The organism is Duganella sp. SG902 (genome assembly GCF_013376005.1).
Lineage (GTDB): Bacteria > Pseudomonadota > Gammaproteobacteria > Burkholderiales > Burkholderiaceae_D > Rugamonas.
The window spans coordinates 114,142-337,154 of the sequence record NZ_JABMJK010000006.1 but is presented as its reverse complement, the minus strand read 5'-3'; the positions used below and the strand labels follow the sequence as shown (position 1 = coordinate 337,154).

Annotated in this window: 211 protein-coding genes, 7 tRNA genes and 2 pseudogenes (2 of these 220 only partly in view); 131 read left to right on the top strand and 89 right to left on the bottom strand. The window is 64.5% G+C overall.

Translation table 11 applies throughout. The annotated features are described in order from the left end of the window. The 4 genes in view from FHW83_RS15930 to FHW83_RS15915 are tightly spaced (at most 58 nt apart) and all read left to right on the top strand, a layout consistent with a single transcriptional unit that may run on beyond the window. Window positions 1-356: the end of a glycosyltransferase gene (locus FHW83_RS15930; RefSeq protein ID WP_176647325.1), read on the top strand. The gene continues 886 nt to the left of window position 1, outside the view; the window shows 356 of its 1,242 coding nt (coding positions 887-1,242); its start codon lies beyond the left edge, outside the window; the stop codon is at window positions 354-356. Continuing rightward, on the top strand, window positions 353-799 hold the full coding sequence (locus FHW83_RS15925) for a GNAT family N-acetyltransferase (RefSeq protein WP_229224210.1): 447 nt from the start codon (window positions 353-355) through the stop codon (window positions 797-799). The genes FHW83_RS15930 and FHW83_RS15925 overlap by 4 nt, the downstream gene beginning before the upstream one ends. Then, window positions 792-1,388: a hypothetical protein gene (locus FHW83_RS15920; protein WP_176647324.1), complete on the top strand. Its 597-nt coding sequence runs from the start codon at window positions 792-794 to the stop codon at window positions 1,386-1,388. Before FHW83_RS15925 ends, FHW83_RS15920 begins: the two co-directional genes overlap by 8 nt. Before the next feature lie 58 nt (window positions 1,389-1,446). Beyond that, entirely contained in the window at window positions 1,447-1,779 is a 333-nt protein-coding gene (locus tag FHW83_RS15915; protein ID WP_176647323.1) for a YnfA family protein, read from the top strand. A gap of 91 nt (window positions 1,780-1,870) precedes the next feature. Here FHW83_RS15915 and FHW83_RS15910 read toward each other — a convergent pair whose 3' ends face one another. The 5 genes from FHW83_RS15910 to FHW83_RS15890 all read right to left on the bottom strand — a co-directional run bounded on the left by FHW83_RS15910 (window position 1,871) and on the right by FHW83_RS15890 (window position 7,349). Further along, window positions 1,871-3,103, bottom strand: coding sequence for a malic enzyme-like NAD(P)-binding protein (locus FHW83_RS15910; RefSeq protein ID WP_176647322.1), 1,233 nt, complete (start codon window positions 3,101-3,103; stop codon window positions 1,871-1,873). 78 nt (window positions 3,104-3,181) lie between these two features. Beyond that, a complete protein-coding gene (locus FHW83_RS15905; protein ID WP_176647321.1) occupies window positions 3,182-4,477 on the bottom strand; it encodes a Glu/Leu/Phe/Val dehydrogenase in 1,296 nt (431 codons plus the stop codon). Window positions 4,478-4,605: 128 nt separating this feature from the next. Next, a complete protein-coding gene (locus tag FHW83_RS15900) occupies window positions 4,606-5,568 on the bottom strand; it encodes a LysR substrate-binding domain-containing protein (protein WP_176647320.1) in 963 nt (320 codons plus the stop codon). A gap of 9 nt (window positions 5,569-5,577) precedes the next feature. Continuing rightward, window positions 5,578-6,897 (bottom strand): MFS transporter, encoded by a 1,320-nt coding sequence (locus FHW83_RS15895; RefSeq protein WP_176647319.1) that lies wholly within the window; start codon window positions 6,895-6,897, stop codon window positions 5,578-5,580. Then, window positions 6,894-7,349 carry a MarR family winged helix-turn-helix transcriptional regulator gene (locus FHW83_RS15890; RefSeq protein ID WP_176647318.1) on the bottom strand — a complete coding sequence of 152 codons (456 nt, stop codon included), beginning with the start codon at window positions 7,347-7,349 and terminating at the stop codon, window positions 6,894-6,896. The genes FHW83_RS15895 and FHW83_RS15890 overlap by 4 nt, the downstream gene beginning before the upstream one ends. Window positions 7,350-7,448: 99 nt before the next feature. Between FHW83_RS15890 and FHW83_RS15885 the strand changes: the two genes are divergently transcribed. Beyond that, window positions 7,449-7,697, top strand: a complete 249-nt coding sequence (locus FHW83_RS15885) for a DUF3297 family protein (RefSeq protein ID WP_161014594.1) — start codon at window positions 7,449-7,451, stop codon at window positions 7,695-7,697. A gap of 52 nt (window positions 7,698-7,749) precedes the next feature. Here FHW83_RS15885 and FHW83_RS15880 read toward each other — a convergent pair whose 3' ends face one another. From FHW83_RS15880 to FHW83_RS15865, 4 genes are all read right to left on the bottom strand, one after another. Next, window positions 7,750-7,938, bottom strand: coding sequence for a hypothetical protein (locus FHW83_RS15880; RefSeq protein ID WP_176647049.1), 189 nt, complete (start codon window positions 7,936-7,938; stop codon window positions 7,750-7,752). A 102-nt stretch (window positions 7,939-8,040) separates the two neighbouring features. Beyond that, on the bottom strand, window positions 8,041-9,279 hold the full coding sequence (locus FHW83_RS15875) for an MFS transporter (RefSeq protein ID WP_176647317.1): 1,239 nt from the start codon (window positions 9,277-9,279) through the stop codon (window positions 8,041-8,043). A 3-nt stretch (window positions 9,280-9,282) separates the two neighbouring features. Further along, window positions 9,283-9,633: a hypothetical protein gene (locus FHW83_RS15870; RefSeq protein WP_229224209.1), complete on the bottom strand. Its 351-nt coding sequence runs from the start codon at window positions 9,631-9,633 to the stop codon at window positions 9,283-9,285. Window positions 9,634-9,658: 25 nt separating this feature from the next. Beyond that, entirely contained in the window at window positions 9,659-10,216 is a 558-nt protein-coding gene (locus FHW83_RS15865) for an RNA polymerase sigma factor (RefSeq protein WP_176647316.1), read from the bottom strand. A gap of 120 nt (window positions 10,217-10,336) precedes the next feature. On the opposite strand from FHW83_RS15865, the gene FHW83_RS15860 reads away from it, so the two are divergent. The 3 genes from FHW83_RS15860 to FHW83_RS15850 all read left to right on the top strand — a co-directional run bounded on the left by FHW83_RS15860 (window position 10,337) and on the right by FHW83_RS15850 (window position 12,303). After that, a complete protein-coding gene (locus FHW83_RS15860; RefSeq protein WP_176647399.1) occupies window positions 10,337-10,591 on the top strand; it encodes a DUF2442 domain-containing protein in 255 nt (84 codons plus the stop codon). 118 nt (window positions 10,592-10,709) lie between these two features. Then, complete coding sequence (locus FHW83_RS15855) at window positions 10,710-11,753, top strand: DUF5694 domain-containing protein (protein ID WP_176647315.1); 1,044 nt, start codon at window positions 10,710-10,712, stop codon at window positions 11,751-11,753. 79 nt (window positions 11,754-11,832) lie between these two features. Further along, window positions 11,833-12,303 carry a hypothetical protein gene (locus FHW83_RS15850; RefSeq protein WP_176647314.1) on the top strand — a complete coding sequence of 157 codons (471 nt, stop codon included), beginning with the start codon at window positions 11,833-11,835 and terminating at the stop codon, window positions 12,301-12,303. A 52-nt stretch (window positions 12,304-12,355) separates the two neighbouring features. Here the strand turns inward: FHW83_RS15850 and FHW83_RS15845 are convergent, their stop codons facing one another. The 4 genes from FHW83_RS15845 to FHW83_RS15830 form a co-directional block, all read right to left on the bottom strand. Then, entirely contained in the window at window positions 12,356-13,777 is a 1,422-nt protein-coding gene (locus FHW83_RS15845) for a DEAD/DEAH box helicase (RefSeq protein ID WP_176647313.1), read from the bottom strand. Window positions 13,778-14,085: 308 nt separating this feature from the next. Continuing rightward, the gene (locus FHW83_RS15840; RefSeq protein ID WP_176647312.1) at window positions 14,086-14,613 is read right to left on the bottom strand and encodes a cyclic nucleotide-binding domain-containing protein; all 528 of its coding nucleotides are present in this window, start codon (window positions 14,611-14,613) and stop codon (window positions 14,086-14,088) included. 179 nt (window positions 14,614-14,792) lie between these two features. Beyond that, window positions 14,793-15,584: an enoyl-ACP reductase FabI gene (gene fabI, locus FHW83_RS15835; protein ID WP_176647311.1), complete on the bottom strand. Its 792-nt coding sequence runs from the start codon at window positions 15,582-15,584 to the stop codon at window positions 14,793-14,795. A gap of 121 nt (window positions 15,585-15,705) precedes the next feature. Beyond that, the gene (locus tag FHW83_RS15830) at window positions 15,706-17,085 is read right to left on the bottom strand and encodes a transglycosylase SLT domain-containing protein (RefSeq protein WP_176647310.1); all 1,380 of its coding nucleotides are present in this window, start codon (window positions 17,083-17,085) and stop codon (window positions 15,706-15,708) included. A 206-nt stretch (window positions 17,086-17,291) separates the two neighbouring features. On the opposite strand from FHW83_RS15830, the gene FHW83_RS15825 reads away from it, so the two are divergent. Both FHW83_RS15825 and FHW83_RS15820 read left to right on the top strand, forming a co-directional pair. Continuing rightward, window positions 17,292-17,846: a DUF1415 domain-containing protein gene (locus FHW83_RS15825; RefSeq protein ID WP_176647309.1), complete on the top strand. Its 555-nt coding sequence runs from the start codon at window positions 17,292-17,294 to the stop codon at window positions 17,844-17,846. Continuing rightward, on the top strand, window positions 17,843-18,031 hold the full coding sequence (locus FHW83_RS15820; protein WP_176647308.1) for a DUF1289 domain-containing protein: 189 nt from the start codon (window positions 17,843-17,845) through the stop codon (window positions 18,029-18,031). Before FHW83_RS15825 ends, FHW83_RS15820 begins: the two co-directional genes overlap by 4 nt. A gap of 7 nt (window positions 18,032-18,038) precedes the next feature. On the opposite strand, the gene FHW83_RS15815 is transcribed toward FHW83_RS15820, so the two are convergent. Next, window positions 18,039-18,548: a DUF1993 family protein gene (locus tag FHW83_RS15815; RefSeq protein WP_176647307.1), complete on the bottom strand. Its 510-nt coding sequence runs from the start codon at window positions 18,546-18,548 to the stop codon at window positions 18,039-18,041. 145 nt (window positions 18,549-18,693) lie between these two features. Between FHW83_RS15815 and FHW83_RS15810 the strand changes: the two genes are divergently transcribed. Together FHW83_RS15810 and FHW83_RS15805 are read left to right on the top strand one after the other, a co-directional pair. Beyond that, the gene (locus FHW83_RS15810; protein ID WP_176647306.1) at window positions 18,694-21,813 is read left to right on the top strand and encodes an EAL domain-containing protein; all 3,120 of its coding nucleotides are present in this window, start codon (window positions 18,694-18,696) and stop codon (window positions 21,811-21,813) included. A gap of 23 nt (window positions 21,814-21,836) precedes the next feature. Then, the gene (locus FHW83_RS15805) at window positions 21,837-24,122 is read left to right on the top strand and encodes a molybdopterin cofactor-binding domain-containing protein (RefSeq protein ID WP_176647305.1); all 2,286 of its coding nucleotides are present in this window, start codon (window positions 21,837-21,839) and stop codon (window positions 24,120-24,122) included. Here FHW83_RS15805 and FHW83_RS15800 read toward each other — a convergent pair. After that, entirely contained in the window at window positions 24,105-24,530 is a 426-nt protein-coding gene (locus FHW83_RS15800; protein WP_176647304.1) for a thioredoxin family protein, read from the bottom strand. The genes FHW83_RS15805 and FHW83_RS15800 overlap by 18 nt on opposite strands. 94 nt (window positions 24,531-24,624) lie before the next feature. Between FHW83_RS15800 and tsaB the strand changes: the two genes are divergently transcribed. Genes tsaB through FHW83_RS15780 form a run of 4 tightly spaced genes read left to right on the top strand, consistent with a single transcriptional unit; the run spans window position 24,625 to window position 27,722 of the window. Beyond that, window positions 24,625-25,317: a tRNA (adenosine(37)-N6)-threonylcarbamoyltransferase complex dimerization subunit type 1 TsaB gene (tsaB, locus tag FHW83_RS15795; RefSeq protein WP_176647303.1), complete on the top strand. Its 693-nt coding sequence runs from the start codon at window positions 24,625-24,627 to the stop codon at window positions 25,315-25,317. Then, a complete protein-coding gene (rimI, locus tag FHW83_RS15790; protein ID WP_176647302.1) occupies window positions 25,314-25,787 on the top strand; it encodes a ribosomal protein S18-alanine N-acetyltransferase in 474 nt (157 codons plus the stop codon). The genes tsaB and rimI overlap by 4 nt, the downstream gene beginning before the upstream one ends. After that, entirely contained in the window at window positions 25,784-26,797 is a 1,014-nt protein-coding gene (locus tag FHW83_RS15785; protein ID WP_176647301.1) for a uracil-DNA glycosylase, read from the top strand. The genes rimI and FHW83_RS15785 overlap by 4 nt, the downstream gene beginning before the upstream one ends. Next, window positions 26,790-27,722, top strand: a complete 933-nt coding sequence (locus FHW83_RS15780) for a DUF1853 family protein (protein ID WP_176647300.1) — start codon at window positions 26,790-26,792, stop codon at window positions 27,720-27,722. Before FHW83_RS15785 ends, FHW83_RS15780 begins: the two co-directional genes overlap by 8 nt. On the opposite strand, the gene lplT is transcribed toward FHW83_RS15780, so the two are convergent. After that, window positions 27,719-28,981 (bottom strand): lysophospholipid transporter LplT, encoded by a 1,263-nt coding sequence (gene lplT / locus FHW83_RS15775; protein ID WP_176647299.1) that lies wholly within the window; start codon window positions 28,979-28,981, stop codon window positions 27,719-27,721. The genes FHW83_RS15780 and lplT overlap by 4 nt on opposite strands. Window positions 28,982-29,112: 131 nt before the next feature. Here lplT and alr point away from each other — a divergent pair, with 131 nt between their 5' ends. From alr to FHW83_RS15760, 3 genes are all read left to right on the top strand, one after another. Continuing rightward, window positions 29,113-30,207 (top strand): alanine racemase, encoded by a 1,095-nt coding sequence (alr, locus tag FHW83_RS15770; protein ID WP_176647298.1) that lies wholly within the window; start codon window positions 29,113-29,115, stop codon window positions 30,205-30,207. 4 nt (window positions 30,208-30,211) lie between these two features. Next, window positions 30,212-31,588, top strand: a complete 1,377-nt coding sequence (radA, locus tag FHW83_RS15765) for a DNA repair protein RadA (protein ID WP_176647297.1) — start codon at window positions 30,212-30,214, stop codon at window positions 31,586-31,588. A gap of 74 nt (window positions 31,589-31,662) precedes the next feature. Continuing rightward, window positions 31,663-31,983, top strand: a complete 321-nt coding sequence (locus FHW83_RS15760) for a PilZ domain-containing protein (protein WP_176647296.1) — start codon at window positions 31,663-31,665, stop codon at window positions 31,981-31,983. On the opposite strand, the gene FHW83_RS15755 is transcribed toward FHW83_RS15760, so the two are convergent. Next, complete coding sequence (locus tag FHW83_RS15755; protein ID WP_176647295.1) at window positions 31,964-33,139, bottom strand: citrate synthase family protein; 1,176 nt, start codon at window positions 33,137-33,139, stop codon at window positions 31,964-31,966. The genes FHW83_RS15760 and FHW83_RS15755 overlap by 20 nt on opposite strands. A gap of 93 nt (window positions 33,140-33,232) precedes the next feature. Between FHW83_RS15755 and FHW83_RS15750 the strand changes: the two genes are divergently transcribed. The 3 genes from FHW83_RS15750 to FHW83_RS15740 all read left to right on the top strand — a co-directional run bounded on the left by FHW83_RS15750 (window position 33,233) and on the right by FHW83_RS15740 (window position 37,226). After that, window positions 33,233-34,600: a CoA transferase gene (locus FHW83_RS15750; RefSeq protein WP_176647294.1), complete on the top strand. Its 1,368-nt coding sequence runs from the start codon at window positions 33,233-33,235 to the stop codon at window positions 34,598-34,600. Between the two features lie 93 nt (window positions 34,601-34,693). Continuing rightward, window positions 34,694-36,043 (top strand): flagellar filament capping protein FliD, encoded by a 1,350-nt coding sequence (fliD, locus tag FHW83_RS15745; protein ID WP_176647293.1) that lies wholly within the window; start codon window positions 34,694-34,696, stop codon window positions 36,041-36,043. Window positions 36,044-36,125: 82 nt separating this feature from the next. Further along, window positions 36,126-37,226 (top strand): polyamine ABC transporter substrate-binding protein, encoded by a 1,101-nt coding sequence (locus FHW83_RS15740; protein WP_176647292.1) that lies wholly within the window; start codon window positions 36,126-36,128, stop codon window positions 37,224-37,226. Window positions 37,227-37,494: 268 nt separating this feature from the next. On the opposite strand, the gene FHW83_RS15735 is transcribed toward FHW83_RS15740, so the two are convergent. Together FHW83_RS15735 and ppk1 are read right to left on the bottom strand one after the other, a co-directional pair. Continuing rightward, window positions 37,495-37,962: a histidine phosphatase family protein gene (locus FHW83_RS15735; RefSeq protein WP_176647291.1), complete on the bottom strand. Its 468-nt coding sequence runs from the start codon at window positions 37,960-37,962 to the stop codon at window positions 37,495-37,497. A gap of 3 nt (window positions 37,963-37,965) precedes the next feature. Beyond that, window positions 37,966-40,062, bottom strand: a complete 2,097-nt coding sequence (ppk1, locus tag FHW83_RS15730) for a polyphosphate kinase 1 (RefSeq protein ID WP_176647290.1) — start codon at window positions 40,060-40,062, stop codon at window positions 37,966-37,968. 281 nt (window positions 40,063-40,343) lie between these two features. Between ppk1 and pstS the strand changes: the two genes are divergently transcribed. The 7 genes from pstS to phoR all read left to right on the top strand — a co-directional run bounded on the left by pstS (window position 40,344) and on the right by phoR (window position 47,006). Further along, a complete protein-coding gene (gene pstS / locus FHW83_RS15725; protein WP_176647289.1) occupies window positions 40,344-41,390 on the top strand; it encodes a phosphate ABC transporter substrate-binding protein PstS in 1,047 nt (348 codons plus the stop codon). 150 nt (window positions 41,391-41,540) lie between these two features. Continuing rightward, window positions 41,541-42,539, top strand: coding sequence for a phosphate ABC transporter permease subunit PstC (gene pstC, locus FHW83_RS15720; protein ID WP_176647288.1), 999 nt, complete (start codon window positions 41,541-41,543; stop codon window positions 42,537-42,539). Further along, window positions 42,539-43,411, top strand: a complete 873-nt coding sequence (pstA, locus tag FHW83_RS15715) for a phosphate ABC transporter permease PstA (protein WP_176647287.1) — start codon at window positions 42,539-42,541, stop codon at window positions 43,409-43,411. The genes pstC and pstA overlap by 1 nt, the downstream gene beginning before the upstream one ends. 22 nt (window positions 43,412-43,433) lie before the next feature. After that, window positions 43,434-44,237 (top strand): phosphate ABC transporter ATP-binding protein PstB, encoded by an 804-nt coding sequence (pstB, locus tag FHW83_RS15710; RefSeq protein WP_229224208.1) that lies wholly within the window; start codon window positions 43,434-43,436, stop codon window positions 44,235-44,237. A 36-nt stretch (window positions 44,238-44,273) separates the two neighbouring features. Then, window positions 44,274-44,984 (top strand): phosphate signaling complex protein PhoU, encoded by a 711-nt coding sequence (phoU, locus tag FHW83_RS15705; protein WP_176647286.1) that lies wholly within the window; start codon window positions 44,274-44,276, stop codon window positions 44,982-44,984. Window positions 44,985-44,992: 8 nt separating this feature from the next. After that, window positions 44,993-45,685 (top strand): phosphate regulon transcriptional regulator PhoB, encoded by a 693-nt coding sequence (phoB, locus tag FHW83_RS15700; protein WP_176647285.1) that lies wholly within the window; start codon window positions 44,993-44,995, stop codon window positions 45,683-45,685. A gap of 7 nt (window positions 45,686-45,692) precedes the next feature. Further along, window positions 45,693-47,006, top strand: a complete 1,314-nt coding sequence (gene phoR / locus FHW83_RS15695; RefSeq protein ID WP_176647284.1) for a phosphate regulon sensor histidine kinase PhoR — start codon at window positions 45,693-45,695, stop codon at window positions 47,004-47,006. A 4-nt stretch (window positions 47,007-47,010) separates the two neighbouring features. Here phoR and FHW83_RS15690 read toward each other — a convergent pair whose 3' ends face one another. Both FHW83_RS15690 and FHW83_RS15685 read right to left on the bottom strand, forming a co-directional pair. Continuing rightward, window positions 47,011-47,361, bottom strand: coding sequence for a hypothetical protein (locus FHW83_RS15690; protein ID WP_176647283.1), 351 nt, complete (start codon window positions 47,359-47,361; stop codon window positions 47,011-47,013). A gap of 80 nt (window positions 47,362-47,441) precedes the next feature. Further along, window positions 47,442-48,209, bottom strand: a complete 768-nt coding sequence (locus tag FHW83_RS15685) for a flagellar brake protein (protein WP_229224207.1) — start codon at window positions 48,207-48,209, stop codon at window positions 47,442-47,444. 267 nt (window positions 48,210-48,476) lie between these two features. On the opposite strand from FHW83_RS15685, the gene FHW83_RS15680 reads away from it, so the two are divergent. Further along, window positions 48,477-49,475, top strand: a complete 999-nt coding sequence (locus tag FHW83_RS15680; RefSeq protein ID WP_176647282.1) for an alpha/beta fold hydrolase — start codon at window positions 48,477-48,479, stop codon at window positions 49,473-49,475. Here FHW83_RS15680 and FHW83_RS15675 read toward each other — a convergent pair. The 12 genes and pseudogenes from FHW83_RS15675 to FHW83_RS15625 all read right to left on the bottom strand — a co-directional run bounded on the left by FHW83_RS15675 (window position 49,409) and on the right by FHW83_RS15625 (window position 62,508). Beyond that, window positions 49,409-49,681 carry an acylphosphatase gene (locus FHW83_RS15675; protein ID WP_176647281.1) on the bottom strand — a complete coding sequence of 91 codons (273 nt, stop codon included), beginning with the start codon at window positions 49,679-49,681 and terminating at the stop codon, window positions 49,409-49,411. The genes FHW83_RS15680 and FHW83_RS15675 overlap by 67 nt on opposite strands. Before the next feature lie 47 nt (window positions 49,682-49,728). Further along, complete coding sequence (locus FHW83_RS15670) at window positions 49,729-50,607, bottom strand: hypothetical protein (RefSeq protein WP_176647280.1); 879 nt, start codon at window positions 50,605-50,607, stop codon at window positions 49,729-49,731. Between the two features lie 37 nt (window positions 50,608-50,644). Further along, window positions 50,645-51,130, bottom strand: a complete 486-nt coding sequence (gene aroQ / locus FHW83_RS31340; RefSeq protein WP_373997224.1) for a gamma subclass chorismate mutase AroQ — start codon at window positions 51,128-51,130, stop codon at window positions 50,645-50,647. Next, window positions 51,104-51,892: pseudogene (locus FHW83_RS31335) on the bottom strand (transporter substrate-binding domain-containing protein); the annotation flags it as partial. The pseudogene FHW83_RS31335 and the gene aroQ, both read right to left, overlap by 27 nt. Window positions 51,893-51,966: 74 nt before the next feature. Beyond that, complete coding sequence (gene hutH, locus FHW83_RS15660) at window positions 51,967-53,496, bottom strand: histidine ammonia-lyase (RefSeq protein WP_176647278.1); 1,530 nt, start codon at window positions 53,494-53,496, stop codon at window positions 51,967-51,969. A gap of 5 nt (window positions 53,497-53,501) precedes the next feature. Beyond that, window positions 53,502-54,344, bottom strand: coding sequence for a glycine betaine/L-proline ABC transporter ATP-binding protein (locus FHW83_RS15655; protein ID WP_176647277.1), 843 nt, complete (start codon window positions 54,342-54,344; stop codon window positions 53,502-53,504). Beyond that, entirely contained in the window at window positions 54,341-55,222 is an 882-nt protein-coding gene (locus FHW83_RS15650; RefSeq protein ID WP_176647276.1) for a proline/glycine betaine ABC transporter permease, read from the bottom strand. Before FHW83_RS15650 ends, FHW83_RS15655 begins: the two co-directional genes overlap by 4 nt. Window positions 55,223-55,229: 7 nt before the next feature. Next, window positions 55,230-56,267, bottom strand: coding sequence for an ABC transporter substrate-binding protein (locus tag FHW83_RS15645; protein ID WP_176647275.1), 1,038 nt, complete (start codon window positions 56,265-56,267; stop codon window positions 55,230-55,232). Window positions 56,268-56,294: 27 nt separating this feature from the next. Continuing rightward, complete coding sequence (locus FHW83_RS15640) at window positions 56,295-58,571, bottom strand: TonB-dependent receptor (RefSeq protein WP_176647274.1); 2,277 nt, start codon at window positions 58,569-58,571, stop codon at window positions 56,295-56,297. Window positions 58,572-58,931: 360 nt separating this feature from the next. Then, entirely contained in the window at window positions 58,932-60,815 is a 1,884-nt protein-coding gene (locus tag FHW83_RS15635) for an AI-2E family transporter (RefSeq protein ID WP_373997221.1), read from the bottom strand. Further along, a complete protein-coding gene (locus FHW83_RS15630) occupies window positions 60,808-61,680 on the bottom strand; it encodes a CPBP family intramembrane glutamic endopeptidase (protein ID WP_176647273.1) in 873 nt (290 codons plus the stop codon). Before FHW83_RS15630 ends, FHW83_RS15635 begins: the two co-directional genes overlap by 8 nt. 42 nt (window positions 61,681-61,722) lie before the next feature. After that, entirely contained in the window at window positions 61,723-62,508 is a 786-nt protein-coding gene (locus tag FHW83_RS15625) for a MipA/OmpV family protein (RefSeq protein ID WP_176647272.1), read from the bottom strand. A 144-nt stretch (window positions 62,509-62,652) separates the two neighbouring features. Here FHW83_RS15625 and FHW83_RS15620 point away from each other — a divergent pair, with 144 nt between their 5' ends. Further along, the gene (locus tag FHW83_RS15620) at window positions 62,653-63,315 is read left to right on the top strand and encodes a glutathione S-transferase family protein (RefSeq protein WP_176647271.1); all 663 of its coding nucleotides are present in this window, start codon (window positions 62,653-62,655) and stop codon (window positions 63,313-63,315) included. Here the strand turns inward: FHW83_RS15620 and FHW83_RS15615 are convergent. Beyond that, window positions 63,312-63,803: a phasin family protein gene (locus FHW83_RS15615; RefSeq protein WP_176647270.1), complete on the bottom strand. Its 492-nt coding sequence runs from the start codon at window positions 63,801-63,803 to the stop codon at window positions 63,312-63,314. The genes FHW83_RS15620 and FHW83_RS15615 overlap by 4 nt on opposite strands. A gap of 135 nt (window positions 63,804-63,938) precedes the next feature. Then, a complete protein-coding gene (locus tag FHW83_RS15610; protein ID WP_176647269.1) occupies window positions 63,939-65,255 on the bottom strand; it encodes a M24 family metallopeptidase in 1,317 nt (438 codons plus the stop codon). Window positions 65,256-65,334: 79 nt separating this feature from the next. Here FHW83_RS15610 and FHW83_RS15605 point away from each other — a divergent pair, with 79 nt between their 5' ends. Next, complete coding sequence (locus tag FHW83_RS15605) at window positions 65,335-66,123, top strand: alpha/beta fold hydrolase (protein WP_229224205.1); 789 nt, start codon at window positions 65,335-65,337, stop codon at window positions 66,121-66,123. Here the strand turns inward: FHW83_RS15605 and FHW83_RS15600 are convergent, their stop codons facing one another. The 3 genes from FHW83_RS15600 to FHW83_RS15590 are packed head-to-tail and all read right to left on the bottom strand — an operon-like array spanning window position 66,124 to window position 69,990. Beyond that, window positions 66,124-67,902, bottom strand: coding sequence for an MFS transporter (locus FHW83_RS15600; RefSeq protein WP_229224204.1), 1,779 nt, complete (start codon window positions 67,900-67,902; stop codon window positions 66,124-66,126). It lies immediately after the preceding gene. Between the two features lie 11 nt (window positions 67,903-67,913). Then, window positions 67,914-69,011, bottom strand: a complete 1,098-nt coding sequence (gene nagA / locus FHW83_RS15595) for an N-acetylglucosamine-6-phosphate deacetylase (protein ID WP_176647268.1) — start codon at window positions 69,009-69,011, stop codon at window positions 67,914-67,916. A gap of 4 nt (window positions 69,012-69,015) precedes the next feature. Next, window positions 69,016-69,990, bottom strand: coding sequence for a DeoR family transcriptional regulator (locus FHW83_RS15590; protein ID WP_373997220.1), 975 nt, complete (start codon window positions 69,988-69,990; stop codon window positions 69,016-69,018). A 45-nt stretch (window positions 69,991-70,035) separates the two neighbouring features. On the opposite strand from FHW83_RS15590, the gene FHW83_RS15585 reads away from it, so the two are divergent. From FHW83_RS15585 to FHW83_RS15520, 14 genes are all read left to right on the top strand, one after another. Then, entirely contained in the window at window positions 70,036-72,795 is a 2,760-nt protein-coding gene (locus FHW83_RS15585; protein ID WP_176647266.1) for a TonB-dependent receptor, read from the top strand. 9 nt (window positions 72,796-72,804) lie between these two features. Beyond that, complete coding sequence (locus tag FHW83_RS15580) at window positions 72,805-73,731, top strand: EamA family transporter (RefSeq protein ID WP_176647265.1); 927 nt, start codon at window positions 72,805-72,807, stop codon at window positions 73,729-73,731. A 24-nt stretch (window positions 73,732-73,755) separates the two neighbouring features. Beyond that, window positions 73,756-75,060: a D-tagatose-bisphosphate aldolase, class II, non-catalytic subunit gene (locus tag FHW83_RS15575; protein WP_176647264.1), complete on the top strand. Its 1,305-nt coding sequence runs from the start codon at window positions 73,756-73,758 to the stop codon at window positions 75,058-75,060. Then, a complete protein-coding gene (locus FHW83_RS15570; protein WP_176647263.1) occupies window positions 75,054-76,238 on the top strand; it encodes an SIS domain-containing protein in 1,185 nt (394 codons plus the stop codon). Before FHW83_RS15575 ends, FHW83_RS15570 begins: the two co-directional genes overlap by 7 nt. Next, window positions 76,222-77,187, top strand: coding sequence for an N-acetylglucosamine kinase (locus FHW83_RS15565; protein ID WP_176647262.1), 966 nt, complete (start codon window positions 76,222-76,224; stop codon window positions 77,185-77,187). Before FHW83_RS15570 ends, FHW83_RS15565 begins: the two co-directional genes overlap by 17 nt. Before the next feature lie 28 nt (window positions 77,188-77,215). Continuing rightward, window positions 77,216-78,313, top strand: coding sequence for an amidohydrolase family protein (locus FHW83_RS15560; RefSeq protein WP_176647261.1), 1,098 nt, complete (start codon window positions 77,216-77,218; stop codon window positions 78,311-78,313). An 11-nt stretch (window positions 78,314-78,324) separates the two neighbouring features. After that, window positions 78,325-80,424 carry a glycoside hydrolase family 36 protein gene (locus tag FHW83_RS15555; RefSeq protein WP_176647260.1) on the top strand — a complete coding sequence of 700 codons (2,100 nt, stop codon included), beginning with the start codon at window positions 78,325-78,327 and terminating at the stop codon, window positions 80,422-80,424. 47 nt (window positions 80,425-80,471) lie between these two features. Then, entirely contained in the window at window positions 80,472-81,947 is a 1,476-nt protein-coding gene (locus FHW83_RS15550) for a hypothetical protein (RefSeq protein ID WP_176647259.1), read from the top strand. Between the two features lie 51 nt (window positions 81,948-81,998). Then, window positions 81,999-82,916 (top strand): patatin-like phospholipase family protein, encoded by a 918-nt coding sequence (locus tag FHW83_RS15545; protein ID WP_176647258.1) that lies wholly within the window; start codon window positions 81,999-82,001, stop codon window positions 82,914-82,916. 14 nt (window positions 82,917-82,930) lie between these two features. After that, window positions 82,931-83,341 (top strand): heme-binding protein, encoded by a 411-nt coding sequence (locus FHW83_RS15540; RefSeq protein ID WP_176647257.1) that lies wholly within the window; start codon window positions 82,931-82,933, stop codon window positions 83,339-83,341. A gap of 209 nt (window positions 83,342-83,550) precedes the next feature. Further along, window positions 83,551-84,714: a glutamine-hydrolyzing carbamoyl-phosphate synthase small subunit gene (gene carA / locus FHW83_RS15535; protein WP_176647256.1), complete on the top strand. Its 1,164-nt coding sequence runs from the start codon at window positions 83,551-83,553 to the stop codon at window positions 84,712-84,714. Further along, the gene (carB, locus tag FHW83_RS15530; RefSeq protein WP_176647255.1) at window positions 84,715-87,933 is read left to right on the top strand and encodes a carbamoyl-phosphate synthase large subunit; all 3,219 of its coding nucleotides are present in this window, start codon (window positions 84,715-84,717) and stop codon (window positions 87,931-87,933) included. 100 nt (window positions 87,934-88,033) lie between these two features. After that, window positions 88,034-88,510 carry a transcription elongation factor GreA gene (gene greA, locus FHW83_RS15525; protein ID WP_176647254.1) on the top strand — a complete coding sequence of 159 codons (477 nt, stop codon included), beginning with the start codon at window positions 88,034-88,036 and terminating at the stop codon, window positions 88,508-88,510. Next, a complete protein-coding gene (locus FHW83_RS15520; protein WP_176647253.1) occupies window positions 88,510-88,989 on the top strand; it encodes a DUF4149 domain-containing protein in 480 nt (159 codons plus the stop codon). The genes greA and FHW83_RS15520 overlap by 1 nt, the downstream gene beginning before the upstream one ends. Window positions 88,990-89,091: 102 nt before the next feature. On the opposite strand, the gene FHW83_RS15515 is transcribed toward FHW83_RS15520, so the two are convergent. Further along, window positions 89,092-89,559, bottom strand: a complete 468-nt coding sequence (locus FHW83_RS15515) for a YhbY family RNA-binding protein (RefSeq protein WP_176647252.1) — start codon at window positions 89,557-89,559, stop codon at window positions 89,092-89,094. A 44-nt stretch (window positions 89,560-89,603) separates the two neighbouring features. Between FHW83_RS15515 and FHW83_RS15510 the strand changes: the two genes are divergently transcribed. The 6 genes from FHW83_RS15510 (at window position 89,604) to FHW83_RS15485 (ending at window position 94,956) form a co-directional block, all read left to right on the top strand. Further along, on the top strand, window positions 89,604-90,299 hold the full coding sequence (locus FHW83_RS15510) for an RlmE family RNA methyltransferase (protein WP_176647251.1): 696 nt from the start codon (window positions 89,604-89,606) through the stop codon (window positions 90,297-90,299). Window positions 90,300-90,495: 196 nt separating this feature from the next. Continuing rightward, a complete protein-coding gene (gene ftsH, locus FHW83_RS15505; protein WP_176647250.1) occupies window positions 90,496-92,379 on the top strand; it encodes an ATP-dependent zinc metalloprotease FtsH in 1,884 nt (627 codons plus the stop codon). Window positions 92,380-92,447: 68 nt separating this feature from the next. After that, window positions 92,448-93,287, top strand: coding sequence for a dihydropteroate synthase (gene folP, locus FHW83_RS15500; RefSeq protein WP_176647249.1), 840 nt, complete (start codon window positions 92,448-92,450; stop codon window positions 93,285-93,287). Between the two features lie 24 nt (window positions 93,288-93,311). Continuing rightward, entirely contained in the window at window positions 93,312-94,661 is a 1,350-nt protein-coding gene (gene glmM, locus FHW83_RS15495; protein WP_176647248.1) for a phosphoglucosamine mutase, read from the top strand. A 72-nt stretch (window positions 94,662-94,733) separates the two neighbouring features. Then, window positions 94,734-94,810: transfer RNA gene (locus FHW83_RS15490), tRNA-Pro, on the top strand. A gap of 69 nt (window positions 94,811-94,879) precedes the next feature. Next, window positions 94,880-94,956 (top strand) — tRNA-Arg (locus FHW83_RS15485). 4 nt (window positions 94,957-94,960) lie between these two features. On the opposite strand, the gene FHW83_RS15480 is transcribed toward FHW83_RS15485, so the two are convergent. Then, complete coding sequence (locus FHW83_RS15480) at window positions 94,961-95,260, bottom strand: hypothetical protein (protein WP_176647247.1); 300 nt, start codon at window positions 95,258-95,260, stop codon at window positions 94,961-94,963. Between the two features lie 534 nt (window positions 95,261-95,794). On the opposite strand from FHW83_RS15480, the gene FHW83_RS15475 reads away from it, so the two are divergent. Together FHW83_RS15475 and FHW83_RS15470 are read left to right on the top strand one after the other, a co-directional pair. Beyond that, window positions 95,795-96,637: a DUF2971 domain-containing protein gene (locus tag FHW83_RS15475; protein ID WP_176647246.1), complete on the top strand. Its 843-nt coding sequence runs from the start codon at window positions 95,795-95,797 to the stop codon at window positions 96,635-96,637. A 21-nt stretch (window positions 96,638-96,658) separates the two neighbouring features. After that, window positions 96,659-97,528 carry a hypothetical protein gene (locus tag FHW83_RS15470; RefSeq protein WP_176647245.1) on the top strand — a complete coding sequence of 290 codons (870 nt, stop codon included), beginning with the start codon at window positions 96,659-96,661 and terminating at the stop codon, window positions 97,526-97,528. A gap of 272 nt (window positions 97,529-97,800) precedes the next feature. Here FHW83_RS15470 and FHW83_RS15465 read toward each other — a convergent pair whose 3' ends face one another. Then, entirely contained in the window at window positions 97,801-98,016 is a 216-nt protein-coding gene (locus FHW83_RS15465; protein WP_176647244.1) for a hypothetical protein, read from the bottom strand. A 181-nt stretch (window positions 98,017-98,197) separates the two neighbouring features. Between FHW83_RS15465 and FHW83_RS15460 the strand changes: the two genes are divergently transcribed. The 5 genes from FHW83_RS15460 to FHW83_RS15440 all read left to right on the top strand — a co-directional run bounded on the left by FHW83_RS15460 (window position 98,198) and on the right by FHW83_RS15440 (window position 101,646). Continuing rightward, window positions 98,198-98,473, top strand: coding sequence for a type II toxin-antitoxin system ParD family antitoxin (locus FHW83_RS15460; RefSeq protein WP_176647243.1), 276 nt, complete (start codon window positions 98,198-98,200; stop codon window positions 98,471-98,473). Beyond that, entirely contained in the window at window positions 98,470-98,793 is a 324-nt protein-coding gene (locus FHW83_RS15455; RefSeq protein WP_176647242.1) for a type II toxin-antitoxin system RelE/ParE family toxin, read from the top strand. Before FHW83_RS15460 ends, FHW83_RS15455 begins: the two co-directional genes overlap by 4 nt. Before the next feature lie 262 nt (window positions 98,794-99,055). Continuing rightward, window positions 99,056-100,693, top strand: a complete 1,638-nt coding sequence (locus FHW83_RS15450; protein WP_176647241.1) for a methyl-accepting chemotaxis protein — start codon at window positions 99,056-99,058, stop codon at window positions 100,691-100,693. Between the two features lie 114 nt (window positions 100,694-100,807). Continuing rightward, window positions 100,808-101,233, top strand: coding sequence for a YeeE/YedE family protein (locus tag FHW83_RS15445; RefSeq protein ID WP_176647240.1), 426 nt, complete (start codon window positions 100,808-100,810; stop codon window positions 101,231-101,233). Beyond that, window positions 101,230-101,646, top strand: a complete 417-nt coding sequence (locus tag FHW83_RS15440; RefSeq protein WP_176647239.1) for a DUF6691 family protein — start codon at window positions 101,230-101,232, stop codon at window positions 101,644-101,646. Before FHW83_RS15445 ends, FHW83_RS15440 begins: the two co-directional genes overlap by 4 nt. Here the strand turns inward: FHW83_RS15440 and FHW83_RS15435 are convergent. Further along, complete coding sequence (locus FHW83_RS15435; RefSeq protein ID WP_218106288.1) at window positions 101,634-103,724, bottom strand: TonB-dependent siderophore receptor; 2,091 nt, start codon at window positions 103,722-103,724, stop codon at window positions 101,634-101,636. The genes FHW83_RS15440 and FHW83_RS15435 overlap by 13 nt on opposite strands. A gap of 220 nt (window positions 103,725-103,944) precedes the next feature. After that, complete coding sequence (locus tag FHW83_RS15430) at window positions 103,945-104,844, bottom strand: LysR family transcriptional regulator (protein WP_176647238.1); 900 nt, start codon at window positions 104,842-104,844, stop codon at window positions 103,945-103,947. A gap of 97 nt (window positions 104,845-104,941) precedes the next feature. On the opposite strand from FHW83_RS15430, the gene FHW83_RS15425 reads away from it, so the two are divergent. Then, window positions 104,942-105,787, top strand: a complete 846-nt coding sequence (locus tag FHW83_RS15425; RefSeq protein WP_176647237.1) for a type 1 glutamine amidotransferase domain-containing protein — start codon at window positions 104,942-104,944, stop codon at window positions 105,785-105,787. A gap of 46 nt (window positions 105,788-105,833) precedes the next feature. Further along, window positions 105,834-106,454, top strand: a complete 621-nt coding sequence (locus tag FHW83_RS15420) for a flavin reductase family protein (protein ID WP_176647236.1) — start codon at window positions 105,834-105,836, stop codon at window positions 106,452-106,454. A 6-nt stretch (window positions 106,455-106,460) separates the two neighbouring features. Here the strand turns inward: FHW83_RS15420 and FHW83_RS15415 are convergent, their stop codons facing one another. After that, a complete protein-coding gene (locus FHW83_RS15415) occupies window positions 106,461-107,486 on the bottom strand; it encodes a type II asparaginase (RefSeq protein WP_229224203.1) in 1,026 nt (341 codons plus the stop codon). A 168-nt stretch (window positions 107,487-107,654) separates the two neighbouring features. On the opposite strand from FHW83_RS15415, the gene FHW83_RS15410 reads away from it, so the two are divergent. Continuing rightward, window positions 107,655-107,984, top strand: coding sequence for a hypothetical protein (locus FHW83_RS15410; RefSeq protein WP_176647234.1), 330 nt, complete (start codon window positions 107,655-107,657; stop codon window positions 107,982-107,984). Between the two features lie 51 nt (window positions 107,985-108,035). Here the strand turns inward: FHW83_RS15410 and FHW83_RS15405 are convergent, their stop codons facing one another. Beyond that, complete coding sequence (locus FHW83_RS15405) at window positions 108,036-108,962, bottom strand: collagen-binding domain-containing protein (RefSeq protein ID WP_218106286.1); 927 nt, start codon at window positions 108,960-108,962, stop codon at window positions 108,036-108,038. A gap of 173 nt (window positions 108,963-109,135) precedes the next feature. Between FHW83_RS15405 and FHW83_RS15400 the strand changes: the two genes are divergently transcribed. Continuing rightward, window positions 109,136-110,824: an FAD-dependent oxidoreductase gene (locus FHW83_RS15400; RefSeq protein ID WP_176647232.1), complete on the top strand. Its 1,689-nt coding sequence runs from the start codon at window positions 109,136-109,138 to the stop codon at window positions 110,822-110,824. On the opposite strand, the gene FHW83_RS15395 is transcribed toward FHW83_RS15400, so the two are convergent. The 4 genes from FHW83_RS15395 to FHW83_RS15380 are packed head-to-tail and all read right to left on the bottom strand — an operon-like array spanning window position 110,821 to window position 116,068. Beyond that, a complete protein-coding gene (locus tag FHW83_RS15395) occupies window positions 110,821-111,927 on the bottom strand; it encodes a patatin-like phospholipase family protein (RefSeq protein ID WP_229224202.1) in 1,107 nt (368 codons plus the stop codon). The genes FHW83_RS15400 and FHW83_RS15395 overlap by 4 nt on opposite strands. Before the next feature lie 35 nt (window positions 111,928-111,962). Further along, window positions 111,963-114,074: a TonB-dependent siderophore receptor gene (locus tag FHW83_RS15390; RefSeq protein ID WP_176647231.1), complete on the bottom strand. Its 2,112-nt coding sequence runs from the start codon at window positions 114,072-114,074 to the stop codon at window positions 111,963-111,965. Between the two features lie 3 nt (window positions 114,075-114,077). Beyond that, window positions 114,078-115,679 (bottom strand): M23/M56 family metallopeptidase, encoded by a 1,602-nt coding sequence (locus FHW83_RS15385; RefSeq protein ID WP_229224201.1) that lies wholly within the window; start codon window positions 115,677-115,679, stop codon window positions 114,078-114,080. Between the two features lie 14 nt (window positions 115,680-115,693). Continuing rightward, window positions 115,694-116,068 (bottom strand): BlaI/MecI/CopY family transcriptional regulator, encoded by a 375-nt coding sequence (locus FHW83_RS15380; RefSeq protein WP_176647229.1) that lies wholly within the window; start codon window positions 116,066-116,068, stop codon window positions 115,694-115,696. Window positions 116,069-116,305: 237 nt separating this feature from the next. On the opposite strand from FHW83_RS15380, the gene FHW83_RS15375 reads away from it, so the two are divergent. The 13 genes and pseudogenes from FHW83_RS15375 (at window position 116,306) to FHW83_RS15315 (ending at window position 127,649) form a co-directional block, all read left to right on the top strand. Then, a complete protein-coding gene (locus FHW83_RS15375; protein ID WP_176647228.1) occupies window positions 116,306-116,923 on the top strand; it encodes a hemolysin III family protein in 618 nt (205 codons plus the stop codon). A 13-nt stretch (window positions 116,924-116,936) separates the two neighbouring features. Next, window positions 116,937-117,818 (top strand): LysR family transcriptional regulator, encoded by an 882-nt coding sequence (locus FHW83_RS15370; protein ID WP_176647227.1) that lies wholly within the window; start codon window positions 116,937-116,939, stop codon window positions 117,816-117,818. A 94-nt stretch (window positions 117,819-117,912) separates the two neighbouring features. After that, window positions 117,913-118,071 carry a hypothetical protein gene (locus FHW83_RS15365; RefSeq protein ID WP_176647226.1) on the top strand — a complete coding sequence of 53 codons (159 nt, stop codon included), beginning with the start codon at window positions 117,913-117,915 and terminating at the stop codon, window positions 118,069-118,071. A gap of 142 nt (window positions 118,072-118,213) precedes the next feature. Beyond that, window positions 118,214-118,591, top strand: a complete 378-nt coding sequence (locus FHW83_RS15360; RefSeq protein WP_176647225.1) for a LiaI-LiaF-like domain-containing protein — start codon at window positions 118,214-118,216, stop codon at window positions 118,589-118,591. Then, on the top strand, window positions 118,588-119,304 hold the full coding sequence (locus tag FHW83_RS15355) for a LiaI-LiaF-like domain-containing protein (protein WP_176647224.1): 717 nt from the start codon (window positions 118,588-118,590) through the stop codon (window positions 119,302-119,304). Before FHW83_RS15360 ends, FHW83_RS15355 begins: the two co-directional genes overlap by 4 nt. Continuing rightward, entirely contained in the window at window positions 119,304-120,383 is a 1,080-nt protein-coding gene (locus FHW83_RS15350; protein ID WP_176647223.1) for a sensor histidine kinase, read from the top strand. The genes FHW83_RS15355 and FHW83_RS15350 overlap by 1 nt, the downstream gene beginning before the upstream one ends. 3 nt (window positions 120,384-120,386) lie before the next feature. After that, window positions 120,387-121,118, top strand: coding sequence for a LytTR family DNA-binding domain-containing protein (locus FHW83_RS15345; protein ID WP_176647222.1), 732 nt, complete (start codon window positions 120,387-120,389; stop codon window positions 121,116-121,118). Then, window positions 121,119-121,934, top strand: coding sequence for a helix-turn-helix domain-containing protein (locus FHW83_RS15340; RefSeq protein ID WP_176647221.1), 816 nt, complete (start codon window positions 121,119-121,121; stop codon window positions 121,932-121,934). It abuts the gene before it with no gap. A 17-nt stretch (window positions 121,935-121,951) separates the two neighbouring features. Further along, a pseudogene (locus FHW83_RS15335) lies at window positions 121,952-123,121 on the top strand (FAD-dependent monooxygenase); the annotation flags it as partial. A 143-nt stretch (window positions 123,122-123,264) separates the two neighbouring features. Then, window positions 123,265-124,416, top strand: a complete 1,152-nt coding sequence (locus tag FHW83_RS15330) for a zinc-dependent alcohol dehydrogenase (RefSeq protein ID WP_176647219.1) — start codon at window positions 123,265-123,267, stop codon at window positions 124,414-124,416. 2 nt (window positions 124,417-124,418) lie between these two features. Further along, the gene (locus tag FHW83_RS15325) at window positions 124,419-124,949 is read left to right on the top strand and encodes a hypothetical protein (RefSeq protein ID WP_176647218.1); all 531 of its coding nucleotides are present in this window, start codon (window positions 124,419-124,421) and stop codon (window positions 124,947-124,949) included. Between the two features lie 91 nt (window positions 124,950-125,040). Then, the gene (locus tag FHW83_RS15320) at window positions 125,041-126,789 is read left to right on the top strand and encodes an AAA family ATPase (RefSeq protein ID WP_176647217.1); all 1,749 of its coding nucleotides are present in this window, start codon (window positions 125,041-125,043) and stop codon (window positions 126,787-126,789) included. Next, complete coding sequence (locus FHW83_RS15315; RefSeq protein WP_176647216.1) at window positions 126,786-127,649, top strand: HNH endonuclease; 864 nt, start codon at window positions 126,786-126,788, stop codon at window positions 127,647-127,649. The genes FHW83_RS15320 and FHW83_RS15315 overlap by 4 nt, the downstream gene beginning before the upstream one ends. Here the strand turns inward: FHW83_RS15315 and FHW83_RS15310 are convergent. The 7 genes from FHW83_RS15310 to FHW83_RS15280 all read right to left on the bottom strand — a co-directional run bounded on the left by FHW83_RS15310 (window position 127,646) and on the right by FHW83_RS15280 (window position 136,443). Beyond that, window positions 127,646-129,952 (bottom strand): helicase C-terminal domain-containing protein, encoded by a 2,307-nt coding sequence (locus tag FHW83_RS15310; protein WP_176647215.1) that lies wholly within the window; start codon window positions 129,950-129,952, stop codon window positions 127,646-127,648. The genes FHW83_RS15315 and FHW83_RS15310 overlap by 4 nt on opposite strands. Continuing rightward, window positions 129,949-131,589, bottom strand: a complete 1,641-nt coding sequence (locus FHW83_RS15305; RefSeq protein WP_176647214.1) for a VRR-NUC domain-containing protein — start codon at window positions 131,587-131,589, stop codon at window positions 129,949-129,951. The genes FHW83_RS15310 and FHW83_RS15305 overlap by 4 nt, the downstream gene beginning before the upstream one ends. A 69-nt stretch (window positions 131,590-131,658) precedes the next feature. Then, window positions 131,659-132,216, bottom strand: coding sequence for a phasin family protein (locus tag FHW83_RS15300; RefSeq protein WP_176647213.1), 558 nt, complete (start codon window positions 132,214-132,216; stop codon window positions 131,659-131,661). A 71-nt stretch (window positions 132,217-132,287) separates the two neighbouring features. Continuing rightward, window positions 132,288-132,497 carry a hypothetical protein gene (locus tag FHW83_RS15295; protein ID WP_176647212.1) on the bottom strand — a complete coding sequence of 70 codons (210 nt, stop codon included), beginning with the start codon at window positions 132,495-132,497 and terminating at the stop codon, window positions 132,288-132,290. 2 nt (window positions 132,498-132,499) lie between these two features. Next, window positions 132,500-133,657 (bottom strand): GGDEF domain-containing protein, encoded by a 1,158-nt coding sequence (locus FHW83_RS15290; protein WP_176647211.1) that lies wholly within the window; start codon window positions 133,655-133,657, stop codon window positions 132,500-132,502. A gap of 95 nt (window positions 133,658-133,752) precedes the next feature. Further along, entirely contained in the window at window positions 133,753-135,957 is a 2,205-nt protein-coding gene (locus tag FHW83_RS15285) for an ATP-binding protein (RefSeq protein WP_176647210.1), read from the bottom strand. 72 nt (window positions 135,958-136,029) lie between these two features. Continuing rightward, complete coding sequence (locus FHW83_RS15280) at window positions 136,030-136,443, bottom strand: helix-turn-helix domain-containing protein (RefSeq protein WP_176647209.1); 414 nt, start codon at window positions 136,441-136,443, stop codon at window positions 136,030-136,032. A 95-nt stretch (window positions 136,444-136,538) separates the two neighbouring features. Here FHW83_RS15280 and FHW83_RS15275 point away from each other — a divergent pair, with 95 nt between their 5' ends. Then, entirely contained in the window at window positions 136,539-137,387 is an 849-nt protein-coding gene (locus FHW83_RS15275) for an SDR family oxidoreductase (protein WP_176647208.1), read from the top strand. A 74-nt stretch (window positions 137,388-137,461) separates the two neighbouring features. On the opposite strand, the gene FHW83_RS15270 is transcribed toward FHW83_RS15275, so the two are convergent. The 3 genes from FHW83_RS15270 to FHW83_RS15260 all read right to left on the bottom strand — a co-directional run bounded on the left by FHW83_RS15270 (window position 137,462) and on the right by FHW83_RS15260 (window position 138,122). Continuing rightward, window positions 137,462-137,546, bottom strand: a tRNA-Leu gene (locus FHW83_RS15270). 29 nt (window positions 137,547-137,575) lie between these two features. Continuing rightward, window positions 137,576-137,660 (bottom strand) — tRNA-Leu (locus tag FHW83_RS15265). Between the two features lie 377 nt (window positions 137,661-138,037). Further along, a tRNA-Leu gene (locus tag FHW83_RS15260) sits at window positions 138,038-138,122 on the bottom strand. Window positions 138,123-138,272: 150 nt separating this feature from the next. On the opposite strand from FHW83_RS15260, the gene FHW83_RS15255 reads away from it, so the two are divergent. Then, window positions 138,273-139,868, top strand: coding sequence for an ATP-binding protein (locus tag FHW83_RS15255; protein WP_176647207.1), 1,596 nt, complete (start codon window positions 138,273-138,275; stop codon window positions 139,866-139,868). 39 nt (window positions 139,869-139,907) lie between these two features. On the opposite strand, the gene FHW83_RS15250 is transcribed toward FHW83_RS15255, so the two are convergent. Continuing rightward, window positions 139,908-139,992, bottom strand: a tRNA-Leu gene (locus FHW83_RS15250). A 286-nt stretch (window positions 139,993-140,278) separates the two neighbouring features. Here FHW83_RS15250 and rnr point away from each other — a divergent pair. The 4 genes from rnr (at window position 140,279) to FHW83_RS15230 (ending at window position 145,034) form a co-directional block, all read left to right on the top strand. Next, window positions 140,279-142,729, top strand: a complete 2,451-nt coding sequence (gene rnr / locus FHW83_RS15245) for a ribonuclease R (protein WP_176647206.1) — start codon at window positions 140,279-140,281, stop codon at window positions 142,727-142,729. Beyond that, window positions 142,730-143,476: a 23S rRNA (guanosine(2251)-2'-O)-methyltransferase RlmB gene (rlmB, locus tag FHW83_RS15240; protein ID WP_229224200.1), complete on the top strand. Its 747-nt coding sequence runs from the start codon at window positions 142,730-142,732 to the stop codon at window positions 143,474-143,476. 144 nt (window positions 143,477-143,620) lie between these two features. Further along, the gene (gene cysE, locus FHW83_RS15235; RefSeq protein WP_176647205.1) at window positions 143,621-144,355 is read left to right on the top strand and encodes a serine O-acetyltransferase; all 735 of its coding nucleotides are present in this window, start codon (window positions 143,621-143,623) and stop codon (window positions 144,353-144,355) included. 10 nt (window positions 144,356-144,365) lie between these two features. Beyond that, on the top strand, window positions 144,366-145,034 hold the full coding sequence (locus tag FHW83_RS15230) for a YceH family protein (RefSeq protein WP_176647204.1): 669 nt from the start codon (window positions 144,366-144,368) through the stop codon (window positions 145,032-145,034). A gap of 3 nt (window positions 145,035-145,037) precedes the next feature. Here FHW83_RS15230 and FHW83_RS15225 read toward each other — a convergent pair whose 3' ends face one another. From FHW83_RS15225 to FHW83_RS15210, 4 genes are all read right to left on the bottom strand, one after another. Continuing rightward, on the bottom strand, window positions 145,038-145,985 hold the full coding sequence (locus FHW83_RS15225; protein ID WP_176647203.1) for a hypothetical protein: 948 nt from the start codon (window positions 145,983-145,985) through the stop codon (window positions 145,038-145,040). After that, a complete protein-coding gene (locus FHW83_RS15220) occupies window positions 145,982-146,839 on the bottom strand; it encodes an ABC transporter ATP-binding protein (protein WP_176647202.1) in 858 nt (285 codons plus the stop codon). Before FHW83_RS15220 ends, FHW83_RS15225 begins: the two co-directional genes overlap by 4 nt. After that, window positions 146,836-147,192 carry a GntR family transcriptional regulator gene (locus tag FHW83_RS15215; protein ID WP_176647201.1) on the bottom strand — a complete coding sequence of 119 codons (357 nt, stop codon included), beginning with the start codon at window positions 147,190-147,192 and terminating at the stop codon, window positions 146,836-146,838. The genes FHW83_RS15220 and FHW83_RS15215 overlap by 4 nt, the downstream gene beginning before the upstream one ends. 79 nt (window positions 147,193-147,271) lie before the next feature. Beyond that, complete coding sequence (locus FHW83_RS15210) at window positions 147,272-147,985, bottom strand: DUF72 domain-containing protein (RefSeq protein WP_176647200.1); 714 nt, start codon at window positions 147,983-147,985, stop codon at window positions 147,272-147,274. Window positions 147,986-148,022: 37 nt separating this feature from the next. On the opposite strand from FHW83_RS15210, the gene FHW83_RS15205 reads away from it, so the two are divergent. The 3 genes from FHW83_RS15205 to FHW83_RS15195 all read left to right on the top strand — a co-directional run bounded on the left by FHW83_RS15205 (window position 148,023) and on the right by FHW83_RS15195 (window position 150,091). Continuing rightward, window positions 148,023-148,580, top strand: coding sequence for a DUF1439 domain-containing protein (locus FHW83_RS15205; protein ID WP_176647199.1), 558 nt, complete (start codon window positions 148,023-148,025; stop codon window positions 148,578-148,580). Between the two features lie 189 nt (window positions 148,581-148,769). Beyond that, a complete protein-coding gene (locus FHW83_RS15200) occupies window positions 148,770-149,285 on the top strand; it encodes a DUF6622 family protein (RefSeq protein WP_176647198.1) in 516 nt (171 codons plus the stop codon). Window positions 149,286-149,338: 53 nt separating this feature from the next. Continuing rightward, window positions 149,339-150,091 (top strand): tetratricopeptide repeat protein, encoded by a 753-nt coding sequence (locus tag FHW83_RS15195; protein WP_176647197.1) that lies wholly within the window; start codon window positions 149,339-149,341, stop codon window positions 150,089-150,091. Between the two features lies 1 nt (window position 150,092). Here the strand turns inward: FHW83_RS15195 and FHW83_RS15190 are convergent, their stop codons facing one another. The 4 genes from FHW83_RS15190 to FHW83_RS15175 form a co-directional block, all read right to left on the bottom strand. Continuing rightward, the gene (locus FHW83_RS15190; protein ID WP_373997219.1) at window positions 150,093-150,860 is read right to left on the bottom strand and encodes a substrate-binding periplasmic protein; all 768 of its coding nucleotides are present in this window, start codon (window positions 150,858-150,860) and stop codon (window positions 150,093-150,095) included. Then, entirely contained in the window at window positions 150,857-151,624 is a 768-nt protein-coding gene (locus FHW83_RS15185) for a UDP-2,3-diacylglucosamine diphosphatase (protein ID WP_176647196.1), read from the bottom strand. The genes FHW83_RS15190 and FHW83_RS15185 overlap by 4 nt, the downstream gene beginning before the upstream one ends. A 2-nt stretch (window positions 151,625-151,626) precedes the next feature. Next, the gene (locus tag FHW83_RS15180) at window positions 151,627-152,121 is read right to left on the bottom strand and encodes a peptidylprolyl isomerase (RefSeq protein ID WP_155462301.1); all 495 of its coding nucleotides are present in this window, start codon (window positions 152,119-152,121) and stop codon (window positions 151,627-151,629) included. Between the two features lie 126 nt (window positions 152,122-152,247). Beyond that, window positions 152,248-152,835: a peptidylprolyl isomerase gene (locus tag FHW83_RS15175; RefSeq protein ID WP_176647195.1), complete on the bottom strand. Its 588-nt coding sequence runs from the start codon at window positions 152,833-152,835 to the stop codon at window positions 152,248-152,250. Window positions 152,836-153,047: 212 nt separating this feature from the next. Here FHW83_RS15175 and cysS point away from each other — a divergent pair, with 212 nt between their 5' ends. The 6 genes from cysS (at window position 153,048) to FHW83_RS15145 (ending at window position 159,293) form a co-directional block, all read left to right on the top strand. Beyond that, window positions 153,048-154,436, top strand: coding sequence for a cysteine--tRNA ligase (gene cysS, locus FHW83_RS15170; protein WP_176647194.1), 1,389 nt, complete (start codon window positions 153,048-153,050; stop codon window positions 154,434-154,436). A gap of 1 nt (window position 154,437) precedes the next feature. Then, complete coding sequence (locus FHW83_RS15165; RefSeq protein ID WP_176647193.1) at window positions 154,438-155,085, top strand: DNA-3-methyladenine glycosylase; 648 nt, start codon at window positions 154,438-154,440, stop codon at window positions 155,083-155,085. Window positions 155,086-155,169: 84 nt separating this feature from the next. Next, window positions 155,170-156,144: an acetyl-CoA carboxylase carboxyltransferase subunit alpha gene (locus FHW83_RS15160; RefSeq protein ID WP_154357951.1), complete on the top strand. Its 975-nt coding sequence runs from the start codon at window positions 155,170-155,172 to the stop codon at window positions 156,142-156,144. Between the two features lie 171 nt (window positions 156,145-156,315). Further along, entirely contained in the window at window positions 156,316-157,707 is a 1,392-nt protein-coding gene (gene tilS / locus FHW83_RS15155; RefSeq protein WP_176647192.1) for a tRNA lysidine(34) synthetase TilS, read from the top strand. A 144-nt stretch (window positions 157,708-157,851) separates the two neighbouring features. Further along, the gene (locus FHW83_RS15150) at window positions 157,852-159,099 is read left to right on the top strand and encodes an aspartate kinase (RefSeq protein WP_176647191.1); all 1,248 of its coding nucleotides are present in this window, start codon (window positions 157,852-157,854) and stop codon (window positions 159,097-159,099) included. Window positions 159,100-159,200: 101 nt separating this feature from the next. Further along, a tRNA-Ser gene (locus FHW83_RS15145) sits at window positions 159,201-159,293 on the top strand. 74 nt (window positions 159,294-159,367) lie between these two features. Here the strand turns inward: FHW83_RS15145 and FHW83_RS15140 are convergent. After that, window positions 159,368-159,820, bottom strand: coding sequence for an Lrp/AsnC family transcriptional regulator (locus FHW83_RS15140; RefSeq protein ID WP_176647190.1), 453 nt, complete (start codon window positions 159,818-159,820; stop codon window positions 159,368-159,370). Window positions 159,821-159,941: 121 nt separating this feature from the next. On the opposite strand from FHW83_RS15140, the gene FHW83_RS15135 reads away from it, so the two are divergent. After that, a complete protein-coding gene (locus FHW83_RS15135) occupies window positions 159,942-160,514 on the top strand; it encodes an alpha/beta hydrolase (RefSeq protein ID WP_176647189.1) in 573 nt (190 codons plus the stop codon). A 25-nt stretch (window positions 160,515-160,539) separates the two neighbouring features. Here FHW83_RS15135 and FHW83_RS15130 read toward each other — a convergent pair whose 3' ends face one another. Next, window positions 160,540-161,478, bottom strand: a complete 939-nt coding sequence (locus FHW83_RS15130; protein WP_229224199.1) for a LysR substrate-binding domain-containing protein — start codon at window positions 161,476-161,478, stop codon at window positions 160,540-160,542. Between the two features lie 36 nt (window positions 161,479-161,514). Next, window positions 161,515-163,044, bottom strand: a complete 1,530-nt coding sequence (locus FHW83_RS15125; protein ID WP_176647187.1) for a catalase — start codon at window positions 163,042-163,044, stop codon at window positions 161,515-161,517. Between the two features lie 262 nt (window positions 163,045-163,306). Here FHW83_RS15125 and FHW83_RS15120 point away from each other — a divergent pair, with 262 nt between their 5' ends. From FHW83_RS15120 to FHW83_RS15075, 10 genes are all read left to right on the top strand, one after another. Then, window positions 163,307-163,915, top strand: coding sequence for a TetR/AcrR family transcriptional regulator (locus FHW83_RS15120; protein ID WP_176647389.1), 609 nt, complete (start codon window positions 163,307-163,309; stop codon window positions 163,913-163,915). 41 nt (window positions 163,916-163,956) lie between these two features. Next, complete coding sequence (locus tag FHW83_RS15115; RefSeq protein WP_176647186.1) at window positions 163,957-164,964, top strand: NADP-dependent oxidoreductase; 1,008 nt, start codon at window positions 163,957-163,959, stop codon at window positions 164,962-164,964. Window positions 164,965-164,998: 34 nt separating this feature from the next. Further along, on the top strand, window positions 164,999-165,460 hold the full coding sequence (locus FHW83_RS15110) for a DUF2147 domain-containing protein (RefSeq protein ID WP_176647185.1): 462 nt from the start codon (window positions 164,999-165,001) through the stop codon (window positions 165,458-165,460). Between the two features lie 68 nt (window positions 165,461-165,528). Next, a complete protein-coding gene (locus FHW83_RS15105) occupies window positions 165,529-166,230 on the top strand; it encodes a TetR/AcrR family transcriptional regulator (RefSeq protein ID WP_176647184.1) in 702 nt (233 codons plus the stop codon). A gap of 122 nt (window positions 166,231-166,352) precedes the next feature. Continuing rightward, window positions 166,353-167,327, top strand: a complete 975-nt coding sequence (locus FHW83_RS15100; protein WP_176647183.1) for an enoyl-CoA hydratase/isomerase family protein — start codon at window positions 166,353-166,355, stop codon at window positions 167,325-167,327. Window positions 167,328-167,332: 5 nt separating this feature from the next. After that, window positions 167,333-168,238 carry an alpha/beta hydrolase gene (locus FHW83_RS15095; protein ID WP_176647182.1) on the top strand — a complete coding sequence of 302 codons (906 nt, stop codon included), beginning with the start codon at window positions 167,333-167,335 and terminating at the stop codon, window positions 168,236-168,238. Between the two features lie 36 nt (window positions 168,239-168,274). Beyond that, a complete protein-coding gene (locus FHW83_RS15090; RefSeq protein ID WP_176647181.1) occupies window positions 168,275-169,747 on the top strand; it encodes a class I adenylate-forming enzyme family protein in 1,473 nt (490 codons plus the stop codon). Beyond that, window positions 169,740-170,546, top strand: coding sequence for an SDR family oxidoreductase (locus tag FHW83_RS15085; RefSeq protein WP_229224198.1), 807 nt, complete (start codon window positions 169,740-169,742; stop codon window positions 170,544-170,546). The genes FHW83_RS15090 and FHW83_RS15085 overlap by 8 nt, the downstream gene beginning before the upstream one ends. A 38-nt stretch (window positions 170,547-170,584) precedes the next feature. Next, window positions 170,585-171,274, top strand: a complete 690-nt coding sequence (locus FHW83_RS15080; RefSeq protein WP_176647180.1) for an OmpW family protein — start codon at window positions 170,585-170,587, stop codon at window positions 171,272-171,274. A 3-nt stretch (window positions 171,275-171,277) separates the two neighbouring features. Continuing rightward, window positions 171,278-172,900 (top strand): GMC oxidoreductase, encoded by a 1,623-nt coding sequence (locus FHW83_RS15075; protein WP_176647179.1) that lies wholly within the window; start codon window positions 171,278-171,280, stop codon window positions 172,898-172,900. Here FHW83_RS15075 and FHW83_RS15070 read toward each other — a convergent pair. The 5 genes from FHW83_RS15070 to FHW83_RS15050 form a co-directional block, all read right to left on the bottom strand. Next, window positions 172,890-173,876, bottom strand: coding sequence for an MDR family oxidoreductase (locus FHW83_RS15070; RefSeq protein ID WP_176647178.1), 987 nt, complete (start codon window positions 173,874-173,876; stop codon window positions 172,890-172,892). The two genes, FHW83_RS15075 and FHW83_RS15070, sit on opposite strands and share 11 nt — an antisense overlap. Window positions 173,877-173,892: 16 nt before the next feature. Beyond that, window positions 173,893-174,264 carry a helicase gene (locus FHW83_RS15065; RefSeq protein ID WP_176647177.1) on the bottom strand — a complete coding sequence of 124 codons (372 nt, stop codon included), beginning with the start codon at window positions 174,262-174,264 and terminating at the stop codon, window positions 173,893-173,895. Window positions 174,265-174,269: 5 nt separating this feature from the next. Beyond that, on the bottom strand, window positions 174,270-175,115 hold the full coding sequence (locus tag FHW83_RS15060) for an alpha/beta fold hydrolase (RefSeq protein ID WP_176647176.1): 846 nt from the start codon (window positions 175,113-175,115) through the stop codon (window positions 174,270-174,272). Window positions 175,116-175,137: 22 nt separating this feature from the next. Further along, window positions 175,138-175,989 carry an alpha/beta fold hydrolase gene (locus tag FHW83_RS15055; protein WP_229224217.1) on the bottom strand — a complete coding sequence of 284 codons (852 nt, stop codon included), beginning with the start codon at window positions 175,987-175,989 and terminating at the stop codon, window positions 175,138-175,140. Between the two features lie 137 nt (window positions 175,990-176,126). Beyond that, a complete protein-coding gene (locus FHW83_RS15050; RefSeq protein WP_176647174.1) occupies window positions 176,127-177,380 on the bottom strand; it encodes an NADH:flavin oxidoreductase/NADH oxidase family protein in 1,254 nt (417 codons plus the stop codon). On the opposite strand from FHW83_RS15050, the gene FHW83_RS15045 reads away from it, so the two are divergent. Continuing rightward, window positions 177,379-177,552, top strand: coding sequence for a hypothetical protein (locus FHW83_RS15045; RefSeq protein ID WP_176647173.1), 174 nt, complete (start codon window positions 177,379-177,381; stop codon window positions 177,550-177,552). The two genes, FHW83_RS15050 and FHW83_RS15045, sit on opposite strands and share 2 nt — an antisense overlap. On the opposite strand, the gene FHW83_RS15040 is transcribed toward FHW83_RS15045, so the two are convergent. Then, the gene (locus FHW83_RS15040; protein ID WP_176647172.1) at window positions 177,553-178,224 is read right to left on the bottom strand and encodes a TetR/AcrR family transcriptional regulator; all 672 of its coding nucleotides are present in this window, start codon (window positions 178,222-178,224) and stop codon (window positions 177,553-177,555) included. A gap of 127 nt (window positions 178,225-178,351) precedes the next feature. Here FHW83_RS15040 and FHW83_RS15035 point away from each other — a divergent pair, with 127 nt between their 5' ends. Then, window positions 178,352-179,305 carry an SDR family oxidoreductase gene (locus FHW83_RS15035; protein ID WP_176647171.1) on the top strand — a complete coding sequence of 318 codons (954 nt, stop codon included), beginning with the start codon at window positions 178,352-178,354 and terminating at the stop codon, window positions 179,303-179,305. Window positions 179,306-179,323: 18 nt separating this feature from the next. Here FHW83_RS15035 and FHW83_RS15030 read toward each other — a convergent pair whose 3' ends face one another. Then, entirely contained in the window at window positions 179,324-180,334 is a 1,011-nt protein-coding gene (locus FHW83_RS15030; RefSeq protein WP_176647170.1) for a family 43 glycosylhydrolase, read from the bottom strand. 106 nt (window positions 180,335-180,440) lie between these two features. Between FHW83_RS15030 and FHW83_RS15025 the strand changes: the two genes are divergently transcribed. From FHW83_RS15025 to FHW83_RS14980, 10 genes are all read left to right on the top strand, one after another. Further along, on the top strand, window positions 180,441-181,913 hold the full coding sequence (locus FHW83_RS15025; RefSeq protein WP_176647169.1) for a carboxylesterase/lipase family protein: 1,473 nt from the start codon (window positions 180,441-180,443) through the stop codon (window positions 181,911-181,913). A gap of 116 nt (window positions 181,914-182,029) precedes the next feature. Then, the gene (locus FHW83_RS15020; RefSeq protein WP_176647168.1) at window positions 182,030-182,914 is read left to right on the top strand and encodes an isoaspartyl peptidase/L-asparaginase; all 885 of its coding nucleotides are present in this window, start codon (window positions 182,030-182,032) and stop codon (window positions 182,912-182,914) included. Between the two features lie 91 nt (window positions 182,915-183,005). Then, window positions 183,006-183,275: a GlsB/YeaQ/YmgE family stress response membrane protein gene (locus tag FHW83_RS15015; RefSeq protein ID WP_176647167.1), complete on the top strand. Its 270-nt coding sequence runs from the start codon at window positions 183,006-183,008 to the stop codon at window positions 183,273-183,275. A gap of 3 nt (window positions 183,276-183,278) precedes the next feature. Continuing rightward, window positions 183,279-185,588 carry an FdhF/YdeP family oxidoreductase gene (locus tag FHW83_RS15010; protein WP_176647166.1) on the top strand — a complete coding sequence of 770 codons (2,310 nt, stop codon included), beginning with the start codon at window positions 183,279-183,281 and terminating at the stop codon, window positions 185,586-185,588. Between the two features lie 4 nt (window positions 185,589-185,592). Further along, entirely contained in the window at window positions 185,593-186,579 is a 987-nt protein-coding gene (locus FHW83_RS15005; protein ID WP_176647165.1) for a cytochrome c oxidase subunit II, read from the top strand. Beyond that, window positions 186,576-188,429, top strand: coding sequence for a cytochrome c oxidase subunit I (ctaD, locus tag FHW83_RS15000; protein WP_176647164.1), 1,854 nt, complete (start codon window positions 186,576-186,578; stop codon window positions 188,427-188,429). The genes FHW83_RS15005 and ctaD overlap by 4 nt, the downstream gene beginning before the upstream one ends. After that, window positions 188,426-189,025: a cytochrome c oxidase subunit 3 gene (locus FHW83_RS14995; protein ID WP_176647163.1), complete on the top strand. Its 600-nt coding sequence runs from the start codon at window positions 188,426-188,428 to the stop codon at window positions 189,023-189,025. Before ctaD ends, FHW83_RS14995 begins: the two co-directional genes overlap by 4 nt. Then, window positions 189,022-189,909, top strand: coding sequence for a cytochrome c oxidase assembly protein (locus FHW83_RS14990; RefSeq protein ID WP_176647162.1), 888 nt, complete (start codon window positions 189,022-189,024; stop codon window positions 189,907-189,909). The genes FHW83_RS14995 and FHW83_RS14990 overlap by 4 nt, the downstream gene beginning before the upstream one ends. After that, window positions 189,906-190,268, top strand: a complete 363-nt coding sequence (locus FHW83_RS14985) for a c-type cytochrome (protein WP_229224197.1) — start codon at window positions 189,906-189,908, stop codon at window positions 190,266-190,268. Before FHW83_RS14990 ends, FHW83_RS14985 begins: the two co-directional genes overlap by 4 nt. Next, window positions 190,265-191,122, top strand: a complete 858-nt coding sequence (locus FHW83_RS14980; RefSeq protein ID WP_229224196.1) for a c-type cytochrome — start codon at window positions 190,265-190,267, stop codon at window positions 191,120-191,122. Before FHW83_RS14985 ends, FHW83_RS14980 begins: the two co-directional genes overlap by 4 nt. A gap of 18 nt (window positions 191,123-191,140) precedes the next feature. Here the strand turns inward: FHW83_RS14980 and FHW83_RS14975 are convergent, their stop codons facing one another. From FHW83_RS14975 to FHW83_RS14960, 4 genes are read right to left on the bottom strand one after another with little or no spacing between them, the layout of a single operon-like run. After that, a complete protein-coding gene (locus tag FHW83_RS14975) occupies window positions 191,141-192,379 on the bottom strand; it encodes a family 1 glycosylhydrolase (protein WP_176647161.1) in 1,239 nt (412 codons plus the stop codon). A gap of 60 nt (window positions 192,380-192,439) precedes the next feature. Then, the gene (locus FHW83_RS14970) at window positions 192,440-193,936 is read right to left on the bottom strand and encodes an efflux transporter outer membrane subunit (protein WP_229224195.1); all 1,497 of its coding nucleotides are present in this window, start codon (window positions 193,934-193,936) and stop codon (window positions 192,440-192,442) included. After that, window positions 193,933-197,010 carry an efflux RND transporter permease subunit gene (locus FHW83_RS14965; RefSeq protein ID WP_176647160.1) on the bottom strand — a complete coding sequence of 1,026 codons (3,078 nt, stop codon included), beginning with the start codon at window positions 197,008-197,010 and terminating at the stop codon, window positions 193,933-193,935. Before FHW83_RS14965 ends, FHW83_RS14970 begins: the two co-directional genes overlap by 4 nt. Beyond that, on the bottom strand, window positions 197,003-198,124 hold the full coding sequence (locus tag FHW83_RS14960; protein ID WP_176647159.1) for an efflux RND transporter periplasmic adaptor subunit: 1,122 nt from the start codon (window positions 198,122-198,124) through the stop codon (window positions 197,003-197,005). The genes FHW83_RS14965 and FHW83_RS14960 overlap by 8 nt, the downstream gene beginning before the upstream one ends. A 102-nt stretch (window positions 198,125-198,226) precedes the next feature. On the opposite strand from FHW83_RS14960, the gene FHW83_RS14955 reads away from it, so the two are divergent. From FHW83_RS14955 to FHW83_RS14945, 3 genes are read left to right on the top strand one after another with little or no spacing between them, the layout of a single operon-like run. Beyond that, complete coding sequence (locus FHW83_RS14955; RefSeq protein ID WP_176647158.1) at window positions 198,227-198,910, top strand: response regulator transcription factor; 684 nt, start codon at window positions 198,227-198,229, stop codon at window positions 198,908-198,910. Further along, window positions 198,903-200,291, top strand: coding sequence for a cell wall metabolism sensor histidine kinase WalK (locus FHW83_RS14950; protein WP_176647157.1), 1,389 nt, complete (start codon window positions 198,903-198,905; stop codon window positions 200,289-200,291). Before FHW83_RS14955 ends, FHW83_RS14950 begins: the two co-directional genes overlap by 8 nt. 47 nt (window positions 200,292-200,338) lie before the next feature. Beyond that, window positions 200,339-201,451 carry a Fic family protein gene (locus tag FHW83_RS14945; RefSeq protein WP_176647156.1) on the top strand — a complete coding sequence of 371 codons (1,113 nt, stop codon included), beginning with the start codon at window positions 200,339-200,341 and terminating at the stop codon, window positions 201,449-201,451. Window positions 201,452-201,642: 191 nt separating this feature from the next. On the opposite strand, the gene FHW83_RS14940 is transcribed toward FHW83_RS14945, so the two are convergent. Together FHW83_RS14940 and FHW83_RS14935 are read right to left on the bottom strand one after the other, a co-directional pair. Then, the gene (locus tag FHW83_RS14940; RefSeq protein ID WP_176647155.1) at window positions 201,643-202,950 is read right to left on the bottom strand and encodes a sugar MFS transporter; all 1,308 of its coding nucleotides are present in this window, start codon (window positions 202,948-202,950) and stop codon (window positions 201,643-201,645) included. Between the two features lie 85 nt (window positions 202,951-203,035). Then, entirely contained in the window at window positions 203,036-203,965 is a 930-nt protein-coding gene (locus FHW83_RS14935) for a LysR substrate-binding domain-containing protein (RefSeq protein WP_176647154.1), read from the bottom strand. 113 nt (window positions 203,966-204,078) lie between these two features. On the opposite strand from FHW83_RS14935, the gene FHW83_RS14930 reads away from it, so the two are divergent. The 4 genes from FHW83_RS14930 to FHW83_RS14915 all read left to right on the top strand — a co-directional run bounded on the left by FHW83_RS14930 (window position 204,079) and on the right by FHW83_RS14915 (window position 206,871). After that, entirely contained in the window at window positions 204,079-204,813 is a 735-nt protein-coding gene (locus tag FHW83_RS14930) for an SDR family NAD(P)-dependent oxidoreductase (RefSeq protein WP_176647153.1), read from the top strand. 22 nt (window positions 204,814-204,835) lie between these two features. Next, complete coding sequence (locus FHW83_RS14925) at window positions 204,836-205,048, top strand: 2-hydroxymuconate tautomerase family protein (RefSeq protein ID WP_176647152.1); 213 nt, start codon at window positions 204,836-204,838, stop codon at window positions 205,046-205,048. Beyond that, complete coding sequence (locus tag FHW83_RS14920; RefSeq protein ID WP_176647151.1) at window positions 205,045-205,668, top strand: DsbA family protein; 624 nt, start codon at window positions 205,045-205,047, stop codon at window positions 205,666-205,668. Before FHW83_RS14925 ends, FHW83_RS14920 begins: the two co-directional genes overlap by 4 nt. A gap of 72 nt (window positions 205,669-205,740) precedes the next feature. Beyond that, window positions 205,741-206,871, top strand: a complete 1,131-nt coding sequence (locus FHW83_RS14915; RefSeq protein ID WP_176647150.1) for a sensor histidine kinase KdpD — start codon at window positions 205,741-205,743, stop codon at window positions 206,869-206,871. 14 nt (window positions 206,872-206,885) lie between these two features. Here FHW83_RS14915 and FHW83_RS14910 read toward each other — a convergent pair whose 3' ends face one another. After that, window positions 206,886-207,107 (bottom strand): 2-hydroxymuconate tautomerase family protein, encoded by a 222-nt coding sequence (locus FHW83_RS14910; protein ID WP_176647149.1) that lies wholly within the window; start codon window positions 207,105-207,107, stop codon window positions 206,886-206,888. Beyond that, the gene (locus FHW83_RS14905; protein WP_176647148.1) at window positions 207,095-208,480 is read right to left on the bottom strand and encodes an MFS transporter; all 1,386 of its coding nucleotides are present in this window, start codon (window positions 208,478-208,480) and stop codon (window positions 207,095-207,097) included. Before FHW83_RS14905 ends, FHW83_RS14910 begins: the two co-directional genes overlap by 13 nt. Before the next feature lie 97 nt (window positions 208,481-208,577). Here FHW83_RS14905 and FHW83_RS14900 point away from each other — a divergent pair, with 97 nt between their 5' ends. After that, window positions 208,578-209,450, top strand: coding sequence for a LysR family transcriptional regulator (locus tag FHW83_RS14900; protein WP_176647147.1), 873 nt, complete (start codon window positions 208,578-208,580; stop codon window positions 209,448-209,450). Window positions 209,451-209,527: 77 nt separating this feature from the next. Here FHW83_RS14900 and FHW83_RS14895 read toward each other — a convergent pair whose 3' ends face one another. Continuing rightward, window positions 209,528-209,797: a hypothetical protein gene (locus FHW83_RS14895; protein ID WP_176647146.1), complete on the bottom strand. Its 270-nt coding sequence runs from the start codon at window positions 209,795-209,797 to the stop codon at window positions 209,528-209,530. 144 nt (window positions 209,798-209,941) lie between these two features. Here FHW83_RS14895 and FHW83_RS14890 point away from each other — a divergent pair, with 144 nt between their 5' ends. After that, a complete protein-coding gene (locus tag FHW83_RS14890) occupies window positions 209,942-210,919 on the top strand; it encodes a ribonuclease I (RefSeq protein WP_176647145.1) in 978 nt (325 codons plus the stop codon). A gap of 4 nt (window positions 210,920-210,923) precedes the next feature. On the opposite strand, the gene FHW83_RS14885 is transcribed toward FHW83_RS14890, so the two are convergent. Then, window positions 210,924-211,667: an SDR family oxidoreductase gene (locus tag FHW83_RS14885; RefSeq protein WP_176647144.1), complete on the bottom strand. Its 744-nt coding sequence runs from the start codon at window positions 211,665-211,667 to the stop codon at window positions 210,924-210,926. 109 nt (window positions 211,668-211,776) lie between these two features. Between FHW83_RS14885 and FHW83_RS14880 the strand changes: the two genes are divergently transcribed. The 8 genes from FHW83_RS14880 (at window position 211,777) to FHW83_RS14845 (ending at window position 222,830) form a co-directional block, all read left to right on the top strand. Next, window positions 211,777-212,718, top strand: a complete 942-nt coding sequence (locus tag FHW83_RS14880) for a LysR family transcriptional regulator (RefSeq protein WP_176647143.1) — start codon at window positions 211,777-211,779, stop codon at window positions 212,716-212,718. 66 nt (window positions 212,719-212,784) lie between these two features. Next, complete coding sequence (locus FHW83_RS14875; RefSeq protein ID WP_176647142.1) at window positions 212,785-213,855, top strand: SGNH/GDSL hydrolase family protein; 1,071 nt, start codon at window positions 212,785-212,787, stop codon at window positions 213,853-213,855. Between the two features lie 2 nt (window positions 213,856-213,857). After that, window positions 213,858-214,691 carry a sulfurtransferase gene (locus FHW83_RS14870; RefSeq protein ID WP_176647141.1) on the top strand — a complete coding sequence of 278 codons (834 nt, stop codon included), beginning with the start codon at window positions 213,858-213,860 and terminating at the stop codon, window positions 214,689-214,691. 102 nt (window positions 214,692-214,793) lie between these two features. Continuing rightward, window positions 214,794-217,202 carry a glycoside hydrolase family 127 protein gene (locus FHW83_RS14865; RefSeq protein WP_229224194.1) on the top strand — a complete coding sequence of 803 codons (2,409 nt, stop codon included), beginning with the start codon at window positions 214,794-214,796 and terminating at the stop codon, window positions 217,200-217,202. Window positions 217,203-217,356: 154 nt separating this feature from the next. Further along, window positions 217,357-218,628 carry a dicarboxylate/amino acid:cation symporter gene (locus FHW83_RS14860; RefSeq protein WP_176647384.1) on the top strand — a complete coding sequence of 424 codons (1,272 nt, stop codon included), beginning with the start codon at window positions 217,357-217,359 and terminating at the stop codon, window positions 218,626-218,628. A 28-nt stretch (window positions 218,629-218,656) separates the two neighbouring features. Then, entirely contained in the window at window positions 218,657-219,652 is a 996-nt protein-coding gene (locus tag FHW83_RS14855) for a porin (RefSeq protein WP_176647139.1), read from the top strand. Between the two features lie 41 nt (window positions 219,653-219,693). Next, window positions 219,694-221,496, top strand: coding sequence for an ATP-binding protein (locus tag FHW83_RS14850; RefSeq protein ID WP_176647138.1), 1,803 nt, complete (start codon window positions 219,694-219,696; stop codon window positions 221,494-221,496). Next, a complete protein-coding gene (locus tag FHW83_RS14845) occupies window positions 221,496-222,830 on the top strand; it encodes a sigma-54 dependent transcriptional regulator (RefSeq protein ID WP_176647383.1) in 1,335 nt (444 codons plus the stop codon). Before FHW83_RS14850 ends, FHW83_RS14845 begins: the two co-directional genes overlap by 1 nt. On the opposite strand, the gene FHW83_RS14840 is transcribed toward FHW83_RS14845, so the two are convergent. Continuing rightward, window positions 222,827-223,013 carry the end of an AsmA family protein gene (locus FHW83_RS14840; protein WP_176647137.1) on the bottom strand. It continues 1,796 nt past the right edge of the window, so only the last 187 of its 1,983 coding nucleotides appear in the window; the start codon falls outside the window, past its right edge; its stop codon occupies window positions 222,827-222,829. The two genes, FHW83_RS14845 and FHW83_RS14840, sit on opposite strands and share 4 nt — an antisense overlap.

The following is a 223,013-nucleotide window of genomic DNA, read 5'->3' as shown; positions in this document are numbered from 1 at the left end:
CGACTGACCAGATCCTGTACGTGAGCGCTTCGCCGCATCATCTGATTTTTCCGCGCTGCGCGGCGGTGGTGCACCACGGCGGCGCTGGCACGACGCAGTCGGCGACGCTGGCGGGCAAGCCGTCGGTGGTGGTGGCCCACATCAGCGAGCAGGAGCACTGGGGCAAGGAATTGAGGCGGCTTGGCATCGCGGGTAAAGCGGCGCACCGCAGCAGCATCACCGCCAAACAGCTCGCGGCGCGCATCAAGGCGCTGCGGCCTGGGATGCAAATTCGGGCGGCGGAGGTCGCGCGCGCGATGGCGGCCGAAGATGGTGTCGCCACCGCCATCCGGCTAATCAACGAAAGAATCGCATGACAGAATCCTTGGCGCTTTTTCGCCGCGCCACTTCGCATGATATTCCCGCGATGTCGGCGGTCCGGCTGGCGGTTCGCGAGAACGTCCTTTCCAATCCGGGCCGCATCACGCCGCAAATGTACGAAGACTATCTTGAGTTGCTGGGGCGCGGCTGGGTGGCGGAAATCGATGGGCAGGTCGTGGGATTCAGCTACGCGAACAAAACCGATGCGTCGATCTGGGCGCTGTTCATCGCGCCGGAATATGAGGGACGAGGCCTCGGCAAGCGACTGCTGGATTTGGCGACCGGCTGGCTGTTCGAGCAAGGCGCGGAATGCGTTCGATTGAGCACCGGCGCGAACACGAGGGCCAGCCAATTCTATGCCGCACAAGGCTGGACTCAGGAACGGCTAGAAGGAAGCGATGTTTTCTATATGCTCGCGAAAAGGATTCAGCATGTCTGAACTGAGTAAAAATCTGATGCGTATGGTCGCTGGAACGGTGTTCGCTGGCGTCGCCCACGTGGCGATTGCGGTGGATCTGTCGGCAACCTCCAATGAGCTTGCGAAGCTCTATAAAGAAGATCAGGCAGACCGGGATTCCTCGTCTGGTCAGGTGCTGGACTGGGAAGCGATCGGCATCCGGGATGAACGGAGAGAGCTCCGTGTTAAGCAATTGCTCGCCGCAGGCCCGCTCGGCGACGGAACCGCCTACTACCATGCGGCCATGGTGCTGCAGCATGCGAGTACGCCGGATGACTACCTCTTGGCGCACGATCTTTGCGTCATCGCTATCAGCAAAGGGGAGAACAAAGCGAAGTGGCTGGCCGCCGCGAGCCTTGACAGATTCCTGCTTGCTATAGGCCGTCCGCAACGCTTCGGGACCCAGTATCAATCCAAGAGAGCATTCCTGCCACCGCAGCTGGCAACTGTCGATCCCAACGTTCCTGATATGTTGCGATCGGAGTTGGATGTGCCGACGCTGGAGGAAGCAAGGAAAACGGAAGCGCAAATGATTAGCTCCTTCAACGAAGCGCGAAAGGCGAGAAAGTGATTGCGGGCGAGGCAGGTCAGAAGGTGTACATGAGGCTTGGCAGATGGCCGGGGGAGAAATGACGGAACTTCTTAAACTCGCGGCGCTGTTTTTTGTGACGGCGTTGGCCGAGATTATCGGCTGCTATTTGCCTTGGCTCGTACTGAAGCAAGGAAAATCCGCCTGGCTGTTTGTGCCGGCGGCGGTGTCGCTCGCGGTTTTTGCGTGGCTGCTTACGCTGCATCCCGCAGCGGCGGGACGTACCTATGCCGCGTATGGCGGTGCGTACATTTGCGTCGCGCTGTTGTGGCTCAGGTTCGTCGACGGTGTGGCGCTGACACGCTTCGACGCGCTTGGCGCAGTGTTGGCCTTGTCAGGCATGGCTGTCATTGCATTACAACCTGAGCGATAGCACGAAACTCGCACATCTTATTTATAGCCGCCGCTTGCCACATGGAGCAAGCGGCGGCGCTCAACGTTAATGGATGCTTGTGTTGCCCGGCTTAGAGCAGCGACTCCGCCAGGTCCTTCAGGTCGTCAGCGTATTCCAGTTCCACCAGCTGCTTGCGGGCGACTCCGCTGCGCCAGGCGGCGGTGGCGATCTTTGGCGTCACGCCGCTCAGCAGGCGAGGATCCAGCAGGCCCGGGACGATGTAGTCCTTGCTGAAGCGTGCATCGCTGCGCGCCATGTCGGCCAGCGCCACCACGCAGGCGCGCTTCATTTCCTGGTTGATGGTGGTCGCGCCCGAGTCCAGCGCGGCGCGGAACAGGTACGGGAAGCACAGTGCGTTGTTGATCTGGTTCGGATAATCCGAACGGCCGGTGGCGATGATGGCATCAGGCGCCACTTCGCGCACCAGTTCCGGACGCAGTTCCGGTTCCGGATTCGCCAGCGTGAACACGATAGGCTGCGCCTTCATGCGCTGGATGTCGGTCTGCGACAACACGCCCGGACCGGACACGCCGAGGAATACGTCCGCACCTTCCATCACGTCGGACAGGGCTAGGGCGGTGGTGTCCTGCGCCCATGCGGCTTTTTCGCCGTCCAGGTTGCGCGCGGTGGTCAGCACGCCTTTGCTGTCGCAGACGTAGATGTTCTTGCGCTGCGCGCCCAGGTCCACCAGCAGTTCCAGGCAAGCCATGGCCGCCGCGCCGGCGCCGGAGCAGACGATTTTCACCGTCGCGATATCGCGGCCGGTCATTTCGATCGCGTTCAGCATGCCCGCGCCAACCACGATGGCGGTGCCGTGCTGGTCGTCATGGAACACCGGAATCGACAGGCGCTCGCGCAGCTTGCGCTCGATGTAGAAGCACTCCGGCGCCTTGATGTCTTCCAGGTTGATGCCGCCGAAGGTCGGATGCAGGGCGGCGATGATGTCCACCAGTTTATCCGGATCGCTCTCGTCGATCTCGATGTCAAACGCGTCGATGCCGGCGAATTTTTTGAACAGGACTACTTTACCTTCCATCACCGGCTTGCCGGCCAGCGCGCCGATGTTGCCCAGACCGAGCACCGCGCTGCCGTTGGTGATGACGCCCACCAGGTTGCCCTTGGCGGTGTATTCGTAAGCCTTGGCCGGCTCGCGCTTGATCTCCACGCACGGCGCGGCGACGCCCGGCGAGTAAGCCAGCGCCAGGTCTTCCTGCGTGCTCACGCTCTTGGTGATTTCGATGGCGATTTTGCCCGCGCTGCCCGCGCGGTGGTAGGCCAGTGCTTTTTGTTCGATGGTGCTCATATTCTGTTCCTTACAAATGCGAAAAACGCCCGCACGGCGAAAGCCGGTGCAGGCGCAAACTTCTGGGAATTCAGTACATCATGGATACAGACCACGCACTTCACGGGCTTGCAACACACGGGTGCAAGCGAGGATGAAGGTGGCGGTTCGCAGCGTGACTTTCTTGTCCTGCGCTACGGTCCATACTGCATTGAATGCATCTTGCATGATGCGGGTTAAGCGGGCATTAATTTCATCCTCGGTCCAGAAGAAGCTGGAGAAATCTTGTACCCACTCGAAGTATGACACGGTTACGCCACCCGCGTTGGCCAGCACGTCGGGAACGATCAGCACATCCTTGTCGGTCAGGATGTCGTCCGCTTCCGGCGTGGTCGGGCCGTTGGCGCCTTCCAGGATGATTTTGGTGCGAATACGCGACGCGTTAGCCGCAGTAATCTGCTGTTCCAGCGCGGCCGGGATCAGGATGTCGGATTCAACGTCCCAGAACGCGTCGCGATCCAGTACCGCTTCGGCGCCCGGGAAGCCGGCGACACCGCCGGTTTCCGCCACGTGCTTGTGCAGACGGGCGATATCCAGGCCGCCTTGATGCACCACGGTGGCGGTGTGATCCTGCACGGCGATCACTTTGGAACCGGCTTCCGCGAACATGGTCGCGGCCACGCCGCCGACGTTGCCGAAGCCTTGCACCGCGACGCGGGCGCCGGCGATCGCCACACCGCGCTTGGCGGCGGCTTCACGGCCCACCACGAACACGCCGCGGCCGGTCGCTTCGCGGCGGCCCAGCGAGCCGCCCAGCGAGATTGGTTTGCCGGTCACCACGCCGGTCGACAGATTACCTTCGATCATGGCGTAGGAGTCCATCATCCATGCCATCACTTGTTCGTTGGTGTTGACGTCCGGTGCGGGGATGTCTTTGTTAGGGCCGATAATCAGGCTGATTTCGCTGGTGTAGCGGCGGGTCAGGCGCTGCAGTTCGCCACGCGACAGGGTCTTCGGATCGACACGGATGCCGCCCTTGGCGCCGCCGTATGGCACGTTGACGGCGGCGTTCTTCACCGTCATCCACGCCGACAGCGCCATCACTTCGGACAGGGTCACGTCCTGGTGGAAGCGCACGCCGCCTTTGCCCGGGCCGCGCGACATGTTGTGCTGCACGCGGTAGCCTTCGTAGTGGGCGATGCTGCCGTCGTCGCGCTCGATCGGCACGTCAACGGTCAGGATGCGTTTCGGGCGCTTGAGGGTTTCGACCCAACGCGACAGGTTGCCGAGGTGCGGGGTAACGCGGTCGATTTGCTGCAGGTAGACGCCCCATGGGCCGAGGTCTTCGGCGTTGAGGTAGGAAGGCAGTGCGTGTTGTGCTGGTACGTTGGTCATGCTCAAGGCTCCCGTGGATTCGTTAATGAACGCTGCTCGTGGCAGCGCTCAAGTGGACGAATCATAGGCCTGTAGCCTTTAGAGCGGCCAATGCTGTATGCGCATTCGGCTATGCAAAAAATGCATAGTTAGCGCTCCGATACCGGAATCTGGCGTTTTCGGCCGCTGTGTTTTTGCTGCGATTCGAGGAATTCCCACAGCCGCTCGACGATCGGCTTGCCGCGACGCTGCGACGACGGACGCTCGCGGTACAGGCGGATCTCCATCTCGATTTCCCAGTCCGAGGTGTCGCCGTCGGCACGCGCCAGCTGCTTTTGTTTGAGCTCGCGCGTGACGGCGGATTCGGGCAGGAAGGCGACGCCGCGTCCCTCCAGCGCCATCATCTTCAGGCCTTCGGCCATGTCGGTTTCGTAGTGCGGCTCGAGGTGCAGCGGGGTTTTCGCGTCGCTCAGTATCAGCTCCACCATGCGTCCGAGATAGGCGTTGTTGGTGTAGGAGAGGAAGGGCAGCGGCGCGCGCTTGGTGCCGGGCAGGGTGAATTCCGGGACCTTGTTTTTATCGCAGCGGGCGTAGGCGCGCAGCGACTCGCGGCCCAGCACCAGCATGTCGTAGCGGCCTGGATCCAGCTGCACCGGCTGGCGCGGATGGTGATAGCACAGCAGCAGGTCGCAGCCGCCTTCCACCAGTTGCAGCACGGCGTCGTGGACGTTGAGCGCCATCAGGCGGCTGCGGATCGGCGCGAAGTCTTCTTCGAGTTTGGTTAGCCACTTCGGCACGAAGGTCAGCGACAAGGTGTGCGGCACCGCGAGGTCGATGCTGGTTTGCGCGGCCGCGCGCTTGGAACGCAGCATCTCGCGCGCGCCGTTGATCTTCGATAGCATCTCCAGCGCCTGCTCGTAGAACACGATGCCGGCCGGCGTCAGGCGCGTGGGGTAGGAGGTGCGGTCGATCAGGTCCGTGCCGAGCCAGTTTTCCAGCGATTGTATGCGGCGCGAAAAGGCGGGCTGCGTTACGTGGCGCAGCGCCGCCGAGCGGCTGAAGTTATTGGTCTCCACCAGTGAGATGAAGTCTTCCAGCCATTTGGTTTCCATGCGTTTTCCTTATGATGCGTTGGCGGTGATGCCGCGGATCGGCGTGAACAGATAGGCGCCCGCCGCGAACAGCACCAGTATGATGCCACCGCCAAGGAACAATTGCGACAGCGTGATCAAGGTGAGCAACCATCCCGTGGCCGCCGCCGACAACGGCGCCAGACCCATGAAGATGAACATGAAGATGCTCATGGCACGGCCCATCATGTGCGGCGGCACGCGTTGCTGTATCCAGGTGAAGACCTTGATCTGGATGTAGCCGGTCAGCAGGCCGAGTGCCAGCATCAGCAGCGACACCTGCCAGACCGCGTGCAGCATCCCCATGGGCGCAAGCAGCAGGCCGGCGATGGCGTCCACCGCCAGTATCATCGCGCCGAAGCTGGCGAAGCGCAGGCGTTGACCGAGTTTCGCGGCCACGCCCATGCCAAGCAGCGTGCCGGCGCCGTGCGCGCCCATGATGAGGCCCAGCGTGGATGCGCCATGCAGTTCGCTCGCCAGCACCGGTATCGCCACCTGCATCGCGCCGCCGATGAACAGCGACACGGTGCCCCAGTAGATGAAGCACAATCGCATCGGCACGTCGTCCCACACCATGCGCAGGCCGGCGCCGACGGAGCGCAGCACCGATTGCGGCGCGGCCGCCGGGGTAGCGCCGGACGTGCGCAGCGTCACCCTGGACAGCGTCCACGCGGACACCAGATAGCTCAGGCAATCGAAGCCGAAGGCCAGCGCGAGGCCGTGCGCGTCGTGCAACGCGCCATCGCCGGCGTCGCCGCCGCTGATCGCCAGCAGGGCGGCCGCCAGCAGCGGCCCGGCCAGCATGGTGACCTGGCGCAGCCCCATCATCATGCCGTTGGCCGCCTGCAGGTGCTCGGGCGCGATCGCCAGCGGCATGATGGACATCCCGGATGGCATGGCGAACGCCTGCGCCAGTCCAAGGCCGAACGCCAGCACATAGATCACCTGCAGCGCCAGTTGCGGCGTCACCGCCACGGTGAGCGACAGCGATGAACCCAAGGCCACGGTGGGCATGGCCGAGACGTTCAGCACCAGCAGCGTAAGCAGCGCAAGCAGCGCGGCGTTGATGTACTTGGTGAGCATCAGCACGCGCTTGGGCGAGTGGCGGTCCACCAGCGCGCCGCCGATCAGCATGAACACCGCGCGCGGAACGCTCATCAGCGCGATCACCAGGCCGAGGGCCAGTGTGTCGCCGGTCAGCTTGAGCACCAGCCAGGGCAGGGCGATCATGGTCAACTGGTCGCCCAGCGCGGAGATGGCGCCGCCACGCATCAGCCAGTTGAAGTTGGCATCCTGTTTGAGCGCGTTCATGAGTTGGAGGCGTTCATGCCGGCGATGAGCGCCAGCGCGTTGCTGATGTCATCGAACTGCGCCGGCGGACAACTGCGCAGCAGGTCCTTGCTGATCTGGTCCGCCACGGTGGTGGCGTTGGTCAGCATCTCGCGGCCGGTGGCGGTGATGGCGGCATAGGCCACGCGGGCGTCGCGCGGGTCCTGCTGGCGTTCGACCAAGCCGATTTTTTCCAGCGGCAGCAGGGTGCGGGTGACGCCGGACGCGGTCAGGCCCTGGCGCTCGGCCAGGTCGACGCGGCGCAATCGGCCGCCCGGCGCGCGGTTCAGGTAGTGCAGCAGCATGAAGTCGCTGAAGCTGATGCCGTGGTAGCCGCCCAGCACCTGGTCCAAGCGGCGCACCAGCGTGGCTTGCGCGCGCGCCAGGCGCAGGGTGAATTCGAGGCTGGGGCTGATCGGGGTGGGTTCGTCCATAGCAAGTCCTTGGTTGAGTATTCCTTGAATAATACTTGAGTAAACAAGTATATGGCAAGGATTATCGTATCAGCGTGTGGTGTGCGATATAATGGCGGGATGAACGATACTACTCAACTCCCACCCCTGCCGGACCGCCTGTCGATCGATCCGCGCAGCAAATTCCACGTTGCCGCCGTGTTCGAACACGACATCGGCATCAACTTCAACGGCAAAGAGCGCAACGATGTGGATGAATACTGCATCAGCGAAGGCTGGATCAAGGTCCCGGCCGGCAAGGCGCTGGATCGCAAGGGCAACCCCATGCTGATCAAGCTGAAAGGCACGGTCGAGCCGTTCTACCGTTAATCGGTAGCGAGCTCAGCGCTCAACAAAAAAGCCACCTTGACGGTGGCTTTTCTTATTTGCCGGCTTCGCCGCGCAGCTTGTCCAGCATGGCCAGCGTGGACGGCGACAGGTTCATGATCCCGTGGTAGGCGCAATACTCGCAAAACGCTTCCTCCGGCGTCATGGCGGCAATACTGGCGTCGGAATGCCCGCGGCGGCGCAGTGCGCGCAGACAGGCGGCATCCATATTTCTGGAATTCATGCACTTCTCCCTTTTCGATTCAGATAGTTGGTGGTGGATTACGACTAACTGAAATTATTATAATTCGAAATAGTGCCGTGCGGCAATAAAATTGATTCTACCTTAAGCCGGGCGCGCCGCCGCCGCGCTTGGGAGGCCGCGCTGCAGACGCCACAGCAGCGTGGTCGCCACCAGCGAGGTGGCCACCACCACGTAGCCCACGGTGTCGAAATGCTGCAGGCGGCCATCGGCGGCTTGGGTCACGATGTGACCGGACACCACCGACGCCACGCCGCCCGCCAACTGCTGGATCGAGGCGCTGATGGCGTTGTACGAGCCGCGCTGGGTCATGCTGGGCACGGTCGAGGAAATGGCCTGGAACGGGATCATGCGCGAGAAGATGCCGACGAACATCACCGAATTGACCACCACCAGCATCCACAGCGGAACGTGGCCGAGGTGGGTGTAGATCAGCACCATGGCGATCGACAGCGCGGTGCCGAACAGGAACACGCGGAACTTGCCGAAGGCGTCGGCCGCGCGGCCGATCATCGGGCCGATGAAGATGGTGCACAGGCCGGTGACCAGGTACACGGTCGGCAGATGATGCAGGTCGATGCCCATGTTGTTGACGATGTAGGCGCTGCTGAACGGCATCAGCATGAAGCCGCCGGTGGTCAGCAGGGCGGTCACGCAGAAGGCCAGCAGGTAGCGCTTTTCCGTCACGGTGTGGAACAGGTGCATGAACGGGCTGTGTTCCTGCGGCTGGGCCAGGTGGGCGTTCACCGGCTGCAGCTTCCACGCCACCAACAGGCCGCCGGCCAGGCCGAAGGCGGCCATGGCCATGAACGGCACATGCCAGTTCCACTGGTTGGACAGGTAGATGCCGGCCGGGATGCCCAGCACCTGGCTGGCGGCGAACGCGGTCTGGATCAGGCCCATCACGCGGCCGCGCATCTGCGGCGGGAACAGGTCGGTGGAGATGGCCAGCACCACGGAGCCGATCACGCCGCCGAACAGGCCGGTGAACACGCGCGCGGCCAGCAGGCTTTCGAAGCTCTGCGCCAGGCCGCACCAGACGGTGCCGACGATGAAGCCGGTGTAGAAGAACAGCAGCAGCTTCTTGCGGTCGTAGCGGTCGGCGAAGCCGGCCGTCAGCAGGCCGGACAGGCCGGCGCTGAAGGCGTAGGCCGACACCACCAGGCCGAACTGCGCGGGCGCGATTTTCAGGTCCGGCATGATGACGGCACCCAGCGGCGACATGATCATGAAGTCGAGGATGACGGCGAACTGCAGGAAGGCCAGCATGGCCACCACTTGTTTTTGATAGCCGCTGAACGGCGGCGCTGGTGTTTTTTGCATGCGTTATTCTTTCGATTCAGGTGGCGGTGCGGCGCGATCAGGGCGGCAGAAGTTGGCGCGGTGCTTGAAGAAGGCCTGGCGCTCCTCGGGCGTCATGGCTTGCCAGCGCTGCCAGTGTTCGCGCTTCTCGTGCCAGTCGCGGTGATGGCCGCGGAAACCGCCGAACAGGATGCGGCAGAGTAGCAGCAATCCGACCGATTGCCAATAATTCACGGCATTGGCGCCGGGGAAGATCGCCGGGATGAGCCAGTTCCACAGGGCCATCACAATCAGGCCCAGCACACCGGCGGCGGCAAGGATGAAGAGGCCCTTCATCAGTTTGAATTTCTTGTAGCTCAGGTCATGGTGACGCATTTTACAAATACCTCCTTTCAATCTTTCATTCGTCATACAGGGTTTGCAGGCGCTGGCGCAGATAAAGCACGGCGTAGCGCTTGCGCGCCAATAAGGTGTTGATGGAGACGCCCGTTTGCGCGGCCATCTCCTTGAAGCTGACGCCATCGAGCTCGTGCGCGATGAAGACCTCGCGCTGGTTGGCGGGGAGTTCGTCCAGCGCGAGCTGCAGTTCCTCGAGCAGCATGGCGCGGGCGTAGGCGGCCTCGGGGCCGGCGTCGGGCGAGGGCAGCAGCAGGTCGAGGCGGCAGTCGTCGTCCTCGTCGCAGGGGGCGAGGTCGTCCAACGCGACTTCCTTCTTCTTGCGGAAGCGGTCGATGATGCGGTTGCGGGCCACGCGGAACAGCCAGGCGCTGGCCTGCTCGATGGGGTCGGGCAGGCGGTAGGCCTGGGTGAACTCGTAGAACACGTCCTGCAGGATATCGTCGGCGTCGGTCTGGTCGGCCACCCGGCGGCGGATGAAGTTCCACAACCGCGAACGCTCGCGCAACACAGTCTCGGTGATGTCCTGATCTTGCTCAGATGTTGTTATTGGTGCAGTCATAGACTGGAGGACGATCCAGAACGCCGATTATTGTGCGCCTACGCTTAAAGGAACAATTATGCCAACGTGGTAGCCTATCACCTAAGGCACCGAATCTTGTGCGACTTGGAGTAAATCGTGATGAACTGGGACGTTATCGATGTGCGACCGGAGGGCGATCATGCCCTGCGGGTTCGATTTAGGGATGGCGTGGAGGGCTTGGTCAAATTCATGCCGTCCGCATTCCGTGGCGTTTTCGCTCGCCTCAGCAACCCGGCCGAGTTCAGTCGGGTATCGGTTACCGAAGGTGTAGTCACCTGGCCCGGTGAGCTGGACTTGGCGCCGGACGCGATGCATGATCAGATACGCCGCAATGGGGAATGGATCTTGAAGTGACTTGAAAATGCTGCATTTTTGGCATTTCGGGGTATTGAATCGGCGTTCTGTCTAAAACTGGCCGAGGCGTGGCTTGTGCTTGCTTACACTGGCGGTTCTTTCAATGTAAGGAGGCGAAATGGGCAAGTGGCGTTTCATTTTGGGGTTGGCGCTGCCGCTGGCGGCGCAGGCGCAGGGCGATTTGTCGGCGCTGGACCGGGATATGGCCGGGGCGCGGTCGCAGGTGCTGGTGTTGGGCACGGTGCACTTGAGCCAATTGCCGAAGACCTTCAACCCCGCCGCGCTGGACGGCGTGCTGAAGCGGCTGGAAGCCTTCAAGCCCGATATCATCACCATCGAGTCATTGCCGGGCGAGGAGTGCGATCTGGCCGCGCGCCAACCGGCCAGGTACGACCCCGACTACTGCGCGCCGACCGATGACGCCAAAGCCGCCACCGGACTGGACCTCACGGCGGCCATCGCCGAGGTACACAAGACCTTCAAAACCTGGCCGGCGCGGCCGACGCCGGCGCAGCGCCGCCATCTGGCCGCGCTGCTGCTGGCGGCCAACGACCGCGCCTCGGCCTATGTGCAGTGGCTGCAGCTGCCGGAAACCGAACGCCGCGCGGGGGATGGGCTCGACGCCGCCCTGGTCAACAAGCTCACTCAACTCGCCGGCAATCGCAACGAGGACTATCAGATCGCCGCCCGCCTGGCCGCGCGCCTTGGCCTGCAGCGGGTGCATCAGGTCGACAATCACACTGGCGACCTCATCGCGGTGGCGGACGAGAAGGCGTTCGGCCGCTCGGTGGAGGCGGCGTGGAAGGCCGGTGGCGCGGCCTTGCAGGCGCAGGACCAGCGTTACGACGCCATGGCGCTGGAGCCCGACCTGTTGCCGTTGTACCGCCAGATCAACCACCCGGCCGATCTGCTGGTGCGCGCCGACGGCAACGTGCGCGCCGCCCTGCGCGCCGCGTCGCCCGAAGGCTATCCGCAGATGTGGGTGGCTGGCTGGGAAATCCGCAACCTGCGCATGGTGGCCAACATCCGCGAAACCTTCCGCGAACGCCCCGGCGCGCGCGTGCTGTCCATCGTCGGCGTCACCCACAAACCGTGGTTCGACGCCTGGCTGGGGCAGCTGCAAGGCGTGGATATTGTCGACGTGGCGACCGTTTTGAAGTAAGCCTATGCTAGGTGTCTAACGGAGGCGATGCGCGATAGCCCGTAAAGTGAAGTCATCCATACCATCACCGGAGATCACGATGACCGCTCGCAGCCTGCTTCCTTCCGCATTGATCGGCGCCGTGGCCAGCGCGCGCTCGATGACGCCGATGGCCACCATCGCCATGGCGCGGCTGGCCGACCGCCAGACCAGCGGCAAGCTGGTGCTGCTGGACAAGCCGCTGTTCAAACTCGGCGCGCTGGCCATGGGCGCCGGCGAACTGGTCGGCGACAAGATGAAGACCGCGCCCGACCGCACGGTTTTTCTCGGCCTGCTGGCGCGCGTGATGAGCGCGGGCATCGCCGGCGCCGCGCTGGCGCCGCGCGGCAAGGAGCCGTCCGGCGCGGCGCTCGCGGTGGCCACCGCCGTGCCGCTGGCCTACCTCACGCTGGCCGGGCGCAAGCGGGCGATGGCCAGCATCGGCCAGACCCGCAGCGGCCTGATCGAGGACGCGCTGATCGTCGCCGCCGGCGCCGCCATCGTGGCGCTGTCGACGCGGGCCAGGAACTAAAAAAACGGCCGCCAGATTGCTCTGGCGGCCGTTTGTTCACGCGCTGACCGGATTAACGGTCGCCGTAGCTGCGGCGTGGACGGTCGCTGTTGTACGGGTTGTTGGCCTTGAAGCCGGGACCCTTGTAGCCTTCGTTCGAGCCGGTGACGCCGTCACGGCGCGGCGCGCCGCCTGGCTTGCTGAACGAGCGCTGGCCTGGCTTGTTGCCGCCGCGGTTGTCGCCCGGCTTCCAGCCGCCCGGACGCGAGGAACGTGGCGGGAAGCTGGTTTTCTTCGGCTCGAAGCCTTCGATCACGTTCACCGGGATCATTTGCTTGGTGAAGCGCTCGATGCGTTTCACGTGCATGCCCTCGGCGTGGTTCACCAGCGAGATCGCCAGGCCGTTGCGGCCGGCGCGGCCGGTGCGGCCGATGCGGTGCACGTAGTCCTCGGGGAACTTCGGCAGGTCGTAGTTGAACACGTGGGTGATGGTCGGCACGTCGATGCCGCGCGCGGCGACGTCGGTGGCCACCAGCACTTTGACCTGGCCGCGGCGCAGGCTGTCCAGGGTGCGGTTGCGCGCGCCCTGGTGCATGTCGCCGTGCAGCGCGGCGGCCGAGAAGCCGGCGATGTTCAGGCGGTCGGCGATGGTGTCGGCGTCACGCTTGGTGGCGGTGAACACCACGGCCTGGGCCATGGTCTCGTCGCGCAGCAGGTGGTCCAGCAGGCGGTTCTTGTGCGACAGGTCGTCGACGAAGTGCACGCGCTGGGTGATGTTCTCATGCTTGTTGGCCGCGCTCATGATCTGGATGATCTGCGGGTCCTTGGTGATGCGGCGCGCCATGTTGCCCACCACGCCGTCCAGCGTGGCCGAGAACAGCATGGTCTGGCGGCCTTCCGGAGTCGCGGCGACGATTTTCTCGATATCGTCGATGAAGCCCATGTCCAGCATGCGGTCGGCCTCGTCCAGCACCAGGATTTCCAGTTGCGAGAAGTCGATCTTGCCCGATTCCATGTGGTCGATCAGGCGGCCAGGGGTGGCCACCAGGATCTCGGGATTCTTGGCCAGCAGTTGCATCTGCTTAGGGTAGGGCATGCCGCCCAGGATCGACACGGCCTTGATGCGGCGCAGGTTGACGCTGTATTTGTCGGTGTTGGTGGTGACTTGCAGCGCCAGTTCGCGGGTCGGGGTCAGCACCAGCATTTTTGGCTGGGCTGCTTTAAAACGTGGACGCTCGCCGCGCGCACGGGCGGCTTGCATTTCCTGGTTCGGGGTCTTGCCGGCGGCGGCCGGCTCGATGGAGGCCAAACGGTGCAGCGACGGCAGCATGAACGCCGCAGTCTTGCCGGAACCGGTTTGCGAGGATACCAACAAGTCCTTGCCCGCGATCGCCGCGGGGACGGCCTGCTGCTGAACGGGAGTCGGCGCGGTGTAGCCGGCGTCGGTCAGGGCTTTGAGGATGGACGTGTTGAGACCTAGTGCTTCAAATGTCATGCTTTTCTTTCGTAAAAATGCAGCGTCCACGCCGAAGCGGAACGCGAAATAGCAACGCCTACCAAAACGAAATGACTCAATCAGAATCGAAAGAAATTTCGGCACAAAAGCTTTGCGCCGGGACGGTGTCAGATCAACGACACCAGAGGCGGGAGGGCTTTATAAGGGCATCCGGATGATGCGCTGTGAGGCTTGCGTAGCTGCTTAACTATCACTGGCTGAATCTTTGGTATCGAATTGCTATCAACCGACACGGGGATTTCAGCGCAAGGCCGTTATTATGCCCTAGTTTGACGCGCTTGTATAGTTCAGCTGGCCATGCGCTTCAACAGGCGCTCAAAACGCAGGCTGGCCAGGTGGGCCTTGGCCAGCATTTCCTCGCTGATCTCGTCGGTTTGCGGCGCCGGCTGCTGGTCGGCATTGCCGTAGCCGAAGCGGCGCGTGGTCTGGCGCATGCGCGCCGCCAGGAACACCGACAGCGCGCGGTAGAAGCGCGCGGCGAACGGCGCGTCGGCCGCCAGCTTCTCGCGCAGGCGCGCGTGCGACAGGCGCAGCGCGGCCGCGCCCTCGTTGGCGCGCACCGAGGCGCTGGTGCGGGCCGGGTCGACCAGCGACATCTCGCCGATGATCTCGCCGCTGCTGAGCTCGACGATCTGCTCGCCGGCGCCGCTCAGCACGGAGAAGGTGCCGTCCAGCACGAAATACACGCTGTCGACGTGGCTGTTGAAGGCGATGATGTCGGCGCCGACCGGGTAGCGCAGGCGGTCGCCGTTGTTGGCGATCCATTCCACGTCCTCATCCTCCAGCTCGCTGAGGATGAAAAGCACTTTGCGCATGCGCGTCTGGTCCGGCGCGATCAGTTGATCGACGGAAGAGTTTCGATTCACTTGCTGCCCTAGTATGATGTTATTTTTACTTCCAGAAAGTATAAGCTTTTTTCGCGCGGGAAGATATCTTCCGGATAAGAAAAAAGCCCTGCGAGCAGGGCTTTATGCGGGCTGGGGGCGGGACCGGCTTACTGGTAGTCTTCCGCGTTCAGGCCCATGACGTGCGAGAAGCCGCCGTCGACGTAGGTGATCTCACCGGTGATGCCCGAGGCCAGGTCGGACAGCAGGAAGGCGGCGGTGTTGCCGACTTCCTCGATGGTGACGTTGCGGCGCAGCGGCGCGTGCGAGGCGGCAAAGCCCAGCAGCTTGCCGAAGTCCTTGATGCCGGACGCGGCCAGAGTCTTGATCGGGCCGGCCGAGATGCCGTTCGAGCGGATGCCTTTCTTGCCCAGGTTTTCCGCCAGGTAGCGCACCGACGCCTCCAGCGAGGCCTTGGCCAGGCCCATGGTGTTGTAGTAGGGGATGGCGCGCACCGCGCCCAGGTAGGACAGGGTCAGCACCGACGAGCCTTCCTTCAGCAGCGGCAGCGCGGCCTTGGCCAGCGCCGGGAAGCTGTAGGCCGAGATGTCGTGCGCGACGCGGAAGTTCTCGCGGGTCAGGCCATCCAGGAATTCGCCGGCGATGGCCTCGCGCGGCGCGAAGCCGATCGCGTGCACCAGGCCGTCCAGATGGTCCCAGCTCTTGCCCAGGTCGGCGAACAGCGCCTCGATCTGCTCGTCGCTGCCGACGTCGCAGTCGAACACCAGCTTGCTGCCGAATTCGGCGGCGAATTCGGTGATGCGGTCCTTGAAGCGCTCGCCGACGTAGGTGAACGCCAGTTCGGCGCCCTCGCGTTTGCAGGCTTGGGCGATGCCGTAAGCGATGGAACGGTTCGACAGCAAACCAGTGATGAGGATTTTTTTGCCTTGCAAGAACGCCATAGGGACTCCGGGTGCGACCGCCGTGCGCTCGCTTGCCCGGTGGGCTGGCTGGCACGGCAGGTGGGTTGTGTTTTTTTAAGACCGAGATTGTAGGGCGACTAGGCCGCGACTGCAACCTTTGTCATTGATTGCTCTTGCGGTGTTTTTGGGATTTGGCGTCGCGCGGCACGCGCGCCTTGACCAGCGCGACCGGGCTGGATTTGTCCGCTTTGCCGGCCTTGGCCCGCTTGTAGCCCTTGGCGGCCGACTTGTCGCTCTCGGACTCGAACGCCACGGTGGCGTTGTCGGCCACGTCGGCGCCGATGTTGCCGCCGGCGGAGGCCGAGATCTTCGGCACCAGAATGGTGGAGCCGGCCTTCAGCACCGAGTTCTGCGGAATATTGTTGGCCTGGCGGATCACCTCGGGCGAGGTGTGGAAGCGCGAGGCCAGCGAGCGGATCGATTCGCGCGCGCTGGTGATCTTGTGCGTGCTCCAGGTCGACAACTCCTTGCTCCACTGCGCCAGGTTGATGTGGAACTTCTCGGCGTTCTCCTTCGGCAGCAGGATCTTGGTGTCCTCGCCGCCGACGATCACCGGGCGCTTGAACTGCGGATTGAGCGCCTTGAACTCGTCCACCGACAGCTCGGCCAGGTGGGCGGCCACGGTCAGGTCGATGTCGCTGGTCTTGTCGACCGCCGTGAAGTAGGGCGAATTGTCGATCGCCGGCAGGTTCAGGCCGAACTGCTGCGGGTTGGCCACGATGTTCTTGACCGCCTGCAGCTTGGGCACGTAATTGCGGGTTTCGGCCGGCATCAGGTCGGCCAGGCTTTCAAAGTCGGTCGGCTTGCCGGCGGCCTGGTTGCGCTTGATGGCTTTCTGCACCGAGCCCTCGCCCCAGTTGTAGGCGGCCAGGGCCAGCTGCCAGTCGCCGAACATGTCGTACAGGCGCTGCAGATAGGTCAGGGCGGCGTCGGTCGAGGCCAGGATGCCGCGGCGCTCGTCCTTGAAGGCGTCCTGCTTGAGGTTGAAGTCGCGGCCGGTGCCGGGCACGAACTGCCACATGCCGGCGGCGTTGGCGCTGGACACGGCGGTCGGGTTGAAGGCGGACTCGATGAACGGCAGCAGCGCCAGCTCGGTCGGCATGCCGCGTTTTTCCAGCTCGGACACCACGTGGAACAGGTACAGCGACGCGCGCGCGGTGGTGCGGGCGATGTAATCGGGGCGGGTGGCGTACCAGTTGATGTGTTTGGCCACCAGCTCGTTGTTCACATCGGGAATCGCGTAGCCGCTGCGGATGCGGCCCCAGACGTCCTTCTCGCGGAACGCCTCTTCGTCGACCATCTTGGCCGGCTTGGCGATTTTCAGGGAGGAGACATCGGGGATGGGGGATTTCGGCAGGGGGGACAGCGCGGTGGTGACCGTCGGCAGGCCCGGCGCCTCGTCATGCGCCTGGGCCAGCACCGGCGCGAGCAGCGCGAGCAGTGCGGCGAGGGCGGCAGATTTAGGAATTCGTGCTTGCATAGTTTTCCATGGTTAGCGATAAGAAACGTCGCGTGGACTATGAATTAAACGTGGAGTGTACGAAGGTCATCCGGGCGAGTCAAGGAATATGTCACCCTTATGACAAATTCTTATATGCAACAGTTCCCGGGAAATAAGAGCGAGATCGCAGCAAATTTGCGTACAATCCTGCTTTTGAGTAGTCATTGAAACTGAGGAATTGCAATATGAGTAGTCCCATCGATCGCGACGTGGTCATCGCCGACACCGTTCACTGGATGGAGAAGGCTGTCATCGGCCTGAACCTGTGCCCGTTCGCCAAGGCGGTGCACGTCAAGCGGCAGGTGCGTTACGTGGTCAGCGAGGCGGAAACGCCGGAGGAGCTGCTGGAAAAGTTGATGGAGGAGCTACAGCACCTGGCCGACGCCGATCCGGAAAAGATCGACACCACGCTGCTGATCCATCCCCATGTGCTGACCGATTTCTTCGACTACAACGAATTCCTCGACGTGGCCGACGCCGCGCTGGAGGATCTCGGCCTGGACGGCTTCCTGCAGGTGGCCAGCTTCCACCCGGACTACCAGTTCGCCGACACCGACAAGAACGACATCGGCAACTACACCAACCGCTCGCCGTACCCGACGCTGCACCTGCTGCGCGAGGACAGCATCGACCGCGCGGTCGAGGCCTTCCCGGACGCGTCCGATATTTTCGAGAAGAATATCGAGAAGCTGGAGCAGCTCGGCCACGACGGCTGGGACAAACTCATGGAGAAGCCATGAGCGACCTGCCGATCCGTCCCGACACCCCCTGCGTGGCGGTGTGCTCGACCACCTTCGACGAGATCTGCCGCGGCTGCGGCCGCACGGTGGTCGAGGTGGCGCACTGGGTGGCCATGAGCGCCGAACAGAAGGAGGTGGTCTGGCAGCGCATCCTGGCGCAGGGCTACCCGCGCCGCAATACTTGATATTTGATCAATAGGTGCCGATAAAGTCCTTCTTGCCGATTTCCAGGCCGTTGTGGCGCAGGATGTCGTAGGCGGTGGTGGCGTGGAAGTAGAAGTGCGGCAGCGCGTAGTGGAACAGGTAGGTCTGGCCGACGAAGTGCTTGGTCTTCTCGCCGCTGCCGGTGGTGATGGCGCGGCCTTCGCTGCCCTCGATCTGCGCCTGCGGCACGCTGTCGATGTAGGCCAGCGTCTTGACGATGCGCGCCTTCAGCTCGGCGAACGTGGCTTCCTTGTCTTCATACGACGGCACTTCCTGGCCGCCCAGGCGCGCCGCCGCGCCCTTGGCGAAATCGCAGGCGATCTGGATCTGGCGCGTGAACGGCAGCATGTCCGGGAACAGGCGGTATTGCAGCAGCGCGGCCGGATCGATCTTCTTGTCGGCGGCGTGGGCCTCGGCCTTGTCCAGGATGGCGTGCAGGCTGTTCAAAATCTGCTTGAACACAGGAATGGAGGCGGAGTACATGGAGAAGGTGGTCATGGCGATTCCTATGTGTGGGAAAAAGAGTCGCGATCATAGCGCGGCTGGCGGATTTTTGCTCACGCCGGTACTTTTTCCGGGCATAATTCCTAGCAAGTAACTATTTCAGACCGATGATGCCAATTTATTATTACGCTGCTGGTGCATGACTAGTGCTCTTTATAAGCGAGTGCGCGCCCGCCTGAGCGCGTTGTACGGTCTGTCCATCTATGGCGCGCTGCTGCTGGTGGTGTTTGGCGGGCTGGTGATTCCCGCCATCATCGGCAGCTATCTGCTGATCGGCGTGCACGAGCAGCAGTCGGCGCGCGTCGCCCTGAATGAGTCGCTGCAGCGCAATGCCGACATCCTGGCGCTGGGCATGCAGGAATCGCTGTGGAATATGAACGCCGAGTCGGCCCATTCGCTGGTCGAGTCGGTGATGCGCGACCGCTCGGTGCTGCAGGTGCAGGTGGTGGGCCAGGCCGACACCCAGTTCATGCACGTGCGCTCGCCGCGCGTGGCCAGCGGCAACGTCTACCGCGCCGAGCGCGAGATCCTGGTGCGCGGCGAGCGCATCGGCCGCATCATGGTGGAGATGGACGACGCCCGCAGCCAGCAGGAGCTGCGCGAGAAGCAGCTGTCCTATGTGTTCGTGCTGGCGGCGCAGCTGATGGTGTCGCTGCTGCTGATCGTGCTGTTCCTGAACGCTCGCCTGATCAAGCCCTTGCGCAAGCTGATGCGCTTCTCGGACCGCCTGTCGCGCGGCGATTTCGAAACCCGCCTGGACGTCACCGGCAGCGATGAGCTGGGCCGCTTGGCGCAGCAGCTGGAGCAGATGCGGGTGGCGATCAAGCGCCTGTTCGAGGACATCGGCCAGCGCGAGGAGCGCTTCCGCACCATCGTGACCCAGGTGCCGGGCGCGGTGTTCCGCTTCCGCCCGGACGGCCCGATCGACTTCGTGTCCGACGCCATCGAGGACATCTCCGGCTACTCGGCGGCGCAGTTCATGCGCAGCACCACCCATTCCTGGACCAACCTGATCGCGCCGGAGGACCGCAAGAAGCAGCGCCGCGTGATCGGCCAGGCCATCCGCGACGGCCAGCCCTACGCAATCGAATACCGCATCCTGGACGCCTCGGGCGCCGAGCGCTGGGTGCAGGAAAACGGCCAGCCGCAGCTGCCCGACGGCGACCGCGACGCGCCGTGGGTGGACGGCATCATCTCCGACATCAGCCAGCGCAAGCACAATGAAATGCGCATCGAGGCGCTGCTGGCGGAGCAAAGCGCGATTCTGGACAACGTGATGTTCGGCGTGATGTTCGTGCGCCACCGTTCCATCGTCTCGGTCAACCGCCGCTGCGAGGAATTGTTCGGCTACGAGCCGGGCGCCATGACCGGCGCCTCGACCTCCATCCTGTTCCTGGACAAGTTCGACTTCGAGTCGTCCGGCGCGCGCCAGTACCCCTCGCTGTCGCATGGCGACTACTTCAGCGAGGAGCGCCAGTACCGCCGCAAGGACGGCAGCGTGTTCTGGTGCCTGGTCAGCGGCTATGCGCTCGACCACAACCGCGCCAACGAGGGCAGCATCTGGGTGTTCGCCGACATCACCGAGCGCAAGGAAGCGGAAGAGAAGCTGCGCCTGTCGGCCACCGTCATCGAGCACATCGCCGACGGCGTGGTGGTGCTGGACGCGCAGGGCACCATCGTGGCGGTCAATCCGGCCTTCACGCTGATCACCGGCTACACCGAGGCCGAGGCGCTCGGCAAGGACCGCACGCTGACGCGTTCCGGCCGGCACGACGCCGCCTTCTACGAAGAGATGTGGCAGGAGCAGCTGGCGAAGGGCTTCTGGCGCGGCGAGCTGTGGAACAAGCGCAAGAACGGCGAGCTGTATCTGGAGTTCCTGACCGTGAGCGCGGTGCGCGATACGCGCGGCGAGGCGACTCACTATGTCGGCGTGTTCAGCGACATCACCAAGGCCAAGGAGTCGCAGGAGAAGCTGGACCACCTGGCGCACCACGATCCGCTGACCGCGCTGCCGAACCGCCTGCTGTTCCACGACCGCCTGCAGCACGCCTTGCAGCGCGCCTCGCGCGAGGGCGAACAACTGGCGCTGCTGTTCATCGATCTTGACCGCTTCAAGAACGTCAACGACACGCTGGGCCACCACATCGGCGACGAGCTGCTCAAGCAGGTGGCCAAGGCGCTGCAGGACCGCCTGCGCGAAGGCGACACGCTGGCGCGCCTGGGCGGCGACGAATTCATCGTCCTGCTGGAGAATATCGACAACCAGTACGGCGCCAGCCAGGTGGCGGAAAAGCTGGTGCAGATGTTCGAGGAACCGTTCATGGTGGCCGGCCACGAGTTGTTCGTGACGTGCAGCGTCGGCATCTCGCTGTTCCCGGACGACGCCTCCGATCTGAATATGCTGATCCGTAACGCCGACGTGGCCATGTACCAGGCCAAGGCGCGCGGCCGCAATGGCTTCAGCTTCTACGCGCCGTCGATGACCGGCGAGGGCGTCGAGCGCCTGCGGCTGGAGACCTTCCTGCGCCGCTCGATCGAGAAGGAAGAGATCTTCCTCAACTACCAGCCGCAGGTGGAGATCGACACCGGCCGCCTGATCGGGGTGGAGGCGCTGGTGCGCTGGAACCATCCGGAACTGGGCCTGATTCCGCCGATCCGCTTCATCCCGCTGGCCGAGGACACGGGCTTCATCAACCAGCTGGGCAAATGGGTGCTGCACGAGGCCTGCCGCCAGATGGTGCGCTGGCAGGAGGCCGGCCTGCATGTGCCGAAGATCGCGGTCAACCTCTCGGCCAAGCAGTTCGAGCGCGGCTCCATCGTCAACATGGTGGCCGACATCCTGCGCGACACGGGCCTGGAGCCGCAGCGCCTGCAGCTGGAGGTGACCGAGTCGGTGATCATGAACACCGGCGACGCCATGGTCTTCATCAACGACCTGCACTCGATCGGCGTGGCGCTGGCGATCGACGATTTCGGCACCGGCTACTCCTCGCTGGCCTACCTCAAGCAGTTGCCGGTGCAGACGCTGAAGATCGACCGCTCCTTCATCAAGGACATCTCGACCGACGTCAATGACGAGGCGATCGCGATCGCGATCATCCAGCTGGGCAAGAGCATGAACCTGTCGGTGATCGCGGAGGGCGTGGAGACCGAGGAGCAGGCGGCCTTCCTGCTGCGCCATGGCTGCAACCTGGCGCAGGGCTACTTCTACAGCAGGCCGCTGGCGGCGGATGATATGCTCACCCGCTGGCAAAAATAATATCTGGGCACGGGAGGCCTTTCATGCAGGGAGCGAAGAGCAAAGGGCGGCGCCGCTTTATCTTGGGCGGCCTGGCGGTAACGGGGGCGCTGGTGGTGGGCTGGGGCGTGACGCCGCCGCGCCAGCGCCTGAACGGATCACACCCGCTGCCGCTCGGCGGCGACAGCGTCGCGCTGAACGGCTGGGTGGGCATCGACAAGGACGGCACCGTCAGCGTGGCCATGCCGCGCAGCGAGATGGGGCAGGGCGTATACACCGCCTTGCCGATGCTGGTGGCGGAGGAGATGGACGTGCCGCTGTCCGCCGTGCGGCTGGTGCAGGCGCCGAACGATAAGATCTTCGGCAATATCGCCATGCTCAAGGACGGGCTGCCGTTCCATCCCGACGATACCGGACGCTTGAAATCCAGCGTCAGCTGGGTGGTCGGCAAGGTGGCGCGCGAACTGGGGCTGATCATCACCGGCGGCTCGTCCAGCATCAAGGATGCGTGGGAGCCGATGCGCGAAGCCGGCGCCACCGCGCGCGCCATGCTGGTGGCCGCCGCCGCCGCCGAGTGGAAGACGGATGCCGGGGGGCTGCGCACCGCAGACGGCCACGTCCTGCATGCCGACGGCCGCAAGCTGGCCTACGGCGCGCTGGCCGCCAAGGCGGTCGATGCCAAGCCGGGCGAGGTGCGCCTCAAGTCGCTGCGGGAATTCAAGTTGATCGGCCGCCCGCAGCCGCGCCGCGACACGCCGTCCAAGGTCAATGGCACGGCCATCTTCGGCATCGACGCGCGTCCGCCGGGCATGCTGTACGCGGCCGTGCGCATGTCGCCGGTGATCGGCGGCACGGTGGCGAGCGTCGACAGCGCCGCCGTGCTCAAGATGCCGGGCGTGGTCAAGGTGGTGAATTACGATGGCGCGCTGCCGGAGAGGACCGGCGCCGGCGCGGGCGTCGCCGTGATCGCGCGCAGCTACTGGCAGGCGAAGCAGGCGGCGCTGGCGCTGGACGTCAAGTGGAACGACGGCCCGCAGGCCGCGCTGTCCAGCGCCGCCATTTACGCCGACTTCGCGGCGAAACTGGACAAGGAAGACGGCTACGCCTACTACAAGGCCGGCGACATGGACGCGGTGGAAGGCAAGGCCGCCGGTGTGGCCAAGACTGTGCGGGCCGAGTACCGCGCGCCGTTTCTGGCGCATGCGGCCATGGAGCCGGTCAACTGCACCGCGCAGGTCAAGGACGGTAAGGTGCATGTGTGGGCGCCGACCCAGTCGCCGGGCTTCGCGGTGGAGGTGGCGGCCAAGGTGGGCGGGGTCTCCACCGACAACGTGGTGCTGACCGTGACCATGCTTGGCGGCGGCTTTGGCCGCAGGCTGGACGTGGACATGGTGGCGCAGGCCGTGGCCGTCGCCAGGCAGGCGGACGGCCACCCGGTGCAGCTGATCTGGAGCCGCGAGGACGACACCACGCACGACGTGTATCGCCCGGCGGCGCTGGCGCGCTTCAGCGCCACGCTGGACGCCAAGGGCAATGTGCTGGGCTACGACAACAAGTCGGCCAGCGGCTCGATCTCCCATCAGTTCTTCAAGCGCAATCTCGGCCTGCCGCCGGGAGGTCCGGACAAGACCACCGCCGAGGGCGAGTTCGATATGCAGTACCACTTCCCCAACCAGCGCATCCGCCACGTGATCGTGGACAGCGCGGTGCCGATCGGCTACTGGCGTTCGGTGGGGCATTCGCACAACGCCTTCTTCAAGGAGAGCTTCATCGACGAGTTGGCGCACGCGGCGGGCAAGGACAGCGTGGCGTTCCGGCGCGAGCTGCTGGCCCAGCACCCGCGCCACCTGGCGGTGCTGAATGCGGCGGTGGCCAAGGCCGGCACGGCGCCCGAGGGGCGCGCGCACGGCGTGGCGCTGCACCAGTCGTTCGGCACCATCGTCGCGCAGGTGGCGGAAGTGTCGGTCGAGGGCACGGAGATCCGCGTGCACCGCGTGGTGTGCGCGATCGATTGCGGGCTGGCGGTGAACCCGAACATCATCGCCCAGCAGGCCGAATCGGGCGTGGTGTTCGGCTTGTCGGCGGCGCTGTTCGGCGCGGTCACCATCAAGGATGGCAAGGTCGAACAATCCAACTTCCACGATTACCCGGTGGTGCGCCTGAACCAGGCGCCGGAGGTGGAGACCGTCATCCTGCCCAGCGCCGAGCATCCCGAGGGCATGGGCGAACCGGCCACGCCGCCGGTCGCGCCGGCCGTGGCCAACGCGGTGTTCAAGCTGACCGGCAAGCGCCTGCGCAGTTTGCCGCTGACGTTACAGGGCGTCGCGTAGCAGGGCGCGCAGGTTGCAGTCGCGCTGCCACTGGGCGCGCTCGGTGTTGTTGATGATGAGTTCCTGCAGTTCCTCGTCGCTTTGCATCGCGGTCGACTGCACCAGCCGGTGGGCGATGCCGGCGTCCGGCAGCATGGTGCCGAAGAAGGCCACCAGCTCGTGGTGCTGGATCAGCAGGGTGGGGAAGTTCTCGACATCGAGGTCGCCCACGATGTCGGCGTGGTCCTCGATGTCGATCCAGACGAAGAATTTGTCCGGATGGCGCTCGGCCACCTCGTCGAAGGTGGCGCGGTAGCTGGCGCAGGTGCCGCACCAGGCCGCGCACAGGCAGGCGACGATCCAGCGCTCGCCGGCCAGCGCGGCGGCGACGTCTTCGCGGTTTTCGGAATTCAGGGTCAGGCTAGCCATAGGGTGAATAGCAAACAGCGCGCTCGGCGCTAAAGCGGTATTTTACCTCCCCGCGCGGGGTCGCGCCTGCTGGCGTGCCGGGTTAAAATACGGGATGCCTAATATTCTTGCCATTGAAACCTCGTCCGAAACCGCCTCCTGTGCCCTGCTGCGCGGCGATGCCCTGACCAGCCGCGTCTCCAGCGGCGTGCGCACCCATTCCCAGTCGGTATTGCCGATGCTTCAAGAATTGCTGGCCGAGGCCGGCATCAGCCTGCAGGATTGCGATGCGGTGGCCTATGGCTCCGGGCCGGGCTCGTTCACCGGCGTGCGCACCGCCTGCGGCGTGGCGCAAGGGCTGGCGTTCGGCGGCAAGATCCCGGCCGTGCCGGTGGTCACGCTGGATGCGATGGCGCTCGCCTGCCATCAACGGCACGGCGCCGCCGAGGTGCTGGTGGTGCTGGACGCGCGCATGGGCGAGGTGTATTGGGCGCAGTATCGTTTCGAGGACGGCCAGCCGGTGGCGGTGCTGCCGCCGGTGCTGTCGGCGCCGGCCGAGGTGCTGCCGCAAGGCGCGCCGGTGGCGTGCGGCAATGGCTTGTCGGCCTATGCCGAGGCGTTCCCGGACGGCGGCTTTGCCGAGGTGATGCCGCATGCGGAGCAGATCGCGCAGCTGGCGGCGGTGGCCTTCGCGGCCGGCCACACGGTCGCGGCGGCGGACGCGCAACCGCTGTATCTGCGTAACAAGGTCGCTTACACGCAGGCCGAGCGTCGCGAGATGGCGGCCAACAAGGACGGCGGCGCATGACGGCGCCGGTATGGGATCTGGCGCGGCTCAACTACGAGCCGATGCGCAAGTCCGATCTGCCCGATGTGTTTGCGCTGGAGCAGAGCGTCTATCCGCATCCGTGGAGCATGGCCAATTTCGAGGATTCGCTGAACAGCAATTACGAAGCCTGGATCCTGCGCGATCGCGATGGCGATTTGCTGGGATATTTCCTGCTGATGGCGGTGGTGGACGAGGCGCATTTGCTGAACGTCGCCGTGTCGGCCGAAAGGCAGGGCCAGGGCCTGGGACGGTTTTTGCTGAACCAGGCGGTGGCTTGTTCGCGCGGCTTGGGCATGGAATCGGTGCTGCTGGAGGTGCGGCCGTCGAATACGCGGGCGCTGGAGATTTACGAGCGCTATGGATTCAAGCAGATTGGCCGTCGCAGGGGCTACTACCCGGCGGCGAATGGGCAACGTGAGGACGCGATTGTGATGCGGTTTGGCATATGAGTCAGTTGTCTCGGAATAAGGTGTTCCTGCAGGAGATGGGGATCGGCGTGCAATGGAAATTGCGGCATGGCGCGGAGGAGGGCGATGCCTTCGTGACGGCCGTGCAGGCACTGGCGGATGGCTTGCCGGAGCAGGCGCCGCCGCCCGTGCCACAGCCGGCGGCGCCCGTGCCAATGCCGGCGCCCGCAGCCCCAGCCGACGATGATGCGACCGCGTGGTTCGACGATGCGCCAGCGCCGGCACCTGCACCGGCGCCAGTTGCCGCCCGTCCTGCCGCCATCGCCACCCGTCCCGCGCCGGCCACCAGCGCACGTCAGCCAGCGGAGGCGCCGGCCGCCGCGCCAGACGAGGAGTCGACCGCATGGTTCGACGACGCGCCGGCGGCGCCGCCAGTCGCCGCCACTCCGCCCACCGCTCCGGCCCCTGCCGAGCCGCTCAGCGACACGGCGATCGCTGCCATGGACTGGACAGCGCTGCAGGCCGCCGTGGCCAGCTGCACGCGCTGCGCGCTGTGTCAGACGCGCCGCAATGCCGTCAACGGTCGCGGCGCGCAGAGTGCGCGCTGGATCGCCATCAGCGGCTTGCCGTCGCGCGCCGACGACGAGGCTGGCGAAGTCGTCACCGGCGAGGCTGGCCAATTGCTGAACAACATGCTGAAAGCGATCGAACTCCAGCCGGAGTCCGACGTCTATGTCACCAACGTGGTCAAATGCCGCCCGTCGACGCCAGACGGCGCCGACCGCATGCCGACCGCCGACGAAGTCATCGCCTGCCGTCCATTCCTGGACCGCGAGCTGGCGCTGAGCGGCGCCACCATGGCCATCACCTTCGGCCAGTTCGCCGCCCGGGGCTTGATGATGGGCCCGGCCGCGCGCGGCAAGGTCATGCGCTACGGCGCGGCGGAGTTGCCGGTGGTGGCGACCTACCATCCGGACGACCTGCTGCGCAAACCGGAAGACAAGGCCAAGGCCTGGGCCGACCTCTGCCTGGCGAAAGCCAGCCATGCCTGAGCGGCCGCCCGGCGGCTATCAAGCCTGGTTTGAAAGCCGCTGGCCCCAGCTGAACCATCCCCACGTGCGGGCGCTGGCCTGGCTGCTGGACGCGCCGGACTTGCTCGATGCGGCCGCGCCACAGTGGCAAGGCCGCATCGCCTCGCTCGGCCCGGCCTCGCCGCTGGCCGCCGACTGGCTGGCCGCGCTGGAGCGCGATCCCGCTCCGCTGCAAGCCGCGTTGGGTGACAAGCATTACTCCCGCCTCGGCCTGTACGCCGAAAAACTGATGGCGTTCTACTTCGCTCAGCAGGGCCAACTGTACGCGCACGGCCTGCAAGTGCGGGCCGACCGCACCGACACCATCGGCGAGTTCGATTTCCTGCTGCGCGACGGCGCGGGCCTGCGCCACATCGAATTCGCCACCAAGTTCTACCTGCTGGATGCGGACGGCGAAGGCTTTAACGGCCTGATCGGCCCCAACCTGGCCGACACGCTGGGTGTGAAGATGCGCAAGATCTTCGAAAAACAGTTATCGCTGGCCGGCCACCCGGCGGCCCGGGCATTGCTGCCGATGCCGGTCACGAGCGCGCAAGCGCTGGTGAAAGGCTGGCTGTTTTACCCGGACGGCGTCCAACCGATGCAGGGCATCACGCAGCAACACTGCCACGGTTTCTGGATGACGCGGGAACAGGCGGCCGGCCTGCCGGAACAGGCATACGCCATCATGCCGCGCCTGCAATGGCTGGCGCCGTTAAAGGTTGACGCGGGCATCGACAAGCCGCAACTGCTGGCCGCGCTGCGGGATGCCGCCGCGCCGGTCATGATCGCGGCGCTGCGGCAAAGCGGGGAATGGCTGGTGGAGGAGAAGCGGGGATTCATCGTCCCCGATGACTGGCGCGCGCAAGCCGCGCGGCGCCGTCACGAGGGCGTGTTGCCGGCCTAGTGTTTGGCCTCGCCAATGAGCGCGACCGAGTCGAATTCGCGCTGATTGGCCTGGTGCTTGCGCATGATGTATAGCATGGTGCCGGCCAGGAACAGGCCGAACAGCAGAATGATCACATCCAGGTTCAGGTGCGCGCGCAGCATCAGCGAGTAGGCCGCCAGCATGGTCAGGATCGACAGGTTTTCGTTGAAGTTCTGCACCGCGATCGAGTGGCCCGCGCTCATCAGGACGTGGCCCCGGTGTTGCAGCAGCGCGTTCATCGGCACCAGGAAGAAGCCGCCCAGCAGACCGACCAGAATCAGCAGCGGGTAGGCGATCTTGACCGAATTCACCATGGTCATGCACATCACGATCACGCCCATGGCGATGCCGACCGGGATCACGGTGAGCGACTTGCGCAGCGAGATGAAGCGCGCCGAAATCACCGCGCCGGCCGCCACGCCGATCGCCACCACGCCCACCAGGCTGGTCGACTGCTCGTAGCTCAGGTGCAGGGTGCGGTTGGCCCATTCCAGCACGATGAATTGCAGGGTTTGCGCGGCGCCCCAGAACAGCGTGGTCACGCCCAGCGAAATCTGGCCCAGTTTATCCTTCCACAACAGGCTGAAGCAGTTGGCGAAATCGCTGATCAGCTTGACCGGATTGCGCTCCTGGTGGCCGTAGACGCAGCCGGTGTCCGGAATGCGCGTGTTGAACAGCGCCGCCAGCATGTAAATGCCGACCACCACGCACAGGGCGGCCTGGGTGGGCGTCTCGATGCCGGTGTCGATCAGCGGCATGTCAAAGCCCAGCAGGAAGCCGGAGACGCGTCCGCCGACCAGGGCGCCGCCCATCACGGTGCCGAAGATAATCGACAGCACGGTCAGGCCTTCCACCCAGCCGTTGGCGGCCACCAGTTTCTCAGCCGGCAGCAGCTCGGTCAGGATGCCATATTTGGCCGGCGAATAGACGGCCGCGCCGAAACCAACAATCGCATAAGCCAGCAGGGGGTGAACGTGGGCGAAGATCAGCAGGCAGCCGCCAACCTTGATCAGGTTGGATATGAACATGACCTTGCCCTTTGGCATCGAGTCGGCAAAAGCGCCGACAAATGCCGCCAACAGCACGTAAAAGAGCGTAAATGAAAGCTTCAGGAGCGGCGTGATCCACCCCGGTGATTTCATGTTGACCAGCAGGTCGATCGCAACAAACAGCAGCGCATTGTCCGCGAGGGACGAAAAGAACTGCGCCGCCATGATGGTATAGAAACCACGATTCATTCTGGGATAGCCTGAAAACTTATCTGGCTTGCTTTATACCATGCTTTGTTCGTATCCCCAAGAATTGAGCAGTGCGTCCTCGTCCGCTCTTGGTAAAATGGCGGCTTCGTTTACCAAGCTGAAAATGTCGTATGCCCCGGCCCATTCTTGCAACAATCCATATTGACTCCATGAAGCACAACCTGGCCTTGGCCAAGGCCAAATCACCGGGTGCCAAGGCCTGGGGCGTGTTGAAGGCGAACGGCTATGGCCATGGACTGGAGCGCGCGATGCGCGGTTTCGCCGAGGCAGACGGCTTGGCCCTGATCGAGGTGGACAACGCCGTCAAGCTGCGCGAAATGGGCTGGAAGAAGCCTATCCTGTTATTGGAGGGTTTCTTCAGTTCCGCCGATTTGCACACCATGGCCGGCTACGACCTGCAGGCGGCCGTGCATTGCTACGAGCAGCTGGCGTGGCTGGAGGAGGTGGCCCCGCAGCTGAGCGCGCGCGGCATCCGCTTCGACCTGCACCTCAAGATGAACACCGGCATGAACCGTCTCGGCTTCACGCCGGAGGCTTACGCGGCGGCCCACGCGCGTCTGCGGGCCATCTCCTGCGTCGGCGGCATCACCCTGATGACCCACTTCGCCAATGCCGACGACATCGACCATCCGCTGCTGCCGATCACCGAACAGATCCGCCGCTTCGAGCTGGGCGCGGCCGGCTTGCCGGGGCCGCGCAGCCTGTCGAACTCGGCCGGCGTGCTGCTGCATCACGACCACCTGAAGAACGATTGGGTCCGTCCCGGCATCATGCTGTATGGCGGCACGCCGGGCGGCGGCACCGCCGAGGAGTTCGGCCTGCAACCGGCCATGACCCTGAGCAGCGAGATCATCGGCGTGCAGGACATCGGCGCCGGCGAGGTGGTGGGCTACGGCAGCCGTTTCCAGGCCGAGGGTCCGATGCGGATCGGCGTGGTGGCCTGCGGCTATGCCGACGGCTACCCGCGCGTGGCGCCGCTGGGCACGCCGGTGCTGGTCGATGGCGTGCGCACCCGCCTGGTCGGGCGCGTGTCGATGGACATGTTGACCGTGGACCTGACGCCGCTGCCGCAGGCGCGCATCGGCAGCAAGGTGGTGCTGTGGGGGCAGGGCTTGCCGATCGATGAGGTCGCGGTGGCGGCCGGCACCATCGGCTATGAGCTGATGTGCGCGCTGACGCAGCGCGTGCCGGTGGTGGAGGGCTGAGCGCATGGCCAAGGCCAAGACCAATTACACCTGCAACGAGTGCGGCGCCACCGCCAACAAGTGGACCGGACAGTGCGCCGCCTGCCAGCAGTGGAACACCATGGTCGAGACTGTGGTCGAGGCCGGCGGCAACAACCGCTACTCGCAGCCGGCGCATCTGTCGCTGGCGCAGACCGCGCCGGTGCTGTCGCTGGCTGATATCGACGCCATCGACGTGCCGCGCTTCGGCACCGGCATCGAGGAATTCGACCGCGTGCTGGGCGGTGGCCTGGTGGCCGGCGGCGTGGTGCTGATCGGCGGCGACCCCGGCATCGGCAAGTCGACCCTGCTGCTGCAGGCGCTGGCCAATGTCTCGCACTTGAAGAAGGTGCTGTACGTGTCCGGCGAGGAATCGGGCGCGCAGATCGCCCTGCGCGCCAAGCGCCTGGTGATCGACGCGCGCGACCTGAAATTGCAGGCCGAGATCCAGCTGGAGAAAATCCTCGGCACGCTGGCCGATCTCAAGCCGGAAGTGGCGGTGATCGACTCGATCCAGACCCTGTATTCGGACGCCCTGAGCTCCGCCCCCGGCTCGGTGGCGCAGGTGCGCGAGTGCGCGGCGCAGCTGACGCGCGCCGCCAAGCAGACCGGCGTGACGATTATCCTGGTCGGCCACGTCACCAAGGAGGGCGCGCTGGCCGGCCCGCGCGTGCTGGAGCACATCGTCGACACCGTGCTGTATTTCGAGGGCGACAACCATTCCAGTTTCCGCCTGGTGCGGGCGATCAAGAACCGTTTCGGCGCGGTCAACGAGCTGGGCGTGTTCGCCATGACCGAGAAGGGCTTGAAGGGCGTGTCGAATCCGTCGGCCTTGTTCCTGTCGCAGCATGACAACCAGGTGCCGGGCTCCTGCGTGATGGTGACGCAGGAGGGCACGCGGCCGCTGCTGGTGGAGATCCAGGCGCTGGTCGACGCCAGCCACCAGCCCAACGCGCGCCGCCTGTCGGTCGGCCTGGAGCAGAACAGGCTGGCGATGCTGCTGGCGGTGCTGCACCGCCACGCGGGGATCGCGGCGTTCGATCAGGATGTGTTCATCAACGCCGTGGGCGGGGTCAAGATCACCGAACCGGCGGCCGACCTGGCGGTGCTGTTGGCGATCAATTCCTCGATGCGCAACAAGCCGCTGCCGCGCGGTTTCGTGGTGTTTGGCGAGGTCGGCCTGGCCGGCGAGATCCGCCCCGCGCCGCGCGGGCAGGAACGCCTGCGCGAGGCGGCCAAGCTGGGCTTCTCGATCGCCATGATCCCCACCGCCAACGCCCCCAAGCAGCCGATCGAGGGCATGACGATTATCGGCGTTGATCGCATCGATGATGCCTTCAATAAGCTGCGCGAAATCCAATAACGTTGTATTGTTACGTGTTGTAATCGTCAATAGTGCGGATTACGTAACTCATCCGGTAATAAAAGGACAAGAAAGTGTTAGTCGATCAAAGGTCAGGCGCGCGCAAGATCGTGCGTTCCAAGGCAGTGGTAGTGATGGATGGCATGGCCCCCAAGCAGGGGCGCACGCTGGAGATCAGCGCGAGCGGGCTGTCGATCACGTTGGATCACAAGCTGTCGACGGGCGATATCGCCATGGTGTCGTTTGAGCTGTTCGTCGAGGGCAAGGCGCAGGTCCTGAGCTGCCAGTCCCGCGTCAATTACTGCATCTTCAGCGGCGACCACTTCAAGATCGGATTCCAGTTCATGAATCCCGACATGGCCACCATGGCCACCATCAATAAATTCCTGCGTTAATGATTTCGGCCGGCCCCGTATAGCGGGCGCGCGGCCGGATCAGGCGGTTGGCTTGCACCTGCTCCAGGGCGTGGGCCAGCCAGCCGACGCAACGACCCACGGCAAACAATACAAAAGGCGCTTCCTTCGGCAGGCCGCAGTGCGCGCTCAGCAGGGAGAGCGCGTAGTCGATATTCGGCAGTTCCCCCGCTTGCCGCTCGGCGGCGATGGCCAGCGCTTCATATGGTTGAATTTTCGGTAATTGCCGCAGCAGCGCCTTGGCGCGCGGATCGCCGCCGCTGTAGAGCGGGTGGCCGAAGGCGGGCAAAGGGCGGCCACTCTCCAGCCAGGTGCGCACCGCCTCGTCGGCGTTGGTGGCCTGGGCATGGGCGATCAGCTGGGCGAATTCTTGCGCGGCGCCGCCGTGCAGCGGGCCGGTGAGCGTGGTGAAACCGGCCAGCACGCCGGCCGCCAGCGAGGCGCCGGTCGAAATGGTGACGCGGGTGGCGAAGGTGGAGGCGTTGAGTTCGTGGTCGGCCATCAGGACCAGGGCGCGGCGGAGCAAGTCCTCATGGACTTCGGCGTGCCACGCCCGGGCCAGCCGCAGGCTGACGGGGCCGGCGTCGGCCCGGCCGGTCATGGCGTCGACCAGCGACGCGAGCACTTGCGCGGCCTCGGCGCGCAGCGAGGCCGGCGCGCGGCCCAGCGAGGGCGCATCCACGGCGGCGCGGCGGGCCAGGGCCTGCAGGCCGGCCGCCGGCGCGCCGGCGCCCGATGCGTGGCCGCCGGCGCCCTCCGCGCGCTCCCCCAGCGCGGCCTCGATTTCCGCCGGCGCGCATTCCCACAGCAAGGCGGCCACGCTCTCCAGGCTTGCCGTCGCGGCCAGCGCGGCGGCATCATGACCGCGATACAGCAGCTTGCCGCCGGCCGCCGTGGATATGGCCGACGCCAGCACCGGATCGCCGTACTGCATCGCCTGGCTGGAGACGATCTCCACCTTGCGCCGGCCATTGGCGCGGCGCGCCATGCGCAGAACGTCGTCGCGGTGATACAGGCTGCGGCGCGGGTCGTCCTGGTCCGGCTTGGCCCGGATCTTGCCGCGGCTGACGTTGGCGTACAGCGTTTGCGGCCGCACATTCAGCACATCCAGCGCTTCGGCGACGGTCATCCACACCATGTCCGTTTCCTATGTTGACACTTCAAGTCAAGATTGACGCTCATGGACCCGCGGTCCTAAGCTGCGCCCAAGGATAACGTATCGGGAGTCGCCATGTCTCATCAACTGCTGCATGCCGCCTGGTCGGCGCTGGATTTGCCCCCGTCCGCGGTGGACGCCTTGGCCATGGTTGGCGAGGGCGAACTGCCATCCTGCTTTGCGGTCACCGGCCTGGCCGCGGCGTCGGTGGGGGCGGCGGCGCTCGCGGTACGGCAGTTGATGGTGGCCCAGGGTGGCGCGCCGGCGCCGGTGGTGGTGGACCGCCGGCTGGCATCGATGTGGTTCAGTTGGTCGCTCCATCCGGCAGGCTGGGAGCGCCCGCCGTTGTGGGATGCCGTGGCGGGCGACTATCCCACCGCCGATGGCTGGATACGCCTGCACACCAACGCCCCGCACCACCGCACGGCGGCGCTGGCGGCGCTGGGCTGCGCCGGCGAACGCGAGGCCGTGGCGCGCGCCGTCTCTGGCTGGGCTGGCCTGGCGCTGGAGGAGGCGGTGGTGGCCCAAGGCGGCTGCGCGGCGATGATGCGCTCGATGGCCGAATGGCAGGCACACCCGCAGGGGCAAAGCGTTGGGCGGGAACCGCTGATCGCCTTCGCCGGCCGTCCCGGCGGCGGCCGGGCCGAGTGGTCGTGGTCGGCCGGCCGGCCGCTGGCCGGGCTCAGGGTGCTGGACCTGACGCGCGTGCTGGCCGGCCCGGTGGCGACCCGCTTCCTTGCCGGCTACGGCGCCGACGTGCTGCGCATCGATCCGCCAGGCTGGGACGAGCCGGGCGCGGTTCCCGAAGTCACCCTGGGCAAGCGCTGTGCGCGGCTGGACCTCGGGCTGGCGGCGCACCGCGCCGTCTTCGATCGCCTGCTCGCGAAGGCGGACGTGCTGGTTCACGGTTATCGGCCGGCGGCGCTGGAGCGGCTGGGTTACGGCGAACAAGCGCGGGGCAAGCTCAATCCCCACCTGATTGACGTGGCGCTGGATGCCTATGGGTGGAGCGGTCCGCTGGCGGGACGGCGCGGTTTCGACAGCCTGGTGCAAATGAGCAGCGGCATCGCCCACCACGGTATGCGGGAGCAGGGCGCGGGCAAACCTGTGCCGCTGCCGGTGCAAGCGCTGGACCACGCCACCGGCTACCTGATCGCCGCCGCCGTGGTGCGCGCCCTGATCGCCCGGCTGGACCAGGGCCGCATCCTGCAAGCGCGTCTGTCGCTTGCCCGCACCGCCAGACTGCTCACCGACGCGCCGGCGCCGGCCACCGGCAAGCCGCTGGCAACGGCCGGCGAGGACGATTTCGCCCCCGGGCTGGAACATACCGAATGGGGACCGGCGCGCCGTTACCGGCCGCCAGCCGCCATCGAGGGCGCGCCCATGTGCTGGAGCCTGCCGGCCTCCAGTCTCGGCAGCGCCGATGCAAGCTGGTTGTCCTGATTGGCGGATTGAAGGGCAAAACCGGCTTTGTTCGCGGCTTTGGTGCAAGCGTCCATGTTGCATACTATGTAACCACCAAGGCGGAATGAAATCATGGCTACCTCCAGTATCAACTCGACCAACGGCTCCACCGGCGCGACGGTCTCGACGGACGTGTACAACCGCGTCCAGCAAACCATGGCGTCGCAGACCAGCGCCGCCGCCAAGCTCAACGCGTCCATCACCAAGGACCAGACCAAGCTGTCCGCGCTCGGCCAGTTGCAGAGCGCGCTGGCCAGTTTCCAGCAGATCGCCGCCAGCCTGACCGGCAACGGTCTCAGCACCAGCGCCGCCAGTTCGGCCAAGACCGTGCTGACCGCCTCGTCGACCGGCACGGCCAAGGCCGGCACCTACGCCATCGATGTCAAGCAGCTGGCGCAGGGTCAGTTCCTCACCAGCGAGGAGTTCGACCTCAGCGCCGACGGCAAAATCGGCTCCGGCGCCACCACCACCGTCAAGATCGAGTTCGGCGCCAGCAGCAAGAGCGTCACCATCGACGCCAGCAACAACACGCCGGCCGGGATGGCCGCCGCGTTCAAGGCCGCCGGCATCGATGTCACGGTGGTGAAGGGCGACGACGGTCAGTACTCGCTGTCGATCGCCGGCCAGCCCGGCGCGGCCAACAGCATGCGCATCAGCGTCAGCGGCGACGCCACGCTGAAAAACCTGCTGACCTACGATCCGGCCGGCACCCAAAAGCTCAAGCAGACCAGCGCCGCCATGGACGCCATCCTCACCGTCGACGGCAAGGAGATCAAGAGCCCGACCAACACCATCAAGGACGCGGCCATCGGCGGCGCCACGCTGAACCTGGTGGGCGCCGGCAAGAGCGACGTCACCATCAGCGCCGGCGCCGGCCAGATCGGCGACAACCTGAAAGCCCTGGCCAGCGCCTACAACGACCTCAACGCCAAGCTGCTCAAGCTGCAGAAGGGCGAGCTGAAATCCGACACCGCCTTGAACCAGGCCATCAGCCAGATGAGCATGCTGCTGAAAACCGGCGGCGGCTCGGTCTCGGTCACCAAGCTGGCGGCGGCCGGCATTGGCCAGGACAAGGACGGCAACATGGTGCTGGACGATAAGAAGCTGCAAGCCGCGCTGGCCGCCGATTCGTCGGCCGTCGCCAGGCTGTTCACCAGCGACGACAAGCGCGGCATTGCCGACCTGCTATCGTCCAAGGCCGCGACGCTGACCTCGGCCAACAGCGTGCTGACCAAGGAAACCAGCCTGACCAGCAGTGAGATCACCAGCCTGAACAGCAAAAAGGCCGCCATGACCAAGGCCATGACGGCCCAGGCCAACGCGCTGGCCGCGTTGTACACGGCCCAGGCCCAGACCGGCGCCGGCAGCGCGCTCACGGCCGGCGGCAAGGGCACCGGCACTCTGTTTGACATGCTGGGCTGAGAATTCTAAGGAACTCCTTGCATCCGGGCGGTGGATGCCCGATCATCACGGCTTGTGTGATGAATCCCATTTCGGAGGTGTTATGGCAGGGAAGTTCGTTGGCGCGGCGCTGTTGGCTGCTGGTTTGATGGTAGGCGCGGCCCAGGCGCAAGAGGAAAAAGTCCTCAATATCTACAACTGGTCTGACTATATCTCCGAAGATACGGTTAAAAACTTTGAAAAAGAAACCGGCATCAAGGTCCGCTATGACGTTTTTGATAACAACGAAATCCTGAACTCCAAGCTGGTGGCCGGCAAGTCCGGCTACGACATCGTGGTGCCGACCGCGCCCTGGGCGCGCCTGCAGATCGATGGCAAGCTGCTGCGCAAGCTGGACAAGTCCAAGCTGCCCAATCTGAAGAACCTCGACCCGGCCATCCAGGCCAAGCTGGCCAGCATCGATCCGGGCAATGACTACCTGGTCGACTGGCTGTGGGGTTACACCACGGTCGGCATCAACGTCAACAAGGTCAAGGCCGCGCTGGGCGGCATGCCGATGCCGGACAATGCGTGGGAACTGATCTTCAATCCGAAATACGCGTCCAAGCTGAAATCGTGCGGCGTGTCCTTCCTCGACTCGCCGTCGGAAGTGCTGCCGGCCGCGCTGATGTACATCGGCAAGCCGGCCTACTCAAAGACCGCCGCCGATTACGCGGAGGCCGGCAAGGTGCTGCAGGCGATCCGTCCTTATGTGACCTTGTTCAGCTCGTCGGGCTACATCAATGACATGGCCAACGGCGCGGTGTGCGTGGCGATGGGCTGGTCGGGCGACATCAACATCGCCCGCCAGCGCGCCATCGACGCCAAGAACGGCAACGTGATTGAAGCGCTGGTGCCGAAGACTTCGGCCGCGCTGATGTTCGACACCATGGCCATCCCGGCCGATGCGCCGCACCCGAACAACGCCCACCTGTGGATCAACTACATCCTGCGTCCGGAAGTGCACGCCAGCCTGACCAACAAGGTGTTCTACGCCAACCCGAACGCGGCCAGCTTGAAGTTCGTGAAGAAGGATATCGCTAACAACAAGACGGTGTTCCTGTCGGAGGAGGACAAGAAGCGCATGACGCCGCCGGAGGCGGTGCCGGCCGACATTCGCCGCAACATCACCCGCATCTACACCAAGTTCAAGACCGGCGTGTAAGCGGGCCCTGTAAACGTTGAACGGCGCGAGTGGCGATGTCCTGGTGAGGGCACGCCGCTGGCGCCGTAGGCTTCAGTGAAGCTGAGTGCTATTCGTGATAGCGGTCGACCAATCTTTGTTTACTGCCACGCATTTCCTGGACCAGTTCGTAAACAACCAGGGAGATCATTCCTCCAAAAATCCCCATCGTGAGCAAGGTGAACATCATGATAGCCCCCCCTCGTAGTTGATACAATTAAACTTTAGCAGAAGCCCTTGGCTTTACAAGTTATTTAACCACGAGGTCCGCGGCCATCACCGCCTTCAGATACACACTCATGGGATCGCCCGGCTCGCGCTGGGCAAACCACCACGCGCTGGCTTTGCGGATGTCCCATTCCAGATCGTCCCCCGTCAGCAGCATCGAGGCCACCTGGCCCAGTGTCGGCTGATGGCCGACCACCAGCACCGAATCCTTGTTGCCCGGCCAGTTGACGGCCTTGAGGACGTCGGCCGGATCGGCGCCCGGCGCCAGGTCGGTGTGGATCTTGAACTTGCGGCCCAGCGCCTCCACCGTCTGCAGCGTGCGCACGGCGGGGCTGGACAGGATCTTGCAGCTGTCCGGCAGTTGCGAGTTGAGCCACTGGCCCATGCGGCGCGCCTGCTTCTGGCCCTTGCTGGTCAGCGCGCGTTCGAGGTCGGTCATGCCGGGGCCGGCATCTTCAGCTTCCGCGTGTCGCCATAAAATCAGATCCATGCTCTACTCTCCCAGGTGGGCGTTGGGCGTGCCCAGCGATTCCATCAGGTGTTGCTGGGCGCTGAATGCGGCTTGCTTGCCGCGCGCCTTGCGGCGCTGGTAGTGACCGTCGGCCTCGAGTTCCCAGGCGTTCTGGTTGTCCTTCAAATACGGGCTCAGGCCTTCGGCCATCACCCGGCGCTTCAGTGCCTTGTCCAGAACAGGGAAGGCGACCTCGATGCGGCGGAACAGGTTGCGGCTCATCCAGTCGGCGCTGGCCAGATAGGTGTCGTGCGCCAGGTCGTTGCGGAAGTAGTAGATGCGGCTGTGCTCCAGGAAGCGGCCGATCACCGATCGCACCTTGATGTTTTCCGACAGGCCGGGCACACCCGGCTTGAGGGTGCAGGCGCCGCGCACGATCAGGTCGATCTTCACGCCATCCTTGGACGCCGCGTACAGCGCGCGGATCACCGATTCGTCCACCAGTGCGTTGATTTTAACAATAATCCGGCCCGGCCGCCCCGCGCGCGCGATGCGCGCCTCGTTGCGGATGGCCTTGATGATCTCGTTCTGCAGCGCGAACGGCGCCAGCCACAAGTGGGTGAGGCGGTGCGGCTTGGTCAGCGAGGTCAGGTGGATGAACACCTCGTTCACCTCCTGGCTGATGCCGGGGTGGCAGGTCAGCAGGCCGAAGTCGGTGTAGAACTTGGTGGTGGTCGGGTGATAGTTACCGGTACCAAGGTGGGCGTAGTAGCGCAGCTTGTTGTCCTCGCGGCGTATCACCAGTGCCACCTTGGCGTGCGTCTTCAGGCCGACCACGCCGTACACCACCTGCGCGCCGGCCTGCTCCAGCTTGTCCGCCCAGTTGATGTTGGCTTCCTCGTCGAAGCGCGCCTTCAGCTCCACGATGACGGTCACTTCCTTGCCGGCCTTGGCGGCGGAGATCAGCGACTCCATCAGGTCCGAGTTCATGCCGGTGCGGTAAATCGTCTGCTTGATCGCCACCACGTTCGGATCGTGCGCGGCGCCGCGGATGAAATCGATCACCGTCTGGAACGACTGGTAGGGGTGGTGCAGCAGGATATCGTTTTCACGCAGGGCCGCGAAGATATCCGGGTTGCCCGGTTTCTGCGCGAAGCCGGGGAAGAAGGGCGGGAAGCGCAGCGCCGGGTTGTTGACGTGGTCCATGATCTCGTTCAGGCGCACCAGATTCACCGGGCCGTTGACCGCGTACAGCCGGCTCTGGTGCAGGCCGAACTGGTCGAGCAGGAATTGCGACAGCTCGGGCGGGCAGTTCTTCGCCACCTCCAGACGCACCGAGGCGCCGAACTGGCGGCCGACCAGCTCGCCTTTGAGCGCCTGGCGCAGGTTCTTGACCTCGTCCTCGTCGACCCACAGGTCGCTGTCGCGGGTGACGCGGAACTGCGAGTAGCCAATCACCTCGCGGCCGGCGAACAGGTCGGAGATGTGGGCGTGGATCACGGAGGACAGCAGGCAGAACGAAATGCCGCCGCTCTTGGATAAATGATCGGGCAGGCGGATCACGCGCGGCAGCACGCGCGGCGCCTTGACGATCGCGATGCCGGTGCCGCGCCCGAAGGCATCCTTGCCGCCCAGCTGGACGATGAAGTTCAGACTTTTATTGATCACCTGCGGGAATGGGTGGGCAGGATCGAGGCCGATCGGCGTCAGCAGCGGTCGCACCTCGGTGTCGAAGTATTCCTTGACCCAGGCGCGCTGCGCCTCGTTGCGCTCGTTGTGGCGCACCAGGTGGATGCCGTTGGCGGCCAGCTCGGGCAGGATTTCATTGTTCAGGATTTCATACTGGTGGGCCACCAGCAAATGGCATTCATTGCTGATGCGCGACAGGGTGGCCACCAAGGCGGGGTGGGCGGACAGCGCGCCGTCCGCGGCGCCGGCCGCCAGCAGGCTGGCCACGCGCACCTCAAAGAATTCGTCGAGGTTGCTGCTGCAGATGCACAGGTAGCGCAGCCGCTCTAATAAGGGAATGGTTTTATCCTCGGCCTGGGCCAGCACCCGGCGGTTGAACATCAATTGCGAAAGCTCCCGGTCGAGGAAGGCCGAGTTCTTGTTCACTTCTGCATGCACGTCAGGCTTCATGTCTTTTTAATCACTTTGCAGGTAAGCTCATTCTATCCTGTTTGCGGAAGAATGGTTGCTACAGTGTAAAGATCAAATATGACAGCTTTGTGACAAACCCTGTCATAAATGCGGCCCGAATATGACAAGGGTATGTCATAAAAGGCCTCAAGCCGGTGTGTTTACAGAGGGAAGCGGGGCGTGCGGGGTCAATTTTGAAATATTTTGGCCATGTCATAAAGCTGTCATATTCGCCCGCTAGACTGCGCAGCATCCTAACCTGTCATAACAAAGGACTTGAAATGCGACTGAAACAATTGATCTCTTCCCTGGTGGTAGGCGCAGCGGCCGTGATGGCCTTCTCGTCGGCCGCCCACGCCGCCGATATGACCGGCGCCGGCGCGACCTTCCCGTACCCGATCTACGCCAAATGGGCTGAGTCGTACAAAGCCGCCACCGGCAACGGCCTGAACTACCAGTCCGTCGGTTCGGGCGCCGGCATCAAGCAGATCAAGGCCAAGACCGTCGACTTCGGCGCATCGGACATGCCGCTGGCGGCCGCCGACCTGGACGCCGAAGGCCTGATGCAGTTCCCAGCCATCATGGGCGGCGTTGTGACCGTGGTTAACCTGGACGGCATCACCCCAGGCCAGCTGAAACTGACCGGCCCGGTGGTGGCCGACATCTACCTGGGCAAAGTGACCAAGTGGAACGATCCAGCCATCGCCGCCCTGAACCCGGGCGTGAAGCTGCCGGCCGACGACATCACCGTGGTGCACCGCGCCGACGGCTCGGGCACCTCCTTCCTGTTCACCGACTTCCTGTCGAAAACCAGCCCTGAATTCAAGACCAAGATCGGCGCCTCGACCGCTGTGAAGTGGGTGGTGGGCGTGGGCGGCAAGGGCAACGAAGGCGTGGCCGCCAACGTGCAGCGCATCAAGGGTTCGATCGGTTACGTCGAGTGGGCCTACGCCAAGAAAAACAAAATGTCGCACACCCAGCTGAAAAACAAGGACGGCAACTTCCTGCAGCCTGACGACGAGTTCTTCAAGGCCGCCGCCGCCAACGCCGAGTGGACCAAGACCCCGGGCTTCGGCGTGGTGCTGACCGACCAGGCCGGCAAGAACTCGTGGCCGATCACCGGCGTGTCCTTCATCCTGATGCACAAGGCCCAGGCTGACGCCAACAAAGGCAAGGAAGTCGTGAAGTTCTTCGACTGGGCCTTCAAGAACGGCGGCCAGCAAGCCACCGATCTGGATTACGTTCCACTGCCAGCCTCGGTGGTCAAGCTGGTGCAGGATTCCTGGAAAGCCAACCTGAAAGACGCTTCGGGCAAGGCCATCTACTAATCCGGACTGTCCCTTCGCCGCCCCGGTCGCGGCGGCGAGGGGGTTAGCCTGCGGCGCCCAACCCGGACACCGCAGGCTAGCTTACATCCACCGAGAAAAAATATGAGCGCAGATATCACTTCCACGCCACTATCCAAGCAAGAGCCGGCCATGCATACCAGCACCGCCCCAATGACCGCCGCGGAACAGGCTGCGATGCAATCCATGCTGCGCACCATGCGCAAGCAGCGCATCCAGGACTTCTTCTTCCACAAGACCACCATGATCTTCGCGCTGTCCGTGCTGGCGGTGCTGCTGGGGATTATCTTCTCGCTGATGGTCGGCGCCTGGCCGGCCTTCAAGGAGTTCGGCCCGGCCTTCATCACCACGGTGGAGTGGGACCCGGTCAACGACCAGTACGGCGCCATGATCGCCATCGTCGGCACGCTGGCCACCTCCGGCATCGCGCTGCTGATCGCCTTCCCGGTGTCGTTCGGCATCGCCCTGTTCCTGACCGAGATCTGCCCGACCGCGCTGCGCCGTCCGCTGGGCACGGCGGTGGAGCTGCTGGCCGGCATCCCGTCCATCATCTACGGCATGTGGGGCCTGTTCGTGTTCGCGCCGCTGTTCGGCGACTACGTGCAGCCGCTGCTGAAATCGACGCTGGGCCAGCTGCCGCTGATCGGCCAGTTCTTCAGCGGCCCGACCATGGGCATCGGCATCCTGACCGCCGCCCTGATCCTGGCCGTGATGATCATCCCCTTCATCTCTTCGGTGATGCGCGACGTGTTCGAGATCGTCCCGGCCGTGCTGAAGGAATCGGCGTACGGCCTGGGCTGCACCCGCTGGGAAGTGGTGCGCAAGATCGTGCTGCCGTACACCAAGACCGGCGTGGTCGGCGGCGTGATGCTGGGCCTGGGCCGCGCGCTGGGCGAGACCATGGCCGTGACCTTCGTGATCGGCAACGCCAACAAGCTGTCGTTCTCGCTGTTCGCCGCCGGCAACTCGATCGCCTCCACCCTGGCCAATGAATTCGCCGAATCGGATACGCCGCTGCACACCTCGTCGCTGTTCGCGCTGGCCCTGATCCTGTTCGTGATCACCTTTATCGTTCTGTCCGCCGCCAAGCTGATGCTGGCCGGCATGTCTCGCAAGGAAGGCGTCAAATAATGAGCGCAACTCTGGAAAAAGCCGCGATGAACCCGGTGTACCGCAAGCGTCTGCTGACGCACCGCATCGGCATCGCGCTGTCGGTGGCCGCCATGTCGGTCGGCCTGCTGGTGCTGGCCTGGATCCTGATCACCCTGGCGGTGAAAGGCTTCGGCGCGCTGAGCATCAATATGTTCACCCAAACCACGCCGGCGCCGGGCAGCGAGGGTGGCGGCCTGATCAACGCCATCTTCGGCAGCGTCATGATCGTCGGCCTGTCGACCCTGATCTCGACCCCGATCGGCATCCTGGCCGGCATCTACCTGGCCGAGTACGGCGAGGAGAACAAGATCGCCAGCATCACCCGCTTCGTCACCGACATCATGCTGTCGGCGCCGTCGATCGTGATCGGCATGTTCGTGTGGGCCATGTACGTGGCCACCACCAAGCACTACTCGGGCTACGCCGGCTCCATCGCGCTGGCGCTAATCGCCGTGCCGGTGGTGGTGCGCACCACCGACAACATGCTGCGCCTGGTGCCGAACAGCCTGCTGGAAGCCGCGTTTGCGCTGGGCGCGCCGCGCTGGAAGGTGGCGATGATGGTACGCCTGCGCGCCGTCAAGGCCGGCGTGATCACCGGCGTGCTGCTGGCCGTGGCGCGCGTCTCGGGTGAAACGGCGCCGCTGCTGTTCACCGCCCTGAACAACCAATTCTTCAGCGCCGACATGAACGCGCCGATGGCCAACCTGCCGGTGGTGATCTACGGCTTCGCCATGAGCCCTTACGACAACTGGCGCGAACTCGCGTGGGGCGGGGCACTGCTGGTGACCTTCAGCGTGCTGGCCCTGAACATCATCTCGCGCACCGTGTTTGCCCAAAAAGCCCCGAATTAATCCGATAAAGCGAATCCATACAATGAATACGCAACTGAGCCAAGAAAACGTCGTCGCCATGAACCAAGGCAAGCGCAAGACCATTGAAATCGCCGGCCTGAACTTCTTCTACGGCAAAACCCAGAGCCTGCACAACGTCAGCCTGGACATCCACGAAAAGCAGGTGACCGCCTTCATCGGCCCGTCGGGTTGCGGCAAATCGACCCTGCTGCGCACCCTGAACCGCATGTACGACCTGTACCCGGGCCAGCGCGCCGAAGGCTCCATCATGTACCGCGGCCGCAACATCCTCGAAGGCGGCCAGGACTTGAACATGCTGCGCGCCAAGGTGGGCATGGTGTTCCAGAAGCCGACCCCGTTCCCGATGTCGATCTACGACAACATCGCCTTTGGCGTGCGCCTGTACGAAGACCTGTCGAAAGGCGAGATGGACGAGCGCGTGGAATGGGCGCTGAAAAAAGCCGCGCTGTGGACCGAAGTCAAGGACAAGCTCACCAAGAGCGGCCTGTCGCTGTCGGGCGGCCAGCAACAGCGCCTGTGCATCGCGCGCGGCGTGGCCGTCAAGCCTGACGTGCTGCTGCTGGACGAGCCGACCTCGGCGCTGGACCCGATCTCGACCTCCAAGGTGGAAGAACTGATCTCCGAGCTGAAGCAGGACTACACCATCGCCATCGTGACCCACAACATGCAGCAGGCGGCCCGCTGCTCGGACTACACCGCCTATATGTACCTGGGCGAGCTGGTGGAATTCGGCGAAACCGACCAGATCTTCATGAATCCGGCTCGCAAAGAGACCCAGGATTACATCACCGGCCGTTTCGGCTGATCCATCTTATAATACTACTCACAATTGGAGTGCAGCATGATCGGTGAACATTCATCCAAACAGTACGACAACGAGCTGGAAGCTATCCGCAGCAAAGTGCTGCTGATGGGCGGCATCGTCGAGACCCAGTTCCTCGACGCCATGACCTGCTTCCGCATCGGCAACTCCGAGCGCGCCGACCGCGTGATGCGCGAGGACGACGCCGTCAACCAGCTGGAAGTGCAGCTGGACGACCAGTGCAGCCACCTGATCGTGCGCCGCCAGCCGGCCGCCAACGACCTGCGCACCATCATGGCCACCATCAAGGTCATCACCGACCTGGAGCGCATTGGTGACGAAGCCACCAAGATCGCCCGCGTGGCCAAGGCCCTGCACGCGCGCGGCGCGGTGACCGTCAACCACTATGAAATGGTGCGCGGCATCGCCAACAACACCTCGGACCTGCTGCACGACGCGCTGGACGCCTTCGCCCGCAACGACGGCAAGCAGGCGCTGCAACTGATCGCCCAGGACGCCGTGATCGACCACGAATTCCGCTCGATCATGCGCAACCTGATCACTTTCATGATGGAAGACCCGCGTACCATCTCGGCCGCGCTGGACACCCTGTGGGTGGCCAAGGCGATCGAGCGCATCGGCGACCACGCCAAGAACATCGCGGAATACGTGATCTACGTGGTGGAAGGCAAGGACATCCGCCACACCAAGACCCACGCACTGGAAGAACAGCCTGAGCAAGCTGAATAACACCACACATGGCATCTGATAAAACCACTGTACTGATTGTTGAAGACGAACCGGCGATTGTCGAGCTGGTGACATTTTCGCTGCGCGAGGCGGGCTGGAACTGCTGCGCCGTGCAAAGCGCGGGCGAGGCCTGGGACTTCATCCAGAGCAAGACTCCGCAACTGATATTGCTGGACTGGATGCTGCCGGACTCGACCGGCTTGCGCCTGCTGTCGCGCATCCGCTCGGACCGTCAGTTCAACGACATCCCGGTCATCATGCTGACCGCCAAGAGCATGGAAGAAGACAAGCTGGCCGGCCTCAACACCGGCGCCGACGACTACGTCACCAAACCGTTCTCGCCGCGCGAGCTGCTGGCGCGCGCCAAGGCCCTGCTGCGGCGCAAGGCGCCGGAACACGCGCAGGCGACCATGCGCGCGGCCAACATCATGCTGGACCCGGTCAGCTGCACGGTGTCCATGGACGACCAGAAGATCGACATCGGCCATGCCGAATACAAACTGTTGAAATTCCTGCTGGCGCACCCGGAGCGCGTGTTCTCGCGCAGCCAGCTGCTGGACAAGGTGTGGGGCGATCACGTGGTGATCGAAGAGCGTACCGTCGACGTGCACGTGCTGCGCCTGCGTAAGGCCCTGAAGGAAGCCGAGCACCTGATCAAAACCGTGCGCAGTGTCGGCTACATGCTGTCGGAAAAAAGCTGAGTTTTAAATGAATCCAAAACTGGTGTTCTGGGTGCCTGCCGCGCTGCGCACCGCCATCATTCTGGCGGCCTGCGCGCTGGCGGGCTGGATGTTCGGCTGGGTCAACGGCCTGATCCTGGCGCTGATCGCCATGCTGGCGCTGGTGTTCACGCAACTGTCCTACCTCTACCAGCTGAGCAACTGGATGGACGACCCGCAAAGCGCCAAGCTGCCGGACGGCTGGGGCGAATGGACCAACATCTTCTCGCGCCTGTACCGCATGCGCCGCGAGGACGAGAAAAACCAGGCCGAGCTGACCGAATGGCTGGCGCGCTTTCGCCAGGCCATGCACCTGCTGCCGGACGGCGTGGCCATCATGGACGACGTGCTGTTCCTCGAATGGTGCAACCCGGCGGCGGAAAAGCACCTGGGCCTCAGCAACGAGCGCGACAAGGGCATGCGCGTGACCAACCTGGTGCGCAACCCGGACTTCATGGATTACATCATCCTCGGCCGCTACGACCAGCCGCTGACCATCAGCTTCCGCGAGCGCAAGCTGATCGTGCACATCATCCCGTTTGAAAACCGCCGTCAGATTTTGGTGACGCACGACGCCACCGAAACCGAGCGCATCGAGGAAATGCGGCGCGACTTCATCGCCAACGCCTCGCACGAGCTGCGCACGCCGCTGACGGTGATCGTCGGCTTCCTCGAGATCGCCGCGCAAGAGGGCCTGGACGCGGCCACGCGCTCTTCGCACCTCAAGCTGATGACCGAGCAGGGCCATCGCATGCAGCACCTGATCGAGGACATGCTGACCCTGTCGCGGCTGGAATCGGTGGACTACCCGATGCGGCCCGATCCGGTGGACGTGAGCAAGCTGATGGACCAGGTGCTGCGCGAGGCGCGCGCGCTGTCGGCCGGCAAGCACGACATCACCATGGAAGTCAGCGGTCCGGACGTGCTGGGCTCCTACGAGGAACTGCACAGCGCCTTCGGCAACCTGGCCTCCAACGCGGTGCGCTACACCCCGGCCGGCGGCAAGATCCACCTGCTATGGAAAGCGTACGAAGGCGGAGTCAAATTCATGGTCGAGGACACCGGCATCGGCATCAGCCCGGAGCACATCTCGCGCCTGACCGAACGCTTCTACCGGGTCGACAAGAGCCGCTCGCGCGAAACCCAGGGCACCGGGCTGGGGCTGGCGATCGTCAAGCACGTGCTGCTGCGCCACGGCAGCACGCTGCAGATCAAATCGGAGGCCGGCAAAGGCAGCACCTTCATCGTCTGCATCCCCAAAACCGCCGTCGTGCAACCGCAGCCGGAACTGCTGCCGGGTTAAAACCTTAAGCGTGTTCGCCCTGCGGCTGGAGTTGCGCGAGCACGCCGGGCGTATGCTGTTCGGCGGTGGCGGCGATCTCCTCGACCTGTCCGGGGGCGATCTGCTCGGTCTGCTCGGGCGTAATGTGCGGATGCGTGCCGTCCTCGCTGAAACTGCCGATGCTGCCGGCCAGCGCGGTGCGCATCTCCGGACTGACATTGGCCAGCAAATGATTGAGCAGATCGGCCCGTTGTTCGGGATTACTGCGCAAAAACAGCTGACTGATGGTCAGCGGAAACGGCGCTTGTTGCTGTGAATGAAGGGCCGCCTTGACGCTGGCGGCGTGATCGGTATCGCTGGCGAACTGGATAGACATGATAGCTCCTTGTAATCTCACAACAAGGAGCTTACGGGGTTGGCGCCGGAGGTCTGTTCGCGGCCTAACCGAGCGCGCGGCTAAGGATGGTTGATCTGATCGATCACGTTCTTCACCTTGGCGACCGCCTCCGGCGACAGCTTGGTGAACATGCAGCCGAGATGCAACTGTTCTCCCAGCAGGAAAGAGCGGAAAGAGCGGCCGAAGCGGATTTCCATCTCCTCGACCTCGATGGTGACCTCGCCCAATTCCAGCACCACATTCTGGAGCTTGCGGCCCTTGATCAAGCCCTTGGCGCGGTTCTTGGAGCAATGCATGCCGATACCGCCCTCCGAGATATCGTAGACCGGCAGCTCATGCTCGGTGGTCTCGTTGATCGCGAACAAGGCCATGCAAGTGATGCCGAGCGGGGTCTCGACGCGCTCGGTGCCGCGCCGGTTCAGCACGGTGCAGGTTTCCGGGAACACCATGGGAATGTGCAGCGGCTGGCCGGGCACCGGCTTCCAGTCCTCGCTGGACAGGCGGAACTGCAGCTTGGCCGAGCGCAGGGTGGTGACAAACGTAATCTTGCCTGGAGGCAGGGCGGCGCCCTCATTCAACTCCATCACAAAATGCGGCAACTCGGGGTCGACTGTCAGGATACGGCCGAATATCGGCTCACGGCTGCCGGGGGCATACATGGAGATGGCATCGCCATGCTCGGCCAGCAAGGTGAGCGCATCGCCAATCTCGTCCTCGGTGGCCATGTCGAACGAGTTGCCAGCCTGCGCCGTGAAGGGCGCTATCGCGTCTTGTGGCCGTGGTGGTCCTTTTCGGATCAGGACGGCATGTGCCTCGTGGAGCGTCATAATATTTATTGTGAGTTAGACGTTGTTTGGGTCCCATTTACAACTACATCATAGTCGAATTTTTCCGAATGGCAACCTATTTCGGATGACAGGAAACGTCTGCTGTCAAGTATGAGTAGCGCCCGCAACACCGCCCGTTGCCAAATCAACACATCGGGGTCAGCTCTGACATTCGGACAAGCGGAAACGTTATTTGATAAATATCAAAACCTCAACTTCGGTTATGCTGTTGGCCGGACAATATAAAACAGGACCTCGATGCCGGGCGTGACCGCAAAACTCCACCAATTCCTGCGCGGGACCAGCGACAGCGCCGGTCCCGGCCTGCTGCCTGCGGCGGCCACGCTCGATCGTCCGGAAGGCGCGCGCCGTTACCTGGTGGCGGCGCCGCCGGCCTCGACCGGCGGCAAGCGCGGCCTGGTGGTGGTGCTGCATGGCGCCGGCGCCTCGGCGGAACAAGTGCTGGGGCAGGCATTCCCGCCATCGCCGCTCTCGCTGTGGCTGGAAATTGCCGCGCGCGAGCAATTGGTGGTGATCGCGCCGGACGCGGGAAAGGGCGGCTGGAGCGACTGCTTTGCCCCGGAAGCCCGGGTCGCCAAAAAGCATGACGTCGCCTTCATCGGCGCGCTGATCGAGCACGCGGTCGGCCACTTGGATGTTGATCCCGCGCGCGTGTACCTGATCGGCGTGTCGCGCGGCGGCTGGATGGCGTATGCCGTGGCCACCGCGCTGCCGCACAAGCTGGCGGCTTTCTCTGTTGTGCTGGCGGGGATGCCGCCGCCGGGCCGCGGTAAAGAGCCGGGCATGCCGTTGCCGGCGCTGATTTTTGGCTGCACCGCCGATCCGCTGATTTACTATCACGGCGGCAAGCCCTGGTATGCACTGGGATTTGCCGAGCCGGTGCGCGGCATCGAAGCCAGCGTACACGCCTGGCGCGAGCTGGCGGGCTTGCCGGACACGCCCGACATCGTGCATCTGCCGAAAAGTGATCCACAAGCCAGGACCAGTGTCACCCGTTACATCTGGGGCCGGCAGGCGGATGGGCTGCAGGTCGGCCTGTACCGGATCGATGGCGCCGGTCATGCCGAGCCAAGCCGCCTTAAGCGCTATCCCGGCTTCATCAACTGGCTGACCGGCTTGCAGAACGCCGACCTTGAAGTCGCCGAAGCGGCCTGGGAGTTTTTCCGCACCAAACGGCGTCACACCGTCGGCAGTATCCTGAACGCCTCCGCAACAGGTGTTGCCGACTCCTCGATGGCGACATGATCCACGCGCGCGGCGGGCGGGCCCTTGCGCGCCCAGCTGGTGATGGCTTCCAGCGCGGCGGCATCGCCATCCACCTCCGCCTCCACCGAGCCGTCGCGCCGGTTGCGTACCCAGCCGCGCAAGCCCAGCGCCACCGCCTGGCGCTCAAACGAAGCGCGGTAACCCACGCCTTGGACCAATCCAGTAATCAACAAGCGCTTAGCCATGGGCAGCTCCGGGAGCAGATGAAGACATAGTGTACCCCGGCTCAGCGTTAAGCACGGCGCCGCCAGAATTGCCACCATTTCGCACTCGCCGGAGCTGACGCCTCAACCGCAGGTTGCCAGCCATCGGTGCGCCAGCCGGCCGCCACGCCATTTTCCTCAATGACGAGAAAGCCCGTGCACGCCGAGTTCGCTACGCGAATCTGTGTCGCCCCGAGGCGGCTGGCGATGTGCTCCACCAGATCGTCGCGATCGACGTACTGTTTGGACGGCGTTTGCCAGAACGTCACCGTGACAGTTCCCGCCTCGAGGTACTTGCGCACCAGAGCGTGCAATACCTCCAGGCGTGGCTGGCCTGGGCCGTCGCTGACGATCTGGTAATCAAGCTTGTCGGGTTGATAGCTGGCGCCGCCGTCCCAGTCCGTCAGGTCTGGCGCCAAGCCGCCTGGCGGGCCGTCCGGCATGGCGAAAGCCGCCTCCATGAACGCATCAAATGACGAATCCATTGAAAGAAAATGCAAGCCCACCGTGTCCCGGCCAAGCTGCGATTCAAGACTGTTCCAGTCCGCCGACGGCATCGCCAGGAAAGCGACGTCGCTGCTATGCGTCGAGCCCCGGCACAGCCGCAGATCCGCTTCCGGACGGGCGACCCTTGCGAGCGCGTGGAGAAGCCGAAATCGGTCATCACGATTGTATTCCCATCGCACCTCGACGGTTCGATCGCGAAACGAGAGCTGTTGAGAATCCTCCTTGCCGGGTATTGCCTCATCGTTCACCGCACCCAGGATTTCGCCAAGTTGGCGGTTCCATGTGGCGACCGGATCCTCGTCGTCGCTCCAGATAAACGGCTGCGGATGGGCCGAGATATAGTCCCAGCCATCGTCCGCAGTGTGATGAGAGCAAAGCATGATGGAGGTTTCAAGCGTCATCAAAACAACTCCTTGTCGTGGCCGTAAAGCCGATGCCTCAATGCGGGAATGGCGCCAGCGCCTGCGCGGCCGCCGCCGGGCTGAGCGCCGCCGCGTCGAGCGGGCGCATGGTCTGGGCCTTGCCGTTCAGCGCGGCCTGATTGTCAGCCATGCCACGCAGCAGCTGGGCGGTGATACGATCCAGCTCGGGGCGGATGGTGTTGGCCAGATCGGGGGCGTCGTCGAAGTGGCCGGCGTGCTGGGCCTGCCATTGCGCGTACAGTTCGCGCTGGACGGTCTTGGAGGCCTCGATCTGCGCCTTGAAGACGGCTTCCACCCACGCATCCGGCAACCCCAGCGCACGGCCTTGCCGCACCGCCGCCGCGATGACTTGCGCCTCGCGCGGCAAGTCCTCGATCGGCGCCTGCACGTTCCATTTGGCGCGGGCGACGGCGGGCGCCAGCAGCAAGCGCTGGTCGATGGCCTGCCGCAGCGGTTCCAGATTCCACGGGAAGTCCAGCCAACGGTCGAGACTGGCGCGCACACCGCCATTGGCCATACGCTGCTCCAGCCACTGGTCGACATAGGCCTTGAAGGCGGCGTCGCGCGGCAGCAGAATGGCTTTCTCCGCGCTGTCGAACGGCGCTTCCGGATGCACCGCGCACAGCTCGGGGTGCAGGCGCTGCTGCAAGCGCGTCTCGATCGCGTCCGTCATCATCAGGTCGGCGGCGCCCGCGACGATCTGGCCGAAGATGGTGACGTTGTCCGGATAGACCGTCAGCTGCGCCCGGGGCGCGTACGTGCGGGCGAAACGCTCGTTGGTGCCGCCCGGATTGACGATCAGCCGCACCTCCGGCTGATTGATCTGCGCCAGCGTCTGGAAGCGCGCCTCGTTGCCGCAGCGGGTGATCGGCGTCTTGCCGTCGCGCAGATAGCTGACCGAGAACAAGGCCTGTTTCTGGCGTTCGGCCGTCACCGATACGCCGCTCATCGCGATATCGAACTTGCCGGCGTTGAAGTCGCTCATCAGCGTTGGCCAGGTGGTCGGCACGATGACCAGTTTCACGCCCATGGCGCGCGCCAGTTCACCGGCCAGTTCCACATCCAGGCCGATGAAGTCCTTGCCGCTGCGGTAGCTGAATGGCTTGTAATCGCCGGTGCTGCCCACCCGCAGCGCGCCGCGCGCGTTGACGTCGCCGAGCACCTCGCCGGCGTTGGCCTGGGCCGGAGCTTGCCCGGCGGCGAGCAGCGCGCCAAGCAGGATGATGAGTTTCGCGCCATGTGCCCGGCCGGTCGCTGCGTGCATGTCTTACCTCCCTGATCTGTGACGGCACAGCGTAGGAGAAGTGGCGACGTGTGTCAACCGCGTGGCGCTCGCGGCTACAGTGTCCGGCCCAGCGCCGCCTCGAACCGCGGCAGTTGCGCGCGGTCCGCCAGCAGGCAGTCGGCCAGCATGATGTCGTGCGCGACGATGCGGTCTTCCAGCAGCGGCGCCACCTTGGTGCGCAGATGATCGAGCGCCAGCCGGGTGCCCCGTCCCAGCTCCATGCCGGGGTGGAAGTGCAGGCCCTGCGCCGCCGTGATGTACTCGATCGCCAGCACTTTCTGCACATTGTTCAGGATGCGCAGCAAATGCAGCGTCGCCGGCGTCCCCAGCGACAGGTGGTCCTCCTGCAGCGCCGAGGTGATGTAGTTGTCCAGCACCATCGGCTGGGCCAGCATCTTGTTTTCCGCCACCAGCGAAGCCGCCGCGTACTGGACGATCATCAGGCCGGAATTGACGCCGCTCTCGGCGATCAGGAACGGCGGCAGGCCGCTCACGTGCGGATTGACCAGGCGGTCGATACGCCGCTCGGACACGCCGCCCAGCTCCGCCACCGCCACCGACAAGGTGGTGGCGGCCATCGCCATCGCTTCGCCGTGCGGATTGGCCTGCGAGATGACGCGGTAGTTGTGCTCGTCGCCAAACACCAGCGGATTGTCGTTGGCCGATTGCAGTTCGATCTGGATCAGGCGCTCGGCATGGGCGATCTGCTCGCGCGCGGCGCCGTGGATCTGCGGCATGGAGCGCAGGCTCAGCGCGTCCTGGGTGCGGATGCCCTGGCCGCAGCGCAGCACTTCGCTGCCGTCCAGCAGCGCGCGCAGGTTGGCGGCCACCCGCAGTTGCCCGGGATACGGCTTTTGCAGCATGGCCTCCTCGTCGAAGGCGCTCAGCTGGCCGCGCAGCGCCTCGAAACTCATGGCGCCGATCAGATCGGCCCAGCAGGCCAGCCGCCTGGCCTGCTCCAGCGCCAGGGACAGCAGGCCGGTCATGCAGGGCAGGCCGTTCACCAGGCTGAGGCCGTCCTTGGCGCCCAGCGCCACCGGCGCCAGCCCGGCCGCGGCCAGCGCCTCGCTGGCGGGCAGGATCCGGCCGTGCATGCGCACCTCGCCCAGGCCGATCAGCGCCAGGCCGACGTGGGCCATGTGGGTCAGATAGCCGACCGAGCCCTGCATCGGCACCACCGGGGTCAGCCCGAGGTTCAGGAAGTCCAGCAACTGCCGCACCACCGGCGCGCTGATGCCGGAGTGGCCGCGGCTGTAGTTGATGATTTGCGCGCACATGATGGCGCGCGTCTCCGCCACGTCGAGCGTGGCGCCCAGCCCGCAGGCGTGGCTCTGCAGCGTGCGCCGCGACAGCTGCCCCAGCTGCTCGCCGCTGAGCACCACCTCGGACAGCGCGCCCAGGCCGGTGTTGATACCGTAGGCCTTGACGCCATCGGCGACGATGGCATCGACGATGCGGCGCGCGGCGCCGATGCGCTGCCACACGGCGGGGCTCAGCTCGAAGCGGGCGCCGTGGGCGACGCGGGCCACGTCCTGGTAGCCGGCCGGCGCCAGCTCATCCAATACGACGGTTGCGGTTTGCATGGAGATCACCTCGTTTCGTGCGCCGGCGTTGCCGCGTGGGCGCGTTTCTCGACGAATTTGCGCACGTAGTCGTCGGCCGGCGCAGCCAGGATCTGCTCCGGCGTGCCCACCTGCACCAGCCTGCCGTCGCGCAGGATGGCGATATGATCGCCCAGCTTGAGCGCCTCGTCCAGATCGTGGGTGATGAAGATGATGGTCTTGCGCAGCGTGGCCTGCAGCGTCAGCAACTGGTCCTGCATGTCGTCGCGGATCAGCGGATCGAGCGCGCTGAAGGCCTCGTCCATCAGCAGCACCTCGGTGTCGGCGGCCAGCGCGCGCGCCAGGCCGACGCGCTGGCGCATGCCGCCCGACAGCTGGTCCGGGTACTGGTCCTCGTAGCCGCGCAGGCCGACCCGCTCCAGCCAGGCGCGGGCGCTGGCGCGGGCACTCGGCCCCGGTTCGCCGCGCGTCAGCAGGCCGTAGGCGGCGTTGTCCAGCACGGTCTGCTGGGGCAGCAGGCCAAAGCCCTGGAACACCATGCTGATGTGGTGGCGCCGCAGTTCGCGCAGCGCGCGCTCGGACATGGCCAGCACGTCCTGGCCGTCGATCAGGATGGTGCCGGCGCTGGGCTCGATCAGGCGGTTGAAATGCCGCACCAGCGTCGATTTGCCGGAGCCGGACAGGCCCATGATGACGAAGATCTCGCCGGCCTCGATGTTCAGCGACACGTCGTGCAGGCCGATGGTGCAGCCGGTTTGCGCCAGCACCTCGGCCTTGCCGGCGCCGTCGCGCAGCAACCGCAGCGCCTGGCGCCAGCGCGCGCCGAACACCTTGACCACGTTCTTGACCTGGATTTTGTAGGGAGTCATGTGCTTGCCTTGTCCGTTTGCGCCTTGCGTTGACGGCGATCCCTGCCGTAGCCCTGGGTGATGCGGTCCATCACGATCGCCAGGATGACGATGGCGATGCCGGCCTGCAGGCCGCGGCCGATGTTGACCGTCTGTATGCCCTCCAGCACGTCCTCGCCGAGGCCGCGCGCGCCTATCATGGAGGCGACCACGACCATGCCCAGCGCCATCATGATGGTCTGGTTGAGGCCGGCCATGATGCTGGGCCGGGCGAGCGGCAGCTGCACGCCGATCAGCAATTGCCAGCGGGTGGCGCCGAACGACAGCGCGGCCTCGGTCAGCTCGGCGCTGACCTGGCGGATGCCGAGGTCGGTCAGGCGTATCAGCGGCGGGGTGGCGTAGATGATGGTGGCCAGGATGGCCGGCACCTTGCCCAGCCCGAACAGCATCAGCACCGGCACCAGGTAGACAAAGCTGGGCATGGTCTGCATCACGTCCAGCAGCGGCATCAGCAGCCGCCGCAGGCCGTCGCTGCGGGCGCTGAGGATGCCCAGCGGCAGCGCCAGCGCCACCGCGATCAGCGTCGCCACGATCACCAGCGCCAGGGTCTGCAGCAACTGGTCCCACAGGCCGAGGCAGCCGACCAGCAGCACGCAGGCGGTGTAGCCGATGGCGTGCGGCCAGCGCCGCGTCGCGTGCAGGCTGAGCAGGAAGACGGCGGCCAGCACCAGCCACCAGGGCAGGGCGCGCAGCGCGCTTTCGAACGGCACCAGCACATGCCGCAACAGCCAGACCGCGCCGTCGTGGAAGGCGTCGCCGAAGCGGTTGTTGACGGCGTCGACCGCGTCGTTGATCGGCTCGACCAGGGAAATCTTAAGGGCTTCGGGGAACGATGTCATGTGATCCTCATTTCAGCGTGGCGGCGATGCGGGCCGCGACCTCGGGCGGCACCCAGGCCCGCCAGATGGCGGGCTGGCGTTGGAGGAACAGCCGGGCCAGCGCCGGCGCCTCCAGTTTTTTCGCCTCGCGCTCGGCCAGCATGGCGTTGAGCAGATCGACCGGCACGTTGATCTGCTCGAACAGCGCGCGCAGCACCGGATCGGCGTCGTGGAAGACGCGCGAGACGCCCACCCGCAGGCGGTTGGGCGGGTTGACGGTGCCGCACGGCTTGCCGTTGTTGGGGTTGGTCAGGGTCTCCCAGCAGGCTTGCGAGAACGCCGGCTCCTCCAGCCGGATGAACTTGTAACGCCCCATCATCGCGGTCGGGCTCCAGTAATAGAACAGCACCGGCCGGCCGCGCTGCACCGCCGAGGCGATCGCCGCGTCCAGCGCCGGCCCGGTGCCGGGACGGAAGTTGACGTAGCTGTCCTGCATGCCGTAGGCCTTGAGCTTCTGGGTGTTCACGCCCTGGCAGGTCCAGCCGGTGGGGCAGTTGAGGAAGCGGCCCTTGTCCGGCTCCTCGTCATCCATGAACAGGTCCTTGTAGCGGGGCAGGTCGGCCACCGAACGCAGGCCGGGCGCGCTGGCCTTGATGCCGCGCCTGGCGTCGCCCTTGACCAGGTATTCCGGCACGTACCAGCCTTCGGACGAGTCCTTGATGATATCGCCCAGCGCCACCACCTTGCCGGCCTTGGCGGCCTCGTTCCACGCCGTGCTGCGGCCTATCCATTCCTCGCCGAAGACCTGGATGTCGTTGCGCGCCAGCGCCAGTTCCATCGCGATGCTGGTGCCGGGCAGCACCTCGGTCTTGCAGGCGTAGCCCTGTTCCAGCACATAGCGCATCAGTTCGGTCAGGAAGCGCGCGCTCTCCCAGTTCAGGCCGGCGAAATTGACGGTCTTGCCGCTGGCGCACCACGGCGAGGCCGGTGCCGCGCGCGCCGGCGCGGCACTGGCCAGGGCGGCTGCGGCCAGCAGCGCGGCGGCGATGTTGCGAGATTTCTTCATCGGAGGCTCATCCAAAAAATAGCGGCGTCAGAAGCGCGCCTTCACCCGCAGGCCGACGGTGCGCGGCCGCGCCATGTACAGCGTGTCCCCGGGCTGCAGGCCGTTGGGATCGCGCGTGATGTCGACCACCTTGGTGCGGTTGTTCAGATTGGTTCCGAACAGGCCGAACTCATACGCGCCGACCTTGTATGATAACGCCGCGTTGAACATGCTCGACGACGGGATTTCCGCGTAGTTGCTGCCGGTCGGCGCGAAGTCGGTGTACGAATTGCCGCGATACGAATAGGTGGAGGCGATGCCGATCTCGTCGTTGTTGGCCAGCGGGATCGTGTAGTTGAACGACAGGCTTGCGGTCAGGCGCGGCGCGTACGGCGTGCGGGTGCCGGCCGGCGCCGATTGCGCCGCCAGCGGCGTGACGATGTCGGTGCGCGCCTTGGCGTCGGTGTAGGCGGCGTTGAAGCCCAGGCTCATGCGTCGCGCCAGCTTGACCATCGATTCGATCTCCAGCCCCTGGCTGCGGATCTTGCCGGCGTTTTGCGTGTAGTAGTAGGAGCAGGGCAGGTAGTTGGCGACCTGCACCTTGTCCCAGTCGATCAGGAAGGCCGCCACGTTGAGGCTGAAGCGCTGGTTGAGGAAGGTGTTTTTCGAGCCCAGCTCGTAGCTCCACAACTGGTCCGGGCCGAAGCTGGCCGGGGCCTGGATGCCGCACAGGGTTTGCGGCACCGGCTGGTTGTTGCCGCCGTAGCGGAACCCCTTGCCGGCCTGCGCGTACAGCAGGTGGTCGGGATCCAGATGGTAGGCGGCGGCGAAGCGCGGGTTGCCGCCGCGCGCGTGGGCCGTGCTGTTGACGATGTTCGGCGTGCCGATCGGCGCGTCGACCGTGGCCGCCGGCGTGTTGCCGTAATAGCCGGTGAAGCGCAGCTTGAAATCCTCCGACTGGGTGAACAGGCGCACGCCGGCCGTCAGGTCCAGCTTGTCCCACAGCGTATAGGTGGCCTCGGCGAACAGCGCGGCCTGGCGCGCGCGCGATTCCTGGGTGCCGGAGAATTGGTCGTCCGGGTTGAAGGCCAGGTCGTTGCGCTGCGAACTGTAGCCCGGGAAGCCGTACGTGTCGGCGTAGCGCGCGTCCATGCCGGGCGTGGGCTCGTCTTCCCAGAAGTCGCGCTTGCCGCTTTCGAGGAACAGGCCGGCGGTCCATTTCAGCGGCCCCGCCTCGGTCGAGTTCAGGCGCAATTCCTGGGCGAAGTCGCGCAGCTTGTTGGCGATCGTGTAGTCGGCCTGGATCAGGCTCTGGCCGGGGAAGATGAAGGCGGTGGTGTTGTACTCGTCCGACTTGCGGTACAGCGTTTTGCGGTGCACGAAGGTGGTCGACGACACCAGTTCCGCCTTGGCCAGCTTGTAGTTGACCGCCAGATTGTACAGCTGCATGTCGTCCTTGGTTTTCTGCTCGGTCATGGCGCTGGTGGTGAAGGGCGCCAGGCCGCTGAAGGCGCCGTTCAGGCCGCCGTCCATGGAGGAGGCCGTGATGCTGGCGTCCACCGTCAGGTCGGGCGACGCCTGCAGGCGCAGCGCCACGCGGCCCTGGTCGGTATGGGTGTCGTTGGTGCGCTTGCCGTTCAGGACGTTCTTGACGTAGCCGGAATCCTCGCCGGTGTAGCCGGTCACGCGCAGGGCCAGCACGCCGTCCTTGACGGGCACGTTGACCATGCCGCGCAGGTTGCCGTTGGCGCCGCCGTTGCCGGAGGTGCTGGAGCCGACCGCCTCGACCGAGCCGAAGGTGGCGTCGAGATCGGGCTTCTGCGTGATCTGGCGGATGGTGCCGGCCATGGCGCCGGCGCCGTACAGCGTGCCCTGCGGGCCGCGCAGCACCTCAATCCGTTCCAGGTCCAGCACTTTGAGATCGGGGTTGCCGGACTTGAGCGTGACCGGCATGTCGTCCACATACACCGCCACCAGCGACGCGTCGGCGATTTCCGACGGCGTGATGCCCCGCACCACCAGGCCGCGCATGGTGATGTTGTTGACGCCGGGACCTTGTTCCTGCATGTCCACCGACGGCGCCACGCGGGCGATGTCGGCCAGGCCGGACAGGCCGAATTTGGCCAGGCTTTCGGGCTTGATGGCGGTCAACGCCATCGGCACCTGCTGAATTTCCTCGGCGCGCGCCGAGCGTGAAGCGGTCACCTCGACGCGTTCGATCTGGTCGCCACGGTCGGCCGCGGCCGGCGCCTGCGTCTGCGCCGACGCCATCGTGCTGGCCGAAACCATCGCCAGCGCGCTCAACCCCATCAGTTTGTTGCCCATTCTGTCTTCCTTCTCCGGTATGGATAGCTAGGTGAAATTGCACCGTCGCGTGGCGGTTGGCACCAACATGGCGCAAGCAGGTGCCCTGCGACGGTGAATCATTGCTTTGGCGAGCCATTGTCTATACATGACAAGCCAAATTGTCTATACAAGTACGTCGACTTCCAGATCTATGCAGGATGTGTGCCAGATATTCCAGCCACCCAGGGTGAGGTAACACGGGGCTGGCTTGCCGTTTGCCGGGTAGGGCTGGCGGGCGTGAGGATGTTGCGGGATGAAACTAGGCTAACATGGTTAGCGCTAGTTGTATAGACAATTTATTGAGTGGGTGGGGTTGTCTTTTTTATATGGCGCGAGCCATCAAGCCGGCTTCCCCTTCATAACCAGCTGGCATTGATGGAGGACCGCGTCGTAAGTGCGCGCGACGTGGTCGGCGTTCGGGAAGACGCAGGTTTTCAGGTCCGCGTTCTCAAACGGGCTAGGCAGCAACAGTGCGAATTGCTTGCAATGCGGCAGGTCGCGGCGCATGCGCTCCAGCGCTTGCGTCATCAGCTCGCAATCCTGCAGCGGGTTGACGCTGACCAGGCACACAATCGCCACCAGTTCCGGCGAGGCCTCCGGCGGCGCCGGCTTGTCGAGATCCTCGTAGCTCATGCTGCGCGCGTCGATTTTCTGCTCGCGCAGGATGCGCACCAGAATCTCGGTCGCCAGCTCGGCGGACGCCGATCCCAGGCCGATGCTCAGCACCAGGCTGCCGTCCGGCACGTCGAACGATCCCTGCCACTCGCCGGTATCGGAGATGCGCCGCTCGCGCAACTGCCGGCCGATGCCGCCGCCCGCCAGCACGCTGCTGCGCTTGCGCTTTTTCCACCATTTCGGATTGCCGCTCAGCGCCTCGATCACGGCGATGATGGAGGAGGTGACCTTTTCCTCCTCATCGGGCGTGATGGCGCTGTCTTTCAGGTCGAAATTGGCCAGGTGCAGCGCCGGCAGCAGCACGCCGTCGCAGTACTCGGCCAGCGATTTGTGCTGCATGTAGCGCTTGGCGCTGGTGATGATCTCATGCGCGTCGCCCGACAATGCGCGCTGATAGAAATTCTGCGGCATGGTCAGCGCCGGCAACTCGCCGAACATGATCTCCAGCACCTTCAGCGCGCGGATGTAGCGGCCCGCCACCACCAGGCACAAGGTCAGCGGCGTCGACAGCACCAGCCCGACCGGCCCCCAGATCCAGCTCCAGAAGATCGCTGACACCACCACCGACAGCGGCGACATGCCGGTCGTGTGGCCGTACAGCTTGGGCTCGATGGTTTGCGCCACGATGATTTCCACCGCCAGGAACAGGCCCAGCGTCATCAGCGCCAGCGACCAGCCCGGATCGACCGCCGCCGCCAGCAGGGTGGCGCAGAACGCCGCCATCCAGACCCCCACGTAGGGGATAAAGCGCAGCACGGCGGTCATGGTGCCCCACAACAGCGCCTGTCCCAGGCCGAGCAGGCTCAAGCCGAGCCACACCGCCAGCCCGGTGGCGATATTCACCAGGAACTGCGAGATGAAGAAGCGCGACAGGCGCTCGCCGGCGTCGTTGACGGCGATGGTGGTGGCGCGCAAGTCGCCGCCGCCGGCCAGGCGGATGAAGCGGTCGCGCAGCGATTCATGCTCCAGCAGCACGAAGATCAGCACCACGAACACGATGCCGGCGGTCTCCAGCGGCGGCCACACCGACGCCACGATCTTGCCCAGCAGCTGGAACGGCTTCAGCGCCGGCTCATGGATTTCCACCAGCACCGGCGTCTTGACGCTGCCATCGTTCTGCAGCACCGGCTGGGCGGCGCCCGCGCCATCGCTGGTGAAGTGTTCGATCAGCTGTCCCGCCGGCCCGCCCAGGCTGCCCAGCGTGCCGCGCGTGAGCTCGTCCAGGGTTGCGATCTTGGCGGCGATGGTGTCCTGGTACTTGGGCAGGCTGGCGCCCATCACGCCGACCTGCTGCACAATCACCGCGCCGATCGCCAGCAAGGTCACCGTCACCACCAGCACCCCGGTGCACACCGAGGTGGTCTGCCCGAGGCCGAGGTGGCGCAAGGCGCGCACGAACGGCGCGATCAGGAAGCTGAAGATGAACGCCAGCGTGATCGGGATCAGCACGTCGCGGCCGAAGTAGAGCAGGGCGAGCACCGTTGCGGTGCCGACCAGGCCGGCGACCGCGCCCGGCAGGGTGCGGGAAGTAAGGGAGGAGTCAGACACCGTGTAACCTGGCCGGATAAGTAAAAGCAATAAAATGCACCGCGTTCAGCGCGATGTGGACCACGATGGCGGCCTCGATGCGCTGCGTGCGCTGGTATGCCCAGGCGTAGCCGAGGCCGGCAATCGCGGCAAGTATGCCATAACGCGGCCCGCCGCCCAGGTGTGCCGCGCCGAACAGCAGCGCCGACACGGCCACCGCCAGCCACGGTCCCCAGTTGAAACGCGCCAGCGCCGCCGCCAGCCGCGCCTGCAGGAAGCCGCGGAAGAAGGCTTCTTCCGCCACCACCGTGAACAGCAGGTTGATGCCGATGAACAGCGGCGTTTGCCGCGGCAGCTTGAAGTCCACGCCGACCACGCCGGCCGCCAGCGCGAAGCCCAGCGTGACGGCGATCGTGAGCAGCAGCACCGGCGCCGTGCGGCGCAAGACCTCGCCCAGTTCGGCCAGCGAGCCGGCGCGCCGGCACAGCAAGGCCAGCAGGATCAGGCCGACCGCGCCCTTGTCGAAATTAGCGTACAGCGTGAAGGGCGCGGCGCCGGCGGACAGCACCACGCCGTCCATCAGCAGCGGATTATGGAAGCCGGGCAGCTTGTGCATGGCCAGCGCCAAGGCCAGCACGCCGGTGAGCACGCCGTACGCCAGCCGCAGCCACGCGCGCGGCGCGCGGGCGCAGCCATAGGCCAGGCCGGCCAGCAGCACCAGCGCGCCGATGGCGGCGGGCTCCAGCACGCCGGCCACCAGGCCCCAGGCCATGGACATCACGAACAACAGCGGCCACAGCGGCAGCGCGTGGCGCCCGATGGTGAGCGGGCGCGCCCAGACCGAGCCGAGCGCCAAAGCCAGCAGGAGAAAAGCGAGGAGTGTCATTGATTCAACGATGAGTTTTCGTCAATGATACTCCAAGGCAGCTTAGAACCTGTAGACCAGGGCGGTCATGACCATCGGCGTGGTCTTGCGCTTGGTCAGCGGGCTGTCGGCGGCGTCGTCGGTCAGGCGCGACACGCCCAGCACGCTGCGCACCGCCCAGTTGCTGTCGATGACGTGGGTCCAGTTGACGCCGGCCGTGACGTTTTCAAAGCCGGCCTTGGCCGTGTAAGCCTTGTAACCCGACGCCGCGCTTTGCCGCGCGGTCACGCCGAAATAGGTTTGCGCGTGCTTGCGGTCGCCGTACTCTGCCGATGCGCCAAAGCCGATCTGGTCGCTGGCGCTGGTGTACAGCGGCGCTTCCAGCCCCAGCGTGTAGGTGGCGCCGTATTCGCGGTGGCCGAGGTTCTGTTTGGTGGTCAGGCTGAGGCCGACGGTGCCCAGCTGGTAGCCCACGCTCAGCACGGCCTGCGCCGCGCCCTCGATGTTGCCCATGCCGCGCAGCGCGTCCGAGCCGGAGAAGTAGTTTTCCTTGTGGTCCTTGCGGCCGGCGTCGTAGCCGAGCGCGCCGCTGAACTTGAAGTCGCCGACCTCGGTCTGGTAGCCGATGCCGCGCCGGGTGCTCAGGAACACGCCGTTGGCGTAGGTTTTCTCCAGGAAGGGCAGGGGCAGCACCCGGCTCTTGTCGGCGCCGGCGTATTCCGGCACGTAGGCCAGGCCGATGCCGGCGGTGAAGCTGTCGCCGGGCGTGGCCGGCTTGGCGTCCTCGGCGAAGCTTTTGCCGCTGAAGGCGCACAGGGAGAGAAGGGTTAAAGTGATGGCGTGGCGCATGATGGATTCCCGTTCAGTGGTCCGCCGGTGCCTGATTGCCCGGCTTAAGACCGCGAGAGTTTCCCAGCATTTAATGGCCGCCGCTATCGCCGCCGCTGAAGTATCATTTGCTGAAATCTTTGGTATCGCATTCCGGAGCCGACCATGTCATTGACCCTGTATTACCATCCGCTGGCCTCATTCTGTCACAAGGTGCTGATCGCGCTGTACGAGAACGGCACCGACTTCGACAAGCGCATCATCAACCTCGGCGACGAGGCCGACCGCGCCGAGCTGGAGGCCATCTGGCCGCTGTGCAAGTTCCCGGTGCTGCGCGACCACGTCAACCGGCGCGACGTGCCGGAGACCTCGATCATCATCGAGTACCTGGACCGTCACTATCCGGGCGCGCACGCGCTGATCCCGGCCGACTGGGACGACGCGCTCGACGTGCGCCTGTGGGACCGCTTCTTCGACAACTATGTGCAGGAGCCGGTGACCACCATCGTGATGGCGCACCTGACCGGCCTCAGTTGCGACCAGACCAAGGAGCGCACCAAGCTCAAGACGGCGTACAAGATGATAGAGAAGCGCATGAGCACGCGCAGCTGGATGTGCGGCGAGGCCTTCAGCCTGGCCGATTGCGCGGCGGCGCCCGCGTTGTTCTACGCCGCCACGCTGTTGCCGTTTCCGGAGGAGTACCACCACCTGCAGAGTTACTTCGAGCGGCTGGTTACCCGGCCCTCGGTCAGGCAGGTGCTGGAGGAGGCCAAGCCTTACTTCTCAATGTATCCCTTCGCCAGCGACATTCCGGACCGCTTCCTTTAGTTCTTGTTGCCTTCCGGCGCGCTCTGCACCGAGGCCGCCTGCGGGAACGCCTGGTTTTGCTGGGCCAGCGAGGCAAAGCGGCTGGCTTCGTCGATCAGGTGCTTGCCCGCGACCTTGCGGCCGGCGTCGGCCAGCTCGGTGGCGGTGCGCGCCGCCTGCGGCACGTGTTCCTGCGCCAGCTGGGTGATTTCGGACTGGAAGTCGGTCGCCACCTGCGCCAGCTGCTGGTGATAAGCCTGCAGCTTTTGCAGCAGCGCGCCGGCCTGCTGCGGCGCATTGTCCGGCGCGCGTTCGGTGGGCGGGGTCAGCAGCGCGTAACGCAGCGCGGCGGTGGATTCGTCCAGCACCTCGCGGCTGAACTGCACATTGACCTCGGCCAGTTGGCGCAGCGAGCGCAGCACCGACTGGGTCAGGTCGGCGTAATAATCAATGCGGGCTTCCGCGTGATTTCGGGCTGCCGGGGACAGCGTTTCCACAAACGAGTTCATAAGCGTTGCTCCAGTTGGGTTGGGGCCAAAAAGGACAGGGGGAACGGACGTTTTGGCCTCGCGTCCGCTCCCCCTATGATCGCAAATGTCGCCGCTTTTGGGCACTCCAAAGCCTGCCGGAACTATTTGTTTTCCCTACTCAACAGATGGGGCCGCTCTTGGGAGGAGCAGCAGCGATTTCTGCCGGCCGTTGATGTAGCGCACGCCACTTTCATCAAAATAGGCATCCTCCTCCAGCATGATGCGCACCGGCGCGTTCCAGCCCGGGATGGCGGTCGCGGCGTTCAGCTCGATCGAGTAGGCGGTCTTGGGGCGCAGCACGTCGTCGCCACTGCCCGGCACGCCGCCCTGCATGTCCCACATGCCGATGGCCGGACCGGCCGCGTGGCCGTGATAGCCGATCGGATGGGTGTAGATGGTGGCGTTGATGCCCTCTGCCTTGGCCTGCTTGAGCGCGGCGGCCAGCACCTCGTTGCCGCTGCGGCCCTGCTTGAAATTCGACGTCAGGATGTCCTGCAGGCGGTTGGCGCTGGCGAACGCCTTGGTCAGCTCGGCCGGGGCGGCGGTCTCGCCCGGCTTCAGCACGTAGGCGTGCTGCTGGATGTCGGTGTTCAGGCGCAGGTAGGTGATGCCGATATCGACGTGCAGCAGGTCGCCCGGCACGATCACCTCGGCATTGGCCAGTCCCTTGCCGGCGCGCTGGATTTCCACCGATGGATGGAACCAGGTGTCGTAGCCGAGGTCGCGGATCTTCTGGCGGAACCACCACACCACGTCGTCGGCGGTGGTGATGCCGGGCGTGATCACGCGCTCGGAAAAACCTTCCTCGATGATCTTGTGGGTGGCGTTCACCAACTGCGGATAGATCTGCATCTCGCGTTCGGTGCGCGACTCCAGCCAGCGCACGGCCAGCGGCTCGGCCGATACCACGCGCTTTTTCAGCTCGGCCGGCAGGGCGGCCAGCAGCTCGTTGTAGTCGGTGTGGTCGATGCCGTCGGCGTGGCCGAAGTGGGTCGAGGTGTTGAGCGCGATCTTGTCCGGATTGCGCCGGCGGATGATGTCCACCAGCGCCGCCCACTGATCCGGGAACTGCTTCATGTCCCAGGCGGCGGTGATGCTCTTGCCGACGTTGTAGCGCGCCACGGCCAGCCGTTCCACCTTGCCGGTTTTGGCGTCGCGGTAAAACACCAGCACCGTGCGGCGGCGCGCGTTCAGCCATTCGGCCGGCAGCATGGTCTTCAACACCGGATCTTCATTGTATTCGCGCGAGACCACCACCCACATGTCGATGCCGGTTTGCCGCATGATGTCGGGCAGCAGATTGTCGAAGCGGTCGACCAGCAGTTCGTTGACGACCGTCGCCTGGTCGCGCACCGACAGCACCTGGGCCCCGGCCTGGGCCGGCATGCCCGCCGCCAGCAGCAGGGAGAAAGCAAGGAGGAATTTTTTCATCCAGCGATCTTGAGCCGGGTTTTTGGCAATGTCAATCAACAATATTTATAATGGCCGTTGCATATGCAAAGGAGAGAACATGGCAGCACCTTCGGTTTTTTATCTGCACGGCGGTCCCGCACTGGGCCCGGTCTTTGAGCGCGCCCGTTATCCGGACGCCAGCCATGTCCACTGGTGGCACCAGCCGGTCGCCAAACCGTGCGCCGCGCGTCCTTACCTGGACCTGCTGGAGGCCGCGCTGACCGAGTTCCGACGCGTCGCCGCCGAAGCCGGCCAGCCGCTGACCGTGATGGCCAGCTCCTTCGGCGCGCACCTGGCGGTGCATCTGGCGCGCCACGCGCCTGAACTGATCAAGAACATCGTGCTGCTGGCGCCCACCTACAATCCGGAAGACGCCGCGCTGCGCCTGGCGCGCCGCGCCTTCCGCGTGCACACCGACCATCAGCACGCGGGCAAGCTGGCCACCGCGTTGGCCATGTATGAGGAAGATCCAGGCCGTCCGCGTTTCTGGGATGTGTTTGGCGCGCTCTCGTTGCTGCCGGATGCGACGGAACTGTACTTCGGCCCGAACGGCGGTCCGGAGGCGGCGCGCTCGTTCGCGGAACTGATCCAGCAGCCCGGCGCGTTCGACGGCCCGACCTCGGTGGCCACCTCGGACGATTTCTCGGCGCTCGACCACACGCCGCAGCCAAGCGCCTTCACCGGCCCGGTCTCGGTGCTGTTCGGCGCCTACGATCCGATGATCGACGCCGACAAGGACCGCGCCGTGTGGGAAGTCATCTTCCCACAGGCGGCCTTCTTCAAGGTGGAGACGGGCCACTTCCCGTTGCTGGAACTGACGCTGGAGGAGTGCCTGGCGCCGGCCTGATTATTTGCCGGCGAAGTGGGCCTCGATTTCTTCCAGCGTTTTCCCTTTGGTCTCAGGCAGCAGGAAGGTCGCGGTCAGGAAGTAGAGCAGGGTGGCGCCGGCCCACCAGAAGAACATGGTGGCGTAGCCGTACTGCCCCACTGTGGGCAGGAAGGTGGCGGCGATCATGGTCGACACGAACTGGTTGATCAGCAGCGCGATGCTCATGCCGTTGGAGCGGATGCGGGTCGGCATCAGCTCCGACAACGCAAGCCACACGCACACGCCCGGACCGACCGCGAAGCCGGCCACGAACAGGCACATGGCCAGCGCCACCTTCCAGCCATGCGCGCTGGATGGCACGGCGGCCAGGTCGGCGCGCTCGATGCGCAGCGGCGCCTCCAGGCCTTCGGCCGGATCGGCGAACGGATTCAGATGCAGCTTGCGGAAGAACGCCCCGATCACGCTGTCGGCCTGCACCGTGTCTTCACGATTCATGTGCAGCACCGGCAGGGCGGGATCGTCGCTGCGGCGCGTTTGCACGTTGGTGAACGGGCCGTAGGAATAGGCCACGGTCAGCTGCACCGGCGCGCCACCGGCGGCGGCCGTGCCAAAGCTTTGCAGCGTGGCGGCGTCCAGCCGCAGCGCAAGACTGTCGGACTGGATGCGCGCTTGCAGGGCTGGGCGCACGTCGTGCTGTCCGGATTCGGCTCCGCGGAACAGCAGGCCGGCGGCCAGCAGCGCGGTGACGATGCCGCCCGTGCCCAGCATCAGCAGGAACTTGCGACCCTTGCGGTCGACCAGGATCACGGCCACGATGGTCATCACCGCGTTCAGCACTTTTAAGACCACGTCGCCGGCGTTGGCGGTGGTGCCGGGCAAGCCGGCCTGGTTCAGGATGTTGACCACGTAGGCCAGCACCGAGTTGATGCCGGTGGCCTGGTTCAGCGCCAGGATCAGGCAGGCCAGCAGGAAGGGCAGCAGGTAGCGGCGGCTCAGGAGCGGATCGGCAGGCGCGGCGATGCTGGCCACGCTCGCGGCGGGAGCCAGCGCTTGCTGGATTTCGCGCAGCTCGGCCTCGGCTTCGGCTGCGGGACGGGTGCGCAGCAGGGCGGCGCGGGCGTCCTCGATGCGGCCACGGCGCGCCAGCCAGCGCGGCGACTCGGCCAGCAGCAGGGCGCCGGCGGTGAACACCAGGCCCGGCGTCAGGCACCACCAGAAGATGCTGCGCCACGCGTGATCCTTGGCCGCGAACACCGCCGCCGTGCGCTGGGTCTCGGCCAGATGCTGGGCGGCGGCGGTCGCCGTCTCCACCGAGTGCGCCTGCATCAGGCCTATCACCGCCGCCGCCACCAGCCCCACCGTCAGCAGCAGCTGGAACAGCGCGGCGCCGCGTCCACGCTGGCGCGCGTGCAGGCACTCGGCCAGGTACAGCGGCACGATCACGCCAATCAGGCCGCCGCTGACGCCTTGCAGCAGGCGCCCGAGCAGCAGCGGCACGTAGCCATCGGCCAGCGCGATCAGGGGAATGCTGAGCGTGAACAGCACGCCGGACAACACCATGGCCCAGCGGCGGCCGATCCAGTCGGCCAGCGCGCCGGCGAACAGGGAAGACAGCACGGAGCCCAGCAGCACCGCCGCCACAATAAAGCTCAGTTGCTGCGCGCTCAGGCGCCACGCCACCGACGCGGTGGATTCAAGATAAGGCAACGCGCCCGCGATGATGCCGACGTCTATTCCATACAGCAGCCCACCCATTCCCGCGATGAACAGTAAAAATCCCATGGCGCGTGCTTGCATCGAGGCTCCGTCTAGTTGGTGGTGAGATCGATGGCTTCACCTTCCACGAAGACGGCCACCGGTTGTAATTCCGCGTTGAGTACCACGATGTCCGCCCAGGCGCCCTGCGTCAGGCGGCCGCGCTCATGCTCGCCCAGGTAATCCGCGGGGTAGAGCGACAGGCGGTTCGATGCATCGGCCAGCTCCAGCCCCAGGCCGACGAAGTTGCGCAAGGCCTGGTCCATGGTCAGCACGCTGCCCGCCAGCGAGCCGGTGGCCAGCCGCACGCAGCCCAGGCACTTGTAGACGCGCTGGCTGCCCAGGCCATATTCGCCGTCGGGCATGCCGGTGGCGGAGGTGGCGTCGGTGACGCCGTACAGGCGCGGAATCGCGCGCAGGGCCGCGTGGATGGCGCCTGGCGCAACGTGCTGCAGGTCCGGAATGATCTCCGCATATTCCGCATGCGCCAGCGCCGCGCCGACGATGCCGGGCCGGTAGTGATTCAGCTCCGTCATGCCGTTGTACAGATGGGTGAAGCCGGCGGCGCCGGCTTTCAGCGCCGCGACGCCGTCTTCATAGCTGCCGTTGCTGTGACCGATCTGCACCCGGATGCCGAGTTCATTCAGTTGCGGAATCAGCGCCAGATGGCCATCCACCTCGGTCGCCAGCGTCATGGCGCGGATCGGCGCCAGCGCGTGATAGTCGCGCACCAGATCCATGCTGCCCACAGTGACCGCATCCGCCGGTTGCGCGCCCAGCTTGTGGATGCTGAGGAATGGGCCTTCAAGGTGCACGCCAAGCATGCGCGCGGCGCCGGTCGGCCGCTGCGCGATGACCGGCGCCAGGCCGCGCAACGCGCGGCGGATCGAGTTGTCGGTGGCGGTCATGGTGGTGCCCAGCATGGCGGTGGTGCCGTGCTTCGCATGCGCGCGCGCCACGGCGTCGCCGGCGTCGCCGCCTTGCATGATGTCGACGCCGGCGGCGCCGTGCACGTGCAGGTCGATAAAGCCGGGCAGGATGGTCAGCGTGCTGTGCGCGTCGTGGTTCTCGCGGATGTGTTGGATGCGCTGGTCGAAGGCGATGCTGCCGTTGATCCAGCCGTCCGGGGTGAGGATACGTCCGCTCAGCACAGCGTCACTCCGCAATCAGCAGCTCGATGCCGGCTTCCAGCAGGCCGTCGCGGTATTCCGGGCTGATGCCGGCGTCGGTGATCACCGTGTGGATGCGGTCCAGCTGCACGATGCGGTGCAGGCTCACGCGGCCGAACTTGGAGGCGTCGGCCAGCACGATGATCTTCTTGGCGCGTTCCACCATCTTGTGATTCAGGCTCGCTTCCGCCTCGTGGTGGGTGGTGACGCCGAACTGCAGATCGAAACCGTCCACGCCGAGGAACAGCTTGTCGAAGCTGTAGGCCTGCAGGCAGGCTTCCGCCTGCGTGCCCTGGATCGACAGCGACTGCTTGCGCAGCAGGCCGCCGGTCAGGATCAGGTCCACGCCCGGCGCGTCGGCCAGCTCCCAAGCGATGTTCAGGCCATTGGTCATCACCGTGATGTTCTGCGCCTCGCGCAGGTGGCGCGCCAGCGAGATGGTGGTGGTGCCGGAGTCGATGATGATGTTGTCGCCCGGTTGCACCATGCGCGCGGCGTAAGCGCCGATGTGCTCTTTCTGCTCGTGGTTGATGGCGTCCTTCTGGCGGATGGTCTGCTCGGCCGGCGGCGTGCGCGCCAGCATGGCGCCGCCGTGGCTGCGCGTGGCCAGTCCCTGGGATTCCAGCGCACTGAGGTCGCTGCGGATGGTCACCGCCGAGACGCCCATTTTCTCCACCAGTTCGTTGACCTGCACCGAACCGTGCTGAGTGAGCGCTTCCAGGATCGCGGCGCGGCGTTGACTACTGAGTCGCATGGGTTTTGCTGTTGATTTGTCAAAAAATGGCAGCTTACCAGATCGTGCGCGCCATGCCAGCAAACATTGTAGATTCGAAACAAAAAGAAAGTTATGTCGGTTAAAAACGAAAGAAAACGAAAATACAACACGGAAAAGAAATAATTCGAAAGTTTGTTGTGTTTTCTTTCTTTGCTTATTACTATCCTTACATAAGTCACAAACCACAGACAACAACACGGCACTATGAGGGAGATTGGCATGGGTAGCAGAATGGAAAAGGGACTTCGGCGCAGCCTGATCGCCGTGGCGGTGGAGATGGCGCTATGCGGCGTGGCTTTCGCGCAGACGCAGACGCAGGCGGATGCGGAAGCGCCAGCCGCGCCGGTCGTGGTGGTGACCGGCCCGCGCGCCGCCCTGGCCAAATCGCTGGAACTGAAACGCAATGCCGACGTGATTCAGGATTCGATTTCGGCGACTGAGCTGGGCCGCTTCCCCGACGATAACGTGGCCGACTCGCTGACCCACATCTCCGGCATCTCGGTGTCGCGCACCCGTGGCGGCGAGGGGCAGTACATCAATGTGCGCGGCCTCGGCTCCGGCTACAACATCGTCACCCTGAACAAACGCATCCTGGCCACCGACGGCGACGGCCGCGACTTCGCTTTCGACGTGCTGCCGTCGGAAGTGATCAGCGGCGCGGACGTCATGAAGTCGGCCGAGGCGTCGCAAATGGAGGGCAGTATCGGCGGCTCCGTCAACCTGCGTTCGGCGCGCCCGATGGACAATCCTGGCTATCACGCCTCCGTGCGTTTCGAGGCGGACCATAACGACCTGTCGCGCAAGGATGGCGGCAAGCTGTCCGGTGTGGTCAGCAACACCTTCAATAACAACACCATGGGCGTGCTGGTGGGCGCGGTGGTCTCCAAGCGCAAGGTGCGCACCGATTCGCTGGGCTACCAGACCTACAACGCCGACTCGCCGGGCAGCTTCGACGTGAATGGCGATGGCGTGATCGGCGAGGGCGAGAGCAATCTGCTCGGACCTTGCTGCATCTCCTTCGGTTCCGTGTTTGAAGAGAAGAAGCGCACCGCGCTGTCCGGCGCCTTTGAATGGAAGGTCACGCCGAACTTCAAGATGACAGTCGACGGCCTGGCCACGCGCCTGGACTCGCCGCAAATCGGCTATCAGCAGTCCTACTACATCGAACATGCGCCGGGCCGCTGGTCCGATGTGGTGGTCAAGGACCATCTGATCACCAGCATGACGGTGCATGATCTGATTCCTGAAATGTCCAACGTCACGGCCGACCGCGTGGTCGACACCATGCAGGCCGGCTGGCGCGGTGAATGGAAGGTGTCGAACGATTTGAAACTGACGGGTGACCTGTACCGCTCGACCTCCAAGCGAGATTCCGGCGGCAAGGACACCTTCGTGGTCGCCGGCATCGCCGGCCACAACACCGGCTACTACCGCGCCAACAACGGCGCCTTCCCCGACATCCGCGTCACCCTGGAAGATGGCCGCGACCTGGCGACCGAGCTGGCGGCCGGCCGTCTGGGTAACAAGGACTACGGCGTGCATTTCGCCGGCCTGACCGGCACCGATATCAAGGACACCATCGACGGCGCCTCGCTCGATGGCCGCCTGTCGCTGAGCGGTGCATGGCATGTCGATGCGCTGCAATTCGGCGCCAGCGCCACCAATCGCAAGAAGGATCGCAACTCGATCGGCAACGAGAAGAGCGGCGGCGCCTGTCAGTACTGCGATATGTACTCGACCACGTTCGCCTCGCTGGGCGCCAACGTGGTGCAGCCGATGACGCTGCCGAACTATATGCGCAACGCCGGCGGCAGCTTCCCCGGCAGTTTCGTCAAGTTCGACGTGGCGGCCTATCTGGCGGCGCTGAAGGCGCTCGATGGCAAGCCGGTTCTGGACGCGGAAGGCAATCCGACCGGCGAGACCTATGACGTTAGCAAGTCGCAGCCGGTGTTCGTGCCGACCGATTCGTATTCGGTGCGCGAGAAGACCGCGACGCTGTACGGCCAGCTGGAACTGTCCGGCGAAAACTGGAACGGCAATATCGGCGCGCGCCTGGTGCGCACCAAGACCACCTCGAAGAGCGCGATCGACAAGATCGTATCGATCGACGATCCGACGCCGAACATCCCGACCAGCAGCCCGACCATCGTCTACAGCCCGGCGGTGCCGGTATCGGAGGACGGCAGCTACACCAAGCTGCTGCCATCGGCGAACATCAGCTGGTGGGCGCGCGAGGATTTCGTGGTGCGCGGCGCGTTGGCCAAGGTGATGGCCCGACCATCGCTGGACAAGCTGGCGCCGACCCGCACCGACAACACGCTGGACCGCAGCTATGTGCTCAACGTGGTCGGCGACCCGAAACTGAAACCGACCGAGGCGGTGCAGCAGGACCTGTCGGCGGAGTGGTATTACCGTCCGAAGTCGGCCATCACGGCGGCGATCTTCGCCAAGCAAATCAAGAACTTCGTCACCTACCAGACCGACGAGCATGTGGATATCGGCGTGCCGGGTTATCTGTACACCGTGACCCACCCGGTCAATGGCGACAAGGCGCGCGTGCGTGGCCTGGAGCTGGGCGTGCAGCACCTGTTCGACAATGGCTTCGGCTTCAACGCCAAATTCGCCAAGACCTGGACCAAGGCTTACCAGAACGGCGAGTATGTCGGCCAGCTGGAGGGCGTGGCGCCAACCGCGTCCTCGATAGGGCTGCTGTATGAGAAGAACGGCATCAACGCATCGATCTCGTTCGACTACACCGGGGAGTACACTCAGAGCACCAATGTGCTGGCCGGCTATCCCAACAAGGTCGATGCGCTGACGTGGGTGACCGCGTCCGCCTCCTGGGATGTGACCCGCAACATCACCCTGTTCATCGAGGGCAAGAACCTGGGCGATGCGGTCATGCGCTCGAACCTGGGCCGCGGCGACGCGCTGTATGGCTTCGAAACCTGGGGCCGCACCTACGTGGCCGGCATGAGCGTGAAATTCTGACGGGACCACATGAATACGACGACAAGCACGATACAAACCGAGGACACCGCCAGTACGCGCCGCCCGCGCTGGCTGGGTTACGCGCTGGCCACCACGCTGCTGTGGGGCGTGTGGGGCGCGTTCGCCGGGCTGCCAAGCCAGCACGGCTTCCCTGAAACGCTGATCTACGTGGTGTGGGCGCTGACCATGGTGCCGCCAGCGCTGATCGTGCTGGCGCGCGCGGAATGGAAGGTGCGCCACGATGGCCGCGCGATCGCGTATGGCTTGGCGATCGGTTTGCTGGGCGCGGGCGGGCAGATGATTCTGTTCTACGCGGTGAAGGCGGGACCGACTTATCTGATCTTTCCGCTCATCTCGCTGTCGCCGGTGCTGACGATCGCGCTGTCGTTCGCCTTTTTGCGTGAGCGCACCGGCGTCATGGGCATGGCCGGCATCGTGCTGGCGATCTGCGCGCTACCGCTGTTCGACTACACGCCTGGCGGCGCGCCGCAGCAGTATGGCTTGTGGTTCCTGCTGGCGCTGGGCGTGCTGGTGGCCTGGGGCTTGCAGGCTTACTTCATCAAGCTGGCCAACGCCAGCATGGATGCGGAGAGTATTTTCTTCTACATGACGGCCAGCGCCTTGCTGTTCATCCCGGTGGCCATCGCGATGACGGACTTTTCGCAGCCGATTAATTACGGTCCTTCGGGGCCGCTGCTCGCCGCCGCCACGCAGATACTGAACGCGGTGGGTGCGCTGACACTGGTGTATGCCTTCCGCCATGGTAAGGCGCTGATGGTGTCGCCGCTGGTGAACGCCGGCGCACCATTGCTGACGACCGTGATCTCGATGGCGTTGGCGGCGTCGCTGCCGACCGGCTACCGGCTGGCGGGCATTGTGCTGTCGCTGGCGGCGGCGCTGTTCCTCGCGCTGCAGCCGGACGACGGCGCCGCCTGAACTGGATTATTCAAGGACTGATAGATGGACTATTTATTGAATCTGGTGCGCCGGCACAAGGCGGGGGAGCGCGTTGGCATCCACGCCGTGTGCTCGGCGCATCCGCTGGTGATCGAGGCGGCGATGGAAACCGCGCTGGAACGCGGGCTTCCAGTGTTGATCGAGGCCACCTCGAACCAGGTGAATCAGGATGGCGGCTATACCGGCATGACGCCTGCCGCCTTCCGTGATTTCGTGCACGGAATCGCCGACCGCGTCGGACTGGCGCGCGATCGCATCCTGCTGGGCGGCGACCATCTGGGACCGAACGCGTGGCAAGGCCAGCCGGCGGAGACGGCCATGGTGCGATCGGAAGTGTTGATCGAGCAGTATGTGACGGACGGCTTCCGCAAGATCCACCTCGATTGCTCGATGTCCTGCGCCGGCGATCCGGTGCCGCTGCCGGATGCCGTGGTGGCCGAACGCGCGGCGCGCCTGTGCGTGGTGGCGGAACGCGCCTGGCAGGCGGCGGGCGGCGAGGCGCCGGTGTACGTGGTCGGCACCGAGGTGCCGGTGCCGGGCGGCGCCCATGAAGATCTGGAAGAACTCAGCGTGACCACGCCGGGAGCGGCGGCGCTGACCATCAAGGTGCATCGGCTGGCGTTCGCGGCGGCGGGGCTGGCGCCGGTCTGGCCGCGCGTGATCGGCCTGGTGGTGCAGCCGGGCGTGGAGTTCGACCACCACAAGGTCATCGACTACAAGCCGGAACGCGCGGTGGAACTGAGCCGCTTCATCGAAGGCGAGCCGACTTTGGTGTACGAGGCACATTCGACCGACTATCAGACCCCGGCCAATCTGGCCGCGCTGGTGGCTGGCCACTTCGCCATTCTGAAAGTCGGGCCCGGCCTGACCTTCGCGTTGCGAGAAACCTTGTGGGCGCTGGCGGATATCGAGCAGGAGATGGCGGGCGAGGGCAAAGGCTCGGATTTCAAAAACACGGTGCTGGAAGTGATGCGCGCCGAGCCGGAATACTGGCGTAAATACTACGGCGGCGATGCGGCGCGCGCGCGTTTCGATCAGCAGTACAGTCTGAGCGACCGCATACGCTACTACTGGCCGCATCCGGCGATCCAGGAAGCGCAGGCGCGTCTGATGGCGAATCTGGAGCGCGAGGCGCCGCCATTGACGCTGTTGAGCCAATACCTGCCGGCCCAGTATGAGGCGGTGCGCGAAGGCCGTGTGCGCAATCTGCCGGCCGATTTACTCAAAGAGGGCGTAGCGAGAGTGCTGCGCCAGTACATGGATGCCTGCGACGCGGGCGCCGCAACAAAGGAGTTGGAAACATGCTAGTGGCAGACAAGGAGATTTTGGGCATAGGCGCGGACCGCCTGGACGAGGCGGGAGGCGGCCAGACCGCGCGTGAAATCGCGCAGCAGCCCAGCGTCTGGCCGGAGATCGATGCGCTGGTGAGCGGCAGGCGCGCGGCCCTCGATGCCTTCCTCGCGCCGCTGCTGGCGCGCGCCGATCTGCGCATCGTGCTGACCGGCGCCGGCACGTCGGCTTTCCTGGGCGAGTGCCTGGCGCCCTCCTTGCTGGGCAAGGGGCTGCGTGCGGAAGCCGTGCCGACCACGGATCTCGTTTCCGGCCCGCTGCGTTTCCTGCAGCCCGGAGTGCCGACGCTCATGGTGTCGTTTGCCCGTTCCGGCAGCAGCCCTGAAAGCACGGCCGCCGTGGCGCTGGCGGACCAACTGGTGAATGATGTCCACCACCTGGTCATCACCTGCAACGCGGACGGCGAGCTGTATCGCTTGGCCCAAGGCCGCGACAACGCGTTCGCCATCTTGCTGCCCGATGCGACCCATGATCGTGGTTTCGCCATGACCACCAGCTTCACCTCCATGCTGCTGACGGCGGCGCTGGCGTTCGGCGTGCTGGCGCCCGGCGAGACCGCCGCCGCGTCGGCCGCCGCCAGTCGCGTGCAGGAAACCGAATTGCCGCTGCTGCGGGCGCTGGTGGCGCGTAAGTTCAAGCGCGTGGTCTACCTCGGCAGCAATGAGCTGCGCGGGCTGGCGCGCGAAGCGTCGCTCAAACTGCTGGAGTTGACCGATGGCCGTGTGGTCGCGCTGTTCGATTCGCCGCTGGGCTTCCGCCATGGTCCGAAGACCATTGTCGATGCCGACACGCTGGTCGTGGTGCTGCTGTCGAATGATCCTTACGCGCGCCGCTACGACCTGGACCTGCTGCGCGAACTGCGCAACGATGGCCGGGCCGGCCGTGTGCTGGCGCTGAGCGGGCGCGCCGACGCGGAGCTGGGGAATGATGGCGTGGTGCTGGAAGGCGCGGAACATGCGGCCGACCTGGCGCTGGCGCTGCCTTACATCCTGTTCTGTCAGGCCTTCGCGCTGTTGCAGTCGCTGGCGCAGGGCATCCGTCCGGACACCCCCAGCGCATCCGGCACCGTCAACCGCGTGGTGCGCGGCGTGACTATCTATCCGTTCGCAGGAGAAGATCATGTTCCTCGGGGTTGACGGCGGCGGCACCAAGACCGCGTTCGCGCTGATCGACGGCCAGGGACAGGTGCTGGCCCAGCACACAGAAAGCGGCGCCTACTATCTGGAGGTCGGCATGGAGGGCGCGGCCGCGATGCTGGCGCGCGGTTGCAACGCGCTGTTCAGCGCCGCCAACGTCACGGCCAGCGATCTGGCATTCGCGTTCTTTGGCTTGCCGGCGTATGGCGAAGACCGCGCGGCCCAACGGCAGCTGGATGCGCTGCCGCGCGCCATCCTCGGTCACGAGCGCTATGTGTGCGGCAACGACATGGTGTGCAGCTGGGCGGGATCGCTCGCGTGCGCGGATGGCATCAGTGTCATCGCCGGTACCGGCTCGATGGCTTACGGTGAATTCGCCGGCCGCCGCGCGCGTGCTGGCGGCTGGGGCGAATTGTTCAGCGACGAGGGCTCGGCGTACTGGATCGCACGTGCCGGCCTGGCGCTGTTCTCGCGCATGAGCGATGGCCGCGCGCCGCGCGGATCGTTGTACAAGCTGGTGCGCCAGCGTCTCGCGCTGGCGGAGGATCTGGATCTGTGCCAGGTGATTTACGGCGATCTGCAAGCGGAGCGCAGCCGCGTGGCGGCGTTATCGCGGCTGGTCAGCGAGGCGGCCGCGCTGGGTGATCTTCAGGCCGAGGCGATCATCACCTCGGCGGCGGCCGAGCTGGCGTTGCTGGTCGATGCGGTGCGTGACGCGCTGGGCGTAGCAGACGAGGTGGAAGTAGCCGTGTCGTACAGCGGTGGCTTGTTCGGCGCCGACGGACCGCTGCATGCGCCGTTCGCGCAGGCGCTGGCGGCGCGTAGCGGGCCATATCGCCTGGCGCCTCCGCGTCTGGTGCCGGTGCTGGGCGCGGCGCTGTATGCCGCGCGCTGCGCGGGCGTGCCGCTGAACGACCAGGCGCTGGAGCGACTGGCGGGCGCGCGCTAACGTGCCGCCATCACCAAGGAGACATTCGATGCGTTGGACCCTGATACCTGCCTTGTTGTCCGCGCTGCTGGGCACCGCGGCTGCGTCCGACGGCGGCTACACGATGGCGGATTTCGCCAAAGTGCCGAAGATAGACGCACACCTGCACCTGCATAGCGCCAGCCAGGAGGCGTGGCTGGCCCTGGCGCGCAAGGACAACTTCCGCGCGCTGACGATTAATGTCGACTATCCGGATTTCCCATCGCTGGCGCAGCAGCGCCGCGTGGCCAGCGCGCTGGCGCACCGGCATCCGCGACAGGTGGCATGGGCGGCGACGTTTTCCACCGAAGGCTTCGAGCTGCCCGAATGGAGCGCAGCCACGCTGAAGGATCTCGATGGCGCGCTGGCTGACGGCGCGGTCGGCGTCAAGGTCTGGAAGAACATTGGCATGAGCCTGCGCGACAGCAAGGGCGAGCTGGTGATGATCGACGACGCGCGTTTCGACGCCTTGTTCAATGGACTGGCGCAACGCGGCGTGATGGTGCTGGGGCATCAAGGCGAGCCGCGTAACTGCTGGCTGCCGGTAGAGCAGATGACGGTCAATAACGACCGCGAATATTTCAAGGCGCATCCGGCCTACCACATGTACGCGCATCCCGAAATGCCAAGCTACGAAGACCAGATGGCCGCGCGCGACCGCCTGCTGGACAAGCATCCCAGGCTGCGATTCACTGGCGTGCATCTGGCGTCGCTGGAGTGGGACGTCGATCGCCTGGCGCGATTTCTGGATGCCCATCCCGGCGTCAACGTCGATGTCGCGGCCCGCATCGGTCAGCTGCAATACCAGTCGCAGCGTGATCTCAAACGCGTGAGCGAATTCTTTATCAAGTATCAGGACCGGCTGATGTACGGCTCCGATCTGGCGCAATCGGCGGAACAGGACGACGCCAGCTTCGTCGCCGACGTGGACCAGGTGTGGCGGCGCGACTGGCGCTATTTCGTCACGGCCGACAGCTTCACCGTGCCGGAGCTGGACAAGCCGGTACGCGGCCTGTCGCTGCCGCGTGCCGTGGTCGACAAACTGTATCGGATCAACGCGGAGAAAGCCTATCCGCGCGCCTGGCAACAAGCGCAAACCACACAATAACGAGGAGAGCGATGAAACACCCACATGATCAATGCCGCCGCACCTTGCTGCAATGGCTGGCTGGAACGGCCGTGGCGACCACCGTGGGCGAGGCCGGCGCGGCCGCCGTGCCGGCGCCCCAGGGCAAGGATGTCGCGCATGTCGCGCGCATCGGGGACGCCGCGATGGCGCTGGAATTCGATGGCCAACTGCGCAGCCGCGTGGTGTCGCGCCGTGGCCCGCGCCCCGCCGCCGTGACGGCCTTCGCGCCGAGCGAGCGCCTGCGTTTGCCGAACGGGCGCTGGATCGAACGCTTCGCGCTGTCGTCGCAGGCGGCGGACCGCGTCGATGGGCCGCATGGTCCAGGCGTGCGCCATCGCCTGACCGGCAAGTCGGAGGAGGCCGTGGAGAAGACGGTCGCCATCACCTTTTACGAGCGCCAGCCCGGCTTCGCCGTCATCCGCGTGAGCTACCGTAACGCCAGCGACAGGCCTTTGCAGGTCGCCGCCTGGGCCAACAGCGCGCATACGCTGCGCGCCGCGAAGGGCCGCAAGGCCGAGTTCTGGACCTATTCCGGCGCCACCCACCCCGACCGCCGCGACTGGGTGCAGCCGATGGACGCCGGCTTTGAGCAGCGCAATTTCATGGGCATGAATGGTTCCGATTACGGCGGCGGCACGCCGGCGGTCGATGTATGGAACCGCGATTGCGGCTTGGCGGTCGGCCATCTGGATGTGGTGCCGCGCCTGGTGGCGCTGCCGGTGCGCGCGGTGGCGGGCGGCGCTTCGCTGGCGGTCGAGTTCAAACAGGAAGCGACGCTGCAACCCGGCGAAACCCTGGAGACGCTGGACACCTTCCTCGCGCTGCACACCGGCGATTACTTCGCCGCGCTGGACAACTACCGCCAGGCGATGGCCGAGCGCGGCCTGCGTTCGCCTGACTGTCCGCCGGAATGCTATGAGCCGATCTGGTGCGCGTGGGGCTATGAGCGCGACTTCACGATACCGCTCATGGTGGGCACGCTGCAGAAGGCCAAGGAGCTGGGCCTTGAATGGGCCGTGCTGGACGACGGTTGGCAGAACAATGAAGGCGACTGGAAGCTGGACGCCCAAAAATTCCCCAACGGCGAAGCGGACATGCGCGGCCTGGTTGGCGCGGTCAAGGATGCGGGCCTGAAGGCGCGCCTGTGGATTACGCCGGTGGCGGTCGATCCCGGCTCGGACCTGCTGCACGATCACACCGACATGCTGTTGCTGGACAAGGAGGGCGCGCCGCAGCTGATCTCCTGGTGGAACAGCCTGTATCTGTGCCCGGCCTACGAGCCGACCATCGAGATGACACGTCAGTGGATACGCAAGATCTTCGGCGAATGGGGCTATCAGGGACTGAAGATCGACGGCCAACACCTGAATGGCGTGGCGCCGTGCTACAACCCGGCGCACAAGCACGCGCGGCCGGAGGAGTCATTCGAGAAGCTGCAGGATTTCTGGAAGATGGTGTACGACACCGCGCGTGAAATCAATCCGCATGCGGTGGTGGAGCTGTGCCCATGCGGCACCTCGTACGCCTTCCACAACCTCCCCTACATGAACCAGGCCCCGGCTTCGGACCCGCTGTCCTCCTGGCAGGTGCGGCACAAGGGCAAGACGCTGAAGGCGCTGATGGGCCGCACCGCGCCCTACGCGGGCGACCACGTTGAGCTGAGCGATGGCGGCCAGGATTTCGCCTCGACCATCGGCATCGGCGCCGTGCTGTCGACCAAGTTCACCTGGCCGGTCGATCCCAAGCCCAAGGACAGTTTCCTTCTGACGCCCGAACGCGAAGTCAAATGGCGCAAATGGATCGGCATCTATCGCGACAAGATGCTGGCCAACGGCGTCTATCGCGGCGAGCTGTATGACATCTGCTTCGACAAGCCGGAAGGTCACGTGGTCGAGAAGGAGGGGCGCATGTACTTCGCCTTCTTCGCGCCGAGCTGGGACGGCCCGGTCGAGATCCGCGGCCTCGGCGCCGGACGCTGGCGCCTGCGCGACTACGTCGATGGCAAGGACTTCGGCATCGTGGAAGGCGGACGCAATCGCCTAACGCTGCGCTTTGAACACGCACTGCTGCTGGAGGCGGTGCCGGTGTGATCCCGCGTGCCACCAGCGGACTTGGTGGCTATCACTTGGAGGTCCCTATGAAATGTGTCAAGGCTTTTGCCACGGGCGCGCGGCTGCTCGCCGGCTTGCTGGCTTCTACCCACCTGATTGCCGCGCATGCGGTCACCATTACGGTGAGCCCGGGGCAATCGATACAGAGCGCGGTGAACACGGCGAATGCCGGCGACACCGTGCGCGTGCTGGCGGGTACTTATACGCAGAAGGTGCTGATATCCGGGAAATCGGGAACGGCGACGGCCTTCATCACGGTCAAGGGCGACGCCGGCGCCATCATCAGCGGCAGTGGCTTGACGCCATCTGGCCGTGAAGGCCTGGTCACGATCAAGAATTCCAATTACGTGCGCGTGGAAGGCTTTGAGATCAAGGGCCTGACCTCGAGCGGCAGCAACACCCCGGTCGGGATTCTGATCGAGGGCAATGGCGCGAATCTTCAGATCGTCAATAACAAGATCCACGACATCAAGAACACCAGCACCTGCAAGGATCCCTGCTCGGTGGGCGCGCATGGCCTGGCGGTCTTCGGCACCAATGCGACCGGTGTGACCGATCTGCTGGTGCAGGGGAATGAGGTGTACCAGAACGTGCTGCAGGCCAGCGAGGCGCTGGTCATCAACGGCAACGTCGACCGCTTTGAAATCCTCGGCAACAGCGTGCATGACAATAACAACATCGGTTTCGACTTCATCGGCTATGAGGGCGAGTGCTCCGGTTGCGGCGACAACGACCGCGTGCGCAATGGTCTGGTGCGCGGCAATACCTCGGCCAATAACTCCAGCACCACCAACCCGTGGTACGGCGGCGAGGGATCGGCGGGCGGCTTCTATGTGGACGGTGGCCGCAACATCATCTTCGACCGCAATATCTCGACCAATAACGACATCGGCTTCGAATTCGCCAGTGAGCATAGCGGCAAGGCGACGGAAGATATCCTGATGACGAATAACTTCGTGTACAACAACCGCGAGGCGGGGCTGTCGCTGGGCGGCTATTCTTCGGGCGCTGGCCAGGCGCGCCGCATCAATGTGCACAACAACTCGTTCTACAAAAACAAGGGCTGGGGCAGCGAGGTGGTGTTCCAGTACAAAGTGATCGACTCGCGCTTCAGCAATAACATCTTCTTTGGCAAAGGCACGGCGGCGGAAAGCTATCAGGTGGATGGCAGTGGCCACAGCGGCAATGTCTGGGGCGTGAACCAGTGGTGGGGCACCAGTTCCAGCTCGAGCGGTTTGCCGGGCACGCGCGTGATGTCGAATCCTCTGTACGTGGCGCCGGCCACTGGCGATCTGCACTTGCAGCAGGCATCGCCATCGATCAATGCCGGCACGGTGGGCGCGCCGCTGACTGGCTGGAGTTCGCCACTGTGGACCCGTTACTTCCCATCCGGCTCGATTCCGCTGAACGGGACGACGGACATCAACGGCCAGGCGCGGGTGGAGAATAGCCTGATCGATCTGGGCGCCGACGAATACGGGACGACGCCGGCCGCTAACTAAAACAGCTGGGCGGTGTACAATCTGGCGCTTAAATTCGCTCATACACTGCCCATGCTTTCACGCCGTCTGGTCCTTCTTACGCTTGCCGCAGCCGCGTTCGCCGGCTGCAAAACCACTCCGGTGGCGGAAACGCCCGCCGTGCCGCCGCCGGTCGCGGCGCCGGAACCGCTGCCGCCCAAAAAAATCAAGATCGGCCTCGCTCTCGGTGGCGGCGCCGCGCGCGGGTTTGCGCACATCGGCGTGATCAAGGCGCTGGAGGCGCAGGGCATCTATCCGGACATCGTGGTCGGTACCAGCGCGGGCAGCGTGGTGGGCGCGCTGTACGCGGCCGGCAATACCGGCTTCCAGCTGCAAAAGCTGGCGATGGAAATGGACGAGGCGCAGATTTCCGACTGGGCCTTGCCGCTGTTCCGCAAGTCGACCGGTGTATTGAAGGGCGAGGCGCTGCAGGCCTACGTCAACAAAGCCGTCGGCAACCTGCCGATGGAAAAGCTGAAGATCCCGTTCGGCGCGGTGGCGGCGGACCTCAAGGACGGCAAGCCTATCCTGTTCCAGCGCGGGAATACCGGCATGGCGGTGCGCGCCTCGTCGGCGGTGCCGGGCGTGTTCCAACCGGTGACCATCAACGGCCATACCTACGTGGACGGCGGCCTGGTGGCGCCGGTGCCGGTGCGCTTCGCGCGCGACATGGGCGCGGACTTTGTCATCGCCGTCAACATCTCCACCCAGGCCGACGTGCAAGCGACCGTCAGCTCGCTGGACGTGATCATGCAGACCTTCTCCATCATGGGCCAGCGCATCAATGAATATGAGCTGCGCGACGCCGACATCGTCATCACGCCGCCGCTGGGCAAGATGGCCAGCAACGACTTCAATGGCCGCAACCAGGCGGTGCTGGCGGGAGAGCAGGCCGCCGCCCAGGTGATGGCCCAGATCAAGCAAAAACTCGAAGCAAAACGCAAACCGTAAATAAGGACGCACTCATGCAAACCAAACCCTACCTGTCGCTTGCCGATGTCAAGAAAATCGCCGCCGCCGCCGAGGCGGAAGCGGTGGCCAATAACTGGGCGGTGGTGATCGCCATCGTCGACGACGGCGGCCACCTGCTGTGGCTGCAGCGTCAGGATGGCGCCAACGCGTTGTCGTCGCACATCGCCCCGGCCAAGGCGCGCGTCTCGGCGCTGGGCCGCCGCGAGTCCAAGCTGTACGAGGACATGATCAACAACGGCCGCGTGTCGTTCCTGAGCGCGCCGGCCCCGGTGGCGGACGGCATGCTGGAAGGCGGCGTGCCGATCATCGTGGACGGCCACATCATCGGCGCCGTGGGCGTGTCGGGCGTGAAATCGTCGGAAGATGCACAAATTGCAAAAGCCGGCATCGCCGCGCTGAACTAAAAAAAGGCCGCCGATGCAACGTCGGCGGCCTTGCCAAGCAGGGCGGATTTGGTTATAATTCAAAGGTTTAGCCAAATCACATCTCTACCGTAGCGACTACCACTCATCCATCATCAATCTGACCAACTCCCCCGTGGCGCGCGAGCTCCTGGGTCGCTTGAGGGTCGTCTGACGTGGCGCAGCTACGGTAACTTTATCAGGAGTTGCCCTTGCCGCCATTTTTTTCTGGCCCCGCCGTTCCAGCCATCCTGGCCCTCGCTGACGGAACCATTTTCAAAGGTTTTTCGATCGGCGCCGCCGGCCATACGACCGGTGAAGTGGTCTTCAACACTTCCATGACCGGCTATCAGGAAATCCTCACCGATCCTTCCTACAGCCGCCAGATCGTCACCCTGACGTATCCACACATCGGCAACTACGGTATCAATACCGAAGACGTCGAATCCACCAAGGTGCACGCCGCCGGTCTAATCATCCGTGACCTGCCGCTGATCGCTTCGAACTTCCGTTCCACCCAATCGCTGTCCGACTACCTGAAGGCCGAGGGCATCGTCGCCATCGCCGGCATCGACACCCGCAAGCTGACCCGCATCCTGCGCGAGAAGGGCGCCCAGTCCGGCGCCATCGTCACCGGCACCCAGGGCAACGAACCGTCGGTGTCGCAGGCGCTGGACCTGGCCCGCTCCTTCCCTGGCCTGTCGGGCATGGATCTGGCCAAGGTGGTCACCGTTAAAGAGAAGTACGAGTTCACCGAGACCGAATGGGCGCTGGGCGAAGGCTACGGCAAGCTGCAAGATTCCAAATTCCACGTGGTCGCCTACGACTTCGGCGTGAAGAAAAACATCCTGCGCATGCTGACCGCGCGCGGCTGCAAAGTGACGGTGGTGCCCGCACAGACCACCGCCGAGGAAGTGCTGGCCCTGAACCCGGACGGCGTGTTCCTGTCGAACGGTCCTGGCGACCCGCAGCCTTGCGATTACGCCATCGCCGCCGCCAAGGTGTTCATGGACAAGAAGATCCCGCTGTTCGGCATCTGCCTGGGCCACCAGATCATGGGCCTGGCCTCCGGCGCCACCACCCTGAAAATGAAATTCGGCCACCACGGCGCCAACCACCCGGTGCAGGACCTGGACAGCAAACAAGTGCTGATCACGTCCCAGAACCACGGCTTCGCGGTCGATCCGAACACGCTGCCGGCCAATTGCCGCGTGACCCACGTATCGCTGTTCGACGGTTCGCTGCAGGGCTTCGCCCGCACCGACACCCCGGCCTTCTGCTTCCAGGGCCACCCTGAAGCATCGCCTGGCCCGACTGACGTCGCTTACCTGTTTGACCGCTTCATCGGCCTGATGGAAGCTACGGAGAATAAATAAATGCCAAAACGTTCTGATATTAAAAGCATTCTGATTATTGGCGCTGGCCCGATCATCATCGGCCAGGCCTGCGAGTTCGACTATTCCGGCGCCCAGGCCTGCAAGGCCCTGCGCGAAGAAGGCTACAAAGTCATTCTGGTCAACAGCAACCCTGCGACCATCATGACCGACCCGGAAATGGCCGACGTCACCTACATCGAGCCGATCACCTGGCAGATCGTGGAAAAGATCATCGCCAAGGAAAAGCCGGACGCCATCCTGCCGACCATGGGAGGCCAGACCGCGCTGAACTGCGCGCTGGACCTGCACCGCAACGGCATCCTGGACAAGTACAAGGTTGAGCTGATCGGCGCGACGCCGGAAGCCATCGACAAGGCCGAAGACCGCGCCAAGTTCAAGGACGCGATGACCAAGATCGGCCTGGGCTCCGCACGCTCGGGCATCGCCCACTCGATGGAAGAAGCGTGGGCCGTGCAGCGCGAAGTCGGTTTCCCGACCATCATCCGTCCATCGTTCACCATGGGCGGCAGCGGCGGCGGCATCGCCTACAACGAAGAAGAATTCGAGGCGATCTGCAAACGCGGCCTGGAAGCCTCGCCAACCAACGAGCTGCTGATCGAAGAATCGCTGCTGGGCTGGAAAGAGTACGAGATGGAAGTGGTGCGCGACAAGGCGGACAACTGCATCATCATCTGCTCGATCGAAAACCTGGACCCGATGGGCGTGCACACCGGCGACTCGATCACCGTGGCGCCGGCGCAGACCCTGACCGACAAGGAATACCAGATCATGCGTAACGCCTCGCTGGCGGTGCTGCGTGAAATCGGTGTGGACACCGGCGGTTCCAACGTGCAGTTCTCGATCAATCCGAAAGACGGCCGCATGATCGTCATCGAGATGAACCCGCGCGTATCGCGTTCGTCGGCACTGGCGTCGAAAGCCACCGGCTTCCCGATCGCCAAGGTGGCGGCCAAGCTGGCAGTGGGCTTCACCCTGGACGAACTGCGCAACGAGATCACCGGCGGCCAGACCCCGGCCTCGTTCGAACCTTCCATCGACTACGTCGTGACCAAGGTGCCGCGCTTCACCTTCGAGAAATTCCCGACCGCCGACCACCACCTGACCACCCAGATGAAATCCGTGGGCGAAGTGATGGCCATCGGCCGCACCTTCCAGGAATCGTTCCAGAAAGCCCTGCGCGGCCTGGAAGTGGGCGTGGATGGCCTGAACGAGAAAACCAAGGACCGCGAGAAGATCGAAGAGGAACTGGGCGAGCCAGGTCCGGAGCGCATCTGGTACGTGGGCGACGCCTTCGCGCAAGGCTTCACGCTGGAGGAAGTGCACCAGCTGACCAAGATCGACCCATGGTTCCTGATCCAGATTAAAGAGATCGTCGACCTGGAACTGTGGATGGACACGCAGAAGCTGGAGCAGCTGGACAAGACCACGCTGTACAAGCTGAAACAGAAGGGCTTCTCGGACCGCCGCCTGGCCTTCCTGCTGCAAACCACCCCGGCCGAGGTGCGCAAGTACCGCCACTCGCTGGGCATCCGTCCGGTGTACAAGCGCGTGGACACCTGCGCCGCCGAATTCGCGACCAACACCGCGTACATGTACTCGACCTACGACGAGGAATGCGAGTCCAACCCGACCGACAAGAAGAAGATCATGGTGCTGGGCGGTGGCCCTAACCGTATCGGCCAGGGTATCGAATTCGACTACTGCTGCGTGCACGCCGCGCTGGCCATGCGCGAAGACGGTTACGAGACCATCATGGTCAACTGCAATCCGGAGACCGTGTCGACCGACTACGATACCTCCGACCGTCTGTACTTCGAATCGCTGACGCTGGAAGATGTGCTGGAAATCGTCGACCTGGAAAAACCGGCCGGCGTGATCGTGCAGTACGGCGGCCAGACTCCATTGAAACTGGCGCTGGACCTGGAAGCCAACGGCGTGCCGATCATCGGCACCTCGCCGGACATGATCGACGCGGCGGAAGACCGCGAGCGTTTCCAGAAGCTGCTGCAGGACCTGGGCCTGCGTCAGCCGCCTAACCGCACCGCGCGCACCGAAGCCGAAGCGCTGGCGCTGGCACAGGAAATCGGCTACCCGCTGGTGGTGCGTCCTTCCTACGTGCTGGGCGGCCGCGCGATGGAAATCGTCCACGAGCAGCGCGACCTGGAGCGCTACATGCGCGAAGCGGTCAAGGTGTCGAACGACTCGCCGGTGCTGCTGGACCGCTTCCTGAACGACGCCATCGAGTGCGACGTCGACTGCATCTCGGACGGCGACACCACCTTCATCGGCGGCGTGATGGAACACATCGAACAAGCCGGCGTCCACTCGGGCGACTCGGCCTGCTCGCTGCCGCCGTACTCGCTGGCGCAAGAAACCATCGATGAACTGAAGCGCCAGACCTCGCTGATGGCCAAGGGCCTGAACGTGGTCGGCCTGATGAACGTGCAGTTCGCGATCCAGAAGCAGGACGGCCAGGATGTGGTCTACGTGCTGGAAGTGAATCCGCGCGCCTCGCGTACCGTGCCTTATGTGTCGAAAGCGACCGGCCTGCAGCTGGCCAAGATCGCCGCGCGCTGCATGGTCGGCCAGAAGCTGGCGGAGCAGGGCATCACCAAGGAAGTGGTGCCGCCTTACTTCAGCGTGAAGGAAGCCGTGTTCCCGTTCGTGAAATTCCCGGGCGTGGACACCATCCTCGGCCCCGAGATGAAATCGACCGGTGAGGTGATGGGCGTCGGCAAAACCTTCGGCGAGGCCTTCGTCAAGTCGCAGCTGGGCGCCGGCGTCAAGCTGCCGAAGTCGGGCAAGGTGTTCCTGTCGGTGAAATCGTCCGACAAGCCGCGCGCCGTGCAAGTGGCGCGCGACCTGGTGGACATGGGCTTCACGCTGGCCGCAACCAAGGGCACCGCCGCCGTGATCTCGGCGGCCGGCATCCCGGTCACCGCCGTCAACAAGGTGGTCGAGGGTCGTCCGCACATCGTCGACATGATCAAGAACCACGAGATCGTCCTGGTCATCAACACGGTGGAAGAGAAGCGCAACGCCATCGTCGACTCGCGCGCCATCCGCACCTCGTCGCTGGCCTCGCGCGTGACCACGTACACCACCATCGCCGGCGCTGAGGCGGCGGTGGAGGGCATCCGTCACCTCGACGAATTGCAAGTGTACGATTTACAAGGGCTGCATAAAACCTTAAACTAAGGTTTAATCGGTTTAGGTAGTACCCGGACCACAGAGCCCGCGCTGCTGTCAGGCGCGGCCTCTGTGGTTTTCCATTGTAAAAACAGAGTAAATAGACAACATGACTTCAGTTCCACTTACCAAGTTCGGCGCAGAGCTGCTCAAAGAAGAGTTGCATCAGTTGAAGACCAAAGAGCGCCGTATCGTGATTGACGCGATTGCCGAAGCACGCTCGCATGGTGACCTGTCGGAAAACGCCGAATACGACGCCGCCAAGGAGCGCCAGGCGTTCGTGGAAGGCCGCATCGCGGAACTGGAGGGTAAGCTGAGCACCGCCCAGATCATCGACCCGACCACCCTGGACGCCGACGGCCGCGTGGTGTTTGCCGCCACCGTGGACCTGGAAGACCTGGAAACCGGCGACAACGTCAGCTACCAGATCGTTGGCGTGGACGAGGCGGACATTAAACTGAACAAGGTGTCGGTGACCTCGCCGATCGCCCGCGCGCTGATCGGCAAGTCGGCCGGCGACGTGGTGGAGGTGCAGGCCCCGGCTGGCCCGCGCGAATACGAAATCCTGGAAGTGCGTTACGTCTGATGTTACTTGCCCGCACACGTTTGCTGGTCGCGACCCTGTGGGCCGGCAGTTTATGGGCGGTGGGCTATCTGGCTGCACCGACCCTGTTCGCTACGCTGAGTGACCGCGTGCTGGCCGGCACCATTGCCGCCAGCCTGTTCACCAATCAAGCCTGGCTGTCCATCGCGTGTGCGCTGGTGATGCTGGTGCTGCTGTGGGCAACCAATACCGGCACGGTCGGCATTTTTGCCGGTCCGGCCGTGAACATGGCGGCCAAGTCGCGCCGCAACCTGCTGGTGGTGGTGGTGGTGATGCTGGCGTGTACGCTGGTGTCGCACTTCGGCCTGCAGCCGATGATGGCGTCGCTGCGGGCGGCGGCGGGGCCGGGCGGGGTGATGGAAGGCGCCGCGCGCAATGAATTCGGCATCCTGCACGGGATTTCCAGTGCGATTTACCTGATCCAAAGCCTGCTGGCCGCGTGGCTGGTGGTGAAGCAGTAATATGTCATCCCGGCGAAGGCCGGGATCCATAGAGCGCCTGCGATGACGCACACTCAGCATGGACCGCGGCGGCGGACCGTCCGGCGTTCGCCGGCATGACTCTTAGCCGAGCACCGTCTTCTTGGTCGACTTCTGGCGTGCCTTGGCGCGTTTGATGTTGCCGCCCTGAGTCACACGTTCATTCCCCTTCAGCAGTACCTTGGTGACCGACGGACGCTTGGTGCCGGTCGGGCTGGCCTTGACGATGGTGACTTCGCGCATGCCCTTGCCGGCGGTGGCGCTGCGGGCTTTCTCGGTTTCCACCTTCGGACGGTACAGCACCAGCAGCTTGCCGATGTGCTGCACCGGCGCCGCTTTCAGCTGTTCGCAGATAGTTTCATACATGGCAATCCGCGCCTCGCGGTCGTCACCGAACACACGGACCTTGATCAGGCCGTGGGCGTCCAGGCCCAGCGAGATTTCTTTGAGAACGTTGGCGGTCAGGCCGGCCTCGCCGATCAGGACGATAGGTTTCAGGCCATGGGCTTCGGCGCGCAGCGCGCTGCGCTCAACGGGAGTCAGTTTGATCATAAAATTATTTTTTGTAGGTTCCTTAAAGGCAGTATTCTACGCGAATGGCTAAGAACAAAATAAACAAAAACTGGATTCACGACCATATTAACGATCCTTACGTGAAATTGGCCCAGAAAGAGGGCTATCGCGCCCGTGCGGCTTTCAAGCTGAAAGAGATCGATGAGGACGAAAAGCTCATCAAGCCGGGTCAGGTGATCGTCGATCTGGGCTGCACCCCGGGCAGCTGGGCCCAGTACACCCGCCGCAAGCTGGCCGGCAAGGAGGGCGGCGGCGTGCACGGCACCCTGATCGGCCTCGACATCCTGCCGATGGAGCCGGTGGCCGATTTCCACTTCATCCAGGGCGATTTCCGCGAGGCCGAGGTGCTGCAGCAGCTGGAAGCGGTGGTGCAGGGACAAAAAGTTGATCTGGTGTTATCGGACATGGCGCCCAATCTGTCCGGCATCCCGGATTCCGACGCCGCGCGCATGGAACATTTGATCGATCTGGCAATTGAATTTTCGCAAGCCCATTTGAAGCCGGAAGGTTCCCTGCTGGTCAAATGTTTTAAGGACATGGGTTTCAACGACATCGTGCATAAATTCCGTGCCGAATTTAAAACCGTGATCCAGAAGAAACCCAAAGCCAGCCGCGACAAATCGTCCGAGATATTCCTGCTGGGCCGCGGCCTGAAAAATCCGACCGAAGGGGGCATGGCCTCGGCCCAGCCGTTGGATTCCGATGGCTGGCGCCCTTGATATTTGCTGAACAACCCGCAAATGAACCTCCGGAGAAGCAGTTTTATCTTGATCGCAGGCTGTTTTTGCTCAAATAATATGCTTTTCAGCCGGTTTTAAGCCGGCGCACGGCAGGGTTCTGGCACCGCCTGCCTATTGCGAGTAAAATCGAATTTCAGCCAGGTTTATCGATGCGCCTCGCATCCAAGGAGTTTTCGTGAATAACATGTTTTCCAAATCAGCCATCTGGGTAGTCGTGGTACTGCTCCTGCTTATGCTGTACAAGCAGTTTGATAGCCATGGCGTCACCGGTGGAGCCAAAGCCATCGCTTATTCCGACCTGTTGGATGACGTGAAAGCCAAGCGCATCAAGGACGTCGTGATTGAAGGCGGCAACATCACCGCCACCCGCAGCGACGACACCAAAGTCCGCACCACCGCCACGCTGCTCGACCGCGGCCTGATTGGCGACCTGCGCGACAATGGCATCCATTTCGACGTGAAACCGCCTGAGGAGCCATCGTTCCTGTCGCAGGTGTTCGTGTCGTGGTTCCCGATGCTGCTGCTGATCGGCGTGTGGATCTTCTTCATGCGCCAGATGCAGGGCGGCGGCAAGGGCGGCGCGTTCTCCTTCGGCAAGTCAAAGGCGCGCATGATGGATGAAACCAATAACACCGTCACCCTGGCCGACGTGGCCGGCTGCGACGAAGCCAAGGAAGAAGTGGCCGAGATCGTTGACTTCCTGAAAGATCCAAGCAAGTTCCAGAAACTGGGCGGCCGCATTCCACGCGGCGTGCTGATGGTCGGTCCTCCGGGCACCGGTAAAACCCTGCTGGCACGCGCCATCGCCGGCGAAGCCAAAGTGCCGTTCTTCTCGATTTCCGGTTCGGACTTCGTGGAAATGTTCGTCGGCGTCGGCGCCAGCCGTGTGCGCGACATGTTCGAGAACGCCAAGAAGCACTCGCCGTGCATCATCTTCATCGACGAGATCGACGCGGTCGGCCGTCACCGTGGCGCCGGCATGGGCGGCGGCAACGACGAGCGCGAACAGACGCTGAACCAGCTGCTGGTGGAAATGGACGGCTTTGAGGCGCAGTCCGGCGTGATCGTGATCGCCGCCACCAACCGTGCGGACGTGCTGGACAAGGCGCTGCTGCGTCCGGGCCGTTTCGACCGCCAGGTGAACGTGGGCCTGCCGGACATCCGCGGCCGCGAACAGATCCTGAACGTGCACATGCGCAAAGTGCCGATCGGCACCGACGTCAAGGCCGACATCCTGGCGCGCGGCACCCCGGGCTTCTCGGGCGCCGACCTGGCCAACCTGGTCAACGAGGCCGCGCTGTTTGCCGCCCGCCGCTCCAAGCGTCTGGTCGACATGCAGGACTTCGAGGATGCCAAGGACAAGATCTACATGGGTCCCGAGCGTAAATCGATGGTCATCCGCGAGGACGAGCGCCGCAATACCGCGTACCACGAGTCCGGCCACGCCGTGGTGGCCAAGCTGTTGCCGAAGGCTGATCCGGTGCACAAGGTCACCATCATGCCGCGCGGCTGGGCGCTGGGCCTGACCTGGCAGTTGCCGGAGCACGACAATATTTCGGGCTACAAGGACAAGATGCTGGAAGAAATCTCCATCCTGTTCGGCGGCCGCATCGCGGAAGAGATCTTCGTCGGCCAGATGTCGACCGGCGCCTCGAACGACTTCTCGCGCGCCACCAAGCTGGCCCGCTCGATGGTCACCAAGTTCGGCATGTCGGACGCGTTGGGCGTGATGGTGTACGAGGACACCCAGAACGACGGCTTCCTGGGCGGCACCAACAAGACCATCTCGGAAGCGACCCAGCAGAAAGTGGATGCGGAAATCCGCCGCATCCTGGACGAGCAATACGCGCTGGCCCGCAAGCTGCTGGAAGACAACCGCGACAAGGTCGAGGTCATGACCAAGGCGCTGCTGGAATGGGAAACCATCGATGCGGACCAGATCAACGACATCATGGCCGGCCTGGAGCCGCGTCCGCCGAAGGCCGGCGTGTCGCTGCGCAAGCCACCGCCAAGCGATGGCGGCAGCGGTGTATCGCCCAGCGTGACCGCACCGGCCTGATTCCGCGGTCGCCGCATACACACAAAAGGGTGAGGAGCAATCCTCGCCCTTTTTCATTCTGGTTACACATGCAATCTACCTTACAGTTTGGCCGTTTCAACTACCCGTGGCGGGGGCAAGGCGTGCGCGCCCGCGTGATGGGCATCCTCAACGTCACGCCCGATTCGTTTTCCGACGGCGGCAATTACCAGTCGCTGGAGTTCGCCCTGTCGCACGCGGAGGAAATGATCGAAGCCGGTGTCGACATCATCGACGTGGGCGGCGAATCGACCCGCCCCGGCTCGCCGCCGGTGTCGCTGGAAGACGAGCTGCGGCGCGTGATGCCGGTGCTGTATGCCGTGCGCGACCTCGGCCCGGCCATCTCGGTCGACACCTACAAACCGCAGGTGATGCGTGAAGCCATCATCGCCGGCGTCGACATGATCAACGACATCAACGGCTTCCGCGCCCCGGGCGCCATCGAGGCGGTGCGCGACAGCGACTGCGCGCTGTGCATCATGCACATGCAAAGCGACCCGCAGCACATGCAGCTGGCGCCGTCCTACACCGACGTGGTGGCCGAAGTCAGCGCCTTCTTGCGCGAGCGGGTGGAGGCGCTGCTGGCGGCCGGTATTGATCCACGTCGACTTTGCATCGATCCCGGCTTTGGGTTTGGCAAGACTGTGGAGCATAATTACGCCTTGCTGAAAGCCACCTCACGCCTGATCGACGAGCTGAATCTGCCGCTGCTGGCGGGCCTGTCGCGCAAGTCCATGGTGGGCGCGGTGACCGGCAAACCGGTGGAGCAACGCATGGCGGGCAGCATCGGCGGCGCGCTGGCGGCGGTCGCGCAAGGCGCCCTGATCGTCCGCGTGCACGATGTGGCGGAGACCGTCGACGCGCTGAAGGTATGGCACGCGGCACAATAACAATGACTGAAAAGAGCACATAACATGGCACGTAAATATTTTGGCACCGACGGCATCCGTGGCCTGGTCGGCGAGGCACCGATCACCCCTGACTTCGTCATGCGCCTGGGCTACGCCGCAGGCAAGGTCCTGGCCAGCAAGCGCACCGGCAGCGGCCGTCCGACCGTCCTGATCGGCAAAGACACACGCATCTCCGGCTACATGCTGGAGGCGGCGCTGGAAGCGGGCTTTTCGGCCGCCGGCGTGGACGTCATGCTGGCCGGCCCGATGCCGACCCCGGCCATCGCCTACCTGACACGCGCGCTGCGCCTGTCGGCAGGCGTGGTGATCTCGGCCTCGCACAACCCGTTCCAGGACAACGGCATCAAATTCTTCTCGGCGCAGGGCACCAAGCTGCCGGACGCGGTGGAACTGGACATCGAGGCCGAGCTGGAGCAGCCGATGAACTGCGTGCCGTCGGAAAAACTGGGCCGCGCCAAGCGCCTGGACGACGCCCAGGGCCGCTACATCGAATTCTGCAAGAGCACCTTCCCGAACGAGCTGGACCTGCGCGGCCTGAAAGTGGTGGTCGACTGCGCTCACGGCGCCGCCTACAACATCGCGCCGCACGTGTTCCACGAGCTGGGCGCGGAAGTCATCGCCATCGGCAACAAGCCGGACGGCTTCAACATCAACCTCGAGCACGGCGCCACCGCGCCGAAAGCCATGGCCGCCGCCGTGCAGGCTCACGGCGCCGACCTCGGCATCGCGCTCGACGGCGACGCCGACCGCCTCATCATGTGCGACCACAACGGCCGCCTCTACAACGGCGACGAACTGCTGTACCTGATGGTGATGGACCGCCTGGCCACCGGCCCGGTCCCCGGCGCGGTCGGCACCCTGATGACCAATATGGCGGTGGAGGTGGCGCTGAAACAGAAGGGCATCGGCTTCGCGCGCGCCAAGGTGGGCGACCGCTACGTGCTGGAAGTGATGCAGGAGAAGGGCTGGATACTGGGCGGCGAAGGCTCGGGCCACCTGCTGGCGCTGGACAAGCATACTACCGGCGACGGCATCATCTCGGCGCTGCAAGTGCTGTCGGCGCTGAAGCGTGCAGGCAAGTCGCTGGAGCAATGCTGCAGCGAGCTGACCATCTTCCCGCAAACGCTGATCAACGTGCGCGTGCCGGCCGGTTTCGACTGGACCAAAAATGCCGCCATGGTGGCTGAGAAGGAAAAAGTCGAGGCAGAACTGGGCGACAGCGGCCGCGTGCTGATCCGCGCCTCCGGCACCGAACCGCTGATCCGCGTGATGGTCGAGGCGCGCGACGCCGCCGCCGCCCAGTCGATGGCACGCCGCATCGCGGACAAAGTGGAGAGCCAGCAAGCTGCATAAAATTTCAGCAATGAAATTAAATCAGGTGCTTTGATTGACGTGCGGAGCCAGTGAGGCTAAAATACTGTTCATCGGAGTGTAGCGCAGCCCGGTAGCGCATCTGGTTTGGGACCAGAGGGTCCAAGGTTCGAATCCTTGTACTCCGACCAAAATATCAAAACGGGTTGTCTTCGGACAGCCCGTTTTTCATTTCAGCCGCAGCTTCCTGCGGCTTCTTTCTGCCCATAGCTCAGTTGGATAGAGCATCAGCCTTCTAAGCTGAGGGTCGCTGGTTCGAACCCAGCTGGGCAGGCCAGTATTCATGCGGGTTTCAAGGCTTTTCCGGTTTTTCTGAAACTCTGTAGGCTACCGCCTGTAAGCGTCCTGTAAGCGGAGTAAAATTGTCGTTTCGCTACCTCAAGCGTGGCCTCTGTAACCGGCAGTTCGAGTTTCAGCACGTTAGACTGCTTACGCTCCGCGATCCATGCTTCGGCTGCTGCTACCGGGTCATCGAAGTTAGAATGGGCTAGTGCTACCGCCGTCTTACCTACTTTCGCTTCCGCTTCGTCCCACGCATCCAGCACAGCAGCTTGCAGATCGTAGCTATAGGACATAGCCATGCGGATCGCTTCCCTACGTGGGAAGTCGTATATCTTCTACGACTGCTTGTTTTGTGGATTTTGGTAGTGTCCCCAAATTTGGGAGACTCTTTTTCACCGAGTACGACAGGCACTTTAGCCATGAAGTGATCGTGGCGCAGAATGGCTGAACCCGGCTTGCGAATGTGGTTGATGTAATCGACGATATCCAGCAACAACATGGCTTGCACACCGGAGTCGTTCGCTACGATGCGCAGGGCTGGGATGCTCTCTTCTGCGACGGTGGTAACAGCGCTTGGAGCGCGACCGACAGTGGTAGTCTTGCATGGTAGTCACGATAGCCGTAGCGTCTTCTGGCACCAGCTTGGTAGGCACTACAGCGGAGCCTACAGAGAGTGCAGCACCTTCCAGAACGACCGGTATAGCGCGAATCTCACGAGCCAGAGCGATGGTCAGTTCGAACGAGTCCAGCATTTCTTCGACTTGCTCTGCGGTCAGGCGATAATGAAAAGCATCATTGTGTTACGCTAGGCATAAGACTTAGCGAGAATAGATATGCCTACCATTTATCATTATTGCGATGCCAGCGCTTTTCTCTCGATCATTCAGAATGATGCCTTATGGCTTTCGTCACTTTACTCAATGAATGATACGGGCGAACTTAAGTATTTTCTTGATAAGGCGTTACCGGCTGTGCGTAAAAGTATTAATCAGTATCGCGCAGGGGATGGTTTTGAGTTCTTTTCCCATACCTTTAAAACCGAATACTACGGAGCATGCTTCTCTACAGATCGTGACGACCTATATCAATGGCAAGCATACGGCCAGCGCGGAAAAGGTTTGGCTATCGGATTCCGGTCAGAGGGACTATGTAACCTAGCTCCTATGTCATTCGGCTTAACTGGAATAGACGTTCGCTTTCGTGGCCCTGAGAAGAGTGCCGGGCATCAAATTGGTATTGTTCCCGTGCAATATATGACGCAAGAGCAGATAAAAATTTGTGCTGATAGCGTAGCTGAATCGGTTAAAACCGATGCTGGCGGTATGCTTCGATCTATTCAGGGAATTGTGAGCGCCATAAACATAATAAGCTCCACGATAAAAAATGAAAAATTCGCTGCTGAGAAAGAATATCGCTTGCTGTATGCTCCTCGCATATATGAAACACACGAAGTTGGAGTGAAGGAAACGATAGAGGGGCCGATGACTGAACGAAAGTGGCGAGTTGGCGCTTATGGCCTCACACCATACTTTGAGTTTAAGGGAGTGCGCGCTCATGTGATTGAGGTCACCTTAGGCCCGAATTGTTCCGAAATACATGGTGAGCATTTAGGAGACTTTTTACGTGCTCATGGAATGAACGTACAAATCATTCGATCCAAGTCCACGTTACGATAATGGAATCACCTGGAGATTTTAGTGAAGCAAGTAAAAGAAATTCATCAACTGCCGCCTGAGCAAAGAGTTACATTCGATCAATTATCCCTGCATGGTCAGTCTGTCAGGGAGATATTTGCGCGCCTGAATATCGACATTAGAAACGCAAGTGTTCTGGATACGTTTCTTCGTAATGTTGATAGGCTTGCTGCCAGGTGGCGAGAAGGAAACGGGCAAAATGTCCGTGAGATGATTGACTGTACTACTGCAATGCGAGTGTTTGACGCCATACTTGCTGCGCAAGATGATGTGAGCGCAATCGACTGCTATCATCGGATTGCTAGAAAAGACGTTGATTTATTCTCTTCTATTCCGTCACAAGGTAAAGATGCACTGTGGGAGTTGCAGCTTCTAAAGGAATTGAAGTCACGCGGAATGAATGCGCTACTAAGTGAGCCTGATATTAATGTGTTCGTTGACGAGATGACTTTCCCAATCGCTTGCAAGAAAATCTACTCGATTAATAATCTTGAGGGTCAATTACGTAGTGCAGGGACGCAGATCAAGAAGAGCGGCGGTGGTGGTATTGTTGCGTTGAATATCGATGCGCAACTACCTCAAAACCATTTGATTGTGGCTTCGCGTAACAATGCTTCTCGAACTCTTGTGCGCGAAACGGAGAACTTCTTAGCGAATAACCAGTCGCTATTTCGTCGTATGTTTGCTGCGGGGAAATTTGATGCGGTTTTGGTGTCTGTATCGTGCCCTGTTGACAATGACGATGTGCGCCCTCGTTTTAACGTAGCAACGGAAACTTTGATATGGTGCCCGTCGGGGATTTGCTCATTGGAAAGTCAGGCGCGAGCAGAAGCGTTTCGTGCTGCGATGAAGCTGCCTTTGTATCCGTCGTAACTTAAAAAAACCTAAAAATTTTGCAAGGTCGAGATGCTTGCTTAACCCGCAGGCGTCCGGGAGAAATCGAACCTAAGGTGCTGCTTTACGGGCGTCGGTAGTGGTTTGGAAAACCCATTCTTTGCCGGGTTGGGTTAATCGTCCAGCGGAGGGGAAAACGTCGCTACATCGGGCAGGGAAAATATTAGTACGGGCTTGGCGCTGGTAGGCAGCATTGCACTGCTCTCGGATGACGAAAGCCGCTACGCGCCTGTAATGACGTCCTACGCTGCTCAGTAGCGCTTCACGATAGCGACCGAGATTGCGAAGTGGTCGGCAGTGGCAGCGATGCTCTTACCGTGTTCAGCACGCCATGCCTTGACCGTTGCTGGGTCTAGCGTCTTGCTACGCCCCTTGTAGCGTGCGTCCTCCGCTGCCTTGGCTACCTCGATACCGCGCTTCTGCATCTCCTTGCGGTTTAGGTAGTCGGCTTCCCCTTGCGCTGCCATGAAGGCCAGTACAGCGTCGAGTAGCCTTGAGCATCGGTTCGGTAGCCGTGTCGTTAAACCGGGGTGGTATGGCCGCGAATTCGATTGTTGAGCCCAATCTAAGTCTAGTGGCAACGACTGGTGCGCGTATTCAGATCGGAGTAGGATTGAATCCTGTTTAATCCTTCTGCTGGAGCCCATCATGCGTACTACTCAACAATTCAGCATTACCCTGCCGTTGGAGATGGCGGAGGCGGTCAAGGCCAAGGTGGCGGCTGGTGAGTATGCGACCGAGAGCGAAGTCATTCGTGACGGCTTGCGTGTGCTGCTGGCACGTGACCGCATGATGGAAACCTGGTTGCGGGAGCAGGTAGCGCCGGCGTTCGATGCAATGAAAGCCGATCCGTCACGCGCGGTCAGTGTTGACACTGTCTTGGCCAGATTGACTGCTGAGCACAATGCAGCCATAAAAAAATGAACTCATACACGGTTGTCTTTGCGCCGGAAGCAGAGGCACAGCTCACTGAGCTGTACTTCTATGTTGCGGAGAGAGCGTCGGCCGCGACAGCCTTGCGCTACACGAAAGCTATCGTTGATTACTGCGTGACATTCGAGGCGTTCCCGTACCGGGGTGCGCAGCGAGACGATATTCGGCCAGGGCTGCGTATTACCAACTTCAAGAAAAACGTAGTCATTGCGTTCACAATCGACGAGACAGTGGCGGTGGTGACGATCATTGGCATCTTTTACGGTGGACGGAACTTTATCCCCGCGCTCCGGGGCGATGCAGAAAGCTAAACGACGGAGAGTGTTATTTCAGGATGAATAGCCACTTCAAGCTCAGATCACCGCACGGCCATTTGACTGTTGTTTCCAAGCTTCATAGTTTTTTTTGTGTTGATTTCGGGAACTATTAGGCGCATATTGTTGCTCAACAGTACTTCATCTTGCGCCGCCCGCATCGCCGTCGGCGTGTCTTTCCCCTAGCATTATTTCCTTTCGCCCCGATCCCGCGAGCTTCGTTGTGGTTTAACTTTGCTTGCTTAAAAGGCGCGAAATCATGGATTCCTTCAAAAAATTAAAAATTGGTACCCAGCTGTGGCTGGGCTTCGGCATGTTGACCGTCCTCATGCTGGCGTTGGCGGTGTTCTCGGTGATGCGCGTGTCCTCGTTGGCGCACGCTTTCCAGCAGCAAGACAAGATGTCCAACGAAAGGCTGGATCCGTTGTACGTGGCGCGTGAGGCGCTGGCGCAGACCGGGCTGGCCGCGCGCAATGCCTATATCTTCGAGAACGACGCCCAAGCCGCCAAGGAGCTGGCCATCGTTGACGAGCAAAAAGCGATCTATCTCGCGGCCGTCGAGAAAATGACCCCGGCTTACGCCAATGATCCGCAGTTTGCCAAGGTCAAGGAGGGCTTGCTGGCCATGGCGGACGCCTTGAAGCGCCCGCGCCAGTTCCGTGAGGCCAAGAAAATGGACGAGTACGGCCAGTTCCTGGTGAATGAATGCAGCCCGCTGCGCCGCCGGATCGTGGAGGACATGTCGGTGTTGGTGAATGCCGCCCAGAAGGAATTCGACGTCGCCAGCGAAGCGGTGGCCAGCGACGCTAGCGGCGCGCAGCAGTTGGTGACGACGTTGGCGGTGGTGGCGATCATCCTCAGCGTGGTCATCGCCGGTCTGATCAAACGCATGCTGCTCAAGCAGCTGGGCGGCGAGCCGGTTTATGCATCGGAAATTGCCAGCCGTATCGCCCAAGGCGACCTGGCCGTCAATGTGCAGCTAGCCCAGGGCGATGGCGATAGTTTGCTGTTCGCCATCAAGACCATGCGCGACAGTCTGGCAGGTATTGTTCAGGACGTGAGGCAGGGCACGGATTCGATTACCAATGCCTCGAACGAGATCGCCTCCGGCAACGAGGACTTGTCGGCACGCACGGAACAGCAGGCGCAATCGCTGGAACGGGTGGCTAGCGCGATGGATGAACTGACCTCGACCGTTAAACAAAACGCCAGCAATGCTCAGCAGGCGAGTCACTTGTCGCAATCGGCATCCACTGTATCGGAGCAGGGCGGCGAAGTGATGCGCCAGGTTACTGAAACGATGGCGTCGATTAATGAGTCGTCTAAAAAGATCGTTGAAATTATTTCCGTTATCGATGGCATCGCATTCCAGACGAATATCCTGGCTTTGAATGCGGCGGTGGAAGCGGCCCGTGCCGGTGAACAAGGCCGTGGTTTTGCTGTCGTGGCCACCGAGGTTAGGAATTTGGCGCAACGCGCCGCGACCGCCGCGAAAGAAATTAAAGTATTGATTGACGATTCGGTGGAAAAAGTTGGCACCGGTTCGGATTTGGTTCATAAAGCGGAAACGACAATGCACGAGGTGGTGACCAGCGTCCGCAAGGTAACTGAAATAGTGACCGATATTAGCCATGCGAGTCAGGAACAGAGTTCAGGTATTCAAGAAGTCAGCAGCGCGATAGGCCAAATCGATGGTATGACGCAAAGGAATACCGCCTTGGTTGAAGAAGCCAGTTCCGCAGCCCAGGAATTAAAACAGCAGGCCTTCCATTTAACCCAGGCGGTTGGGCAATTTAAACTCGATGCCTCGAATGCTGTGGTTTCCCGCTTGGCTGCCAAAACCGGATCGCAGCGTGCCGACAAGCCGCTGCGCGGCCTGCGTCTGGCCAGCGGCTAAGGTCCGAGGAGCGGTCTAGGCGTGCCAGAAATTAGCGCGTTGTCGCTGATTTCTGGCATACTCCGTTCTTGCGCTGGGGCGTAACGCCCCGGCGCCAGCCTTGAGGAGAGCCACATGACCGTGGATTGGAGCGCTTTTACCCCAGCCGCCAGTTTGGCTGGCGGACTGTTGATCGGATTGGCCGCAGCCATATTCGTTATTTTTAATGGCCGCATTGCCGGTATCAGCGGGATTATCGGTGGCCTGATCAAGCCGCGTCTTGGCGATTTGAACTGGCGTATCGCGTTTATAGCTGGTCTGATTATCGCGCCAATACTCTACGCTTTCTTTTTCCCGTTGCCGCAGGTGCAGGTCGAGGCGGAAACGTCAACGCTGATTATCGCCGGTTTACTGGTAGGAGTTGGAACGCGATTCGGTTCAGGGTGCACCAGCGGGCATGGTGTTTGTGGTATATCGCGATTATCGACTCGATCAGTCGTGGCGACGCTGACATTTATGTTGGCGGGATTTATAACCGTATTTTTGGTGCGCCACCTATGATTATCATCTCTTTTCTGGCTGGATTAATATTCGGCGCGGGCTTGATTATCTCCGGCATGGCGAATCCGGCCAAGGTATTGGCATTTCTCGATTTGGCCGGTAATTGGGATCCCTCGCTTATTTTGGTGATGTGCGGCGCCATCGCTATCAGTTTCTTTGCTTTTCTTTGGGCAAAGTCGCGTAAAACCGCGTTGCTCGGCGCGGAAATGAAATTACCGACCGCGATCATTATTGACCGCCGCCTGCTGCTTGGTTCCGCAGCGTTTGGCATAGGCTGGGGCCTGGCCGGTTTTTGTCCCGGCCCGGCATTGGTGGGGATTGGAATGGGCTTGCCCAAGGCCCTGATTTTTGTTGCCGCCATGTTGGCCGGCATGGGCATTTACGAGTTGATCGAACGCGCTCAGAAGCGATAGCGCGCGGTCAACTGTACCGAGCGCGGCGCGCCCGGCAGGTTCAGGTTCTTGTTGCTGCCGTGGCCGGCGATGGTGTACGCCTTGTCGGCCAGATTCAGCAGGTTCAAGGTCAGATCCAGGCCGCGATCGCGGTAATAGGCCATGGCGTCGACCGTCGCGTAGCTCGGCAGTATCACGGTGTTGCCCGGATTGGCGTAGCGGTCGCCGACGTAATTCACGCCCGCGCCAACGCCAAAGTGCCCGGCCAGCGCCTTGGTCAGCCACAGGTTGGCGCTGTTTTTCGGCGTCAGCGTCGGACGCTTGCCCTGGACGAACTGGCCGTCATCCTTCGCGACCGAGGCGATCATTTTCCCATCCAGCCAGGCGTAGCCGGCCCAGGCTTGCCAGCCGTCGCCCAGATCGCCGGTGAAAGTCAGTTCCACGCCATTGGTGCGCTGGGTGCCGACCGGCAGCAGCTTGTTGGTGACCGGGTCGCTGGATTTCATGTTGTCGCGCGTCAACTGGAACAACGACACGCCGGCCGAGGCGCGGCCGCCGAACAGGTCGTACTTGGCGCCGATTTCCTTGTTCTTGGTGGTTTCTGGCGCGATATCGACGTTATTCGCCGCCAGCGCGAAGCCTTCGCCGGAAGGCTGGAAGGAGCGGCTGAACGAGGCGTAGTACGACTGCGTCGTGCTCGGCTGGTACACCAAGCCGGCGCGCGGGCTCCAGTTGCGGTCGGTACGCGCGAGATTGGCGGCGCCGGCGATGCGCTGCAGGGTTTCCTGCTCAAAACGGTCGTAGCGCACGCCCGCCAACGCTTTCCATTCCGGCGCGAGCGTCACGAGGTCTTGCACATAGGCGCTGGCGACGCGGAACACGCCCAGATTGTTCGTCGTTGGCGCTCCGCCGGCGGTAAATGGCACAACCGGTGGGACGGGATTGAACAATGACACGGTCGCCGCGTTGGCCTGCGAGCGCACCAGCTGGTACTTGCTCTGCTTGCCGATCTCCACGCCGTACAGCACGGTGTGCTGCATGCCGCCCAGCTCCGCGTGCTGCGTCAGCTCGGTTTGGTTGCTGTAACCATCTTCATCGCGCAAGACGTTGCCACGCGTCAGCGACACGGTCTTTGCAACCTCGTTGACGGAGCCGACCAACGTATTATTCCGGTTCAGCGAATAATCGTAGTGACGGAACGCGTTTCGGATCGAAAACTGCTGATTGAAGCGGTGATCCAGCGTAAAACCGTAGGCATAGACTCGCGATTCGCTGAAGTCGTTCTGGCGGGCGTTGGCCGCGCCGTAGTAGGTGCTGGCCGGCACGTCGACCGGACGGCCCTGATAGGACGGATTGCCGAAGTCGGTCAGACGCTTGTCGTGCAGGTACTCCGTCTGCAGCAGGAGTTGCGTGTCCGGGCTGATGCGGAACAGGGCCGACGGCGCCAACGCCTGGCGCTCCAGGAATTGTTGGTCGCGGTAGCTGTCGGCGTCCTCCACCGCGCCGGTCAGGCGGACGGCGGCGTTCTGGTCCGGCAGGTTGCGCGCCAGGTCGAATTCGCCTCGCTTCTGGCCCCAGCTGCCGACCTGTAGGCTGAGCTCGGTGCGGTCCACGCCCGGTTTCTTGGTGATGCGGTTGATCATGCCGCCCGACGAGCCGCGGCCGTACAGCACCGAGGCCGGGCCTTTGACCACCTCCACTTGCTCGATGTTCGACAAATCGCGGAAATACAGCGCATCGTCACGCATGCCGTCCACAAACTGGTCGCTGATGGCGCTAAAGCCGCGGATGGTCACCTGGTCGCGCTGGCCATCGCCGGTGGACAGGCCGATGCCCGGCACGTTCTTCAGCGCATCCTGCATGGAACGGGCGCCCTGGTCGTGCAGCAGCTGCGCCGGCACCACGTTCACGGTTTGCGGAATATCGCGCAACGGCGCATCGATCTTGGCGGCGCTGTTGGAGGTCGAGATGCGGTAGCCTTCGTCGCTGGCACCGGTGACGGTCACCGTTTGCAGGGTTTGCTCGGTCTGGGCGGCAACGAAAGGGGAGAGGGAAAGGCTCGCCAGCATCAGCGCCAGCGGGGTTTTTTGCATAGCCATGGTAGTCCTTGAAGTAGTTGCATGGCTGGCTTTTGGCTGGCTAAATGAGAATTGTTATCATTGAATTATGCTCCCAAGTTGATATCCACGCAAGCGCGGCAATCACCGTGCGGTGGATAACTTTGCTGCGAAAAAATTACGCAGCACAGCTTTTCCATTTAAATACAGTCACTTGGAACAGACTGCTGGCGCTTGTTAACAGCCTTATCCACAGAATTTGTTAACAACCGGACGGCAGGCTGTCGATCAGCGCCCGGCTGGCGGCGGACATGCGTCGGTGCGGCGGATAAATCAGCGAGAATGGCCGGCTGCGCCCGCGCAGGCTCGGCAGCACTTCCACCAGTTGCCCGCTCCGCAAGCGTTCGGCCGCGACAAACTCGTAAGTCTGGCAGATGCCGAGGCCCTGCTGCGCCAGCGAGACCACTCCCAGCACGTCGTCCGTCACCAGCATGCGCGCTGGCGCCAGGTAGTCGACGTCCTTGCCCTCGACGCGCAGCAGCCACGGCGCCTGGCGGCCCGTGCTGGGCATGATGAAGGGCAGGCAGGCGTGGCCGGCCAGTTCGTCCAGGCTGGCGGGCGTGCCGGCGCGGCGCAGGTAATCCGGCGCGGCGACCAGGCACAGCGTTTCTTCGCCCAGCCGCTTGGCGGCCAGTCCGCTGTCGGCCAGCTCACCCAGGCGGATCGCCATGTCATAGCCCTCATCGACCAGATCGACGTTGCGGTTGCTGATGCCGAGCTCGATCACGACCTGCGGATGCCGCTCCATGAACCGCCGCAGCAGCGCCGGCAGGCGGTAATGCCCCCACGTGGTGGGCACGCTGATGCGCACTTTGCCGGACAAAGCGCCACCCTGGCCCTGTATCGCGCGCTCGGCGTCGGCTATCAGGCCGAAGGCGCCGCGCGCCTGCTCCAGGTAGAGGTTGCCGGCGTCGGTGACGCTCAGCCGGCGCGTGGTGCGCCGCAGCAGCTGCACGCCGAGGCGGGCCTCCAGCCGCGCCACCGCCCGGCTCAGCACGGATGGCGTCGTGCCCAGGGCCACCGCCGCCGCGCTGATCGTGCCCTTGTCGACGATGGTGACAAAGGCTTCCACGTCCGCCATGTGATCGAATTGTCGCGCCATTCATGCCTTTCAAGAACAAATGATTTGGTTGTTGGCGTATTTAATCACAACGCAAGCATGAATACACTGGCGGCATCGCAAACCAAGGAGCCTCACCATGACCAATACCTTTCGTAATACCGTCGCCGGCGCCATGTTGGGCCTGGCCGCCATCGGCGCGCACGCCGCCAACGTGCTGGTGGTGCTGTCCGACGAATCGCAACTGGCGCTGCGCGACAAGCGCAGTTTCGACACCGGTTTCTACGCCAACGAGCTGATGCAGCCGGTCAAGAAGCTGCTGGATGCCGGCCACACCGTCACCTTTGCCACGCCGCTGGGCAAGGCGCCGACTGTGGATCGCAGTTCGCTCAACAAAATGTACTTCGGCGATGACGAAGCCAGCATGCGGCAACACCTGGCGCTGCTGGACAAGCTGCGAATCACCTCGGTCGCCGATTCGCCGGTAATCAGTCTGGCGCGCGTGGAGCAGGGCGGGTATGACCGTTACGACGCCGTCTACATCCCCGGCGGCCACGCGCCGATGCAGGACTTGCTGCACAGCGCGCAGCTGGGGCGTTTGCTGACCAGCTTCCATCAGCAGGGCAAGCCGACCGCGCTGGTTTGCCATGGTCCGATCGCGCTGCTGTCGGCGCTGGCGCAGCCGCAAGCCTTCACCAAGCCGCTGGAGACCGGGGCCAAGCCAGGCAAGGCGCCGGGCTGGATTTACGCCGGCTACCAGATGACGGTGATTAGCAATGCCGAGGAAGAGGCCGCCAAGCCCATGCTGAATGGCGGCGCGATGAAGTTCACGCCGCAAACCGCCTTGCAGCGCGCGGGCGGCGTCTACAGCGGCGGCCCCAACTGGCAAGCGAAAGTGGTGGTCGACCGCGAGCTGATCACCGGCCAGAATCCGGCATCGGCCAACGGCGTGGCGGACGAACTGCTGGCCCGTCTCAAGCGTTAATGCGACTGCGGGGAGAACATCTTCGTGCTCGTGCGACAATACGGGCATGGACCCTTACTTCTACCAACCAGCGCAGGGACACGGCCTGCCGCATGATCCCTTCAACGCCATTGTCGGCCCGCGGCCGATCGGCTGGATTTCCACCCGCGCCGCCAACGGCGGCTTGAACCTCGCGCCTTATAGCTTCTTTAACGCCTTCAACTACACGCCGCCGCTGATCGGCTTTGCCAGCCTGGGCCGCAAGGACACGCTGCGCAACGTCGAGGAAACCGGTGAGTTTGTGTGGAACCTCGCCACCCGCCCGCTGGCCGAGGCCATGAACGCCAGCTGCGCCGCCGCGCCGCCGGAAGTCGACGAGTTCCAGCTGGCCGGCCTGACGCCCGCCGCCTCCAAGGTGGTGGCGGCGCCGCGCGTGGCGCAAAGCCCGGTCTCGTTTGAATGCAGGCGCACCCAGATCGTCCGCCTGCAGGGCGCGTCCGGGGCGGAAACCAATAGCTGGCTGATACTGGGGGAGGTGGTGGGCGTGCACATCGCGCACGAGCTGCTGCGCGACGGCATCTACGACACGGCCGGCGCGCGCCCCATCTTGCGTGGCGGCGGCCCGGCCGATTACTTCGAGATTACGCCGGATAACTTGTTCCGCATGACACGGCCAAGCTATCCGTAAGCGCGATCAGTAGGTGTAGAACATGCGCTGGATCTGCTTGGTGTCGCTGGTCTTGGTCAGCGCCAGCATCAGCAGGATGCGGGCTTTCTGCGGGTTCAGCGTATCGGAGGCGACGAAGTCCAGCTCGTCATCGTTGGCCTCGCCGTTGCGCGCCACGATGCCCTGGCCGACGCGCGCCGAACGCACGATCAGCACGCCTTGCTTGCGGGCCGCCACCAGGCCGGTCTTGACCGAGGCGGCCAGGCTGCCGTCGCCCACACCGGCGTGGATGATGCCCTTGGCGCCGGCGGCCACCAGCGCGTTCAGCGCAACCGGGTTAACATTGGCGTAACCGTAGACGATGTCCACCTGCGGCAGCGCGTCCAGCTTGCTGATGTCGAACTCGCTGTCCACGGTGTGCTTGCGGGTCGAGGCGCGGTAGAAGTAGGGCTTGTTGCCCTGGATGTAGCCCAGCAGGCCCAGTTCCGGCGTCTTGAAGCTGTCCGGGGTCGAGGTGTTGGTCTTGGTGACGTCGCGGGCGGCGTGGATCTGGTCGTTCAGCGCGACCAGCACGCCTTTGCCGACCGCGTCCTTGCTGGCGGCCAGCAGCACGGCGTTGTACAGGTTGATCGGGCCGTCGGCCGACAGCGCGGTGCCCGGGCGCATGGCGCCGACCAGCACCACCGGCTTGCTGCTCTTGACGGTCAAGTCCAGGAAATAGGCGGTTTCTTCCAGCGTGTCGGTGCCGTGGGTGATGACGATGCCGTCCACGTCCGGCTGCGCCAGCAGGGTGTTGACGCGCTTGGCCAGTTTCAGCCAGTGGTCGTTGCTCATGTTCTCGCTGGCGATCTGGAACACCTGTTCGCCCTTGACGTCGGCCACCTTGGCCAGTTCCGGCACGGCGGCGATCAGGCGGTCCACGCCCACGGTGGCGGCGGTGTAGCCGACGGTGGTGGTGGTGCTGGCGCCGCTGCCGGCGATGGTGCCGCCGGTGGCCAGGATGGTTACATGGGCCAGTTTTTCCGCTGCCCCGGCATAAGAACTGAGCAACATGGCGCATGCAAGCAAGGCTTGGCCCCAGCGGTTAGAATTGTTATTAAATAACATGAAGTCTCCTGATGGGTTTGTAAAGTTTTGCATTTTAACAAAGCGACGGCATGTCAACAATGCAGCGCGTTGCTGCGTTAATACGAGGTTGCGGGAAGAATAAAGAGAAAACATATGAGATTGGTTATCACGATCGCATTATTGCTGGCGCTGGTGGCCTGCGGCAAGACCGCGGAGCAAAAACAGCGCGAAGAAGCGGCGACGCTCACCAGTTTGGGCGAAAAATACGTCAGGGAAAAGGTGCTGGAGCCGGGCCAGGCGCAGTTTCGCAACCAGTTCATCGGCAAGGGCGGGGCGCCGTGCGGCGAGGTCAACGCCAAGGACGCGTTTGGCGGCTATATCGGTTTCCAGCGCTATATTTCGGTCGCGCGCGACCTGACCGTGCTGGCCCAGGACGTGCCGCCGGCGGAATTCGAGGCACAATGGCAGCAGTTGTGCCGTTAAATAAAAACGGAGCCAGTTGGCTCCGTTTTGCGTTATGCCGTGCCCGGTGGCTCAGGCCTTGCGGCGGCGGCTCAGCGCCAGGGCTGCCAGGCCGACGCCCATCATGGCCCAGGTCGATGGCTCCGGAACGGCCGGCAGGGTGCCGAGGAAGGCGCGGTCGTGCAGCTCGCCCGGACCGGTGTAGCTTTCGGCGTACAGGAAGCCGTTCATGGCCGAACCGGCTTGCACGTCCGAGGTGCCGGCCAGCACGGTGCCGTACCAGCCGCGGAAGTTGACCTGGGTGGTGTCGACGAAGTTCCAGATGATGCGGTTGCCCAGGTGGGTCTCGTCGTTGAAATTGCCGTTGATGGTCAGGGCCTTTTCGCCGTTCGCGGCCAGCGAGCCGTCGTAGCGCACGTTGATCACCACGGTGTCGGCGGTGCCGGCGAACTTGATGGTCGCGGCCGAGGCCAGCTGGCTGGTGGTGATGTTGAACACCGAGGTGCTGCTGGCGTTGCCGGTCAGCTTGAAGGTGAAGTTGTTGGGATCAGCAGCGTTCAGCACGCTGTTGGCGCTGCTCAGGCCGGCCAACTGGCTTTCCAGCGCGTTCAGCGGGGTGGAGAAGTCCGACATCGAGAAGGTCGGCACGCCGTGCTTGACGCTGCCGCCGCCGTTCAGGTTGAACGAGCCGGCGTTGCTGGTCACGTAATTGACGCCGCCGCCATTGTTGACGTTGCCGCCGCCGTTGGCGCCGATGGTGATGGCGTTCACGGCCGAGTAGTCCGACGCGGTGCCGCGCGGGTTGTTGTAGAAGGTGGCGCCCTTGACCAGGTTGTTGACGACCAGGCGGCCTTCGATATCGCTGGTGGTGGAGACGTCGCCGGTGACCACGGCGTTGAACTGGTTGAGGATCTGGCTGGAGGTCAGCGAGGCGGCTTGGGCCGATACGGCGGCGAAAGTCGCCACGGTGCCGATTGCAAACGTTTTCAGGAGGCGCATAGTCAGAAAAAGTAGGTGAGAAGAAGTGTCCGGCGCTATTCTAACCTAAAAGAAATAGAAATTAGCAATTTAGAATTGAAAATATTTTTTCGGCATTTATATTGTGTTTCGGGCAATGCAACACCGCTGGTGAATCAGCGCTATCATGGCCGCAACACACGCAAGGACCTGGCATGGAACAGAAAAACGGCAACATCACCCCACCGCACCTGGCCTCATCGGACGTCGGCAACCGCCGGCACCAGATTTTCCCCACCCTGAGCGAGGACCAGTTCGACATCCTGATGCGCTACGGTGAACGCCGGCATTTCGCCGCCGGCGAGGTGCTGTTCCGCCAGGGCGACCGTCACATCGCGATGTACGTCATCATCTCCGGCTCGATTGAAATCGAGCGCGGCTCGGCGCTGGGCGCGACCGTCATCGGTACCCACGGCCCCGGCATGTTCACCGGCGAGATGGGCTCGCTGGCCGGCCGCGCCGCCGTCGCCACCGCGCGCGTGGTGGCCGACAGCGAGTTGATCGTCATCAGCGAGGACTCGCTGCGCACGTTGGTGATCTCCGAGGCGGAGCTGAGCGAAACCATCATGCGCGCCTACATCCTGCGGCGCGTGGCCTACATGTCCGACCAGACCGGCGGCGTGGTGTTGTTTGGCGCGCGCGATTCGCAGCAAACCCTGATCCTGCGCCATTTCCTCAACCGTAACGGCCAGCCGGCCGCGTATTTCGACACCGACGCCGACGAGGAGGCGCAGGCGCTGATGGCGCGTTTCGGCGTCAAGCCCGATGACGTGCCGGCCGTGGTCACGCTCAACGGCGAGGTGTTGCGCCGTCCCACGCTGCGCCAGCTGGCGGACGGCATCGGCATCAGTTCGGACGGCGTCGATGGCCGCCTGTTCGACGTGGTGGTGGTGGGTGCCGGCCCGGCGGGGCTGGCGGCCGCCGTGTACGCGGCCTCGGAAGGCTTGACGGTGGCGGTGCTGGACGCGAAGGCGCCCGGCGGCCAGGCCGGCGCCAGCTCCAAGATCGAAAACTACTTCGGTTTCCCGACCGGCGTATCGGGCCAGGCGCTGGCCGGCCGCGGCTTGTCGCAGGCGCGCAAGTTCGGCGCCGAGGTGGCGGTGCCGTTCAAGGTGAGCAGCGTCAATTGCGACAGCCTGGAATACGACATCGAGACCGACACCGGCGAGAAGATGCGCGCGCGTTCCATCGTCATCGCCAGCGGTGCGCGCTACCGCAAGCCGGACCTGCCGGGGCTGGAGCGCTTCGAGGGACGCGGCGTGTACTACAGCGCCTCGTTCATGGAGGCGAACTTCTGCGCAGATGAGGAAGTGGTGATCGTCGGCGGCGGCAATTCGGCGGGGCAGGCGGCGGTGTTCCTGTCGCAGCATGCGAAGCACGTCCACATCGTGGTGCGCTCCGGCGGGCTGGCGGCCAGCATGTCGCGCTATCTGATCCAGCGTATCGAGGCCTCGCCGCGCATCACGCTGCACACGCACAAGCAGATCGTCGAACTGCGCGGCGGCGACAGGCTGGAAAGCATCTGCTGGCAAAGCGCCGGCGGCGAACCGCGCGAGGCGCCGGCGCGCCACCTGTTCCTGTTCCTCGGCGCCGAGCCGAGCACCGCCTGGCTGCGTGATTGCGTGGCGCTGGACGACAAGAACTTCGTGCTCACCGGGCCGGATGTGCCGGACGAGAAGTGGCCGCTCGAGCGTCCGCGCCACTTCCTGGAGACCAGCCGTCCACGCATCTTTGCCGTGGGCGACGTGCGCAGCGGCTCGGTCAAGCGGGTGGCAGCGGCGGTGGGAGAGGGCTCGGCGGCGGTATCCTCGCTGCACCAGGCCCTGGCGTCGGACTTCCTTTAAGGCTCGATGCTGCCGAGCGGCTTGCTGTGCCGGTTGGCGCGGCGGATCGGCGGCTGCTGGCGCTGCGGCCGCGCCAGCGCTTCGCGCGCGCGCTCGTAGCCATACTGCCATTGGTCCCTCATGTGCCGGGCGAAGATGTCGTAGCTCGGCGGCATGCGCAGCTCGATGCGGTTGCGCAGCCAGTCCAGCTTTTGCTGTAACTGCTGCTTCTCCAGCACCACCGACACGTCGGACGAATCGATGCGCATGTCCGCCAGATGCGTGTTGGCGTAGCGCAGGCGCGCGTTGCCGTCCACCCCCAGCACCGAGCGCCAGGCGGGAATGGCGAACACCTGGTCGAACGCCTCCTTGAATTCCATGATGACTTCCGCGCCCAGCTTGCGCGCGATCTCGACCGGGAACAGATCCAGCACGCCGCCGATGTATTCGTCGCCGTGAAGGTGGGCGCAGCGGAAGTAGATCATGTCCGCGATCGAGATGCGGGCGGCATCGGTGACGGTCACGCTGGTGTCGGTCAGCAGTTCGCGCGCGATGGCGTGCTCGCCCCAGCGCGGATCGCTCAGCGGCGAGTCCATGCCTCGCAGCGCGGCGGCGGCGCGCTCGTTGCAGAACACCGTCTCCGCATACAGCTTGCGCCGGCCGCGCGGCTGGCCGACGTCCGCCGCGGCAAACAGCAGCTTGCCGCCGATGATGGCGACGTCCACGGCCGGTGTGCCGGTGGCGGGCGGGAAGGGCAGTCGCGGCGGGATCTCGAACAGGTAATCGTTGAACAGGTCCGGGATCACGGGCGCGCTGGCGCTGTTCATCTTGCGTTTGGCGGCGCGCAGCAGGGCGCCGAGCAGCGCGGCGTTATCGGTCGAGCGCAGGCTGCACCAGAACTGGTACATCTCCTCGGACGACAGCCATGCGCGTTGCGCGTCGGGATCGGGCAGATTGTGGATGATGGCGGCGGCGATGGCGCCGCCGCAACTGGCCAGCAGCACATCGGGCGCCTTGCCGGCCTGTCGCAGCGCGGCATACATGCCGATGTAGATCCCGAAGCGGAATCCGCCACCACCCATCACCATGCAACGTTTATACGGTTTATACGATTCTTGCGTCATAGGCCGCAACCATACCACAGCAAGCCGGTCACTGATCACATCTGGCGCTCCAGCATGATGCGCAGGATGGCATGGGTGGGCGTCAGGTGGATGCGCCGCACGCTGCCGGCGCTGTCGGTGTAGCGATAGGTTTCGCTGGCCTGCTGGCGCAGCAGGTTGTTGGCGGAGAGCCGCAGCTGAGTTTTCGCGTTCAGCTTCCACAGCGCGTACAAATCCAGTTCGCGTTTCGCGCTGGCGCTGTTCAACACTTCCACGGACTGGCGCGCCGGTCCGGCGGCTTGGTAGTTGAAGTTGCCGCCCACCGTCCATTGCGGCCAGCGGTAGTCCGCACCGAGGTTGACGGTGGCGGGCGTCTGGTTCTCCAGCCGGTTGTCCGGTCCCGGCACGTTGTCCACGCGCGACCAGTTGCGCGACAGGTTGGCGCGCAGGTCCAGCGCCTTGGTCAGCGGCAGCCTGGCTTCCAGTTCCACGCCGTGCGCGCGCGCATCGCCGTCATTGAACGGCGCCTCCACCCACACGCCGTCCTGCTGGAACAGGCGCGATTGCGTGACGTCGCGGATACGCCTCAGGTAGGCGCTGACGCTGAGTAGCGCGCCGCCGCCCAGGTAATGTTCATACGCCGCATCCAGGCCCCATGCCAGCTCCGGCCGCAAATGCGGATTGCCCTGTTCATCGGGATTGGTCGGGTTATTGTTGTTATCGCTGGTGTAGCGGCGCGGCACCAGCTTGACCAGCGGCGGCGCCTTGTAGGTGCGGCTGAGCGCCAGCCGCAGCACGTCCTTGTTGGCCAGTTCGTAGCGCGATTGCAGCGATGGGCTCCACACCGAGGAACTGTTGTCCAGCGCATCCGGCGCATTGGTGGCGTTGGCGCGGCTGGCGGTGTCCAGCCGTTCGTGGCGCAGGCCGAGGTAGAGCGAGTACCGTTTGGTCACTTGCCACTCGTCCTGTGCGAACAGCGCCAGGCGGTTGACGTTGGCCCGGTAGTCGGCGTTGTTGGCGCCAGTCTGCCTGCCGTCGCCGTCGAACAGGATCTCGTTGCGGTCCTCGCTGCGCACGGCGTGGCTGGCATCCCAGCCGATGGCGATCGCGTGCTGCTCGCCCACCGGGTGGCGATAGGTGCCGGTGCTGGTGACGGTGTTTTCCACCGGGCCGGAATCGACGTGGTGGCGGCCCAATGGCTTGCCGTCCGCATCGCGGCCGTGAAAGTCGAAGGTGCCGGTGCGGCGATTGGTGCTGGCACCCAGCTTCATTTCAAGCTTGGCGCCATCGGCCAGCAGGTGTGTCCAATGGACGTCGGTGCGCAGCATGATGAAGTTGGCGATGAAGTCGGCGTCGTTGCGCGGATATTCGCTGTGCTCTCCGAGCAGCGCCGTCTCGTCGGCGCGGGTGTTGTTGTCCATCCGACGCAGGTAGGCGAAGCTTTGCCAGTTGAGCGTGTCGCCGCCTGTCAGTTTCCAGTTCAGGCGCGGCGTCAGGGTGAGGGCGTCGGTGCGGCCGGATTCGGTTTGCGGCGTGCGGCGCAGCAGCGTCAGGGCGCCGCTGGCGTCGCGCTGTTCCTGCCAGTCGGTGAACGGCTTTTCGTTGCGCTTGCGTGTGAGCGTGGCGGCCAGGCTCCAGGAATACTCGTCGTCCTGGTCCGAGAGTTGGGCGCTGATGGCGGGCGTGATCGCGCCGCCTTGCCGCGCGACGCTGGCGCTCATCGAGCGTTGGCCGCGCGTGGCGGCTTTCTTCAAGATGATGTTGATGGCGCCGGCCACCGCCTGGTTGCTGAGTTCCGCCGTGGTGCTGCGCAGGATCTCGATGCGCTCGATGGTTTCGGGCGCGATGCTGTCCAGCGAGAAGCCGGTGGCCACCGGTTCACCGTTGAGAAGGATTTGCGTGTAGCCGTTGCCCAGGCCGCGCATCTGGATCGCGCCAGTGCTGGAGATGCTGACGCCGGGCAGCCGCTTGAGCACATCGGCCAAGTTCTGGTCGCCCTGACGGACGATGTCGGCGTGGTTGATGGTGATGGCGGCGGTGGTCTCGCGCTGGCGCTGATCGGCGCGTGTGCCGGTGATCTGGACCTGCTGCGGCACTGGGGTTTCCGAAGCGTAGGCGCAAGCGGAGGCCGCCAGCAGCAGGCTGCTGGTGATGCGGTGTGCTGTCATGGATTATCCTTTTTGTTGGCGGCGGACTTTGAGCGCGCGCGGCGTGGCGTAGGCGTCGAGGTTGGCGAGCTTGGTCGCGGGATCGATGATCCTGCCGTTTTCGCGTACCTCAAGGTGCAGGTGCGGGCCGGTGGCGAAGCCGCTCTGGCCCACCGTGCCGATTAATTGGCCGGCTTGCACATACTGGCCGGGCGTGACGTTCACGCTGTCCAGGTGGGCGTACAGCGAACGTTGCGCCCCATGATCGATGATCACCGTGTTGCCATAGCGGCCGTCGTTTTCCGCGATAGGGCCGGCGGCGATGACGGTGCCGCCGGCGGTGGCATGCACCGGCGTGCCTTTGGCGGCGCCGAAGTCGATGCCTTTGTGCGGCGTGGGCAGCACGCTGCGCCGCACGCCGAAGAAGCTGGTGACGCGTACCTCATCCAGCGGCGCGCGCCATGCTTGTTCCGGTGCCGCCACTGTGGCCACGGGCAAGACGTGCGGGGCGTACGCCAGCGCCGGTTGCAGCATCGCCGTCAACGCCACGATGAATGAGAGTGCGGCGGCGATCATCCATGTGACGGCGCCGCTCAAGGTCGGCAGGCTGTTTTGCTGCATGCCGCGGAGACGCGCGGTGATGGTCGCGCCGCCGAAGGCCGCGGCGCCGGCCGGGGCGAACGCGGTCCATTGCTGGATCAGGGCGGCGGCGTATTGCTTGCGCTGTTGTTGGGGGCGGCCCGCGAGGACGTGCTGGTCGCAATGCAGTTCCAGCGCCCATGCCATCTGCCTGGCCATCCAGCGCAGGGCGGGGTTGAACCAGAAAATCGTCCGCAGGAAGGAGGCGGTGGCGAGGCGGAGCGGATCGCGGTTGCGCAGATGATGCAGCTCGTGAGCGACGATCATGTGTTGCTGCTCACGGGTGAGCGCGTCCAGGCGGGCGGGCAGCAGGAGGCGGGGGCGATACACGCCGATCAGCATCGGCGAGACGGCGGCCTCGGTGCGCAGCACGGTCAGATTGCGTTGGGCGATCTCGCGCAGTTGCGTATCGCTGAAGGCGCCATGGTCGCGCAACGCCTGCGGGGACAGGCGCTGCGCGCCTGCCAGCAGCGCACGCCACAGGCGGTGCGCGCGCAGCAGCCTGGCGCCGGACCATGCCAGTCCGGCGGCGTAGATCGACAGCCAAATCGCGGCCAGCCAGAGCGTGATGTCGGACGTTGGCGGGGCGGTGCCGGGCCGGGCGATGATGTCGGTCTCCGCGCCATCCGCCGCGCGGACCTGCTGGATGCCCGCGCTGATTGCCGGGTCGGGCCGCGGCGCGGGTCCGGGACGTATGCCGGTTGCCGCATGCGGGCGCGGCGCGGCTGCGCCAGGCGCGCCGGGCATGGGCGCGGGCGCGATGTCCGCGGGCGCCAACGTGATTCGCGGCGTGACGCTGATCTGCTCCACGCGCGGCAGGAAGGGCGGCAGGGCGGCGGCGGCGATCACGATTTGCGCCGCCAGCCACACGTCGCTGCGCGTCCGCAGCGCCGGCCAGCGCCGCGCCGCGCCGTTCAGCAGCGCCCACGCCAGCAGGCCGGCGAGGGCGCTGCCGGCGCAGGCCAGCAGCCATTGAAGCGCCAACATCAACAGTCCGGTCATCACGCTTCGGCCGCCGGCCAGTCCTGCAGCATTTGCTCCAGCTGCGCCAGTTCCCGCTGATCGACCAGCTTACTGCCGGTGAACATGGCCACCGGCAGCGGCGTCTCCATTTCCATCACGCGACGGCCGAAATCATGCGCGAACGCCGCCAGCGTGCTCACCTTCTCCAGCCGCGCGCTGTAGACATTCACCCCGTGCACCACCTGCACCGCCACCATCTGCTTTTCCAGCATGCGGTCCAGGGTCTTGCGCGTGGACGAAAACGACCAGTCCAGCTCGGCGCTGGCGGCGTCGTGGATCTCGCGAGCGCTCAGCGGCTGCTGCTTCCACAGCGCCTTCAGCAATGTCAGTTCCGTGACCGATGGAATAACCATGAAAAATCCTTTATGCGACCAATGGCGCCAGTATGCGACAAATGTCGCAAGCTCGTCAAGTAATGTATCTCATTTTGTAACATTGCTTCAAATTAATTCCAAATATGCTACGATGATTTTTTTGCTAACTAGCAAGAAGGCATGATATGTAGCCTGCGGCGCGCCGTGGCGAGGCGCTATACAATGCCTGTGGCCGCAGCTATCCCAGCCGCAGCCGACACTGCATTGGAACCACTTATGTACTACGGAGAGCGCTTCAACAGCATCACGCACACCGTGGGCGCGGCGCTGGCGGCTATCGGCGGCACGTTGCTGATCGTCCAGGCCGCCCGCAGCGGCGACGCCTGGAAAATCGTCAGCTGCAGCATCTACGCCGCCACGCTGCTGGCCCTGTACCTCACGTCCACGCTGTACCACAGCGTGCGCGGACGCGCCAAGGACGTGCTGCGAAAGCTGGACTACTGCGCCATCTACCTGCTGATCGCCGGCAGCTACACCCCGTTCACGCTGGTCAGCCTGCGCGGACCGTGGGGCTGGACCCTGTTCGGCGTGGTCTGGGGGCTGGCGGCCATCGGCATCGCGCAGGAGCTGCTGTTCGCCAAGGGTGCGCGCGTGCTGTCGCTGCTGATCTACGTGGCGATGGGCTGGGTGGGCGTGATCGGCGCCAGCCCGCTGATCGACGCCCTGGGCTGGGACGGCTTCATGTGGCTGGCGATCGGCGGCCTGGTGTACACGCTGGGGATTGCCTTCTTTGTCACCGATCACAAGTGGCGTTACGGTCACGGGGTCTGGCATTTGTTTGTACTGGGCGGCAGCGCATGCCATTTCGGCGCGGTGCTGCTCTACGTGGCGTAAGGATAGAACACCGGTGGACATCAACTCGGACGATTTAAAGACCTTCATTACCGTGATCGACAGCGGCACCCTCAGCGCCGCCTCGGTGCATCTGGGGCAGACCACGTCCGGCGTCAGCCGCGCGCTCTCGCGGCTGGAAGACAAGCTGGCCACCTCGCTGTTGACGCGCACCACGCGCCGCATGGAGCTGACCGAGGAAGGGCAGCTGTTCCTGGAAAAAGCCCGCGCCATCCTCGGCGCCATGGAGGAAGCCGAGGAAACCATCCGCATCCGCCGCCAGAAGCCGGCCGGCCGCCTGTGCGTGGACGCCGCCTCGCCATTCATGCTGCATTGCGTGGTGCCGCACGTGGCCGAATTCCGCTCCCTGTATCCGGACATCCGCCTGGAATTAAGCAGCAACGACCAGATCGCCGACCTGATCGAGCACCGCACCGACATCGCCATCCGCATCGGCGCGCTGACCGACTCCACCCTGCACGCGCGGCCGCTGACATCGAGCCCGTTGCACGTGCTGGCCAGCCCGGACTACCTGGCGCGCCACGGCACGCCGAAAACCCCGGAGGAACTGGCGCGCCACTCGCTGCTTGGCTTCGTGCAGTATGAACTGGGCAACCAATGGCCGCTGCGCCACGCGGCCGGCAACACGCTGCCGGTCACGCCGTCCATCTCGGCCTCCAGCGGCGAGACCTTGCGCCAGCTGGCGCTGGCCGGGCAGGGCATCGTCTGCCTGGCGGACTTCATGACGCGCGCCGACATCGAGGCCGGCCGCCTGGTCAAAGTGCTGGAACCGGACTACACCGGCTACCGCCAGCAGATCCACGCGGTCTACTACCGCAACACCCAGCTGGCCCAGCGGATCAGCTGCTTCCTTGAGTTCCTGCAGCGGAAACTCTGAGCGATACAGTGTGCGCGCCCGTACAGAGCGGCGGGCGGCGCGGGGCTACACTGAAGCTACCAAATAACGATGTTGCCGCCACATGGAGGTCATCATGACGCCCACTACCCATCCTTCGAAGTATCTGGTCCGTGCCTATCTCGAGCGCCGCACGCACGAGGTGAAACCGCCGCCAACCCCGGAAGAGATCCGCCGCCAGCTGGGTTGGGGCCTGATGGCCTTCGAGCAGAAAGTCAGCAACGGCCGCAACTGACCGTCCCCGAAAAACTCACGCCAACCGCGCCGTGGGTTTTTTTTCGCCGTTCACCGGCCCTTTTCCGTCATTCACCGAATAGCGGTTTCGCCCCCGGCGGTTCCCCGGTATTGTTATATCCATACCGACTTGGGGGACTAACATGAACGTGGAAACCGCATACCGCTGGCGCAAACAGCTGTTCTGGGGCCTGGCGCTGATCGCCGTTGGCTCGGCCGTCCTGCTGGAACGCGCGGGCATGCTGGAGCTGGACATCAACTGGCCGCAAATCTGGCGCTACTGGCCCTGGCTGCTGGTCCTCAGCGGCATCACCAAGATCATCCCGCCGACCTCCCCGCGCTACCTGCTAAACGGCTTGTGGGAGATCTTCTTCGCCGGCTGGTGGTACGTCTCGTTCAATCACATCTGGGGCTGGGGCTTCGGTGAAACCTGGCCGGCCCTGCTGGTCGCATGGGGCGTCGGCCTGCTGCTGCGCCCCCTGTTGGACAATATCTTCGCATCGATCAAGGAGCAAGCATGAGAACCCGCCGCGAGCGCAACCCCGCCACCCAGATGGTCATCGGCCTGTTCGTCATCGGCCTGGGCATGCTGTTCCTGCTCGATAACCTGGGCTGGCTGGACCTCGACCTGCGCGTCCACATCCTGCCGACCATCCTGATTGGCGCCGGCATCCTGAAAGTGCTGCAGACCCGCACCCAATCGGGCATCGTCATCGGCGGCGTGCTGATTGCCGGCGGCAGCCTGATCATGCTGAAGGAACTGGGCTGGATCGACATCGGCTGGCGCACCCTCTGGCCGCTGCTGCTGATCGGCGCCGGCGTGGCGGTGGTGGTCAAGTCGATGGCCAACCGTTCCGCGCTGGAGCAGCCGCATGCCGGTCCGCTGGATAAACCCGACGCCGACGTGGTGCTGAATTACACCGCCATCATGGGCGGCTTCAAGCACCGCATCACCACCCAGGACTTCCGCGGCGGCGAAATCACCGCCATCATGGGCGGCTGCGAACTGGATCTGCGCCAGGCCTCGATCAATGGCGAGGCTGTGCTGAACGTGTTTGTGCTGTGCGGCGGCATCGGCATCAAGGTGCCGGTCGATTGGACCGTGGTGTTCGACGGCACGCCGATCATGGGCGGCTTCGATGAAAAGACCGTGCCGCCGACCGGCCCCGGTTCCGGCAAGCGCCTGATCGTGCGCGGCTACGTCATCATGGGCGGCATGGAAGTCCGTAACTGATGCAGGAAATCTCCGCGACGCGCCGGGGCACAGTCGTCTACCTGCTGGTATGGCTGTTCCTCGGAGGCGCATTGGGTGGGGTGATCTCGCTGGCCAGCGATACGCCGCTGGCCAACGCCATGCTGTTCGCCATTCCCATGAACCTGTGGTACGCCTTCGCCGCCGGCTACTCGGCCTACTACCTGTGCCGCGCCTATCCGCTGGGCGCGCGCGGCGCGATGCCGACCACGCTGGTGCTCACGGTGGCGGCGATGGTGCTGGGCTTCCTGTGGCTTATCATGGGCAACCTGTGGAATGCCGTGTGCCTGCTGCTGGAGACCGCATGGAGCGGCATCGTCATCACGCCGCAGTTGTCGGTGCTGATCGTGGTGCTGGGTGTGCTGCTGTATGGCTTCGCGGTCGCGCTGCATTACCTGGTGATCGAATTCGTGCGCGCCAAGAACGCCGAGCAACGCGAGCTGGAGTCGCTGCTGATGGCGCAGGAGGCCGAGCTGCGCATGCTGCGCACGCAGATCGACCCGCACTTCCTGTTCAACAGCCTGAATTCCATCAGCGCGCTGACCTCGCAGGATCCCAAGGCGGCGCGGCGCATGACGCTGGAACTGGCCAGCTTCTTCCGCCAGAGCCTGGGCATGGAGGCGCACAAAAAGGTCACACTGGGCGAGGAGATGGTGCTGATACGGCATTTCCTCGCCATCGAGCAGGTGCGCTTCGGCGAGCGCCTGCGCGTGGAGGAGGATATCGGGGAGGGCGCGGCGGAATGCCTGGTGCCGCCGATGATCATCCAGCCGCTGGTGGAAAACGCCGTCAAGCATGGCATCTGCAATATGCCGGAGGGCGGTACCATACGCATCACGGCGCGGCGTTCCGGATCGATTTTGCGGATTGGCGTGGTCAATCCGGTCGACGAGGACATGTCGTCGATCCGCGGCGAGGGCCATGGCATAGGATTGAGCAATGTGCGCCAGCGCCTGGCGGGCGCCTACAAACACGAAGCCGGCATCCAATGGGGACGGCAGGAAAACAGCTTTGGCGTGGACATCACGATGCCCGCGCAAACGGGCGGACAAGGGGATTGAGGTATGCGTATCATCATCGTGGACGATGAAATGCTGGCGCGCGGCGTGGTGCGCGAATATTTGTCCGGGCACGCGGACGTGGAGATCGTGGCCGAATGCGGCAACGGCTTCGAGGCGGTGAAGGCGATCACCGAACTGTCGCCCGACCTGGTGTTTTTGGATATTCAGATGCCCAAGCTCGATGGTTTCGAGGTGGCGGAACTGGCCGGCAGCAAGACGCGCTACATCTTCGCCACCGCGTACGACCAGTACGCGATCAAAGCGTTTGAATTCCATGCGCTGGATTATCTGCTGAAGCCTTTCAGCCAGCAGCGTTTCGACCAGGCGCTGGCGCATGCGCGCGCCAACCTTGGGGCGGGCGGCGAGGCGGTGGAAAAGATGGTGCGCGAGGCGTCCGGCCGCAACAAGCCGCTGGGCCGTGTGCTGATACGGGACGGCGCCAGGGTCCACGTCATCAACGCCGACAAGATCGAGCATATCGAGGCGCAGGACGACTACGTGCAGATCCGCTCGGAGGGCAAGTCCTACCTGAAGAACCAGCGCATGTCGGAACTGGAGGAGCAGCTGGACCCCGAGCAGTTCCTGCGCATCCACCGCTCCTACATCGTCAACATCGCGTTCGTGGACCGCATCGAGCAGGCCACCAAGGACAGCCACGTCGCCATCCTGAGGGACGGCAGCCGCGTGCCGATCAGCCGTAGCGGCTACCAGAAGATCCGCGCGGTGGTGCAGTAAATGCTGCACGAGGAATTTGATCCGCCCGCCGAACTGCGCGAGGCCATCAAATGCCTGTGGTACAACCGCCGGGATTTCGGCGCGCGGCCGTGCAGCTTTGAGGTGCTGCCGGATGGTTACGCGGAAATCGTCTTTTGCTTCGGCAGCGTGGCGCGTGATGGCGTCGCGCTGCCATCGCCGTTCATGATGGGCTTACTGAACCAGCCTGTGACCTTCACCACGGCGGGCCTGCTAGAGATCATCGGCGTCCGCTGCTATCCGTGGATGGTGTTTGACCTGCTTGGGCTGCCGTCCGCGAAGCGCAGCGTGCACACCTTCACCCATCCCATCGCGCAATTGCAGCCGGTGCTGGCGGCGCGCTTGCAGGCTGGCGATCTGGACGCGGCTTTGGCCGAGCTGCGGCGCTATCTCTTGCAGGCGCACGCGCGGCTGGCGTTGGACAGCATGTTGTTCAAGGCCGGTGAGTCGATGCGCAAGGCCCATGGCGCCATGCCGGTGAGCGAAGTCGCGGCGGCGGCGCATGCCACGGTGCGCACACTGGAGCGCAAGTTCAAGCAATCGTCCGGCCATACGGTGAAAGACGTCTCGGGCCTGATGCGTTTCGAGCAGGTGCGCAACCGCCTGTGGAGCGTGCCGGAGACCAGCCTGTCCGCGCTGGCGCAGGAACTCGGCTACACCGACCAGTCGCACCTGAGCCGCGAATTCAAGCGCTATAGCGGCGCCACGCCGGCCGCCTTCGCGCGCGCGGCGCGGCAGGGCAGGCAAGCGGCGGGCGACGATTTTGTCGCATTTGTACAAGCGCCGCGCGAGGACTGAGCCCTACACTACGGGGCATGAACACATCACATCACGTTATCATCGCAGGCGCCGGCCCCGTGGGGCTGATGCTGGCTTGCGAACTCGCGCTGGCACGATGCACGGTCCTCGTGCTGGAAAAGGCCGCCGATCCCCATTCACCATTGAAGCAGCTGCCGTTCGGCATACGCGGCCTGTCGGCGCCGTCGATCGAGGCCTTGCACCGACGGGGCCTGTTGGAGCGGATGGAGGTGCCCAAGCGGATGACCAATCCGTTTAACGCGTCTCGCGGCAGGCAGGCCGGCCATTTCGCCGGCATTCCCTTCAGCTTCGACCATATCGATACCTCGCGATGGAGGCCAGGCTTGCCATACAGCCTGCTGGCGGAAATGGCCGAGCTGGAGGCGGTCCTCACGCGGCGCGCGGAGGAACTTGGCGTGGACATCCGGCGCGGGCTGGCCATCACCGCTTTTCAGCAGGACACGGATGGCGTGACCGTGCAAGCGGGCGATCAGTCGTTTGGCGCCGCGTGGCTGGTGGGCTGTGATGGCGCGCGCAGCGTCGTGCGCAAACTGGGCGGCTTTGCGTTTGAGGGCACCGAGCCGGAATTTACCGGCTATTCCGTCAAGCTCGATATCGTCGACCCGGAGAAGCTGGGCGCCGGCCGCGTTGCGACCGCGCGCGGCATGTATTTCCAGTCGCAGCCGGGCTACCTGAATATGCAGGACTTCGACGGCGGCGCATTCCATCAGGCCGGCCTGCCGGTCTCCCGGGAGCACGTGCAGGCGGTGCTGCGCCGTATCTCGGACACCGACGTCACCGTCGGCGCGCTGCACGTCGCCACCACCTGGACCGACCGGGCGCGCCAGGCCACCAGTTATCACCAAGGCCGCGTGCTGCTGGCCGGCGACGCCGCGCACATTCACTCGCCGCTGGGCGGGCAGGGTTTGAACCTGGGCCTGGGCGACGCTGTGAACCTCGGCTGGAAGCTGGCCGCCACCATCCACGGCGAGGCGCCTGCTGGATTGCTGGATAGCTATCAGGCCGAGCGCCATCCGATCGGCGCGCAAGTGCTGGACTGGTCGCGCGCGCAGGTCGCGTTGATGCGTCCCAGCCCGGAAGCGCGCGCGCTGAACGCCATCTTCCGCGACTTGATCAATACCCGCGACGGCGCGACCTACATCGCCGGGCGCGTGTGGGGTGTGGCGCAGCTTTAGCCGTTGGGCGCGTGGTGTATTTCTGCCGATAATTGTTAGTGAAAAATAGGCGCGCACGGCTGAAATACATCGCGGATCACCGGCCACCGGCGCGTACAATTGGTTCACCTTTCCCGATTCAGGAGCGCCACATCATGCTAGCGATGAATTACAGGGGGCCTTACCGCGTAAGGGCGGATCAGAAATCTGATCCGGTCATCGAGCATCCCGACGATGCCATCGTGCGCGTGACGCGCTCATGTATTTGCGGCTCCGACCTGCATCTCTACCATGGCCTGGTGCCGGACACGCGCGTGGGCTCGACCTTCGGTCACGAGTTCACCGGCGTGGTGGTGGAGGTCGGTCCCTCGGTGACCAAGCTGAAGGTGGGCGACCATGTGCTGGTGCCATTCAACATCTTTTGCGGCAGCTGCTTTTTCTGCCAGCGCGAGCTCTACAGCAATTGCCACAACGTGAATCCCGAGGCCAGCGCGGTCGGCGCCATCTACGGTTATTCGCACACGGCCGGCGGCTACGACGGCGGCCAGGCCGAGTACGTGCGCGTGCCGATGGCCGATGTCGGCCCCACCGTGCTGCCGGCGGACTTGGACCTGGACGACGCCGTGCTGCTCACCGACGCCTTACCTACAGGCTATCAGGCCGCCGAGATGGGCGACATCCAGCGCGGCGACACGGTGGTGATCTTTGGCGCCGGCCCGGTCGGCGTCTTTGCCGCCAAGTCGGCGTGGCTGCTGGGGGCGGGCCGGGTGATCGTGGTGGACCATGTGGAATACCGGTTGGAATTCGTGCGCGCGTACGCGCAGTGCGAGGTCATCAATTTCCGCGAGGTGGACGACATGGCGGTGCACATCAAGAAAATCACGGACTGGCTGGGCGCCGATGTCTGCATCGACTGCGTGGGTTGCGAGGCGGCCGGCAACGTCATGCAGACGCTGAGCGGGCGCTACCTCAAGTGGCAGGCCGGCTCCGCGACCGCGCTGCACTGGGCCATCAACTCGGTGCGCAAGGGCGGCAACGTGTCGATTGTGGGCGTGTACGGTCCCACCTTCAACGCCGTGCCAATCGGAAATGCCTTGAACAAGGGACTGACCTTGCGCATGAATCAGGCCAGCGTCAAGCGCCACCTGCCGCGCCTGATCGAGCACATACAGGCCGGTCATCTGGAGCCGAGGAAAATCATCACCCACCGCGTGCCGCTGGAGGACGTGTCGGACGCGTACCATATTTTTTCCAGCAAGCTCGATAACTGCATCAAGACGGTGCTGACCATGCCGAACGGAGGCTGACCATGAATTTTCCAGTCGACACACACGGCCACTCGCACCGCGCGGATGGCGTCAATAGCGCTGACTTCGCCCACATTCCGGGCTGGGGCACGGACCTCGATCGCGCCTGGCGCCCGGCCTATCCGATGGAACGCACGCCGCCACGCCTGGAGGGCGTGCCCGCGCGGCAGCCGGAGCACCAGCCGCTTAGTGTCGAGGTATTCCATTCCATCGAGCGTCCCGGCATGACGCCGGTGTTCGGCACCAGCGCGCCGCCGTCGGGGCTGAGCGGCAAGCTGCGCGGCGCGGCCTATCAACTGAGCGAGAATGACATCCGTCACTGGCTGATGCTGTTGCTGGCCGATCGCGTCAACGTGGTGGAAGGCCTGGGCGAGGACCTGGCGCGGGGCAGGGTGCCGAATGTCCTGGCGGAGATGGGACTGGGCGCGGAATGGCGCCACAACCGGGCCGGGCTGGTGCGCAAGGTCGCGGTGGCCTCGGCGGCGGCGGGACTCGCCTGGTATTTGCTCAGGCGGCGCAAGACGAACCGATGACCAACTTCAGGTGGGCCGCGTGAGAATTCGTGAATTTCCTAGAGGAATTAAATGATAAGCTTTTCCCAAGGCAACTTTAAATGGGGAGCTTATGGCTTGGAGTTTATCTTTTACTGTCGATGCAAAGGCTGACGTCCCACCGGGGGGCATACGGATTCTTCCCACCAATTCGGGCTGGAACGATTTTTCGTTTAACTTTAACGCCCTGATTTCCATCAATCCGCCGGACGGACGGCAACGGATTTCCGTCACCGCCTACGTGGTGCCTCTGAGCGACAACAGGCCGCGTAATCTGCAGCAATGGATTATGACCCATCCATACCTGCTACGCCACGACGGCGCGGGCGATGCGCCGACCGCACCGCATGGACGGCTGCTGTTCGCCACCCTCATCGGACATGAGCAAGGATACGCGCAACTGGCAAAATGGGCCCGCGATGAGGCTGAGTTGCGCTCGATATTGCTGGCTTTGAACGATGTGCTATTGCTGAAGGAATCAGCATATGGCCCGGACATCACGCGCCTGCTTGTGCAACCGCCGTTCACCCTTGGCGTCCTGCGATCCCCGGCCGCGTACCGGGCCATGCGGCGGGGCATGCGCTCGCTGCAGGGACGCCAGATCAGGGAGATCCAGGAAACAAGGAAGAATTTCGCCTTCCGCGCACAATTGCACGGTTTCGATGAAGGCGTGCATGACTTGTCGGTGGGTTTTCAGGATCTCGGCTTGTTCGAAGACCGGATTCACTGTCTGATCGGCATCAACGGTACCGGCAAGACGCGCTTGCTGAGGGAGTTCGTATTAACGCTAGGCGAGTTGTCGGGGAAGACCGACCAGGCGGCCACTCCGTTTGAAGAATCGTCAGAAGCCATTTCCGAGCCCGAGTATGATGGACCGCCCTATAACCGCCTGCTGGTGTTCTCCACCACCCCGGAGGATCGCTTTCCACGGCGTGCCACCAATGAGGGGAATTTCGAGTACCAGTACTTCAACCTGGTCAATGTCGCCAACGCGTCCATACCTGGAAAAGAGCAGAATCCCCTGACGAATTTAATGGTCGACCTGATCCGGGACCAAAGCCAGTTTGCCGGTACGCAGCTGACCCGCTTCGCGCTCCTGAAACGCACGCTCCGTGAGCATATCGACCTTGACATGCTGTACCTGCCGGTGCTGCCGGAGGTTGCGCAGGATAGCTTCACTTGCCAGAATGAGGAGGGCGATTATTACGTGCGCGCCCTGGACATTCTGGTGATGAACGAACAAAGGCATCTCTTGTTCACGTCCGCCGTCGATACCGCGCGCCCCATGGGGTTTTATGTGCCGAGCGGCGACGACAATCGTATCCGCCTTTTACACCCCAGCAGCGGCCAGCATATTTTCTTCCGGTTTGCGTTGCGCCTGATCAGCAGCATTGACCACGGCACCTTGGTGATGATCGACGAGCCGGAGACTCATCTGCATCCGAATCTGATCTGCGAGTTCGTGACGCTGGTATATACGGTGCTGGCGGCGACCAAATCAATCGCGCTGATCGCCACGCATTCCGCCTATATCGTGCGCGAGGTGCCGACCCATTGCGCGCACATCTTTTCATTTGAGGACGAGGAGTCGAAGCAAGTCCATATCGGCCACGTGCGGATGAAGACCTTGGGCGCGAGTATCGACAGCGTCTCGCAGGCGGTGTTTGGCGATTCCACTGCACGCAAGTATCACGAGAAATTTGCCGCCGATCTGTCGCGTAGCGGCATGTCGCCGGAACAGCTGCTGGCGGAGTACGGCTCGGTGCTGAGCCCTGAGTTGCTGATCGAAATACGCGCCTTGCGTTCGGGGAGCGGCAATTGATATTCGTTCCTTATCCCCGCGTCAAAAATTCCAAAACCATCGCGGTCTTTTCGGTGTACGCGCCGGCATTGGTGTCGCTGGCGCCGGACCTGAAAAAGGCCTACCGGAATTACCGCGCCAACAAAGGAAGTCCCGCCGTTGTGCTGCCTCTCAACTACGCGCAGGCCGGGAAGGTCTCCCCGGCCCAGAAAACGGAATTGGACAAGCTCTACGCGAGCACCTATAAAAAGCTGAAGGAAAACCACCGGCATCTCGACTGGGCCTATGATCTGCGAAAAGCTGATAACCTGCCGTACTGCCCCATGTGCGGCAATACCGGACGGGACGCGCTGGATCACTACCTGCCCAAGGCGGACTATCCGGAATTCGCCGTCCTGTCGTTCAATCTGGTCCCGACGTGCACCTCCTGCAATTCGAAGCGCAGCAACTCGGCCAATGCGCCCCGCAGTCCACTGCCTTTGATCCATCCTTATTTCGACGGCCGCCGCCTCAGCAGCCCGTTGGTCGTGGTGGTGATCGACCCGGACAAAGGGACGACGCCACCCACTTACCTGATGCCGTCGTTCCGGCTTGTGCCTGCGATAGCACCCACCGACGGCTTGTTCGCGCGCCTCGCCAACCACCTCGACAAATGCGTCGACGACACGCAGTTGCGGCGCTGGCTGACGGGACGGTGGAAGCTGTGGCGCCTCAAGGCGCCGGATTACAGCACCCTGGCGGAGCTGCGCAAGGCGATCGACCGTGAACTGCAAGCGGAGATCGACGTCGGAGGCATGAACAACTGGACGGCGGCTTTCCTGCGCGGCTTGCTGGTAAGCCCATCGGTTCTGCAATGGATGATGAAACATCCGCCATCCTAGGCGGTTTCGATACGCCACCAGTTGGGCATGAGTTCCTGGATCTCCGGCCGGCCGAAGCGGTCGTCGATCAGGTAGACGGTGCCGCGGTCGGACTGCGTGCGGATCACGCGTCCCGCCGCCTGCACCACTTTCTGCATGCCGGGATAGGTGTAGGTGTAGTCGTAGCCGGCGCCGAAGATGGTTTCCATGCGTTGGCGTATCTGCTCGTTGACCGGATTGATTTGCGGCAGTCCCAGGGTGGCGACGAAGGCGCCGATCAGGCGCGCGCCCGGCAGGTCCACGCCCTCGCCAAACGACCCGCCCAGCACGGCGAAGCCGATGCCTTCGCTGTCGAGCGTAAAGCGGTCCAGGAACCGCGCGCGTTCCGCCTCGTCCATACGGCGCGACTGGCGCCAGGTCGGCACGTCCGGATACAGTTCGCTGAACTGGTTGGCGGCCTTTTCCATGTAATCGAAGCTGCTGAAGAAGGCCAGGTAGTTGCCGCGCTGCCGCGCGTACTGCCTGCCCATCAGTTCGGCGATCGGCTTCAATGACTGCTGCCGGTGCTGGTAGCGGGTGGAGATGTGTTTCGCCACCTGCACCGACAACTGCTCCGCCACGAACGGCGATTCCACGTCCACCCACGCGGTGGTCTCCGGCATGCCGAGCATGTCGCCGAAGTAGTTCCATGGGCTGAGCGTGGCCGAGAACAGCGCCGTGGTGTGCGTGCTTTCGAAGCGCGGCTTCAGGTACGGGGCCGGCACGATGTTGCGGATGCAGAGCACCGAGTTGCTGTTGCTGGCGCGCGCGCCCGGCGCCTTTTCGATATCGAACAGCGCGTGGTCGCCGAAGCTTTCCGCCAGCCGCGCGAACAGCAGCGCGTTGAAGTAAAAGCTTTGCAGGTCCGGCTCCACGTAGCCGGGATGGTCGGCCATGTAGTCCGAGATGGCGGTGGACGCGGTCTGCAACGCACCCATGAATTTTTCCGGCAGCTCGGCGTAGGATTGGTACTCGGCGGTCTGGTCTTTCTCCAGCTGGTTCCATTGCTTGTGCACGCGGTCCAGCGGCTTTTTCAGCTCCTCCGGCACGATCTTGCGCAGCAGGCGCAGGCTGTCGTGCTCCATGTCGGCCGAATACATCTTGCGCGCGCGCGACACCATGTTGTGCGCCTCGTCCACCAGCACGTTGACCTTCCAGTCATTGAGCTGTGTGAGGCTGTACAGCATGGCGCTGATGTCGAAGTAGTAGTTGTAGTCGCCAATCACGATGTCGCACCAGCGCGCCAGCTCGCTGCTCAGGTAATACGGGCAGACGTTGTGGGCGAGGGCGATGGCGCGCAGCGTGTCGCGGTCCAGCGCCGGCGGCGCGGCGCCGTTGGCCGATGGCGCCATGATGGCCAGCGCCGATTCGCGCGCGGCCGGCAGGCGGTCGTAGAAGCCTTGCGCCAGCGGGCACGACTCGCCATGACAGGCCTTGTCCGGATTGACACAGGCGGTGCTCTTGGCCGCCAGTTCGAGTGTGCGCAAGGGCAGCAGCGGCGCGCCCTCGCGGATCAGGTCCACCGCGTCCAGCGCCATCTGGCGGCCGGAGGTTTTCGCCGCCAGGAAGAAGATTTTGTCGACGCCATGTTCGGCGCTGGCCTTGAGCATCGGGAACAGGCTGCCGACGGTCTTGCCGATGCCAGTCGGCGCCTGCGCCAGCAGGCATACCTGGCGGTTGCTGGCGCGGTACATGGCCTCCGCCAGCTGCCGCTGGCCGGGGCGGAAATCGCCATAGGGGAAGCGCATCGCCTTCAGTTGCAGGTCGCGTTCCGCGCGGTGCGCCATCTCCTGCCGCGCCCATTGCAGGAACAGGCCGCACTGTTGCTCGAACCAGGCTTGCAGATCGGCCGCCGTGCGGTCCTCATGCAGCACGGTTTCCTTCTGGCTGCCGATGTCGAAGTACACCAGCGCCAGGCGGATTTTTTCCAGGCCCCGTTCCTTGCACAGCAGGTGACCGTAGATCCTGACCTGGGCCCAGTGCAGCGCGCGCTGGTTGTCCGGCATTTTCTTCAAGTCGCCGCGGTAGGTCTTGATTTCCTCGAGGCGGTTGGCGCGGACGTCGTAGCCGTCGGCGCGGCCGCGCACGTGCAGCGGGCCGAAGTCGCCCGACAGCGCGATCTCGGTCTGGTAATCGTCGTCGCGGCGCGAGGTCACCACGCCATGGCCGGCGATGCCTTCCTGCGCGGTGGGCGAGGGCGTGAAGCGCAGATCGAGGTCGCCGGTCTTGGCGGTGAACTCGCACAGGGCGCGGACAGCGACGGTGTATCGGGCCGGCTGCGTCATGCCGCCCACTGCAGGTAGCAGACCGAGATCGGCATCTGGTGCGCGGCGCAGTATTCGATCCAGCGCAGCTGGTTGTCCTGCAGGCGGTCGCCCGGACCTTTCACTTCGATCATGTTGTAGCGGCGTTCGGCCGGCCAGAACTGAATCAGGTCGGGGAAGCCGCTGCGGTTGGATTTGATGTCCAGCAGGATGCGCTCGAACGCGCGCTTCAGGTGCAGCGGCGGGATGCAGTCCAGCGCCAGGTCCAGCAGCTCGGCGTCGATCGCCTCCCAGTACATGAACGGCGACTGGATGCCGTGCTTGGCGTCATAGTTGGCGCGGATGGTGGCGCGATACTCGCCGCTCTCCAGCTGCGACAAGGCGTCGGCGAACTGCCGCGCGCGGCGGCGCTGGAAGTCGGCGCTGTGCAGGTCGGCCGGGCCGCGATGATACGGATGGAAGAACGCGCCCGGGATCGGCGCGAACACCACGTCCCAGCACAGCAGGCCGAACAGCGAATTCATCAGCGAATTCTCGACGTAGAACACGGGCGCGTCGTCGCTGTGCAGATGATCGCGCACCACGAATTCCACGTAGGTGGCTTCCTCCGGCGGCGGCAGGTTGAGATCGATGCGGGTGGCCTGCGCCGGCGTGACCGGCGGCGGCTTGGCGTGGCCGAGCTTGCGCGCCAGCCGTGGCGCCATGCGCAGCAGGTGCTGGCGTTCGGCCTCGCTTTCCGGCGCCTGCATGGCGCTCTGCAGCAGGTCGAACGCCTCGCGCGGCTGATCGTTCTTCTCCAGCACGCGGATGGCGCGCGCGCGGGCGCCGGGATAGTCGCAATCGGCGTACAGCGCGTAGGCGGCCGGCCAGTCGCGCTGTTTTTCCACATGCTGGGCGATGGCGAACATCAGCTTGCTGCGGCGGCTGCGCAGCCATTCGTTGTCGGGCGCGCAGACCGGCAGGTCGGCAAGCACGTCGGCCACCGCCTCGCCGTCGGCGAAACGCTCGTGGCATTGGTGGATGGCGAGGAAGTCGTCGATGTCGCGGCGGCTGCGGAAGCCGCGCGCGGCCGGTGAAAACTCCACTTTCTCGTACTGGTGGATGCCAAGGTCGGACAGCACGAAATCGGTCCAGTCCTGATGATAGTTGCCGAAGAAGATGAGGCGCAGGCGGTCGCACAGTTCCTGCGTCAGGTTGCGGTAGACGTGGTCGCCGGCATGGGCGTACCAGGCGGAGAAGCGGCGTTCGCCGGCGTACTCCTCGCGCAGCGCCTCCAGTTGCTCGGCCTTGCGCAAATGCCGGACGTGCGGCGCCAGCTGGAACACTTTGACGATTTCCGGCTTCTGCAGCAGGTCGAACAAGGCGTCCAGGTCCAGCTGCGGGTCTTCCTCGATCAGCCCCAGTTCCGCCAGCGGGCGGGCCGCCTCGTGCGTGCTGCCGATTTCCGCGTAGACCAGCTTGCTGGCGCGGAACACCGTGCCCTTGCGCATCACCATGCGCACGAACAGCGCGCGCGACGGTTGGGGCAGGGAGGGGAACACGGTGAGGAAGTGACGTTCCTCGGCGTTCAGCAAATCGTCATAGCGTTCGCTGATCCACGCCAGCACCTGGTGAAAATTCTCCAGGTAGTAGAACGGGTTTTCCAGGACTTTGATCATTGCGGCGGGGACGAACGGCGATTAACTGTATTTTTGTACAGTGTATCGCGTTCGTCCCCGCTTGCCCAGCTATTTCTTGGTTTTGGCGGACGTGGCCTGGGCGGCCACCAGCGCGTTGGCCTTGGCGATTTCGGCTTCCACCGCCTCCACCGCCTGCTTGGTGGCCTTGGTCACCTGCTCGTAGCCGGCGAAGGCGTTGTCGATGGCGGTCTTGACGATCTGCACGGCGTTTTCCGAGCCCGGACGCACGTTCTTGGTGACGTCATGGATCAGCGCGCTCAGGTTGTTCTTGGCCTCGGTCACATGCGCGTCGGCGGCGCGGGTGAATTCTTCGCGGATCTCGGCAATGATGTCGCCCAGCTGCTGCTGGTAGGCGGCGGCCCCGGCCACGCCGGGCTGGATCTGGTCGGCCGCGCGCTGGAGGGCGGCCTTGGGATCGGACGCCTGGCTGATCGCCTTGCCCGCGGACAGGTTATCTTCCAGCTGCGATTTGGCGGTCTGCAGGTTAAGGGCGATCACTTGCTCCACGCCTTGCACGGTCTTGCTGGTCAGGGTGTTGAACGTTTCAAGTTGGAATTCAAACAGCGCCTTGGTGACGTTGGCAAATTGCTCGGGATTCGTAAACATACAGTCTCCTCTAGATGATGTAGGGATGCAGCTTGCAGCGATTCCGGTTCAACCGTGTTTTTGTGATTTGATTATCTAGTAACGATTAACTTTACGCAACGGGCATCGCGAAACGGGCCATACGCCTTCTCCCAGCCCGGCCCCAGCGGCGTCTGCGAACAGACCAGCGCGCCATCGATCTTGCTGCGCCACTTCCACCACGGCGCCGGCTCGGCCGCAAGCCCGCCACAGCACAGGGCCAGCGTCAGGATCGCGGTACGTTTCAGATTGCTTGACTTCATGCTTACACCAATTGTTGCGCGCAGACGCGGTTGCGGCCGCTGTTTTTCGCAGCGTACAGCAAATCGTCGGCGGCGGCGATCATGTTGAGATGCGCATCGTGGGTGGAGGTGGCGAAGTCGACGCTGGCGACGCCGAAACTGGCGGTCACGCTGATCTTCTTGCCCTCGTGCTCGACCGGGGTGCTGGCCAGCGCCTGGCGCAGGCGCTCGGCCAGCAGTTCGCCGCCGGCCAGGTCGGTTTCCGGCAGGATCAGCAGGAATTCCTCGCCGCCGTAGCGCACCACGCTGTCGATGCTGTCGCGCGTCATCGACCGCATGAGCGCGGCGAAGCTTTGCAGCACGGCGTCGCCGCCGTAGTGGCCGTAGGTGTCGTTGACGGCCTTGAAATGGTCGAGGTCGCACATGATGACGGTCAGGCTGAGCCGGTAGCGCTGGGCGCGCGAGATCTCGGTTTCCAGCAGTTGCTCGTGCAGGTGGCGCCGGTTGTAGCAGCCGGTCAGCGGGTCGCGCACGGACAGGTTTTTCAGCACCATCTGGGCGCTGTATTCCTCCCGCCACAGGATCTGGTAGCGCCGCGCCGCCACGTAGCCGAACAGGTTGGTCAGCGCCAGCAGCGCCGCCATGGTGGCCAGTTCCATGCTGCGCACATTGCCCAGCGCCCAGGCCAGCAGCATGAACAGCGCCGTCGCCGCCGCCGCGATCCCGGCCGCGTAGACCAGCCGGTTCGGGATGTAGATGTACAGGACGATGATGACGATGGACATCGAAATCGCGTGCAGCGAGAATTCGGTCGGCCGCAGCGCGGCGATCAGCAGGAAGCCGGCGGCGCCGGCCACCTCAACGATATTGGCCGCCACCCGGGTGAACGGGATCGAGTCGGGCCGCCGCTTGAGCAGCGCCAGGCAGGCCAGCACCGTGGCGGCCACGCCCATGCGGGCGCCCACCAGCAGGCAGGTTTTGAGCTCGTAGCCGACCCACAGCAGGTCGCTCAGGGCGAAGCACAGGTAAAACAGGGCGCAGAACAGGAAGGTGACGCGCAGTTGCGCCTGCGTCTTGGCCAGGTGGTGACGCAGGAACTCGCGCTCGACCGTGGCGTCGCAAAACTCGCAACGCAAGGGCGCGACTTTAATTGTCTTGGACGAAACGGGGTTGGGTGGCATGGCCGCTGACTCTCCGTTGGCGCCGGCTCCTTGCCGGTCTGATAGCGTCCATTATACGACTGCAACAATTGCGAGGCGGAAAAAAATCTCTATCGCTACAGCGGCGCCACCTTCGGCAGGCGCAACATGAAGCTGGCGCCTTGGCCGGGCGTGCTGGCGGCCTCGATCCGGCCGCCCAGCACGCCGGTCACGATGTTGTGCGTTATATACAGACCGAGGCCGAACCCGCCCACGCCCAGACGGGTGGTGAAGAAGGGATCGTAGATGCGCGGCAGGTGTTCGGCGGCGATGCCGGCGCCGGTGTCGCTCAGGGTGATGGCGATTTCGCCGTTGCCGCTGTCATGCGCGGACAGGGTGATGCTGCCGATGCCACCGTGCCTGCGCGCGTCGAAACCGTGCACCAGGCTGTTTTCGATCAGATGGTGCAGCACCTGCGACAGCGGGCCGGGATAGCTGTCCATTTCCAGCCAGTGCTCGACGTCCTCGATCAGCTCCAGCCCGCGCTGGCGCAGCTCGCCCTGCACCGATTGCAGCAGCTCGGCGACGACGTCGCCCAGCGCGAAGCGGCCGCGCTGGCCGCCGCCGCCATCCACCGCGATGCGCTTGAAATCGGCCACCAGCGCGGCGGCGCGGTTCAGGTTGCGCAGCACCACCTCGTCGGCGGCCGCCGCCTGGTCGAGGTATTCCTTCAGCGCCGAGCGGCGCAGGCCGTTATCCAGGTCGCGCCGCAGCGCGGCGGTGCGCTCGCTCATGCTGCCGGCCATGGTCAGGCTGTTGCCGATCGGCGTGTTCAGTTCGTGCGCGACGCCGGCCACCAGCGCGCCCAAGGCGGCCAGCTTGTCGCGTCGCACCAGTTCCTCCTGCGTGCGGCCGAGGTTGTCCAGCGCGGTGGTCAGTTCCTCGTTGGCGTGCTCCACTTCCTCCTTGGCCTGCCGCAACTCGGCGGTGCGGGCGGAGACCAGCTCTTCCAGGTGCTCGCGGTGGCGCCGCAACTCGTCCTCGCGCCGGGTGCGGGCGATGGCGATGCCGGCCAGATGGGTGGCGGTGTGGATCAGGCGGCGGTCCTCGTCGGTGGGCGCGCGCACCTCCTTGTAGTACATCGCGAACGACCCCAGCACGGTGTCCTGGTCGAGCAGGATGGGCGTCGACCAGCAGGCGCGCAGGCCGTGGTGCAGGGCGGCCTGGCGGTACGGCTCCCACAGCGGATCATGCAGGATGTCGCTGACGATCACGGTTTCCTTGCGATACATGGCGGTGCCGCAGGAACCGGCCGCCGGGCCGATGGGCAGCCCGTTGAGCGAGCGCAGGTAGTCCTGCGGCATGCTGGGCCCGGCCGCGCTCCGCACCGTCACGCCGTCGGCGGCGAGCAGCATCACCGTGCAGTGGCCGCCGTCCAGCTGGGCTTCGATCAGGCGCACCAGCTTGTCCAGCATGGTCGGCAGCGGCGCGCCGCGCGCGATCATCTCGAGCAGCGCGTTCTTGCCGTCGCGCAGCTGCGCCGCCAGCTTGCGCGGCGTCACATCGACGATGCGCACGTGCATCAGGCGGTGGTCCTGCGTGGTCAGCGGCACCATGCGCAGCTCGCAGGCCAGCGCGCGGCCGGAGCTGTGGCGCATGTCCAGCTCGAACACCTGCGCCTCGCCCGACATCACCTGTTCCAGGTCGGTGGTGAACACATCGGCGCTGGGCCGGCCATCGGGCTGGGTGGGCGGGCACAGCGACAGCAGGTCCGATTGCAGCATCTCGGCCTCGGTCATGCCGAACATCTGGCGCGCGCGGCGGTTGACGTCGAGGATCAGGTTGCTGCCGCGCTGGATCAGCAGGATGGCGTCCGGCGAGCCGGCCAGGATGGTGTGGTAGTTGACCTCCAGCGTCGCCATGGTCGGCATGCCGGCCAGCGCCGGCGCCGGCGAAATGGCCTGCAGGTAAAGCAGGATCTTCTCCGCCACGTCGTCCACCGGCAGATTCATCGGCAGATAGGCGGCGGCCCCGGCTTCGGAGGCGCGCGCGCGTTCCTCCTCGCTGGGGTGGGTGGACAGCAGGAACACCGGCAAGGGTTGCTGGCTGGCCTGCTGCAGGCGCGCGCACAGCTCCAGCCCGGCGCTGCCGGCCAGCGCCACGTCAAGCAGGACGAGGGCGATAGGGGCCTTGCGCGCGGCGGCCAGCGCCTCGTCGCCGCGGCTGACCATCAGCACCTCGAAATGGTGGCGCGCCAGCATGAGGCGCAGGGCGGCCGCATCGTAAGCCGTGCTGGAGGCTATCAGGATGGTGCGCGGCTGGTCGGCAGAGAACGGCGGCATCGTGTCTGGCAGTGCGGCTCCGCAAGGCGGCGTTGGCCCAGTGTATTACAAGATCGGCGCGCGCGGCCAGCGTTATGCCGCTTGCCGTGCATAGGCCTCCTGCGCCTGCTGGATCAGCGGGAAATTGTCCTCGATCCAGTCGACCAGCACCTCCAGCCGCACGGCGGCCTCGCGGCCCAGCGGCGTCAGGCTGTATTCCACGTGCGGCGGCACCACCTGGTGGGCCACCCGCAACACCAGGCCGTCGTGGGCGAGGGCGTCCAGCGTCTGCGCCAGCATCTTCTCGCTGACCCCCCCGACGGCGCGGCGCAGCTCGCTGAAGCGATGGGTGCGCTCCAGCAACATCACCAGCACCAGCACGCCCCAGCGGCTGGTGATGTGGCCGAGCACGGCGCGGGAAGGGCAGTCGGCCGCCATCACCTGGGCGCGTTGCGGATCTTGCTGGGTCATCTGCTGAATGGTCTTGCGCAGGGATTTGCTGGTCATGGCGGGCTCCTTGGGTACTTACCAAAATGTGCGTACTTACAAATAGTAAGTATAACGTATATCATGGCCTCATCAACTTTTAAACGGAGGATTCCATGATTGTCGTAACCGCTGCAACCGGCCAACTGGGCCGTCTCGTGATTGCCAACCTGCTCAAAACCACCCCGGCGGCGCAGATCGTCGCCGCCGTGCGCGACCCGGCCAAGGCGGCCGACCTGGCCGCGCAAGGGGTGCAAGTGCGCCGCGCCGACTACAACGATCCGGCCTCGCTGGACGCGGCCTTCGCCGGCGCCAGCAAAGTGCTGCTGATCTCGTCGAACGACCTGGGCAACCGCGTGGCGCAACACCGCAACGTGATCGACGCCGCCGCCCGCGCCAAGGTCAGCCTGCTGGCCTACACCAGCGTGCTGCACGCCGACCGTTCGACGCTGAGCCTGGCCGCCGAGCACCGCGAGACCGAGGACGCCCTGCGTGCGGCGGGCGTGCCATACACCTTGCTGCGCAACGGCTGGTACATCGAAAACCACACCGGCAGCCTGGGTGGCGCGGTGGCGCATGGCGCGCTGGCCGGCAGCGCGGGCGAGGGCCGCATCGCGGCGGCCGCGCGGGCGGATTACGCGGAAGCGGCGGCCGTGGTGCTGGCCAGCGCCGCGCCGGTGGAGCAAGTGTATGAGCTGGCGGGCGACACCAGCTTCACGCTGGCGGACCTGGCGGCCGAAGTATCGCGCCAGACTGGCAAGAACATCCCGTTCCAGAACCTGCCGCAGGAAGCGTATCGTGATTTGCTGCTGAACGTCGGCCTGCCGGCGCCGCTGGCCGAACTGATCGCCGATTCCGACGCGCAAGCCGCGAAGGGCGCGCTGTTTGACGACAGCGGCACGCTGGGCAAGCTGATCGGCCGCCCCACCATTTCGCTGGCGGACGCCGTCAAAGCGGCGCTGTAAGCGGCATGAAAAAAGCCGCCGGGCACGAACGCGATCTTGAGCGCGTTCAGCCGGGCGGCTTTTTTGCGGAATTCTGGTGCCCACGGAGGGACTCGAACCCCCACACCTTGCGGCACATGGACCTGAACCATGCGCGTCTACCAATTCCGCCACGTGGGCATTTTGTAACATCAACAGTCATCAGCGCTTGGTGCCCACGGAGGGACTCGAACCCCCACACCTTGCGGCACATGGACCTGAACCATGCGCGTCTACCAATTCCGCCACGTGGGCGCTGATACTGTCTCGCTACTTCCTGTCGCGTTGTTCTGCAACAGAAGGCACGCATCTTAAAGGGCGATTGACCAACCGTCAATAGCAATTGCCTGCTTTTGTGAAATTATTATTCGGGGTCAGCTCTGACATTCGGACATGGGGTGCCACTGTCTGATGAATATCAATGTCTTCACTCGGGAAGCGGCTAGCTAATGCGCCGTTCATAACAACGGTTGAACACAAAAATCATGCAGGGGACGTTGAGTTGTCTCAATGGTGCGCAGCTCGTGTCCGAATGCCAGAGCTGACCCCGAATCGGGGTGGAAAACAAAAAAGCCGCCGGGCATGAACGCGATCTTGAACGCGTTCAGCCGGGCGGCTTTTTTGCGGAATTCTGGTGCCCACGGAGGGACTCGAACCCCCACACCTTGCGGCACATGGACCTGAACCATGCGCGTCTACCAATTCCGCCACGTGGGCATTTTTACTGCTGCTCTGTTGCGTTTTGTCCGCATCAGAGGCCAGCATTGTACGGGGTAGGCTTGTTTTCTGCAAGTATTTTTCTTCTTGCATCTTGTGATGCTGTTTCGTAAGCTTAATACTGTCATTTCAACAATCCGGAGATTGGAAATGGAAATGGTCAGTAACTGGTTCAGCAGCGAAGGCTTCATGCCCCACGGCCATTGTTTTCTGTGGATTCCCTCCATCCTCTGGACCAGTGTGATTTCCGACGCCCTGATCGCGCTCGCGTATCTGTCCATCCCTGTCAGCCTGATTTATTTCATCCGCAAGCGGCGCGATATGCCGTTTGACTGGATGTTCATCGCTTTCGGCGTGTTCATCCTGGCCTGCGGCGCGACCCATGTGGTCGATATCTGGGTGGTGTGGAAGCCGGATTATGTGCTGTCGGTGACCTTGAAGGCCATCACCGCCGCCGCCTCGGTGGTCACCGCCGTCGCGATGATCCGGCTGGTGCCGATCGCGCTGCGCATCCCCAGTCCGTCGCAGCTGGCTGCCGTCAACGCCGAGCTGCAAAAGGCCAACGACGATTTGCGCGCCGCCATGGAGCGCGCCGAGGTGGCCAACCGCGCGAAGAGCGCTTTCCTGGCCTCGATGAGTCATGAGCTGCGCACGCCGCTCAACGCCGTCCTCGGCTACACGCAAATCCTCAAGCGCGACAAGAGCCTGAGCACGGCCCAGCAGGCCGGCATCAGCACCATCCAGCAGGGCGGCCAGCATTTGCTGGCGCTGATTAACGATGTGCTCGACCTGTCGCGCGTGGATGCCGGCAAGATGGAGTTCCATCCGAAGCCGGTCCGGCTGGGCGAGTTGCTGTCGGTGGTGGCCGACATCATGCGCGTGCGCGCCGAGCAAAAGCATCTGCATTTTGAGCTGGCGTTGATCGCCGGCCTGCCGCAAGCCGTGAGCGTGGACGAGACGAGGCTGCGCCAGGTCCTGCTGAACTTGCTGGGCAACGCGCTCAAGTTCACCGACCGCGGCGCGGTGCGTCTGCATGTGCTGCCGCTGCCGGCCGAGCCGGGGCAGGGCGCCGATGTGGCGCGCGTGCGCTTCGAGGTCCTTGATGATGGCATCGGCATCGCGCCGGCGCAGCATGAGGCGATTTTCCGGCCGTTCGAGCAGGTGGGCGACGTTTCCCGGCGCGCCGGCGGCACCGGCCTCGGCTTGGCGATCAGCCGTCAGCTGGTGCAGCTGATGGGCGGCAAGCTGCAGGTGGAAAGCGCGCCGGGCAAGGGTAGCCGCTTCTGGTTCGATGTGCCGCTGCCGGTGGTCGAGGCGCCGGGCGCGACGGCGGGGACCGAGCACATCGCCACCGGCTATGTCGGGCCGCGCAAGACCATCCTGGTGGTGGATGATGTGGCGACCAACCGCGCGCTGCTGCGCGACCTGCTGGGTTCGCTCGGCTTCCGCACGCTGGAGGCGGAGAACGGCATGTCGGCGCTGATGCAGACGCAGGCCGTGCGACCGGACATGGTGCTGCTGGATATGGTGATGCCCGGCATGGATGGCATCGAAACCCTGCGCCGCCTGCGCGCCGACGCGCGCACCGCCGATACGCCGGTGCTGATCATCTCGGCCAGTTCCACGCCGGAAGAGGAGGAGCGTTCGCTGGAGGTGGGCGCCAAGGCCTTCCTGCCCAAGCCGGTCAACGAACATGATTTGCTGCGCGAGATAGGCGCGCACTTGAAACTGGAATGGACAGAATGAAAAAAGCCTCCCGAGGGAGGCTTTTAACGCGGAATTCTGTGGTGCCCACGGAGGGACTCGAACCCCCACACCTTGCGGCACATGGACCTGAACCATGCGCGTCTACCAATTCCGCCACGTGGGCACTGATGCTGCTCAACAACTCTGCTATTATATCGACCGGGAGAGTTTTGCGCCAGATGAACTTTGACATTCCTTACTGCACATCAACCCTGTCTTGCAGATCCCGCCGCTTGCGCTGCGGGAGACAGAATTATAGAGGAATCTTCGGCGAAGTCAAATGCCTCCCGTAAAAATTTTCGGCCGGCGTCCGCCACGCCGCGTGAAATGGTCAAGCTTGGCGTTTCCAAGTACACTACGCCTGTCGCCGTGCCATATATATGCTAACACTGTAAAAATAAGAAAAACTTTTGAACCAATCTACACACACCATTCCCAGCCGTGAGGAAATTCTCGGCATCTTCCGCAGCGCCAAAGGCCCGCTAGACCTGCGCGCCCTGTCGAAATCGCTCAAAGTCGCCACCGAGGCCCAGGCCATCCTGTCGCGCCGCCTGAACGCGATGCAGCGCGACGGCCAGATCATCGTCGACGACACCGGCCACTACACGCTGGCCACGCAGACCGGCTTCATCGCCGGCCGCGTCAGCAGCCACCGCGACGGCTTCGGCTTTGTGATCCCGGACGAGCCGGGCGAGGATCTGTTCCTGCCCGAGAAGGAAATGCAGAAAGTGCTGCATGGCGACCGCGTGCTGGCCAAGATCGTCGGCGTGGACCGCCGCGGCCGTCCGGAAGGCACGATCGTGGAAGTCACGCAACGCGCCAACACCCACATCATCGGCCGCCTGCTGAACGAAAACGGCGCCTGGATCGTGGCGCCGGAAGATCAGCGCATCCCCCAGGATGTGCTGGTGGAGGGCTCGATCGGCAAGGCCAAGGCCGGCCAGATCGTCAGCGTCGAGCTGACCGAGCAGCCGATGCGCTTCAAGCAGCCGGTCGGCAAGATCGTTGAGGTGCTGGGCTCGCTGGACGATCCCGGCATGGAAATCGAGATCGCCGTGCGCAAGTTCGGCGTGCCGCATGTGTTCTCTGACGCCGCGCTCAAGCAAGCCAACAAGCTGCCGGACCACGTGCGCGAAAGCGATTGGGGCGAGCGTGTCGACCTGCGCGACGTGCCGCTGGTCACCATCGACGGCGAGGACGCGCGCGACTTCGACGACGCGGTCTATTGCGAACCGATCAAGATCGGCCGCAGCAAAGGCTACCGCCTGATCGTCGCGATTGCCGACGTCAGCCACTACGTCAAGCCGAACGATGCGCTGGACGCGGACGCGCTGCAACGCAGCACCTCGGTCTACTTCCCGCGCCGCGTGATTCCGATGCTGCCGGAAAAACTGTCCAACGGCCTGTGCTCGCTGAACCCGGCGGTCGACCGGCTCACCCTGGTGTGCGACGCCGTGGTCACCGCCAAGGGCGAAATCAAGGCCTATCAGTTCTACCCGGCCGTGATCCACTCGGCCGCGCGCCTGACCTACACCGAAGTGGCCGACATCCTCGGCAACACCAAGGGGCCGGAAGCCGCGCGCCGTCCAGGCATCGTGCCGCACCTGCTGAACCTGTACGACGTTTTCCAGGCGCTGCTGAAAGCGCGCGCCGAACGCGGCGCCATCGATTTTGAAACCACCGAAACCTACATCGTCTGCAACCCGAACGGCAAGATCGAAAAGATCATCCCGCGCACCCGCAACGACGCGCACCGCCTGATCGAGGAATGCATGCTGACCGCCAACGTGTGCGCGGCCGATCTGCTGATCCGCCACAAGCACCCGGGCACCTACCGCATCCACGCCACGCCGACCGCTGAAAAGCTGAAGCAGGTGCGCACCTTCCTCAAGCAGGTCAACCTGCACTTGGGCGGCGGCGACAAGCCGGCCGCGGCCGACTACGCCGCGTTGATGCGGGAAATCAAGGAGCGTCCGGACGCGTCGCTGCTGCAAACCATGCTGCTGCGCTCGATGCAGCAGGCGGTGTACTCGCCGGACAATATCGGCCACTTCGGCCTGGCGTACGAGGCGTATGCCCACTTCACCAGCCCGATCCGCCGCTATCCGGACTTGCTGACGCACCGCGCCATCAAGGCCATCCTGCTGGGCAAAAAGTACGAGCCGAAGATCGCCAGCACCAGCGTGCTGAACACCAACGTCTCGAACGCCACCCGCAAGCAGCAGGCCAAGGACAAGGCCGAAGGCAAGGAGAAAAAAGCCGCCGACATGACCGTGTGGGACGCGCTGGGCGTGCACTGCTCGGCCAACGAGCGCCGCGCCGACGAAGCCTCGCGCGACGTCGAGAACTGGCTCAAGTGCTACTTCATGCAGGACAAGCTGGGCGAGGAATACACCGGCATCATCACCGGCGTGACCACCTTCGGCATCTTCGTGCAGCTGGATCAGCTGTTCGTCGAAGGCCTGGTGCACGTGACCGACCTGGGCCAGGATTACTTCCAGTACGACGACGCCCGCCACGAGCTGAAGGGCGAGCGCACCGGCAAGAAGTTCCAGCTGACCGACCACGTCAGCGTGCAGGTGGTGCGCGTGGACCTGGAGTCGCGCAAGATCGACCTGCGCCTGGCCGGCGCCGATGCGCCCGAGCCGCGCGAAGGCAAGCCCGACGCGCCTTCCAAGGCGAACAAGACCAACATCAAGCCTGGCCCGGCGATCCCGGCCGCCAAGCCGACCACCCGCAAGCCGGCTGCTGCGCCTAAAAAGCCAGCCGCCAAGAAGGCTGCCAGCAAGCCCAAGGCGGCGCCGGCAGCCAAACCCAGAGCAGTCAAAAAAGCTGCCCCAAAAAGTAAGAAGAAGCGATAAATGAGCAAGAACAAAATGATTTTCGGTTTCCACGCGGTGACCTCGCGCCTGCGTCACGAAGCCGCCTCGGTGGAAGAAATTTTCGTCGACGCCACGCGCGACGACCGCCGCATGAAGGATTTGATCGCCAACGCGAAAGCGGCTGGCGTGCGTGTGATGCCGGTCGATTCGGCGCGTCTGGACAAGATCGTCGGCACCCGCCGTCACCAAGGCGTGATCGCGTTCGCCTCGCAGCTGGCGCTGGCGCGCAATCTGGATGAGTTGCTGGACGCCATCGACGGCCCGCCGCTGCTGCTGGTGTTGGACGGCATCACCGATCCGCACAACCTGGGCGCCTGCCTGCGCGTGGCCGATGGCGTCGGCGCGCACGCGGTGATCGTGCCGAAGGACCGCGCGGTCGGCTTGAACGCCACCGCCGCCAAGGTGGCGTCGGGCGCGGCCGAGACCGTGCCTTACATCACCGTCACCAATCTGGCGCGCACCCTGCGCGAACTGAAAGAGCGCGACATCTGGCTGATCGGCACCTCGGACGACGGCGAAAAAGGCCTGTACGAAGCCGACTTCACCGGCCCGACCGCGCTGGTCATGGGTTCGGAAGGCGAGGGCATGCGCCGCCTCACGCGCGAGACCTGCGACATGCTGGTCAGCATTCCAATGTTCGGCTCGGTCGAGAGTCTGAACGTGTCCGTTGCATCTGGCGTCTGTCTGTACGAGGCGCGCCGCCAGCGTCTCGCAAAGGAAGGCTGACAAGCTTTCCGGCGAATCCGCTTCAGTATGGATTCCCGCGAAGGCGGGAACCCATAGACCGGCAGATCTGCCGACAATCCCACCTCAGCAACTCCTAATCGAATGCGCTAACATAGGCATTTCGGTTGTCATTCCACATAAGCCATGTTTCATCGTCTGCGCCAAGACATCAACAGCATCATCGAACGCGATCCCGCCGCCCGCAACGCCTGGGAGGTGTTGACCTGCTATCCCGGCCTGCAAGCCATCGTCATGCACCGCTGGGCGCACTGGTGCTGGACCCATCAGATGAAATGGCTGGGCCGTTTCATCTCTTATCTCGCCCGCATCATTACCGGAATTGAAATCCACCCGGGCGCGACCATCGGCCGCCGCGTGTTCATCGACCACGGCTTCGGCGTGGTGATCGGCGAGACCGCCGAGGTGGGCGACGATTGCACCATCTACCAGGGCGTGACGCTGGGCGGCACCTCGCTGCACACCGGCACCAAGCGCCATCCGACCCTGGCGCGCGGCGTCATCGTCGGCGCCGGCGCCAAGGTGCTGGGCGGCTTTACCGTGGGCGAGTACGCCAAGGTCGGCTCCAACGCGGTGCTGCTGAAGCCTGTGCCGCCAGGCGCGACGGCGGTCGGCAATCCGGCCCACATCGTGCAGAAGGAAGTCAACGCCGTGCCCAATCCGTTCGCCGCGTACGGCGTCACGCCGAATGGCGACGATCCCTTGTCCAAAGCCCTGCGCGGCTTGATCGAAAACGCCGTCAAGCAGGAGCAGCGCATCGAGCAGCTGGTGGCAACCATGAAGGCGGCGGGGCTGGAGTGCCAGAGCGTACCCGAGTGTGATAAATTGAATTCCGCCCAACTGAACAAGCTCGTCGAATAAGGAAGCCGTCATGGAAGAAGGTGCAGAAGTACTGGACCCGTTTGAAATCCGCGTACTGGCCGTGCTGGCCGAAAAGGAAGCGCTGACGCCGGATAACTATCCGATGTCGCTCAACGCGCTGGTCAATGGCTGCAATCAGCTATCGAGCCGCGATCCGGTGATGGCATTGTCGGAAGAGACCGTGGCCGACGTGCTGCAGCGGCTCATGCAGCGCAAATACGTCAACGGCATCACGCAAGCGGGCGCGCGCGTGACCAAGTACGAGCACCGCATGCGCATCAAGTGGTCTCTGGAGCAGGACAAGCTGGCCGTGTTGACCGTGTTGATGCTGCGCGGCCTGCAAACGGCGGGTGAAATCCGCACCCGCACCGGCCGCCTGCACGACTTCAAATCGGTCGGCGACGTCGAGCTGGCGCTGCAATTCCTGATCGATAAATATCCGCCGCTGGTGTCGCGCCTGGCGCTGGCGCCGGGGACCAAGGAACCGCGCTACGGCCAGCTGCTGGGCGGGGAAGAGGCGCTGGCGCGCGAGGAGACGGCGGCCAGCCTGGGCGGATCGGTCAGCGGCGGCGGGCAGGGCAGCCGCATCGGCGCGCTGGAGCAGGAAGTCCAGCAACTGCGGCAGCAAGTGGATGAGCTCACCGCGCAGTTTGCCGAATTCCGCAAGCAGTTCGAGTAAGGCTTACACCTCTTCGCGGCGGCGGCGCATGGTGACGGCGACGGCAATCATCGCCACGCCGGCGATGGCGCCGACCCACATGCTGGCGTTGCCCAGCGACGCCCACGACAGGTTGAAGATCACCTCCGGCACCGCCATCCGCTGCGCCACCGCTTCGGTCATCTCCTCCTTGTGGGGGAAGTTCAGCCACGAGCCGGGCACCACGCTCAGCAGCAGACGGCTGGTGACATTGCTGGCAAACCAGCCGGTGTTGAAGCCCAGGTGCAGCGCTTTCTCGGCCCACAGCATCAGCAGCGTGGTGATCAGCGGCGTGCCGACGGCCCACAGGAACACCTTGGAGCGCGCCATGCTGGACACCATCAGCAGCCAGCCCACGGTCGGCAAGGCCCACAGCGCGTACACCGGCAGCAAGCCCACCAGCCGCAGCGGCGTCAGGTAGAAGTCCGGCTGCGACAAGACCGCGCCAAACATATTGGTGCCGTGCATGGCCAGCATCACGCAGGCGGCCAGCAGGATCACCAGGCCCAGCGCGATGGCGATGCCGATCGCGATCAGCGGCGCCACCACCACCGCCAGCAGCAGCTTGGACATCACGGTGGTGAAATCCGACACCGGCAGCGATTTCCAGAACAGCAGGCTGCGGTCGCGGCGTTCGTCGTGCAGCGCGTTCAGGCAGTAGAAGAACACCAGCAGGCTCAGGAGCATCAGCACGGGCATGCCGGCGGCGACGTAAGCTTGCGCCATCATCTCGGCAATCTGCGCGCGCATCTTGCCCTCGATGGTGACGCTGCCGATGTGTTGGCCCTGCACCTCGAAGTTGCCGGACTTGCCGAGGAAGATGCTGGCCAGGGCCAGCACCGCCACCGCGACGGCGATCACCACCGGCGTCCACAGCAGCATGCCCTTGTTCTCCCACATCTCGCGCTTGATCAGCCATTTCATGGTTTTCATGCGTAGCTTCCTTTCATGGTGGCGACGAACAGATCGGCCACGCTGGGCGTGCGCAGTTCGCCAAAATTCGACAGCTGCTGGCGGTGCACGCCATCAAACAGCATCACGGCCTTGCCGAACACGGTGCGCTGGCTGAGCGGTTGCAGCGCGTTGGCGGCGGCCACGAACTGCGGCTCCACCATCACCTCGGTGAAGCGCTCGCCCACCTCATCCATCGACGCGGCCAGCGAGATCTTGCCGTTTTCGATGAACATCAGGTCGGTGAGGATGTGCTCGACTTCCTCGATCTGATGGGTGGTGATGAGGATGGTCTTGTTCTCGTCGAAGTAGTCTTCCAGCAGGTTCTGGTAGAACTGCTTGCGGTACAGGATGTCCAGCCCGAGGGTGGGTTCGTCCAGCACCAGCAGCTTGGCGTCGATGGCCATCACCAGCGCCAGGTGCAGCTGCACCACCATGCCCTTGGACATGGCCTTGACCTTCATGTCCGGCGTCAGCTTGGTGTTGGCGATGTACTTCTCGGCCTTGGCGCGGTCGAAGCGCGGATGCACGCCTTCGACGAAATCGATCGCGTCCTTGACCTTGAGCCAGCGCGGCAGGATGGCCACGTCGGCGATGAAGCAGACCTCGTTCATCAGTTCCTCGCGCTGGGTGCGCGGGTCCATGCCCAGCACCGACAGCTCGCCGTCGAACTGCGTCAGGCCGAGGATGGCCTTGAGGGTGGTGGTCTTGCCGGAGCCGTTGGGGCCGATCAGGCCGACGATGCGGCCTGCCTCGACCTTGAAACTGGTGCCGTCCAGGGCGGTCTGCTTGCCGTAGCGCTTGCCGAGATTGGTGGCGGTGATGATGGCGCTCATGCCGCACCTCCGGGCGCCGCCTTCAGCAGCGTTTCCAGATCCAGCCCGAGGCGGCGGATGCGTTCCAGCAGGGCCGGCCAGTCCTCGCGCAGGAAGCGTTCGCGTTCGGTGGCCAGCAGTTTGTCGCGGGCGCCATCAGTCACGTACATACCTAAACCCCTCCGTTTTTCGACCAGGGTCTCGTCCACCAGTTCCTGGTAGGCACGCGAGACCGTGATCGGATTGAGTTGATAATCGGCGGCGATCTGCCGCACCGAGGGCAGGGCGTCGCCCGGTTTCAACAGGCCGTCCAGCATCATGCCGACGACCTTGTCTTTCAGCTGCCGATAAATCGGCGCGTTGTCATTCCACATACATAGGTACCCCTTACGCTGTGTTGATGAAGTGGTGTTGTAGTTAACTATAACACTAGAAATCAAAAAAACAAGCGATTTAGCGTGAGCGTTGTATTTTTTGCAGTTGCAGGGCGTTGAGGATGGCGGCGCCGGAGGCCGTGTTGTCGAAGATGCACCAGCCGTCGCGGCCTTGCAGCCAGTCGGCCACGTCACGGAGATAAGCCTCGTCATAGGAGGAGAAATACATGCGCGGGCTGCCGTGCAGGCGAATGTAGGCGTCATCGCTGGTGGCGACGTAGGGGCCGGGCTGGCCGGCGGGCGGATCGGCGATCACGCGGGTGACATGATGTTGGTGCAGCAGGGCGCTGGCCTCCTCGCCGAACCAGCTGCCATGACGGGCCTCGCAGGCCAGCATGCAGCTGAAGCGCTCGCGCAGTTGCCGCAACGCGCGCCCGGCGGCGGCCGGGTCGAACCGCAGGCTGGGCGGCAGCTGCACCAGCACGCAGCCCAGCTTGGCGCCCAGCCCGGCGGTCTCGGCGGCAAACTGGTCGAGCGGGGCTTCGGCGTCCAGCAGGCGCTGGTCATGGGTGATGGTGCGCGGCAGCTTGACCGAGAAGCGGAAATCGTCGGGGACGCTGTCGGCCCAGCGCGCGTAGGTCTGCTGCTGGTGCGGGCGGTAGAACGAGGAATTGATCTCGGCGGCGTTCAGCACGGTGGCGTAGCGCTGCAGATGGCTGCCGGTTCCGGTGAAGAAGGGCGCGGCCTCGCGACTGATGCTCCAACCGGCACTACCTATTCTCGTCAGGGTCATATAATGCGCGTGTCTGGTATTTTTGAAGGATCTCCCGATGAATCTTAAACGCTATGCGAAATTTGCCGCGCCGCTGATGATGGCCGGTCTGCTGGCCGCGTGCGCCGGCCTGATCGGTCCGCGCGAGGTGGAACTGCCGCAAGAGCGCCTGCAAACCAGCCTGGACCGTAAATTCCCGCTGCACCAGCGCGCGCTGGGCGTGTTCGAGGTGGAACTGAGTCATCCGCGGCTGGCCATCATGCCCGAGAACGACCGCGTGGCGCTGACCGTGGACCTGGGCGTGACGCCGCTGCTGGCGCGCCAATCGTGGCATGGCAGCATGCTGATCTCCGGGCGGCTGCGGGTGGACAGCCCGCGCAACGCCATCTACATCGCCGACGCCCACGTCGACCGCTTCATCCTCGACAACCTGGACGAAGGCAAGCAAAACCAGCTGGCCAGCGTGGTCAACCTGCTCAGCGACAAAGTGATCCACGAGGTGCCGGTGCACACCTTCCGTCCCGAAGACCTGCGCTACGCCGGCGTCCAATTCGTGCTGACCGGCATCGACACCCGCCCCGGCGGCCTGGTCGCCAAGCTGCAACCCGCCCAATAAATTCGGGGTCAGCTCTGGCAATCGGACATTTCACGCCCAAAATGTCCGATTGCCAGAGCTGACCCCGAATTATTTCGCGCCGGCTGGCGGCATTTCGCGCCGTGTCGGTGCATTTCGTCGCATGGCGATCCGGCGCACGGACGGATCGCGCATCATGGCTCCATCGAAACGCACTTTACGGAGCTAAAAATGATCGGCCAAATCCTCGCACATACCCCTGTCTACGTCTGGGCCCTGCTGGCCTTCCTGCTGTATCGCGGCTACCTGGCCAGCCAGGACCGTGAACTGACCCTGCAAAAGCTGGCGATCATCCCCGGTGTGATGCTGGTGCTGGCTGTTACCAGCATTAACACCCATGGCGTGCTGGGCGAGGCGGTGTGGGCCGCCTGGGCCGCCGGCGTGGCGGTGGCCGTGGCGCTGGTGTGGAAGCTGAGCAAGGGCGAGATCGCCGTCAACCGCGCCGCCGGCACGGTGTTCCAGCGCGGCAGCTGGGCGCCGCTGATGCTGATGATCGCCATCTTTGTCACCAAGTACACCGTCGGCGTGCTGTCGGTGATGCGTCCTGAACTGGTGCACGGCCTGGCCGGTTCGCTGGCGGTGACCACGCTGTACGGCCTGTTCAATGGCGTGTTCATCGGCCGCCTGGCGCGCTACGCCGCCGCCTACCTGCGCCAACCCGCGGCCGCGGCCGCGGCCGCCTTGTGATGCGGGGCCGGAGCTTCTACAATCTGGGTTCATTTTGATTGCAGGGGCAGGTCATGGAAATTTTTGGAGTGGGGTTGCATGTGCTGGTGGCGATTTTCTTCGCCATCCATGCGATCCGCAGCGGTCAGCAGTTGTATTGGGTGGTGATTTTGTTCCTGTTCCCGGGCTTGGGCAGCATCGTGTATTTCTTTGCCATTTACCTGCCGAATTCGAAGATTCAGCACGGCGCGCGCAAGGCGGTGACGGTGGCGGCCAAGACTTTGGATCCGGGCCGCGAACTGCGCGAGGCGCGCGAGGCCTATGAGTTCACGCCGACCGCGCAAAACCAGATGCGCCTGGCCAGCGCATTGCTGGCGGCCGGTAACGCGGAGGAGGCGGCGTCCACCTACGAGGCTTGCCTGCAAGGTCCGTTCGCCGGCGATCTGGAGATCCGCTACGGCGCGGCGCAGGCCACGCTGGCCAGCGGACGCGCGGCGGCGGCGGTGTCGCATCTGCAAACCATCCGCGCCAGCGATGAGAAGTTCCGTCCCGAGCAGGTGTCGCTGCTGCTGGCGCAAGCGCTGGCCGCCGCCGGCCGCAATGAGGACGCGCGCGCCGAGTTCGAATACGCGCTGAGCCGCCACAACAGCTTCACCGTGCAGGCCGAGTTCGCCATCTGGGCGGCCGGCGTGGGCGATGCCGACAAGGCCAATCAGTTGTACGCCGAACTGCAACGCACCATGGACCGCTGGGCGCGCCACACGCGCGACCTCAATCAGCAGCTGGTGCGCCGCCTGGACTCGGCGATGGCGTCGGTCAACCGTTAAGTTATCTGGCGGGCTTGCTGTGGCCGGGGTTGTTGATGCCGCCGGTCGCGGCGATGGCTTGGTTGAGCTTGTTCATGACGTCCGGCGGCACGTCGCGGCTGCAAACGATGTAGCGCCGCAGTCCGGGCGGCATGTTCGGCAGGTCGTAGCGCACCAGGTTCTGCGCCGACTTTTCCTTTTGCCGGAAAAAATCCCAATCCTCGCGGTCGACGAACATGAAGGACGCGCGGCCCACGGCCAGCATGCGCATCATCTGCGTGGTTTCCACGGTGCGGCTCATGAGCTGGTTCTTGCTGGTCTTGATGGCCTGGTCCAGCACCGGGCCGTAGGACACGCCTTCAATCGCGCCCAGCGTCAGGCTGGGGTCGGCCAGCAGTGATTCCAGCGTGGCGTGCGCCTGCACCTGCCGCACCATGCCGGGCGCGATCAGGATGGTGTGCGGCAGGTCTTCGTGGATCGGCTGGCTGAACTGCGCCACCGCCTCGCGCTCGGGCAGGCGATACCAGCTGATCGAACAGTAGTTGGTGGCGCCGTGCTGGAAGTTGGCCCAGATGCGTTTCTGCGGTTCGTTGACGAAGCGCGCGCTGAGGCCGGCGCTATCGAAAATCTCGCGCGAGCGCGCCAGCAGGAAACCCTTGGGCACGCCGTTTTCGATGTAGTGATAGGGCGGCTTGTCGCGCCAGGCGACGGTGTATTGGGTTGGCGCGGCGTGCACCGCCACGCCCAGCAAGGCGGCGCACAGGCCGGCTAGCAGGGGCGGCTGGTTCACGATGGGATCACCGCTCCGCTCAGGTCGTGGCGGGTAATCACGCCGGCTTCGTCGATGGCGATCCAGCCGCCGCGCGGCGGCGTGGCGTCCGGTTCCCAGTCCGGCAGCACGTAGCGGCGCCGCATGTGGCCGTCGTGGTTGACGTGGTGCAGGGCGGGGCGGTGGGTGTGGCCGTGGATCATGACGTCGGTGCCGGTTTCCTCGAACACGTCGAGGATCGCCTGCGGCGTCACGTCCATGATCTCGTAGGATTTGCCGCCTTGTTCCTTGCGGCTGTCGGCGCGCAGGCCGGCGATGATGGCCTTGCGCTGCGCCAGCGGCATGGCGGTGAACTGCGCCTGCCAGGCCGGCTGCCGCACCATGGCGCGGAATTCCATGTATTTGGTGTCTCGCGTGCACTGGGCGTCGCCGTGCAGCACCACCACCTTCTGGCCGCCGATCTCGGCCACCCAGGTCTCGGGCAGCAGGATGACGTTGGCCGCCTCGGCAAAGCGGGCGCCGACCAGGAAGTCGCGGTTGCCGGCGATCCAGTAGACCGCCACGCCGGCGTCGCTGACGGCGCGCAACGCCGTCACCACCTGCTCGTGGAAGGTATCGGCGATGTCGTCATCGCCGGCCCAGTACTCGAACAGGTCGCCAAGCAGGTACAGTTGCTGCGCGTGCCGCGCATGCCGCTCCAGGAAGTCGAAAAACGCTGCGCTGGTGGCGGGATGCGCGGGCTGCAAATGCAGATCGGAGATGAACAGCGCGCAGACTGCACTCATTATTAAGCAGCCAGTTCGATGCTTTCGATGACCACGTCTTCCGCCGGCACGTCGGCGAACATGCCGCTGCGGGTGGTTTTGACTTTCTTGATGGCGTCCACGACGTCGGTGCCGTCCACCACTTTGCCAAACACGGCGTAGCCCCAGCCGTCCTGGCCCGGGTAGTCCAGGAAGGAGTTGTTTTTCACGTTGATGAAGAACTGCGCCGAAGCCGAGTGCGGCGCCGAGGTGCGGGCCATGGCCAGGGTGTAGGTGTCGTTCTTGAGGCCGTTCTTGGCTTCGTTTTCCACAGTGGTGTCGGCCGGCTTTTGCTTCATGCCTGGCTCGAAACCGCCGCCCTGGATCATGAAACCGTCGATGACGCGGTGGAAAATGGTGTTGTTGTAATGACCGGCTTCCATGTAGGCCAGGAAGTTGGCGACGGTCTTGGGCGCTTTTTCCGCGTCCAGTTCGGCGGTCATGGTGCCCAGGTTGGTTTTGATGATTACTTTGGTCATTTTGTTGTCCTGATTGGTTGATTGTTAGCTCACCGTCATCCCGGCGTATGCCGGGATCCATGCTGAGCTCGCGATCTATGGATTCCGGCCTTCGCCGGAATGACGAAATTGGCGCAGGCCGCTATTTTACTGTTTCGGCTGGATTGGTGTCTTTAAAATCGTGGCGGACTTCACCGTGATGGGAATCACCGGGATGTTCTGGAAGATGCCCTTGTCGTCCACCAGCACGCCCTTGATCTTGTCCACGGTCTCGAAACCCTTGACGACCTTGCCAAACACCGTGTAGCCGCCCGAGCCGTCCGGACCCGGATAATCGAGCGGGGTGTTGTCCTCCACGTTGATGAACCATTGCGAGGTGGCCGAGTTCGGATCGCCCATGCGCGCCATGGCCAGCGAGTATTTCACGTTGCTCAGGCCATTGTTCGACTCGATCGGCACCGGCTTGTTGACCGGCTTGCCCTTGAGCTTCTCGTCGTAGCCGCCACCCTGGATCATGAAGCCATCAATGACGCGGTGGAAAATCGTGCCTTTATAGAAACCGGACTTCACGTAGTTGAGGAAATTGTCGACCGTCTTCGGCGCCTTCTCGCGGTTCAATTCCACCACGATGTCGCCCATGGTGGTCTTGATTTCGACCTGCTGCGCGGCGGGGGCGGCCAGCACGGCGGCGGACAGGGTGAGGCCGGCGAGGGCGGTCATCAGTTTTTGATACATCAGTCATCCTCTGGTTAGGTTGCTTAGGCAAAATCCTGTTACAGATGAGGCCTATGCTGTTTTTATCAATGCTATACTTGTTCCATTCTACCCCTTAGAAGGTGGAAACAAGAACATTCCCGAGGTTCCCCCAGGCACACGATGATGACCGGTGCGCGCCGCGCATCAGGCCATTGTATTGCCCGAGGCCTCCAGCAAAAAGCAAGAGTCCGATGAGCAATTTAAAGATTTACAACACGCTGGCGCGTGACAAGCAAGTATTCGTACCGATCGAACCGGGCAAGGTCCGCATGTACGTGTGCGGCATGACCATCTACGATTACTGCCACATCGGCCACGCCCGCATGATGATGGCGTTCGACGTCATGTACCGCTGGCTGCTGGCCTCCGGCTACGACGTCACCTACGCCCGCAACATCACGGACATCGACGACAAGATCATCAAGCGCGCGGTGGAAAACGGCGAGACCATCTCGCAGCTGACCACCCGCTTCACCCGGTACATGGACGAGGACACCGCCGCGCTGGGCATCCTGCCGCCGACGCTGGTGCCGCGCGCCACCGAATACGTGCCGCACATGCTGGCGCTGATCGAGAAACTGGAAGCCAGGGAGCTGGCCTATCAGGGCGAGGATGGCGACGTCAACTACGCGGTGCGCAACTTCCCGCAATACGGCCGCCTGTCCGGCAAGTCGCTGGACGACCTGCGCGCCGGCGAGCGCGTGGACGTCAACACCGGCAAGCGCGATCCGCTCGACTTCGTGCTGTGGAAGGCGTCGAAGGAGTCCGAGCCGGAAGAGGTGAAGTGGGATTCCAAGTGGGGCAAGGGCCGTCCGGGCTGGCACATCGAGTGCTCGGCCATGTGCTCGGCGCTGCTGGGCGAGCATTTCGACATCCACGGCGGCGGCGCCGACCTGCAGTTCCCGCATCACGAGAACGAGATCGCGCAGTCGGAAGGCGCGTTCGGCCACACCATGGTCAACTACTGGGTGCACAACGGCTTCGTGCGCGTGGATAACGAGAAGATGTCCAAATCGCTGGGCAACTTCTTCACCATCCGCGACGTGCTGAAAAAGTACGACGCCGAGGTGGTGCGCTTCTTCATCCTGCGCGCCCACTACCGCAGCCCGCTGAACTATTCGGACGCCCACCTGGACGACGCCCGCGGCGCGCTGACCCGCCTGTACACCGCGCTGGACGGCGTGGAGGGCGACGGCCAGCCGCTCGACTGGAAGGAGGAGCACGCCGCCCGCTTCGCCGAGGCGATGGATGACGACTTCAACACGCCGCTGGCGGTGGCCGCGCTGTTCGACCTGGTCACGGAATTGAACAAGTCGAAATCGCCGCAGCTGGCGCGCCAGCTGAAAGGCCTGGCCGCCGTGATCGGCCTGCTGGACCGCACGCCGCAGCAATTCCTGCAAGCGTCGGTCGGCGGCGCCGGCGGCGATGACGCCGCCATCGCGGACGCCATCAGCCGCCGCGCGGAAGCCAAGAAGGCCCGCAACTTCGCCGAATCGGACAAGATCCGCGCCGACCTGCTGGCGCAGGGCGTCATCCTCGAAGACAAGCCTGACGGCACCACCAACTGGCGCCGCGCATAACATGGTCATCGCCAAGGATATCGGGGCCGCGGGCGGCGTGCCGTCTTACTGGGAGGAAGCCAAGGCTGAGCTCATGAAGCGGGACCGCATCATGAACAAGCTCATCCCGCAGTTTGGCGACCTGCACCTGCGCGGCCATCACGATCCGTTCACCACCTTGGCGCGTTCCATCGTCGGCCAGCAGGTGACCGCCAAGGTCGCCGACGTGGCCTGGAAGAAGCTGCTGGACATCAGCCCGAAATGCACGCCGGCGCAGATCATCAAGGCCGGCCCCGAGCAGCTGGCGGCCTGCGGCCTGTCCAAGCGCAAGACCGAGTACATCCTCGACCTGGCCGACCACTTCAAGAACAAACGCGTCCACACCGCCCAGTGGGACCAGATGGACGACGAGGCGGTGATCGCCGAGCTGGTGCGGATCCGCGGCATCGGCCGCTGGACAGCCGAGATGTTTTTGATATTTAATCTGCTCCGACCGAACGTTCTGCCGCTGGACGACCCCGGCCTGATCCAGGGCATCAGCCAGAATTACTTCTCCGGCGAACCGGTCTCGCGCAGCGACGCGCGCGAGGTTTCCGCCAACTGGGAACCCTACCGCACGGTCGCCACGTGGTATTTATGGCGTAGTCTCGACCCGGTTGCTGTAGAATAGATACTCTAATCGCTGTGCGAGGACTTTTTGTGCCTGTCACAAACGGGCAACTGAGCCGCAGCCGAGAATAAACACGGAGGTACAATGACCAAAACGACTTTCCTCAATTTTGAGCAACCGATTGCTGAACTCGACGGCAAAATCGAAGAACTACGCTTCGTTCAGGACGATTCAGCTGTCGATATCTCTGAGGAGATCGACCGTCTGGCCAAAAAGAGCCAGCAACTGACCAAAGACATCTACGCCAAGCTGACGCCATGGCAGGTATCGCAGATCGCGCGTCACCCGCAACGTCCATACACCATGGACTACGTGAATGAAATCTTCACCGACTTCCACGAACTGCACGGCGACCGCACCTATGCGGACGACCTGTCGGTGGTGGGCGGCCTGGCGCGGTTCAATGGCCAGGCGTGCATGGTCATCGGCCACCAGAAGGGCCGCGACACCAAAGAGCGCGCCATGCGCAACTTCGGCATGCCGAAGCCGGAAGGCTACCGCAAGGCCATGCGCCTGATGAAGCTGGCCGAGAAATTTGGCATCCCCGTGTTCACCTTTGTGGATACGCCGGGCGCCTTCCCCGGCATCGACGCGGAAGAGCGCGGCCAGTCGGAAGCGATCGGCCACAATCTGTACGTGATGGCGGAACTGAAAGTGCCGCTGATCGCCACCATCATCGGCGAGGGCGGTTCCGGCGGCGCGCTGGCGATCGCCGTGGCCGATCAGGTGCTGATGCTGCAATACGCGACCTACTCGGTGATCTCGCCGGAAGGCTGCGCCTCGATCCTGTGGAAGACCTCGGAGCGCGCGGCTGACGCGGCTGAGGCGCTGGGCCTGACCGCGCACCGCTTGAAAGCGATTGGTCTGATCGACAAGATCGTCAGCGAGCCGCTGGGCGGCGCGCACCGCGATCCGAAGCAGATGGCCACGCTGCTGAAGCGCGCGCTGGCCGATTCGCTGCGCCAGTTCCACGGCATGAAGACCAAGGATCTGCTGGAAGCCCGTCACGAGAAGCTGATGAGCTACGGCAAATTCAAGGAAACCACGCCGCAGGAATAAGATACTCAGCATGGGCACCGGCCTGCGCCGGTGCGACGGCCCACCACCGTCATCCGGCGAACGCCGGTGCGACGGCCCCACCGCCGTCATCCCGGCGAAGGCCGGGATCCATAGAACACCACCGGGAGCCCGCGCCTGCGCCGCTCCCGGTTTGCATTTCGGAGCCACAGATTGAAGCAGCAAAAGCCAACTATCACGTCCACCTTCGACCACGCCGTCACCGCCGCCCGTGGCGATAGCACGGCTCCGCGCATCGCCATCGCCCTGAGCGGCGGCCTGGACTCCTCGGCCCTGCTGCACCTGGCCCACGCCTACGCGCAGCGGCACGGGCTGACCTTGCATGCGTTCCACATCCACCACGGCCTCAGCCCCAATGCCGATGCCTGGCTGGCCCACTGCGAGCAGCAATGCGCCGCCCTGAACGTGCCATTCGCCGCCCGCCACATCCAGCTGCAAGACGCCAAAAAATCCGGCACCGAAGCCGCCGCCCGCAAAGCCCGCTACGCCGCCCTCGGCGCGCTGTGCCGCGAGCACGGCGCAACGCTGCTGCTGACCGCCCACCACCTCGACGACCAAGCCGAAACCGTCCTGCTGCAACTGCTGCGCGGCTCCGGCCCGGCGGGCCTGTCCGGCATGGACGCCGCCAACAGCGCCGCCAGCCTGCTGCAAAACGACAATCTCGTCATGGCCCGCCCGCTGCTGCAAGCCTCGCGCAAGCAACTGGAAAGCTACGTCAGCCAGCACCAGATCAGCCACATCCACGACGAATCCAACGACGACCCGCGCTACGCCCGCAACGCGCTGCGCCACACCGTCATGCCGGCGCTGGAACAGCATTTCCCCGGCTTCCAGGAACGCTTCGCGCGCAGCGCCCAGCACGCGCAATCGGCCACCCGCCTGCTGGCCGAACTGGCCGAGCAAGACCTGGCCGCCACGCGGGATGGCGATCAGCTCGACATCAGCAAACTGCGCACCCTGAGCCAGGACCGCGCCTACAACCTGCTGCGCCACTGGTTCGCCACGCGCGGCTACAGCATGCCCAGCACCGCCTGGCTGGCCGAAATGCTGACCCAGCTGTTGGAAGCCAAATACGACGCCCAACTGCTGGTCACCCATCCCGACTGCCACGTGCGCCGCTACCGCGACCGCCTGCACCTGACGCCCAAGCTGGAAGAACTCGAAGGCACGCGTGAAGACCAGTTCGACGACAAGCCCGGCACCGGCTTCATCTGGAACGGCGAGACCGAGCTGGCGTTCCCGGCCTACGGCGGCGTGCTGCACTTCGAACCGGCGCAAGAGGGGCTCGACCCCGACTGGCTGCGCGCGCAGAAGCTGGTGATCGAATTCCGCCGTGGCGGGGAAAAACTCAAGCCGGCGCCTAACCGTTCCACCCGCCCGCTGAAATACCATTACCAGGCGCTCAACATCCCGGCCTGGGAGCGCGGCCGGCTGCCGGTTGTCAAGAATGCCAGCCACCTGCTGTTCGCCGCCGGCATCGGCATGGACTGCCACCATCTGGGCGAGGGGGCGGGGAGGGTGCGCCTGCGCTGGCAAGCTGTATAGACATTGAGGTCGCTTCTGCCGAATTTTGTATGTAGATATGTCTATTCAGTATGAGTTTATGAGCTTTTTGACTTGTTATTTTGCACTGCGACATGTAGAGTTAAGGGTTCCATTTACCTTTATTTGAGCGGAAAACTCACTGTTATGGCTTTAATCGTGCACAAATATGGCGGTACGTCGATGGGTTCGACGGACCGTATCAAGAACGTGGCGCGGCGTGTCGCCAAGTGGCATGACGCCGGGCACCGCATTGTGGTGGTCCCATCGGCAATGTCGGGCGAGACCAACCGCCTGATCGCCCTGGCCAAGGAAATTCAAGCCCAGCCGGATCCACGCGAGCTGGACATGGTCGCCTCCACCGGCGAGCAAGTCTCGGTCGGCTTGTTGTCGATGGCGCTGCTGGCGATTGGCAAGAAGGCCGTGTCCTACGCCGGCTGGCAAGTCGCGATTAAAACCGATTCCGCATTCACCAAAGCACGTATCCAGTCGATCGACAACGAAAAGGTCAACCGCGACCTGGACGAGGGCAAGATCGTCATCATCACCGGCTTCCAGGGCGTGGACGAGGAGGGCAACATCTCGACGCTGGGCCGTGGCGGCTCGGACACCTCGGCCGTGGCGATCGCCGCCGCCATGAAGGCCGACGAGTGCCTGATCTTCACCGACGTCGACGGCGTCTACACCACCGACCCGCGCGTGGTGTCGGAAGCGCGCCGCCTGAAGGCCATCACCTTTGAAGAAATGCTGGAACTGGCGTCGCTGGGCTCGAAAGTGCTGCAGACCCGTTCGGTCGAGTTCGCCGGCAACTACCGCGTGCCGACCCGCGTCCTGTCGTCGCTGACCGACCCGATGCTGGACATCGAAGAAGAAGCCAACTCCGGCACCCTGATCTCGTTTGAGGAAGATACACACATGGAACAAGCAGTCATCTCCGGTATCGCGTTCAACCGCGATGAAGCCAAAATCACCGTGCTGGGCGTGCCAGACCGTCCGGGCGTGGCCTACCACATCCTGGGCCCGGTGGCCGACGCCAACATCGAAGTCGACATGATCATCCAGAACCAATCGGTGGATGGCAAGACCGACTTCACCTTCACCGTGCCGCGCAACGACTACCAGCGCGCGCTGGACGTGCTGAACGGCACCAAGGCCGAACTGGGCGCCGCCAGCGTGACCGGCGACGCCAAAGTGTCGAAGATCTCGGTGGTGGGCGTGGGCATGCGTTCGCACGTGGGCGTGGCGTCGAAAATGTTCCGCACCCTGTCGGAAGAGGGCATCAACATCATGATGATCTCGACCTCGGAGATCAAGATTTCCGTGCTGATCGACGAGAAGTACATGGAACTGGCCGTGCGTGCGCTGCACAAGGCGTTCGAACTGGAAAAGGCATAAATTTTCCGAAAAAAACCGCCATGTTGCCTTGACCAAACGGGTCGCGGTCTATACTATGGCGGTCGTCTGCTTCACGGCGGACATAGTTGAGCGATCGACTAGGAGACGTGGCCGAGTGGCCGAAGGCACTTCCCTGCTAAGGAAGCATACGGGCAAAACCTGTATCGTGGGTTCGAATCCCACCGTCTCCGCCAGAACATCGTCCAGTTAGCCAGATGGACGTCAAAGAAACCGCCGGTTCCTTCAAGGGCCGGCGGTTTTTTTGTTTTTACTTCGGTATGGCTATAGGCTTGGACGGATAGGTGGCCAGCACGATGGACGTCGATACCGCACCAAACGCCGCCAGGCCATCGATCACAGCTTCCAGCTCGCTCATGGCACCCACTGTAGCGCGCACGATAAAGCAATCCTCGCCCGTGACACGGTCCGCCGCTGTGATAGCCGGCGTGGCGTCGAACAGGCGCAGGCAGGCCTCGATTTTGTCGTGTGTCGTTTTCAGCCGTATTAACGCGCTGATTTCGAGGCCGGCTCGGCGCGCGTTGATGCGGGCGCCGTAGCCCTCGATGACGCCATCGTCCTCCAGCCTTTGGATACGCGCGGTAACGGCCGGTTGCGACAGGCCGATCCGCTTGCCGATCTCGGTATTGCTCATGCGGGCGTTCCGCTGCAACAGCTCCAGGATGTGGCAATCCAGCTTGTCCAGCGTGCGCTTTTCATTCATTTGCCGAGGTCCTCAATTTCATGCAATTTATCGGTGGGCGGCTTGTAATTCATTTGGCAGCCCATGGGGTGGAGGCAGGGTAGCGCCTATACTGGATGCAGTCAACAACGGAGGGGCGTACATGCGGAATCGGATCGTGATCGTGCCGGGCATCGGCAATTCGGGGGAGCAGCATTGGCAGAGCCACTGGCAAGCCAGCCACGCGGACGTGACGCGGATTGCGCCGTCCAGCTGGGATGCGCCGGCGCGCGAGGACTGGGTGATGGCGGTGGAACATGCGGTGCGGGAGGCGGGACCGCGGGTGGTCCTGGTCGCGCATAGCCTGGGGTGCCTGGCGGTGGCACATTGGGCGGCGCGGCGTCGCGTGGCCGGCGGTGATTCGCTTGCGCCTGTCGCCGGCGCATTGTTGGTTGCGGTGCCGGATCCGTCTGCTCCGGTCTTTCCTGCCGAAGCGCAGGGCTTCGCACCGTTACCAAGGGAACACCTCGGTTTCCCGTCATTGATCGTCGCCAGCGACGACGATCCCTACGGCAGCGTCGACTACGCCAAACGCCGCGCAGCCGACTGGGGCGGGAGCCTGCATCGCATCGGCGCACGCGGCCATATCAATTCCGCCAGCGGACTTGGTCACTGGCCCGACGGCTGGGCACTGCTGCGAGCCTTTGCAGGCCCGGCGATAACGTCCGCAGCTTGATCAAATCCGCGATGCGGGCTTCTCTCTACAACGCGAACGAATAGGAGTGATTGCCGCCACGGCCGCTTGCGGCGACCGGGGGATGCGCGACCAGATAGTCGATCAGGCTGCGCACCGAGGGTAACATGCCGCGTGGATTGGCATAGATGGCGTAGATGATGTCATCCGGCATGGTCCATTTCGGCAGCACTCTTTCCAGCCGGGCGGTATTCGCCATCGTGCCCACCGCCGCCACTGGCAGCGAGGCGACGCCAAGTCCTTGCGCCACCGCCGACAACTGCATTTGCAAATCGCCCGTCTGCAGCCGTGGCGAGAGCGACACCATCGTCGCGTGGCCGCGCGACCCCATCAGCCGCCAATGCACATGGCCGGCGCGCACTTCGTATGGCAGCGCGATCGCCTCGAGCGAGGCCATGGCGTCCGGTGTTTGCGGGCGGCCGTGGCGGTCGAGATAGTCGCCGCTGGCCAGCAGCACGCGCGGTGTGCGGCCCAGCACGCGGGCCACCACCTCCGACTGGCCGCCCGCTGGTACCGTGGAGCGGATGGCGACGTCGCAGTTCGGGTTGCCGACGTCGGTGTCGCCAAGCTCCAGCTTGACGCATACCTTGGGGTGGGCGGCCAGGTAGGCCGGCAGAATCCGCGTCAGGTAGCCGCTGGCGAGATGGGGCGGGCAGGCAATCTGGATCGTGCCGATGGGCTCGCCGCGCAGGATCTCCACATTCTGGTAGGCCTGGTGGGCGCCGTCGACCACCTGAAGGCAGTCCGCGTAAAACCGGCTGCCCGCCTCTGTCAGCGTGATGTGACGGGTATTGCGTTGCAGAAGGCAGACGCCCAGCCGCTGCTCAAGCGCGGCCAGGCGCCGGCTAAGACGGGTCTTGTCGATCCCTGTGGCGCGCGCGGCGGCCGAGAAACCCTGGTGCCGCACCACGGCCACAAAGTACGACAGATCGTCCAGACTTTTCATCGTGCTACCGTTGACGACATCGATGAACTCGCCCGGTTAGTCGCGCAACGCGGCGGCCAGCGTTTCCACCCGGCCGGGATCCGCCTTCACCGCCATCGCCAGGGCCTTGCCGTAGCCGGCGTCGGCCTTCTGGAAATAGGACAGCATGGTGTACTTCACGTTCTCGTCCTTCACCTGTCCCAGGTCGCTGGCCAGGTTGCTGACCAGATTGGCCTGCTGCTGCTTGCTCAGCGAACGGTAGAACTCGCCGGCCTGGGTGAAGTTGCGCGTCCTGGCGATGCGTTCCTGCTGCGTGGCGCCGGTCAAAGGCAGCTGACTGTACTTGTATTGCGCGTTGTCGGCCACCGCGGCGTGTTCGCTGGGCTGATAGTTCACATTGCCTTTGCGTGCGCCGGGGTTCTGGGCGCCATCCTGGTTGTAATTGACGGCGGCGGCGCGCGGGCGGTTGACCGGCAGCTGCAAGCCATTGGTGCCGACGCGATGCAGCTGGGTGTCGGCGTAGGAGAAGATGCGGCCTTGCAGCAGGCGGTCTTCGGAAGGCTCGATGCCCGGCACCAGGTTGGACGGCGCCAGCGCGGACTGCTCGGTTTCAAGGAACACATTGTCGGGATTGCGGTTCAGCGTCATGGTGCCGACCTTGGTTTCCGGCACATTGGTCCAGATCTTGGTGGCGTCCAGCGGGTCGTAATCCATGGCCGCCAGTTGCGACGGCTGCAGCACCTGCACGTACAGATCCCACTTCGGATAATTGCCCTTGTTGATGGCGTCGATCAGGTCGCGGGTCATGTGGTTGAAGTCTTTCGCCTGGATCGCTTCCGCTTCCTTGGCGCTCAAGGTGCGCTGACCTTGCAGGCTTTTCCAGTGGAACTTGACGTAGCTGTACTGGCCATTGGCGTTGACAAACTTGTAGGCGTGCACGCTGTTGCCATCCATCTCGCGATAGCTGGTGGGCGTGCCGAAGTCCGAGTACACCCGGGTCAGCATGTGGGTGGCCTCAGGCTGATGCGAGAAGAAGTCGAAGAAGCGGTTCGGGTCCTGGATGTTGGTGTCCGGCGCCGGTTTCAGCGAGTGCACCATGTCCGGGAATTTGATCGCGTCGCGGATGAAGAACACCGGCAGGTTGTTGCCCACCAAATCCCAGTTGCCTTCGCGGGTGTAGAACTTGGTGCCGAAGCCGCGCGGGTCGCGCAGGGTCTCGGGCGAGTGGTTGCCGTGGATGACGCTGGAGAAACGCACGAACACCGGCGTTTCCTCGCCCGGCTTGAATACGGCGGCGCGCGTCAGCTCCGAGATGTCCTTGCTGGCGACGAAGACGCCGTAAGCACCGGTGCCGCGCGCATGTACCACGCGCTCCGGCACGCGCTCGCGGTCGAAGCGCTGCAGTTTCTGGATCAACTGCACGTCCTGCAGCAGCACGGGACCGTTCGGGCCGGCCGTTTGCGAATTCTGGTTGTCGCCAACCGGTGCGCCGTTGTCACGCGTCAGGTCATTGATGACTTGGGCGCTCGCGGCGCTCACGCCTAACAGGATCAGCACGGCCGCACTTATGCGCGCATGTCGGTTCATTTTCAAGTCCTTTCATTTTGATTGCGGTAGTGACAATGTACTTTTCAGACAATAAATAGGTAAATTTTATTGTTTCTATCGGAATTATAGTAATTTGCATTTTTGCAATAGCAATGACTCGCCAGCCCGCGCCATCCGGTCGGCGCGCAGAGCGATTGGTGCATTCATGCACCTGAGTGTTGTGCTGATGTACCCGTACCGCTTGCAGCAAGTCGGTGTCCGCTGCCTGGCGCATGGCGTGCACGCCGGGCGAAATTGGTATATGATGATGATCATGCAGACCAAAACTCCACATCGCAAGCCCGCCAGCCGCAAGGAACTCACCCACGAACGTATCGTGGAGGTGGCCTCGCGCGCCATCCGCCGCAGCGGCTATGACGGCACCGGCGTGGCGGACATCATGAAGGAGGCGGGGCTGACGCACGGCGGGTTCTACGCGCATTTCGAATCGCGTGACGCGCTGCTGGCGGAAGCCGCCGACCGCGCCGGCATGGAGTCGGTCGCGCTGGCGGCACGCGTGGCCGCCGCCGCGCCCCCCGGTGAGGCCGTGCAGGCGATGATGCAGGCGTATCTGGCGCCCGAGCATATTGCCGCCATCGAGACCGGTTGCCCGGTGTCGGCGCTGGGCTCGGAGATGCCCCGGCAGTCCCCGGCAGTGCGCCGCGCCGCGACCATACACATCAAGGAAATGATTGACGTGTTCGCGCGCCAGATGCCCGATTGGGGGCAGCCCAAGGCGCATGAGCAGGCGATGGCCCTGGTGTGCGCCCTGATTGGCACCACGGTCATGGCGCGCGCCGTCGATGATCCACGCTTGTCCAAGGCGATGTGCGAAGCGACCATGAAGCAGTTCGCGCCCGCCCCGCAGTGAGGGCGGTTTTTTTTACATATAAATATGATGGGCGTAATATTATGAAAGCACTTGTCCTGAAACGCTATGGCGGCATCGATGCGCTCGCCTTTGCCGATGTTCCCCGGCCCACCATCAAGGCCGATGAGATTCTGGTGCAGGTGCATGCCGCCGGCCTCAATCCAGTCGACAACATGATTGCGAAGGGCGCGTTCAAGCCCATCCTCAAGTTCGATCTGCCGGCGACGATGGGCAGCGACCTGGCGGGCGTGGTGGTCGAGGTCGGCAGCCGCGTGAACCGCTTCAAGGTCGGCGACGCGGTGTTCGCCAGCTTGTTCGACCTGGGTGTCGGCTCGCTGGCCGAGTATGCGGCCGTGCCCGAGCGTGTCGCCGCCCACAAGCCCGCCAATCTGGATTTCGTGCAGGCGGCATCGATTCCGATGGTGGGGCTCACCTCGTGGCAGGCGCTCACTGAGCGCGCGCAGCTGCAGCCAGGGCAAAAGGTGTTCGTGCCCGCAGGTTCTGGCGGCATCGGCACCTTCGCCATCCAGCTGGCCAAGCAACTTGGCGCCAAGGTGGGCACCACCACCAGCACCGGCAATGTCGAGTTTGTGCGCGGCCTGGGCGCGGATGAGGTGGTCGATTACAAAACGCAGGAATTTGAAAAAACGCTGCGTGGCTACGACGCCGTGCTGGGCACGGTGGGCGGCGATGGGCTGGAAAAAGCAATGCAGATCGTGAAGCCCGGCAGCAGCCTCGTTTCGCTCGTCGGTCCACCGGATGCGGCCTTTGCGCGCGCGCGCGGCATGAATTTCCTGATGAAGTTCGTGTTCGGCCTGTTAAGCCGCAAGATCATCCGTCTGGCGCAAAAACGCAGCGCCCGATATTCCTTCATGTTCGTCCGTCCCGACGGGCGTCAACTGGGCAAGATTGGCGAGCTGCTGGAGTCTTCGCGCATCCGGCCGGTGGTCGACAAGGTCTTCGCCTTCGCGGATGCGAAGGAGGGGTTGGCATACCTCCAACAGGGGCGCGCCAAAGGCAAGGTGGTTGTTCAGATGGTCAAGCCCTGAAGACGGGGCCTATTTCCAAAAAGGAGACAATGCAATGCGGACTTTTAGACAAAGGCGCGCCGGCGCCGTGGCGCTGGCCTGTGCGGTGCTGGCGTGGCCGGCGGCCTGGGCCGACGACGCTTCCCCGGCCGGACTATGGAAAAACATCGATGACGCCACCGGCAAGCCACGGGCGCTGATTCGCATCACGGAGTCGGCCGGCACACTTCAGGGCAAGATCGAGAAGGTCTTTCCCGCGCCTGGCGAAAGCCAGAATCCGAAGTGCGAAAAATGCGAGGGCGAAAACAAGGATGCGCCTATCGTCGGCCTGGTGATTCTGAGCGAGCTGAAGAAGGACGGCGACGCCTACGCCGGCGGCCAGATCCTGGACCCGGACAACGGCAAGGTCTACCGAAGCAAGCTGCAGCTGATCGACGGCGGCAAGAAGCTCAGCGTGCGCGGCTATATCGGCATGCCCCTGCTGGGGCGCTCGCAGACCTGGGTGCGGCAGGAGTAGGGCGGCAAGGCCGGGCGGTTAACGTGCGGTGCTATAATAACGCTGTTATAGCCCTGCACCGACCGATTATGCCCGCTGACGATTCCCTCTCCGACCCGCGCACCCGCCTGGTCGAAGCCACCATCCGCCTGCTTGCCAAGAGCGGGCCATCCGAAGTCAAGGCGCGCTCGGTGGCGACCGAGGCGCAGCTTTCCACCATGGGCGTGTACACCTATTTTGGCGGCGTCCCGGAGCTGCTGCAGGCGGTGGCCGATGAGGGCTTCAACCGCCAGGCCTCGGTGTTTGGCCGGCTGCCGCCATCGGACGATCCGATGGCGGACCTGTGCGCCATGGCGCTCGCTTGCCATGATTTCGCGCGGCGCAACCCGCACTTGTACGATTTGATGTTCGGCCTGTCGATTCATGGCCGCTACAGTCCCACACGCGGCACCGCCGAACCCGTCCTGAGCGGACAGTCCGCTTCCTTCCTTGCCGCCTATGCCTTCCTGTTGCGCGGTTGCGAGCGGCTGGTGCAATGCAAAGCCGTGCGGCAGGCGGAGCCCGGCCTGCTCGCGCTGCAATTCTGGAGTGCGCTGCATGGCTTCATCATGCTCGATCTGGGCGGCCATTTCGCCGGCGTGTCCGACGCCGAGACAGAGGTGCTGACACCGATGTGCGTCAACCTGGTGGTCGGCCTGGGCGCCAAGCGGGCGCAAGCCGAGGCGTCAACGGCCGCCGCCCACGCCACGTGGGCCGCCATTCAAAACAACAAAACCTCGCGCGCCGTGTAGCAAATCGCCGGGCGCCGGCCGGCGCCGTCAGTTCTTCCTTGAAATCCTTAAATAACAGTGTTATGGTTAATCCATAACACTGTTATTAACGCCGCGAATATGCGACAAAAGGAGATCAAGGTATGAACAAGAAACAGGTTCGAGCGGGCGGGCTGACATCACAGCGCCAAGGCCCGGTGCTGGTGGTGTGGCTGGATGGCGGCCCGCAAGGGGTGATGGGGCTGGCGATGGCCGAGGCATTGGCGGAACTGGTCGCCGAAGTGGAGGCCGATCCCGAAGTCAAGGCCGTGGTGCTCACCGGAACCCATCCCGGCCGCTTCATCGGCCACGCCGACGTGCAATGGCTGCAGGAAGGCGGCACCACCATCCCGTCGATCGCGCGCGGCATGACGTCGGCGGTGGCGCACGCTGCAGCCGGCGTGCGACGCATGCCGCTGGTGGCTCCGATCGCCGCGTTCACACCGCTGGGCGGCGCCATGCAGCTGGACGAGTTGCATGCGACCTTCATGCGCATGAACCGCTGCGGCGTGCTGTTCATCGCCGCGTTGAATGGTTCGGCGCTGGGCCTGGGCAGCGAGCTGGCCCAGGCTTGCGACGTGCGGCTGATGGCAGACGGCGACTTCTTCATCGGCCAGCCGGAAGTCTTGCTGGGCATACCGCCGGGCGGCGGCGGCACGCAGCGGTTGACTCGCCTGGTGGGCGCCCACCGCGCCTTGATGATGATGCTTGAAGGGCGGCCGGCCGCGCCCGCACGCGCTCTTGAGATCGGCCTGGTCGACGAGGTGGTCGCGCCGGATCAACTGATCGAGCGCGCGTTGGCGCTGGCGCAGTATCTGGGCGCGCGTCCGCGCGAGGCCATCCGCGCCATCAAGCGCGCGGTCTACGTCGGCGGCTCGATGTCGCTGGAGGACGGGCTGCATGTGGAAAGGACCGAGTTCATGTCCGCGCTGTCCGGCGGCACCTCGCAGTCGCTGATGCTCGAATACATGGACCGGACCGCGCGCGAGGGCGACTTGCCCTTGTACGAGCCGGCCATTTTCGCCGAGGCGTTGCAGGGCGGCCGTTTCCCCATGAACAGCACGCGGGGCGGCAAATGAACGCCATGTTGACTCCCCCATACAAATTCACCCGCCGCAGTATTCGCTTCATGTCGGGCGAGGCGTATTGCTCGGCCTGGCTCTACCTGCCGGTCGGCGTGGTCCAGCCGCCGGTCGTGGTGCTGGGGCATGGATTGGGCGCGGTGCGCGAAATGCGTCTGGATGCGTATTCGGAACGCTTCGCCGCCGCCGGCATCGCGACACTGGCGTTCACCTACCGCTATTTTGGCGACAGCGGCGGCACGCCGCGCCAGTTGATGTCGGTGAGGCGTCAGCTGGCCGATTGGGATGCTGCCCTCGACTTCGTCAAGTCCTGCCCCGAGGTCGATGGCGGCCGCGTGGCGATCTGGGGCAGTTCCTTCGGCGGCGGCCACGCGATCGAAGTGGCCAGCCGGCATCCGGAACTGAAGGCCGCCATCAGCCAGTGTCCGTTCACCGACGGCCTGGAGTCGGCCGCCGCGTTGGGCTTGCGCGCCTCCTTGCGGATCACCCCGACGGTCATGCGCGACTTCGCCGCGCGCCTGTTCGGGCGGGAACCGGTCATGGTGCCGATCGCGGCCCTGCCTGGGCGGCCGGCGCTGATGAATGCCCACGACGCCTTGCCGGGCTATCAGGCCCTGATGCCCAAGGGCATGCGCTTCGTCAACCACGTCGCCGCCAGGGTGATCCCGGAGATCATCAGCTACCGTCCCGGGCGGCGCGCGGCCAAGGTGCGGTTCCCGATCCTGTTCTGCGTGAGCCGCACCGACACGGTGACGCCGCCCGAACGCACCATCGCGATGGCGGCGCGCGCCCCGCGCGGCGAGACCAAGGTGTACGACTGCGGCCATTTTGACTTTTACCTGGGGAATCACTTCGAGGAGGCCGTAACCGACCAGACCGAATTTCTGAAACGCCACCTGCATCCCTAGTCCCGGCGCCGAATCACAATTATTGGAGACAGAAAAATGCGATTTTCAAGTTTGCCCGACCGGCGCGCCACCCAGGCGCCCGATGCGCCATGCCTGGCCGACGCCGGCGCCAGCCTGACCAACCGGCAGTTCCACGACCGGGTGTTGACGGCGGCCGGTATCTTTTCCGAGATCGGCATCGGCCGTGGCGACGTGGTGGCCATCATGCTGCCCAACCAGGTGGAGTTTGTGGTGGCGATGTTTGCCGCATGGCGCCTGGGGGCGGCGGTCACGCCGCTCAATCCCAACCTCACGGCCCAGGAAGCGGCCCATCAGCTCAGCGATTCGAACGCCAGGTTGCTGATCAACACCAGCGGGGCGCCGGTTGCCGGACAGGTCCAGACCTTGCCGGCCGGCGCGCTGCGCGGCGACGTCCAGTTTGGCGCCCACTATCGCGGGCCGACGGTCGAGGATCCCTCCGCGCTGGCGCTGCTGATCTATACCAGCGGCACCACCGGCTTGCCCAAGGGCGTGATGCTCGATCACGCCAACATCGACGCGATGACCGACATGGCGCGCCACGCCACCCAGATCACGCCGGCCGATCATTGCCTGCTGGTGCTGCCGCTGTTCCATGTGAACGGCATCGTGGTCAGCATCCTGATGCCGCTCGCCGCCGGCAGCCAGGTCACCATCCGCGCGCGCTTCGATATTGAAACCTTCTTCACCGATGTCGAACGTCTGCGGCCGTCGTACTTCTCCGCCGTGCCGACCATCTACGCCATGCTGCACGCCTTGCCGGAACACATCAAGCCGGATACATCGAGCCTGCGCTTCGGCGTGTGCGGCGCGGCGCCGGCGCCCGCCGGTCTGCTGGCGGGCTTCGAGGCCCGCTTTGGCTTCCCGGTGGTGGAGGGCTATGGCTTGTCGGAAGGGACCTGCGGCTCCACCATCAATCCATTCAACGGCGTCCGCAAGGCGGGCACCGTCGGGCTGCCGTTCCCGGGCCAGCGCGTCGCCATCGCCGATGTGACAGGCCGCCATCTGCCCGCCGGCGTCATCGGCGAGGTGCTGGTGCAGGGCCCCAACGTCATGCGTGGCTACCTGGGCAAGCCCGACGAAACGGCGAAGACGCTGGTCAACGGCTGGCTGCGCACGGGCGACCTCGGGCGTATCGATGCCGATGGCTACCTGTCCATCGTTGGCCGCCTGAAGGAAATGATCATTCGTGGCGGCGAGAATATCTATCCCAAGGAGATCGAGGATGTGCTGAACGCATTCCCGGCCGTGCAGGAATCGGCGGTCATCGGCGCGCCGCACGACACGCTGGGCGAGATCGTGGTCGCGTATGTGGCCTGCCGCCAGGACCTGCATGCGACCGTGGAAGAGCTGGACGCGCATTGCGCCGAACGGCTGACGCGCTACAAGCGGCCGGTCGCCATCCACCTGCTCGACAGCCTGCCCAAGAACGCCATGGGCAAGATCGATAAACCCAAACTGCGCGCCAGGTTGAAAGCACAATATGAATAAGCCCCACGTGCAGGACCCCATGGGACGGCCCGCCATCTTCATCACCGGCGCCGCCTCCGGCATCGGCCGCGCGTGCGCCGAACTGTTTGCCCGGCAAGGCTGGTTTGTCGGCCTGTACGACGTGAACGCGGACGGCGTGAGGGAGGTCGCCGCGGCTTTGGGTGAGGGCAACACGGCCTGTGGCGCGCTCGATGTCAGCGATCCCGAGGCCTGGGAGCTGGCGCTGGCGGACTTTTGGCGGCGGAGCGGGAAGCGCCTGGACGTGCTGTTGAACAATGCCGGCATCCTGACCGCCGGGGCGTTTGAAAGCGTCCCGCTCAAGCGCCACTTCGCCATGCTCGACGTGAATGTCGCCAGCATCCTGATCGGCTGCCACCGCGCGCTGGACTATCTGCGGCAAACGCCGGGCGCGCGCGTGATCAACATGGCGTCGGCCACCGCGATCTATGGCCAGCCCGATCTGGTGACCTATTCGGCCACCAAGTTCGCGGTACGCGGCTTCACCGAGGGGCTGGACCTGGAATGGAGCCGCTACGGCATCCGTGTCAGCGACATCTGGCCCAGCTTTGTCAGCAGCGCGATGGCGGCCAGCTTCGAGCGTCTGCCCAGCGCGAAATCGCTGGGCATCCGTTTGGCGCCGGCCGACGTCGCCGCCAAGGTGTGGCGCTGCGCCACCACCCGTCGCCTGATCCACAAGACCCACTGGACGGTGGGGCCGCAGGCGAGCCTGCTGTCGCTGGCGACGCGCATCACACCAACCGCCCTCACGCGCTTGGTGGTCAGGAAATTAGCCCACTGAAGAAGCACCTCAATAACTACAATCCTCAGGAGACAACAATGCGAGTAAAAAAACTGGCCGCCGTCGTCGCGGCGCTGGCGGCGTACGTCCCGTCACATGCCGATGAAGTGGAAAACAATACGGTTCGAGCTGGCTACGCCAGAGTTCACTTCGACCTGCGGTCGGGCGATCTGACCGGGCCGCCTGGCACCACACCGCCCGGCCTCAAGCTGGCCGCCAGGGATCTGAACGTCTACGCCATCAGCTACGAGCGGCGCTGGTCCGACAACTGGTCGGGGCAAATCCAGCTCGGCATCCCGCCGACGCTGACCGCGGTGGGGGCGGGCGTCGCGGCGCCAGTCGGGGCGGTGGCCAGGACGCGCATCTGGTTTCCAACCGCGATGTTGCGTTACAGCCCGGGCGAGTTCTCGGGCTTCCGTCCCTACGTCGCGGGCGGCGTGACCTATACCTTTTTCACGCAGCAGGAGTCCACGCCGGCCTACACCGCCGCCGTGCAGGGAAGCGGCAGCACCATCGACCTGCGCCCCGCGTGGGGTGCCTACGGCAGGGCAGGGATGGAGTACGCGCTGGGCCGCCAATGGTGCATCAACGTCGAGTACTCCGCGTTTCGCCTGAATACCTCGGCATCGGTGGCGACCGACACGCCCGGCTTCGGCGCCATCACGCGCAACGTCACGCTCAAGGACTCGCCGCGCATCTTCGGCGTCACGCTCGGCTACAAGTTCTGACGTATGGCTGCGATCGCATATGACTACGACTGGTTGGTGATCGGTTCGGGTTTCGGCGGCAGTGTCTCGGCGTTGCGGTTGGCGGAAAAGGGCTACAGCGTCGGGGTGCTGGAGCGCGGCCAGCGATTCCAGGACCAGGACAAGCCCGAGTCGACCTGGCAGTTGCGCAAGTTCCTGTGGGCGCCCGCGCTGGGCCTGCGGGGCGTCATGCGGATGAAGGTATTCCGCCATGTATTCGTGCCGAGCCAGTCCGGTGTCGGCGGCGGCAGCACGGTTTACGGCGGCGTGCTGTACCGCGCGCGGCCGGCATTTTTCGCCAATCCGCAATGGCGCGCGCTGGGCGACTGGCACGCCCGCCTTTTACCGCACTACGCCACCGCCGAACGCATGCTGGGCATCTCGCCCGTGCCGTTCGACTCCACCAACCAGCGGCTGGCGCGGGAGCTGGCGCGTCATGTCGGCAATCCGGACGGGTTCACGCGTTCGCCGACCGGCATCTTCTTCGGCGCACCGGGGCAGACCGTCAAGGACCCGTACTTTGGCGGAGAAGGGCCGGACCGCACGGGCTGCACGCGTTGCGGCGCGTGCGTGGTGGGGTGCCGCGTCGGCGCCGTCAATTCGCTGGTGAAGAATTACCTGTGGTTCGCGGAGAAGCGCGGCGTGCGGGTGATGGCGGAGCGTGAAGTGGTCGAGGTCAGGCCCGCCGGCGCCGCCGATGGCAGTGACGGCTACCTGGTGACGACCGAGCATCCCGGCGCGTGGTTCCGGCGCGGCCGCCGTACCCACGTCGCGCGCGGCGTGGTGTTCGCCGGCGGCGCGCTGGGCACCAATGAGCTGCTGGCCAATTGCAAGCTCGGCGGTGCGTTGCCACGGATCAGCGACCGCCTTGGCGAGTTGGTCCGGACGAACAGCGAGTCGGTGCTGAACGTGCGCCTGCCCAGGGACATCAAGACCTGGAACGACGTTACCGCCAGCAGCAGCGTGCATGTGGATCAGGACACGCATATTGAATTCCTCACGTACGGCCGCAAGGCCGACGCGATGAGCTTGATGTACACCGTCCTGGTCGGCCCTGGCAACCGTTGGACGCGGCCGCTGTCGTGGCTGGCGGCGATCGCGCGGCACCCCATCCAATGGCTGAAGACACTCTGGCCGGCCGGTTGGAGCCGCCGCATGGTGACGCTGCTGGTCATGCAGACGCTGGACAACGCCATCGCGCTGCGCCCCAGGAAACGCTGGCTCGGGCGCGGTTACCGCCTGGTCACCGCACAGGACAGCGGCAAGCCGAATCCCAGCTATATCGCGGTGGCGAACCAGGCGGCCGAATGGCTGGCCCGGCGCACCGGCGGTATCGCGCAAAGCAATGTGCTGGAAGCGCTGGCGGACATTCCCACCAGCGCCCACGTGCTGGGCGGCGCCGTCATCGGCGCCGATGCGGCCAGCGGCGTGATCGATCAGCATTTGCGCGTGTTCGGCTACCGGAACATGCTGGTGTGCGACGGCGCGGCGATGCCCGCCAATCCCGGCGTCAACCCGGCCCTGACCATCACCGCGCTGGCCGAATACGCCATGGCGCAGGTGCCGGCATCCAGCGCGGCTGGCCGCGCCGGGCCTGTCAGACGTTGACGTCGACGATGGTGCGGCCCCGCACTTGTCCCGCCAGCAGCCGTTCGGCGGCTGCTGGCACTTCCGACAAACCAATCAGCTGCGTCGTGCTGGCCAGCTTGTCCAGGTCGAGGTCGCGTGCCAGCCGCGCCCAGGCTTGAATGCGCATCGCCTGCGGTGCGTTGACGGAATCAATCCCGGCCAGGGTCACGTTGCGCAAGATGAAGGGCAGCACGGAGGCCGGCAAGCCGGTGCCTTGTGCCAGGCCGCAGGCGGTCACCACGCCGCCGTACCGGGTTTGCGCCAGCGCGTTGGCGAGCGTGTGGCTGCCGACGCAATCGACCACGCCGGCCCAGCGCTCGCGCGCGATAGGGGGACCGGATTCCGACAGCTGGGCACGGTCGATGATCTCGGCGGCGCCAAGACTGCGCAGGTAGTCCGCCTCGGCCAGGCGTCCGGTCGAGGCGACGACGCGGTAGCCCAGCCGCGACAGCAGCGCGATCGCGATCGAACCGACGCCGCCGTTGGCGCCGGTGACCAGGATGTCGCCGTGCTCAGGGTGGACGCCGCCATGTTCGAGCGCCAGCACCGACAGCATCGCGGTGTAGCCGGCGGTGCCGATCGCCATCGCGTCCTTGGTGGAGAAAACCTCCGGCAGCTTGACCAGCCAGTCGCCGTTGACGCGCGCCTTCTGCGCGTAGCCGCCGTGATGGGCCTGGCTCAGCTGCCAGCCGTTGAGCACCACGCGATCGCCAGGCACGATGCCCGGATAGCTGGACGACTCGACCGTCCCGGCCAGGTCGATGCCGGCGATCAGTGGAAACGTGCGGATGATTTCGGCCCGGCCGCTGACGGCCAGCGCGTCCTTGTAATTGAGCGAGGAATACTCGACCGCGATGGTGACGTCGCCGGGCATGAGCTCGCCCTCGTCCAGCTCGACCACGCTGGTGGACACGGTGCTGCCGGACTTGGATGCCAATAGCGCTTTGAATGACATGGTTTGCCTCTCTATTCTATGGTTTGGGTGGTTGCAGGAATTCGGTCAGCCCCTGGAACCACATCACTTCGACGAAGTCGCCGCTGATGTCGAGATCCTGGTCGTGCAAGGCGTTGAGGAAGGCTTCCTTGCCGTTCTTTGCTGAAAGGATGGAGAAGCCGCGGTCCGCGTCCCTGAAGCTCAGGGTGAATTGTGGTGCGGGATGGAGGCCGGCGGTCGAGCGTACCTTGTTGTCCGCGATCGTGAAATAGCGGCCGGCTCCGCCGCGTGTGCGGATCTGGAACAGCAGTATTTTGTCTTGCACATACCTGGCGCAAGCGGGTTGGGTGTTGATGGCCCGCTGCAGCAGCTTGGGCAGGAGCCAGAGCAATAATTTGAACTTGAGCATGTGGCTTACTCGTCAAGGAACTGAATGGCGTGCCGCAGGAAGCGCTGCGGATACTGGAACTGCGCCGCGTGGCCGGCATCGGGATAGATGAACAACTGCGCGTTCGGGATGTTCTGGGCCATGGACCAGGAATTGATGGTCGGGACCATGATGTCGTCGTTGCCGTTCAATATGAAGGTCGGCTGCGTGATTTCGCGCAAATGGGCGAACGGGTCTGCCGGGTCCAGTTTCGGCAAGTAGTACATATTGGCCTCTATCTGGGCTTGAATCACGGCCGGCGAACTGGGCGGGTCCTGATCGATTCGCTGGTGACGGCGCTCCCAGAACGCGCGCCCGGCCTTTTTCGCCGCCTCCGAGCGGCCGAAGAACAGGAACAGGAAATCATCCACAGTCGGCACCGCGTGCGTCGCGACCTCCACCACCCCCGGCGCCGAATCGGGATTGCCGCCGCGCGGACCGGTGCCGAGCAGCATGAGCTTGCGCACCAGCGCCGGATGGCGCCGGGTCAAATCCTGCGCTTGAAAGCCGCCCAGCGAGAAGCCCAGCACATCCACCTGGCTTAAGCCCAACGCCCGGATCACGGCCGCGGCATCGTCCGCCATCTGCTCGATGCGCGTACGCGGCGTGCCGGTGGACGACGCGATACCCCTGCCGTTGTAAAGGATGACCTCGCGACCGGCGGCCAGGCCGTCGGTCATGAGCGGATCCCAGTTGTCCATGCCGCCGCGAAAATGCTGGAGTAAAAACAGCGGCGGCTGTCCCGTGCCGCTGTTCCCCCAGCGGCGATAGGCGAATCGCGCGCCGTCCACCTCGACAAAGCAGGTGGGGGCGGTGTTGTGTGTGTAAGGCATGTCGATGTCCTTGGTGGGCGGCTTAGCGTGCCAGGAATGCGAGCGCGGCCGGCACGAACTCGGCGTGGTACTGGAACACGCCGCCGTGGCCGGCGTCCGGATAGATGATGAGGCTGCTGTTCGGCAGACGGCGCGCGAGGTCCTGCGAGTTCACGGTCGGCACCATGCGATCGTAGTCGCCGTTGACGACCAGCACGGGCTGCTTGATCACCGAAAGATCGGCCGGCTGCTTATTGCCCCAGGCCTTGAGCGCCTCGAGTTGCGCGATATACGCGGAGATGGCGATGTCCTTGTCGCGATTGGCCGAGCGTTCCTGCAAGCGCGCGAGGAAGGCCTTGCCGGCCTCGATGCCCCTCGGGGTGCGGGTGAAGAACAGGAACTGCTTGGGGTCCTGGAAAGTGAACAAGCCGCGCATAATGTCCCAGTTCGCCACGCCCGCCACGGCGCTGATCCCTTCGCCGCCGGCGGGGCCGGTGCCCGCCAGGATCAGCTTGCGCACCAGCTGCGGGTGTTTGAGCACGATTTCCTGGGAAACCATGCCGCCCATGGAAAAGCCGAACAGGTCGACCTGCTCGTATCCCAGGGCCTTGATGAAGGTGGTGGCGTCGTCCGCCATGGCCTCTATCGTTTTTGGCGCGGAGCCGCTGGAGGCGCCGATGCCGCGATTGTCGAACACGATCACATGACGCTTTGCCGCGAGGCCGTCCACCACGCGCGGATCCCAGTTATCCAGCACGGCGGCCAGGTGATTGAGCAGGATCACCGGGGTGCCGCCGTTTTGCCTGCCCAGTTCCCTGTATGCGAAATTGACGCCGCCAGCGGAAACAAATTGGGTCGGAACGTTGGCCCAGCTGACGGCCGATGCTTGCGCCATCTGCGCCGGGGTATCGGTGGCCGCCGTGGCCAGGAAGGGCGCACTCAGCGCGGACGCGAGAATGCCCGCTTGCAGGACTTGACGATTGCGTTTGAGAAGATTGGACATGATATTGTTTTCCTTTGTGAGTGAGAGCGTTATGAGCGGGCGCGCAGGCGCCGGGTTTTGAACGTGCCCCAGCCGTTCATCGCGAGTGATTTCACCAGGGCCCACAGGCCGCTTTCGCCCGGGCGCGGCTCGCCGCCGGCGGCGATGCGTTTTACCTGCAATTCGTACCAGAGCACTTCCATCAGGCCCAGGCGGTCGATCTGCTTGATGCCGGTCTTGATCGGATGGACCTGCTGCTTGCTGTTCAATCCATTGAGCAGCGACGCCGGCGCGTCGGGATCGATGACCATCAGCCGCGCGATGCCGACCACGTCGACCGCGCCGGAGCGCAACGCCGCATCCATGCCCGTCACGCTGCGGAAGCCGCCGGTGACCATCAGCGGAACCTGCACTGCGGCCCGGACCTTTTCGGCGAACTCGATGAAGTAGGCCTCGCGCGCCACGGTGGAAGCCTTTTTGGGCTGCGCCACGCCGGTTTCATAGGTGCCGCCGGAAATTTCGACCAGGTCGATGCCGGCGTCGGCCAGCGCCCGGACGGTTTGCAGCGACTCCTCCTCGGTGAAGCCGCCGTGCTGGAAGTCCGCCGAGTTGAGCTTGATCCCGACCGGGAAGTCGGGACCGACCTGGCGCCGGATTTCGGCGTACACGGCAAGCAGGAAACGCCGCCGTTTCTCGGTCGTGCCGCCCCATTCGTCGGTGCGTTGATTGTGGTGTGGCGACAGGAATTGATTGATCAGGTAGCCGTGCGCCGCATGGATCTGCACGCCGCTAAATCCCGCTTTCTTGCAGATGGCCGCGCTGCGGCCGAAGCGCTCGATGATTTCCTCGATCTCGGCCACGGTGGCCTCGCGCGGGGTCTCGAAGAGCGCCTCCATTTCCGGACTGAACGGCACCGCCGAGGGCGCGAGATTGCTGACGTTCAGGCCCTTGCCCGATTGCTTGCCCGGATGATTGAGCTGGACCCAGATGGCCGCGCCCTGATCGGTGGCGGCGCTGGCCCATTGGCGCAGCAGCGGCAGATCCGCCTCGTCTTCGATCACGACATTGCCCGGCTCGCCCAACGCCCGGCGATCGATCATCACATTGCCGGTGATGATGAGGCCAACGCCGGAGGCGGCCCAGCGGCGGTACAGCCGCACCAGGCTTGGCGTCGGGTTGTTGGCGTACGTGCCCAGCGTCTCGCTGGTCGCCGCCTTGGCCAGGCGGTTACGGATGGTTCGTCCATTCGGCAGCCGCAGCGCCTGGGTCAGCAAGGGCGGCGCGCCCGGGGTGGAATTGGTCATGCAAGCACCTCTGAATTCAAAATATGATGACCATCATAATTATGTTCATCATATTTCGCAACCATTATTTTCAGGTGCTCAACTGGTTGCGCAGGGGGTGTTGCCAAATTTGAATATGATTGGCGTCATATTTTTATGGCGCCGCCGTTGGCGACGGTGGGAACGAGGATGATTATTTCGACGTGGTCGCGGAGTCCAGGCCGCGCAGCAGCAGCAGCAGGCCGGAAGCGAAATCGCTTTCGAAGTCGTAGCGTAACGGTCGCAGTTCCGGCTGCGCCAGCACGCCGGCCAAGGCTTCAGCCGGGGTGGCGAGCGGCCACAGGCCGATCATCAGGGCGATCGCCTGCCGCATGAACGACAGGTACGCGGCGACCGGCAACGCTGGCGCGGCGCGGTGCAGCTGCTCCGCCGCGCCAGCGAGCAGCGCCAGTGAATTGCGCTTGAATTCCGTCAGCCGTTCGGGCGACACGTTGCGCTCGATGATCGACGGCAGGATGCTGAACAGGCGGCACATCAACGGATGGGCCGCGCTGCTGCCGGCGAAAGCCCGCGCGATCTGCTCCAGCGTGACCCGGGGAGCGGCCGCGAGCAGGGCGCCCAGGTCGACGCTCCACTGCGCCGTTTCCTCCTCCAGCAAGGCCAGCAGCAGTGCCTCGCGGTTCTCGAAATACCGGTACACATTCGACTTGGTCATCTGAGCCTGGCGCGCCAGTTCATTCAAGCCCAGCTCGCTCACCTCCATGCCGCCGCGCAGGGCCGTCCTGGCCGTGTCCAGCAAATGCTGGCGGCGTTCCTCCTTTTGCTCCGGCCGGCGCGCGCGCTGGAATGGTTCGGGTGTTGTCATAAAGGTCAGTGGTCAAAAAATGTCGCAGGACGCAACTGTAGCGAATGCGCGGTCGCTTGACAAGAGACCGGTGGTCTTGTATATTGAAGACCACTGGTTTCTTATTCTATTCCCATCGGAGCACAAAATGTCCACCCCACTTATGGTTTCTCCTGAACTTCTTAACAAGAACTTGACCGGCAAAACCTATGTCGTCACCGGCGCCAATTCCGGCATCGGTCTGGTCACCGCCCAACAACTGGCCAAACAGGGCGCCACCGTCGTCATGGGCGTGCGGCGCGTCAAGGAGGGGCAGCGTGTTGCCGCCGAGATCCGCCGCGAAATCGGCTCCGCCGACCTGATCGTCTACCAACTGGAGTTGGGCGACCTGGCGTCGGTGCGCGCCTTCGCCGCCGAGGTGAACCGCAACCATCCGAAGCTGCAGGGGCTGGTCAACAACGCCGGCGTGATGAAAACGCCGTTCGGCCGCACCAAGGACGGTTTCGAAACCCAGTTCGGCGTCAACCACCTTGGGCACTTCCTGCTCACCAACCTGCTGATGGACGCGCTCAAGGCCGGCGCGCCGTCGCGGGTGGTCAATCTGTCGAGCTACTTCCACGAGTACGCCATGGGCCGCAAGGGCGAGATCCACTTCGACGACCTGAACTACCACAGCCGTCCGTTCGACACCTGGGAAGCGTACGCGCAATCGAAGCTGGCCAACCTGCTGCACGCGCGCGAGCTGGGCCGCCGCCTGGCCGGCACCGGCGTGACCGCCGCCAGCGTCAACCCCGGCTTCGTGCGCACCAACCTGTTGTCGCTGCCACTGCCGATGTGGCTGCAGAACCTGATGGTGGTGCCGATCCTGCGCCTGGCCGGCCTGATCGAGCCATGGGAAGGCGTGCAGAGCACCCTGTACGCGCTGCTGGCGCCGGAGGTGGAGCGGCAATCGGGCGCCTACTACAGCCAGATTGCGCGCTACAAGGACAAGGCCGCCCGCGCCGGCGGCTGGCCGCTGCGGTCGCCCAACCCGGTGGCGCACGACGACGCCGTCGCCAAACGACTGTGGAGCGTCAGCGAGGCGCTAGTGCAAGCCAAATAAACATCGATCGATACCGGTTCAGGGCTGCCGCGCGACGTCAGCCACCGGCGTGCCGAAATCGGGCGTGCCGTCGCCGCGCCAGTGGATGAGCTGGGCGCGGGTGTGGCGGTTGGGATCGTTCAGCGGATCGCCGCTGATGTCGCGGTAGTTGCGGGCGTGGTAGATCAGCACGTCCTGCTTGCCGTCCGGGGTGGTGGTGAAGGCGTTGTGGCCGGGGCCGTACTGGCCGTTGGCGGCGCTGGTGGTGAACACCGGCGTCGGCGATTTCTTCCATACCTTGGCGTCGAGCAGGTTGGCCGAGGCGTCGGCGGTCAGCATGCCGAGCGCGTAGTTGGCGTCGGTCTTGCTGGCCGAGTAGGTCAGGAACACGCGGCCGTTCTTCACCAGCACGGCCGGCGCCTCGTTGACGTTGAAGCCGATCCGCTCCCACGCATATTCCGGCTTGCTCAGCAGGACCGCCGGGCCGGTGATCGATACCGGGCTGTCCATTTTCGCCATGTAGATGGCGGTCAGGTGCTCGGTCGAGGACGCCGGGCGCTGCGTCCACACCAGGTAGCGCTGCGCGCCGAGCGCGAAGGTGGTGGCGTCCAGCGAGAAGGTTTCCCAGCCGGTCTTGAGCTGGCCGCGCTCGGTCCACTGGCCTTCCAGCGGATTGGCGGAGGCGTTCTCCAGCACGTACAGGCGGATGTCGAACGGCGCGTCGGCGCGGCCGGCGGTGAAGTACAGATACCATTTGCCGTCGATGTAATGAATTTCCGGCGCCCAGATGTTGGCGCTCATCACCCCGCTGGCGTGCTTGCGCCAGACCGTCTTCGCGTCCGCCTTGCCCAGGTCGTTGAGGTCCTTCACGCGGCGCAGTTCGATGCGGTCGTATTCCGGCACCGTCGCCGTGAAATAGTAGTAGCCGTCGCTGTGCAGCATCACCTGCGGGTCCGCGCGTTGCTGCACCAGCGGGTTGTTGAATACCGGCGCCGCCGTGACATGCGACACCATCAGCGCGGCGGCCAGCGCGTAAGCAAAGCGGACCATTTCTTGTCTCCTATCGGTTTTTTCGAAGCATAATGTGATGAAATCGTACAAGCTGCCAATAACTTTTTATCGTTCAGCGATAACTTTTTATAACAAAGGAGACTTCATGACCTTATTTCGTGCGATCGCGTTGATCGCGATGTGTATCACCGGCCTGGCGGCGCAGGCGCAGCCCACCGCGCCGCTCAAGGTCACCGGCGGTGAAATCGCCGGCGCCCACGCCGACGCGGTGAACACCTATTTCGGCATTCCCTACGCCGCGCCGCCGGTGGGCAAGCTGCGCTGGCGCGCGCCGCAGCCGGTGATGCCGTGGAAGGGCGTGCGCCAGGCCACCAGCTTCTCGCCCGCGTGCGCGCAGACGGCGGTCTGGATCACCGATCCCAAAAGCGAGGATTGCCTGTACCTGAATGTCTGGGCGCCCGAAAAGGCCGAGAAGCTGCCGGTGCTGGTCTGGATCCATGGCGGCGGCTACTACGGCGGCACCGGTTCCCAGCCCGGGTTCAACGGCGCCAACCTCGCGAAGCGAGGCGCCATCGTCGTCACGATCAATTACCGCCTCGGCATCTTCGGCTTCTTCGCCCATCCGGAACTGAAGGAAGATTCCGGCAACCAGGGCCTGCGCGACCAGATCGCCGCGCTGCGCTGGGTCAAGGACAATATCGCGGCGTTTGGCGGCGACGCCAGCCGCGTCACCATCTTTGGCGAATCCGCCGGCGGCATCTCGGTCGGCATCCTGATGGCGTCGCCGATGGCCAAGGGTTTGTTCCAGCGCGCCATCGCGGAAAGCGGCAACGCCGGCTGGCCGATGAACGCCGACGAATACAGCGCCTATGAACAGAAACGCGTGGAAGCCACCGGCGTGGCATTGGCCAGGACGGTCGGCGCGAAGAACCTGGCCGCCTTGCGCGCCATGAGCGTCGAGACCTTGCACAAGCAGCCATGGAGCGCGCGCGTGAGCGTGGACGGCCGCGTGCTGCGGGAGGACCAGACCAGCCTGTACCGCAATCACCGCCAGAACGACGTGCCGCTGCTGGTGGGCTGGAACGCGGAGGAGGGCAAGGATCTGGCGCCGGAAATCCTCAACACATCGGAGTTCACGGCGGCCCGCTACAAGGAGCTGGTGACCAAGCTGCTGGGCCATGCGCCTTCGGATGATTTGCTGGCCGCCTATCCGGCCGCCACCGATGCCCAGGCCAAGGCCTCCATCGACCAACTGACCACCGATTGGTGGGGCTGGCGCAAGGTCTATTGGGCCGGGCTGCAGGCGAAGTATGGCCAGTCCCGCGCCTATGTGTATTACTTCACGCACCGTCCCGCCGAGCCGGTGACGCCGTGCGGCTACGGCTGCGGCGCCGGCCATGGCGCGGAAATCCGCTACGTGTTCGACAACCTCGATCAGGACCATCGCCAGTGGAGCGCAGCCGATCGCCAACTGGCGGCGCGGCTGGCCGACACCTGGGTGCAGTTCGCCCGCACCGGCAGCTTGCCGGACTGGCCGGCGTATGATGGTTCGAACGCTTCCATCGTCCGGATCGGCGACGGCAAGGACAAGCTGCCGGACTTCTCGCTGTTCCAGTAAGTTCCAGCAGCGCGGCCGTCAGCGCAGTCTTACGGGCGCGCGGCATGCGCCCCGATGTCGCCGCGACCAGCGATTGCACATAATCAGCCGGGTGAGCACATCCACCCGGGGGAGCAATGACAGCAATCGTAGTCCATGGCGGCGCGGGCGCCGGTGAACAACTGAGTGACGGCTGCCAGCGCGCGGCCGAGGCCGCTTCGGCGCGCCTGCGGGCGGGCGACGACGGCCTGGCCGCCGCCATCGCGGCGGTGCTGGTGCTGGAGGATGACGAGCGCTTCAACGCCGGCACCGGCGCCGCGCTCGGCCTCGACGGCGAGACCATCGAGATGGACGCAGCCGTGATGGACAGCCGTGGCACGCTTGGCGCCGTCGCCATCCTGCGCTCCGTGAAAAATCCCATCCTGGTGGCGCGCGACGTCGCGCGCACGCCGCACTGCCTGCTGGCCGGCGAGGGCGCCTTGCGCTTCGCCCGGGCCATGGGCCACGCACCCTACGACGTGATCTCCGACAAGGCGCGCCGCGAGCATGCCGAAATGCTGGCGCAACTGTCCAGCGAGGAACCGGCCATGGCCGGGGTCGACAACGACGCCTTCGCGCGCTACTGGAACTACGCCTGCTCGCCCGCCTTCCGTGGCAGGCGCGGCCGCGACACGGTGGGCGCCGTGGTGCGCGACGCCGACGGCCATTTCGCGGTGGCCGGCTCCACCGGCGGCTCGGCGCCATCGTTGCTGGGCCGGGTCGGCGACACCCCGCTGATCGGCAGCGGCTTCTACGCCGGGCCGCACGGCGCGGTGGCCGTCACCGGCATCGGCGAATACATCATCCGCCACACGCTGGCCAGCAAGGTCTACCACTGGATCGCGGCGGGCATGGACCTGGACGAGGCCCTGCGGCGCGGCATCGCGCTGGTGCCGCCGGACGCCGATACCGGCCTGATCGCGGTCAGCAAGACGCAGTCGGGCTGGTGTGCCAACGCGGCGACACCAATCGCGCAGGCCTGACGTGCTGTGTGAGCGGCCGCACACAGTGGTGTGCCGCAAGCCTTTACCATGATTTCTCCATCAACGTTGTTTATAACATTAAGGGGGTTGTATGAGCTTTATTATCTGGTTGGTAATCGGCGGTGTACTGGGCTGGCTGGCGAGCATCATCATGCGCACCGATGCGCAGCAGGGCATGTTCCTGAACGTGGTGGTCGGCATCGTCGGCGCCGTTCTCGGCGGGCTTGTGCTGGCGCCGATGATCGGCAGCGGCACCATCAATGACGGTGACTACAGCCTGGCCTCGCTGGGTGTGTCGTTTGTGGGGGCGATCGTGCTGCTGGCCATCGTCAACCTGCTGTTCCGTGGCCGCGCACGCTAATCCATGAAACACACCGAGCAGGGAAACGCGGCGGGCGGATGGGGATCGTTAAAGGAGGTCGGCAGCGCCCTGTTGCACGAGCACGTGGTGCTGGAAGGCAGCAAGCTGCTGCCGCACCAGAACAAGCCGGACGGCTATGCCTGCGTCAGTTGTGCTTGGGCCAAGCCGGCCAATCCCCATCCGTTCGAGTTTTGCGAGAGCGGCGCCAAGGCCACCGCCTGGGAAGTCACGAGCAAGCGCTGCTCGGAGGAATTCTTCGCCCAGCACAGCGTCGGTGAGTTGCTGGGCTGGAGCGATCACCAGCTGGAGGCGGTCGGCCGCCTGACCACGCCGCTGCGCTGGGATTCCGCCAGCGACCGCTACCTGCCGATCGACTGGGACACGGCGCTCGACGAGATCGGCCGCGAACTGCGCGCGGTGCCGCCGGAGAAACGCAACGGTGTGGTGTTTTACGCCTCCGGCCGCGCCTCGCTGGAGGCGTCGTATATGTACCAGTTGCTGGCGCGTATGTACGGCAACAACAACCTGCCCGACAGCTCCAATATGTGCCACGAGAGCACCTCGGTGGCGCTGCCCAAGACCATCGGCGTGCCGATCGGCACCGTGTCGCTGGACGATTTCGCGCAGACCGACTGCATTTTCTTCTTCGGCCAGAACGTCGGCACCAACAGCCCGCGCATGCTGCACCAGTTGCAGGAGGCGCGCCGGCGCGGCGTGCCCATCATCACCTTCAATCCCTTGAAGGAGGCGGGGCTGCTGCATTTCTCCAATCCCCAGTCGCCGGTGGAGATGCTGACGCCGGCCGAGACCACCATCAGCACACAATATCTGCAGGTACGCGCCGGCGGCGACATCGGCGCGCTGCTCGGCTTGTGCAAGGCCCTGGTGGAGGCGGACGATACGGCCAAGGCCTATGGCACGCCGCGCGTGCTGGATGCGGCCTTCCTGGCCGAGCATACGGCCGGGCTGGAGGAATTCCTGGCCACGGTGCGCGCCACCAGTTGGGAGCGCATCGAGCACGAATCCGGCTTGATGCGGCAGGACCTGGTGGCCGCCGCCGCCACCTATGCCGCGTCCGAAAAAGTCATTGGCATCTACGGCATGGGCCTCACGCAGCACCGGCACGGCGTGCTGAACGTGCAGATGCTGACCAACTTCCTTCTGTTGCGCGGCAATATCGGCAAGCCGGGCGCCGGCGTGTGCCCGGTGCGCGGGCATTCCAATGTGCAGGGTCAGCGTACCGTCGGCATCACCGAAAAGCCGGAGCTGGCGCCGCTCGACAAGCTGAAGGAGCTCTATCATTTCGAGCCGCCGCGCGAGAAGGGCCTGAACACGGTGGAGGCCTGCGAGGGCATGCTGGATGGCTCGGTCACCGCGTTCATCGGCCTGGGCGGCAATTTCCTGCGCGCGGTGCCGGACACGGATCGCATGGAGGAGGCCTGGTCGCGGCTACGGCTGACGGTGCAGGTCTCCACCAAGCTCAATCGCAGCCATCTGGTGCATGGCGAGATCGCCTACATCCTGCCGTGCCTCGGGCGCATCGAGATCGACCGCCAGGCCAGCGGCGAGCAATCGGTGTCGGTGGAGGATAGCACCGGCTGCATGCATGGCTCCAAGGGACGGGCGGAGCCGGCCAGCGCGCTGCTGCGTTCGGAACCGGCGATTATTGCCGGTCTCGCGCGCGCCACGTTGGACCACAACCCGGCCGTGCCATGGGACGATTGGGTGGCCGATTACAGCCGCATCCGCGATGCGATCGCGCAGACCTATCCCGAGATTTTCCACGACTTCAATGCGCGCATGTGGACACCGGGCGGGTTCCGCCGCCCCGTGCCGGCCGCGCACCGGCAATGGAAGACGCCGAACGGCAAGGCCAACTTCATCGTGCCGGCGGTGATGGATGCCGATCCCGACCAGGCCCGGCCGCACAACGGCATCCTGCGTCTGTTCACCTTGCGCAGCGACAGCCAGTTCAACACCACGATCTACAACGAGGATGACCGCTTCCGTGGGATCAAGGGAGGCCGGCGCGTGTTGTTCATCAACGCTGCCGACCTGACGCGGCTGGGACTGCGGGAGGATCAACTGGTGGATGCGCACGCGGTCAGCGCGGATGGCGTGGAGCGCACGGTGCATGGCCTGCGGCTGGTGCCGTATGACGTGCCGTCCGGCTGCGTTGGCGGCTACTACCCCGAATGTAATCCGCTGCTGGCCTTGTCGCACCATGCGTTGGAAAGCAAGGTGCCGGCGGCCAAGTCGATCGCGATCACGCTAACGCCGTCGGAGCAGGCCGCGGCCGCTGTGGACGGGTAGCGCGATGAGCGGCGACAAGTCCGCCATCATTCCCATAGCGCAGGACGTGTTACGTCCCGGCGGTGTGCAGGCCGAGCACATCCTGAACCTTTGGCATGGCACGCTGGCGTTGTGCACGGTGGTGTTCGTGCTGGTGCTGGGAGCGACATTGCTTGCGCTGTGGCGCGCGCGGCGCGGCGGCCTCCAGAGTGCGCCGGATGTGTCGCCGCTGTCGACGCCTGAGGTGGGCCCGCGCCGCGCGGTGACCTGGGCGGCGGTTCTGTCGGCCGTCGGGCTGGCGGGCTTGTTATGGGCCGATGTGCGGACCGGCAGCGCGTTGGCGCAGTTGCCGGCCGAGGGCGCGCTGCGCATCGAGCTGACCGGCAAGCAGTGGTGGTGGCAGGCGGTGTACGACGATCCCCAAACCGGCGCACGTTTTGTCACCGCGAACGAGTTGCACCTGCCCGTGGGGCGGGCGGCCATCATCACCTTGCGCAGCGATGACGTGATCCACACGCTGTGGATACCCAACCTGCACGGCAAGAAGGACTTGATACCCGGACGCGCGACCGAAATGCGCTTGCGGGCCGACCAGGCCGGTGTGTATCGCGCGCAGTGCGCGGAGTTCTGCGGCCAGCAGCATACCCTGATGGCCTTGCTGGTGGTGGCCGAGCCGCCGGCGCAATACGCGTCGTGGGCGGCGGCGCAGGCGCGTCCGGCGGTGGCGGCGGAGGGCGTGGCGGGACGCGGCTTGCAGGTGTTCATGGACAATCGCTGCGCTAACTGCCATACGATCGCGGGCACGCCGGCGGCCGGGCAGGGCGGGCCCGACCTGACGCACCTGGCGTCGCGGCAGATGCTCGCGGCTGGCACGCTGCCCAACACGCGCGGCCATCTGGGCGGCTGGATCGTTGACGCGCCATCGCTCAAGCCCGGCACCATCATGCCCGCGACGCCGCTGCCCGCCGACCAGTTGCACGCGCTGCTGGCATACATGGAGTCGCTGCGATGACCGCCGCCGTGGACGCGGCGGCGCTGGAAGCGACCTGGCGCGATCCGCCCGGCTGGCGCGGCTGGCTGTGCGCGATCAACCACAAGACCATCAGCCGCCGCTTCATGCTGGCCAGCTTTGGCTTCTTCATCGCCGGTGGCGTCCTCGCCTTGCTGATGCGCCTGCAACTGGCGCAGCCATCGCTCAAGCTGGTGAACGCCAAACTGTACAACCAGCTGTTCACCATGCACGGCACCACGATGATGTTCCTGTTCGCCGTACCCATCATGCAGGCCGTGGCCACCTACCTGGTGCCGCTGATGATCGGCGCGCGCACCGTCGCGTTCCCGCGCATGAACGCCTTTGCCTTCTGGGTGTTCGTGTTCGGCGGCCTGATGCTGTACGCCGCCTTCCTGGCCGGCATCGGCCCGGATGCCGGCTGGTTCGCCTACGTGCCGCTGTCCAACCTGCATTATTCGCCGGAGAAGGGCGTCGACTACTGGGCGCAGATGATTACCTTCACCGAACTGTCGGGCGTGCTGGAAGCCATCGTCATCATCACCACCATCCTCAAGATGCGGGCGCCGGGCATGAGCTTGCGCCGCTTGCCGCTCTACGTCTGGAGCATGCTGGTGACCTCGGTGATGGTGCTGTTCGCGCTGCCGGCCGTCATGCTGGCCAGCACCGCGCTGATCACCGACCGCCTGGTTGACACGCGTTTCTATTCGCCGGCGCAAGGCGGGGACGTGCTGCTGTGGCAGCACCTGTTCTGGTTCTTCGGCCACCCGGAGGTGTACTTGATCTTCATACCGCCGCTGGGATTCATCTCCAGCATCATCGCCACCTTCGCGCGGCGGCCGGTGTTCGGCTACACAGCCATGGTGCTGTCGCTGGTGGCGACCGGTTTCCTCGGCTTCGGCCTGTGGGTGCATCATATGTTCGCCACCAACCTGCCGGAACTGGGCAAGACCTTCTTCACCGCCGCCAGCCTGATGATCGCCATTCCGACCGCCGTGCAAATCTTTTGCTGGATCGCGACGCTGTGGCGGGGCCGGCTGAGCTTCCAGACGCCGCTGCTGTTCGTGCTGGCCTTCTTTGCCATCCTGTTGCTGGGCGGCCTGACCGGGCTGATGCTGGCTTCTGTGCCGCTGGATTTGCAGCTGCACGATACTTACTTCGTGGTCGCGCATTTGCACTATGTGCTGCTGGGGGGCGCGGTGTTTCCGCTATTTGGCGCGTTCTTTTACTGGTTCCCGAAATTTACCGGCCGGCTGCTCAGCGAGCAGCTGGGACGGTGGCAGTTCTGGCTGTTCTTCATTGGTTTCAACGTCAGCTTCTTCCCGATGCACGTGCTGGGGTTGCAGGGCATGCCGCGCCGCGTCTACACCTACGGCGCGGAAATGGGCTGGGCCAAGCTGAACCTGACCGCCACGGTGGGGGCGCTGATGATCGCCGTCAGCGTGATGCTGTTCATCATCAACGTATGGCGCAGCAGGCAGCCGGCCGGTGATGATCCCTGGGGCGGGGGCACGTTGGAGTGGCACACCACGTCGCCGCCGCCAGCTGCCAATTTCCCATTGCCGCCAGTGGTGGGCAGCCGCTTTCCGCTGTGGGAAAAGGATGGCGTGGCCGGTCATGTGAGCGGCCTGTCGTCCAGCGAGCGCGAAATCCTGATTACTTCCGGTCCCGATGCGCATCCGGATCATCGTCTGCGCATGCCGGAGCCGACGCCGTGGCCTTTCATCACGGCACTGGCGACCACGGTGCTGTTCATCGGTTCGATTTATACGCCCTGGGCTGTGGTGTGGGGCGCGGTGCCGGTGGCGATCGCGTGCACCGCGTGGTTCTGGCCAAGGCGGAGCACATCATGAGTGAGCCACGGATTGTCGACGCGGCGAAGTTGCCGGATTACGCGTTCGGTTCTTCCAGTCCGACGTGGTGGGGCACCATCGGCATGATGGTGGTGGAGGGCATGCTGTTTGCCCTGACCATCATGAGCTATTTCTACTTGCGCAGCCAGGCGCCGGACTGGCCGATCCGCGCGCCGCCGCCGGACCTGCTGTGGGGGACGCTCAACACGGCGCTGATGATCCTGAGCGGCGTGCCCAACGCGTGGACCAAGCGCTGCGCCGAACGCTTCGATCATCAGCGCGTGCGGCGCGGATTGTGGCTGTGCACGCTGGTCGGCGTGCTGCTGATGGCGGTGCGCGTGGGGGAGTTCGCCACGCTGAACGTGCGATGGGACGATAACGCTTACGGATCGGTGGTGTGGATGCTGATGGGGTTGCACACCACGCACCTGATTACCGATACCTACAACACCGGCGTGCTGGCGGTGCTGTTTTCGCGCGGGCCGCTGGAGGCCAAGCGGTTCGTGGACGTCAGCGAGAACGCGGGCTACTGGTACTTTGTGCTGATTAGCTGGCTGGCGGTGTATGCGGTGGTGTTTTGGGGAGCGCGGCTATGAGGCGCCTCCTGTGGCGTTGGGCCTTGTGCGCGTGCGCGGCGCTCCTCCCTCTTGCGGCCGCGTCGGCGCATGTGACGGCGTCTGGCGGCGAACTGGTGGCGGCCTGGGGCGCTGACCCGTGGGTACTGGCCTGCCTGGCACTGTCGCTGACGATGTACCTCGTCGGCGTGGTGCGGCTTTATCTGCGCGCGCGCAATGGACGAGCGACGTTGTTGCGACAGGGTGCGTGGTTTGGCGCCGGCTGGTTGGCGCTGGTGGCCGCGCTGGCGTCGCCGCTGGATGCAGCGGGCAGCGTTTCGTTTGCCGCCCACATGGTGCAGCACGAATTGCTGATGATCGTCGCCGCGCCCTTGCTGGTACTGGGCCGGCCGCTAGGCGTGTGGCTGTGGGCATGGCCGTCGGCCGCGCGGCGCGGTGGCGGCGCGCTGACGCGAACGCGGCCGTTGCAAGCCGCGTGGCGCGCTCTGACGCGTCCGCTGCACGCATGGCTGCTGCACTTTGCCGCCCTATGGCTGTGGCATGCGCCATACCTGTTTCAAGCGGCGCTGGCGTCGCCAGCCTTGCATGCGCTGCAGCACGCCAGCTTCCTGTTTCCGGCGCTGTTGTTCTGGTGGGCGGTGCTGGACGGCGTCGCGCGTGGCCCGGCCATCGCCTATCTGTTCACCACCATGCTGCACACCGGCGCGCTGGGGGCTTTGTTTGCCGTGTCCGGACGGATCTGGTATCCGGCGTATGGTGGCGGAGCGGCGCAGTTTGGCCTGTCCGCGCTGGAAGACCAGCAGCTAGGCGGTCTCATCATGTGGGTGCCGGGCGGACTGGCTTATCTGATTGTCGCGCTGGCGCTGTGTGCGCGTTGGCTGGCCGCCGAAGGCAGGGTCGCATGAAGCGCCTGCTGTTACTGTGCCTATGCGCCATGCTGGCCGCATGCGAACAGGACCGTGCCGCCGTCCCGCCGGGCGAGCGCAGCGGCAATCGCTATGTCGGCAAGCAGTTGCTGGAGCGCTACGGCTGTGCCGCCTGCCATCGCATTCAGGGCATGCCTTTGCACCACACCCAAGGCGGGCCGTCGCTGGAGCGTATCGCCCACGCCAGCTATATCGCCGGCACGCTGCCGAACACCCAGCGGAATCTGGAGCGATGGATCATGCGGCCATCGCCCGGCAGCGCCATGCCGAACCTTGGCGTGACGGCGGCCGAGGCGCGCGATATGGCGGCTTATCTCTACAATCAGGAGGCACCATGATGCCGCCGAAACGCGGACGCCTGATATTGCGCACGGCGCTGGTGACGCTGGCCGTGGCGGCACTTGCAAGCGCGCTGGCGGCCGCGCTGGTTGTGCGCCAGGGCTGGTACGACGTCGGCGCGGTCAAACAGCATTGGCAGCCGGTGTTCACCTTGCTTGAGAATGGCCTGCGCTACTCGGTGCGCCATCATGCGCGCGAGATTGTGGCGCCGGAGCGCACCTCGGCCATGGCTCAGCAAGGCGTGAAGGTGTATGCGCAGCATTGCGTGCAGTGTCACGGCGCGCCCGGTGTGGCGCCGAGGCTGGCCAGTTTGGCGTTGCAGCCATCGCCGGGACCGCTGGTGCACATGACGCGGCGCTGGCAGCCGAACGAGCTGTATTGGATCATCAGCAATGGCATCAAGATGACCGGCATGCAGGCGTGGCGCTTCCACCTGAGCGAGCGTGAGATCTGGAGCGTGGTGGCCTTGATCGAACGCCTGCCGGGCATGACACCAGAGGAAGGGCAGGCGCTGTTCGCCACGCCGCCGGAGCCGGTGGGCGAGGTGCGGATGGCGGTGGGGCCGCCCGACGCGGAACGCGGACGTGTGGCGCTGGCGCAGTACGCGTGCCAGTCCTGTCATGTGCTGCCCGGCGTGCCGGGACCAAGGGTGGACGTGGGACCATCGCTGAAGGAATTCGCCCGCCAGCGTTACGTGGCTGGCCGTCTGCCGAATACGGAAGACAATCTGGTGCGCTGGATACGCGATCCGCAAGAGGTCAAGCCGGGCAGCGCCATGCCGTCGCTGCAAGTCACCGAGCGCGACGCGCGCGACATGGCGCGCTGGCTGCTGCGTGATCGATCACCCAACTGAGACAGCCGGCGCTGTTCGTTACAGGGCCTCGGGGCGGTAATCGTCCGGGCACAGCACCGGCACTTGCAGGCAAACGCTCTTGGTGGGCAAGACCGCCGACCATTTCTGGATCAGGTCGCGGTAGGCCTCGCCCACCGGCCGTATCTTTCGGTCGAGGTCGTACAGGCCGAGCGGATTGACCACGCCCTTGTCCTCGCGCAGCGCGCAATCCCAGTCGACCTGGTCGGTGAGCGAGTACCAGGTGAAGCCGACGATGGGCACGCCGCTGTTGCGTACGCACAGCACGTTGGCCCATTCCTTGCGCAGCCAGCGCACCGCCTCGTCGCCGCCGGGGCCCTGGCACAGATTGGTCTCGGTGTGCATCACCGGCAGGCCGTAGCGCTTCGCGTACTGCTCGGTGATGGTGGCGTAGCCGAACACCTCGCCCGAGGCCCAGGTGGCGCCGTCGCTGGAGACGTAGTGCTCGTTGGTCTGGTAGTAATCGTTGCCCATGATGCAGTGGTGCTTGAGGTCGTTGTGCATGAAGAAACTATACTCGTCGCGCGTCATGCCGTTTTCCATCAGGTACTCGTACATCACCGAATCGACGCGGCGGCCGTAGTTGAGATCGAGCGACAGGAAGCGGCGCGAGTTCATGGTCTCGGCCGGTTCGATGGCGTCCGGATTCTCGGCGTGGAAATACTCGCTCGACTCGCTCTGCACGAACAGCGCCTCCGGCTGCACGTGCAGGATGGCCTGCATGGCCAGCACATTGGCCTTGACCACGTGCTTGAGCGCGGTGACGAAAGAGCGGTCGTCGCTCAGTTGCTCGTTCCACCAGCCGTACAGCGCGGAAAAGCGGGCGCAGATCGACATCTCATTGACCGGCGTGTACAGTTGCAGCCAGGGGTAGCGCCTGGCGAACTCGCGCGCGTAGTCGGCGAACAGGACGGGGAATTCGGGGTTCTGGAAATTGCCGAGCCAGTCGGGCAGGCCGAAGTGGCAGAGGTCGACGATGGCCACCATGTTGCGGCGGCGCAGCTCGTTCAGGGTTTCATCGGCGAACGACCAGTCGTAGCGGCCGGGGCCGAGCCAGGTGGTGTGCAGCGGAGGACCGTAGCGCAGCGCCGTGATGCCGAGCTCCCGCACCAGGTCGAAATCGGTTTTCCAGTGGCGATAGTGGCCGCATTTTTCCATCTCATCCATGCGCGTGCGGCCGTTATTGATCGTGGGAATGCTGTTTTCGATGCCGGTGGCAAAGATGAATCGACGAAACATGGCAACTCCTTTCCGCGTATCGCTGCCATGCTAGCGGAGTTGGCCGCGCTGCGGCGTCCTTTAAGGCGGGCCATCCTCCTGCCAACCACCGCCCAGCGCCTGGAACAACGCCACCGTGTCGGCATATCGCGCGGCCTGCGCCTGGATCAGGCTGATTGTCGCCTGTTGCCATGCCTGGCCTGCTTGCAGCACCGCCGGGTAGGCGCCCTGGCCAAGTTCCCATTGGCGCTGGGCGATGCCCCAACTGGTGTGCGCAGCCTGTTCGGCACGCTGCGCGGCGTGCACGGCGCGGGCGTCGGCGTCGATTGCGTGCAGTGTGTCGGCCACGTTCTGGAAGGCGGTCAGCACGGTGGCGCGGTACTGCGCCGCCGTCTGCTCGTAAGCCGCCTCCGCCGCGCGCTGCTGATGCAACAGCGTACCGCCATGGAACAGCGGCTGCACCAGATCTGCGCCGATGCTCCAGAAGCCGGCGCCGGACTTGAACAGCGTGCCGGCGTCCAGTGCCGCGCTGCCCATGCTGGCCGTCAGCGCGATGCCGGGCAGGCGCGCCGCCTTGGCGATGCCGATCTGCGCCGACGCGGCCTGCAATTGCGCTTCGGCCGCGCGAATGTCGGGCCGCCGCTCGACCAGCCTGGCCGGCACGCTGAGCGGCAACTGGCTCGCCAGCACCAGTTTGTCGAAGTCGAGCCGCTGCGCGATGCCTTCGCTGGGATAACGCCCGGCCAGTACCGCCAGCAGGTCTTGCTGCTGGGACAGCTGTTTCTCCAACGGCGGCAGTTGCGCCTCCACCTGTGCCTGCGCCGCCTCCTGCGCCGCCACCTCCGCCGCGCCCACCTGTCCGGCTTGCCGCTGTTTGCGCACCGCGTCCAGTTGCTGCTGCGACTGCGACGCCAGCGCCCGCATGGCGTTGATCTGGGCCCGCAGCGACGCTTCCTCGATGGCGGCGCTGACCACGTTGGCGGCCAGGGTCAGGCGCGCGGCCTCGCGCTGGAAGCGCGCCACCTCCGCCTGCGCGCCGGCCGCCTCCACCTGCCGCCGCGCGCCGCCGAACACGTCCGGCGCGTAGCTGATGTTGAGTTGCGCCGTGTGCAGGCTGTATAAATTGGCGCCCGATGCCGTCGGGCTGGAGAGCGTGTCAGCGACGCGCTGGCGGCTCGGCTGCAGGTGCAGGTCGGCGCTGGGCGCATAGGCGCCACGCTGGGCCGCGGCGGTTTCGCGCGCGGCGCGCAGGGCGGCGTCCGCCGCTTGCAGTTCGGGATTGGCCTGCAGCGCGGCCTCCACTAGTTGATTCAGTTCTTCCGAACCGAATACCGTCCACCATCGGGCCGCCACGTCCTGGCCCGCGATCAGTTGCTGGTCGGCAGGGGCGGCCAGTGGCTCGGCGGTGTAGCCGGCCACCGTGGGCGCGGCCGGGCGAGTGAAGTCGGGACCGGCGGCGCAGCCGCTGAGCAGCAGCGCTACCAGCAACTTTACCAGCAGGGTTGCCAGCGCCGAGGCCGGGGCGCCAGCCAGCGGCGCGGCCAGCGCGCTGATGCGGATGCTCATCGCTTTGATCATGCGGGTTCTCCTTGGCCGTAGCGTTGTTCGATCAGGTAGTACAGCGCCGGCAGCAGCACCAGCGTCAGCACGGTGGCCGTCACCAGTCCGCCGACCACCACGGTGGCCAACGGGCGCTGGACGTCGCTGCCGAGGCCGTGCGCCAGCGCCGCCGGCACCAGGCCCAGCGCGGCCACGGTGGCGGTGGTCAGCACCGGTCGCACGCGCTCGCGCGCGCCCCGGATGACGGCGCCGCGCAGGTCGCCGGGCAACTGCTGGCGCCAGTGGTTCAGGCTGGCCAGCATCACCACCGCGTTCAGCACCGACACGCCGAACAGCGCGATGAAGCCGACCGCCGACGAAACGTTGAGCGTCATGCCGCGCAAGTGCAGCGCCACCAGCCCGCCCAGCAGTGACAGCGGCACCGCCAGCAGGATCAGGCCCGGCTGGCGCAGGTTGCCGAACGCCGCGAACAGCAGGACAAACATCAGCGCCAGCACGGCCGGCACGATCACCGCCAGCCGTGCTTGCGCGCGCTGCTGGTTCTCAAACTGGCCGCCCCAGCTGATCTGGTAGCGCGCGTGATCGTAGGGAATCTCACGCGCGATGCGGCCCTGCGCCTCGGCCAGGAAGGATGACAGGTCGCGCCCGCGCAGATTGGTGCGCACCGTCAGGTGGCGCCGGTTCATCTCGCGCGTGATGGTGGTCTCGCCCTCGGCCAGGCGGATGTGCGCCACCTGCGCCAGCGCCACGTGGGCGCCGTTGGCGGCGTTCAGCACCAGGTCGCCGATGGCCTGCGGATCGTTGCGGGTGGGGCCGCTGAAGCGCGCCGCCACGTCGTAGCTGCGGTCGTCCACGTAGACTTGCGCCACCGGGCTGCCGCCGATGCCGGTCTGGATCAGCGCCATCACGTCGGCCACGTTGATGCCGAGGCGGGCCGCGGCGGCACGGTCGACGTCGATGCGCACCTGGGGCAGCGGCGGTTCCTGGTCTATGATCACGTCCTGCGCGCCCGGCACCGTGCGCAGCAGGTGCTCGACCGCGCTGGCCAGCTTGCGGGTGGCGTGGAAGTCGTCGCCATACACCTTGACCACCAGGTCGCTGTGAGCGCCGGCCAGCTTGTCCAGCACGCCATCGATCATCGGCTGCGAGAAGCCGACCTCGGTGCGCGGCAATTGCTTGTAGCGCGCCGCCAGCTTGTCGATCAGGTCCTGCTTGCTCATGCCCGACGGCCACTCGCTGTAAGGCTGCAAGGTCACCGCGCACTCGATGTGCGAGGGCGTGAACGGGTCGGTGCCTTCATCGTTGCGGCCCAGTTGCGTGACGACGTGGGCCACCTGCGGTTCCTGCAGGGTGGCGGCGCGCAGGGCGTCGGCCATCTGCGTCGCCTTGGTCAGCGAGATGCCGGGCGGCAGTGTGACCTGCAGCCAGATCGAGCCTTCGTCCAGCGTCGGCAGGAAGTCGCGGCCGATGGAGCCGCCCACCAGCACCACCGCCGCCAGCGTGGCGCCGGCGATGGCCAGCACCAGCCTCGACTTGCCCACCAGCCGGTGCAGCAGCGCCTCGTAGCGTGGCATCAGCCATTCCAGCGCCGGGTTGTGGAAGATCTTGCGCGGCTTGCGGAAAGCCCAGAAGGCCAGGCCTGGAATCAGCATCACGGTCATCAGCAACGCCCCCAGCAGGGCGAAGCCGACCGCGAACGCCATCGGCGAGAACAGCTTGTACTCGATGCGCTGGAAGGCGAACAGCGGCAGGTAGGCGACCATGATCACCAGCATGCCGAAGCAGGTCGGCTTCATCACCTGCAGCGCGGCGTGCACGGCGTCGCGGCCGGGCAGCAGACCGTCCGGCTGTTCCTCGCGCCGGCGCAGGATGGCTTCCAGCACGAAGATGGCGCCGTCCACGATGATGCCGAAGTCGATCGCGCCCAGAGACAGCAGGTTGGCCGGGATCTTGAAGTGCTGCATCAGGATGAAGGCCGTCATCAGCGAAACCGGAATGGTGGCCGCCGCGATCAGCGCCGCGCGTGGGCTGCCCAGGAACAGCACCAGCACCAGCGTCACCAGCACCACGCCTTCCACCAGTGTCTTGCCGACCGTGTGCACGGTGGCGTCCACCAGCGTGCTGCGGTCCATGTAGGGCACCACCTTGACGTCCTTCGGCAGCAGGTGTTCGTTGAGATCCCGCACCGCCGCGTGCACGTTGGCGATCACGCGCGAGGGGTTTTCATGCTTGAGCAGCAGCACCACGCCGGACACGGTGTCGGACAGCTTGTCCTTGCCCAGCACGCCATGGCGCTCCTGCTGGCCCAGTGTGACGTTGCCGAGGTCCTTGACCAGCACCGGCACGCCATTTTTCTGCGCCACCACCACGTTGCCGAGGTCGTCCAGGCTGCGGATCAGGCCGACGCCGCGCACCACCAGTCCCTGTTCGCCGCGCGTCAGCACGCTGCCGCCGGCGTTGGCGTTATTGGCCGCGATGGCTTGCGTGATCTGCGCCAGCGACAGGTTGTACTTGGAAAGCTTGGCCGGATCGAATTCCAGCAGGAACTGCGTGGTCAGGCCGCCGAAGTTGCTGACGTCGACCACGCCCGCCGCCTGTTTCAGGCGCGGGATCACTGTCCAGCGCTGCAGTTCGGACAGCGAGCGCAGGTCGCGGCTTTTCGATTCCAGCGTGTAGCGGTAGATCTCGCCGATGGGCGAGGTCAGCGCATCGAGCGAGGGCTGGGCGCCGTACGGCAGCGACACGCCGGCGATGCGTTCCTGCAGGCGCTGGCGCGACCAGTAATCTTCCGCGCCATCCTCGAACACCACGGTGATCAGCGACAGGCCGAAGGTGGACTTGGAGCGCATCACATGCATGCCGGGCGTGCCCATGATCTCGCGCTCGAGCGGGATGGTGATCTGCTGTTCGACCTCCTCGGCGGCCAGGCCGTTGACCTGGGTGACCACCTGCGAGGTGACATCGGCGATGTCGGGATAGGCTTCCAGCGGCAGCTGGGTCCAGCAGTAGCCGCCGTACAGCGCGGCCAGCGCGAACACCAGCGAAACGATGCCGCGCCGGTTGAAGCACAGGGTGACCAGACGTTCAATCATTGAGCAGCACTCCATCCTTGGTCACGATACGTTCGCCGGCCTTGAGGCCGGCCAGCACTTCCACCTGTTCGCCGATCTGCGCGCCCAGCCGGACATCGCGTGCCACAAATTGCCACGGCTTGACCTCGACAAAGGTGCGGCTGGTGAAGCCGCTCTGGATCACGGCGCTCATCGGCACCAGCAGGCCTTGGTGCGGACGCGCCAGCAGGGTGGCTTCGGCGAACATGCCCGGTTTCAGGCGGCCGTCGCGGTTGTCGAAGGGCAGGCGGACCTTGATGGTGCGGGTGTCCGGATCCAGCATTTCGCCGATGTAGCGCACCTGGCCGGTCAGCGGCTGCGGCCAGGCGTCCAGCTTGATGCTGGCCTGCTGGCCGACGTAGAGCTGGGCCAGGTCTTTTTCCTGCGCGCTGGCGCTGATGAAGACCTGGGACAGGTCGGCCACCGTCATGACCGGCGCGCTGGCGTCGTTCCACCAGGCGCCGGCGGCGGCCGCCAGCTCGACCACGCGGCCGGCGATCGGCGAGCGCACCACGATGCGGCCGCTTCCGGTGCCGGCGCGCGCGCCCAGCTGGGCCAGGCGGGCGGCGGCGCGGGTGGCCTCGGCGGCGGCGCTGTCGCAATCGCCTTGCGCCTGTTCGACATCGCGTCTGGCGGCGATGTCGGATTGCGCCAGCTCGTTCTGGCGTTGCAGGTTACGTTGGGCCAGCGCCAGCGCGGACTGCGCCTTGGCGTGGTCGGCCGCAGCCTGCGCCATGTCCGGCGCGTCAATGGTGAACAGCGGCTCGCCGGCCTTGACCTGGTCGCCCAGTTGCTTGTTGAGGCTGACGATGCGGCCGGCCAGCGGCGGCGTCACCTTGACCAGGCGGCCCGGATCGGCCTCCACAAGCGCCGGCAGTGTGAACGGGGCGGCGATGCTTTGCTCGTCGATCACGCTCACCGTCAGCGAGCGCCGCAACGGCGACTGTTCCGGAATGCGCAGCAAATCGCCCTCGTGCAGCAGCGACGGCGTGTCCTCGGCGGTAGGCGCCTCCTTGGCGTGGCTGCCATACAGGCGCAGCGCGGCCGCGACCAGCAGGCCGGACAGGATCAGTTTGAATAGCGTGGCTCGTTTCATGGTGGTTCTCCGCAAAGTGCCGCCATGGTAGGGAAATTTGCTGCACCGCATCCTGAATTCTTCTTCAGGAAAGCCCGGCCGGGGCGCTGCTATACTTGCCCCATGCACATATTGCTCGTAGAAGATGATCACAAGGCGGCCCGGCTGCTGGCCCGAGGCCTGGAGGAGGAGGGCTATACGGTGACGGTCGCCCATGCGGCGCAGGAGATCGAGGCCAGCGACCTGGCGCGCGCCGACCTGGCCATCCTCGACTGGATGTTGCCAGGTAAGGATGGCATCACGCTGTGCAGCGAGTGGCGCCAGCGCGGCCTGCCGCTGCCGGTGCTGATGCTGACCGCGCGCGATGCGCTGGCCGACCGCATCGCCGGCCTCAACACCGGCGCCGATGATTACCTGACCAAGCCGTTTGAATTCGATGAGTTGCTGGCGCGCGTGCGGGCGTTGCTACGGCGCGCGGTGCGCGCGGCGCCGGCCTTGCGGCAGGTGGCGGACATGACGGTCGACCCGCAGACCCACGAGGTGCGGCGCGCCGGCGTCAGCCTGGACCTGACGCCGAAGGAATACGCCATCCTCGAATTCCTGTTGCAGCACGTGGGCGAGGTGGTCAGCCGGCTGCAATTGGCCGAGCACGTCTGGCACGCCGACCTGATCGCTATCGACAACCTGATCGACGTGCACATGAAAAACCTGCGCCGCAAGGTGGACGCGCCGGGCCACGCGGCGCTGATCGAAACCGTGCGCGGGCGCGGCTTCCGCCTGGCGGCGCCGGGGACGGCCGATGCTTAGCCTGCGCCGCCGCCTGGTGCTGATGCACCTGATGGTGAGCGTGGCGGCCATCTCCGTCACTGCCGTGGCCGGCTGGTGGCAGTTGTCGCGCTCGGTGCGCGGACAGCTGGATTCGGCGTTGCTGGCCCTGGCCGACACCGAAGCCGGCATGCTGGCCGACAGCGCGGGCGCCGTGGTGCGCGTGCATGAAGCCCCGGCCGGCAGCGCGCCGCTGTCACTGACGCGGCTGGACCGGCTGGTGCAAATCATCGATGGCAACGGGCGCGTGCTGGCGCGTAGCGCCAACCTGGGCGGCGACAAGTTGCCGCTGTCGCCGTCGCTGCTGGCGCAACTGGGCGCCGGTGAAACCGTGTTCGATACGCTGCCGGATGCGCGCGAGGAACCGCTGCGCATGGTCTCGGTGCCGGTGCTGGTGCGTGGCGGGCGCTATGCGGTGCAGGTGGCCGGCTCGCTGGACGACGCCGACCAGATCCTGCAATCGGCCGCCATCCTGTTCGCGGTGATGGCGACGGCCTTGCTGGCCCTGGTGGGCTGGGCCGGAGCGCGCCTGTCGCGCAAGACCTTTGTGGCGATTGAAAACATCGTCGACCAGGCGCGCAAGATCGGCGACAGCAGCCTGGACAGCCGACTGCCGCATCCCGGTGACGATGACGAGATCGGCCACCTGGCCGACACCCTGAACGCCATGCTGGACCGTATCGAGCACGCGTTCGAGGCGCAGCGGCGGTTCACGGCCGATGCCTCGCACGAGCTGCGCTCGCCGCTGTCGCGGCTGCGCACCGAGATCGAAATCACCTTGCGCCGGCAGCGTACGGAGGCCGAGTATGTCAGTACCTTGCGCTCCTGTCTGGACGAGGTCGGCGGCCTGACCATGCTGGTGGAGGAATTGCTGATGCTGGCGCGGCTGGACGCGGGGCAGCAACTGGCGCAGGTGGAACTGGCGTCGCTGTCTTCGCTGGCGGGGGAGGCGGTACAGCGCCTGAGCGCGCCTGCGGCCGAGCGGCGCATCCGCATCCTGCTACAGGATGAATTGGCCGAGCCGGTGCAGGTGGACCGGGCGCCGGTCAGCCTGGTGCTGCGCAACCTGCTGGAAAACGCCCTCAAGTTCTCGCCTGCCGACGGCCACATCACCGTACGCATTCAGAGCACGGCGCAGGGCGTGACGTTGTCGGTGGAAGACCAGGGAGCCGGAATCGCGGAACACGAGCTGCCGTTTCTGTTTGAGCGCTTCTTCCGCGGCAGCGGCGCGCGGGCGGGGGAGGTCGACGGCGTCGGCCTCGGGCTGGCGCTATCGCAGGCCATCATGCAAGCCTACGGCGGCAAAATCACGGCAGAGAACACCACAACAGGGGGAGCGCGCTTCACGCTGCACCTGCCGTAGCCAGCGCCGTGTTCGCCTCATGCGGAGAATAAGCGCATAATCTCCGCATGGAGTGCGGCGATTACACCTATATCTGGCAGGCCCCGGACTGGCCTCGTTGGCGCTACGATCTGACGGCGCTGGCGGCCGCTATGTCCGAAGTTAGCCACGCGCAGGGATATCTGCTTGGCCGATTGGAAGAGGCCGGTTTGCTGTTGCGTGATCAGCTCAGCCTGACAGCGCTGACTGAAGATGTCGTGAAAACCAGTGAGATCGAAGGCGAGAGTCTGAACGTGCAGTCGGTGCGTTCCTCGATAGCACGACGCTTGGGCCTGGACATCGGCGCGCTGGCGCCGGTGGATCGCCATATTGAAGGCGTGGTGGACATGGTGCTGGATGCCACCGCCAATAGTCGAGCGCCGCTGACGCGTGAGCGCCTGTTTGGCTGGCATGCGGCGCTTTTTCCCACTGGTTATTCGGGCCTGACCCGGATTCGTGCAGGTGCCTGGCGTGACGACGCCAGCGGTCCGATGCAAGTGCTGTCCGGGCCCGTTGGCCGTCAGCGCGTGTACTTTGAAGCGCCCCCTGCACCGCGTCTGGAAGCTGAAATGGCGCGTTTCCTTGGCTGGATGGGCGAAACGGATGACCCACCGCTGATCAAGTCAGGCTTGGCACATTTGTGGTTCCTGACCGTGCATCCGTTTGACGATGGCAACGGCCGCATTGCGCGTGCGATTGGAGACATGCTTCTGGCGCGCGCCGATGGCAGTCCGCAGCGTTTCTACAGTTTATCCGCGCAAATCCAGCGTGAACGCAAGGCTTATTACAGCATCCTGGAACGAACACAGAAGGAAACTATGGACGTGACGGAATGGCTTTCATGGTTTTTAGAAGCCTTGTGGCACGCGGTAGATCAGGCCCACACGGGCCTGGACACTGCATTGACCAAGGCGCGCTTCTGGCGGCAATACGCGGAGCTGCCACTCAATGAGCGCCAGATGAAACTGCTTAACCGGCTGCTGGACGGTTTGGAAGGCAAGCTTACCAGCAGCAAGTGGGCAAGCATCGCCAAATGTTCGCCCGATACAGCCCTGCGCGACATCACGGATCTGCTGAGCAAAGGTGTGCTGCGAAAGACCACGGCCGGCGGCCGCAGTACCGGCTACCAGCTCAACAAATAAAAAAAATTCCCGTGTGAGGCTAATGCCGCTAAGTTAAGGCTTTTTTGGCCGCAAACTGATGAGCCGTCATTCCCGCGCAGGCGGGAATCCATGGGGCGCGTGGTCATCAGTTCAGCATGGATTCCCGCCTTCGCGGGAATGACGGCTCTTAATTTAGCGGCATTACCGGACGAGGCGGGCGGAGTTGCTCTTTAGCTGACTTGTTCGTCCGCGAAAGCGTTGGTGGCTTTCGAACCCCAGACGGCATAGAACAGCACGTACAGTTCGCAGGCGGCGGTCAGCAGGAAGGACAGTTGCAGGCCGACGGTGTCGGCCAGCCAGCCTTGCACCACCACCAGCGCGCCACCGGCGATCGCCATGATCAGCAGGCCGGCGCCTTCCTCGGTCAGCGGGCCCAGGCCTTTGATGCCCAGCGTGAAGATGGTCGGGAACATCACCGAGTGGAACAGACCCACCGAGATCAGCGCCCACATGGCCACGCTGCCGGTACCCAGCGCCGCGATCATCATCACGACGAAGGCGCCAATCGCGCAGAACGCCAGCACGCGCTCGGCGGTGGTCTTGTTCATGGCCCAGGCGCCGACGAAACGGCCGACCAGCATGCCGCCCCACAGCAGGAACAGGTAATGCGCGCCTTGCTCGTGGCTCAGGCCGCCAATCTCCGGCTGGCCGGTGAAGTTGATGAACAGGTTGGCCACGCCGATCTCGGCGATCAGGTAGATGAAGATGGCCGGGATGCCGAACACCAGGTTGCGGTGCTTCCACAGCGACAGCTTGGCGCGCTCGGTGGTCGAGACGCGGCTGGTTGCGCTGTGGTGCATGGCCGGCATCTTGAAGCGCGCGATCACCAGCGCCAGGATCACCAGCACGGCCGCCACGATCAGGTACGGCAGCTGCACGGCCTGGGCGTCGGCCAGTTTCTCGGCCTGGGTCAGCACGTGGCCGGCCTCGGCGGTGCCCGAGTTGGAGCGGCCCAGGATCAGGTAGGCGCCGAACAGCGGCGCCAGCGTGGCGCCTAGCGAGTTGAACGCCTGCACCAGGTTCAGGCGCGAGGACGCGGTCTCCGGCGAACCCAGCACGGCGACGTAGGGATTGGCCGACACCTGCAGCAGCGTGATGCCGCAGGCGATCACGAACAGCGCCACCAGCGTCACGCCGTAGGACGGCAGACGCGCGGCCGGGATCATCAGCAGCGCGCCGACCGCCATCATGCACAGCCCGAACACCATCGATTTCTGGTAGCCGATGCGCTCGATCAGGCGCGCCGATGGAATCGAGGCGAAGAAGTAGGCGATGAACCAGACCGACTCGATCAGCGTGGTCTGGGTGTAGTTCAGGTCGAACACGCTGCGCAGGTGCGGCAGCAGGGTGTTGTTGATGACGGTGATGAAGCCCCAGGTGAAGAACAGGCTGGTCAGCAGCGACAGGACCGCGCGTGGACTGGTGGCATGGGACTGCGTGGGCAGGGCGCCGGTGGCGCTGGGCATGGGAGCTGGCATGGGGTTGTCTCTTTGAGTTTTCTTAACTCGGTATGCTATCCCAGCGCTTGTTTGATCTCCAATGCCAAAGAGACCGGGATCAATATCATTTGGATATAGCTCGGCCCGGGTTGAGCTTGCCGACCACGAAATCGACAAAGGTGCGCACCCGCAGCGACAGATGGCGCGCGTGCGGATACAGCAGGATGAAGGGGCGCGAGGTGCCGCCGTGCTGCGGCAGCAATTCCACCAGCGCGCCGCTGGCCAGGTCCTGCTCGACGATGAAGCGGTAGGTCTGCACCAGGCCGGCGCCGCTGCGCGCCAGCGTGACAATGCCCAGCACATCCTCCGAGCAACTGAGGCCGCCCTCGGTCGGCAGGTCGACGGCCGCGCCATCGCGCATGAACACCCATGGAATGCGCTTGCCGGTGCTGGGCAGGTCGAACTGGATGCATTCGTGTTTGGCCAGGTCGTCCAGCGACCTGGGCTTGCCGGCGCGCTTGAGGTAGGAGGGCGCCGCCACCAGCACCAGTTCCGCATCCTCCAGCTTGCGCGCGATGAGGTTGGAGTCGGCCGGCGCGCGGCCGCGGATGGCCAGGTCGTAGCCCTCGTCGGCGAAGTCGATGTTGCGGTTGCTGACGTGGATGTCGATGGTGACGTCCGGATACTTGCGGCGGAATTCGCCCAGCAGCGGCAGCAGGCGGTAGTGGGCGTAAGGCGTCGGCGCGCTGATGCGCAGCGGGCCGGATGGCTCGACCTGGGCGCCGGTGATCTGGCGCTCGGCCTCGGTCAGCTGCGACAGCGCCTGCCGGCATTGCTCGAAGTAGACGCGGCCGCTGTCGGTCAAGCGGATCTGGCGCGTGGTGCGCACGAACAGGCGCACACCCAGCCGCTCCTCCAGCCGCGACACGGAGCGGCTGACCGCCGCCGGCGTGACCCCGGCGGCGGTGGCGGCGGCGGTAAAGCTGGAAAGCTCAGCCGCAAGGCAGAACAGTTCGATGCTGCCCAGCAGCACATCGTCGAATTGGCGTTTCATGGGGGTTTATTGATTACGTGGTGTATCAATTGTCTTGCTTTTCCATGTGTTTATCAAGCTGGGCGTCGGGAATATAGTGATTCCACCTCAACACAACCCCGAAAGGAAACATCATGAGCAAGACTGTTATTGTGACCGGCGCATCGAGCGGCATTGGCTTTGCGGTGGCCGAGGCTTACCTGAAACGCGGCTACAACGTGGTCGGCAATGCCCGCACCATCGAGCGCCTGAAGGAGGCGGCCGATAAACTGGGCAATCCGGCCAACTTCCTGCTGGTGCCGGGCGACATCGCCAAGCCGGCAACCGCCAAGGCGCTGTTCGAGCGTGCCGTCGCCGCCTTTGGCAAGGTCGACATCCTGATCAACAACGCCGGCATCTTCATCGCCAAGCCAACCACCGACTACACCGAGCAGGAGCTGGACGACCTGCTCAACACCAATCTGAAAGGCGTGTTCTTCCCGTCGCAGCAGGCGGCCGCGCACATGGGCGCCAACAAGTCGGGCCACATCGTCAACATCACCGCCAGCATCGCGATGCAGCCGAACGTGAAGGTGCCGGCGCTGCTGCCGGTGCTGATCAAGGGCGGCCTCAACAACGCCACCCGCGCGCTGGCGATCGAGCTGGCGGCGTCCAACGTCAAGGTCAACGCGGTGGCGCCCGGCATCATCGCCACGCCGATGCACAGCACGGACGAAGCCACGCAGTCGTTCTTCCGCACGCTGTCGCCGAGCGGCACCACCGGCGTCACGGACGATGTCGTGAACGCCGTGCTGTACCTGACCGAATCCAACTTCACCTCCGGCACCATCCTGCCGGTCGACGGCGGCGCCACCGCCGGCACCTGGTAACGCAACTTCAAGGAGAATCACCATGCCATACGTAAATATCCGCGTCACCAATGAAGGCGTGACGGCTGAACAGAAACAGCAACTGATCGAAGGCTCGACCGACCTGCTGCAGCGCGTGCTGAACAAGGATCCCGCCACCACCTTCGTCATCATCGACGAGGTGGAGACCGACAACTGGGGCGTGAGCCGCGAAAACATCACCAGCCGCCGCAAGCGCGAGAAGGCCGCCAAATGAAGCTGCTGTACGTGGGCGATCCCATGTGCTCGTGGTGCTATGGCTTCGGCAAGGAGATGACCGCGCTGATGGCCATGCACCCCGGCCTGGAACTGGAAATCATCGTCGGCGGCGTGCGCGCCGGCGCCACCGATGTGCTGGATCAGGCGGGCAAGGACTTCCGTCTCGGGCACTGGGCACGGGTCGAAGCACAGAGCGGCCTGCCGTTCAATCGCGCGGCTTTGCAGGCGCGCGAGAATTTTGTCTACGACACCGAGCCGATCTGCCGTGCGGTGGTCGCGGCGCGCAAGCTGGCGCCGCAGGCCGATTCGCTGGCGGTGTTCCGCGCCTTGCAGCACGCGTTTTACGTCGACGGACTGGACACCACCGATGGCCGCGTGCTGGCCACGGTGGTGGCGAACCAGCTGCGGCTTGACGTGGACACGGTGTTGCGGGTGTGGCGGGACGCCGACACCATCGCGCAAACCAGGGCCGATTTCGCGCGCGCCCGCGCGCTTGGTGTGCGCAGCTTCCCGGCCTTGCTGCTGGAGACGGACAAGGGTATCGTTGAAATCAGTGGTGGCTATGCCCATGTCGCGCAGTTGCAGCGGCAATTGCAACAGGTGATGGCGTCGAGCTAGCCCCATGTGCGGTGGCATACCGAGGTGCGGGCGCGCTTTCGGTATGCTGCCAACATCTAAAAGGGGCGAGTGATGACATCGGCTACTGATCAGAAGGAAACTGATGATGGTCTGACGGAGACCTCCAAGGCCATGCTGGCGATGCGCGAGCAGGTGATCGACCTGTGGGAAGCGAAGCTGCGCGAGCATGTGCAGGAGGCCAAGGCGGTTTCCGGTCCGCTGCTGGTGAACACCTTGCCGGCGTTCTACGACAATATCGCGGAGGCGTTGACGCCTTCCTATCCGCGCGCCACCGGCGCCAGCCATACCACCTCCATGTCCGCCCACGGCGGCGAACGCGCGCGCATGACGCCGTTTCGCGCCGATCAAATCATCCATGAGTATCAGCTGTTCCGCGATGCCATCGCGACGGTGGCGCAGCGCAATGGCGTGCGTTTCACGGCCGACGAATGGCAGGTCGTGGTGCATTCCATCGACGTGGCGATGCGCGACGCCGTCCGTGAATACGCCATGATCCACGAATCGATCCGCGAGCGCCTGGCGGCCACGCTGTCGCACGACATGCGCAACCCCTTGTCGCTGATCATGGCCGGGGCGCAGCTCATCGGCATGGCGCCGGACTTGCCGACCGCCTCGCGCGTCGCCGGGAAGATCCAGAATGGCGCCGTGCGTTTGGAGCAGATGCTGATCCAGCTGGTCGATGCGCTGACCTTTGACCGTGGCGTCAAATTGCCTTTGAGCCTGTCGGAATTCGATGTGCAAAGCGTGGTCAACACCGTGGCGCAGGAGTTTGACGTGATGGTGGTTGGCAAGATCGAGACCCGGGTGGAGTCGGTGGTGGGTTTCTGGTGCAAGAACTCGCTGTTGCGCGCGTTGGAAAACCTGGTCGCCAACGCCTTCAAGTACGGCGACCGCAAGACGGTGGTGATCAAGGCTGCCCAGCAACGGGGCCGCCTGATGCTGAGCGTGCACAACACCGGCAAGCCAATCGCCGAGGAGCAGCGCGAGCGGATTTTTGAGTATCTGCAGCGTGAAGCCGGCGACAACTACGCCGATGGCTGGGGCATCGGCCTGCCGTTTGTGCGCAGCGTGGCCGAGGGCCACGGCGGCAGCGTGGTGGTGGACAGCTCGGCCGCCACCGGCACCACCTTCATCATCGACATTCCGGTCGATTGCCGGCCGTATGTGAAAACGGCCGGCTGATACGGCCGGCCCGGTTAGCCGGCCGCCTTGGCCGCCGCCGCGCGCTTGCGCAGCTCGGTCACGGCGGTGCCGCCGACGCCCCAGTTATCGGTCTCCACCTCATCGATGATGACGAAAGTGGTGGCCGGATTCTTGTTCAGCACCTTTTGCAGCAGGTCGGTCACGCCCTGGATCAGCTCCTGCTTCTGCTCGGCGGTCGCGCCCTCGTTGGTGATGCGGATATTTACGAATGGCATAGTTTTTCTCCTTGGTTAAAAATCGTCAGATAGGCCAGCAGCGCGCCGCCCAGCAGCAGGGCGGTCGAGACGGCCATGGCGGCTTCGATGCCCGCAAGAATAGCAGCTGTCGTCGGGGTTGCCACTAAAGCGCCGTACACCGCCACGCCCATGGCGCCGCCAACCTGGCGCGCCGTGTTCAGGACCGCCGACGCGGTGCCGCCCTGGCGCTTGTCGACGGCGGCCAGGATGGCGGTGGTCATGGCCGGCACCGCCAGCCCCATGCCGGCCGGGATCAGCGCCAGGCCGGGCAGCATGGCCCAGAAGCTGGCGGTCTCGGAGATGCCGAAGATGCCCAGCAGCGCATAGCCGCTGCCGCCGATCAGGCCGCCGATGATCATCGGCAGGCGCGAGCCCACCCGCGCCTGCAGCCAGCCGCTGGTGATATTGGCGAACAGGAAGGTGCCGGTCAGCGGCAGGAAGATCAGCCCCGCGTGCAGCACGGAGAAGCCGCGCACTTTTTGCAGGTAAAAACTCAGCACGAAGATCACCCCGTAGTAGGCGAAATTGACGAACACGCCGAACAGCACTGCCGGCGTGAAGCCGGTCAGGTGGAACAGCTGCAACGGCAGCATGGGCGCGGCGCTGCGGCGTTCGACGCGGATGAACAGTACCGCCGCCGCCAGCGCCACCAGCAGCGCCGCCACCACCGCCGGATGTGTCAGGCCCAGCGTGTGGACTTCAATCACCGCGCCGATGAAGGCGGTCAGCGCCACCACCGCCAGCAACTGGCCCGGGATGTCGAAGTGGCGCGCCGGGCCGCTGTGGCGCAGCGCCGGCACCACGCGCAGGGTCAGCCAGAAGCCCAGCACGCAGATCGGAATGTTGACCCAGAAAATGGCGCGCCAGCCGAACACCGACATCAGCAGGCCGCCCAGCACCGGCCCGGCCGCGATCGAGATGCCGCCGGCGGCGGTCCACCAGGCGATGGCCTTGGCCAGCATCTTGCGGTCTTCGGCGTAGACGGCGTTGAGGATGGCCAGCGAGCTGGGCACCAGCAGCGCGGCGCCGATGCCTTGCGCGGCGCGCGCGACGTTGAGCGACAACGCGTCCGGCGCCATGGCGCAGGCGAGCGAGGCCGCGGTGAACAGGCTGAAGCCGCCCAGGAACACGCTGCGCGAGCCGAAGCGGTCGCCCATGGCGCCGGCCGACAGCAGGAACACGGCAAAGCCCAGCGTGTAGGCATCCACCACCCATTGCAGCTCGCTGACGCCGGCCCGCAGTTCGCGGCCGATTTCCGGCAAGGCCACGTTGACGATGGTGACGTCCAGCTGGACGATGATGAAGGCGAAGCTGCATGCCAGCAGAATGGTCAGTGAAGGAGAGGATTTCATGATGGACTCCCAAGTGCGATAGGGCCACTATAAGCCGCCTTGTGCATCATGAAAAATGAATTATACTGAACCAATCATTCTTTAATTGAGAATAATTATGGAACTGTCATCCCTGCGCATCTTCAAAACCGTGGCCGAGGAGGGCGGCGTCACGCAGGCCGCCGCGCGACTCAACCGCGTGCAGTCGAATGTCTCCGCGCGTTTGACGCAGCTGGAGGAGTCGCTGGGGGTGAGCCTGTTCCACCGCTCCGGCCGCCGCATGCTGATCACGGAAGAGGGCGCGCGCCTGCTGGCCTACACCGAGCGCCTGCTGCAACTGGCCGACGAGGCGCAGGAAGCCATGCGCGGCGACCGCCAGCCGTCCGGCCAATTGCGGATCGGCTCGATGGAGACGACCGCCGCCGCACGCCTGCCGCTGGTGCTGGGGCAGTTCCATGGCCAGTATCCGCAGGTCGACCTGGTGCTCGATACCGGCCCCACCGATTATCTGCTGCAGGCGGTGCTCAACCACCGGGTGGACGTGGCGCTGGTGGCGGCGCCCGTCGAGCGTCCTGAACTGATGCAGATACCGGTGTTTGACGAGGAATTGGTGCTGCTGACCGACAGCCTGCACGGCCCGGTCAAGTCGCCGGCCGACGTGGCGCGGCGCACACTGCTGGGCTTCCGCAGCGGCTGCTCGTACCGGCGCCGGCTGGAGCGCTGGTTTGCCGAGGGCGGCGTGTCGCCGGCCAGGATAGCCGAATTCGGCACGTTTGAAGCCATCATCGGCTGTGTGGCGGCCGGCATGGGCGTGGCCATGATGCCGCGCGAGGTGCTGAAACTGCGCGAGCTGGCCAAGTCGGTGCGCATCCACGACCTGCCGCCCGACGTGGCGCGTGTGCAGACCATGCTGGTGTGGCGGCGCGACATCGCCCAGCACGCCGCCCGCGATGCGTTTGCCGCAACGTTCGGAGGGCTGTTGGAAAGCTGAACGCGTATCGCCTGACGTCAAACGCCAACGGCCGCAACCTGACGGAAGCGGCCTTGGCCCGGCGCTGACCGCCGAAATTAGCGGTTGGTTGGCGGCGGCGTTTCGTTGGTGGCCGGCGGCGGCGTCTGGGTAGGGGCGTCAGGCGCTGGCGTGGTGGCCGGTGGCGTGGTGGCGCCGCTGTCGGTGGTTGGCGTCGGCGGCGTGGTCGGAGCAGGCGTAGCCGCTGGCGCCGGAGTCGCTTCCGGCACGGCCGGCTGGTCCGCGTCTTTCTTCTGGCAGCCGCTGATGACGGCGACGGTGGCGATCAAGGCGCAAGCAATCTTGCCGCTGAGATGGAACTGTTTCATGGTTGGTTCCTCCTGTTGGATGGATAAGCGCTCATGGTAAGCATTCCTGAGACCGCGTCGTATCGGCGGGACTGCACTGGGTTTGTAGGACTAGTGCCCGTCGTGCTCCGGTAGAATGGCGTTTATTCAAATTCAGGAGATGTCATGCGTCGTTATATCGCCGCCGCACTGCTGGCGTTCGCAGCGCTGGAATGCAGTGCCAGTGAGTCCGCCACCGGCAGCTTCACCGCCACCAAAAGCTGCGAGGCCTATTCGTCCTTCGCCAAGCGCGCCAATCCGGGTGACGTGAAAGTCAGCGCCGGCACGGCCTACACCGTGCGCGAAATCAACAAGACCGACTACGACTGGCTGCGGGTGGAGGTGCCCGGCGCGCAACCATCGTTGCGCTGGGTGCAGAAGACGTGCGGCACGCCGGCGCTGGAGGACAAGCAGGCCGGTCGTCCGGACGAGGGCGTCAGCGGCGCGGTGTGCTCGGCGCCCAACCAGCAGGACAGCTACGTGCTGGCCATCACCTGGCAGCCGGGCTTTTGCGAGCACGCCAAATACAACGGCAAGAAGCCGGAATGCGACGCCATGAACAGCGGCGCGCTGGAAGCCAAGACCCTGAGCCTGCACGGCTTGTGGCCGAACAAGAAGGAATGCGGCACGCAGTATGGCAGCTGCCAGGGCAAGCAGTTTGAGCTCAGCAAGGACACCATCGAGAAAATCGCTCCTTGGATGCCCAACTTCTTCTACGAGCGCACCTTTGGCGCTTACGAGTGGAACAAGCACGGCAAATGCCAGTCGCTGCCGCCGGACGATTACTTCATGACGGCGGTGTCGGCGGTGCGGGTGGTGAACGATTCGGAAGTCGGCAAGATGGTGCTGAGCAATACCGGCAAGAGCTTCAAGGTCAGCGATTTCTTCGAGCGCGTGAAGGCACGCTATGGCGAGAAGGTGGCGGACACCATCACGCTGGTGTGCGTCCAGCGCAAGTACCTGCAGGAGATCCGCGTGTCGCTGGCGCTGGACTTCAACACCGAGCGCGACCTGCCGCAGATGGTGGCGAACGCCCGCCCGGTGGGCGCCCGCGCCATCGGCTGCGCCGACGAAGTCTACGTCGAGGCAGCCGGCAAGGACTAAACAATCAGGCCGCGAAGCCGCCGTCGATCAGCAGGTCGGCGCCGGTGACGAAGGCCGCCTCGGGACCGGCCAGGTAGCTGACCATGGCCGCCACCTCATCGGCGGTGCCGTGGCGTTTGAGCGCCATCAGGCCGTGCAGGGCGGTGGCGAAATCGCCCTCGGCCGGGTTCATGTCGGTATCGACCGGGCCGGGCGACACGTTGTTGACGGTGATGCCGCGCGGGCCGAGGTCGCGCGCCATGCCCTTCACCAGGCCCACCAGCGCCGATTTGCTCATCGCGTACGCCGCGCCGCCCTCGAACGGCATGCGCTGCGCGTTGGTGCTGCCGATGTTGATGATGCGGCCGCCATCCTTCATGTGCTTGACCGCCGCCTGCGAGGCGACGAACACGGCGCGCACGTTGACCGCCACGGTGTGGTCGAAATCTTCCAGCGAGAACTGATCCACCGGGCCGAGGCGCAGCACGCCGGCGCTGTTGACCAGGATGTCGAGGCGGCCGTAGCGGTCGGCCACGCTGTCGATGGCGCGGGTCAGGGCCACGGCATCTGCGGCGTCGGCCTTGATGGCGACGGCTTCACCGCCGGCGGCCCGGATTTCCTCTACCAGCGCCTCGGCGGCGATGGCCGAGGCGGCGTAGCCGATGGCGACCTTGGCGCCCTCGCGCGCCAGGCGGCGGGCGGTGGCGGCGCCGATGCCGCGCGAACCACCGTTGATGAAAGCGACTTGACCGTTGAATTTGGTGTTCATGATGATTTCCTTTCGGGTTGGTTGATGAACACAGTATGGTCGCGCCCAGCTTGTCGCGGTAGTCATGAATTAGCGTGTAAAGTTTCAACCATTGGTATAAGATGGACCCATGTTTACCGAATTGAGCAGCTATCTGGACGCCTTTATCGCCGCCGCCGACGAGGGCAGCTTCTCCGCGGCCGCGCGCCGGCTGGGGCTGACGCCGGCCGCTGTCAGCAAGAGCGTCAACCGGCTGGAGCTGCGGCTGGGCGTGCGCCTGTTCCAGCGCAGCACGCGCAGCCTGTCGTTGACCACCGACGGCGAGCGCCTGTACGGCCAGGTGCGCCTGCCGTGGAGCGAGATCGGCGACGCGCTGACGGACCTGAGCCAGGGCGCGGGCAAGCCGGCCGGCACGCTCAAGGTGTCGCTGGCCTACACGGTGGGCCGGCAGTATTTCGTGCCGCTGCTGGAGGAGTTCTCGCGCCGCTATCCGGACGTGGTGCCCGACCTGTATTTCGATAACCGCCAGGTGGACCTGGTGGCGGAGGGTTTCGACGTCGGCATCGGCGGCGGTTTCGAGCTGACCGACGCGTTGATCGCGCGTGAACTGGCGCGGGTGGATGTGGTGCTGGTGGCGTCGCCGGCTTACCTGAAGGCGCATGCGGCGCCGGCCTCGCCGCAGGAACTGGCGCGCCATCGCGGCCTGCTGCGCCGCTCGCTGAGCACCGGCCGCCTGATGCCGTGGACCTTGAAGAACAGCGCCGGGCAGGAGGTGGTTGCCAGCGTGCGCCCGGTGGCGGTGCTGGACGATCCGGAAGCCATCGCCCGCGCCGCCGCCTGCGGCATGGGCATCGCCATGCTGCCTTTGCCGCACGCGTTGCCGCTGCTCGACAGCGGGGAGCTGGTGCGTGTGCTGCCGGACTGGCACGCCGAAACCCGGCCGCTGTCGATTTACTACTCCAGCCGCAAGCTGGTGCCGGCCAAGGTGCGGGTGTTCATCGATTTTATCGTCGAGCGCTTCCGCGCCGGCGGGCAGGGTGCGCGTTTCAGCACGGCGTCGATGAAGAATTGACTTTCCCGGCGGCGCAGTGATGTAATGCCGGATGCCGTTATATCAAGCGATCAAGGAGATGTGTCGATGAAGTTCAAAGCAGTATTGGCAACACTGGTGTTGGCCGGGCAGGCGTATGCGGGCGTGGCGATCAATCCGGACAACGCGCAATTGCAGTACACGGGGCGCATCGACTTCGCCGACCGCGCGCGGCCGGTGTTGTCCTGGCCGGGCACCAGCATTGAAGGCAACTTCACCGGCGCCAGCCTGGCCGTCAAGCTGGACGACCAGTTGGGCAAGAACTTCTTCAATGTGTTCATTGACGGCGACCTGACCAAGCCGGTGATCATCGAGGCCGCGCAGGGCAGCAAGACCTACCCGGTGGCGCAGGGCCTGAAGCCGGGACAGCACCGCTTCCTCATCACCAAGCGCACCGAGGGCGAGGAGGGCGGCACGGTGTTCCAGGGATTGGAACTGGCCGACGGCGGCAAGCTGCTGGCGCCACCGCCGCGCAAGCAGCGCCGCATTGAATTCTTTGGCGATTCGATCACCAGCGGCATGGGTAATGAATCGCCGGACGACGGTCCGGATCACCTGCTGAAGGACAAGAACAACTTCATGTCATACGCGTCGATCACGGCGCGCGCGCTGAATGCCGAGGCGCATATCACCTCGCAGAGCGGCATCGGTGTGATGATCAGCTGGTTCCCGTTCACCATGCCGGACTTTTACGATCAGCTGAATGCGGTGGGCAACAACGACAGCAAGTGGGATTTCAGCTCGTGGACGCCGGACGTGGTGGTGGTCAACCTGTTCCAGAACGACCGCTGGCTGATCGACCGCGAGAAGCGCCTGTCGCCGATGCCGACCGATGAGCAACGCATCCAGGCTTACAAGACCTTCGTGCAGAAGGTGCGGGCGTTGTATCCACGAGCTTACATCGTGTGCGCGCTGGGCAGCATGGACGCGGTGCAGGAAGGCTCCAAGTGGCCGGGCTACGTGCGCACGGCGGTGGACCAGATGCGTGACGGCGGCGACCAGCGTATCGATACCATCATCTTCCCGTGGAACGGCTTTGGCGGGCATCCGCGCGTCAAGCAGCATCAGTTCAACGCGGGCCTGCTCACGGACTTCATCCGCAAGAAAGTCGGCTGGTAAGCATGCTTGCGCGCGCACGCCAGCTGCCCACGGCGACGCAGCTGGCGGCGCTGCTTGCCAAGGCGCCGCTGCTGCTGGAAGCCGGTTGCTGCGAGCAGGCGGCGTTCGAGCGGGCGCACATTCCCGGCGCCCGCTATATCGATACCAACGAGATCGAGCATGCGCCATTGTGGGTGAAGGTGGATGACGCCGGGCTGCTGGCCATCCTGCTCGCCCACGGCATCCGCCATGACAGCACGGTCATCCTCTATGGCCGCAACAACCTGGCCGCCGCGCGGGTGGCGCAGTTGCTGCTGTACGCGGGCGTCAGCGACGTGCGCCTGCTGGACGGCGGCTTTGATGCATGGATGGCCGCCGGCCTGCCATGCGAAGCCGGGCCGTCGCGTGCCGCCGTGCCGGCGGAAGCTTTTGGCGCCGCCTTTCCCGGGCATCCTGAATACATCGTCGACACCGCGCAGGTGCGCGCGCTGCTGGCGCGCGATGACGGCATATTGGCCAGCATCCGTACCGAGGCGGAGCACCTTGGCCTGACCTCCGGCTACAACTACATCCACGCGCGCGGCGAGATTCCCGGCGCCCACTGGGCGCGCGCCGGCGATAACGGTGACGTCAACAGCATGAGCGCCTATCAGCGGGCCGATGGCACCATGAAGCCAGCCGCCGACATCGAGCGGCAGTGGCGCGCGGCGGGCATCACGCGCGGGCATCTGGTCGCGTTCTACTGCGGCACCGGCTGGCGCGCGTCCATGGCCTTCTTTTACGCGTGGCTCATGGGCTGGCCGCGCATCAGCGTGTACGACGGCGGGTGGGGGAAATGGAGCGCCGACGCGGATTAGGCGATTGTGCCGATTTCGTCACGCTTTTCGCGGCGCGGAAACAAGACGCGGGCCGGCTGCAAGTCGTACATTATTGGTTAAACATTCACCATGAGGGTAGCTATGCAACGCCGACAGATTCTGCAGGGCGCCGCCAGTCTGGGACTGGTTTCCGGCTGGTCCGCCGCCAGCGCCGCCTCCAGCGCGGCCGCGACTTCCAGCGGTGCCGGCGCGGTCCCCGGCACCGCGCGCGCGCTGCCGCTGCCGTCGGTGCGGCTGCTGCCGTCGGTGTACGCCGACGCCGTGCAAGCCAACCAGGCCTACCTGCTGCGCCTGAGCGCCGACCGCTTCCTGCACAACTACCACAAGTTTGCCGGCCTGCCGACCAAGGGCGCCATCTACGGCGGCTGGGAGTCCGACACCATCGCCGGCGAAGGGTTGGGGCACTACCTGTCCGCGCTGTCGCTGATGTATGCGCAAACCGGCACGCCGGGCCTCAAGCCGCGCATCGACTACATCGTGGCCGAACTGGCGCGCGTGCAGCAGGCGCAGGGCGACGGCTACGCGGCCGGCTTCATGCGCAAGCGCAAGGACGGCAAGGTGGTCGACGGCAAGGAGATCTTCCCCGAGATCATGCGCGGCGAGATCCGCTCGGCGGGCTTTGACCTGAATGGCTGCTGGGTGCCGCTGTATAACTGGCACAAGGTGTTCGCCGGCCTGTTCGACGCCCAGACCTACGCCGGCAACGAGCAGGCCTTGCAAGTGGCGCTGGGCCTGGCCGGCTACATCGACAAGGTGTTCGCCGCGCTGAACGACGAGCAGGTGCAGCAGGTCCTGGCCTGCGAACATGGCGGCATCAACGAGAGCTTCGCCGAGCTGTATGCGCGCACGCGGGACAAGCGCTGGCTGGCGCTGGCGCAGCGCCTGTATCACACCAAGGTACTGACGCCACTGACCCAGGGCCGCGATGAACTGGCCAACCTGCATTCCAACACGCAGATTCCGAAGCTGATCGGTCTCGCGCGACTGCACGAGCTGACGGGCCGCCGCAGCGATGCCGACGCGGTGGACTTCTTCTGGAAGCGCGTCACCCAGCATCACAGCTACGTCATCGGCGGCAATGGCGATCGCGAATACTTCTCGGCGCCGGACAGCATCGCCGCCCACATCACCGAGCAGACCTGCGAGGCCTGCTGCAGCTACAACATGCTGAAGATGACGCGCCATCTGTACAGCTGGGCGCCGGATGCGGCCTATTTCGACTATTACGAGCGCACGCACCTGAACCACATCCTCGCGCACCAGAACCCGCGCACCGGCATGTTCACCTACATGACGCCATTGATGTCCGGTGTGGCGCGCGAATACTCCAGCGAGGAAAACGACTTCTGGTGCTGCGTGCTGTCGGGAATGGAGAGCCACGCCAAGCATGGCGACTCGATCTACTGGGAAAACGGCGACACGCTGTTCGTCAATCTCTACATTCCATCGACGGTGGAGTGGGAGGCGGCCGGCGCGGCGCTGGAGCTGAACACGCGCTATCCGTTTGAAGGGAGCATCGATCTCAAGGTGCTCCGCCTGCCCGGTGCGCGCGACTTCACGCTGGCGCTGCGCGTCCCCGCCTGGGCTTCCAGTCACACCCTGCTGGTCAACGGCAAGCCGCACAAGGCCAACAAGGACAAGGGCTACCTGCTGGTGCGCCGGCGCTGGAAAGCCGGCGACACGGTGCGCCTGTCGCTGCCGCTGGATTTGCGGCTGGAGGCGGCGGCCGGCGACGACCACGTGGTGGCGCTGCTGCGCGGGCCGATGGTGCTGGCGGCTGATCTGGGGCCGGCCGACAAGCCGTTCACCGGACTGGCGCCGGCGCTGGTGGGCGCCAACATCCTTGGCTCGTTCGCGGAGTCGGATAAAGCCAGGGCGGTGTATCGCAGCGTCGGCACCGGCCGGCCGGGCGACATGAAGTTTACGCCGTTCTTCTCGCAGTACGAGCGGCGCGCGGCGGTGTACTTCAGCACCTACACGGAAGCCGAATGGGCCGCTTCGGAAGTGGCGTTCCGCCGGGAGGAGGCGCGCCTCAAGGATCTGGCGGACCGCTCGGTCGACGTGATGCACCTGGGCGAGATGCAGCCGGAGCGTGACCACGACCTGCAGTCGGACATCTCGTATCCGGTGTCCTACCGTGGCCGCAACGGCCGCGACGCGCGCACCGGCGGTTTTTTCAGCTTCCGCATGAAGTGCGCCAACGGCCCGCTGGTGCTGCAGGCCAGTTATTGGGGCGAGGAGCGCAACCGCGATTTCCACATCAGCATCGATGGCGAGCGCATTGCCCACGTCCAGCTGAACGGCCGCCAGCCGGGGGTGTTCATCGACCAGGAATATCCGGTGCCGGAACGCCTCACCGCCGGCAAGAGCAGCATCGTGGTGCGCTTCGATCCGGAGCCCGGCCACACGGCGGGGCCGGTGTTCGGTGTGCGCCTGTTCACCGCAACGCCTGTCCAACTTTCCATACAAACCGCCGCCAAGGCGTCTTAATTTCAGTGCCGCCTGGTGGCGGCCCTGGTAGTTTCCTAAAAGAATTTCATTTTTATTCAATCACTTACGGCGCCCAAGGGCGCCGTTTTTGCGTTGGCACAACCATTGCTATCCAAGCGCACAATCAAAAAACCTGGAGGAGTCAATGGAACCAATCAAAAAGAAACGCCCGCTAACGATCTACATCCTGATCGCCATGGTGCTGGGGGTGGCGGTGGGCTACGCCTGTCATGAAACCATCGCCGACCAGAAGCTCAGCGCCACCGTCGCCAGCCACATCTCCATCGTCACCGACGTGTTCCTGCGGCTGATCAAGATGATCATCTCGCTGCTGGTGTTCTCCACCCTGACCGTGGGCATCGCCCACATGGGCGACGGCAAGGCCGCCAGCCGTGTCGGCATCAAGGCCATGGCGTGGTTCGTGATCGCCTCGCTGATCTCGCTGACGCTGGGCATGGTGCTGTCCAACCTGATGCAGCTTGGTTCCCATCTCGGCCTGCCGCTGCCGCCGCTGGACGCGGCCACCGGCCTGAAAACTTCGGCCTTCACGCTCAAGGACTTCATCGCGCACATGGTGCCGAAGTCGCCGATCGAGGCGATGGCCAATAACGAAATCCTGCAGGTGCTGGTGTTCGCCGTGTTCTTCGGCGGCGCGCTGGGCGCGCTGGGCGAGTCCGCGCGCCAGCTCACCGGCGTGATCGACCAGCTGGCGCAGGTGATGTTGCGCATCACCGGCACGGTCATGAACCTGGCGCCGCTGGCCGTGTTCGCGGCGATGGCGTCGGTGATCACCACCAACGGCCTGGCCATCCTCGGCACCTTCGCCAAGTTCATGGGCGGCTTCTATCTCGGCCTGGCGTGCCTGTGGGCGCTGCTGATCCTCGGCGGCTTCGCCTTCATCGGCAAGCGCGTGTTCCGCCTGATCGCGCTGATCCGCGAACCGTTCCTGCTGGCGTTTTCCACCGCCAGCTCGGAGGCGGCATATCCGAAACTGCTGGTGGCGCTGGACCAGTTTGGCGTGCAGCGCAAGATCTCCAGCTTCGTCATGCCGATGGGGTACTCGTTCAACCTCGATGGCTCGATGATGTACTGCACCTTCGCCGTGCTGTTCATCACGCAGGCATATGGCATCGAACTGTCGCTGGGCACCCAGATCACCATGCTGCTGCTGTTGATGGTGACCTCCAAGGGCATCGCCGGCGTGCCGCGCGCCTCGCTGGTGGTGATCGCCGCCACGCTGAATCAATTCCACATTCCGGAGGCTGGCCTGCTGCTGTTGATGGGCATCGACCAGTTCCTCGACATGGGCCGCTCGGCCACCAACGCGGTCGGCAACGCGGTCGCCACGGCGGTAGTCGCCAAGTGGGAAGGCGCGCTGGCGGACGAGGCGCCCGCCGCCACCACCGCCATGCCGCGCGCGGCTTGAACAAGAATTCATAACAGGAGACTTATTGATGCAAAAGTATGTAATCGGCGCATGCGCGCTGGCCGTGGTATCGCTGGGCGCGCAGGCGCAATCGTCGTTGACCGTGTATGGCGTGGCGGACGCCGGCCTGCTGCTGGAACGGGGCGGCGACAGCGGCTCGGTGCAAAAAATCGGCAGCGGCATGGCCTCCAGCTCGCGCCTCGGCTTCAAGGGCAAGGAGGATCTGGGCGGCGGCACGGTGCTGACCTTCATCCTGGAAAACGGCTATTCGATCGACACCGGCGCGGCCAAGCAAAACGGCGCGCTGTTCGGCCGCCAGGCCTTGCTGTGCCTGAGCGGCAAGGCAGGTGCGCTGAGCATCGGCCAGCAGTACACGCCGTTCTACAAGACGCTGAACAACGTGGCCGACCCGTTCTCGACTGGCATGGCCGGCAACGCGCAGAATGTGTTCAACGACACCACGCGCGTCAGCAACACGGTGGAGTACATCACGCCGCGCATGGCCGGTTTCCAGGCCGACGTGCAGTATGGCCTGGGCGAGGCGGCCGGCGACAGCGCGAAGAACCGCTACGTGAGCGCCAGCGGCAGCTACGAGCAAGGCCCGCTGACGCTGGAACTGGCCCACCAGCGCAAGGAGGACGCGCTGGCCAGCGCGCATAGCCGCAACACCATGCTGGTGGCGCGCTACCGCTTTGGCGACGTCACCGGCCACGCGGCCCACGCGCGCAACCGCGACGTGGCGGGCCGCGAGAGCCACGACACGCTGCTGGGCTTCACCGCGCAGCTAAGCGGGAGCAACAAGCTGTTCGCCTCCCTGATCGAGCACCGCGACCAGGAAGCGGCGCGCCAGAACGCGCGCCAGGCGGCGGTGGGGCTGAGCCATGGCCTGTCGCGCCGCACCGACCTGTATGCGGCCTATGGCCATATCCGCAACAGCAACGGGGCGGTGTTCCACGTCGGCACGGCGGCCGACAGCGGTTCCGGCACCACCGGGGTTAACCTGGGCGTACGTCATGTGTTTTAATGCTACCTGAAATTCACATATGAGAATACGCAGGGGAGATTATGGCAACATCGCACGGCGCGGCACGCGCGCGGCGACTGGCGTTATGGGCACTGGCTTTGGCCATCGCCCTGGCGCTGGCAGGGTTGGCGGGGCGCTGGGCCGGTGACGCGGCCACCGACAGGCTGCGGCTGGCCGGCGCGCAGCGTCTGGAGGGCCATGCGGTCAGCCTCGAGAACCTGTTGTCCAAGTACGACTTCCTGCCTGGCACGCTGGAGCTGAACAAGGACGTGGTGACGCTGCTGCAGCGTCCCCACGACGAGGAGCTGCGCGACGAGGTCAACGCCTACCTCGAGCAGTTGAATCGCCAGTCCGGCTCCACCACCATCTACATCGTCAACCTGGATGGGGTGACGCAGGCGGCCAGCAACTGGCGCTCGATTTACAGTTTCGTCGGCGATCACGTCGCCTTCCGGCCCTACGTGCGCGATGCCTTGCGCGGTGTGCCCGGCGGCTTTTACGGCGTTGGCACCACCAACGGCGAGCCGGGATACTTCTTCGCGCATGGCATTTATCACAACGGCCGCATGCTCGGGGTGGCGACCGTCAAGGTCAACATCGAGCGGCTGGAACGCGGCTGGGAACAGGGCGCCGGCAAGGTGCTGCTGGCCGATGCCAACGGCGTGGTGTTCCTCAGCTCCGTACCCGGATGGAAGTACCGCACGCTGGCGCCGCTGTCGCCCGAGGCGACGCGGGAACTGGCGGCCTCGCGCCAGTACTCGGGGCACGCCCTGACGCCGCTGGGCATGCGCGAATTGCGCCGGCTGGACGGCGAGGCGGCCATCGTCACGCTGCCGGAGGACCAGCGCACGCCGGTGCTCAGCCAGAGCCGTTCGCTGGCGCCGCGCCACTGGAAGTTTGTATATCTTTCCGACTTGAGCAGCGCCCGCGCCAGCGCCCGCAACGTGTTCCTGTTTGCGCTGCTGCTGCAGGCGCTGTTGCTGATGCTGGTGCTGTACGGCCGCCAGCGCAAGCAGACGCGCGAGCATCTGGAAGCCATGGTGGCCGAGCGCACCACCAGCCTGCGCGAGATGACGCGGCACCTGAGCGAGGAAAACAGCGTGCGCCGCGCGGCCGAGGAAAAGCTGCGGCGCGCGCAGAGCGAGCTGGTACAAGCCGGCAAAATGGCGGTGCTGGGTCAGATGGCGGCCGGCATGACGCATGAACTGAACCAGCCGCTGACGGCGCTGCGCACCATGTCCGACAACGCGCGGGTGCTGATCGAGCGCGGACGGCTGGACGAGGCCAGGAGCAACCTCGCCACCATCTCGCAGCTGGTGGCGCGCATGGGCGCCTTGACCGGGCAGTTGCGCCAGTTCGCGCGCAAGGCCGACGCCAGCTTGACGGCGGTGCCGGTGACCGCGGCGATTACCTCCGCGCTGTTCCTGGTGGAGCGGCGCGTGGAGCAGGAGCGGGTCAACTTCCGCTTGTCGGTGCGCGACCAGGACGTGCATGCGCTGTGCGACACCAACCGGCTGGAACAGGTGCTGATCAACCTGTTCAACAACGCGCTGGACGCGATGGCCGACAGCGAGGCGCGCCACCTGACGGTGAGCGTGGAACGCGCCAACGGCCGCGCGCTGATCGCGGTCACGGACTCCGGGCCCGGCATACCGGAGGACATCCGCGCCCATTTGTTTGAACCATTTTTTACCACCAAACCGCAGGGCAAGGGACTGGGGCTGGGACTGGCGATCTCCGAGCAGATCGTGCGCGAGTTCGGCGGCGAGCTGCGCGTCGAAGCGCCGGAGGCCGGCGGCGCCCGGTTTGTGATCGTTTTGCCGCTGGCGGAGCAGGAGACATGATGAAGGTTGTATTGATTGAGGACGACGCCACCGTGCGCGCCGGCAGCGCGCAGGCGCTGGACCTGGCGGGCTTCGAGGTGGAGGCATATGCCGCCGCCGAGCCGGCGCTGGCGCAGATCACCCCCGGTTTCGCCGGCGTGGTGGTGAGCGACGTGCGCCTGCCCGGCATGAGCGGGCTGGAATTCATGGCGGCGGCCCACGCCATCGACGCGCAGCTGCCGGTGGTGCTGGTGACCGGCCATGGCGATATCAGCATGGCGGTGGGGGCGATGCGCGACGGCGCCTACGATTTCATCGCCAAGCCGTATTCGTCCGAGCAGCTGGTGGAGGTGGTGCTGCGCGCACTGGAGACGCGCCGCCTGATGCTGGAAGTGGCGGCGCTGCGCCACCGCATCGAGCATGGCGAGGGCATCGAGGCCACGCTGCTGGGCGACTCGGCGCCGATGCGCGCGCTGCGCCGCCTGATCCTGGACCTGGCCGATGAACCGGCCGATGTGCTGATCTACGGCGAAACCGGCACCGGCAAGGAGATGGTGGCGCGTTGCCTGCATCAGTTCAGCCGCCGCCAGAAGCGTCACTTCGTGGCGCTCAACTGCGGCGCGATACCGGAGACGATTTTCGAGAGCGAGGTTTTCGGCCACGAATCGGGTTCCTTCACCGGCGCGGCAAAACGCCAGATCGGCAAGATCGAACACGCCGACGGCGGCTCGCTGTTCCTCGACGAGATCGAGAGCCTGCCGATGGCCTTGCAGGTCAAGCTGCTGCGCGTGCTGCAGGAGCGTTACATCGAGCGGCTAGGTTCCAACACGCCGGTGCCGGTGGACGTGCGGGTGATTGCCGCCTCCAAGGTCGATCTCAAGGAATGGTCGGACCAGCAGAAGTTCCGCAGCGACTTGTACTACCGCCTGAATCTCATCGTGCTGAACCTGCCGCCGCTGCGCGAGCGGCGCGAGGACATTCCGCTGTTGTTCGAGCACTTCCTGCTGGGCGCGGCCGCGCGCTATAAGCGCGAGACGCCGCCGGTGCCGGGCGCCCTGATGCAGTCGCTGATGGCGCACAACTGGCCGGGCAATGTGCGCGAGCTGCGCAACATCGCCGAACGCTATGTATTGGGGCTGGCCAGCGGCGCCGACGGCCTGCTGTCGGCCCGCAGCCTGGAGCCGGTGCCGCTGGCGGACCAGGTGGGCGCCTTCGAGCGCGCCGTCATCGAGCAGGAATTGCGCAAGGCCGGCGGCAGCGTCAGCGCGGTCAGCGTGGCGCTCGGCGTGCCGAAGCAGACCCTGTACTACAAAATGCAGAAATACGGCCTGACGGCGGACGAATATAAGGCCTAGTGCTTCTTCACCGGCTGGGTCTTGGCTTCGTTGCGGGTCTGGTTGGCTTGCGCCAGCGCGGCGGCGCAATCCACCGGCTCCACCTTGCCCGGATTGACCAGCGGGATAATCGCGGCCGCCGGATTGACGATGGTGGCCAGCGCCACGGCGGCGCCGGCCTTGAGCGCCAGCGGGCCTTTCTGC

What these genes read in the sequence shown, in the direction of transcription:
- FHW83_RS15850 (WP_176647314.1), top strand. Translation starts at nt 11,833, where the DNA reads ATGACCGCTCGCAGCCTGCTTCCTTCCGCATTGATCGGCGCCGTGGCC.
- FHW83_RS15515 (WP_176647252.1), bottom strand. Translation starts at nt 89,559, where the DNA reads ATGATCAAACTGACTCCCGTTGAGCGCAGCGCGCTGCGCGCCGAAGCC.
- FHW83_RS14865 (WP_229224194.1), top strand. Translation starts at nt 214,794, where the DNA reads ATGCAACGCCGACAGATTCTGCAGGGCGCCGCCAGTCTGGGACTGGTT.
- FHW83_RS15820 (WP_176647308.1), top strand. Translation starts at nt 17,843, where the DNA reads ATGAGCGACCTGCCGATCCGTCCCGACACCCCCTGCGTGGCGGTGTGC.
- FHW83_RS15380 (WP_176647229.1), bottom strand. Translation starts at nt 116,068, where the DNA reads ATGGTTATTCCATCGGTCACGGAACTGACATTGCTGAAGGCGCTGTGG.
- FHW83_RS15600 (WP_229224204.1), bottom strand. Translation starts at nt 67,902, where the DNA reads ATGCAAGCACGCGCCATGGGATTTTTACTGTTCATCGCGGGAATGGGT.
- FHW83_RS15735 (WP_176647291.1), bottom strand. Translation starts at nt 37,962, where the DNA reads ATGGATCTGATTTTATGGCGACACGCGGAAGCTGAAGATGCCGGCCCC.
- FHW83_RS15420 (WP_176647236.1), top strand. Translation starts at nt 105,834, where the DNA reads ATGGACCCTTACTTCTACCAACCAGCGCAGGGACACGGCCTGCCGCAT.
- FHW83_RS15340 (WP_176647221.1), top strand. Translation starts at nt 121,119, where the DNA reads ATGCTGCACGAGGAATTTGATCCGCCCGCCGAACTGCGCGAGGCCATC.
- lplT (WP_176647299.1), bottom strand. Translation starts at nt 28,981, where the DNA reads ATGAATCGTGGTTTCTATACCATCATGGCGGCGCAGTTCTTTTCGTCC.
- FHW83_RS14985 (WP_229224197.1), top strand. Translation starts at nt 189,906, where the DNA reads ATGAAGCGCCTGCTGTTACTGTGCCTATGCGCCATGCTGGCCGCATGC.
- FHW83_RS14995 (WP_176647163.1), top strand. Translation starts at nt 188,426, where the DNA reads ATGAGTGAGCCACGGATTGTCGACGCGGCGAAGTTGCCGGATTACGCG.
- FHW83_RS15015 (WP_176647167.1), top strand. Translation starts at nt 183,006, where the DNA reads ATGAGCTTTATTATCTGGTTGGTAATCGGCGGTGTACTGGGCTGGCTG.
- FHW83_RS15670 (WP_176647280.1), bottom strand. Translation starts at nt 50,607, where the DNA reads ATGACGCTTGAAACCTCCATCATGCTTTGCTCTCATCACACTGCGGAC.
- FHW83_RS15080 (WP_176647180.1), top strand. Translation starts at nt 170,585, where the DNA reads ATGCGAGTAAAAAAACTGGCCGCCGTCGTCGCGGCGCTGGCGGCGTAC.
- FHW83_RS15105 (WP_176647184.1), top strand. Translation starts at nt 165,529, where the DNA reads ATGCCCGCTGACGATTCCCTCTCCGACCCGCGCACCCGCCTGGTCGAA.
- FHW83_RS14970 (WP_229224195.1), bottom strand. Translation starts at nt 193,936, where the DNA reads ATGATCAAAGCGATGAGCATCCGCATCAGCGCGCTGGCCGCGCCGCTG.
- FHW83_RS15300 (WP_176647213.1), bottom strand. Translation starts at nt 132,216, where the DNA reads ATGTTTACGAATCCCGAGCAATTTGCCAACGTCACCAAGGCGCTGTTT.
- FHW83_RS15750 (WP_176647294.1), top strand. Translation starts at nt 33,233, where the DNA reads ATGTCTCATCAACTGCTGCATGCCGCCTGGTCGGCGCTGGATTTGCCC.
- FHW83_RS15580 (WP_176647265.1), top strand. Translation starts at nt 72,805, where the DNA reads ATGAATACGACGACAAGCACGATACAAACCGAGGACACCGCCAGTACG.
- ctaD (WP_176647164.1), top strand. Translation starts at nt 186,576, where the DNA reads ATGACCGCCGCCGTGGACGCGGCGGCGCTGGAAGCGACCTGGCGCGAT.
- FHW83_RS15450 (WP_176647241.1), top strand. Translation starts at nt 99,056, where the DNA reads ATGGATTCCTTCAAAAAATTAAAAATTGGTACCCAGCTGTGGCTGGGC.
- FHW83_RS15205 (WP_176647199.1), top strand. Translation starts at nt 148,023, where the DNA reads ATGAATCTTAAACGCTATGCGAAATTTGCCGCGCCGCTGATGATGGCC.
- FHW83_RS15135 (WP_176647189.1), top strand. Translation starts at nt 159,942, where the DNA reads ATGCGGAATCGGATCGTGATCGTGCCGGGCATCGGCAATTCGGGGGAG.
- FHW83_RS15390 (WP_176647231.1), bottom strand. Translation starts at nt 114,074, where the DNA reads ATGACAGCACACCGCATCACCAGCAGCCTGCTGCTGGCGGCCTCCGCT.
- FHW83_RS15615 (WP_176647270.1), bottom strand. Translation starts at nt 63,803, where the DNA reads ATGAACTCGTTTGTGGAAACGCTGTCCCCGGCAGCCCGAAATCACGCG.
- FHW83_RS14890 (WP_176647145.1), top strand. Translation starts at nt 209,942, where the DNA reads ATGCGTCGTTATATCGCCGCCGCACTGCTGGCGTTCGCAGCGCTGGAA.
- folP (WP_176647249.1), top strand. Translation starts at nt 92,448, where the DNA reads ATGCAATCTACCTTACAGTTTGGCCGTTTCAACTACCCGTGGCGGGGG.
- FHW83_RS15520 (WP_176647253.1), top strand. Translation starts at nt 88,510, where the DNA reads ATGTTACTTGCCCGCACACGTTTGCTGGTCGCGACCCTGTGGGCCGGC.
- FHW83_RS15415 (WP_229224203.1), bottom strand. Translation starts at nt 107,486, where the DNA reads ATGTTGCTCAGTTCTTATGCCGGGGCAGCGGAAAAACTGGCCCATGTA.
- FHW83_RS15905 (WP_176647321.1), bottom strand. Translation starts at nt 4,477, where the DNA reads ATGACCAACGTACCAGCACAACACGCACTGCCTTCCTACCTCAACGCC.
- FHW83_RS15875 (WP_176647317.1), bottom strand. Translation starts at nt 9,279, where the DNA reads ATGCAAAAAACACCAGCGCCGCCGTTCAGCGGCTATCAAAAACAAGTG.
- phoR (WP_176647284.1), top strand. Translation starts at nt 45,693, where the DNA reads ATGAATCCAAAACTGGTGTTCTGGGTGCCTGCCGCGCTGCGCACCGCC.
- FHW83_RS14855 (WP_176647139.1), top strand. Translation starts at nt 218,657, where the DNA reads ATGCAAAAGTATGTAATCGGCGCATGCGCGCTGGCCGTGGTATCGCTG.
- FHW83_RS15440 (WP_176647239.1), top strand. Translation starts at nt 101,230, where the DNA reads ATGATTATCATCTCTTTTCTGGCTGGATTAATATTCGGCGCGGGCTTG.
- FHW83_RS15785 (WP_176647301.1), top strand. Translation starts at nt 25,784, where the DNA reads ATGAGTCAGTTGTCTCGGAATAAGGTGTTCCTGCAGGAGATGGGGATC.
- FHW83_RS15920 (WP_176647324.1), top strand. Translation starts at nt 792, where the DNA reads ATGTCTGAACTGAGTAAAAATCTGATGCGTATGGTCGCTGGAACGGTG.
- FHW83_RS15160 (WP_154357951.1), top strand. Translation starts at nt 155,170, where the DNA reads ATGACCAAAACGACTTTCCTCAATTTTGAGCAACCGATTGCTGAACTC.
- phoB (WP_176647285.1), top strand. Translation starts at nt 44,993, where the DNA reads ATGGCATCTGATAAAACCACTGTACTGATTGTTGAAGACGAACCGGCG.
- FHW83_RS15540 (WP_176647257.1), top strand. Translation starts at nt 82,931, where the DNA reads ATGCAAACCAAACCCTACCTGTCGCTTGCCGATGTCAAGAAAATCGCC.
- FHW83_RS15355 (WP_176647224.1), top strand. Translation starts at nt 118,588, where the DNA reads ATGAGAACCCGCCGCGAGCGCAACCCCGCCACCCAGATGGTCATCGGC.
- alr (WP_176647298.1), top strand. Translation starts at nt 29,113, where the DNA reads ATGCCCCGGCCCATTCTTGCAACAATCCATATTGACTCCATGAAGCAC.
- FHW83_RS15350 (WP_176647223.1), top strand. Translation starts at nt 119,304, where the DNA reads ATGCAGGAAATCTCCGCGACGCGCCGGGGCACAGTCGTCTACCTGCTG.
- FHW83_RS15545 (WP_176647258.1), top strand. Translation starts at nt 81,999, where the DNA reads ATGCTTTCACGCCGTCTGGTCCTTCTTACGCTTGCCGCAGCCGCGTTC.
- FHW83_RS15825 (WP_176647309.1), top strand. Translation starts at nt 17,292, where the DNA reads ATGAGTAGTCCCATCGATCGCGACGTGGTCATCGCCGACACCGTTCAC.
- FHW83_RS14935 (WP_176647154.1), bottom strand. Translation starts at nt 203,965, where the DNA reads ATGAAACGCCAATTCGACGATGTGCTGCTGGGCAGCATCGAACTGTTC.
- FHW83_RS15570 (WP_176647263.1), top strand. Translation starts at nt 75,054, where the DNA reads ATGCTAGTGGCAGACAAGGAGATTTTGGGCATAGGCGCGGACCGCCTG.
- FHW83_RS15310 (WP_176647215.1), bottom strand. Translation starts at nt 129,952, where the DNA reads ATGACGCAGCCGGCCCGATACACCGTCGCTGTCCGCGCCCTGTGCGAG.
- FHW83_RS15685 (WP_229224207.1), bottom strand. Translation starts at nt 48,209, where the DNA reads ATGACGCTCCACGAGGCACATGCCGTCCTGATCCGAAAAGGACCACCA.
- FHW83_RS15365 (WP_176647226.1), top strand. Translation starts at nt 117,913, where the DNA reads ATGACGCCCACTACCCATCCTTCGAAGTATCTGGTCCGTGCCTATCTC.
- FHW83_RS15385 (WP_229224201.1), bottom strand. Translation starts at nt 115,679, where the DNA reads ATGTTGGCGCTTCAATGGCTGCTGGCCTGCGCCGGCAGCGCCCTCGCC.
- FHW83_RS14965 (WP_176647160.1), bottom strand. Translation starts at nt 197,010, where the DNA reads ATGATTGAACGTCTGGTCACCCTGTGCTTCAACCGGCGCGGCATCGTT.
- FHW83_RS15065 (WP_176647177.1), bottom strand. Translation starts at nt 174,264, where the DNA reads ATGCTCAAGTTCAAATTATTGCTCTGGCTCCTGCCCAAGCTGCTGCAG.
- FHW83_RS15330 (WP_176647219.1), top strand. Translation starts at nt 123,265, where the DNA reads ATGCTAGCGATGAATTACAGGGGGCCTTACCGCGTAAGGGCGGATCAG.
- FHW83_RS15565 (WP_176647262.1), top strand. Translation starts at nt 76,222, where the DNA reads ATGTTCCTCGGGGTTGACGGCGGCGGCACCAAGACCGCGTTCGCGCTG.
- FHW83_RS15320 (WP_176647217.1), top strand. Translation starts at nt 125,041, where the DNA reads ATGGCTTGGAGTTTATCTTTTACTGTCGATGCAAAGGCTGACGTCCCA.
- FHW83_RS15675 (WP_176647281.1), bottom strand. Translation starts at nt 49,681, where the DNA reads ATGGCTAAGCGCTTGTTGATTACTGGATTGGTCCAAGGCGTGGGTTAC.
- FHW83_RS15290 (WP_176647211.1), bottom strand. Translation starts at nt 133,657, where the DNA reads ATGCCACCCAACCCCGTTTCGTCCAAGACAATTAAAGTCGCGCCCTTG.
- FHW83_RS14920 (WP_176647151.1), top strand. Translation starts at nt 205,045, where the DNA reads ATGAAGCTGCTGTACGTGGGCGATCCCATGTGCTCGTGGTGCTATGGC.
- FHW83_RS15605 (WP_229224205.1), top strand. Translation starts at nt 65,335, where the DNA reads ATGGCAGCACCTTCGGTTTTTTATCTGCACGGCGGTCCCGCACTGGGC.
- pstC (WP_176647288.1), top strand. Translation starts at nt 41,541, where the DNA reads ATGCATACCAGCACCGCCCCAATGACCGCCGCGGAACAGGCTGCGATG.
- FHW83_RS14945 (WP_176647156.1), top strand. Translation starts at nt 200,339, where the DNA reads ATGGAGTGCGGCGATTACACCTATATCTGGCAGGCCCCGGACTGGCCT.
- FHW83_RS15295 (WP_176647212.1), bottom strand. Translation starts at nt 132,497, where the DNA reads ATGAAGTCAAGCAATCTGAAACGTACCGCGATCCTGACGCTGGCCCTG.
- FHW83_RS15360 (WP_176647225.1), top strand. Translation starts at nt 118,214, where the DNA reads ATGAACGTGGAAACCGCATACCGCTGGCGCAAACAGCTGTTCTGGGGC.
- FHW83_RS15805 (WP_176647305.1), top strand. Translation starts at nt 21,837, where the DNA reads ATGCAGGGAGCGAAGAGCAAAGGGCGGCGCCGCTTTATCTTGGGCGGC.
- FHW83_RS15645 (WP_176647275.1), bottom strand. Translation starts at nt 56,267, where the DNA reads ATGAAGAAATCTCGCAACATCGCCGCCGCGCTGCTGGCCGCAGCCGCC.
- FHW83_RS14910 (WP_176647149.1), bottom strand. Translation starts at nt 207,107, where the DNA reads ATGCCATTCGTAAATATCCGCATCACCAACGAGGGCGCGACCGCCGAG.
- FHW83_RS15840 (WP_176647312.1), bottom strand. Translation starts at nt 14,613, where the DNA reads ATGCGCAAAGTGCTTTTCATCCTCAGCGAGCTGGAGGATGAGGACGTG.
- FHW83_RS15560 (WP_176647261.1), top strand. Translation starts at nt 77,216, where the DNA reads ATGCGTTGGACCCTGATACCTGCCTTGTTGTCCGCGCTGCTGGGCACC.
- FHW83_RS15195 (WP_176647197.1), top strand. Translation starts at nt 149,339, where the DNA reads ATGGAAATTTTTGGAGTGGGGTTGCATGTGCTGGTGGCGATTTTCTTC.
- FHW83_RS15375 (WP_176647228.1), top strand. Translation starts at nt 116,306, where the DNA reads ATGTACTACGGAGAGCGCTTCAACAGCATCACGCACACCGTGGGCGCG.
- FHW83_RS15070 (WP_176647178.1), bottom strand. Translation starts at nt 173,876, where the DNA reads ATGTCATTCAAAGCGCTATTGGCATCCAAGTCCGGCAGCACCGTGTCC.
- FHW83_RS15460 (WP_176647243.1), top strand. Translation starts at nt 98,198, where the DNA reads ATGCGTACTACTCAACAATTCAGCATTACCCTGCCGTTGGAGATGGCG.
- FHW83_RS15125 (WP_176647187.1), bottom strand. Translation starts at nt 163,044, where the DNA reads ATGAACCGACATGCGCGCATAAGTGCGGCCGTGCTGATCCTGTTAGGC.
- FHW83_RS15035 (WP_176647171.1), top strand. Translation starts at nt 178,352, where the DNA reads ATGTCCACCCCACTTATGGTTTCTCCTGAACTTCTTAACAAGAACTTG.
- FHW83_RS15555 (WP_176647260.1), top strand. Translation starts at nt 78,325, where the DNA reads ATGAAACACCCACATGATCAATGCCGCCGCACCTTGCTGCAATGGCTG.
- FHW83_RS15755 (WP_176647295.1), bottom strand. Translation starts at nt 33,139, where the DNA reads ATGGTGTGGATGACCGTCGCCGAAGCGCTGGATGTGCTGAATGTGCGG.
- cysS (WP_176647194.1), top strand. Translation starts at nt 153,048, where the DNA reads ATGAGCAATTTAAAGATTTACAACACGCTGGCGCGTGACAAGCAAGTA.
- FHW83_RS15430 (WP_176647238.1), bottom strand. Translation starts at nt 104,844, where the DNA reads ATGGCGCGACAATTCGATCACATGGCGGACGTGGAAGCCTTTGTCACC.
- FHW83_RS14955 (WP_176647158.1), top strand. Translation starts at nt 198,227, where the DNA reads ATGCACATATTGCTCGTAGAAGATGATCACAAGGCGGCCCGGCTGCTG.
- FHW83_RS15130 (WP_229224199.1), bottom strand. Translation starts at nt 161,478, where the DNA reads ATGAAAAGTCTGGACGATCTGTCGTACTTTGTGGCCGTGGTGCGGCAC.
- FHW83_RS15220 (WP_176647202.1), bottom strand. Translation starts at nt 146,839, where the DNA reads ATGAGCGCCATCATCACCGCCACCAATCTCGGCAAGCGCTACGGCAAG.
- FHW83_RS15305 (WP_176647214.1), bottom strand. Translation starts at nt 131,589, where the DNA reads ATGATCAAAGTCCTGGAAAACCCGTTCTACTACCTGGAGAATTTTCAC.
- hutH (WP_176647278.1), bottom strand. Translation starts at nt 53,496, where the DNA reads ATGCAAACCGCAACCGTCGTATTGGATGAGCTGGCGCCGGCCGGCTAC.
- FHW83_RS14850 (WP_176647138.1), top strand. Translation starts at nt 219,694, where the DNA reads ATGGCAACATCGCACGGCGCGGCACGCGCGCGGCGACTGGCGTTATGG.
- FHW83_RS14875 (WP_176647142.1), top strand. Translation starts at nt 212,785, where the DNA reads ATGAAGTTCAAAGCAGTATTGGCAACACTGGTGTTGGCCGGGCAGGCG.
- FHW83_RS15255 (WP_176647207.1), top strand. Translation starts at nt 138,273, where the DNA reads ATGGAAATGGTCAGTAACTGGTTCAGCAGCGAAGGCTTCATGCCCCAC.
- FHW83_RS15325 (WP_176647218.1), top strand. Translation starts at nt 124,419, where the DNA reads ATGAATTTTCCAGTCGACACACACGGCCACTCGCACCGCGCGGATGGC.
- FHW83_RS15480 (WP_176647247.1), bottom strand. Translation starts at nt 95,260, where the DNA reads ATGGCTATGTCCTATAGCTACGATCTGCAAGCTGCTGTGCTGGATGCG.
- FHW83_RS15425 (WP_176647237.1), top strand. Translation starts at nt 104,942, where the DNA reads ATGACCAATACCTTTCGTAATACCGTCGCCGGCGCCATGTTGGGCCTG.
- tsaB (WP_176647303.1), top strand. Translation starts at nt 24,625, where the DNA reads ATGCCTAATATTCTTGCCATTGAAACCTCGTCCGAAACCGCCTCCTGT.
- rlmB (WP_229224200.1), top strand. Translation starts at nt 142,730, where the DNA reads ATGAGCAAGAACAAAATGATTTTCGGTTTCCACGCGGTGACCTCGCGC.
- FHW83_RS14975 (WP_176647161.1), bottom strand. Translation starts at nt 192,379, where the DNA reads ATGTTTCGTCGATTCATCTTTGCCACCGGCATCGAAAACAGCATTCCC.
- FHW83_RS15610 (WP_176647269.1), bottom strand. Translation starts at nt 65,255, where the DNA reads ATGAAAAAATTCCTCCTTGCTTTCTCCCTGCTGCTGGCGGCGGGCATG.
- FHW83_RS15210 (WP_176647200.1), bottom strand. Translation starts at nt 147,985, where the DNA reads ATGACCCTGACGAGAATAGGTAGTGCCGGTTGGAGCATCAGTCGCGAG.
- FHW83_RS15395 (WP_229224202.1), bottom strand. Translation starts at nt 111,927, where the DNA reads ATGACGCAAGAATCGTATAAACCGTATAAACGTTGCATGGTGATGGGT.
- FHW83_RS14925 (WP_176647152.1), top strand. Translation starts at nt 204,836, where the DNA reads ATGCCATACGTAAATATCCGCGTCACCAATGAAGGCGTGACGGCTGAA.
- FHW83_RS14880 (WP_176647143.1), top strand. Translation starts at nt 211,777, where the DNA reads ATGTTTACCGAATTGAGCAGCTATCTGGACGCCTTTATCGCCGCCGCC.
- carB (WP_176647255.1), top strand. Translation starts at nt 84,715, where the DNA reads ATGCCAAAACGTTCTGATATTAAAAGCATTCTGATTATTGGCGCTGGC.
- FHW83_RS15830 (WP_176647310.1), bottom strand. Translation starts at nt 17,085, where the DNA reads ATGCAAGCACGAATTCCTAAATCTGCCGCCCTCGCCGCACTGCTCGCG.
- FHW83_RS15095 (WP_176647182.1), top strand. Translation starts at nt 167,333, where the DNA reads ATGTTGACTCCCCCATACAAATTCACCCGCCGCAGTATTCGCTTCATG.
- FHW83_RS15280 (WP_176647209.1), bottom strand. Translation starts at nt 136,443, where the DNA reads ATGACCAGCAAATCCCTGCGCAAGACCATTCAGCAGATGACCCAGCAA.
- FHW83_RS15870 (WP_229224209.1), bottom strand. Translation starts at nt 9,633, where the DNA reads ATGCGTCACCATGACCTGAGCTACAAGAAATTCAAACTGATGAAGGGC.
- FHW83_RS15815 (WP_176647307.1), bottom strand. Translation starts at nt 18,548, where the DNA reads ATGACCACCTTCTCCATGTACTCCGCCTCCATTCCTGTGTTCAAGCAG.
- FHW83_RS15215 (WP_176647201.1), bottom strand. Translation starts at nt 147,192, where the DNA reads ATGTGGAATGACAACGCGCCGATTTATCGGCAGCTGAAAGACAAGGTC.
- FHW83_RS15275 (WP_176647208.1), top strand. Translation starts at nt 136,539, where the DNA reads ATGATTGTCGTAACCGCTGCAACCGGCCAACTGGGCCGTCTCGTGATT.
- FHW83_RS14885 (WP_176647144.1), bottom strand. Translation starts at nt 211,667, where the DNA reads ATGAACACCAAATTCAACGGTCAAGTCGCTTTCATCAACGGTGGTTCG.
- greA (WP_176647254.1), top strand. Translation starts at nt 88,034, where the DNA reads ATGACTTCAGTTCCACTTACCAAGTTCGGCGCAGAGCTGCTCAAAGAA.
- FHW83_RS15230 (WP_176647204.1), top strand. Translation starts at nt 144,366, where the DNA reads ATGGAAGAAGGTGCAGAAGTACTGGACCCGTTTGAAATCCGCGTACTG.
- pstB (WP_229224208.1), top strand. Translation starts at nt 43,434, where the DNA reads ATGAATACGCAACTGAGCCAAGAAAACGTCGTCGCCATGAACCAAGGC.
- FHW83_RS15435 (WP_218106288.1), bottom strand. Translation starts at nt 103,724, where the DNA reads ATGGCTATGCAAAAAACCCCGCTGGCGCTGATGCTGGCGAGCCTTTCC.
- FHW83_RS15090 (WP_176647181.1), top strand. Translation starts at nt 168,275, where the DNA reads ATGCGATTTTCAAGTTTGCCCGACCGGCGCGCCACCCAGGCGCCCGAT.
- FHW83_RS15810 (WP_176647306.1), top strand. Translation starts at nt 18,694, where the DNA reads ATGACTAGTGCTCTTTATAAGCGAGTGCGCGCCCGCCTGAGCGCGTTG.
- FHW83_RS14845 (WP_176647383.1), top strand. Translation starts at nt 221,496, where the DNA reads ATGAAGGTTGTATTGATTGAGGACGACGCCACCGTGCGCGCCGGCAGC.
- FHW83_RS15180 (WP_155462301.1), bottom strand. Translation starts at nt 152,121, where the DNA reads ATGACCAAAGTAATCATCAAAACCAACCTGGGCACCATGACCGCCGAA.
- FHW83_RS15455 (WP_176647242.1), top strand. Translation starts at nt 98,470, where the DNA reads ATGAACTCATACACGGTTGTCTTTGCGCCGGAAGCAGAGGCACAGCTC.
- FHW83_RS15050 (WP_176647174.1), bottom strand. Translation starts at nt 177,380, where the DNA reads ATGACCAATTCCACCCCGGGCGCGCCGCCCTTGCTGACCCAGGCGCTG.
- ppk1 (WP_176647290.1), bottom strand. Translation starts at nt 40,062, where the DNA reads ATGAAGCCTGACGTGCATGCAGAAGTGAACAAGAACTCGGCCTTCCTC.
- pstS (WP_176647289.1), top strand. Translation starts at nt 40,344, where the DNA reads ATGCGACTGAAACAATTGATCTCTTCCCTGGTGGTAGGCGCAGCGGCC.
- FHW83_RS15510 (WP_176647251.1), top strand. Translation starts at nt 89,604, where the DNA reads ATGGCTAAGAACAAAATAAACAAAAACTGGATTCACGACCATATTAAC.
- FHW83_RS15885 (WP_161014594.1), top strand. Translation starts at nt 7,449, where the DNA reads ATGAACGATACTACTCAACTCCCACCCCTGCCGGACCGCCTGTCGATC.
- FHW83_RS15175 (WP_176647195.1), bottom strand. Translation starts at nt 152,835, where the DNA reads ATGTATCAAAAACTGATGACCGCCCTCGCCGGCCTCACCCTGTCCGCC.
- FHW83_RS15100 (WP_176647183.1), top strand. Translation starts at nt 166,353, where the DNA reads ATGAACAAGAAACAGGTTCGAGCGGGCGGGCTGACATCACAGCGCCAA.
- FHW83_RS15900 (WP_176647320.1), bottom strand. Translation starts at nt 5,568, where the DNA reads ATGGAAACCAAATGGCTGGAAGACTTCATCTCACTGGTGGAGACCAAT.
- FHW83_RS15630 (WP_176647273.1), bottom strand. Translation starts at nt 61,680, where the DNA reads ATGACACTCCTCGCTTTTCTCCTGCTGGCTTTGGCGCTCGGCTCGGTC.
- FHW83_RS15865 (WP_176647316.1), bottom strand. Translation starts at nt 10,216, where the DNA reads ATGACTGCACCAATAACAACATCTGAGCAAGATCAGGACATCACCGAG.
- FHW83_RS15800 (WP_176647304.1), bottom strand. Translation starts at nt 24,530, where the DNA reads ATGGCTAGCCTGACCCTGAATTCCGAAAACCGCGAAGACGTCGCCGCC.
- FHW83_RS15575 (WP_176647264.1), top strand. Translation starts at nt 73,756, where the DNA reads ATGGACTATTTATTGAATCTGGTGCGCCGGCACAAGGCGGGGGAGCGC.
- FHW83_RS15550 (WP_176647259.1), top strand. Translation starts at nt 80,472, where the DNA reads ATGAAATGTGTCAAGGCTTTTGCCACGGGCGCGCGGCTGCTCGCCGGC.
- FHW83_RS15910 (WP_176647322.1), bottom strand. Translation starts at nt 3,103, where the DNA reads ATGAGCACCATCGAACAAAAAGCACTGGCCTACCACCGCGCGGGCAGC.
- glmM (WP_176647248.1), top strand. Translation starts at nt 93,312, where the DNA reads ATGGCACGTAAATATTTTGGCACCGACGGCATCCGTGGCCTGGTCGGC.
- FHW83_RS15465 (WP_176647244.1), bottom strand. Translation starts at nt 98,016, where the DNA reads ATGGCAGCGCAAGGGGAAGCCGACTACCTAAACCGCAAGGAGATGCAG.
- cysE (WP_176647205.1), top strand. Translation starts at nt 143,621, where the DNA reads ATGTTTCATCGTCTGCGCCAAGACATCAACAGCATCATCGAACGCGAT.
- FHW83_RS15165 (WP_176647193.1), top strand. Translation starts at nt 154,438, where the DNA reads ATGGTCATCGCCAAGGATATCGGGGCCGCGGGCGGCGTGCCGTCTTAC.
- FHW83_RS15345 (WP_176647222.1), top strand. Translation starts at nt 120,387, where the DNA reads ATGCGTATCATCATCGTGGACGATGAAATGCTGGCGCGCGGCGTGGTG.
- FHW83_RS15200 (WP_176647198.1), top strand. Translation starts at nt 148,770, where the DNA reads ATGATCGGCCAAATCCTCGCACATACCCCTGTCTACGTCTGGGCCCTG.
- FHW83_RS15400 (WP_176647232.1), top strand. Translation starts at nt 109,136, where the DNA reads ATGGAACAGAAAAACGGCAACATCACCCCACCGCACCTGGCCTCATCG.
- FHW83_RS14930 (WP_176647153.1), top strand. Translation starts at nt 204,079, where the DNA reads ATGAGCAAGACTGTTATTGTGACCGGCGCATCGAGCGGCATTGGCTTT.
- FHW83_RS15740 (WP_176647292.1), top strand. Translation starts at nt 36,126, where the DNA reads ATGGCAGGGAAGTTCGTTGGCGCGGCGCTGTTGGCTGCTGGTTTGATG.
- FHW83_RS15060 (WP_176647176.1), bottom strand. Translation starts at nt 175,115, where the DNA reads ATGCCTTACACACACAACACCGCCCCCACCTGCTTTGTCGAGGTGGAC.
- FHW83_RS15185 (WP_176647196.1), bottom strand. Translation starts at nt 151,624, where the DNA reads ATGAGTGCAGTCTGCGCGCTGTTCATCTCCGATCTGCATTTGCAGCCC.
- FHW83_RS15880 (WP_176647049.1), bottom strand. Translation starts at nt 7,938, where the DNA reads ATGAATTCCAGAAATATGGATGCCGCCTGTCTGCGCGCACTGCGCCGC.
- FHW83_RS15025 (WP_176647169.1), top strand. Translation starts at nt 180,441, where the DNA reads ATGACCTTATTTCGTGCGATCGCGTTGATCGCGATGTGTATCACCGGC.
- FHW83_RS14990 (WP_176647162.1), top strand. Translation starts at nt 189,022, where the DNA reads ATGAGGCGCCTCCTGTGGCGTTGGGCCTTGTGCGCGTGCGCGGCGCTC.
- FHW83_RS15030 (WP_176647170.1), bottom strand. Translation starts at nt 180,334, where the DNA reads ATGGTCCGCTTTGCTTACGCGCTGGCCGCCGCGCTGATGGTGTCGCAT.
- FHW83_RS15140 (WP_176647190.1), bottom strand. Translation starts at nt 159,820, where the DNA reads ATGAATGAAAAGCGCACGCTGGACAAGCTGGATTGCCACATCCTGGAG.
- FHW83_RS15120 (WP_176647389.1), top strand. Translation starts at nt 163,307, where the DNA reads ATGATGATGATCATGCAGACCAAAACTCCACATCGCAAGCCCGCCAGC.
- rimI (WP_176647302.1), top strand. Translation starts at nt 25,314, where the DNA reads ATGACGGCGCCGGTATGGGATCTGGCGCGGCTCAACTACGAGCCGATG.
- FHW83_RS15620 (WP_176647271.1), top strand. Translation starts at nt 62,653, where the DNA reads ATGTCATTGACCCTGTATTACCATCCGCTGGCCTCATTCTGTCACAAG.
- FHW83_RS15085 (WP_229224198.1), top strand. Translation starts at nt 169,740, where the DNA reads ATGAATAAGCCCCACGTGCAGGACCCCATGGGACGGCCCGCCATCTTC.
- FHW83_RS14895 (WP_176647146.1), bottom strand. Translation starts at nt 209,797, where the DNA reads ATGAAACAGTTCCATCTCAGCGGCAAGATTGCTTGCGCCTTGATCGCC.
- FHW83_RS15895 (WP_176647319.1), bottom strand. Translation starts at nt 6,897, where the DNA reads ATGAACGCGCTCAAACAGGATGCCAACTTCAACTGGCTGATGCGTGGC.
- FHW83_RS14915 (WP_176647150.1), top strand. Translation starts at nt 205,741, where the DNA reads ATGACATCGGCTACTGATCAGAAGGAAACTGATGATGGTCTGACGGAG.
- radA (WP_176647297.1), top strand. Translation starts at nt 30,212, where the DNA reads ATGGCCAAGGCCAAGACCAATTACACCTGCAACGAGTGCGGCGCCACC.
- FHW83_RS15045 (WP_176647173.1), top strand. Translation starts at nt 177,379, where the DNA reads ATGCAAGCACCTCTGAATTCAAAATATGATGACCATCATAATTATGTT.
- FHW83_RS15855 (WP_176647315.1), top strand. Translation starts at nt 10,710, where the DNA reads ATGGGCAAGTGGCGTTTCATTTTGGGGTTGGCGCTGCCGCTGGCGGCG.
- FHW83_RS15110 (WP_176647185.1), top strand. Translation starts at nt 164,999, where the DNA reads ATGCGGACTTTTAGACAAAGGCGCGCCGGCGCCGTGGCGCTGGCCTGT.
- FHW83_RS15010 (WP_176647166.1), top strand. Translation starts at nt 183,279, where the DNA reads ATGAAACACACCGAGCAGGGAAACGCGGCGGGCGGATGGGGATCGTTA.
- FHW83_RS15115 (WP_176647186.1), top strand. Translation starts at nt 163,957, where the DNA reads ATGAAAGCACTTGTCCTGAAACGCTATGGCGGCATCGATGCGCTCGCC.
- FHW83_RS14960 (WP_176647159.1), bottom strand. Translation starts at nt 198,124, where the DNA reads ATGAAACGAGCCACGCTATTCAAACTGATCCTGTCCGGCCTGCTGGTC.
- FHW83_RS15585 (WP_176647266.1), top strand. Translation starts at nt 70,036, where the DNA reads ATGGAAAAGGGACTTCGGCGCAGCCTGATCGCCGTGGCGGTGGAGATG.
- FHW83_RS15925 (WP_229224210.1), top strand. Translation starts at nt 353, where the DNA reads ATGACAGAATCCTTGGCGCTTTTTCGCCGCGCCACTTCGCATGATATT.
- FHW83_RS15150 (WP_176647191.1), top strand. Translation starts at nt 157,852, where the DNA reads ATGGCTTTAATCGTGCACAAATATGGCGGTACGTCGATGGGTTCGACG.
- FHW83_RS15475 (WP_176647246.1), top strand. Translation starts at nt 95,795, where the DNA reads ATGCCTACCATTTATCATTATTGCGATGCCAGCGCTTTTCTCTCGATC.
- FHW83_RS15075 (WP_176647179.1), top strand. Translation starts at nt 171,278, where the DNA reads ATGGCTGCGATCGCATATGACTACGACTGGTTGGTGATCGGTTCGGGT.
- FHW83_RS15650 (WP_176647276.1), bottom strand. Translation starts at nt 55,222, where the DNA reads ATGACATCGTTCCCCGAAGCCCTTAAGATTTCCCTGGTCGAGCCGATC.
- FHW83_RS14950 (WP_176647157.1), top strand. Translation starts at nt 198,903, where the DNA reads ATGCTTAGCCTGCGCCGCCGCCTGGTGCTGATGCACCTGATGGTGAGC.
- FHW83_RS15055 (WP_229224217.1), bottom strand. Translation starts at nt 175,989, where the DNA reads ATGGCGCAAGCATCGGCCGTCAGCTGGGCCAACGTTCCGACCCAATTT.
- phoU (WP_176647286.1), top strand. Translation starts at nt 44,274, where the DNA reads ATGATCGGTGAACATTCATCCAAACAGTACGACAACGAGCTGGAAGCT.
- FHW83_RS15020 (WP_176647168.1), top strand. Translation starts at nt 182,030, where the DNA reads ATGACAGCAATCGTAGTCCATGGCGGCGCGGGCGCCGGTGAACAACTG.
- FHW83_RS15915 (WP_176647323.1), top strand. Translation starts at nt 1,447, where the DNA reads ATGACGGAACTTCTTAAACTCGCGGCGCTGTTTTTTGTGACGGCGTTG.
- FHW83_RS15625 (WP_176647272.1), bottom strand. Translation starts at nt 62,508, where the DNA reads ATGCGCCACGCCATCACTTTAACCCTTCTCTCCCTGTGCGCCTTCAGC.
- FHW83_RS15640 (WP_176647274.1), bottom strand. Translation starts at nt 58,571, where the DNA reads ATGGGCAACAAACTGATGGGGTTGAGCGCGCTGGCGATGGTTTCGGCC.
- FHW83_RS15225 (WP_176647203.1), bottom strand. Translation starts at nt 145,985, where the DNA reads ATGAAAACCATGAAATGGCTGATCAAGCGCGAGATGTGGGAGAACAAG.
- FHW83_RS14980 (WP_229224196.1), top strand. Translation starts at nt 190,265, where the DNA reads ATGATGCCGCCGAAACGCGGACGCCTGATATTGCGCACGGCGCTGGTG.
- FHW83_RS14900 (WP_176647147.1), top strand. Translation starts at nt 208,578, where the DNA reads ATGGAACTGTCATCCCTGCGCATCTTCAAAACCGTGGCCGAGGAGGGC.
- fabI (WP_176647311.1), bottom strand. Translation starts at nt 15,584, where the DNA reads ATGGCGTTCTTGCAAGGCAAAAAAATCCTCATCACTGGTTTGCTGTCG.
- FHW83_RS15445 (WP_176647240.1), top strand. Translation starts at nt 100,808, where the DNA reads ATGACCGTGGATTGGAGCGCTTTTACCCCAGCCGCCAGTTTGGCTGGC.
- FHW83_RS15040 (WP_176647172.1), bottom strand. Translation starts at nt 178,224, where the DNA reads ATGACAACACCCGAACCATTCCAGCGCGCGCGCCGGCCGGAGCAAAAG.
- FHW83_RS15405 (WP_218106286.1), bottom strand. Translation starts at nt 108,962, where the DNA reads ATGCGCCTCCTGAAAACGTTTGCAATCGGCACCGTGGCGACTTTCGCC.
- FHW83_RS15005 (WP_176647165.1), top strand. Translation starts at nt 185,593, where the DNA reads ATGAGCGGCGACAAGTCCGCCATCATTCCCATAGCGCAGGACGTGTTA.
- pstA (WP_176647287.1), top strand. Translation starts at nt 42,539, where the DNA reads ATGAGCGCAACTCTGGAAAAAGCCGCGATGAACCCGGTGTACCGCAAG.
- FHW83_RS15410 (WP_176647234.1), top strand. Translation starts at nt 107,655, where the DNA reads ATGAGATTGGTTATCACGATCGCATTATTGCTGGCGCTGGTGGCCTGC.
- FHW83_RS15285 (WP_176647210.1), bottom strand. Translation starts at nt 135,957, where the DNA reads ATGCCGCCGTTCTCTGCCGACCAGCCGCGCACCATCCTGATAGCCTCC.
- FHW83_RS15890 (WP_176647318.1), bottom strand. Translation starts at nt 7,349, where the DNA reads ATGGACGAACCCACCCCGATCAGCCCCAGCCTCGAATTCACCCTGCGC.
- FHW83_RS14870 (WP_176647141.1), top strand. Translation starts at nt 213,858, where the DNA reads ATGCTTGCGCGCGCACGCCAGCTGCCCACGGCGACGCAGCTGGCGGCG.
- FHW83_RS15655 (WP_176647277.1), bottom strand. Translation starts at nt 54,344, where the DNA reads ATGACTCCCTACAAAATCCAGGTCAAGAACGTGGTCAAGGTGTTCGGC.
- FHW83_RS14905 (WP_176647148.1), bottom strand. Translation starts at nt 208,480, where the DNA reads ATGAAATCCTCTCCTTCACTGACCATTCTGCTGGCATGCAGCTTCGCC.
- fliD (WP_176647293.1), top strand. Translation starts at nt 34,694, where the DNA reads ATGGCTACCTCCAGTATCAACTCGACCAACGGCTCCACCGGCGCGACG.
- FHW83_RS15780 (WP_176647300.1), top strand. Translation starts at nt 26,790, where the DNA reads ATGCCTGAGCGGCCGCCCGGCGGCTATCAAGCCTGGTTTGAAAGCCGC.
- FHW83_RS15860 (WP_176647399.1), top strand. Translation starts at nt 10,337, where the DNA reads ATGAACTGGGACGTTATCGATGTGCGACCGGAGGGCGATCATGCCCTG.
- FHW83_RS15690 (WP_176647283.1), bottom strand. Translation starts at nt 47,361, where the DNA reads ATGTCTATCCAGTTCGCCAGCGATACCGATCACGCCGCCAGCGTCAAG.
- FHW83_RS15845 (WP_176647313.1), bottom strand. Translation starts at nt 13,777, where the DNA reads ATGACATTTGAAGCACTAGGTCTCAACACGTCCATCCTCAAAGCCCTG.
- FHW83_RS14940 (WP_176647155.1), bottom strand. Translation starts at nt 202,950, where the DNA reads ATGCCAGCTCCCATGCCCAGCGCCACCGGCGCCCTGCCCACGCAGTCC.